This window comes from Polaribacter litorisediminis (genome assembly GCF_019968605.1).
In the GTDB taxonomy this organism is placed as follows: Bacteria; Bacteroidota; Bacteroidia; order Flavobacteriales; family Flavobacteriaceae; genus Polaribacter; species Polaribacter litorisediminis.
Map to the genome: position 1 here is coordinate 3,849,291 of NZ_CP082966.1, position 230,686 is coordinate 4,079,976.

Sequence of the window (230,686 nt, forward strand, 5' to 3'; positions counted from 1 at the left end):
TCTAGCAAAACCCATGTCTAACATTCTGTCCGCTTCATCTAAAATTAAAACATCAATTCGTTTAAAAGAAACGGCTTTTTGATCGTGTAAATCTAACAATCTACCGGGCGTTGCTACTAAAATGTCTACACCTTGCTTTAAGGTTTTTATTTGAGAGGCTGCTTTAACGCCTCCAAAAACTACGGCAGACTTAATATTTACATACTTGCTATATTCTCTTACATTTTCATGTACTTGAGCGGCTAATTCTCTTGTAGGTGTTAAAACTAAAACACGCAAAGGTCTATATTTTGGATTTTTTGTTTCCGTTAAATATTGCAGAACAGGGAGCGTAAAACCTGCAGTTTTTCCGGTTCCTGTTTGTGCAGAAGCTAAAATATCTCTTCCTTCTAAAATAGGCGGAATTGCTTTTTGTTGAATTGGTGACGGTATTGTGTACCCTTTTTCTTCTACTGCTTTTACTAAAGCATCAGATAATCCTAATGATTTGAATGACATAATTGTTTTTTGAAGAAACAATTATTACCTATTGTTTCTAAATAAGCTGTAAATGTACGCTCATTTGTTGTTTTTAGGATGTTTTTGAGCTAATAATATTACTATCTAAGTTTTTTAGCAACAAAAAAAGATGCCTTAAAAGCATCTTTTTATTGTATATTTTCTCTTAAAATTATCTTCTTCGTCTTCTTCCGCCTCCTCTAAAGATTCCAACAATAAATAAAATGATAATGGCTCCAGAAGCTCCTATAATAATGTCGTCTAATATTGGTTGCCCAACACTAAAGTTAATTCCTAATTTTGCAAAAGCCCAGCTTCCAACAAAACTTCCTGCAACCCCAATAATAATGTTAAAAAATAAGCCAAATCCATTATCTCTCATTAAAACATCTGCAATGTACCCGCAGATTGCTCCAATAATAAGTGTGTATAAAATCCCCATAAGTTATAAATGTTAATTGATTAATTTGTGCTAAATTAGTAAAAATTATAAATAATCCCTATGCTCTTTCTCGTTTATAACGATTTTTTTAAAAAAATAGGTTAATTACAAAAGGGTATGAATAGAAAAACAATCTTAAAATGAAAAAACCGTTTTTACTTTTCTTGTTGATGATTTCTCAAATCGTAATTTCTCAACAAAAACCAACAAGCTCATCAACCATAAAAAATGCGATCGAGCAAAAAGAAAATTTAACTAAAAGTTCTTTAGTTAAAAATATTAATTTCACAAATATTGGGCCAACGGTTATGAGTGGTCGTGTGGCAGACGTTGCTGTAAATCCTAACAATACATCAGAATTTTATGTGGGGTACGCCTCTGGCGGATTGTGGTATACAAATAATAACGGAACTACTTTTACACCCGTTTTAGACAATTCTCCAACACAAAATATTGGTGATATTGCAGTAGACTGGAATTCAGACATAATTTGGGTAGGTACTGGAGAAAAAAATTCTTCGCGTTCTTCGTATGCCGGAATTGGTCTTTTAAAATCTTCGGATAAAGGTAAAACTTGGCAAAATGTTGGCTTGTTAGATTCGCATCATATCAGTAGAATTCTCATCAATCCAAAGAATACGGATGAGGTAATTGTGGGTGTTATTGGACATTTATATTCATCTAATAAAGAAAGAGGAATCTTTAAAACTACAGACGGAGGAAAAACTTGGACAAAATCATTGTTTATAAATGAAAATACAGGAGTTATAGATGTTGCGTTTGCACCAAAAAACTTTAATGTGATGTATGCCGCTTCTTGGGAACGAGAACGAAAAGCCTGGAATTTTGATGGTGATGGAAGTAATTCTGCCATTTATAAAAGTACAGATGCAGGAACTTCTTGGACAAAAATTTCTGATAAAAGTGGTTTCCCAACGGGAGATGGCGTGGGTAGAATTGGGTTGGCAGTTTTTAATGAAAACACGGTGTATGCTTTGCATGATAGTCAATTTAGAAGACCAAAGGATACCGACAAAAAACCAAAAGAAGGATTGACAAAAGAGGATTTCAAAACCATGTCTTCTGATGATTTTTTACAATTAGAGACTAAAAAATTAAATGCGTATTTGAAAGATAATGGTTTTCAAGAAAAGTACAGAGCAGAAAATGTGAAGCAAATGGTGCGGGTTGGTTCGGTAAAACCAAGTGATTTAGCTACGTATTTAGAAGACGCAAATTCTATAATGTTTGATACGCAAGTAATCGGTGCAGAAGTTTTTAAAACTACCAATGGCGGAAAATCTTGGAAAAAAACACATGATAATTTTTTAGATGGTGTGTATAGTTCTTATGGTTATTATTTTGGCGAAATTAGAGTGGATTTACAAGATGAAAACGGAATTTATGTTTTAGGAGTTCCGATTATAAAATCTAAAGATGGCGGAAAAACGTTCTCATCAATTAATGCAGAAAATGTGCATTCAGATCATCAAGCATTGTGGGTAAACCCTAAAAAATCAGGTCATATTTTAAACGGAAATGACGGTGGTTTAAACATGTCTTATGATGATGGTAAAAATTGGACGAAATTAAACGATCCTGCCGTTGGACAATTTTATTCCGTATATGCAGATACTCAGAAAAACTATAAAGTGTATGGTGGTTTGCAAGATAATGGGGTTTGGGTAGCCAATAACAATGCAAGAATCGATAAACGCTGGCAACAATCAGGTCATAATCCGTATGAGTCGATTATGGGAGGAGACGGAATGCAAGTTCAGGTTGATGAAAGAAATCAAAACATCGTCTATACAGGCTCTCAGTTCGGAAATTATTACAGACTTAATAGAGAAAACGGTGGTAGAAAATACATTCAGCCAAAACATACTTTAGGTGAAACTCCGTATCGTTTTAATTGGCAAACACCAATTTTATTATCAAAACACAACCAAGATATTTTGTATTTAGGAGGTAATAAATTGCATAGATCGTTAAACCAAGGGGATGATTGGGAAACGATTTCTGATGATTTAACTACAGGCGGTAAAAAAGGAAATGTGGCGTATGGAACGTTATCTACTATTTCTGAAAGTCCGTTTCAATTTGGATTAATTTATGTAGGTTCAGATGATGGATACATTCATGTAACCAAAAATGGTGGAGGTAGTTGGACAAGGATTTCTGGTAATTTACCTCAAAATTTATGGGTTTCAAGAGTGATTGCGTCATCACACAAAAAAGAAAGAGTATATGTAACCTTAAATGGGTACAGATTTGATGATTTTACGCCTTACATTTATATGTCTGATGATTATGGGCAAACTTGGGAGGATATTGGTGAATCAATTCCAACATCGGCTGTAAATGTCATTAAAGAAGACCCTGTAAACGAAAATATTTTATATGTCGGCACCGATAATGGTTTGTATATTTCTTTTGATAAAGGAGCTTCTTGGAATGTTTTTAGTAAAAATCTGCCCAATGTAGCCGTGCATGATTTGGTGATTCAACCTACAGCAAAACATTTAATTGTTGGGACGCATGGACGAAGTTTATACAAAGCAGATATCGCACCCTTACAAAAAATGGATGCTTCAATTTTAGAAAAACCTTTCCATATTTTTGCGATTGATAATATTCGAAAAAGCAACAATTGGGGACGTTCTTGGAGTCAATGGAGAGAACCAAATATACCAGAAATAACGATTCCTTTTTATGCAAATGCTACTAAAAAAGTAACGGCAGCTATTTACCATAAAGAGGTGCTTGTAAACTCAATTTCAGCGACCGCAGATAAAGGGTATAACGAAATGATTTTTGATGTATCTTTTTCCAAAAAAGGCAAAAAAGCCTTTGAAAAAGTGAATAAAAAAATAGATTTAAAAGAAGCACAAAACGGAGTTTTCTATTTACCAAAAGGAACCTATACGGTTCAAATAGGGGAAACAAAATCGGAATTTGAAATTAAATAGGGTTTATATTAGCAGAAGTAGATAAAGCTCGTTTGTTAACAGTACTGCATAGATGTTTACATTATAATGGGGTACTGTTAGCAAACGAGTATTAGTGAAAGCATTAAAAAGAGTTGAAATTGGGGCGTTTGCTTGCCTTAAACCTATGGATCACGTTCTTGATAGCTGTTTTTCTAGTATATGCATCAAAAAATGATCTGAATAGGGTGTTTATTTTACTTTTAATTGAAAATTTTATTTTTACTTTACGATGGCGTTTTTTTCTAAATTCTTCATTGTTTAAGTCCTCATTAAAGATTTTTAGATAAGCTTCTGTTTTAGTAGTAGCATTGTACTGCAAAGAAGGCGGACTATTAAAAACCTGAAAACAAGTAGCTAAAAAACAATTCAAAGGATTTTTTAAGTTTTTAAATTCATCAAAACTAGTTTTTGCTTCAGTTTTTTTAGATAACAAAAAGACATCATAAGCATTTCTTAAAACTATTGTATTATATCTAAATCCTCCGTCATTAATTTGTTCCGCAATAATAGATAAAGCGATTTGATGTTTAAAACTTAAAAAATTCATATTATTAATTTTCTGAGATTTCTTTTTAACTATAGCGTAGTTAAACTCAGCCCTGTGTTTTTTAATTAAAAGTTCTATATGTATTTCTACAGCAGCAATTTTATTTTTGTTTGTTAAAGGAGGTATATGCCTCTTTTCTCGCTCTAAGTGAAATTTCAAGTCAGATTTAGAGATGTATTTTTGCTCACGTAATAGTCTATAGGCTTTTGTGGCGTTCTCTTTACTAACAATTAAATCAATATCACCAACCATTCTTTCTGCAACGTCATCGTACAAACCTTCCAGCAAGTTGCCAGTACCTTTTAAAAAAATAGGAGTAATATCGTTTTTTAGTAATAATTCATTAATTTCTTTTGCTTGTGCAATAATTTTCTGATTTCTAGCTCTATTTACATCCGTAATTTGCTTCATAAAAACAACCAAATCTTCTGGTAAATAATGCAGAAAGTTAGCGCTTTTTAAATTGCAATATAAGGCAGGGAAAACAAACTGACCAGTACTTAATGTTACAACTAAGGGCCAATTAACAGTGTTTGATTTTAGAATATCTTCAACTAAAATTTTATTGTTTTCTTCATGTTTTATAGTTAAACACTTCCCAACAAAAAATAGAACTTCTTTACCGTTCATCATAATAAATTCATAACAATTTGATTCAAAAATAGAAAAAAATATTTTATTTGAGAGCAATGTCTTTTAGGAGTTTTTTAATCGAAAAGAATTCCTCTATGGGCTGCGTCGGGGTTTCCGTTGAAATTGTCATTCCCGTGAAATTTATGCTCAACTAGATTGGGTAACGGGAACCTAAATAATAGAATTTTGGTTTTTGACCTTTTTAGGTCAAAGCTTGTGCTCAACTTGATTGAGTATGAAACGAGCGAAACCTGCCTGCAGGTACCACTATGGATCTGCCTAGAAGATAGTTCGTTTCAAGAAATTCTTTATTAAAAAATTACATGATACCCATAATCGGCTGTATTTAAGAACCCATTTGCGATAAAAACAGGTGTCTTTTTTAAAATTATAATACACAAAAGTAGTTCCTCAAAAGTATTAAACAGTATAGAGCGAGAATTATAGTTTTTTTTAAATATAAAGTTATAGGTAGCTGCAAATTAAAATTTTTGATTATTAGTAGTGGTCTTTAGTTTAGTTTTTTACAAAAAATATTCGTAATAATTGGCAATATGTATATCATAGGCGTAAAAATACCTACATATAGGTATTGTATTGTAGCTTTTTCCACAATAGTTTTGATTTTTAAAATTTTGTAAACAATTGGTATGAAAAAAAAGCTACTATTAGTAGGCATGATCTTCTTTAGCATCATGGTGCAAGCGCACGAGTTTGCTCTAGACGATAATTTTGCAGAAAAAGAAAAACCCATAACTTTAAAAAAGAACTCATTTTGTAACATAAATATTCCAGATACAAACTTTGAGCAAGCATTAATCGATTTAGGTTATAATACCTATGGTTTAAATGGTAACATACTGATAACCGATGCTGAAGCCGTAACAAGTTTATCTTTACCAAATGCTATAAATGACTTAACAGGTATTGAAGGTTTTACACAATTAATAGATTTACACATTTCAGTTAGTAATAGTACTTCTTTAGATGGTTCTCAAAACACCAATTTAGATACTGTTAATTGCCGATCGAATACACTAACTTCATTAGAGCTATCTCAAAAAACTATTTAAAACAAAAAAACATGCAAAAGAAATTACTTACACTCATTTTTACTTTTTCTATTTTATTGTCTTTCGGACAAAATGAGTTTATTACCAAATGGAGAACGAATTTAGGCGTTCAGACAATAACAATACCTACAATTGGTTCTGGTTATAATTATACTGTAGATTGGGGAGATGGTACAATAGAAAATGGTTTTACAGGAGATGCAACACACAATTATGGAGTTGCTGGAGAATTTATCGTCAGTATTACTGGAGATTTCCCTAGAATTTATTTTAAACCTTCTAGTAGTGCTGTGAATAATACGCTTGTCGAAATAATGCAATGGGGATCTAATACTTGGACATCTATGGAAGATGCTTTTAATTCTTGTATAAGTTTAGAAATTACAGCAACCGATTCACCTAATTTAAATAATGTAACTAGTTTAAAATCAATGTTTAATTCATGTATTGCCTTAACAGGTAATTCATCAATAAATGATTGGGATGTTAGTACAATTCAAAATTTTGAAGAGATGTTTCGCAGTGCTGATAATTTTAATGCACCATTAAATAATTGGGATGTTGGTGCTGCACTAAATATGAAAGGTATGTTTTTTAGGACTAAAGAATTCAATCAAAACTTAAATAGTTGGGATGTTAGCAAAGTGGAGAATATGGATGCGATGTTTAGTCAAACTGATAGTTTTAATGGAGATATAACTTCTTGGGATATTGGTAGTGTTACCAATGTAAGTTCTATGTTTTCAGATAGCAGCTTTAATCAAGATATAAGTTCTTGGGGTGTTGGTCATCTCACCAATATGACTTCTATGTTTTCAGATAGCAGCTTTAATCAAGATATAAGTTCTTGGGATGTTAGTAATGTTACCGATATGACTTCTATGTTTTCAGGTAGTAGCTTTAATCAAGATATAAGTTCTTGGAATGTTAGTAGTGTTACCAATATGAGTTTTATGTTTGCATACGGTAGTTTTAATCAAGATATAAGTTCTTGGAATTTTGGTAATGTTACCAATATGAGTTCTATGTTTGAAGGAGATGATAGTTTTAAGCAAGATATGAGTGCTTGGGATGTTAGTAATGTTACCAATATGAGTTTTATGTTTGCATTCGGTAGTTTTAATCAAGATATAAGTTCTTGGGATGTTGGTAAGGTTACCAACATGGAAGCAATGTTTAGGTCTAACTCTCAATTTAATCAAGATATAAGTTCTTGGAACGTTAGCAGTGTTAATAGTATGCGTTCTATGTTTAGAGGAGCTGACAGGTTTGATCAAAATATAGGTACATGGGATGTTAGTAACGTAACAGATATGGCTTTAATGTTTCTTTCTTTTGAAGGTGGGTTATCTTCAAGGAATTATGATTTAATTTTGCAAGGTTGGTCTAATTTACCTAATCTTAGCCAAAATGTATCTATTAATGCTGACTACATTAGTTATTGTAATGCAGAAGCTGCGAGAACAAAATTAATTAATGATTATAACTGGAATATCTCTGATGCAGGTAAAGATTGTTCAGGTGAAGCTTTTATTACCAAATGGAAAACAACCACAGCAAATGAATCTATAACAATACCAACAACGGGTGCTGGTTATAATTATACCGTAGACTGGGGAGATGGTACTATTGAAAACGGGTTTACAGGCAATGCAACACATAGTTATACCATTGCTGGTGAATATGAAGTTAGTATTACTGGAGATTTCCCTAGAATTTATTTTAATAATGCTGGAAGCAAATTTAAAATAATAGATATTGTACAATGGGGATCAAATCCTTGGGTTTCCATGTTTGCGGCTTTTCAAAATTGTCCAAATCTAATTGTTTCTGCTATAGATACACCGAATTTAGAGAATGTAACTGATATGGGATACATGTTTTATGCTGCAACATCCCTAAACCAAGATCTTAGCTCATGGGATGTAAGTAATGTAACTTATATGAGTAGCATGTTTACTGAAGCAACATCCTTTAACCAAGACCTTAGTTCTTGGGATGTAAGTAATGTAACTGATATGTTAGGCATGTTTTTTAGTTCAGGTTTTGACGTAAATAATTACGATAAAGCTTTAATTGCTTGGTCTAATTTACCTACTCTTAAACAAAATGTATCTTTTGGTGCTCAAGGCGTTAGTTATTGTAATGGAGAGGCTGCAAGAACAAAATTAATAAATGATTATAACTGGAACATCACGGATGAAGGAAAAGATTGTAGTGATGTATATATTTCTATCCCAGATACAAACTTCGAGCAAGCATTAATCGATTTAGGTTATGATACCAATGGTTTAAACGGTAACATATTAACATCAGATGCTGTGGCTGTAACAAGTTTATCTTTACCAAGTGCTATTAGCGCTGCTATAACTGACTTAACGGGCATTGAAGGTTTTACACAATTAACATCTTTAACAATTGTTGGTAGTAAAATAACTTCGATAGATGTAAGTAAAAATGTTAATTTATTAAGTTTGTCCTTAGCAGATAATAGTGCTTTAACTGCTTTAGATGTATCTAAAAATGAAGATTTACGGTCATTAAATATTGGATTAACGGATTTAAGATCATCTGGAAAAATTGGATTAATATCAGTTTTAGATGTCAGTAACAATATTAATTTGGTTTCTATAAATGCTAGAGCACAAAGTTTAACTTCCTTAGATATATCTAATAATGTAGCATTAGAAAGCTTAGATTTAGAAAAAAATAATATCACTAGTTTAGATGTGTCTAATAATACAAAACTATATAGGCTTGATGTTACACAAACCAATTTAACAACTTTAGATGTAAGTAATCTAGCCGATTTAGGCGAGTTGTATGCACCGTTTAATTCATTGATTTCTTTAGATGTATCAAATAATCTCAAATTAGCAAGGCTAGACTGTAATAGTAATAACACAATTACAACGATATCTTTAGGGAATAATGATGTTTTAAGTTATTTAAATATATCGGGTAATTTACTAACTACGTTAGATACTTCTCAAAATAATGGACTGTTGGATTTAGAATGTGGTTTCAATAACCTTACAAGTTTAATTGTAAATGATGAGTTAAAAACACTTTCTTGCGACGATAATAATCTTACAAGCTTAGATGTAACTAACGCAACTAATTTAGAAGAACTTCGGTGTACTGAAAATTCTTTTTCTGCTTTAGATGTTACCAAGAATACAAAATTAACAGGTATACACGCAGATTATAATAGTTTAACAAGTATTGATCTAAGTAAAAACACAAATTTAGAGACGTTAGGTATATCTAATAATGCGCTAACAACACTAGAAATAAGTAATAATACTAAATTAGAATCTTTGGATTGTTCTGCAAATAATTTAACAGACATAGATTTCGGTACAAATATTAATTTAGGATCTATATCTGCGTATGAAAACGCATTAGCTACAATAGACGTTAGTAAATTAACAAACTTAACTCGTTTATCTGCATATAATAATAGCTTAACATCTTTAGATCTTAGTGAAAATTTACTTTTAGAGAGACTTGATGTTTCAAATAATCACATTGACTCCTTAAATTTATCTTTAAATAACTCGCTTCTTACTTTAGATGTTAGGGATAATTCACTAGAGTACCTAAATGTGAAAAATGGCAATAATATGAATATGATAATTCAAGGAACTTACGCATTGGATGTAGCTGGAAATCCAAATTTGACTTGTATCCAAGTAGATGATATTGCTTATGCAAATGCAAACTTCAATAAAGATGCAACAGCAAGTTTTAATTTAGGATGTGGTGTTAACACTGCAGCAACTAATGGTAATTGGAGTGATCCATCTAGTTGGAGTACAGGCGTTGTGCCAACATCAAATGATAACGTAACCATACCTGCAGGAACCACTTTACAAATTGGTTCTAATATTTCTGAAATAAACTCTTTAGTGAACGAGGGTAGTATTGTAATTGGGCCTACCTTTTCTTTAAAATCAAATACAACTTTAGTAAATAATGGCTCGATTGTTATGGATTCCGAAAGTAACAACAGTTCTGTATTGTTTGTACAAGGTGCCTCTTCAGGAACAATTACGTATAAGCGAGGTGGTCTTAAAGCAAATGCCTGGAGTTTGGTAGCACCACCAGTTTCAGGTCAAAAAATTGAAGAGTTTGCTTTAAATGCGGATAATGATATTAGAATAAATACCAGTGTATCTCCAAATAGATATGCTATTGCTTATCATGATGATACCGCAATAGAAGGAGAAAAATGGAAATATTACACCACAGATATCGCCTCTTCTTTAACTTTTACGGCTGGTGAAAGTTATTCAATGTCTAGAGGTACAGATGGATCTGTTAGTTTTACAGGTACTTTAACGACTGCAGACGTTAGTAAATCATTAAATGCAGGAGCCTGGAGCGCAATAGGGAATCCTTTTACAACCTACTATCCTGCAAATAAAAATAGTGAGAATAGTTTTTTAAATCAAAATTTCGCTGCATTAGATGATGAGTTTAAAGCGGTATATCTGTGGAGTACCACTCAGAATAAATTTGTTAGTGTTACAGAAATAGATATCAATAATCGCTCTTTAACACCGGGCCAAGGGTTTTTAATAAAATTAAAACCAAGCGCAACAAGTGTTCAATTTAATGAAGACAAAAGAACCTTAAAACCTAATGATGCTACAAATACCTTTGCGAAAAACAACGATTTGTACGCAGAACTTGCCTTAGAAAATGATAATTATAATGTTACAACTGCGATAAAGTTTTATCCAAATGCTACATTAGGGTTTGATGTAGGGTATGATATCAGAAATTTTGATGGTGCTAGTTTCGATGTATTTACGCACCTTGCCGACCAAAGCTCAGAGAACAATTTTAGCATTCAGTCAGTGCCTTCTACAGATATGGAAAACACGATAGTTCCTTTAGGAGTAAACTTACCGAATGAAGAGAAGGTGAAATTTACATTAAGCGCTGTGAACCTTCCAGAAGGAATACATGTTGTTATTGAAGATAGAATGCTAAACACCTTTAACAATATGAGTACAGACAATACGTATGTACCTGATTTTAGTCAAAACAAAAATTTAAAAGATCGATTCTTTGTTCATTTTAAAACTGCTTCGGCCTTATCAACGAATACTCCAACGCTCAATGAGATTAACATTTTTGTAAAAGAGAGAGTTTTGTTTGTAGAAGGTATTAAAAATGAGAAAGCATTGAAAGTATTTAATATGCTGGGGCAAGAGCTTCTTACAGTAAACTTAGAGGCAGATAGCAATCAAATAAATTTACCAAACCACATAAAAAGCGGTATTTATTTGATTTCTATAAAAGCAGATACTCAAACACATACGCAAAGAATATTATTAAAATAAAAAATAAGCAAAATGAAAGAAGATCAGAAAATTTCAAGAAAAGAAGCCATGAAAATTATGGGTACCTATGGTAAGTATGCTGCATTTGCATCGCTAGGTACTTTTATTATGTTATCTCCTCTAAAATCACAAGCCTCTAGCGTTGCCGCAGGAGCTGGTCCTGTAGGAACAGATGATTTAGGAACAGGTTTTGATTAATGTTAAATAAGAAAAAGTAATGGTTAGGTTTAAACGAGTTGATGAAAATCAACTCGTTTACTATTTTAAATAGGTGCTGTTGTTTATTTTTCAAAGCGACCAGCAATATTGTAGGATTTTTTGTGAGCTTCCGAAAATAGGGTCAATTTGTCTTTTAATTTTTAAAAACTGGAACACAAGTACTGTTGATCATCAGAAAATGACAATGAAGAGAAGTTCGTTTCATAAACGCAAATAATCGCATTAAAATAGCTATATTACCCGATAAAAATAGGATTGAGGTAATATGAAAATCAGAAAAACTTGTATGCTACTTTTGTTTGTGGTTTCTGTTGCTACAAATGCCCAATCTAATTTTAATAAATTTCTAAAATTATCTGGGCCCACAAAAAAATGGGTTCTGTTGCATCCTTTCAAGGCAAAAAAAGCATTGATAATTTCTTCAGAAGCACAGCGAGTTTCAGATTCTATTGCAAAAACGAATGGATTAGATAAAGATGCTGCTGGCGGACAAGTAGATGCTTTTAGACATGCCTACTGGATGGCAAGATTGCGACAAGAAATAGGCAAGTGTGCCGCTCGATCTTTAGGAAAAGCGCATGAAAAAGAAAATTATGGTACGTTTAAAAAGAATAAATTAGAAGATGGAGTAGTACCTGATAAAATTTCATCAACAATGGATTTACATAATAATGAGGAAGGTTTAAAACTGACAATTAAAGGAAGTAAGACTCCGAAAAAAGGGCTCATTTATAAAATTATAAATGCTATTGCACAGGGTAAAATGAAAATTATCAAAAAAGATCAAGAGGGTAATTTTTTAACGTGTGATGAGAAAATAATACGTTTAGAATCCTTAAAAGGAAAATGGGAAAATAATAAGTGTCTAGTGTCTTCGAATAAAACTTATTTAAAATTATTCTAAATACAGGCGAAAACGTTGTAAATTCTTTGTAATGCACCTCCTTTAGACGTATTTTTGTTCACAAAATTATAATCAATTAAACAATGAGCGGATTTTTCAAATCTTCAATTGGAAGAAAAGTAGCCATGGCGCTATCAGCATTTTTTTTAATGTTCTTCCTACTTCAGCATTTAGCCATAAATATTTTATCAGTTTTAAGTCCAGATACCTTTAACGAAGTATCTCATTTTATGGGCACAAATCCTTTGGTGCAATTTGCATTGCAACCTGTCTTAATTTTTGCGGTTGTTTTTCACTTTGTAATGGGCTTTATTTTAGAGCTCAAAAACAAAAAAGCTAACGGGACACCCTATGCCAAAAATAATGGAGCAGCAAACTCAACCTGGTTTAGTAGAAATATGATTTGGAGTGGAATTACCATATTAGCTTTTATTCTTTTACATTTTATTGATTTTTGGTTTCCAGAAATCAATACCAAATTTATACAAGGAGATTGGTCAGGAACAATGGAGGGAGTAGAAGGTTTGCGTTATCACGAAGAGCTAGTGCATAAATTTGCACATCCAGCAAGAGTAATAGCCTATGTAGTTTCTTTTATCTTTTTAGGGTTGCACTTAGCACACGGTTTTACATCGGCATTTCAATCTGTTGGTGGCACCGCAGGAAGAAAGAAAACATTACAAACTATTGGTAAAGCATATTCAATAATAGTTCCTCTAGGATTTATTTTTATTGCAATTTATCATCACCTTAACCATTAATCTTAAAAAATACTATGGCTTTAGATTCAAAAGTACCAAAAGGTCCAATTAAAGATAAATGGACAACTTATAAAGATCAAATTAATTTAGTAAACCCGGCAAACAAGCGTCATATAGATGTTATTGTAGTTGGTACAGGATTAGCTGGAGGTTCTGCTGCTGCAACGTTAGCAGAATTAGGCTACAATGTAAAAGCATTCGCATATCAAGATTCACCAAGAAGAGCGCATTCTATTGCAGCGCAAGGAGGAATTAACGCAGCAAAAAATTATCAAGGAGACGGAGATTCTACTTACAGATTGTTTTATGACACTGTAAAGGGTGGAGATTATCGTTCTCGTGAAGCAAACGTATATAGATTGGCCGAAGTTTCTTCAAATATTATTGATCAATGTGTAGCACAAGGAGTTCCTTTTGCACGTGATTATGGTGGTTTGTTAGACAACCGTTCTTTTGGTGGGGTTTTAGTTTCTAGAACTTTTTATGCAAAAGGACAAACAGGTCAGCAATTATTATTAGGTGCCTATTCTGCTATGAATAGACAGATTGCTCGTGGTAAAATAGAAATGTTTAACAGACATGAAATGTTAGATGTTGTTATTGTTGATGGAAAAGCAAGAGGTATTATTGCAAGAGATTTAGTTACTGGAGAAATAGAACGTCATTCTGCACATGCTGTAGTTGTTGCTTCTGGTGGTTATGGAAATGTATATTTCTTATCCACCAATGCCATGGGTTCTAATGTAACGGCAAGTTGGAAAATTCACAAAAAAGGGGCGTATTTTGCAAATCCTTGTTATACACAAATTCATCCAACATGTATACCGCGTTCTGGAGATTATCAGTCTAAATTAACATTGATGTCAGAGTCTCTAAGAAATGATGGAAGAATTTGGGTGCCTAAACATTTAAAAGATGTTGAAGCGATAAAAGCCGGTACTTTAAAACCAACACAATTAAAAGAAGAGGATAGAGATTATTTCTTAGAAAGACGTTACCCAGCGTTTGGTAATTTAGTGCCACGTGATGTTGCTTCTAGAGCAGCAAAAGAACGTTGCGACGCAGGTTATGGAGTAAATGCTACCGGTGAAGCGGTGTATTTAGATTTTGCAGCTTCCTTTGAAAGATATGGAAAAGAACAAGCTAAAATTCATAATTTAGTAAACCCTACGGAGGCTAAAATAAAAGAATTAGGACAAGAAATTGTAAAAGCGAAATATGGAAATTTATTTCAGATGTATGAGAAAATCATAGATCAAAATCCTTATGAGACGCCCATGATGATTTATCCAGCAGTGCATTATACAATGGGGGGTATATGGGTTGATTATAATTTGATGACTACAATTCCGGGTTGTTATGCAATCGGAGAAGCCAACTTTTCTGATCACGGAGCAAATAGATTAGGAGCTTCTGCATTAATGCAAGGTTTAGCAGATGGTTATTTTGTGTTGCCTTATACGATTGGAGATTATTTAGCGGATGATATTAGAACAGGAAAAATATCAACAGAAACGCCAGAATTTGAAGCAGCAGAAAAATCTGTGAAAGATAGCATCGATTTCTTCATCAATAATAAAGGAACCCGTTCTGTAGATTATTACCACAAAAAATTAGGAAAAATAATGTGGGATAAATGTGGAATGTCTAGAAACGCAGAAGGATTAAAAGAAGCAATTGAAGAAATATCAGCCTTAAGAAAAGACTTTTGGCAAAATGTTTCTGTTCCTGGTGGAGACAAGCAGTTCAATGAGGAATTAGCAAAAGCAGGTAGAGTTGCAGATTTTCTAGAATTAGGTGAATTATTTGCAAAAGATGCTTTGGTGAGAGAAGAGTCTGCAGGAGGACACTTTAGAGAAGAACACCAAACGCCAGAAGGAGAAGCAAAACGATTAAAAGAATTTCAATTCGTTTCTGCTTGGGAATACAAAGGAGAGCCAAAAGATGCTGTTTTGCATAAAGAGCCTCTAAAGTATGAAAATATTGAAGTTAAAGAAAGAAGTTATAAATAATATAGTTTATGGTTGATGGTTGTTAGTTTATGGAAACAGCAACTAACAACAAACAACTAAAAACCAAAAACTAAATAGAAATGAAGCTTACACTTAAAATTTGGAGACAGAAAGACTCAAAATCAAAGGGTCAAATGGTAGATTACAAAGTGACTGAAATTTCAGAACACATGTCTTTTTTGGAGATGATGGATGTTTTGAATGAACAGTTGGTAAATTCTGGTGAAGAACCAGTTGCTTTTGATCACGACTGTAGAGAAGGTATTTGTGGTATGTGCTCTATGTATATTAACGGAGAAGCGCATGGACCAGATAGAGGGGTAACAACTTGCCAATTACATATGCGTATGTTTAATGATGGTGATACAATTACAATAGAACCTTTTAGAGCTGCTGCTTTTCCTGTAATTAAAGATTTAGCAGTAGACAGATCTGCCTTTGATAGAATTCAGCATTCTGGTGGGTATATTTCTGTAAACACTTCTGGTAACACCCAAGATGCAAACTCAATACCAATTTCTAAGCACGCTGCAGATACCGCAATGGATGCTGCCACTTGTATTGGTTGTGGTGCTTGTGTAGCTACTTGTAAAAACAGTTCTGCGATGTTATTTGTGGGCGCAAAAGTATCTCAGTATGCATTATTACCTCAAGGACAAGTAGAAGCAGCAGATCGTGTTAAAAATATGGTAGCGCAAATGGATTTAGAAGGTTTTGGAAACTGTACAAACACTGGTGCTTGTGAAGTAGAATGCCCAAAAGGAATTTCTTTAGATACTATTGCAAGAATGAACAGAGAATTGATGAAAGCATCAATATAAACACTCACTGTCTTAGCTAGCGATAGCAGCAATCTTTTAATAAAAAAGTCTTAAACTATAAAACCCAAAACTAATTTTAGTTTTGGGTTTTATAGTTTAAGAATTATCTATTTTTCTTTAAAATCTTTAAAATCTTCAAAATCCTTAAAAAAATCTTTTAGGTTTATATCAAAAAATTTTAAGATAAATAAAAGACGCGGTACACTTAACTTTATATATCCATTTTCTAATTTTGAATACGCATTATCGCTTAAACCAAGTCTTTTTCCTACTTCATATTGGGTTAAACCTTTTTCTTTTCTAATTGAAATTAGATTTTTTAAAATAGCTTCATATTCGTCTTTTACAAAGTAAGTAAAGAAGTCTTTCTTTTTCAAAAAAACAAAAGTAGTACATATTTTCAACATAAAATGGAAATCGATTTGCTTTTTTAAACCAATAAAGTTTCTCAAATTTGAAAAACTAAAATAGTCGAAAACTAAAAGATTAACAAAAAGTACATATTCTCTATAAGAGAAGTCTCTTTTTTTAAAGATTAATTTGAAAAGTTAGTAAGAAATATAATTTTAGAGAAAAGTAAAAAAACCTCCGCTTGCGGAATTAAGAAATATAAAAATTACCAAATAAATGTATCACCTAAAACTAATGCTTATGTAAATAAACAGATACCCGATAAATTCGGGCACAAGCAGAGGAAGTATTGCAAAAGTAAGGCTTTTTCTACCAATTTTTTAGAGAATTTTAATTTGGTGTACTCAACTAAAAACTCGAAAAATAATTAATAAATAAACCTAAATAATAGGTTTTAAATTTTAGAAAAATGAAAAAAGTAATTTTAAGTTTAGTATTTGTTTTATCATTTACTAGCCTTACAATCGCCATCGATAAAAATAAAAGTGAACCAGATATTGAAGGGTGTCATAAGGCTGCTAGTGAGTTAGCAGGTTTGCTTGCAATATACAATAACAATAGCTTTGAAGAAGAAGAAGATGACTATAATTATTTAATGACTTTATGTTTGGAGGCTAACTAAAAAATAATTTCTAAAGGGGAGTTACTCCCCTTTTACTTAAAACTTTTCTAAAATATGAAATTTTTAAAATTCTATATCTATTTTTTTATAACCTTTTCCTCTTTTTCACAAAGTGGAGAAGTAATTTATGAAGCAGAAATTATACCAATAGACTTCAAAAAAAAAATAAAAAATGATACTATTACTAAATCACAGAAAGAGACATTAGGAGCTATCTTTAGAGATCAATCTAAAGTGAGGTATAGATTAGTTTTCACTAGAGAAGAATCTTACTTCGAAAAGTATAAAACTATCAATTTAGAAAAAGATAGATTAAATTTTGCTGAGAGGAAAATGGGTAAAGGTATTTATTATATCAACAAAAATTTAAAAGAGATTATTCATCACAAATTTTATTCAGGTCAAGAATTTTTAATAGAAATCCCTTCTTTTAATTGGAAACTAAGTCAAGAAACAAGACAAATAGGAAAGTACATATGTTACAAGGCAACAACTACAAAACATGTTGAAGGTAGAAATGGTAAAATGGAAAGAAAAATTATAGCTTGGTACACTGAAGAAATCTCTTATAACTTTGGACCTAAATATTTTAGTGGTTTACCTGGATTAATTTTAGAACTACAAGAGGATAATTTATTAATACAAACTTCTAAAATAATATTAGAGCCTAAAAAGAAACTTGTAATTAAAAAGCCAAATAAAGGTGAAAAAGTAACTTTAAAAGAATATGACTCTATCGTAAAAGAAATGTATTACAGTCGTCGTAGAAGAAATTAAAAACCTCCGCTTGCGGAATTAAGAAATATAAAAATTACCAAATAAATGTATCACCTAAAACTAATGCTTATGTAAATAAACAATAACAAGCAGAGGAAGTGTTGCAAAAGTACCACTTTTTCTACCAATTTTTTAGAGAATTTTAATTTGATTTATTCAACTAAAAACTAAATAAAAATATTTAAATAAATTAAATTTTTACAAAATGAAAAAAGTAATACTAAGTCTAGTATTTGCACTAGCAACAGGAACGAGTTTTATGAATGCAGAAAATAATAAATCAATTTCTTTTGAAATAGATTGTATTCAATTGGCATTTGATATAGATGCAGAAACACCTCTTACATATGAGCAATTTGATTCTGTAGTTAGTAATTGTGAAAAAGCAAAATTGAAAAAAGCACCACAGAATTAATATAAAGCAGAGAGTAAAAATGTTTTTCTCCCTGCTATTAAATTTTTAAATAAGTAATCATAAATAAAAAAATATATTATGAAAAAGTGTCTTTTACCAATCCCAACATTTATTTTATTTTTTATAGCATCACAAATTTATTCGCAAGAGACTTATATAAATGTATATTATAAAAAAGTTAGCACTTTTGTACTGAATAAAAAAAAACAGACGTATGCCAATAAAATATTAAAACAGACTCAAGAAGATATGGAGAAGTTAGAATATAAACTAACTTTTAATAATACTACCTCAATATTTAAAGAAGTACCTAAAATGGGTTTAGATGATAATTCAACAACAGCTATGTTAAGCAAATCTTTTGGTGATACAGAAGGTATTTTTTACACAGATAGAAAAACGGGAAAGACAATACGTGAACAAGAGTTTGAATCAGAATTATTTTTAGTTGAACATGAAAAGATGAATGACTGGAAACTTACGCAAGAAACAAAGAAGATTGGCAAATATATATGTTATAAAGCAACGAGAAAAGATTCATACATAAATAGGTCAGGAGAGAAAAAATATTTTGCTGTAATTGCATGGTACACATTAGAATTACCTTATAATTTTGGGCCAGTAAAATATAATGGTTTGCCAGGTTTAATTTTAGAATTAACTAATAGACAAGCAAAACTATATGTTAGTAAGATTGAATTAAATCCTAAAAAACAAAACAATATTTTAAAACCTAAAAAAGGTAAAAATGTAAAAAAAATAGAATATGATAATATTGTTAGAGGTTTAGCTAAGAATTTCGATAAGATTTATAAACGTAATTAAAATTTTGTTTTTAAAAGAAAACATCAACATGAAAAACTGCTTTTTTATTTTATTATTAATGGTTTCTTTAATTGGATTTAGTCAAAAGATTAGTGGAAAAGTAACGTATGCAGTTTCAATGGAATCCTATACAAAAGAGAAAATAGATTCTATAGCTAGAAACTTCAAAACTAAAAACATAAAAATGGATAAATGGATGAGAGATATTTTTGAAAATACTCCAGATGTAAAAGCTTTTTTAGAATTCAACAATACTGAAGCTTTATATTTTGTAGAAGATAAGATGCAAAATGATGGTAAACCAACCTATAACGTAAACAGAACTTCTGCTGGTGGATATGATCAATATTACAAAAACACCAAAACAGGAGAATATTTTAAAGAAAATAGCACTTTTGAAGAATTATTACTGATAGAAATTGACACAAAAAAATGGGAAATAACGCAAGAGTCTAAAAAGATAGGAAACTATTTGTGTTATAAAGCCATAGATATTGCCTCTACAAATAGAAAAATGAAACCTGTAGTTTGGTTTACACCAGAAATACCTGTCAGTTTTGGACCTCTAAAATATAATGGGTTGCCTGGCTTGGTTCTTTTGGTAGAAATGTATAAAAGAACAATTAGTGTATCAGAAATAATATTAAATCCAAAAGATGAAATTATCATCAATAAACCAACAAAAGGCGAAAAAATTACTGCTGAAGAAGCTAGACAAAGAGGAGCTGCTATGTGGAAAAAAATAGAAAAACAATAAGTTATCATTTATGAAAAAGAAACTCCTATTTATTTTTGTACTTACTATTTTGTGTTTTAGTTATTCCCCAAAAGTAACTTTAACAGGTTTTGTAAAAGACAGCTTACAAAACACAAAGATGTTTCAATAAAATGAGCAATTTTTAAAGCTAAAAATAAATAATTTTGTTGTCAAGAAAAGAAAAAAACCGATTACAAGAAAATTCATTGTAGAAAAGAATACAATTTGATTCTTAAAACTAATTTTTCTTAAAACCTTTAAAATCTTTTAGGTTTATATCAAAAATTTTTAAGATAAATAAAAACCACTGTGCATCTAACTTGATATGTCCGTTTTCTAATTTTGAATACGCATTATCGCTTAAACCAAGTCTTTTTCCTACTTGATATTGGGTTATACCTTTTTCCTTTCTAATTGAAATTAGATTTTTTAAAATAGCTTCATATTCGTCTTTTACAAAGTAAGTAAAGAAGTCTTTCTTTTTCAAAAAAACAAAAGTAGTACATATTTTCAACATAAAATGTTCCATTTACGCTTCATGGTTTATGGGGATATTTTTGTGTTTTTCTCCCCCAAAACCATGAAGCGTAAATGGAAAGCTATTTGTTTTTTTAAACCAATAAAGTTTCTGAAATTTGGAAAACTGAAATTGTTGAAAACTAAAAGATTAACAAAAAGTACATATAAGCTATAAGAGAAGTCTCTTTTTTTAAAGATTGATTTGAAAAGTTAGTAAGAAATATAATTTTAGAGAAAAGTAAAAAAACCTCCGCTTGCGGAATTAAGAAATATAAAAATTACCAAATAAATGTATTACCTAAAACAAATGCTTATGTAAATAAACAGATACCCGATAAATTCGAGCACAAGCAGAGGAAGTTTTGCAAAAATACCACTTTTTCTACCAATTTTTTAGAGAATTTTAATTTGGTTTATTCAACTAAAAACTCAATAAAAATATTTAAATAAATTAGATTTTTACAAAATGAAAAAAGTAATACTAAGTCTAGTATTTGCACTAGCAACAGGAAGTATGATGAATGCTAGTACTAATGTTAAACAAACAGTAGCAAATGAAATCGAGGTAGCAGGAGATTGTATGGATAATGTATATGATATTATTAGTCAGCCAAAATATGATGATATATCAGTAGAGGCTATACAATGGTTAATGTACTGGATGTGTGAAGCTTAATGTTTAATATGTTTTCTAGGGTTTAATTTATAAACCCTAGAAAATTTAAATCTAATAAAAATGAAAATTAAATATATTTTAAATGTAATAATAATAATAATCTCCTGTATAACAGAAATTAAATGTCAAGAGATAGATGGAATGGTAATCTATTCTACTTATAGAAATGAAAGTGACAGAGAAGAAAATAAGAAAATAACTAAAAGTTTAAATTTATTTAATGATAGAATTGAAAAGGAAATAAAAAAATTGAAATTGTCGCTTATTTTTTCAAGGAACGAATCTAGTTTTACTTGTATTGAGCCAATGCATATAAATCAAGCTGAAAAAAGAATGCATTTTATGGCAAGAATACTTCAAAAAGTATATCCTCATTATTTTACAAAAGAAAATCAATATTTTGAAGAAAAAGATTTAGGAGGTGAACTTTTCTTAATTAAAAGAAATATTGATATAAGTGACTGGAAATTAGTAAATGAAAAGAAGAAAATAGGGGGCTATATTTGTTATAAAGCTATCCGAAATCATAGTTTTGTTGCTGCTGACGGAAATAATAAAATCAGTAAACAAATCGTTTGGTACACATTAGAAATACCAATACATTTTGGACCTAAAAATTTCGTTGGTTTTCCTGGATTGGTTTTAAAAGTTGTAGATGGTAATTTAGTTTACGAAGTTAGTAAAATAGTTTTAAACCCTAAAGAAAGAGTTATAGTTAAACAACCATCAAAAAAAGGTAAAGAAATCAGTGAAAAAGCATATAATGAAATTTTAGAAGGATCATCTACCAATATAAGAAGAGAAATCAAGAAGAGGAAAAAAAGCTAAAAAAAAGTGTTTTTGGGAATTAAGATTACCATAAATATAATTATTGAAACTATTAAAAATTTTCATCGTTTTATAAGTAGCTATAATCAAAAAAAACAGCTATGAAATTTATTCTTCTATGTATTTTATCATGTTGTTCGCCAACGGTTCTTTCTCAACAATTAAGTGGTAAAGTAACCTATATAGTTTCTATGGAATCCTATACAAAAGAGAAAATAGATTCTATAGCTAGAAACTTCAAAACTAAAAACATAAAAATGTATAAATGGATGAGAGATATTTTTGAAAATACTCCAGATGTAAAAGCTTTTTTAGAGTTCAACAATACTGAAGCTTTATATTTTGTAGAAGATAAGATGCAAAATGATGGTAAACCAACCTATAACGTAAACAGAACTTCTGCTGGTGGATATGATCAATATTACAAAAACACCAAAACAGGAGAATATTTTAAAGAAAATAGCACTTTTGAAGAATTATTACTGATAGAAATTGACACAAAAAAATGGGAAATAACGCAAGAGTCTAAAAAGATAGGAAACTATTTGTGTTATAAAGCCATAGATATTGCCTCTACAAATAGAAAAATGAAACCTGTAGTTTGGTTTACACCAGAAATACCTGTCAGTTTTGGACCTCTAAAATATAATGGGTTGCCTGGCTTGGTTCTTTTGGTAGAAATGTATAAAAGAACAATTAGTGTATCAGAAATAATATTAAATCCAAAAGATGAAATTATCATCAATAAACCAACAAAAGGCGAAAAAATTACTGCTGAAGAAGCTAGACAAAGAGGAGCTGCTATGTGGAAAAAATAGAAAAACAATAAGTTATCATTTATGAAAAAGAAACTCCTATTTATTTTTGTACTTACTATTTTGTGTTTTAGTTATTCCCCAAAAGTAACTTTAACAGGTTTTGTAAAAGACAGCTTACAAAACACAAAGATGTTTCAATAAAATGAGCAATTTTTAAAGCTAAAAATAAATAATTTTGTTGTCAAGAAAAGAAAAAAACCTATAACAAGAAAATTCATTGTATAAAAGAATACAATATGATTCTTAAAACTAATTTTTCTTAAAATCTTTAAAATCTTTAAAAAAATCTTTTAGGTTTATATCAAAAAGTCTTAAGATAAATATAAGACGCTGTACATCTAACTTTATATGTCCATTTTCTAATTTTGAATAGGCATTATCGCTTAAACCAAGTCTTTCTCCTACTTCATATTGGGTTAAACCTTTTTCTTTTCTAATTGAAATTAGATTTTTTAAAATAGCTTCATATTCGTCTTTTACAAAGTAAGTAAAGTAGTCTTTCTTTTTCATAAAAACAAAAGTAGTACATATTTTCAACATATAATGTTCCATTTACGCTTCATGGTTTATGGGGATATTTTTGTGTTTTTCTCCCCCTAAACCATGAAGCGTAAATGGAAAGCTATTTGTTTTTTTAAACCAAAAAAGTTTCTGAAATTTGGAAAACTAAAATAGTATAAAACTAAAAGATTAACAGAAAGTATATATTCTCTATAAGAGAAGTCTCTTTTTTTTTTAAGATAAATTTGAAAAATTAGTAAGAAATATAATTTTAGAGAAAAGTAAAAAAACCTCCGCTTGCGGAATTAAGAAATATAAAAATCTTGCAAATAAATGTATCACCTAAAACAAATGCTTATGTAAATAAACAGATACCCGATAAATTCGAGCACAAGCAGAGGAAGTATTGCAAAAATACCACTTTTTCTACCAATTTTTTAGAGAATTTTAATTTGGTGTACACAACTAAAAACTCGAAAAATAATTAATAAATAAACCTAAATAATAGGTTTTAAATTTTAGAAAAATGAAAAAAGTAATTTTAAGTTTAGTATTTGTGCTAGCAACAGGAACAATGATGAATGCGAATACTTCTAACGAAGAAATAGCTACACCAACAACAGAAACTATTGAAGTAGTTGAAGATTTTGGATGTAGGGGTGAATGTAATGCTGACGCAAGAGCAGGAGCTTTGGCATTTGCAACAGATCATGAAGACAGAAGTTCTGAAGGAGAATTATATGGTCTTTGGGAATTATTTTATACTACATGTGTTGATGCACGTGGATGTTAGAAATAAAATTAATGACTAGAGTTTTACTCTAGTCATTTTAAGCTTTAAAAAACATGAAAAAATTAAACATAGTTATTTTATTATTAATTTGTTTTTCCAACATAAACTTAAGTTCACAAAAAAACAGTTCAGGAATTGTTTATTATGAATCTAAAATTAACGGTAAAGAATTAGATAAATATTTAACAACTAAAAGAAAAAATATAAATAGAAAAGGAGTTAAAGAATCTTTAGATAAAGTGTTTTTAAATACAACTACTATAAAATCTAAATTAAAATTTTTCGATTATAAAGGAATTTTTAAAGTTACTGAAAAACTAAATTTAGAAAAAAATGAATTAGCTCAAAAGGTTTTAAAAACTGTTAGTGGAGGTTCAAATACATACTATTACAATGAAATAGATAAAATATACTTGATAAAGGAATGTATCATTGGCGAGTGTTTTATTTTTGACAATAAGTATTTAGAATGGCAACTTACCCAAGAAACAAGAACTATAAATGGTTATGTATCATACAAAGCTACAAGAAGTAATGGTAAAGTAATTGCTTGGTACACACCAAGTATTCCAATAAGTTTTGGTCCAAAAGGAGAATATGGTTTGCCAGGTTTAATTTTAGAACTAGAGGTAGGGAAAATTATATTTAAGGCAACTAAAATTGTACTAAACCCAAAAGAAGAAATTAAAGTAGAAGAACCGACTGGTGGCAAACGAGTTTCTTATGAAGAATATGCAAAAGAAATAAAAAAAGCTAAAAAAAGTGTATTTGGTAATTAGATTTATTTTTTAAAAACACTCTTTTTGAAACTTAACTTTTTTTAATTCGTTATTAAAAGAAAACATTGTTATGAAAAAGCTTTTATTTTTTTTACTCTTTTTATTTTCTATGCTTAGTTTTTCACAAAAAACAATTGGCAAAATAACTTATGTGGTTTCTACAACGCCAATATCTGATAAAAAAATAGACTCTATCTCTAAAAAAAGTAAGGTAAAAAACTTAAAAATGAACTCTTGGATGAAAAGTGTTTTAAAAAACATGCCAGATGTAAATGCATATTTAGAATTTAACAATCTAGAGTCTATTTACTATGTAGAAGATAAAATGAATAATGATGGCAAACCAACTTTAAATATGAATAGAACTTTTGCAGGAGGAGACAACAGATATTATAAGAATATTAAAACAAAAGAATTTTATCATGAAAGTGATGTTTTTGATGAACTTTCATTAATAGACATCCCTAAGAAAGAATGGAAAATAACACAAGAATCTAAAGTAATTGGTGGTTACGTATGTTATAAAGCAGTAGATTTAAGTTATAAAAAAATAGTACTTATGCTTGGTTTACACCTCAAATACCTGTCAGTTTTGGACCTCTAAAATATAATGGGTTGCCTGGCTTGGTTCTTTTGGTAGAAATGTATAAAAGAACAATTAGTGTATCAGAAATAATATTAAATCCAAAAGATGAAATTATCATCAATAAACCAACAAAAGGCGAAAAAATTACTGCTGAAGAAGCTAGACAAAGAGGAGCTGCTATGTGGAAAAAAACAGAAAAACAATAAGTTATCATTTATGAAAAAGAAACTCCTATTTATTTTTGTACTTACTATTTTGTGTTTTAGTTATTCCCCAAAAGTAACCTTATCAGGTTTTGTAAAAGACAGCTTACAAAACACAAAGATGTTTCAATAAAATGAGCAATTTTTAAAGCTAAAAATAAATAATTTTGTTGTCAAGAAAAGAAAAAAACCTATAACAAGAAAATTCATTGTAGAAAAGAATACAATTTGATTCTTAAAACTAATTTTTCTTAAAATCTTTAAAATCTTTAAAATCTTTAAAATCTTTAAAAAAATCTTTTAGGTTTATATCAAAAAGTCTTAAGATAAATATAAGACGCTGTACATCTAACTTTATATGTCCATTTTCTAATTTTGAATAGGCATTATCGCTTAAACCAAGTCTTTCTCCTACTTCATATTGGGTTAAACCTTTTTCTTTTCTAATTGAAATTAGATTTTTTAAAATAGCTTCATATTCGTCTTTTACAAAGTAAGTAAAGTAGTCTTTCTTTTTCATAAAAACAAAAGTAGTACATATTTTCAACATATAATGTTCCATTTACGCTTCATGGTTTATGGGGATATTTTTGTGTTTTTCTCCCCCTAAACCATGAAGCGTAAATGGAAAGCTATTTGTTTTTTTAAACCAAAAAAGTTTCTCAAATTTGAAAAACTGAAATTGTTGAAAATTAAAAAATTAACAAAAAGTACATATTCTCTATAAGAGAAGTCTCTTTTTTTAAAGATTGATTTGAAAAGTTAGTAAGAAATATAATTTTAGAGAAAAGTAAAAAAACCTCCGCTTGCGGAATTAAGAAATATAAAAATTACCAAATAAATGTATTACCTAAAACAAATGCTTATGTAAATAAACAGATACCCGATAAATTCGGGCACAAGCAGAGGAGGTTTTACAAAAGTACCACTTTTTCTACCAATTTTTTAGAGAATTTTAATTTGGTGTACTCAACTAAAAACTCAAAAAATATTTATTAAATAAACCTATAAAGAGGTTTTTAAATTTTAGAAAAATGAAAAAAGTAATTTTAAGTTTAGTATTTGTTTTAGCAACAGGTGTTAGTTTTATAAATGCAAAATCAGCTGATAATGAGTTTATCCCAGCTGCTGAAAAAGTAATGGAAATAGTCGAAGAATTTGGTTGTGCAAGGGATTGTGTTGATAGTTCATTTGAACTGACAATAGAGGAAGCAGAAGCAGAAGGAGGATTAGTATATATGGAAGACTATTTAGCGAATTATGAACTCTGTTTAGCTGCTAATTGCCAAATTTTTAGTTAAATTAATTATTTGAGCCACCTCTTAAATTAAATTTAAGATGTGGCTTTTTAAAAAGAATATCAAAATGAAAATACTGACAAAAATAAGTTTTCTAATACCTTTTTTAATATTTTTCTCTGTCAAGTCACAAGAATTATCAGGGAAAATTACTTATAATGTTTCTTTAAATTTAACAGTAGGTCAAGTAAATAAAAGAAACAAAGAATTAAATAAGATTACCTCGCAACATTATTTAAATAAGATTAATAATGCAAGAGATATCTTAGTTTATTTAGAATTTGATAAACTCTTTTCAATTTATAAGCCAGATATGAAATTAAAAAATGATGGTATAAGAGTAGATAATTTAACTCAAAAAGGAGCAGGTAGGGATAAATTATATTTTACAGAAAATAGTTTTATAAAAAAAAATAGTATTCTAGAGTGTCGTGTGTTAGGAAAGTGTTTTTTAGTAGAACAACCAAAGCCTATATGGGAAATATCACAAGAAACTAAAATTATTGGCGGTTATCTATGTTATAGAGCAGAATATCAAAACCCTTTATATAAGTATAAAAAACCAGTAGCCTGGTTTACACCAAAAATACCAGCAAGCTATGGACCTAAAATTTTTACTGGTTTACCTGGCTTAATTTTAGAATTAGAAGATAATATAGTAACATTTACTGCAATTAAAATAGAATTGAACCCAAAAGAAAAAATTGTAATCAAAAAACCTAAAGGAGAAGAAATAACTAAAGAAAAGTATGATGTTTTAACTAGAAAAGCTCATCCCGCATTTTACAATAAATTGGAGAAGTACAGAAATTCGAAAAAGTCTTGAGTGCCATAAATTCATCGAATAATAATTTTTTAAAATAGAACCTTACCCAAGAAACAGGAGAAAAATGACTGCTGAAGAATCAAGAAAAAGAGGAGCTGCTATGTGGAAAAAAATAGAAAAACAATAAGTTATCATTTATGAAAAAGAAACTCCTAATTATTTTTGTATTTACTATTTCGTGTTTTAGTTATTCCCAAAAAGTAACGTTAACAGGTTTTGTAAAAGACAGCTTACAAAATCCTTTGCCTTATGCCAATGTAATTGCAAAACCCAAAGATGTTTCTAAAAATTTGCAGTTTGCTATTTCAGACAATGAAGGCTATTATAAATTAATTTTAGTGCAAGGAGATACAATTACCATTAGCATTTCTTATTTGGGTTACAAACCAATAGATTATCAGTTTATCGCATCGAAATCAACAAAAAAAGATTTTACATTACAACAATCTTCAGAGCAATTAGACGAAATTGTGATAGAAATGCCAGTAACTGTGAGAGGAGATACTACAATTTATAAAACGAGTAAATTTATAGATGGTTCTGAGCGCAAATTAAAAAATGTACTCAAAAAATTACCAGGAGTAGAAGTCAGTAAAAATGGTACAGTTACTGTGCAAGGTAAAAAAGTAACCCAAATGTTGGTAGATGGCAAAAAGTTTTTTGGAGGCAACTCTAAATTAGCTGTAGAAAATATTCCTGCAGATGCAGTGGGTAATGTAGAAGTGATTGATAATTATAATGAGGTTTCGTTTTTAAAAGGTTTGTCAGATTCAGATGAAATGGCAATGAACATCAAACTAAAAGAAGACAAAAAACGTTTTGTTTTTGGGGATGTAGAAGCTGGGAAAGGCAATGATGATTTTTATAAAACAAGTGCAAATTTGTTTTATTATTCACCCAAAACGAATGTCAATTTTATAGGAAACTTAAATAACATTGGCGAAAAAACATTTACGTTTAGAGATTACTTAAGTTTTTCTGGAGGAATAAATGCTGTTTTTAGCGGTAATTTTAGTTGGAAAGGTGGCGATTTTTCTCAATTTATGCAGAGCAATGATGTGTTAAGCAGTCAACAAAAATTTGGAGCGTTAAACATTACAAAAGTAGCCACTTCAACATTAGATGTTTCGGGTTATGCCATTTTCTCGAATTCAGAAACGTCTAGTTTGGTAGAAAATTTAAATGAATATACCGCATTTACAGAAGATAGAACTCGCAAAACTAATTTTGACAATTTGTTAGGTATTGGGAATTTGAATTTAGAATATACACCCAATTCTAAATCGAAATTCTATGCAAGAACCCAAGTCAAAAGAACCAATAATAGCAATAATCAAAGTCTTACTAGTATTATCAACAACAATACAAATACCATAACTACAGATAGAGATTTAACAGCCACCTACATCAATCAAAATATAGAATGGCACAAAAGACAAAATGACAAACACACGTTTTCATCAGTCATCAATTATACCTTCGATAAAAGTAATAAAACTGCTTTTTGGGACACACAAGATGCTATTTTACAAGGTTTAATTCCTGCCGATAACAATCAGACGCTTTTACGCATCAATCAACTAAAAAATACTCAAGAGCATAACTTTGATGGCGTTTTTAAACATTTTTGGGAAATAAACAATAGCAATCACATTTACACAACGTTAGGTAATAAATTTTTAAGCGAAGATTTTTTTACAGATGATAGTCAAATTTTAGATGATAACACCATTAATAATTTTGGTATCGATGGATTTGGAAACGATTTAAACTTTAAATTAAATGACTTTTTTTTAGGAGTTCACTATAAATTTAGAACAGGTATTTTTACGGTTAAACAAGGTTTTGAAGCCCATAATTATAGTTGGTCTTTGCATAATCAAACAGATTTAAATAAAAATAAATGGGTAGTTTTACCCGATTTTTTAGCAAAAATTGAGTTTAATAAGTCAAAAAAAATTACCATTAACTACAATTTAAAAACTTCTTTTTCTGATGCCAGTAAATTCTCCAATCGTTTTTATTTGCAATCTTACAATTCCGTTTTTAGAGGAAATGAAAATCTGCAAAATAATTTATTTCACAATGCACGGATTTATTACAGCAGATTTAGTTTGTATCGGGGTTTAATGTTGTTTACGAGTTTAAATTATAACAAACAAATTCGAGGTGTTAGAAATACGGTTGATTTTAATGACATCAATCAATTTTTAACCATTAAAATGTTTGAGAATCCATCAGAAGACTGGCGAGGAAATATTCATTTAGAGAAAACCATACATCAATTAAAATACAAGTTTGATGTTGGTTTTAACAACTCAAAATACATCCAAGAATTAAACAATACCATTCAAACCAATACAAATAAAAATTACGATTATGAAATTGCTATAGAAACCTTATTTGATAAATTTCCAACCATAGAAATCGGCATAAAACAAAATATTGGTAATTTTACAGCAAGTACAAACACCTCAAAATTTGTAACTACAGAACCCTTTATAAATATTGACTATAGTTTTTTAGACGGTTTCATTTTCAATTTCGATTACACAAAAAGTACGTATCAAAATAAAACTTTAGGGCAAAAAAATACGTATGAAATTGCGAACACTACCTTATCTTACAAAGGAGAAAATTCTGCTTGGAGTTATAAAATAACGGCTCAAAATATGTTTAACGCACAATTTAAACAAAGTAATAGTTTTTCAGATTTTTTAATTTCAGACACCAAAACATTTATTTTACCAAGAATTGTGATGTTTAGTATTGGGTATAATTTGTAAACTAAAAATCTAATTTTTCAATTACAAAATTACCAATATTGATGCCTTGCGTTAAACCATTTTCAACTGCTGCATTGTAATGAATTCCACCATAAATTCTGCTAATTGCAGCTTCTTTTGCAGCATTTCTAAACGAAGTAAAACTTCTTGTAGGCAAACCGTAAGGAATTTCTGTAGTATCATCAAAAGCAAAATTATCACCAAAAATATCCGTTAATACTTCTGCAGCAGCTCCAGAAACCACAGAATGTCCACTAGTATATTCAGGAAAAGGAGGCGTTTGTAATAATGGATACCAATCTTCATCCATATATTTATTAATTAAGGTTTCTGGTCTAATAAGGTTACTTCTATATTTTTCATCCCAACAACTTATAAAACCATCTGCAATTGCAATGGAGGTTTTGGTGTATGCAAAAACGGTTTTTTCAAAATTAGAGTTCGTTTTTTTTGCGGCTATTTTGCAAATACCAATCCAATGAGCACCCGGAGTTATCTTTTTAGAGGCAAACATAAAATGGCCTTTATTAACAACTACAAAAGGGTTACAATCCCAAAATTGAGCAATCGCTAATTCTTCAGAATCATTTCCTTTTTTTATAATTTCGTTGGTTAAATTGTATAAATCCATTAATTCTGTATGAAACGCAGTTCCCTTTTCCATAGAAAATTTTGGAGGTGGAATTGGTTTAAATTGAGCAGCAGAATCTAAAACAAAGGTTCGTATTTTGCTCCAATTAGGTTCAATACCTTGCATGTACGCAGGCGGTGTTGGTTGCCATCTAGAAGCATCATTAGAATACACATTAAAAGCAGGCATTGTTCTGGTTTCTTTATACATATCTTTATGCATCCAGTCTAAAATAGGTTTAGAAACCACCAATGCATACTTTTTAGAAGCTGTAAATTCTGTGTTATTTTTATACGCCCAATCCTTGTACAAGCTATCTCTAAAAACAATTATTTTTTCTTTGGAAAAAACAACTTCTTTGGCAACATCTAAATAAGCAATTAAAGCGGCTAATTGTTTGTTTGTATTTTTATCCAAAGAAATACTAGGAATCTTTTTTAATCCATTTAGTTGATTTTCTAAAGAATGATAAGCACCATTTTCTGTATTTAAAACTTGGTAAGCCGCAATGTTTGGATACGCGTAAATCCGACTAGCAACTGGTGGAGAAAAAATGTCATGAATCATGACCTCCGTTAATTTATCTACAAGTAAATGATACTCATTGGGCGTTATTTTAATAGGCTCTTTGGTACAAGAGAACAAAGAGCTTATGAATACGAAGACTATAAAACGTGAAAGAAATTGTTGCATTGTTAATTTTTATAAGTGTACGTTTTTAAACTATCGTTATTGGCAATAATCAGTAAAACATTTTTATCTTTCATTTTAAGAACAGCGGTTTCTTTTATTTGATTATTAAAAGGCTTTAAGCCCAATTCAGAAACTGGTTTCACATCATCTTTAGAAGTCATTAAAAAGCCTTTTAAAGATTTGTAACCTCCATGATAGGTATTTACTTTTAAAGAATTTCCGCTAATGAGAAGTTGTTTTTGTTTTTTTATTTCAATTTCAGAAAATGATGTAATTGGTGCCACTTGTAACTTTGCATTAAAAGGAATAAACTTTTTAAAATTCCCATTTTCGTTTTCTAAATATCCAGATGAAAGGATATCAATACTACTTTTTTTAGCGTCTTTTAAAACGTCTTTTCCAAAAATACTTTCTATAGATTGTAGTGCAAAATCTGCATGATTTAAAAATTTCTTACTGATAAAATTCATTTGAGAAGACAATTCATCCTTGGTTTGTAATGGATAATAGTTTTCGCCAATTTTATAAGCAATGATACTTTCTTTTTTTCCGTTTTTATCAAAATCTCCATGATATAAATAAATAGGATTTTCAATGTATTTTGAGAAACGATTGTTCTCTCCCCAATTTCCTAAAACAATATCTTGGTCGCCATCTAAATCAACATCATAAGTAGCAATGCTTTGCCACAAACCGTTTAAGTTTTTTGGCATTTCTTGTAAGGTTAAATTGCCATTTTTGTTGATATAAACTTTAGGAGAATCCCATTCTGACGCAATTAGCAAATCTTTTTGATTGTCGTTATTTACGTCGCTCCAAACAGCATCTGTAACTCTACCATTAAAAAGAAATTTTAAAGCAACGTTAAAATCACCTTGATTATTGGTTAAAATTGCCGAATTTACGGTAGCTCCAAAACTATCAGGATTCGATAAATTACCAATAAACAAATCATCATCTCCATCATTGTTATAATCATAAGCAATAACTGTAGACGTGTTAAGAGGATTTACCATCATTCTTTTATCGTTCTTAACAAATTTGCCATTTTGATTGATGTACAATCTGTCAATCTCAAAGTTTTTATTTCTGCGTTCGTTTACACCACTTGCCACATACAAATCTAAATCACCATCATTATCAGCATCAAAAAAAACAGCGTCATTATCTTCGAATTTTGCATCTTTTTCAAATTGATTTTGTGTTGATTTTTTAAATGATTTTCCATCGTTTAGAAATAAAGCAGCACTTTGGCCAGAAGCTCCGCCAATAAAAATATCATCAAAACCATTTTTATCAACATCGGCAAAAGCAAAAGCCGGACCTAAAGTTGATATTTTATAAGGAATTAAACGTTCATTAAAAAAGTCGTTATAGGTATCTTCTTCGTGTTTGAAAGAAATTAATTTTTCTTCACTAAAAATAGCAGCTGCTTTCTCAGTTTTTTCAGTTTTTAGAATAGCTAGATCACTATTATAATCAACTTTTAAAAGCTGATTTACTTGTAAATTTTCAGTTTTTTGATGCGTTAAGTTTGGCCAAACAACAACAATAGAGTCAATTTTAGAAATCGTATCTAATCCAAAATGTGCTTTTGCTTCCGTGGATGACAAAAATCCTCTAGACTTAATAATTTGTTTAGATTGTTTTGTATCATTGGCATATAAAAACACTTTGGCACCAATAGCCTCCTTATTTTTTTCTTGATAATTTAATTGAATTGTTGCGTAATTCTTTTTACTATTTGTTGTGTTTTCAAATATGCTAGCGAATTCATTTACATTATTGGTAACAAGATCTAAATCGCCATCCAAATCTAAATCTACGTATAAAGAACCGTTAGAAAGTGATGGTATTTTCTCAATCCAACTTCCAGTTTTTTCTTTAAATTGATTCGAGTTACCCTCAAATATTTGATTTGGAACTTTACCACTTGGCATTTCATTAATTGATTTATATAACCAATCTAGCCCTTTTTGTTGTCCATATTTTTTGAATGTACTAGATACGTATTTTTTAAAATCTAACCCATTTGGCCTTCTTAAAATACCATTAGAAATAAATAAATCTTGATGCCCATCATTATTATAGTCTGCAAAAAGAGGAGCCCAACTCCAATCTGAATCTGCAACTCCATTGTAAAGCGCTGTTTCGTAAAAATAATTTTCAGGTGTGTTGATCTGAAGCATGTTTCTAGAATATTGATCTTTATACCCTAAATTTTTAAGGTTAGCTTGCATATTTAACATAGCATCATCGCCTTCCGTTTCTTTCAACCATTTTTCTTCATTTGGCAACATGTCTAATGTAATAATGTCTTGCAAATCATCACCATTAATATCAGCAGCATCACTACCCATTGAAAAACGGCTAATGGTAGAAAAAGATTGGTCTAAACTTTCAGAAAACGTTCCATCTTTTTGGTTGATGTAATAATAATCATCTTCATGAAAATCGTTACAAACATAAATATCATCCCAACCATCATTATTAAAATCTGCAATAGAAGCGCTTAAACCATAGCCATTTACGCCACCAAAAATATTGGCTTTTTCGCTTACGTCTTCAAACTTTCCATGGTTGTTTTGCATTAAAACATCGCCAGTTAAAGAAACTCTTTTATTTCTTTGAGATGCTTTACCATGAGACAAACTGGTGTGAACCGCGTGGTTTACAATATATACGTCTAAGTCGCCATCTTTATCATAATCAAAAAAGTAAGCCTGTGTAGCATACCCTTTAAAATCTAAACCATATTCTTTGGCTTTTTCAGTAAAAGTACCATCACCATTATTGATAAATAACTCATTATGACCTTTAAAATCTAACAATTCTGAAACTGTACAAACATAAATATCTAACAACCCATCGTTATTAATATCTACCATTGTTGTTCCTGTACTCCAATCAGAATTTCCTTTTACATTTGCTTTTTCAGTAATATCTTCAAAGGTTAAGTTTCCTTTATTAAGGTACAATTTGTTTTCATTTTGATTAGAAACAAAATATAAATCTGGTAAGCCATCATTATTTATATCGCCTGTAGAAACACCACCACCATTATAAAAATAGATGTAATTGATAATGCTATGTTGGGCATCTTCTAATAAAGAATTTTTAAAGTGGATGTTGGTTTTAGAACTAGAAATTTTATTTAAAAGATAATCTTGATGTATATTTTCATCTTCGTTTTTACAACTAAAACTGATTAGTATCAATGAGAATAAAAACAAAAAAGGTGTTTTTTTCGACATATTTGCGAGTAAAATGGTTCATTTTCACAAATATATAAAATTATTTTAACATTATTTTAACAACATTAATATTTGTTATTTCCTTCCAAAATCTGCAGGTATTTCTCCCCAAGCTTTGGTTTCCCATTTTAAGATTGGGTTTTTAAAAGAATTATTTTTAAGCCAATTTTCAGCTCTTTTAATAAGCTCTAGCAAATCTTTATTAGAAGCGTCAAAATGAAGGTTGGTTTTGCATTTTTTTTGTTTTATCCAACTCATGGCAATTTTAGAATCTGAATAAATAGGAAGAGTATGTTGATTTTTGCTTTTTAAGAGCGCAATGCCATGCACCAAAGCCAAAAATTCACCAATATTATTGGTACCTTTTTTAAAAGGTCCTTTTATAAAAATTTGCTGTTTGTTATGGGTTAAAACACCTCTATATTCCATTCTCCCAGGATTGCCAGCACAAGCCGCATCTACAGCAATACTTTCTAAAATTGGTTTGCCATATTTTTCTTTTTCTGAAGATGTTAACGTAGGTTTTTTAGTGTTTTTTCCTTTATAATCATCATATTTTCCTTTGGATGCTTTTTCGGCTTCCTCTAAATTAGCAAAAGATTTGTATTGCGCACCTTCATAACCATCAATTTGTGCTTTACAAACTTTCCAAGAAGTAAAAACGCCTGTTTTTCTTCCGTTCCAAACAACATAAAATTTTTTGTTAGGCATTCTTTGCTGAAATTACGTTTTCAATAACCTGCGGAAAATGATTTTGTTCTAAAATATGAATTTTTTGGGCGATAATTTCCGGTGTATCGGTGTCAACTAAAGAAGTTTTTACTTGAAAAATGATGTCACCTTCATCATAATTAGCGTTTACATAATGAATTGTGATGCCAGTTTCGGTTTCTTTATTTTCTTTTACAGCCTTGTGTACATGCATTCCGTACATCCCTTTTCCGCCATATTTTGGTAATAATGCCGGATGTATATTGATAATTTTATGAGGAAAAGCATCAATAATGTTCTGTGGAATTTTCCATAAAAACCCTGCTAAAATAATATAATCTGCCTTGTCTTTTAGTAGATTTAAGATGGTGTTTTCTTGTAGTAAATCACTTTTTTTAAAATATAAACAATTGGTTTTTAGTTTTTTACATCTATCAAAAACCTTGGCATGTTCATTGTTGCAAAGTACTTGTGTAACTTTAGCAGTTTTAGTTTGATTAAAAAATTTAATAATGTTTTCTGCGTTCGTTCCGGAACCAGAAGCAAAAATAACAATACGCTTCATATCTTATATTTCTAATGTACAAAAAAAAGAATAATAATTAAGAAATCGGTTAATTATTATGAGCGATTGAACATTTTTAATTATCTTTCGTCATCATTTTTTAAGCAAAAGTTAGTTAGAATTAATAAGATTCGTATTTTTGCACCGATTTAAATTTTAAAAAAACAAGAAAGTTATGTCAGACATTGCATCAAGAGTAAAAGCTATTATCGTAGACAAATTAGGAGTAGACGATAATGAAGTAACAACAGAAGCTAGCTTCACAAACGATTTAGGAGCAGATTCTTTAGATACTGTTGAGTTAATTATGGAGTTCGAAAAAGAATTCGATATTCAAATTCCAGATGATCAAGCCGAAAACATCGGAACAGTTGGTCAAGCAGTTAGCTACATAGAAGAAGCAAAAAAGTAATATTTATATGCAGTTAAAACGAGTTGTAGTCACTGGACTTGGCGCATTAACGCCAATTGGTAATAATATTGAGGAATATTGGAACGCTTTAGTTAACGGAGTTAGCGGAGCAGCACCTATCACTTACTTTGATGCTGCCAAGTTCAAAACTCGTTTTGCATGTGAATTAAAAGGTTTTACAGCAACTGACTTTATAGACAGGAAAGAAGCGCGTAAAATGGACAGGTTTACACAGTATGCTATGGTGGCTTCCGATGAAGCAATTTTAGATGCTGGGTTAGATTTAGACAAAATTAACAAATTTCGCGTTGGCGTAATTTGGGGAGCAGGAATTGGTGGTTTAGAAACTTTTCAGAACGAAGCAATGAATTTTCAGGCTGGAGATGGTACCCCTAGATTTAATCCTTTCTTTATTCCAAAAATGATTGCAGATATTGCTCCAGGTAATATATCCATTAAAAATGGATTTATGGGCCCAAATTATACCACAGTTTCTGCATGCGCATCTTCTGCAAATGCAATGATAGATGCATTAAATTACATAAGACTTGGCTATTGCGATGTTATTGTAACAGGTGGTTCAGAAGCTGCTATTGCTTGCGCAGGTGTAGGTGGTTTTAACGCAATGCATGCACTATCTACAAGAAATGAATCGCCAGAAACGGCTTCAAGACCTTTTGATGCAGAACGTGACGGTTTTGTTTTAGGGGAAGGTGCAGGTGCAATTATCTTAGAAGATTATGAACATGCCAAAGCAAGAGGTGCTAGAATATATGCAGAAGTTATTGGAGGCGGAATGTCTTCTGATGCTTACCACATGACAGCGCCACATCCGGAAGGTTTGGGAGTCATCGCTGTGATGAAAAACTGTTTAGAAAATTCGGGAATTAAACCAGAAGATGTAGATCATATCAATACGCATGGTACTTCTACACCTTTAGGAGATGTAGCAGAATTAAAAGCTATTTCTGAAGTTTTTGGTACGCATGCTAAGAGCATCAATATTAATTCAACAAAATCTATGACAGGGCATTTATTAGGTGCAGCGGGCGCTATAGAATCTATTGCTTCTATTCTAGCCATGAAATATGGTGTTGTTCCGCCAACCATAAATCATACGGTAATCGATGAGAAAATCAATCCAGACTTAAATCTTACACTTAACAAGGCTCAAAAAAGAGACATTAAAATTGCGATTAGTAATACATTTGGTTTTGGTGGCCACAACGCATGTGTTGCCTTTAAAAAATGGGAAGACTAATCTATGAATTTCATTCGTAAAATTGTTAATTCCAAGTCGGTAGAAGACAACGAGTTATATTACGAACTAAAAAAACTACTTAATTTTTCTCCAAGAAGCCTTAATAAGTATAAAAAAGCATTTACGCACAGATCCATGCAAATGCTAGACGAGAGAGGAAACCCTATTAATTACGAGCGTTTAGAGTTTTTAGGAGATTCTATATTAGGAGCTGTAATTGCTGCTTATTTGTATAAAAAAGTACCATCTGGTTCAGAAGGATATCTTACGCAGATGCGTTCTAAAATTGTGAGCAGAGAACATTTAAATGAACTCGGTAAGGATTTAAATTTAATACGCTTTGTAAATAGTAATGTAGATCAGGCAAACGTGGGTGATAATATTCATGGTAATATTTTTGAAGCGCTAGTGGGCGCTATTTATTTGGATAAAGGATTTAATTTTTCACAAAAATTTATTTTTGAAAATGTAATTATTCCTTATGTTGATATTGAAAAGCTAGAAGGAAAAATAACCAGTTATAAAGGAGTTATTATAGAATGGTGTCAAAAACAAAAGAAAAAATACAAGTTTGATACCTATGAGGATTCTGGTAATGAGGCAATAAAACATTTTAGTGTAAAAATTAGTATTGATGGCGCGCAGGTTGGCAAAGGAAGAGCAACCTCTAAAAAAAAGGCAGAAGAACAAGCCTCAAAAAGAGTTTATTACGCTTTCCAGAATCAAATTTCTGTTGGTTAGTACTACGATAACGTTTTCGTTAATATCCCAGAAAAACTCATAAACAATTAGTAATTTAGCACCTTAAATACAAAACAGGAACTTCTTATTATTTATGACAATTCATTCCTTAGTTTTAGATGGTTTATGTGAAGAAGAATATGCCTTAATTGGTATTCATACTACATTAGAAGATTATAAATTAGCGTATTTGTTGAATAAAAATTTAAGAACTCGTTTTTATAAAGCAAAAGAAGATATAACTTTTGAGGAACTGAATAAGAGATCATCTTTCTCATTATATAATTGTGCAAATAATAAATATGATTTTGAATGGTTTTTATTAGCAAATAGTTCGAAAATAGAAAATCAAACAGCATCAAGTTCACTACTGATATCATCAGAAACAAAAACATATTTAATTCCAGAAAAGAAAAAAGTTGATTTTTTTATTAAAATTTCTGGAAGTGTGCAATATAATTTTATTGCAGACACGATACATAAAATTAAAACAATAGATCAAGTAATTACTTCTTATGCAATTGATAAGGATACATTAAAGTCGAAAGACTTTCTAATATTTTAAAATATGCCAAATAATAAAAAAACAAAGATAGTTGCTACGCTAGGACCTGCAATCAATACCAAAGAAAAAATGAGAGAACTGGCCATTGCTGGTGTAAATGTTTTTAGAATAAATTTTTCGCATGCAGACTATGATATTGTAGAACAAAATGTGAAGAGAATTAGAGAAATTAATGAAGAAGATGGATTTAATATCTCAATTTTAGCTGATTTACAAGGACCTAAACTTCGAGTTGGGGTTATGGAAGAAGGTGTAGAGTTAATGGATGGAGATACTTTTACTTTTACAACAGATAAATGTATTGGAACTAAAGAAAAAGCTTTTATGACCTACCAACGTTTTCCTAAAGACGTAAAAGTAGGAGAACATATTTTAGTCGATGATGGTAAATTAATGTTTGAAGTACTTTCTACAAACAAAGAAAATGAAGTGGTTGTTAAGGTCATTGTGGGTGGTGAGCTTAAATCTAAAAAAGGAGTAAATTTACCAAATACAGCCATATCTCTTCCGGCTTTAACAGAAAAAGACAAAGAGGACGCGGTTTTTGCTTTAGGTTTAGAAGTAGATTGGATGGCCTTGTCTTTTGTAAGAACGCCAGAAGATTTAAGAATGCTTCGTGATCTAATTGCAGAACATTCAGAGTATCGAGTACCTATTATTGCAAAAATAGAAAAGCCAGAAGCTGTTAAAAATTTGGATGCTTTAATTCCTTATTGTGATGCACTAATGGTTGCACGTGGAGATTTAGGTGTTGAAATACCGATGCAAGATGTTCCTCTAATTCAGAAAAAATTAGTAAGACGCGCAAAAAGAGCAAGAATTCCTGTAATTATTGCAACTCAAATGATGGAGACCATGATTGATAATCCGGTACCAACAAGGGCAGAGGTTAATGATGTTGCAAATTCTATTATGGATGGTGCAGATGCAGTAATGCTTTCTGGAGAAACTTCTGTGGGTAAACATCCGCTAAAAGTTATTCAAAAAATGTCTGAAATCATTAAAAGTGTAGAAAACTCTAGAATGATTAAAGTACCGCAAGAGGCACCTCATATTAGAACAAATAGATTTATTACAAAATCTATTTGTCACCATGCTGCAAACTTGGCAAATGATACAGGAGCTTCTGCCATTACTACTTTAACGAATAGCGGTTATACAGCGTTTCAAATTTCTGCATGGAGACCAAGAACGCATGTTTTAGCGTTCTCTACAAATAAAAGAATTTTAGGGAAACTAAATTTACTTTGGGGTGTTAGAGCCTATTTTTATGATGCAAATTTATCTACAGATGCAACTGTTTTAGACATCAATAATATAGCAAAAGAAAAAGGTTTTGTCAATACAGGCGACTTGGTTATCAATTTAGTATCAATGCCAGCAGAAGCCAGAGGAATGGTCAATACATTACGTGTTTCTGAAATAGAATAAATATCTAAAGGTATAAAAAATGTAAAGCGTTCTGATTCAGAACGCTTTTTTTGTGCATTGCCAACTGGTGTTTTACATTGTTATCTTTTTACGAGTGATAATTGCATCATTTGTAACAAATGGCATGGGCATCATCTCGTTATTTCTAGGGTTTATAGAGAAATTAGGATTGGTTAATAAATCGTACGAAATTTCGTTCAAAAAAATATTTAATTCTTGCTCTTTATCCACCATAAAAGAAAGGGTTACTTCTTTGTCTGAATTTGCAATCGTGTACCCTAAAAAAGTGCTTTTGGTTACATGATAATTTTTCCCTTCCATGACTAAAGCCTCATTTACTTTAAACTGTTTCAGCGTAATTTTACGATCCGTTGTAAATTCTAATTTACTCACTTTTCGCCTGGGAGTGACTACTATTTCTAAAAGACGATTACTGCCAATAATCGTATCTATCTGGATATTAATATCAGAAGAACTTATATTTTTAAATTCAGCTTTTTTGTGATACGTAAAACGTGCATTGTATTTATTTTTAGTTTCTGCGTTTGTAATACTTCCTTTGATAGCTGTATGGTCAAAAATCTGGCTTGTATACCTATCTAAGGAGGTATTATATGTGCCGAAAAAAGCGGTTTTATCATCAGAATTCTGAAAATATACGAGGCTGTTTGGTTTTTTATTATCCTCAGAAAAACCACTTGTATAGGAGGCGTATCCGAAGAAAATAATTGCAAAAAAACCACAAAATTTTAAAAACCAATTCGATTTCTTTTGATGAAAGGTGAGCACCATTAATCCAAAAATTAGCGAAATAAGAATACCACTAATAAATAGATTTTTTAACCCTAAACCAACGGGAAACATTTTAATTAAAGGTGCAAAAATATAAATTGTAGGGATAGAGATAATCGTAAAAAGAATACGTTTTGAGCGTATTTCTATGGATATAAAAATATCGATGGCTAGTATTAATAAAGCCGCAAAAACAGGGAGTATAAAAAAACCTGCACCCTTTAAATACAAACTAATGATAAGATTTATGAGGAGCCAAATAAAAATCGGGGCAATTAATAAATTTGTTGTGTGCTCTTGCTTTTTAAAGTAACGATATATTTTTAATAAAATCCAGAGATTTAGGAATACAAAAGCCAGTATATACACATATCCATTATAGGTAAACCCATGCAACATATCTGTGTATTGAGGATGTATAATGAGTAATAATTTCCATAAAAAGAATGAAATACCACCGCATAATATGATTGAAACCAAAAAAGGAATACATCCTTTAAAAACACCTTTTAAGGTTATTTTATGCAAAGAAAATCCGAAGAATAATAAAATGATAAAAAGGAGACTTGCAATAATTAAAGACAGAATGACATATGAAAACGAATAGGTAAGCAAGCCAATAAATGGAAAGTTTACATACACAAAGTCTTCATCAGAATTTAAGTTTTCTAAATTGGAATTCGCGAAATAATTAAGGGTTGAGGTTAGATAATCTGCTTGATGCGCTAAACTTTCGCGGTCTAGACGATCATAAGAATCTTGTGCTGTATGATAATCAAAATGATCGCCAATAAAGGCAAAATTAAATCCATTGATGTTAGCATTTTCTCTAAATACGGTTAAATCTGTATCGTTGGGTAAATTTTTATACACGCTATACATTAAAGAATTGGCTGCCGGAAAATTGGGTTTCGCAGCTAAAAATTCTGATAATAATGTACTGTTTTTTCCATTGGTTTCTAATAACATGTAACTAGGGCCGCCACTTCCTCTGGCTTCAAAATTTAAAACCAAACCAATATCTTTTGTCCAAGGATGGTATTCAACAAAAGCTCCGGCGCCTAATAAACCTAGTTCTTCGGCATCAGAAATTAAGATAATAATATCATTTTTGGGCGTTTCATTTTTTGCCAAATAAGCTCTAATTCCTTCTAAAATAGTAACAACTCCAGAGCCAGCATCGCTTGCGCCCAAAGAAGAATGTTCCCTTGAGTCATAATGAGTTAATAGCATTAATGATTTTCCGTCTTCAGAACCTTTAATACGAGCAAAAATGTTTTCTGCAGTGGTGGCAGTTACCCTTTTTTTACCCACATACGTTTGCCTTTGTACTTCAGTTTCTAAGCCCAACTTCTGTAACGCTGCAACAATATAATTTTGAACATTTTTGTGCTCTTTTGTGCCAACATAATGCGCGTTTTGACTTATTTTTTTTAAGTGATAAAAGGCATTCTCCAAAGAAAAATTAGTTTTCGAAGTCTGTTTTTCTGTGTTTAAAGAAGGTTTTAAATCAGAAAAACTCCAATAGATGACGCCTAAAATAATGAGTATAGATAAGATATAGGATGCTTTTTTCATTGAGAGATACGTTTTAATAAAAGTAATAAATATTTTTTTTCTCTTCATGTTGATTCATAAGGAAAAATCTGTAAATTGTAAGGCAACTAAAAAATGTAGAAATTATGGGAATTAAAAGCTTTCAAGGAAAGAGAGATACGGCAAAAGAAAAAGAGGAGTCTGAAATTTTAGTATCAGATTATATGACGACAAAATTAATTACTTTTAGAGCAGAAGATTCTTTAGATCATGTAATTAAACAATTAATAACCTACAAAATTTCTGGAGGGCCTGTAGTAAATGATAAGAATGAATTGGTGGGTATTATTTCTGAGACGGATTGTATCAAACATATTTCTGAAAGCAAATACTACAATATGCCTTCGGATACCAATAATACAGTGGGTAAATATATGGTTACGGATGTGGATACTATTGATAAGGATATGAATGTTTTTGATGCTGCGTTTAAATTTATTTCATCACATAGACGAAGATTTCCAGTAGTAGAAAACGGAAAATTAATTGGACAATTAAGTCAGAAAGATGTTTTAAAAGCGGCGATAAAAGTGAAAGGAAATACTTGGAAATAATTTTATAGCTCTTTTTTAATCAATAAATACCTTTCATCATATAGGTAAAAAACAATTGGGTTTCATTTTAGGGTACTATACAGAATTAAAAAAGTATGAAAAAAGAAAAACTGACACCAAAAAGAGAACGCTTTAACAAAAAGTATAATGAATTTAATGAAAGTGAAGTTCAAATAGAATTGTTATTCGCTCAACAATTAACAATTGATAAACTTGAAAAATCAGAGCAAATACTTCGAATCTATTTTGGTTTTTAATTTGTATTCCAATTATTTTCGGAATTCTAGCAGTAGTATTTTCAAGTTAAAAAAAAAGGAAATTGTAGAATAAGGTTCTGTTACTACTTCAGAGGAATTTAAAACTCCAAGATTACGCCAAAGTGTTAATGAATATTTGTGGAGAGTTTACCTTACAAAGGTAGGTGTTGGTTATAAAGATCAAATCAGAGGGGGAAGCTGTTATTAATGAATTGATATTAAAGGGCTAGAAAAGAAAAAGTATTAATCCTATCTTAAAGTACATTATATTAGATTAAAGTCGATAGAATTATATTTCTATTGACTTTTTTTAGCCCTAACCTTACAATTATGAGTTGCAAAGAAAAAAATTGTGTTGTACATTTTAAAAAGTTTTTTATTTAAAGATCTTTTCTTATCAGCAGATATAACTCATTTTCTAAGGCTAAATATCCCTCATTGTATACATAGAAATAGATGTTCCCGGTTTTAGTTTTATAGATAGAGGTAAAGAGTTGAAAATCGAAACCTTTGTCGTATAATTTGGTACGGGTTACTTTTGTTTTACCAGAAACATTTAATTCTGATAAAATTTTATAATTTTTTCTTAGTCTATTATTGATATTTCTGATGAGGTTTTTACTGTCTTTATTCACCTTATTATTATAAGAGTTTCTGCAATAATCTGAACAAAATTTCTTATCCACTCTGCCTTTTAGGACTTCCTCACATTCTAAACATTTTCTATTTTCCATACGTTAAAGATACATAAAATTACACAATTACAAACGACTACAAACATTTACAACCGAAAGTAATTGCTTTGTAACCGAATAAAACTGTAATCGTATCGCAACTTTGCAGTGTTGAATGGAACGAATGAAATTCAATATAAAATAAAACTTATCTTATGAATACGTTAAGAAACAAAGTACAATTAATTGGTAGATTAGGTCAAGATCCAGAAATCGTAATTTTTAAAGATGGCAACAAAATGGCTAAATTTTCTATGGCTACAGATGATAGTTATAAAGATAAACAAGGCAACAAAGTAGAACGTGCTTATTGGCACAACATTGTTATAAAAGGAGGTTTAGTTTCTGTTGTAGAAAATTATGTAAGCAAAGGACAAGAAATCGCAGTAGAAGGCAAACTAACCAACAGATCTTATGACACCAAAGAGGGCGAAAAGAGATATGTTACTGAAATTTTGGTGCATGATTTACTTTTATTAGGCAACAAATAGCTAAAGAATACTTATTAGAAGTAGCAAAATCCACTTTTTTAGTGGATTTTTTTATGCCCTAAATCATTTGAAATTACAGTCATAAAATGCGCTTTTTTCCTTTCTATTTACTTTTAAAATTAGTGTTGTCCGATTAAAATTAGCTAAAGTGTTTTAAAGTATTGATAGTATTGATTTTCAGGAGCTTTGAAAGTAGTACACCTTACTTTTAAAAACGCTTTAGAATTTATGGTGTCTCGAAAAATTTAAAATCGTAATAATATTGTTTTTCAGTTAGTTAAAATCAAGTCTTTGTTCTTGATTCTAACAGCGAAAGCGGTCTTTTTATCTTTTATCGGACAACAATGTTTTAAAATATAAAACCAGGAGGAAAAGTTTCTAAGTTTACGTTTTCTTTCTTTATAAAAGTTTTTAATAAACTTCCAGTTATAGAATAAAGTTTAAGCTCATTTATCTTATATATGTATAAACAACTTTCCCTTTGTTGGGTTTGGATGAATATTAAAGCCTTTTGAAGATATTATTATCTTTAATTGACGATGTGCTCATTAAAACATGTTGCAAGGTATTATTAGCCATTGATTGGGTATTATGAGCTACGTTTGCTATTTCTTTTTTTCTCAATTAAAAGAGGTGTTAAGATTTTGTGCAGAAGCTCTACTAGTTTCAAAAAAATGAACCTGTTGTATTTGAGCTTAAATTTTGTTCAATATTGGTGAAAGAAAACATCAATACAATAATGAATAGTTTGCTTTTTTTTTATCATATAATTTAAAAATAAATGGATTAAAAAGCGATTTGCATTAATACTTGAAATTGAGACAAATTATTACCAACAGAAGGGTTTATACTGCTATATGAAGTCTGTAGTTTTAAGCTATTATTTTTAAAATATTTAGAAATTCCAAAAGTGTAAGCATTTCCATCTTGTAAAATTGATGTAGTTTGATTTTCAAATTCAGGACTCATACTTTCGTAACGTGCATCAAAACTAAAACCACTTTCTGTTGCATAGCCTGTTTGGACGTTAAAACTATCACCCAAAACTAAAAATTGACTAATTTGTGTTGGTGCCAACAATTGTGTTGCATTGGCATCTGTAAATACCAAATCTAAATTATCTGCACTTGTATTTACATATTCTGCGAGTAGAGAGAAGCCATTATATTTTAATAAAACATCTGCATATAATTGATTGTAATCTGGTAAGTTATTTGTTCCGTCACCATTGTATAATAAAAAATCTCCATGTCCTTCTCCATTTGAATTACTTACACCTTTGTTGAGACTACCAGCAAATCCAACAACAAATTTTAAGTTTTCTTCTCTGCCTAAATCAACACTTGTAAGGTCATTTCCTTCTTTAAAATAACCTAAAGGAAACAAATCTAAACGACCACCCACTTTTAAACCCCCTAAGTCTGTATCTCTAGAATCTGTACCAAATGAGTTTCTTCCATCACCAGAAGTTACTGAAAACATTGGGGAAATTCCAAATTTATCGCCAAACTTAGATGCTACAAAAACACCAAATTCACGACCGGTATTGCTAAAATTTTGACTTAAAAAACTACGATCGTTAAACTGCAATCTGTCTTCTCGATAAGTCATTTCTCTGTTATTTACAAAGGTTTGTTTTTGACCAAAACTTACTGTAATTTTTTCTGTAGGATGATAGGCAACCCAAGCATCCATTAAAGGGTCTGATGAGCTGTAATCTATTTGAATAAAAAAGCTAACTTTCTCTTCTTTTGCAGCTCCTGCAAACTGTAAAAAAGTTCTTTTAGAGTTAAAATTATTATCTGCATCTAAACCTGATGTTTTAATATTTTGATAAGATGGCTGAATAAAACCGCTCATATTAAAATAATAATCGCCATCATTAAAAGAAAAGTTTAAACCACTGCCTAAATTAAAGGTTGCTTTGTTACGGGGTTCGTCTTCAAAATTATCATCATCATCATCATCTTGAGCAACAGCAAAAAATGGAATACAAACACATAAAAAGGTACAAAGTGTTTTTGCGTAATTAAAATTCTGAAATCGTTTCATATTCGATTGTATTTATTCTTTTATTTTAAAATTCTATAAATAGGTAATATTGCATCTTTCTCTGTAGGTAAAACTCCAAAACTGACAAAGCTATTTGGGGCTTCTGGTTCTAAAACTTCTACAATTAAATTCGCGTTTTTTTGGTTTAAAGAAACCATAAATGTTCCTTTAGCAAATACTTTTTGTTGTTTATGAATTTCTGTTTTTACTTTTTGTAAATTCATCTGTTCATATTTTTTTGAGTTTCTCTTATATTCTATTATTTTATAAATTTCAACCTCAATTTTTTTATCTTCTTCTAAAACCTTAATTTTTGCCCCTAAAGTTTTTAACTTTTCAATTATTTCTTTTTGACTTGCATCAATTAAATATGCTTTTGGAGTTGGTCTTATTAATACAGCAGAAGATAACCAAGCATCTCTTTTTGTTACTTCTAACTCAATAATTTTTTCGGTATCTAAATCAAGCATTTGTAATTTGCTTGTATATACTTTTCTTTTACTGGTAACCACAATTTCTTTCTCATCATATATAGCTTTTTGAATTACTTCTTTTAGCTCTTTTTTGTGTGCAATAGCTGTTTTTAAATAAGATGTAGCTACTAAAAAAATAGATTGTATTCTTCGTTTAAAACTGGTTCTTCCAAGGTTTACACCTCTAATTTCTACTAAAGAAGAAATGGTATTGGTTAAGGCATAATTTGTAGCACTAGATCTTGCACTTATTGAACCTTGATTAAAGTGGATATCTCCTCTGTATTTTGTAGTTGAAATATATGGATGGTTTCTTAATTTGTTTTCATTCAAAAGATCTGAAGCATTTTTCACAAATAATTTTTCAGTGAATTCTCGTAAATTTTTAGGGACATTTAAATTGCCACTGTACAAAAACATTACATCAAATATATTGGCTACACCAAAATTTCCAAGCTTTGAAAAATCTCTTCTATAAGCAGTGTACTCATGAAAGTCCAAAGCTACTTCTGGGTTAAAATTAGAAAAAGCTTGTTTTAAAATTACACTTTCTTTTGCCATTAATTTAGTTTGATCTCTATTTAAGTCTAGCCCATTTGCAGCATATCTACTTTCTTTTAAATAGCCGTCTATATTTGCCATTGGTATTACTGCCAAATCTATATCATCTAATAAATGAGTGTAATTTTTATCATTTAAAAGTTGATGCATTACATATAAAACTCCCTCTGTACTCGCCAATTCATTTCCATGCAATCCCCCTTGAAAGAAAACTTTTATTTTTTCTTTTTGATTGGGGTTCGTCATTTTAACAAAAGGTATTTTCTTTCCTTTTTGACTTTCACCTATATAAGAAATCTGTACTTTGTTAGGATGATTTTTTGCTAAGCCTTCTAAAAAAGCATACAACTCTTCATCTGTTGTAAAACCTTTTTCCTTTTTTAAAGCAGGGGTTACATTTTTTACCTCTTCAAAATCTGGAAAAATTTTTTTAGTTACGCTCTTTGTTTGCGGGTTTAACTGCCCAAAAACAGAAGCTGAAATAAATAATAATAGTATGTGGCCAAGTTTTATCATTCTAAAATGCAAGTGTTAGCATTATTCTTACTAGATTTTCGTTACCCATAATTGCATTTCCTTGTAAATCGTTAATACCTAATTTACCATCTACATGTGTATAAGATGCTTGTATTTTTGCTCCATAACTTCTAGATAAATATTTGCTAACTCCAATAGTATAATAGTTGGGTCTATTGTAAAAAGTAGCATTATTTAAAAAGGAATGTTCGTCTCCAATTAAGTGTGTGTATCTTCCATCAATGGAAAAACCATTTCTGAATAGATAGCCCATTTGAATGTTGTAGGCTTCACCTAGCATCATTCTTCCTCTCACGTAATTTTCTATATCTTGTGCACCATTTACTAAAAAGGTTGTTGATGTAGTTCCGTTATTTCTAACCCTTTGGGTAATGTCTCCGGGAACAGATGCTCTTGAACTTATGTATTCTCCTATTGCAGAAAACCCTCGATATTTAAATAAAAAGTCTATTCCATATTTTGTGTAATCTGGTAATGATTCTTCATCATTAGCATTTAAGTATACTATAGACCCACTTGCTCTTCCTCTTCTACTACTCATGCCATTATTCTGACTTAAGTGAACTCCAACAACTAATTTAGGTGCTCTTTCTCTAACTACATCTGCTTGCCTAAATTGCCCAAAGTTTGTGAATAAACCAAAAGGTAAAAAATCTAATCGTCCACCTACTTTTAAACCTCCTCTGTCACCAGCAAAAACGTTTGCGCCGTCTCCATTTGTTAATACAAAATAAGATTTTAACTGAGAACCTCCACCCGTTCTAAAACGTCCTTCGAGAAATAACCCAAATTCTCTAATACTTGCAAAAGCAGATGTTAAGCGACTTCTTTCAACTAATTGCAAAGCATTAGAGTTCATAAATAGTTCTCTATTGTCTGTAAATGTTGCTCTTTGACCAAATGTTGCTTTAATTCTATTAGTTATTGCATAAGAAACAAAAGCATCTAACAAGTAGTTATTGTCTTCTGTATCAACTTCATTAGCACCTGCCAAATCTACTTGAAAACGATAGCTAAATCTTTGATTTGCTGAGTTTCCTGAGAGCCTTAAACGCAATCTTCGCATTCTAAATCTATTGGCTGTTTCTGTAGTTTCGTTTGTAAAACTTTTAGACTCAAAACTTGGCTGAATATATCCTTGTAATTTAATTGTGCTGCCATTTGCATTTTCAAAATTATAGCCTTCTCCAAAACTGTAACTATACAATTCTGTATTTTGAGCTATTGATGTAAAGCTCAATGATAGAGCTAAAAAAACAATAGTTAGTTTAAAGTTGTTCATCGTTTTATTTTTCATCTTAAGATTCAAAATTTCCTTTTACTATAACTACGCCATCTTTCATCATTTGTTTTCCTTTTGCAAAAACATCAACTAAATTTAAGTCATTATCAAAAACACAGAAATCTGCATCATTATTTACTTTGATGATTCCTTTGTATTTTAAACCTAAATTTTTTGCTGGGTTTGAAGTTACTAGTTTAAATGCTTCCTCTATTGGTAGATTTCCTTTCTTAACTAGTAAAACTGTTTCTTCTAAATTTTTATTAATTAAAGCGCTTTTAGTACCAATTGCATTGCCTTGATCGCTGAACTTTGTTAAACCTGCATGACCATCTGTACTAAAGGTTAAATTTTCTATAGACACACCTTGTTCTAAAGCATATAAAACAGATTTGTAGGGAGCAATGTATTGTGAAGCAGCTGTTGTAATATCTATCATACCTCCTAATTTAGCAAACTCTATTGCTTGATTAAAAAGTGTCTCAGTTCTGCCAACATGTGTTGGAGAGATATGTTCTATTGGAAATTGATGTTTTTGAACCAATTCAAAAAGTAAATCCATTTTGGTATCTAAATCTCCAAGGTGAACATGCAAAATCCCTTTTTTACCTCCAATGAAACCTCCATTTCTAATTTGATTTAATTTTCTTAACAACTCAGTAGCTGTTGGATAAGAAGATCTTATATCACTTATCGCTATTTTACAACCAATGACTTTATCAATAAAAATCATATCAGCTTGTATAGAGTCAGTTATTGTTGGGGTATCTACACCATAATAACCACAAAACATAGATGTTGAAATACCTTCTTGCTCTAGTGCCTTTACCTTACCATACAATGTTCTAATATCTCTAACTGTGCCATCTGTACCTAATAAACTGTTTATAGTGGTTGTACCACAAGCTATCAATTCTGATAGTTGTACTTCTGGTGTCATCGAAGAAAAACTTCTTTTTCCTCCAGCTCCAATTACATGAATGTGTTGATCTATCAGACCAGGAGTAACTGTTTTCCCTTTGGCATCCCAAATATTTGTATTTTTATTAATGTAAGCGTCTAAATTATCTTCAATAGCAACAATTTTTTCACCAACAATAAGAATATCTTTTTTACCTAAAGCTTTAGGTGCATATAAATTTGTATTTTTTAATAGTGTAAACATTTATATATAGTGATATATTAACATTATTATTAATGCTATGGTTAAAGGAATTAAGTTTCTTTTTACTATTTGTAATGTGGTAACCCCTGCAATTTCTGCTGTTGCAATAAGTACTCCAGCTACGGGCGAAACTGTTCTACCCATAGATGCTGATAGTTGCATAGGAAGAATTATTGAGCTACTTTCTATACCTAAAGATTTTGCAATTTTTGGTATTAAAGGCCCAAAAGCAAAAAAGGATGCATTTCCACTTCCCATAAGCATCGAGGCTAAAAAAATCATAATAGTCATTACAATACCAATACCAATTGCGCCAAAACCTGCATTTTCCGCAACAGATATTAGACCATCAATAAAACCTAAACTAATTAATCCTTTTGCAAAAATATCTGCTGTAATAATTAATGTAACTACTGTTTTAAAAATGTTCCCCATTCCGTTCCAAAAAACCTGTAATGAGTTCATTACTTTTTTAATGTTTTTTATTCTAATCAATTCGAAAAGGAGCGCTACAAACAAACTAATGAACATAGCAGTTGTAGTATCTAAGGTGATTGGAATTGGGAAAAAATCAAAAATTTTTGAAAATACAATTAATAGTAGAATTGGAAGTACAGGAATTAAAGCATAAATTACCGGAGTTTTAATTTCTACTTTTTCTTCTTTCTCTCCTTCAGCTTCTTTTACTTTTATAACAACCTCAACTTTCTTTAATTTTTCTTTCTCTTTTTTATCAAAGTATTTATTAACAAAGTAATAGCTTATCATCATTGATAAGCTTAAAGGTAAAACCAGAGGAATTTGATAATCTAAAAAGAAAACAATGGTATCTATATTTGTTATTGTAGTTGCACTAGCTGTTATTGCTGATGCAGGGCCAATACCAAATGCTGTAGCTGCTGTTATTACAGAAACTGCTGATAATTTACTAACACCTAAATTTACTAAAATTGGAAATAATGAAGCCATTAAAAGTAAGCCTAAACCTGCTGCAGATGGAATTGCCGTAAACAAAACTTGGCCAATTGGTATAACCATAGATGCTGCTATATATGGATATTTTTTAAATAATTTTAAAGGTTTCATCGCTACTTGGACAAGCTTTTTAGAAGCTCCTATTTTATCTATATAAGCAACAAAACCTCCTATTGACATAATCATTAAGCCAACACCTGCATTCGTTTTTGAAAACGATTCTTTGATGTATCTAAACAAATTGAAACCAGCAAAACCTGTATCATTTTTTAATGCTGGTAAATTATAATTCAATAGCTGAGCTATTACCAGCATTAACAATCCTGCAACCAATAAAACAGCATGAGGATTGTGTTTTTTTAGTAAAAGTCTTGCAACAATTACTATAAAAAATAACGATATAAAAATGCCTAAATAAGTGCTCAAATTAAATTTTTAGAAATTAAAATGATGATCCGTCTAATTTTGTTCCTGGTGAAAACAACGCTCTATTTGTAGCGTCTATTCTTGAATGTTGCTCAAAACTGCCAGTTAAATCTGGGTTTCTTGTATAAGATTCATCTGGATTATTAGAAAGGGGTTCCACATCAAAAGTTAAAATTACGTTTCCAGAGGTGTCTTTTATGGTCATAAAGTCTCCTGAATTTGACATGTTTAATAAACCTTCTGAAGCTGTTTGAACAACTGCACCATCAAAACTCCCTGTTGGTGTACCGCCTCCAAAGACTATTAACACACCATTTCTAGGAACAATAGAACCTTCGGGAAAAGTGTGTCTTAATCTGCTAGCATCTTCTATGGTGTAACCAGAAATATCTAATTGATTTCCTGAATTAAAGAACTCAATAAATTCATCTTCATTTGCGTCTCTTGTTCCATCTCCATTTGCGTCACCTGCACTACCTGAAGCAGGGTCATACAACACTTCATTTATTAAAAACCCTAAAAAAGGACATCCATTATTATTTACATCTCCAGGAGTATTTGGGCAGTTGTCATTTGCGTCCAAAACTCCGTCATTATCTGTATCTGAATCATCATCTTGTAAAGAAATGGTAATCTCATTCATACCCAATACTAAAAACCCAGAAGTATTCTCAATATTTATAATTATTGTTTCTGGGCCTTCTATCTCTTGATCTTGGATACTTGAAATTGTTAAAGTACCTGTATTTCTTCCTGAAGAAATCGAAATTGATGAAGATGTTGATGTATAATCTGAGGCAGATGCTGTACCTGTAAATGTAACCGGAATTGTTATATTTTCGGTAGCACTACTATTTAGAGTGGCTGTTAAAACAACAGATTGCGAATTTTCACCCAAATTAACAGCATCTACTGTAAGTTCTACTGCCGGTAGAATATCATCTGTTTCGCAAGAAACCAAGAATAAACTCACTAAAAATAAGGCAATAAAACTCTTATATAAAAATTTTGAAATATTCATTTTCGTATTGATTTAATTTTCTAAATAAGTGTAAACTGATGCTATTTACTACCTAATTAACAGCTTTTTAGTAATTGACGAATTTGCTTGAGATACTTTAATTAAATAAACACCTGTTGCCAAATTTTCAATATTTAGCTGATTATTATTGAATTCACTTTTCACTTTTTTTCCTAAAACATTAAATACACTTACATCTAATTTTTCATTTGAATTAGATTGTATGGCAACAAAACTCTCAAACTTAGAAACTGGATTTGGAAAAATATTAAAACTACTTTGTGTAAATTTATCGATATCTAAAACAGACCCATCAATTTTTAAACCTGGTGAAAAAGCTAAACTTGAATTAGCATCCGTATGCAACACAAAACTACCTGTTAAATCTGGACTTCTAGTTACAGATTGGTTTTGACTATGACTAATACCTGTTGATGAACTGCTATATACTAGAGCAACATCATCGTTTGTATTTGTTATGGTTATTATATCGTCACTATTTGATAAGTTAAGCTCAGGCTCTGTTCCTTCAGAAGCTGTTTGTACAATAGCACCTCCAAAACTTCCTGTTGGTGCACCTCCTCCAAATAAAACTAAAAAGCTATTGGCAGGTATAATTGTTGATGCTGGGAAAATATGTCTTGGTTCATTATTTGTTAAACCATTGGCGTCGTATAATTTATATCCACTTATGTCTAAGGGGTCATTAGAGTTATTATAAAATTCAATAAACTCATCTTGAGCAGAATCTCTTGTTAAATCTCCATTTGCATCACCTTCTACTTCTGTAGTTTGATCATCATCACCTGCAGGATCAAATAAAACTTCATTTATTAATAATGGAATGCAATCTGGGCTTTCTATTGTGGCACTTAAATCGCAAACACCACCATCTGCAGTATCTTTTAAAGTAACTGTAACATCTGTGCCTTCTGCAATTCCAGTAATTTCTATAGTTCCTATTGCTGTTGCCGTTGGGTTATCACCTCCAATAGTTCCAGTAGTTGTTGTTATAACGAATGTTTTACCAATATTTCCACCAGCGAAATCAACAAAAGCAGTGTATGTATCGGCTGTGTCCCCTGCGAGTGCAGTATTACATGAAGTGTTAATGTCTCCTAATGTAGTTGTGCATGTATCTGCTGTTGGTGTCCAACCTGAACCTGATCCTAAAGGATAGGTACCTCCTAAATTATTAAAGAAAGCTTCAAGTCCAGCACCTGCAGGATCTGAACATTTACTTTCTCCATCAAGAGAATTTTTACCACTGTAATCCCAGTGTGTTTCGTCCCAAACTCCAGTATCAGGAATACCAGATTTTCTTGAAACTACAGAATCATCATGCTCCCAAACAGTATCATTATCTGCATCTGTTTCTGTTCTTCCAAACTGGCTTACTATGTTTCCATTCAATACAACTTGATAGCCATCATCGCCATTTGTAGATGAACCCACTACTACTGTATTTGTAGCATCGAAAGTTGTTGAAGGAAACTCTGCTTTCATCAAATCAAGATCTCTTACTAAGTACACAAAAGAATCGGTTATAGTTCCTAATGCTGAAACATCAATTTGATTTTCAGACCAAGATGCTCCATTTTGCATATAATTTACTAAAACCTCTGTAGAAAAATTTACAGTACCATCTACATATAACTCCACAGTTTTTACAAAAGGAGAACTACAATCTGTTTCAATAATTTTTGTAATTGTAACATTTTGTGAAAAAGCGTTAAACGAGATAAATAAAAATAAAAAGTAAAATTTTTTCATGCGAGATAGTTTTTAATGATTAATAAAGTATAAAATTAAACTTAAATAATACCTATTGAAGATACCGGTTTAATAATAATTAGAATACCAGTTATGAATTTACAATTTTTACTAATTTTTTAATTTTCTGTTGAAGTAATTTTGGTCTTACTGATGAGTATCCTAAGATTAATCCTTGTTGTTTTTGATTGCCAATAAAGCACTTAGTTAATGAATGTGAAGTTATTTGAGCTTCTTTTAATTTTTGTATAATTATAGATTCTTCTTTTGCAGATGTGTTTTTATTAAATTTTGCAACCAAATGAAGACTATCAAAATTTGTATTATGAATGGTCATATTTTTACAATCATTGAATTCTGAGATAAATAATTCTTGCCTTTCTTGAGCAACTTCAATAGTATTTTTAATGTGTTTGTATAAATAATTTTTTTCTATAAATTGATTCATAACTACCTGAATTGAAGGGGCAACAAATCGATGCGAATGTTCTTGTAAAGCCTCAACAGCAGCAATTAAGTACTTAGGCACTATCATATAACCTAACCTAATTGATGGGTGTAATAATCGATTAAAAGTGCCCATATAAATAGTTCTATCTTCTGTATCTAAACTAAAAATACTAGGCGTTTTAATTGAATGATTTGCAACTTCATTTTCATAATCATTTTCTATAATTAATGCTTTATTTATTGACGCCCATTGTAATAATTCCTTTCTACGACTTAAACTCATTTTAATTCCCAAAGGATAATGGTTAGAGGGCGTAACATGCGCTATTTTGGGTTTTAAATGCGATAATTCTTTCATTTTTTTAATATCAATACCATCATTATCTATAGAAATTGGAAGTATATTAGCTTGCGCACTTTTAAAGATTGAATGCACATTAGGAAAAGCAGGGTCTTCTATAACAACATTATCTCCTTTATCGATTAAAACACTCGAAATTAAATATAAAGATTGCAGAGAACCTGAAACAATTACAATTTGTTTGTGATCGCATTTTATATTTCTACTTACATTTAAATAATTACAAATACTTTTTTTTAAAGGATCTATACCTGTAGATCTGGCATAAGATAGTGTAGATGATTTTACATGACGCCAATACGTATTCAATAAGTTTTTCCATTGATTTACAGGAAAAATATCAATGGGTGGTAAACCAGGTCTAAAAGCTAAACTGGCTCCTGGAGATCGATTAATTAAAGATACATTATTTAAAAAAGATTCTCCTTTACTGGATAGTTTTGGATACGCTTCTTTATCATGTAACAAATGTTTTTCTAATTCTTTTTCAGTTAGATTGGTTTTGAAATTTACTCTGTAACCTGAACCTTGTTTAGACACAATTATCTTTTCTAAAAGCAGTAACTCATAAGCTTTTAAAACTGTGGTTCTAGAAATTTTTAATTCTTCTGCTAAAAATCGGGTTGATGGTAATATCCAATTATTAGGCAACTCAATATTTATTATACAACTTTTTATGGCTTTATATAATTGAATATATTTATTCTCTTTCTCATTTTGCTCTTGTTTTTTTAAAGATTTAAGAATTCTCTGTATTGTAAACATATAATTGGTATTCATAATTAAAAATAATTGGTATTGTAAATGTATGTAAATTTGCATTTCCTTTATTAAAATCATTAAAAATGATTCAAAACTATTTTAAAATTTTTTCTATAATTTTTTTATGCTTTTTAATTTCTTGTTCTACACCTGAAGAGGTTTTAGAAACAAATTTAAAGACTAGTACATCAACATTTATAGATATAAATTCTCAAAAAAATATTCCTATTTATTACCATATTCCTGAAAATACCAATAAGAATACGCCAATAGTTATCGTTTTTCATGGTGGCGGAAGAAATGCAAAAGATTATAGAAATGCTATGATTGCTAAAGCAAATGAACATCAATTTATAGTAATTGTACCCGAATTTTCAATCGAAAACTTTCCTGGAGGAGATGGTTATAATTTAGGTAATGTTTATGATGATGGAGATAATCCTTCACCAAATTCTTTAAATCCAGAAACTGAATGGGCGTTTTCTCTTGTAGAACCTATTTTTAGTTTTATGAAAAAAGAGCTCAATAATAAATCAAAAAAGCACCATATTATTGGTCACTCTGCAGGTGCACAATTTGCGCATAGACTTGTAATGTTTACCACTAATACTTCTTCTGATAAAATAGTTGTATCTGCTGCTGGTTGGTATACTGTTCCTAATTTTACTATTGATTTTCCTTACGGGTTTCAAGAAAGTATTTTAGAAAATAGTACACTTAATACCCTTTTTTCAAAAGAGGTTTACATTCAAGTTGGTGAGCTAGATAATAATCCAAACGATGGTGGTTTACGAAGAAATAATTTTGCAGATGCACAAGGTATTAATAGATTTCAAAGAGCCTATCATTTTTATAATGAAGCTAAAGAATTAGCAGCTGAAAATAATATCCCTTTTGATTGGAAAATACAAACCAATATTGGTTTAGATCACGATTATAGCGCAGCCTTAGAAAGTGCATCAGATATACTATTCAAATAAAAAATAAGTAGAAACAAAAAATGGTAAAAAAACGAATAGGATTAATTTTAGGACCAGTATTATTTATAATTATCCTACTTTTTTTTAAACCCGAAGGTTTATCTGCAGAAGCAAAAGCAGTTTTAGCTTGTGCTGCTTGGATTGCTGTTTGGTGGATTACTGAAGCCACCTCAATAGCAATAACTGCATTACTGCCAATTGTATTATTCCCATTAACTGGTGGTTTGCCTTTAAAAGAAGCTACAGCATCTTATGGTCATAAATATATTTTTCTTTTTATCGGTGGTTTTATTTTATCAATAGCCATAGAAAAATGGAATTTACACAACCGTATTGCCCTAAGCATTATAAAAGTAGTAGGCACTAATGTTACGCAAATTATTCTTGGCTTTATGTTAGCTACTGCATTTTTATCTATGTGGATTTCTAATACTGCAACAGCTGTTATGATATTACCTGTAGGAATGGCAATCGTTGCGCAACTAAAAGATAACCCTGATACGATTGAAGATGAAAATTTAATATTTGGAAAAGCGTTAATGCTAGCAATTGCTTATAGCGCTTCAATTGGAGGAATGGCCACTTTAATTGGTACACCCCCAAATTTAGTTTTAGCAGGTGTTGTGCAAGAAACTTATGGTACAGAAATAACTTTTGCCCAATGGTTTTCTTTTGGTTTTCCCATTAGCATCCTTTTTCTTTTTTTATGCTGGCTATATTTAACAAAAATTGCATTTAAGTTTAAGCAAAAAACCTTTCCTGGTGGAAAAAGTGAAATTGATAATCGACTAAAAAAATTAGGAAAAATCTCTTTTGAAGAAAAAACAATTCTTATTGTTTTTATACTAACTGCATTTGCTTGGATAACAAGATCTTTTTTTATCCAACAATTTGTGCCAGCCATAGATGATACAATAATTGCCATAATTTCTGGAATAATTTTGTTTCTTTTACCCACTCAAGAAAAAGGGAAAACAATCTTAACTTGGCAAGACACCATAAACTTACCTTGGGGTATTTTATTACTATTTGGAGGGGGTATGGCTTTAGCATCTGGTTTTGACAAAAGTGGACTTGCAGTTTGGATTGGTGCTCAAATGACTATTTTAGAAACGTTACCACTAATCGTTTTATTATTAATATTAATTGCTTCTGTAAACTTTTTAACAGAAATTACCTCAAACTTAGCTACAACTGCAATGTTGCTTCCAGTTTTAGTTTCTTTGGCTACTCCAATTGGCGTTCATCCTTACTTTCTTTTGGTAGGTGCAACTGTTGCAGCTTCTTGTGCTTTTATGTTACCGGTTGCAACACCACCAAATGCAGTTGTTTTTGGCTCTGGCTTATTAAAAATAGAAGATATGGTTAAAAAAGGAATCTGGTTAAATCTCGTTTCCATAATTCTACTAACACTAATTGTTTATTTTCTGCTACCCTTAATTTGGAACTTAAAATAGTTTCTACTGCATTATAGCTTAATTTATTAAATTCACAGAAATATTTTAAACCCTCTAATAGTGAAAAAATCTTACACATTTTTTTTGAGTATTTCCTTATGGTAATTTGCCTTTTCTTACTTCAATTTTGTCTATCAGATAAATATGAGAATAACTCTAAAGATGAAATAGTACTTTACTTAGGTGCAGATTTATCATATGTAAACGAAATGGGAAATTGTGGTGTTTTATTCAAGAACAAATAAGGAGCTCAAGAAAACGTTTTTGAAATATTTTAAAATGAAGATACAAACTTGGTTAAAGTTCGTCTTTAGCACAATCTAACTTGGACAGCTTATTCAAATTATACAGATGTTGAAAAAACCATAAAAAAGGCAAAAAACTGAAAAATGGAAGTATTGCTAGATTTCCATTATTCTGAATATTGGGCAGATCCAAACAAGCTAGAAATTCCTAAAGCTTGGTTGCCCAAATTCTATAATTTAGAAGTTCTAGAAGATTCAATTTATAATTACACTTTTAAAACACTAGAAAAATTAGAAGTAAAAAACGTTCTTCCAGAAATGATGCAAGTTGGAAACGAAACGAATAGTATGATTTTGCAAAAAGATACAAAACCTGCAGAAATGAATTGGTCTAGAAATGGATATTTGTGAAACTGAGTAATTAAAGCAGTAAGAGATATTTCAACTAAAAAAGTAAAAAATAATCCTTTTCTTTTTCAGTAATTTTCAACAAAAACGGAATTAAATTACAGCGAAAAACATTTAAACAACAAAACTGAAATATTTTTTTGTAAATTACACCATAAATTATAACTAAAATCATTTTTCTATGCCAAACTATACATTACAAATTAACGGAGAAAAAAAGTCGTTCACCGCAGACGAAGACACGCCTTTGTTATGGGTTTTAAGAGACGAATTGAATTTAGTAGGTACAAAATTTGGATGTGGAATTGCACAATGTGGTGCTTGCACAGTTCATATTGATGGAGTGGCAACAAGAAGTTGTCAAATGCAAGTATCTATTTTAAGTGATGAAAACATCACAACAATAGAAGGTCTTTCTGCCGATGGAAAACATCCTATTCAAGAAGCTTGGAAAGAATTGGATGTACCACAATGTGGGTATTGCCAATCTGGTCAAATAATGACAGCTTCTGCTTTTTTATCAGAAAATAAAAATCCTTCGGAAGAAGAAATTAGACAAGCCATGCATGGTAATATTTGCAGATGTGCTTCTTATAATAGGATAGAAAAAGCGGTTAAATTGGCATCAGAAAAAATGTCTTCATAAATAGAGACCTCAAAGTCTTAAAATGAGGAAAACCTTTAAATGATTATTCTTGTATATTTATGAGCAATTTAATTGCGAAACAGGAATCTAAAAATATAAAAAATGAAATCTCAACTCAATACAAATTTAAATAGAAGAAATTTTTTAAAAACCTCATTGTTAGCAGGCGGAGGAATGTTAATTGGCTTTAACTTTTTAACAGCTTGTAAACCAGAAGCGAAAATGCCAGTAGATATTGCAAGTTTAAACTTCAACGATTTTAATGCATTTATAAAAATATCGGATGATGGCTACGTCACTATTTTTTCTCCAAATCCAGAAATTGGTCAAGGTGTAAAAACATCGATGCCAATGATTATTGCAGAAGAATTAGATGTCGATTGGAAGCATGTAACCGTTTCTCAAGGAGCTTTAGATACTAAAAATTATACAAGACAAATTGCAGGAGGAAGTCAATCGATTCGCTCTAGTTGGGATGCTTTAAGACAAACCGGCGCCACAGCAAAACAAATGCTTATCAATGCTGCAGCACAAAAATGGAGTGTAGATGCAAGTACTTGTATGGCATCGAAAGGAATTATTACCAATGCAAATGGAGATTCTTTTGGGTATGGTGATGTGGTAAAAGAAGCTGCCTTGTTAGAAGTTCCGGAAGATGTAAAATTAAAAGAAATAAAAGATTTTAGCATTATTGGCAAAGATGCCATCAATGTAGATATTGATAAAATTGTTACAGGAAAACCACTGTTTGGTTTGGATTATAAAGCAAACGGAATGGTTTATGCTTCGGTTTTAAGACCTCCAGTTTTTGGCCAAGTATTAGAAAGTTTTGATGCTTCTGAAGCCAAAAAAGTAAAAGGAGTTATCGATGTAATCACCATCGGAGAAAAAGTAAGAAATTTTGTAAAGTCAGGTAAAAATAACTGGACGTTTATTATATCTGAAAGTGATAAAGTAGTTGTGGTTGCAGAAAATACTTGGGCGGCCATTAAAGGAAAGAAAGCCCTTAAAGCAACTTGGAAAATGGATACTAAAGCCGAAAGTACGGAGGATCATGATAAGGTTTTAACCGATATTTTAGAAGGTTCAAAATTTAATACTAGAAGAGAAGATGGTGATGTAAATAAAGCATTTGCAAGTGCAGATCAAGTAATTGAAAAAACATATCATTCTCCGTTTTTACCCCACAACTGTATGGAACCCATGAATTTTTATGCGGATGTTACAGCAGAAAAAGTACATTTAGTAGGGCCTGTTCAAACACCAGAATTTGCGGCGCAAGTGGTTTCAGAGCTTTTAGGGCATCCTTTAGAAAAGATTCATTTAGACATGACAAGAATGGGTGGAGGTTTCGGAAGAAGATTGTACGGAGATTTTGTTTATGAAGCGGCAGAAATATCGAATGCCATTCAAAAACCCGTAAAAGTAATCTCTACAAGAGAAGATGATATGACCACAGGTGTTTATAAACCTTCTGTAAAATATAGAATAAAAGCAGCTTTAAAAGATGGGATGGTAACTAGTTATTATATAAAAGAAGCAGCGATGAATGGAAACATGTATGGTTCAATTCCCAATTTTTTCCCTGCAGGATGTATTCCTAATTTTAAAGTAGATACTGCGAGTTATAAAAGTAATGTAACCACCGGAGCCTGGAGAGCACCGTATACCAATTTTTTAGCCTATGCAGAGCAGAGTTTCTTTGATGAATTAGCATCAGCATTAAATGTGGATACCATTCAATTACGTTTAGACTTATTACAAAATGTAAAAGGAACCACAGATAAAAGAATTCAGTATTCTGGTCAGAGAATGGAAGATGTTATTAAATTAGTGAGAGAAAAAGCCCATTGGGGAGAAACTTCAGAGGGCGTATTTCAAGGTTTTTCTGCATATTATAGCCACAATACACATGTTGCAGAAATTGCAGATATTGTTTTAAAAGATGGTTTTCCTGTTATTCAAAAAGTTACCGTTGCCGCAGATTGTGGAATTGTTGTAAACCCAACGGGTGCAAGAAACCAAATTGAGGGTGGTGTTTTAGATGGAATTGGACACGCAATGTACTCTGATTTTTCTTTTAAAAACGGAAAGCCAGAATATCAAAATTTTGATAAATATAGATTGATTAGAATGCAAGAAACACCAAAAGTTGACGTGCATTTTGTACAAAATGAATTATCGCCGACAGGTTTAGGAGAGCCCGGTTTACCGCCCGCTGGAGGTGCAGTTGCCAATGCAATTAACGCAGCTTTAGGAAAACGTCTTTATCGACAACCTTTTGTAAATGGACTCAAAAAAAGCACTGTTTTAGGATAAATTAAATTAGAAAGATCAATTACTCTTTCAGAGTAATTGTCTTTTCTTCTAAAATAAAATCGCCATTTTTGGTAATACCCTCAATATAAAGGGTTATGTCATCATGTTGATTAGTTCTTATATCTAAAGAAAGTTGTCCGTTTTCATCTATTTTGTTAATAGGTAACCAGTCGATAACTCCAAATTTTTTGTAAATAGCATTTTTATAGTTTTCGTATTTAGGAATGTAAAACTTTTTTGGTTTTGTAAACGATACAGGAAATTTAACTTCTTTAACGGTTGGTCTATTATTAGTAAATCTTTTAGGATCTGTTACAATTTTTATGACTCCACCATTACCCCACATAGATTCTGTATCTATATCTATATAATCCACAGTATCTAAGAAATAACCGTATAACATATCAAAAGTAAAAACTTGAAATCCATCTAAAAATATGGCAGGAGCACTATTATCTTTTCGTTTATTATACACCACTAAATATCCAGTTTTCCAATCATCATAGGCACGAAAAGCAGGCCTAAAATCTAAAAAGTTAGCCAAAGTTTGATTTCGATCTAAATCGTTCAGAAAGAATACACGCCCAAAAGTTCTTCCTCTAACACTATCTTTTCTCTTTTTATCTAAATTAACTTTGATTACCACTTCATCTAAAACATCTGTTTTATTTAGTTTTTCAAAATTAGAGAAATCAACAAAGTTCTCAGATGAAAAATAATTTGGAGCTATGGCAACCTCTCCATAAAGATTTTTAATGCTGGGGATTTTGTTTATATTGAACTCAATATGTATGTTTGGTTGCGCTAAATTCCCTTTTCTTCTTACCTTAGAAATATATAATTTTTCATCATCCATAGGAAAGTAATCAGTATGGCTAAAAGATTTTACTTCCTCATCAAACTCAATCATTAAAGGAGGTTTGTTAGATAGGCTATGAATAAAATATTTACTTTTCTTTTTAACTTTTGAAATGTTTACTTTAATAGAAATACCTCTCTCGAATTTATATTTTAAGGTATCGTTTTCAATAAACATATCTTTCCAATCATAACTACTCCAACCTTGCGTAATTAATAGATTGTCGAGTTCTTGTATTTTTCTTTCATTGAAGTCTTTAAAGTAATAATCAGCATTTTCTATAACCCCTTTAACAAAGGGTTGCACTAAAACCTGAGAAATAATATTTGTATTTTTTTTATATGAATTTGTTGTTTTGGGCAAGACAGAAACACTTACGTTATTAAAGCCAATATTTTTCTGCGTAAATTGAAGTGTTGCATTTACTGAATCTTCTTCCTTTTTTAGAAATGTATTAGTGCTTTTTATAATATTTAATTTATGATAATTAAAAAATAGTCTTTCTGCAATGGGATTTTCTTGCTCATTAAAAAGCGTAAAGACAGTAATGCCTCTTGGTAAGTTTTTAAAGGGAATTTTAGTAGTTAGAACGCTTTTATTTTTGAAATCAATATCTATTGTATTGAGCTCTTTACCATTGTGAAAAGTTAACGAATATCTCTTGTTTAGTTTAGAACTATTATTTGTTTTAACGGATATAAGGGCGTTTTCCTTGTTTCTTGATACTTTTAAAAGAACACCTTTTTTTTGAATAGGTTCAGTAATGTTTACCGTTATCAATTTGTTTCTGTTGTTTATTTCGGCTTTGTATGTGTTCAGGTAATTTGGAATAAATGAAAACCGTCCAATACCATTTTGATTTACTTGAAAAGAGGTGATAAAGTTATCCTTATCATCTAAAATACGTCCTTTGAGGTTGGCAACGCCAAGGCCAAGAGTATCTTTAATGACAACACCAACTGTATTTACAACACCATCTAATAAATGACCACTTTCAGGTAAAAACTGGGCATCGATAGAAAAATCTTTGACTACTTTTTTTGAATAATATATAGACTCCGAGTCAATAACTTTGAATTTATCCGAAAAAAAGTTTTTTTGAGAAAAATTTCGCATCCAATTTGTATAAGATGTAAACGTATAGGATCCGCTTTTTATAGAATCTGTGATCATAAAATAACCATCTACAATCCCTTTTTCTACTTTAAAAAGTTTAGATTCCACAATATTTTTATGCTCATCTGTGATAGTGCAATACAGATTATTGGTTTCATTAGAAAGCTTTTTAGTGTTCTTGTCAAAAACGTAGGCTGTAAATGCTAGCATTTCTCCTTTAACATATATAGACTTGTTTAAATGCGCATAAACAACTTCTTGGTACACATTATTTCTAGCAGAGAATAAAGAATCGATCTTTTTTTCCTTTGATTGTCCTGATGCAGAAAAATTAAAAACACAGAATAGAAGTAGTAGTAGGTAGAATTTTTTCATAGAATAAGTTGAGGTTTTATTATTTTACTAAAAATTATGCTAAATATAAAATATGATTTCAGATTCATAATTATTTCAGATTGATGTTTTTTAAATTTTTAGGTCTATCTCACTATTTTTATCAATTTTATTAAAAGTATTTTATCGCCAACAGGTTTAGGAGAACCAGGTTTACCAATCGAAGGAGGCGCAGTTGAAAATGCAATCAATGCGGCTTTAGGAATATAGCTAACCTTTTGGTAACAAACTCAAAAAAGTACTGTTTTAGTATAGGTAGTTTTTCTTTGATCTTAAGCAAAATTTCTGATAATATTAGGCGTATATAAAGTCAGCAAATGCATCAGGATTTGCAAACAACGCAAAGGCTAATTTTGAAGAGGTAACAGACGCTTCAATAAATTTTTCAGAGTCAGCCAATTTATTTACTTGGTTGCACCAGTTTGTCCATGATGTTTTTAAATGATCACTATCAGAACCTTTATAGAATTCTGCACTCGGAGTTTTCCAATGAATTCTGTGTTTTTTAATTTGATTTGCAATAATATTACCACCTAATTCAGAACCTTTTATTACATAAATTAAGCCTAGTAAATTGGGCAAGGACTTGAATAAATTTTCATCTTTTAAACAAAAATTTTGATAAAAATCAGTAAAATTTAAATTTAACAAGTCTTTTTTTAAGTCGTCTACCCTATTTTTAGGTAGTAAATTCTCTGAAGGAATTAAGAGTTTCTTTTCTGTAAGAATGTAATTTACCAAACAATGCGCTTTGTATAAATGAAATAAATGCTTCGTATAAGAATCTAAAGAATACTGCTCAGAAAACATGGCTTTCGCATTCATAACACCTTCTGTGTGGGTGTGTTCTTTTCTTGTTTCTTTTCGTAAAGTTTCAGAAAGTGAAATTTCTTGGATCATATTTAATGTTCTTTTGATGCTATCATTTTACTAAAATTATCTACTTCAAAAGGTTTTGGATAAAAGAAATCAAAACCAGCGTTTAAGCATTTTTTTTTCCAATCATCACCAAAATAATTGGTATGCGCTATAAAAATTGAATTGGTAAGATTTGGATACGTTTTTAATTTTTTCATGACTCCAAATCCATCAATTTCTGGGTCATTTAAATTTAAATCGATTAAGAGGATGTCATAGTTTTCTTTTTTAGCCAATTCAAAGGCTTCTTTTGCAGTTTCTACAGCGTGAACTATATAAACATCACAAGCTAATTCTTCTACAATTAATCGATTTATGTCGTTGTCTTCTGTGTATAGGAGGGTCTTCATTTTAGATTTTTGTTGGTAATAGTACTGTAAATAGCGTACCTATATTTTTTGTACTTTTTGTTTGAATTGTACCCCCTAAAAGGGTAATGTGAGATTTTACAAAAAACAAACCTAAGCCAGAACTTTGGTCGCTTTGCGAGGTTGTTTTTTCTTCAGTATAATAGGGTTCAAAAATTTTGTTAATAGCATCTTCGCTGATCCCGATTCCATTATCTTCAATAGATAAATGAACAAAATTTTCTCCTTTTTTGAGCGCTTTTTTTAGATTAATTTCAATGTGCCCATTATTGGGCGCATATTTAATAGCATTGCTTACTAAATTGGTGAAAATCTGAGTATAAAAGTGTTTGTCTATCAATGCCATTATTGATTTGTTGTGCGCTAGGAAAATTAGATTTTGGGACTTTTTTCTAGCGTCAATTTCTAGTGATGTTAGAATTTCTGAAGTAAGATTAACCAAATCTATGTTTTCTAACACCAATTCTACATCGTCTTTTTCTAGACGTGTAGAAACTAAAATTTTATTTACAGTATCTAACAGTCTATTAGAACTTTTTAAAATAAGATTTACAAAATTTTTTTCGCTTTCTTCGAGTTTATCTCTATGTAATAATACTCTCGTCATGCCTATGACACTTGTTATAGGAGTTCTTACTTCATGAGAAACATTAGACAATATTTTAGCTTTTAAAATGTTTATTTCTTCACTTGCTTTCACGGCAATTTGCAGCTCTTTTTGTTTTTCTTTATTTTCTTTTAATTCCTCTTTTAGTTGAAGATTTAACCTCAACAACTCATCTGATTTTTGTTGTAAAAGCATCTCTAGTTTTCGACTGCTATCTGCTAATAAGCTGTTTTGATTAAAAATGTTTTTGTAAAGTTTAATTTCTTTTTGTACAATGATTTCATACAAATTTTTTGCAAAAATCTTTTGGGATGCAAGCCATGGATTTGATTTGTTTTTTTCTTTTTGAACCCATAAAGCAAAAGAGGCTCTTGGGGTTAAAATAGACGTATTGTTAATCTCTTTAGTAGACATTACCTTATCTGGGTTTCCGGCCCAATGTATAATTTGTTCTTTAGACGCTCTCCAAAAATAAATATAACGTCCTGAATCATGAGACATGGTTAAACATGCGCAGCCAGCAATTTTTTTATTTTTCCATGTAGGAATTGTAGATCGTAAAGAATCAGAAAACTGAAGTTTTTCTTGGCTATTTTTTATTTTATGTAGTTCGTGTAATTGTAAAACTTCTGAATCTGCGGGATATATACCAAAATTAGAAATAGGTTTATGCTCATGCAATACGGTAACTCCACAAACTTGCAACTGCTTAGAAATACCTAGCCAATTATCTACAAAAATATCGCTAAAGTCCCCATCAATATTGTGATAATAAATTTTATCTAAAAGGCTTTTTTGCAATTTTTCATGGTTTCTCAATTCTTTTAATTCTAGTAATTGAATTGTATTTGCTAAATTAGAAGTAATTAATTCAAGTAAAAATCGGGTATTAAAATTTAAATAGTTTTCGCATTCATAGTGATGAAAAATAAGCATGCCCCATAATTTGTTGTCTATAATTATAGATACCGCGTGTGTTGCCGTAACACCCATATTTTTTAAATATTGCAGGTGTACAGGGCTAACACTTCTATATACAGCGTAACTTAAATCTAACTCGTTTGTTGCATTATTTAAACTTTCAATACCAATTCCTTCATCATCGATACTTTTAATAGATCTACTTAAATTTGTTAAATACAATCTTCTTGCTTGCTTAGGAATATCAGAAGCAGGATATTTTAATCCTAAAAAAGAATCAAGTTTAAAAGTTTTTTTTTCGGCAATTACTTCGCCATCTCCTTCTTTGTCAAATTGATAAATCATTGTTCTATCAAAATTTGTAAAATCTTGCAAAAGGTCAACGGTTGTTGAAAATAGATCATCTAAAGAATCGTATTCTTTTAAATTTTTACTGATTACTTTAAATTTATCAAAGTTTTGAAATTTGGAATGATGCTCATTTTGTTCTTCTAATTCTATATTGATATAATTACCTGAGTTAGAGAAAAAGAGCAGAAATATTCTATTATTCAAGGTTACTTCATTGGAAAATAAAACGTTAGAGAAGTCTTGTGTTTTTAATGATTCAAAATACGTTATAACCTTTTCATCAAAGAAATCTTGTATCTCTTTTTGCGGAGAAATCAACTCTTCACCAAAAAAAGAACGGCTATTTTTACTTGCATAATTTAATCTATTCGTTGTTTTGCTAAAAGAAAGCAGAAACCCGTGAGATTGAATTTTACCCAATAAGTGAATGGTTTCATCATCACATTGTGAAAGAATTGATTTATCAAATTTCAAAAGCTATGTTTTTTGGAGTCGATTATTAATTGTTAATCTGTGAACGAGATTAAATTTTAATAAATATAATAAATTTTGGTTATTTATTACACATGAAACCAAAGTTTATAAAGATAATTTAAAAGATAAGACAGAAAAACTTAGCATAAAAAAATTTGTTTAAGAGGCTTTAAAAGTAAATTTCTTGCGCCAGTCGAAAGGTATTGGCATGGGCGTCTACAATAATGTTTACATCTTTAGAATACCCGCCACCCATAGAACACATAACAGGAATTTTTAAGTCAAAACAAGTTTGTAAAACAAATCTGTCTCGTTCTTTACATCCGTTAATTGTTAAAGAAAGTTTCCCTAGTTTATCGGTTTCGATGACATCTACACCACATAGGTAGTAAATAAAATCTGGTTTTTCTTGAAGAATGAGTTTTGGTAAAACATCTTTTAAGATTGATAAATATTCGACGTCTTTCGAGTTGTTTTCTAAGGCAATATCTAAGTCAGATTGTTCTTTTACAAACGGATAATTACTTTTTCCATGCATAGAAAAAGTAAAGACAGAGGTGTCATTTTTAAAAATTTCAGCAGTGCCGTTTCCTTGATGAACATCTAAATCGACTATTAAAATTTTGTTGGCTAAACCTTTATTTTGAATATATTTTGCCCCAATAGCTTGGTCATTTAACATACAGAAGGCTTCACCTCGATTCGAAAAAGCATGATGTGTGCCGCCAGCAATATTCATGGCGATTCCGTTTTTTAGAGCAAATTCAGAGGCTTTCATCGTTCCGTCAGCGATGATCATTTCGCGTTCTATTAAAACTTCAGATAAAGGAAACCCTATTTTTCTGGCTGCTTTTTGTGATAAAGTAATGTTTAATAAATCAAAAAAATATTCAGGATCATGAACTGTAAAAAAGTGTTTGTTATTAGGGATTTCTGGTTCAAAGAAATTGTCTTGATTACAAGTACCTTCATATAATAACTGTTGTGGTAAAAGGTCATATTTTTCCATCGGAAAACGATGCCCTTCTTTTAAGGGGTGTTTGTAAATAGGGTGATAGGCTATTTTTAACATTTTTTATATTTCACGACCAATGCGCACATTATTTTTCAAAATAACCATCAATACCTTTTAAAGTGAGATGAACTCTTAGGAAAATAACGCTTTTATTTGGTTTTTGTCGAATGATTTTTTCATAGTATCAACTTTAATAATACTATCTGATACTTGTATTTTATTTTCTTGTAAATCAACAATTTTTTCTTCTATGGTGTCTTTACAAATCATTCTATATGCCATTACTTTTTTGGTTTGTCCTATTCTATAACAACGATCTATTGCCTGATTTTCTACAGCAGGATTCCACCAAGGATCTACTAAAAATACATATTCAGCGGCTGTTAAATTTAACCCAACACCACCAGCTTTTAAGCTAATTAAAAACACTTTTATTGATTCGTTTTCTTGAAAATTCTTTACATTTTCTTCTCGCTTTCTCGTTTTACCATCTAAATATTCATATTGAATATTTTCACTTTCTAAACGCTCCTTAATTAAATGTAACATTGTAGTAAATTGAGAAAAAACCAACACTTTGTTATTTGTTGTTTTGGTTTTAATATTTTCTAACAATATGTCTAATTTTATAGAAGCACTTCCATAATCTTCATCATCATTTAATAATGCTGGTGAGTTACAAATTTGCCTTAGCTTAGTTAACCCTTCTAATACATATATTTGAGATTTTTCAGCGCCATTTTCATCAATTTTATCTAATAAATACGTTCTAAATTTTTCTTTAAAGGCATCATACACTTTACGTTGTTCTTTCCCCATTTCGCAGTATAAAACATTCTCTGTTTTTTCTGGTAAATCTGTAGCAACTTGTAGTTTTGTTCTTCTTAACAAAAACGGATGAATAATTTGGTGTAATAACTCCGAGGCATTTTCGTTTTTAGCTTTGTCTATAGCATCCGAAAATTCTGTTTTAAAATGTGCCATTGTGCCTAATAAACCAGGATTTAAAAAGTTCATTTGTGCATATAAATCAAATGTATTATTTTCTATTGGTGTACCCGTTAATGCTAATCTGTTATTAGATTTTAACAAACGAACTGCTTTATATCTTTTAGAATTTGGGTTTTTTATCGCTTGACTTTCATCTAAAATTATATATTCAAAATCTATTTCTTTTAACAAAGTAACATCATTTAAAACAGAGCCATAAGTGGTTAAAATAACATCGTATTTTTTAAAATTTACAAGGTGTTTTTGTCTTTCAGAACCTATGTATAATAAGGTTTTTAAAGAGGGACAGAATTTTTCGATTTCCTTTTCCCAATTAAACATTAATGAAGTAGGAGCAACTATTAAACATGGGTTTTTTGCTTTTTTATTAGCTTTTAAGTAGGCTAATAAGGCGATAGTTTGTAGCGTTTTACCCAAACCCATGTCATCTGCTAAACAACCTCCTAACTTGTTATCAAACAAAAACACCAACCAATTTAAACCTTCTTTTTGATAGGGGCGTAAAGTTGCTTTTACTGTTCTAGGCAATTTTACTGAGGTAATATTTTTTAAATTTTGTAATTGTATTTTCTTGCGTTGTAAATCAAGTAAAAATTCTGGTGTATTTTCTAGATCTTCAAATAATTCATCAATAATATTAAATTGATAGTTAGATATTTTTATAGCATCGTTTTTAACCTCACCTACTTTAAAGTATTTTGAAAATTTATCCAACCACTTTTTAGGTAACATTCCTAAAGTACCATCTTTTAACTGAATGTATTTGCTCTTTTTTAATAACGCTTTTTTAATATCTTTTAACGATACTTTTTCTTTACCGTATTTAATTTCAACAGCAACATCAAACCAGTCTATGCTAGATTTTACACCCATAGAAACTATGGGTTTATGCAAATTAAATTTGAATGATTTTAAATCTTTTGCCCCAAAAATTGCAATGTTTTTATCTTTTAGTTTTTGTGATGTTTTTAAAAGCCACTCGTCTTCTACTAGTTGGTAGGGAGATAAATAAAACACATCATCTTGAAATTGAAAATCTGGGTGTAAATCTTGAAATTCTTCTACAAAATCACTTTCAAAAACTTCATCTCTTTTAACAAACTGTTTTGTTTGTTCATCATAAAATTTTTCGTGACTGTTTGTTAAAATAAGTGTGTTGTTGTATTGAACTCCTGTTTTAAAAACAACATAATCGCCTTCAAAATCAGACACATAAACCTGTTTTTTTAGTTCGGTTTCTTTGGGTAATTTTTGGATCTTAAAAATTTTAGTTTCTACTACAAAATGTTTTGAAAGTGGCAGAATAACTTCTTTATGAAGTGTTTCGTACTTATTTTTAAGGAAATTCATTTCACTTTGGTAACCAAAACGTTGCAAATACAAAAAGTCTTTTGGCGAATTAAAAAAATAAACAACATTTTCTTTGATGCAAAAAAAAGGAGATATTAAAATTTGCTTAGAAGTTGGTGCATACCCTTTTCCTTGAATTTTTATCTTTGGTTTTAACGTATAAAAATCCGTGTTTTTTGTTAAAGTAAAATATAGATTTGCTTTTTCATCAGAAAATGAAAGTTTTTCTATATTTTTTCTTATTAAGGAAGTACTCGCTATTTTTTTAAGGAAAAAAGAATGTGCATCAGCATTACTAAGAATAAACTCATTAAGTTTAAAATATGTTTTTCTAAATTCCTTTATGGATGATTTTTGATTGAATATCCTATTGGTATTTTTAATTACTAATCCATTTATGATAATTTGTTTTTCCTTTTCTGAATAATTTACAATTTTTGATATGATATCGAAATTAATTAATTCTTTAAACGAAGAGATAAGTTCTGTTGTGTTTTTTCTGTACTTGCCACTAAATATAATAAAATCTAAAAAGTTTATATTTTGTTCTTTATACAATTCGAAACAAAAACCTAAGCCATAAGTTGCAACTTTATTTTCATCATTTTTATCTTCTAAAATGGTAAGAGAATTATGTAATTTATCATTTAACCCTTTTAATACTTGCTCAGAAAAAACATGTGTAGAAGGAAAAAGGTTTTTAATTTTTTCTTCTACTACGATTCCTTTTTTGTTAAATTTAAATTCAAAATATTTCTGATAGTCATCTTCTAGCGTAAGTCCGTAATCTTTTAAAAACTCCGTTTTATGATTTTCTAAATAATTGGGATTAAAAAAATCTTCATTAAAATTTTCTTTTATTATTTCTAAACTGGCTAAAATATGATGGCAATACCCTTTCTTAGTAGGTTTACAAGAACACTTTACATTTAATATTTTTTTATCCGGATTATATGTAATTTCTTGTTGGGTAAAGGGCCAATCTCTATGAAGTGTTTTTACTTTATTTTCACTTACCTCTTCAATAACAGATAGATAACTACTAATATGCCTACTTATAGATTTCGCTAAATTTTCAATTAATTGATTAGTGATGCGATGGTTTTCGAGATATATTTCTGATGGATTTTGTTTTCTTGAAATTTGATTACCAAATAAATCTTTTTGAATTACAATAGTTTTTTTTTCTTCAATTATATAATTTAATGCCGCTACTTCATGCTTGCAAAGATTTCCATAATCATAAGGACAAGAGCAACTTGTAACAATTTTATCACCAATAGAAACATCTATATTATAAGGTTTCATTTCAGATCCCCAGTAGGAAAATAAGAATGTATTTCCGTCTTCAATTTCTAAATTTACAAATACAGAATTTGCTCGCTTTTGTATGTTAAAAGTTGAGTATTCGTTAATGTATTTTTTTAGTTGATCAATAATTTGTTCTATCATAGAGAACCCTTTTTTTTTTTTGATTTTTGCAATTGATATTAGTTCAAAATTAACTAATCTCCTGCCCATTTTTAATCGCTTTTTCTGGTGCTACAAATGCCAATTTTCCATCAGGAGTATCTGTCATTAAAATCATTCCATTGCTTTCTACACCACGTATTTTTCTTGGAGCTAAATTCACCAAAACAGAAACTTGCTGCCCAATAATTTCTTCGGGAGAAAAACTTTCTGCAATGCCCGATACAATGGTTCTAACATCCATACCAACATCAACTTTAAGTTTTAAAAGCTTCTTTGTTTTCGCTACTTTTTCTGCCTCTAAAATAGTACCAATTCGGATATCCAATTTTGTGAAATCTTCAAAATCGATGGTTTCTTTTTGTGGTGAAACTACTTTATTTTCTTGCTCATTGGCAATTTTAGTAGCTTGTAATTTTTCAATTTGAGCTTCTATGGTTTTGTCTTCAATTTTAGAAAACAATAATGCTGCTTTGTTTATTTGATGACCGGGTTGTAGCAATGTTTCTTTTGTAGAGACATCATCCCAGTGTAAACACTTTTCTTTTTTACAGAAAAGGATATTGATGTTATTTTTTAATTTTTGAGAAGTAAAAGGTAAAAAAGGTTCTGAAACTACTGCTAAAGCTGCAGAAATTTGCAAAGCAACAAACATAATTGTTTTTACACGTTCTTCATCAACCTTAATCACTTTCCAAGGTTCTTCATCGGCTAAATACTTGTTACCAAGTCTAGCTAAATTCATCAATTCCTGACTCGCTTCTCTAAAACGATATCTTTCAATTGATTTTCCAATAATTGCCGGAAAATCGTTCATTGCCGCCAGCACATCTTCATCTGTTTCTGTAAAGTCATTTGGCGTTGGCACGATTCCTGAATAATATTTATTGGTTAATACCAAAACACGATTTATAAAATTACCGAAAATAGCCACCAATTCGTTGTTGTTTTTGGCTTGGAAATCTTTCCACGTAAAGTCGTTGTCTTTACTTTCTGGCGCATTTGCCGTTAAGGTATACCGCAGCACATCTTGCTGATTTGGAAATTCTTCTAAATATTCATGCAACCAAACCGCCCAATTTTTAGAAGTCGATAACTTATTCCCTTCTAAATTCAAGAATTCATTAGCAGGTACATTCTCTGGTAAAATATAATCGCCGTGTGCTTTTAGCATACTCGGAAAAATAATACAATGGAAAACAATATTATCTTTCCCAATAAAATGCACCAATTTCGTGTCCTCTTTTTTCCAATAATCTTCCCAGTTTTTTCCTGTTTTTGCTGCCCATTCTTTCGTTGATGAAATATAGCCAATTGGTGCATCAAACCAAACATACAACACTTTTCCTTCGGCATCTTTTAGCGGAACAGGAATGCCCCAGTCTAAATCTCTGGTTACAGCTCTCGGTCGCAAACCATCATCAATCCAACTTTTTACTTGTCCGTATACATTGGGTTTCCAATCTTTTTTATGCCCTTCTAAAATCCATTCACGTAAAAAATCTTCGTGTTTGTCTAAAGGTAAAAACCAGTGTTTTGTTTCTTTAACAGTGGGTACATTGCCCGTAATTGCAGATTTTGGGTTGATTAAATCTGTGGCATTATGAGAAGTTCCACAATTTTCACATTGATCTCCATAGCTTTCTTCGAAGCCACATTTCGGACAAGTTCCTACAACAAAGCGGTCTGCCAAAAATTGATTTGCTTCGGCGTCATACAATTGTGCGGATACTTCTTCTATAAAATCTCCATTTTCATATAATTTTGTAAAAAAATCAGAGGCAGTTTGATGGTGAATTTCGGCTGAAGTTCTTGAATAATTATCAAAAGAAATTCCGAAATCTTCAAAAGATTTTTTGATAATTCCGTGGTACTTATCAATAATAGCTTGCGGAGAAACCCCTTCTTTTTTAGCTCTCATGGGTATGGCAACACCGTGCTCATCAGAACCAGAAATGTAGGCAACATCTTTACCTTTTAAACGTAAATAACGTGCGTAAATATCTGCAGGTACATAAACACCTGCTAAATGACCAATATGAATAGGGCCGTTTGTATAGGGTAAAGCTGCTGTAATTGTATATCTTTTTGGAGTATTCATTGAATTTTCCTTGATTTTATGTTTGATTGATTTAAAAGTGCAAAAGTACAAAAAATCAATTTTGTTTAGTTATTCAAGATACGCACATTTCATAAAAAAGATTGCTTAAAAATACGTTACTTTTTATGCTTTTTTTGATGCTATGCTTATCAATCATTGGGCAAGAAAAATAAGGTTCTATTCATAAAAAAGCCAACTCTATTTTTTTTGCAGATTTAGGTTTAAAAGATAAGAACAAAGATTTAGAATTTTATATGGGTTAATTCCTGTTGGGAAACCAACAAGTTTTGGACGATTTAAAGGTTTTAAATTATACGCAAATATTGCAAGAAGAACCTATGTTGGTATTGGTTTAACTTTTGGTTTAGGTTGGTATAAAGTATATGAAGGTAAAAAATAAGTTTTAGCTACTCTTCAAAAATTTCGCCAACTAAAAAACTTAATTCAGGAAAAATATAACTTGTTGCAGTTTCTTCTGCAATCAATGGCTTTAGGCCTATATAGATATCGTCTTTTAAAACATAACGATGTATGGTTTTGTAAACATAGTCTACAATCCAATATTCTTTTACACCATTTTCTTCATATAATTCGTATTTATTTTTCATTTCTCTGTTAGAATTACTGGGAGATAAAATTTCAATAATTAAATCTGGTGCACCAATACAGCCTAGTTTATCTAATTTATTTTTATCACAAATTACACATAAATCAGGTTGAAAAACGGTAATGATGTCTTCGTCTTTTGTAGAGTTTTTCTTTTTATCAACCAAACGAACATCAAAAGGAGCAATATAGACTTCACATGTTGTTTTATGAAAAAAATTAACAAATATTCTTCCTAATTCTCTTGAGGTAAATTGATGGTTTCTTGCAGGAGCAGGAGACATTTTAAAAACTTTACCTTTTATAATTTCAACACGTTCTTTAAAACGCCATTTTAAATAATCTGCGTAGGTATATACTTTTCCGTAATCTAAAATTGGTTCTTCAACAGAATTTTTCATAGCTTTTGTTTTTATAAAATTACTCTTCAAAAATTTCACCAACCAAAAAACTTAATTCAGGAAAAATATAACTTGTTGCAGTTTCTTCTGCAATCAATGGCTTTAAACCTATATAAATATCGTCTTTTAAAACATAACGATGTATGGTTTTGTAAACATAGTCTACAATCCAATATTCTTGTACACCATTTTCTTCATATAATTCGTATTTGTTTTTCATTTCTCTGTTAGAATTACTGGGAGATAAAATTTCAATAATTAAATCGGGTGCACCAATACAGCCTCGTTTATCTAACTTATTTTTATCACAAATTACAGATAAATCAGGTTGAAAAACGGTAATGATGTCTTCGTCTTTAATTGAGTTTTTCTTTTTATCAACCAAACGAACATCAAAAGGAGCGATATAAACTTTGCATTCAGATTTATAGAAAAAATTCAGAAAAATTCTACTTAATTCACTCGAAGTGCGTTGATGAATTCTTGCAGGAGCAGGAGACATTTTAAAAACTTTACCTTTTATAATTTCAACACGTTCTTTAAAACGCCATTTTAAATAATCTGCGTAGGTATATACTTTTCCGTAATCTAAAATTGGTTCTTCAACAGAATTTTTCATATTGATTATTTTTTGATACAAAATACAATTTATTAAGATAGCCACAAAATAAAGATTAGTTTACTGCTTTTGATTTTACAAATTGAAATGAAAAAATAATAATGTTGATAATAATTTCTATGTATCAAAATAGCTTTTCACAAATAATAAATTAGGTAGTTCTAAGTTCAAGCCATTTATCAAATTACATCGAACAGATAAACATAAAAAAGGGTTTAATAGTTTTTATTATTTCATGTAGATGCTATTTTGCCAACGCTCAATTTACAAGCGCTAAAATTCCGCACCGCTTCAAAACAGCAATTTTAACTTTCAAACGAAAGAATAAAAGAATAATAAGCTACTTTAGTACTTTAAAAAAATTGAACTAAAAAAAGAAACAAAACAAATGGCATTAAGCTGGAACGAAATAAAAGACCGAGCCTTAAAATTCTCAATTGAATGGGCAGAAGAATCAAAAGAACGCGCCGAAAAAGATAGTTTTTGGAATGACTTTTTTAATGTTTTCGGAATATCACGCAGGCGTGTTGCCACTTTTGAGGAACCTGTTAAAAAATTAAGCGGAAATCAAGGTTTTATTGACCTTTTTTGGAAAGGAACGCTGCTTGTTGAACATAAATCGAAAGGAAAAAGTTTAGACAAAGCTTTTGAACAAGCAACCGATTATTTTCCTGGACTTAAAGAACACGAACTGCCCAAATACATTTTAGTTTCTGATTTTGACAAAATCAAACTTTTTGACCTTGATGAAGGTACTGAACACGAATTTCTTGTTTCAGAATTGTATAATAATGTAAAACTGTTTGGCTTTATAGCAGGGTATCAAAAAAGAATCTTTCAAGAAGAAGATCCGGTAAATATAAAGGCAGCAGAATTAATGGGTAAATTGCATGATCAGCTCGAAGCGTTTGGTTATGAAGGGCATCATTTAGAAGTGTATTTAGTTCGGTTGCTTTTTATTTTGTTTGCAGACGATACCAGTATTTTTGAGAAAGATATCTTTAAAGAATTTTTATACCAAAAAACAAATGAAGATGGCAGTGATCTGGGAGCCTTAATGGCGCAATTTTTTCAAGTTTTAAATACACCAAAAGAAAAACGATTTAAAAACCTAGACGAGCATTTAAATCAATTTCCGTATGTAAATGGTAAGTTGTTTGAAGAGACTTTACCTATTGCCTCTTTCAATTCTAAAATGCGAGGCATTTTGTTTGAGGCTTGTGCTTTAGATTGGGGTAAAATATCGCCTGCAATTTTTGGTTCGCTTTTTCAAAGTGTTATGAACCCTGAAGAACGAAGAAATTTAGGTGCACATTATACTTCAGAAAAGAATATTTTTAAACTGATTAAACCGCTTTTTCTTGATGAGTTAAGAGCCGAATTCGAAAAAGTAAAATCAAACTCAAAGAAGCTAAAAGAATTTCATTATAAACTTTCAAAATTAAAATTTCTAGATCCGGCGTGTGGTAGTGGTAATTTTTTAATTATTACCTACAGAGAATTACGTTTGTTAGAAATTGAAGTTTTGCGAGAACTCTTTAAAAAAGGAGAACAAGTTTTAGATGTTTCCTCTATTCTTTGGTTAGATGTAGACCAATTTTACGGAATTGAGTATGACGAATTTGCAGCAAAAATAGCCGAAGTTGCTATGTGGTTGATAGACCACCAAATGAACATGCTCGTAAGTGAGGAGTTCGGACAGTATTTTGCGCGTTTACCATTAAAAAAAGCGGCTAAAATTTTGCATGCTGATGCTCTTGAAGTTGATTGGAATGAATTAGTTCCTAAAGACCAATTATCTTATATAATTGGTAATCCACCCTTCATAGGTTCTAATATAATGAAGAAAGAACAGAGAAATCAAATAGTGAAATTATTTGAAAATAAATCTGGTGGAGGAACTCTAGATTATGTTGTAGGATGGTACATCTTAGCTTCAAAATATATCTTAAACACAAATATTAAAGCTGCTTTTGTTTCTACTAATTCTATTGTTCAAGGAGAACAAACAAGCTTACTTTGGGGTTTACTACAAAAAAAATATGGTATTGTAATTCATTTTGCTCATAGAACTTTTAAATGGAACAATGAAGCTAAAGGTAATGCAGCTGTTTATTGTGTAATTGTTGGATTTGCCAATTATAATACTTCTAATAAAGTAATTTTTGACTATGAAGATATTAAAGGAGATGCTCAAATTCTTAAAGTAAAAAACATTAATGCATATTTAGTCGATTCCGAAAATATATTAATAGGAAAAAACAGGAAACCTATATGTGATGCACCATATATAATTAAGGGTAATTATTATGCAAAAAGCAAAGGTTTGATTGTTGAAGAAAAAGACTTACCCTTTTTATTAGAGAACGAACCAAAAGCAAAACAATGGATAAAAAAGTTGATAGGTGCAAGTGAATTTATCAATAGCAAAAAGAGATATTGCCTTTGGTTAATTGACTGTCCACCAAATGAGTTGAGAAGTATGCCATTTGTAATGGAACGTATTAACCAAGTCAGATTAGATAGATTAAAGAGTACAGATAAAGGTATGCAGCACCTTACACCAACTCAATTTAGAGAAACAAACAATCCTGATAGGTGCCTTGTAATCCCTGTGGTTTCATCAGAAAATAGAAAATATATTCCAATGGGGTTTATTGATAAAGATACAATTTCAACAAATAGTAATCTCATAATGCCAAATGCAGAAATGTATCATTTTGGAATGCTAATGTCTGAAATACATATGGCTTGGGTAAAATACACTTGTGGTCGTTTAAAAAGTGATTTCAGATATTCTAAAGATTTAGTGTATAATAATTACCCTTGGCCAAAAGAAATAAGTGAAAAGAACAAAAAGAAAGTTGAAGAAAAAGCGCAAAAAGTATTAGATGTACGAGCAGAATTTCCAGAAAGTAGTTTGGCAGATTTGTATCATCAATTATCAATGCCTCCAAAATTAGCGAAGGCACATCAAGCGTTAGACAAAGCAGTAGATTTATGTTACAGACCCCAAGCTTTTATAAATGAAAGCACACGTGTAGAGTTTTTGTTTGATTTGTACAATCAATACACAGCGCCTTTGTTAACCGAGAAGAAAACCAAAAAAAAGAAATAGAAAAAAAGGATTCTTATTTGTAAAGGAACATGGTAAGTACAACCAGAAAACCTTTAAAACTCGTTTGAAATTTATACATTTACAATTATTAGATTCTTGTAATTACTTCAAAAAAATAGTTATGCATAGATTGTCCGTTTTATTTTTATTTCTGATGAGTTTTACGTTATCATCTGCTCAATTAAAACAGGTTAAATTAATACAGCCTACTTATTTAAAAGCTGGCGATACGATTGCCATTGTGGCTCCTGCCGGAATTTTAAAAGGCAGACAAGCAACCATTCAAAGAGCGCAAAAATTGGCAGAAAGTTGGGGTTTAAAAGTAGTTTTAGGAAAGAATTTGTACAATCAAAATAATCATTTTTCTGGAACCGATCAGGAACGTTGTCAAGATTTTCAAGAGGCTTTAGACAATCCAAATATCAAAGCAATTTGGTCGGCAAGAGGAGGTTACGGTTCTGTTAGAATTTTAGATTTGTTAGATTTTACAACGTTTAAACAAAACCCGAAATGGGTTATCGGGTATTCTGATATTACAGCGTTTCACAACCATATTCACAATTTAGGTTTCGAAACTTTGCATGCAATGATGCCAACAAGTTTAGAAGAAGAACCAGAGACGATTGTAGAAACAATTGCCAGTTTTAAAAAAGTGCTTTTTGGCGAAGAAATTTCATATACAATTCCGTCATCAACAGACAATAGAACTTTAGCATCCAAAGAAATACATGGACAAATTATTGGTGGAAACTTAGCAATTTTAGCATCGATGTTAGGTTCAGAAAGTCAACTAAATACTAAAAATAAGATTCTATTTATTGAAGAAATTGGCGAGTACAAATATTCGATTGATAGAATGCTACAGAGTTTAAAACGCGCAGGATATTTCACAAAAGTAAATGCTGTACTTATAGGAAATATGTCTTTAATCAAAAAGAATTCTACAGCATGGGGAAGTTCTATTGAGCAGTTAATTTTAGAAGCTATTCCAGAAAACATTCCTGTTTTATTCCATTTTCCTGCAGGTCATGAAGCAGATAATCGAGCTTTGATTTTTGGAAAAAATATACGTATCGAAATCAATAATAAACAATATTCAGTTCATTTTAAAGAAATGTATTAATCAAATTTCCTTCGGTATAATAAGGTTCAAAACGCGCAAATAATTCTTCAGAATACCAATTGAGTTCCCTAGTTTTTTTAACCATTTCTGCATGTTTTGGATTGCTATAGGCATAATTAAACATTGCATCAGCGGAAGACCAAATTGAAAAAGTAGCTTGCATTAATAACGGAAACTCTCCAATACCTTTAGAATATACTAATTCTTTATAACCATCCATAGATTTGGAAACAGCGGGCACGTTTTTCCAAAATTGATAAGCTAATTTAGGTTTGATAGTGGCCCTTGTAATGACGGCTAAAGGTTTGCTTTTATCAAGTGAGATACTGCTTTTAAACGGATTTTGTTGACTCCATTCCCCATGACTTTTAATGGTTTTCATAAACACAATACTAAAGTTAGTTGATGTTTTTTTGTATTGCGCTAAAGTATCGGAAACGGTGAACTCTTTAGCGTGCTCTTCTGTTTCAAAAACAGCAACAAAACCAAAAGTAGAAAAATCGGGTTTTATAGAAAATCCGTTACCGCTGCCGGTGCCTAGTGGCTTAAAAAACGTTAATCCGTTTGTTTTCTTCAAAGAAATTGGAGGTCTACCCATTCTGGCAAAAGCATGCCATTTATTTTTAAAACCTTTGTATTTAAATAAACAAATTAAGGTGGTTTGCGTCATGTAACAAATATAAAGATTCCGCTTTTAAGAGTTCAAAAAAATATGTTATAGTTATCTTCTGTTCAATTAATGGTTTATTTGTACATTACTACTTTATAATGACAGTAATTTCAAGTAATCAAAGATATTCCTTATCAACAATGGACAACTAATTTATGGCAGATCACAATGAACTTGGTAAAAAAGGAGAAAAATTAGCTATCGACTTTTTAATTAAAAACGAGTATAAAATCTTAGAAAAAAACTATCGATATTTAAAAGCAGAAGTAGATATTATTGCGAAAAAAGGAGCGGTTTTAGCTGTTGTTGAAGTAAAAACACGTTCCACAGATTATTTTGGAGATCCTCAAGATTTTATCACTCCCAAAAAAATAAAACTATTACTTTCTGCTGTAGATTATTATGTGGTGCAACGCGATTTAGACGTAGAGGTTCGTTTTGATATTATTGCTATTATTCATCAAAAAAACGAAACAAAAATAGATCACTTAAAAGATGCTTTTTTGCATTTTTAAAGCTTCTCTAAATATTATTTATTTGAGGTCAGTAGTTAGGAACCTATAATTTTACTTTGATATATTTTTTCAGCTTTCGCCATTCTTATTATCAAATTATTAAAAATATTCTTTTTGCTATTTGAGCGATTAATTCGATAACAAAACTCATCAAGAGATCTTTCGATGTTAAAATCGCTTACTGATGAATAGGTAGTTCTTATCCATGATTTTACCTGATGAATCATCGTGTGTATTGCTATAAAATTCTTTCCTTGATTACTTTCTATTGGAGTAATATTATACTCTTCAATTAAAGGACGATAACCTCTCCACTTATCTGTGGTTATTTTTGCGTTTTTATCAATGTGTCTATCAATGTGTCTATCAATGTGTTTATCAAATATTGTTTTTAATTCTTTAGCTGAATAATTATCAATTTTCAGAGCATTCATTCTTTTAATTTTACCCTTATCCGTTAAATCTGCTGCGTTACAATCTTTTTCTTAACCGAAACTACGTTTCTCCTCTTAATATCAAATCTTTTTCCTTTCCTCCAATCACAAATTCATCAATATGAACCGTTCCTTTCATAGGATGATTTTTACTAGATTTCATTGCTTCTCTAACTTTATGCATAAATAATCTTGCTGTTTTTTCAGTAACTCCAAAACGAACTCCCATGTAGCTGGCTGATAAACTTTTTGTGGTGGTTGACATTTCAAAACACATAAAAAAGGCTTTCAGTAAACCAAACTTCACTTTATGAAACAGCGTGTTGTATAGATATTGCATTCTTTTACTCTTAATTTCACTAAAACCCTTTATTTACAGTACTTTATATATTTCATTAAAGTAGAAAAGTGCAACAAAATGCGATAAAACGCTTGCTTTGTTGTACCCTTTGTTGTACCTTAGTACTCGGTTGCATCGCTTTGCACACCTTTAAAACCAGTACTTTATGTCTTCAATAAAACTAATTTTAAGAAATAACAAGATAGATAAGGCAGGAGAAGCTCCTCTTTATTTAAGAGTTATCAAAGACCGCAAAACTAAATTCATTTCGTTAAGCCTAAAATTAAAGCCAAATGAATGGGATGAAGATAAGCAAAAAGTAAAGAAGAATCACAGTAATTCTGCAAGATTAAATGCTTACATATCTCAAAAGGTTGCAGATGCAAAAGGAGAAATAGCAGATTTAGAAAGGAGAAACCTATCTACATCAGCAAGAAAATTAAAAGAGGCTATAAAAGGGAAACCTTTAACAAATTTCTTTAAATATTCGTATAATCGCTGCGAGAAGCAAAAAGACACTTTAGCGTTTTCAACTTACAGAGCATATAAAACCTACTTAAAGAAATTTGAAAATTTTGTTGGTCATAGTGATTTGATGTTTGAAGATATTACAGTAACAACCCTAAAGGATTATGCATCCTATTGCAGCTCTAAATTAGGTAATAGTAATACAACAATAAATTTCTCTTTAAAGATTATGAATATAATGTTTAAGGAAGCGCAGAGAGAGGATTTAATACCGATAGATTTATTTCCTTTCAATAAGTTCGCAGTAAAAAAAGAAAAGAGTAAAAGGTGTTATTTGAATGCTGAACAGTTTCAAAGTTTTATGGATTTAGAAGTTTCTAACCAATACAAAGCACAGATTATAAAAGATATGTTTATCTTTTCCGTTTTTGCAGGTGGTTTAAGGTTTGGTGATGTGATAGAATTAAAATGGAAAAATTATGATAAAAATGCGGGCAGAATAACTAAGATTATTAGAAAAACAGGTAGACAGCATAGTGTTAAAATAGGTCAAAAGGCAATAGATATTTTAGAAAATTACAGGCACAAAGACCAGAAGCAAGAGGATATTATTTTTCCTTTTGCAAATATTGATGATGTTTATTTTACAGACAAAGAACACAGAAGTTTACTAACGGGAAGAGCAATTGCTTTAAGCTATTTGTATCTTAAAAAAATGGGTAAGAAATTAGAGTTACCTTTCAGTTTATCATTCCATATAAGCAGACATACATTTGCTACTCGGGCATTAAATAATGGTATGCGAATAGAACACGTTTCTAAACTTATGGACCATTCTGATATTGGTATTACACAAGTGTATGCAAAAATTATTAGCAGTGAGTTAGATAATGCAGTGGATAAATATATTAATTAGTTTATGAAAGAAATTGTATTCGATAGTTTTAAAAACACACTTCAAGAAGTGCAGATTTTAAATGATATCGTTAAAAAAGAAAAAGTTAGTAAGTCTGAATTGGTAAAAGGTTTAAAGCGAGCAAGAGACCTTTTGTTTTCCAGCTACAGTAGTTTAAATATATTTTCAGAAGCGATAAAAAGTGAAGTTTCAATTGGGTATAAATTATCCTTTAATGACAAAAAACAGAAAAAGAAAGTATCAAAAAATGAAGCTAAAGTAATTTATAACAAATTATTAAGTATCACTAAATCGGAACTAAATAAGAATATTATTGTACCTAAAGAATCTTTAATTCTTCAAAATCAAATATCTTCAATGGCCTTGTCTTTGTTTTCGGCTTCAATAGATGAGGATTTTCAAAAATATAATAGCAGCTTTAACAGTGAGAATTTATCATTGCAAGAATTATCTAAATCGATAAATAAATACTTTGACGTGATTGTAAGATACATAGAAAATATTTTATTGTACGACGTTTTTTTAATCTTTGAAAAACCAGAAATTACTTATTTACAAGAAATTAAATATACAAAAGATTATAAGAAAGAATATATCGATAAATGGCTTAATTGTAGTGTAGAGCTTTCAGATTATAGATTATATAAAAGAAAAGATCACTGGCAAGAAATATTTAAACTTGATTTAGATTCTGAAACAATAGAAAAAATAGAGAAACATCAAAAGAAATTATTTGACGAAGAAGTCAATCACAAAGTTAATTCAGAAATTCAAGATATAAACGAATTAAAGGAGACAGATAAAAAGGCAGCAATTGAAAATAACATAAAACTGATAGAAGATTTTTTTAATGGTGTTGGTACTAAAACAACACTTAAAAGGCTTAAAAATATTTTGCGGTTTGTAAAGCATAAGCAAGTATTGGTTGATTATGATAATCTTTTAAAAAACTACATTTTACCTATTGAGTATCTAGTCTTTAAAATTGGTAAATCAGATTACTCATCCATTTTTGTTGCAAGTTTTTTTTTAAAGTATTTAGATGAGTTAAAAGAATATTTAAATTCATTAGAAGGTAATGTAAATATAAATCCCACGATAAACAACCAATTTCAATACGAAAACTTTAAAGATTTATTATTAGTAGAAGAATTAGAAAAGCGTATAGCAATTGAAGCAGTAGAGTACAAAAAGAATTGCGATGACTATTGGGAAACTTATACTTTCGACCCAACCTATTTTGATACGTTTATCTCTGGCAAGTTATATAATGTATTTTTAAACGCTATATATGAAAGAATAAAGCCTTTAAATGACTTTGAAATTAATAAATACCTAACACTATCAGTAAATCAATTCAATACTCATACGCCAACTAAAAGAGCTGATATATTTAAAAGAATTTACCACGATACATATTGGTATCCAAACTATATGGAGTATAATCCGAACCAGTACGAGAATAAATATCCTGTTCACGTATGGAAGCATTATACAAATCATTTCCACTTATTTAAAGAAGCATCAGAAAATATCTTACAGGACTTTAAAAAGGGCTTAATTGGAAATGGTAAAAAACAAGAAGTAATTGAGAAACCAAAAACTAAAACAAAATCGAAATATCAATCATTTACCTACATTAATAATCTTTCTGGTCAATCTAACTTAACAGGACTAAAAGACTCTTTAATTAGAAAAAAATTAATTGCATCAGATACAGACTTAAGAGATTTTAGAAAAGTGTTTAGCGGTGAAGAAATCGAAAAACCTATTGTTTGGACTGGTAATATTAGCGAACTTTCATATTTCATTAAGCAATTGCATAATGAATTAAAGCTTGTTAGAGATTTAAAGCAACAACAATGGGCAGTAACTATAAACTGTTTTATTCAAGAAAACGGAGAGCAATACAACCGCACAAAATTAAGAACTCAAAAAGTTCCTGCTACATCAAAAAACATTGATATGGCATTAAAAACACTATAATAACACTCTACACTTCAAGTGCAGTATTAAAAAACTTTCTTCTAAAAACACAGTTAATCTCTTTTAGGTTAGCTGTTTTTTTATACCACTCTACACTCTACACCTTACTCTAAACCCTTATTTATAAAGTGTTTTGAGCTTCTATTTCTGACAATCTTTGTTTTCATAAACATAAAATTTTTATCAAATGGAAGCAATTATTTTAAGCTCACAACAGTACACAGATTTAGTAAATCGTTTAGAATCTTTAAACAGAAAAATCGAAGAAAAGCAGAAGTCGCCAAACGACACATTTCTCGACAATCAAGAATTTCTTCAACTAATGAATATTAGCAAAAGAACAGCGCAATCCTGGAGAGATGAAGGTAAAGTATCATTCTCTCAAATAGGTTCAAAAATCTATTACAGAATGAGCGATGTACAAAAGCTTTTAGACAAAAACTACAAAGCAGCATTTTCTAGTAAAAAAAGAAATTATTAATCCTAAAATCTAAAAAATTATGAAAAAGACCGTATCAGTTTTTAAAGACTTCGTAAATAAGGTTGAGGATAAACCTTTAGAAAAAATTCTAAATGATATTAAAACAGGAACTTATAAAAAAGAAATTGATGTTATAAGAGCCTTAATGAGGAAAGGATCTGATGAAGATGTTAAAGAAGCAGAGCGCCTAAAAGCGAAGTTGATTGGGTTTACAGCATCAGGCACGTTCACTGGTGGTAGAGCTGCAGATAAACTTGAAACCTACAGCCAATATGTAATTTTAGATATTGATAAACTTTCAGAAACAGAACTTCATCGTATCATTCCAATCATAAATCTTGCACCATACACATGTGCTAATTTTATTAGTTGTAGAGGAAGAGGGGTAAAGTTTATTGTAGAAGTGAATACAACAAAAGAACATCATAAAGAAGCCTACAAACAAGTTGTAGACTATTATGAACAAACATTAAATATTGATATTGATACCACTGGAAGTGATATTTGTAGGTTATGTTTTGTATCCTATGATGAAGATTGTTTTATCAAAACGAATCCAGTTATTTTTGAAGTAGAGCTAAAACCAAAAGAAGAAAAAATAAAAACAACTGTACCAAATGTAAATAACCAAGAAAGTCAACTAACCACAGAAACGTTGCTTGATAAATGCCTAGATTTCACAGAAAAGAAATCACAATATTACGAGGGGAATCGCAATAATTTCATTTATTTATTTTCAGCAAATGCTTGTAGGTTCGGTATTCTAGAACAAGATGCACAAGAGTTTTGTTATAATAATTTCGATCTTTCAGAATCAGAAATCAAGTCAGCAGTAAAAAGTGCCTACAAAAAAAACTTTGCAGACTTTGCAAGGTTTGCAAAGTTTGCAAACAGTACAGAGGAAGAGATACTCGAAAAGAAAGAAAAACAAAGTATAGGTAATTTATCACTTTTAGTAAATACGCCAACAATACCAAAAAAAGTATTTGAGAATTTACCAGGTATTTTAAAAAGAGGTGTAGAGGTTTTGAATAGTGATAGAGAAAAAGATGTTTTCTTAACAGGTGCATTATCTATATTATCAGGATGTTTACCAAAAGTATCAGGTGTATATGGTGGTAAAGTAGTGTACCCTAATTTGTTTTCTTTTTTATTAGCACCTGCAGCTTCTGGTAAAGGCTCATTAACATTCGCTAAAATGTTAGCAGACAAATATCATAAAGCAGTAATGGAGACCTCTAAACTAGAAGTAGAGGAATATAAACAAGAATTGGAAGCTGTAAAGCAAGCAAAAAAATTTCTTAAAAAAGGAGAAGAACCACCTAAAACACCAGACGAACCACCATTTAAAGTAGTCTTTATTCCTGCAAATACCAGCAATGCTAAAATGATAAAGCATTTAGAAGATAATGAGGGCTTTGGTATTATTTGCGAAACAGAAGCAGATACTTTAGGGCAAACTTTTAAAAACGATTGGGGTTCGTATTCAGATATTTTAAGAAAAGCGTATCATCACGAAAAAATATCCATATCAAGAAAAACAAATAACGAATATTTCGAAATTGATGAACCAAGGCTTTCAGTAGTATTATCCGGCACACCAAATCAAATTTTAAATATTATTCAATCTGCAGAAGATGGTTTGTTTAGTAGATTTTTATTCTATGTTTTTGCATCACCACCTGTATGGTTAGATCCATCACCAAAGGCAAACCCAATAAACTTAACAGAACATTTTAAAACATTATCAGATTATGTGTATAGAATGGTACGTTTTTTAGAAACCACAGTTACTACTATTCATTTATCAGAAGAACAATGGGAAAAATTCAATCCTTTATTTGATGAATATCTGTTTAGAATTTACAATTTAGTAAGTCAAGATGCTACAAGTGTGGTAAAAAGATTGGGTATAATAGTATATCGTTTTGCAATGATTTTTACAGCAATGCGTAAATTTGAATGTCAAATGAACGATATTGATATGCAATGCAATGAAGAAGATTTTGAAAATGCATTAATTTTAGCAGACATCTATTTACAACATAGTTTGTTAATCTATAATAATTTACCAACACAAGGTGCAAACATCAATTTTGAACCTTCATCACCAAAAGCAAATTTCTACAGGGAATTACCTAACGAGTTCGAAAGAAAAATAGCCATAAATATTGGCGAGAAGTTAAAAATAAAAGGACGGACAGTAGATAATTATTTATCCAAATTAGAAAAAGCAGGATATTTATCGAAACCAAAAGCGGGGTATTACAAAAAGATAAAATAGCGTTTGCAAGTATTGCAAAGGTTGCAAACTTTGCAAAGTAATCTTATTTAACTTTGGCGCCAATTAAATAAGATTGTCACTTCAATAGCTATCAAAGAAAATATTTCTATTTTTACGTAAAATAAAGATTGTACAAATTTCCTATGAAGATAACATTTACGTTAAATACCTTTCTGTACACCCTATTTCCTGTTGAAAAAAACAATGTAGAACAACTAAAAAGTTACCTAAAACAATATTATACTTTAGGTCCTTTTGAGCCTAAAATAGAGATTACAGATAAGGTAATTACAATTACAGTAAATACCAGTAAATATTTAGAAGATAAAAACACCTATCAACAATTAGTAAATTTATGTGAAAACGGTAGCTTTCATAAAGCAAAACCACTTGCAGAACAGCTTATTCAAAAATCTCCTAATGTATCAGAATATCATAGAATATTAGGGCAAATACTCTCAGAACAGGGCGACCAAGAAGAAGCTATTAATTGTTTAATTGATGCTTTACGATGGAATCCATCCAACAAATTCGCGCTGTTAATGATGGGTAATATTTTTGCGAAGTTTAAAAAAGACAACAATACCGCAAATATATACTACAACCAAGTTTTAGTAAACAATCCTAACGACCATATAACACTTGTAAATATTGGTGTTACTATGTTTCAACAAGGGCAACAAAAAGAGGCTTTAAAATACCTGAATAAAGCAATAGAAGCACAACCAGACTACCCAAATACCTATATGGCACTCACTAAAATTGCAGAAACCAACCAAGATTGGCAGACCGCAATTACAAATGCTATAAAAACCCTAAAACGCTGCCTTAAAAAAGATGTTATTTATCAAAACGCTTTGCATGCACTTACAGAATCGTGTAATAATTTTATCGAAGAAAATAACGGAGCTTCAATCATAAACAACTACAAAGTTCAACTAGAGACAACAGGGAATAAAAACATCAATATTGTAGAAAATAATACAATAGAAAACCCTGCTAAAATAGAAATTGCAGAATACCATAAAAAAGAACAGCATAATGTGTTTTATAAATCCAATTACAAAGGTTATCAACATTTAGTAATGCATGAATTAGTTCATTTAGATTTTGTTTTACAAGCAAGAAAAATAAATGAAAATCAATTGTTTACTTCAGATGCAATCTCTAAAGATTTATTCCTAAAGAAGTACGAAAAAAGCATTGTAAAAAAACTTCCACAGCATTTAGATGCAGATACAGTGAACAAAATAGTACATTCTTTATTTCACGGTATCAATTCTAGAGCCTACAATGCTCCCATAGATTTATTTATAGAAGATTTTCTTTACAATACGTATCCAGCGTTAAGACCTTTTCAGTTTATCTCTTTAATGTATTTAATCAAAGAAAACATAAATGCTGTTACAGATAAGGCAGTACTTAAAACATTTCCAAACGAAATTATTTCAAAAAATAGAATTTATAACGTTGTCATGGCGATGCACTTTAAAGAATTGTTTGGTGTCGATAGCATAGAAGATTATAAAGCAAATAAGGTAGAAATGACTACTGCCAAAAACTTATACAAAGAGTTTAAAGAATACCAAAACGACCGCAAACCTGCTGAAGAGTATGAACTTGTGCAACATTGGGCAGAAGATTTAGACCTACATACCTATTTTCAATTAATACCTGAAAACCCTCAAGACCTAAAAACCGTTGAAGGTGTCATGGCAGAAATGCAAACAGACCCTTATGGTATAAATTCTCGTGATAAAACAGAAGAACGCAATATGAAAGCGTTTCTAAACCAACACGCAGATAATAGTATAAATAAAGCAGTGGCAATGTATATGGTAGGTGCATTACAGTATTTTAAACCTTTACCAACCGATAAAGTAAAAGTATTAGCGTTTGAGTTTGCAACGTTAGGTATTGCAGGGATAGACCCGAATAAAGACAATTACAGTATCCCATCCATAAAAAACAAAACATTTACAGGCTATCAAACCTTGGCATATTATTATACAAGTTGGGCAATAGCAATCCCTAACCAACTAGCACAATTACAACTACCTTTTGATAAGGAGTTTGCTTTGGCGAAAAAGATAACAGAACTATAAAAAAATACTTTAAAAAAGAAATCAAATTAAATGAAAAACCAATCCAAACATATAGACACTTACTTATCACTTTCTGAAAGCTTGCGTTTTAAGCTATGGGCAGTAATTGGTAAGGAAATAAATAAAAAAAATCAGATAAACACATATCTAAAAGATAAGGGTTTTACAGTATTGAATGTTGGTGCAGAATTAGCTGATTTATACCAGGAAATTGAAAAATCAGATCAGCCTATTCACGACATTGGTCAAAAAATAAAAGAATGGTTTCTCTCTAAACCTGAAAAACTAATATTAACAAATGCCAGTATTTTATACGATAAAGCATTTATGAATATTTCTCCAGTTGGTGCTTTTAAATATAATGCTCGTAATAAACATTGTGTATTATTTTTAGAAGATGAAAATCTATTTAGTAATAGAGTTTCTTATGGTCAAGTTGGTACTGATGATTATTATGATAAGGATATTAACGATATTCTAATTACAAAAATTGATGATATTGATGATAATTATATAAGCATCGCTTCAGAAGGTCCTATCGATTATTCTTTAATTAAAAAGAAAGACTTTGATGAAAACGCCATTGGTAATTTATTTAACTACACAGTTATTAAAGATGTGGTGGATATTGATACCGATTTAAAAGAGTCTGATTTTCAAGATGAATTAATTTCAAGTTATATTATTACAGAAGGTTTAGAACAACAAGTTATTGATTTCTATGATAATTTAGAACAGCCCAATCATAAAGCAGTTAAAATTATTGGTAATTACGGAAGTGGTAAATCTCACTTAATTGGATTTTTAATAAGTACAGTTGCATATCCTGAAAAAAGAAAATTAATTAAAAACTTAAAAGTTCGTCAGAAAGCAGAAAAAGTAAACCGTAGTTTCTTTTCTGTTCAATTTGAGTTGCAGCCTGTTAATGTAGATTTAGCCTATTTCTTCTTTAGAGAAGTAGAAAAACAGATAAAAAGAGATTATAATATAGAAATCCCTGTATATGAAGATGGTAAAACGTTAAACATAAAAGACCACCTAATCTCAATCATAGAAAAATTAAAAGAAACAGATGCCTCTAAAGGTTTATTAGTTATTGTAGATGAAGTTTCAGACTTTATTCAATCAAAGGAAAGTCACAAAATCAAAAGAGATTTTCAATTTTTAAGAGTTGTAGCTCAAGTGTGTCAAGCAAATGATATGCTTCTGGTGACATCTATGCAAGAAGATATATATTCAAGTCCTAAGTTAAAGAATATTGCTGCGGACGAAGATAGAATAAGTCAGCGTTTTCAAAACATTATCATACGTCGTGAAGCAGTTAAGCAAGTTATAGCCCAAAGAATTGTTGCAAAAACTACCGAACAAAAGATCGAAATTGAGCAGAAATTAAAACCTTATATTGAAAAAATTGAAGATGTAGGTAATAAACAAGAAGAATACATTGAGCTATTTCCATTTACACCATTTTTGCTAGACCTCTTTCACGAACTACCTTATTTTGAAAAACGTGGAATTATACAATTTGCACAAACAGAGTTAAAATATGTAATGGGGAAGCCATTTCCTTACTTCTTTACATTTGATCGTATTTATGATATTTTAGCAAATAACCCTAATAATAGAAATTTAGAAGGTGTTTATGATTTGGTTAAAATTGTAAATATTGTAAAGGATAAAATTATAGGAAATCTCGAAGCAAAACTTCAAGAAAATGCAATTAAGATAATCAAAGGATTGGCTATTTATTCATTATGGAGTAAAGGAGAAAACGGTGCAACTGCAAAAGAATTAGCAGAAAGATTAATGATTATTCCAGAGAACAAAGCATTTGAAGCTTTTATGCAAGTATCTTTAATAGTTAAAAAAATTAGAGAAGCTACAGATGGTTTTTATTTGAAGATCGTGCGTGATGAAGCTACCGGAAACGATTACTTTAAGTTTGATCCTGCTATAGATGGTAAAGACCCTGAAGAAAGAATTGAAAATGAAATTGTTGCAGTAGGTGGTGATGAGTCTAAACAAGAAGCAATTTTATTTGAGCAGATTCAGGAAATTTTGGATTTAACAAATTACAAAAACACACCAAACATATTTGAAAGTGAAGCACCTTGGATAACAGTAAAATCTTTTAGAAAAGGGTTTGTTATTTTTCAAAGAAAAGGTCAAGAGGTAGGTAGTATTTCAGATTCAGATTATGTGATTAATTTTATTTCTCCTTATAGTAAACAAGCACCAATAAAATATGCAACCAATCAAATCAACATTAAGTTAGATTTTGGTAAACAAGAGAATTTAGAATTAATCAAACGTATTGTTGCTATCAAGTCTTTAAAGGATAAGAATATTCTTGGAGCTGTAATGAGTAGAAAATTAGAAGACACAATTAATGGATATAGAAATCCTGCAGGCGTAGTAGTAACGGGTATTAAATATAGAATAGCAAAATGGGTTGCTAATCTTTCTGAAACTACTTTAAATGGAGAGGCTATTTCTATAAAATCTATATTAGGTAAGGAACATAATAACTTATCAGAAATTGTTAAAGAGTTAAAAGGAAAAGCATTTGACAATTGTTTCAATGAGCAATTTCCAGAGCATCCTAAATATGCAGAATACTTATCATCATCAAATATAACAAACTCATTATCTTCTATAACCGATGAAGTTGTAAAAGGTAATTTTAGAGCAATGAGTCATAGAGCAAAAAACTTTTTGATGTCTTTAAATTTACTGAATGATAATGGAGATCCAGATGTATCTGCAAATAAATTTACACAGATAATTTTAGCAACAGTAGATGCAAAAAAAGGGAAAGTTGTAGATATAGAAAAAGAGTTGGTAAGTCAACTGTCAAAAGCACCTTATGGTGTAGAACCTGAAATAACCCACTTTTTATTAATTGTACTGACTACTTTGGGTAAAATAACTTTAAAGGCAAGAGGAGGTGATGAAATAGATATTACCAATGTAAGAGAGAAATTTAGAAATATAAGTCAGTTTGAAAATATAGTATATGTAATTAAAAAAGACGAACTATCTTATGATTTTGCACAAAACCTGTTAAATGCTTTAGGCCTAAATGGTGCCGCAATACTTACTGAAAAAAGTAGAAATGAAGCTTTTGTAGAGTATAAAAATAGGGTTAATGAAATTATTTCTAATAGAACAGTTTTAGGTACTTTTATATCTAAATTAGAAAATCGTTCACAATTACATCTAAACATTGATGATGTAAAAAAAATGTTACAAAAGGTTGATGTGATAGATTGGAAGTTATTAGAAATTAATAACCATGCAAAATTTAACAGTATAGCAAAATTTGCACCACAACTTGCTAGTATTTCAGATGCAATCCAAACGTTATCAGATTTAAAAGAAGCGATTTTAGCCTATAATAAAGATATCCACAGTGGTATGCGTTATATGCAAGAAGCTATAGATATTGTAGAAGCAAATAATACTTATGAAAAGGCAGAAGTGTTATTACCAATACTAAAACAACATTACCAAGAGACTTATGAAATTGTTTCAGATTTTAATAAATTTAAACAGCTGCAATATCGTTTTCCTTTAGTTGGTAAATTAGAAGCTTTTAAAAATACCTATGTAAAAGAGTTTTATTACCCAGCATTACAAAATACAATTGGAAACAAAGTAGAATGGAAAACTTTAGAGAAGTTAGAAAGTAATTCAGAGTTAAAAGCATCAAAGGTATTAGCACAATTAGATTGTAATGTAGAGGCTAAATTGATTGATAAATTAAAAAAATGGAATGACCTTAACTCTTATAAAGCAACAAAGGTTGATATTGAAGAGTTGTATCGAAATCCATTTGATAATATGTCTATGTTTATGAAATTACCACGTAATTATGGCAATATAAATGAGATTCTCAAGAATATAGATAAAGAGGTGAATGTTATTTATAAAGAGTATTCTGATGCTACAGTTTCAGAGGTAATTAAAAACAAGGAACAACTTAAATTAGCAAGACTATCTGATAGTCAAAAACAAATGATACAAGGTGTTATAGATACAAATAAACTACCTAATAATATTGATGATTCTTTTGTGCGAGCAGTGAATGAGTTGTTCAAAAATATAAAAATAGTAACCTTAAACAAGGCAAAAGTAATTTCTTCAATTTTTGGCAATAATGATTTAGTTACCGTAAGACAAATGGAAACTGCCTTCTACGATTTAGTAGAAAAAATTAAAAAAGAGAACAAAGGAGAAGAAATTAGAATTAAAATTCAGGAATAAGCAAGATGGACTATAAAGAAGATTTACGTAAAAAATTACCAGAATTAAAAAAAATAGAAGGCTTTCCTATAGGTGAAGACGATGATATTATCAATCTTTCCAATCCTCCTTTTTATACAGCTTGCCCAAATCCTTATATAGAAGAATTCCTTGATACAAATGGAACAAAATATGAAGAATCTTCTGATAATTATCATCGTGAACCTTTTATCGGAGATGTTTCAGAAGGTAAAAATGGAGCCGTTTACAATGCCCATTCATACCACACAAAAGTACCATATAAGGCAATAAATAAATTTATTGAACATTTTACTAATGAAAATGATGTTATTTTAGATGGTTTTAGTGGAACAGGTTCTGCTGGCTTTAGTGCTAATCATTTAAATCGATACGCTATTTTAAATGACTTAGGGTCAGCAGCTTCAATGATTTCTTATGGTTATACAAAGCCAATTAATAAACTTGATAGACTTAAAGAAGAATTTAGTAGAATTTTTGATGAAGTTGAAAAAGAGACTAAATGGATGTTTTCTTCTTCAATTGCAAGTCAAGAGTACGAAATTCAAAATACTATCTGGTCGGATAATTTTTTATGTAATTTTTGTGATTACGAGTATGTGTTTTCTGATTTGTCATTAGATTTTGAGAAAAAGAAAATTATTTCAAATTATAAATGTCCCTCTTGTAATGCGGATATTTCTAAATCTTCTAGTCATAATGTATTTATAGAAACTTTTGATGAATCGTTAGGGAAAACTGTAAAAATTGGAAAAAAGACGCAGATACTAATACAAGGTAAGCAAGGTAAGTCTAGGAATGAAAAAATACCGGATGAATTAGATTTTGAAATTCAAGAAAAAATAGATAATTTAAAGATTCCTTATTGGTTCCCTATAATAAGAATGCCAGAAGGCGATGAATCCAGACGGAATGATCCTTTAGGTTATAAATATGTTCATCAATTTTTTACAAAAAGGAATTTATATACTTTGGCAGCAATTCTAAATAGGATTGAAAAATCTCCTTTTTATTATGATTTATTATTTGTTTTTCAAAGTTGTATTCAAAGAGCAACGATTACAAATAGATTTAGATTTGGGGGTACTGGAGGATTGAGTGGTACTTTATATGTCCCATCTCTTATAGTTGAAAGAGCTGTACTTCCATTATTTAAAAATAAGTTTAGAGATTATGTTAAGTTAACAGAAAATAAGAGTTGGGTTGATAGTAAAACAATATTAACAAATCAATCAACTACTGATTTACAAAATATTCCAAAAAATTCTATAGATTATATTTTTACAGATCCTCCTTTTGGATCTAATTTAATGTATTCAGAATTGAGTTTTTGGTGGGAAGCTTGGCTTAAAGTTATATCAAATAACAAAAAAGAAGCAATAATGAATAAAACTCAAAATAAAAAATTAAATGATTATGGCGAGTTGATGTTAGATTCCTTTAAGCAGTACAATAGAGTTTTAAAACCTAATAGATGGATTTCTGTTGTTTTTCATAACAGCAAGTCTTCTGTATGGAATTCAATTCAAGAGAGTTTAGGCAGAGCTGGTTTTATAGTCGCTCAGGTAGGTGTTATAGATAAAAAACAAGAAAGTTTTAAACAAATCACTGCTCCCGGAGCTGTGTCTAATGACCTTGTGATTTCAGCATATAAACCAAGTGATTCACTTATTCGGGATATTGATAAATCTAGTGGTTTACAAATGGAGCTAAATTTCATTGATGAATTTCTTTCAAATTTACCTGTAAGAGCGGTGATAGAAAGAACCTCAAAAATGTTATATTCTAAATATCTTTCATTCTACATACAGCGCAGTTATGAGATAAATTATAATTCTACCAATTTTTACGAACTGTTAAAAAATAACTTTACAGAAGAAAATGGTTTTTGGTTTAATTCTAATCAATTGAATTCATATATTGAATATAAAAAACATTTAAAACTTGAGGGTATTGATGAGGTTCAATCTGGTTTAATGATGTTATTTGTTTCTGATGAAAAATCAGCATTGCTTTGGCTGTATAATTACTTAAAGAGTCCTAAATCATTTGCAGAGATTCATACGGCATTTACTCAAATAGCCAATATACAAGACGATAGTGTTCCCGAGTTAGTTAATTTATTAGAAGATAATTTTATAAAGGAAAATAACGTATTTCGTAGACCTACTTCTGAAGAGGAGCGTGGTAGTGTGAATGTGAAAAGAGAAAAAGCATTACTACGTGAATTTGAGAGTTTACTGTTAAGAGCTAAAAGTGAACGTAAAAAGATAAAAGAAGTGCGGAAAGAAGCATTAGTTCACGGTTTTGAAGTGTGTTATAAGGCCAAACGTTTTAAAGATATTTTAGTACTTGAAGAACGTTTAGATAAGAAAATTATAGAAAACAGTTCAGAGTTAAACGACTTTGTGGAAGCTGCTAAAATAATGGTAGAAGGTATTAGTTAATGGGGTGGAAACAACGTATAATTACTGTATTAAATTTAATAGACAAATCTCCAAAGATTATTTCTGATGTTACAGGTGTGTTGTTTTCCCAAGAATTTAAAAATTATGTATCAAAAGAAAAGATACAGGTTGTCTACTCAGAGGCTAGCTCTAAAATGTTAGCAGCTGCTAATGGTAATCAACTCATAATTTTTATAACGTCTAAAAAAACAGTACCACAGTTTTTAAAATCATATTTTGAGCATAAAACCTTTGAACATTCACAACTACCAATAAATGGTGATGTATCTATTTTAAAGTCTTATGATGCTAAAACAATTGTTGCTATTTGTAATTATATTTTTGCCAATAATGCACATATTGTATTGTCTAAATTAAATAGTTCAGCACTTTTAGAAAAAGCAATAATCTTTAATAAATTAAAGGTTTTAAAAAACATTAAAATTGCTTTAAATAAATTATTAATTGAAGAAAAGAACATAGAAAATGTTATTAATATAGCTGAAAATTGGGGTACATTAATTTATGAATCTTATAAGCAAAATGATGACAGTTTTTTAGAAAATATTTCAAAAATAGATGAAACGATTAAAGAATTTATAGATAATAAAACATTTGAGCAAATTGCTTTTGCTTCTACTGCATCAAAACCTTTGTCTATAGATAAAATAATACATCACATTAAAAGTAAAAAAGAAAACAAAGTAGCTTTATTGTGTTTTGATTGTATGGGTATAGCAGAATGGAATGTATTAAAAGAATATCTTATAGATTTAAATATTTCATATAAAGAACAATATGTGTTTACATTATTACCATCGGTAACATCAATTTGTAGAACAGCTATATTTCACGGTTCAACAGATGTGTATGATATAAAATATCCTGGCAGAAAAGATGAGGCCAAAGCATTTGCATCGTTTTTTAAAGACAAACAGACCAAATATTTTGTAGAAGATGATATTATTAATGAAGATACATTATTAGGTTACGATACAGTAAGTGTGTTGTATAATTTCTTTGATGATTTATGTCACAGTTCGCTTTTTCCTGCGAATGAAAATACAAAGGCAATTTATTTTAATAACTGTAAACAATATTTAGAAAAATCTAATGTAAAGCAAACCATTAAAACATTATTAGATAATAATTTTTCGATTCATTTTTGTTCAGATCACGGTTCTGTAATAGCAAAAGGAAATGGAGAAAGGTTACAAAAATACTTAATAGATGATTTTGCAAAAAGAGCAGTAATTATTCCAGAAGAAGCATCAGGGTTAACTCAACTTGAAAAGATTGATATTCCATTCGTTAAACATAAAAAGTTAGTATTACCTGAAGGAAGAACAATGTTTACTCAAAAAGATAAAATAGAAATTAATCACGGAGGTATAAGTCTAGAAGAGATTGTAGTTCCGTTTATTACAGTGATAAAATGATAGGATACGATAGACCTTTAAAAGCAGAATGGATATATAAATCATTGCAGTTGGTAAAGCCAGGTCATAACCCAAAAAAATTTTATGAAGGGTATGATAATATTGCAGTAGAATTAACAGGTGTTCACGGTAGAAGAAAAACAAGAACTGTTTTATTCAGAACATTTATTTTTAATTTTCAAGAGAAAACATCTATTGTAGAGGATAATATTTTAATTAGCTTATGCAGTGAAAAAAGTTTCGAGTATATGAAACCAATATTACTTTCAAAGTTTATTTTAGATTATGTAATATTAAGACAATTTTCAAGCCTTTATGCTAACATATTTGATGATTCTCAAGAGATAAGTACAAAAGCAATAACGGCACGTATGGTAGAATCTTTTGGTGATGCAGAAATTATCAAAAGGTCCACAAGAGCATTTCTAAAAACATTACAATCATTTGGTATTATAGAACCAATAAATGGTACAACATATGCGCAACTGCCTAAATTAGAACTATCAATAGAACAGGTAAAAGATATATTGTTGTTATACGCAGTATCGAATCATACGAAACAAATTGATTTAAAGCATTTAGATAAATCGTTGTTTGCATATTACAAAATACCAGTACTTTCAGAAATAGCCAACACTTATCACACAGAACATTGGGAATATATTAGAGGTTCAGATAGAGAATTATTAATATTGAAATAGTTTGTTATGCAAGATTTTTAAAATACATATTAAAATTATTTTTGTAAGTTTTATTACCTGCTTTTTTAATTTATTTTTCTATCAGGTTTTATTTGTGATATAGTTATTAAAAATGATTTTATAGTTTTTATAATTGATTACCTCTATGCTTAGTGAAATATAAAGTTGAATTAATGCCAAATAAAGATACAAAACCAAGAAAAAGAATAGAGCTTCGCGATAAAAATATTCGTGTTTCAAGAACTGGAGGTGTAGCAGCTACAAAAACAGTTTCTACAGATGGGTATAGTGCTACAATAAATACGAATCACGGTTTAAGACTTCATAAAAGACTTTTTAAAGGTGCTAGAATGGGGTTTCAAAATGGTAATTTTCAATTTATAGGCAGATATAATAGTGGTCCTTTAAATTTTAATATTTCTAAAACAGGAGTTAGCACTTCTGTCAAAAATAAAAGAGGTGCTTATAACGTATTAAAACCTAATTACTCTAGTTTTAAACTCGCAGGTGTTCAGGTAAGAGGTAAAAATGCAGCGATACTTCAATTAGTTTATATTATTTTTACGTTAACTATTAATATCGTTAAATTTATTTGGTACGCTACTATTTCAATAATATGGTTTGCATTTTTAATCGTAAAGTGGTTTGTAGATTTTACAGTAGGTTTCTGCAAAGGTTTTAAGAATAAAGACCCCAATAAATTGTTAACAGACTTACAATCCCTTAATAGCCATTAGTAGTTTAAAAAATAGTCCAAATGGTATATGCCTTGTATGGTTTAAAAGATGAAGAAATTTCAGTAGTAAAGAATAGTTAGTTATCTCAGAATTTATTACAAAAGGTTAACTAATTAATGCTTTTAAAAGAGAGGTGTAAGAAGATGAGGTATTGCAGTATTAACAAAACAACCAAGTGTTCTACAAATCGAATCAATAAGCACCAGAATTACAGAAAAATAAAAGACTTTGTTAAAACTTTTATTATTAGGGTTGATAATTAGTTAGTGGTATGTTTTTTGTTTATATGAGTTTATATTCGTAAATTGTGATATATTTGCACTCGCTAAAAATAAAATGAGTATTCAAAAAAAGAACATATCGCTTATAGATTCTAACCACCTTGTAAATTATATTTTGATGGTTGGTGGTGCTATGTCTCATTTAAAAATACAAAAAGTTTTATTTTACATTCAAGCTTATCATTTAGCATATTTTGACAAACCAATTATAGAAGATGAATTTCAAGCTTGGGTGCACGGTCCTGTTTCTAGAAAGATATATGATTCAGCTAAAGATATATCAATACTTCACACTGAACTTCAATTTACTTTAGAAGATGATGAGCAATCACCAATTGATATAATTAATAACTCTCTAACTGTTTCGCAGGTAGAACTTGTAAATGATGTTATTGATGAATTGAAAGGGTTATCGGGTTTGCAATTGGAAAATATGACACATTCAGAAGAACCTTGGTTGCATGCTCGTAGAGGTTATGAGTCAGGTGAACGTTGTGCTGTAGTAATCCCTAATGAACTAATTACGGATTACTATAAGAAGCAGATTTATGGCTAAAATTATAAAACCTCACGAAAGAGTAAGTATAATTAAGCAAACCATATCTAAAAAAAAATCTCAACAAGATTTAAAAAAAGAGGGCTATCTTACTTTGTCTTTTAGGCATTTAGACAAGACGCAAGGGAATAGTTTATATGAATGGGAACAAAGTATACAATTAGCTCATACAATTGAAGTGTTAGCGGGTTATTGTAATGACACTGTTTTAAACCAAACTGATGGTAAAAAATTCACAATTTATGGTAATTTTCCACCACCTGAAAAAACAGATTTTTTTTTCCCTAAACACATTCCAGAAGATGCAGAATGGGCACGTATTCATATAAATGGTTTACAATGCGTAATCGGTCATATTATTCATAATGTATTTTATATAGTTTTTCTTGATGGCTTGCATAAATTTTGGAAGTCAACACTGAAGAACACCTAATACCCCACACCACAAAACCCAATTTATTGCCAAAAACAATAAACCTTTGTCTTTTGTGGTATTCCGCTCACCAGCCGCCTAGTTGGCTTTATGTCATAATACTTGTAGCCAACGCTCTAATGGCACATTACTTATTTTATTTAAACCTAGTATATTTTTTTTAATCGGTACAATAAAAAAGTAAAGAGCCATTGCCAACGCTCAAACAACTATTACGCCATAAAACCAACCCCAAGCTAAGTTACATAATGGGCTGTTATACTGCTCTTCCACAAAAGTTCCAGGCACTATAACGCCATTATGTAAAATAGCCACACCATCCAACGCGCACATCCGAAATTACTAATAACATTTAGTTATTACAACAACAATTCGTCTTTAATGCATTGTTTTTATAAGTGCTTTTGGTAATTCTAAATAAAAAGTAAAACTAAATAAATCAATTAGTTCAATTAAATACAATTTAGAAAGCACCTATAAAATCAAAAAAAGCCAATAAGAGTAAAACTTTTTATTTGTGAAGTAAATTTGTAGTTACCGTTTTCACTAAAAGTAAATGCTATGTATAAGTAAAAAAGATAAACAGTGTAATAAGGCAAATAGTTCATTAAAACTGTAATTGGTGGGCATTCACTTTTAATAAAACCTCAATAAAATTAGAAAGCACAAATAAAAAGTCTTTACCCTTATTCCCGCTTCTGCCAGCGCACTACGTAATTTAATTCAGTTTTTTTCAAAAAAAACCACATCGTTGGCAACCTATTACACACCCATTACTGACCCGTTATAACCCTATTTTCTTGCTGTTGCTTCGTTGTTATTAAAGGCGTTTAAATTACACTCCCTCCTAAATAGCTCGTATGCAATAGAAATATTGAAAACGCTCTCTTTTCCCTAGTCACACTCCTTTTAAAACCTAGACGGTCGTTTTCTCCCTTATCCTTAGTAATGTTTTAGTTAACAAGGCATATAGCTAGCCTATCGATACGCCATATACTTAGTTATTGGCAATAGTTGTTCTCTTCATGGTTTGTTAAATAATTAATTTAATATTGTTAATTGTTGTTTTTTAAAATATATTTGCAACATGTTGATAAGTAGTTACTTTTGTTGAAAACTGTTAATTGTTGTTGTTGTTGTATGTTAATTCTTTTTTAATTCAAATATAAATGTCAGAAGCTAAATTCTCAGATTATCAACTAAAATTAGTAGAACCATCGTTTGGCTCTTCTTTGACGGATTTGATAATTGAACTAGATTATTTAAGGAAGAAACCGCTGGGTGGTTCAACTCATCCTCGTGTCTTTTTTCAGCTAAAACATATTTTCCACACTTTAGAAAGTATTGGGTCTGCAAGAATAGAAGGAAACAATACGACTGTTGCTGAATATATTGAAACAAAATTAGAAACTAACGAGAACGTTTCTGAAGGCGTAAGAGAGATTAAAAATATTGAAAAGGCTATGGAATTCATAGAGGATAATATTGTAGATTATCCTATTAACAGGATGTTTTTAAGTGAATTACATAAAATGATTGTAAGGGAGTTACCTCCTCCTCCTCAAGGTGAGGGCGATCATACTCCTGGTGTATATAGAAACGTTAATTTAAAGATAAATAATTCAAATCATTTACCTCCTGATTACATTAAGGTTCAGGATTATATGAATGAGTTATTAGATTTTATTGAAAGAGAAGATAGTCCAAAGTATGATTTATTAAAGGCAGCTATTGCTCATCACCGTTTTGTTTGGATTCACCCTTTTGGAAATGGAAACGGAAGAACAGTAAGATTATTTACTTATGCAATGTTAGTAAAAACAGGATTCAATGTTAACGTTGGTAGGATAATAAATCCAACAGCTGTATTCTGTAGTAATAGAAATGATTATTATGATAATTTATCAAAAGCAGACATGGGAACCGAAGAAGGTATCTTAGCTTGGTGTGAATATGTATTGAAGGGATTAAAAGAGGAGATTGAAAAAATAGATAAGCTAAGTGATTATGACTATTTGAGAAAAGAAATTTTATTACCTTCTTTGGTTCACTCACTTGAAAGGGAATATATTACAGATGTTGAATCTAAAATATTAAGAAAAGTAATTGAATTACAGGTTATACAGGCTTCTAATTTGAAAAAGATATTTACAGGTAAAGTTAGTTCAGAAATATCAAGGCAAATAAAAAAATTAATAGATAAGAAAATGTTAGTCCCTGAAAAAGAGGGTGCTAGAAAATATATTATTCGTTTTGATAATAATTTTTTATTAAGAGGAGTAATAAAAACTCTAGATGAAAAAGGTTTTCTTCCAGTTAGGGATTTGTAGAAATTACTGCCAACAATTGTATATACTCATTGTATATACTCATTGTTGATATATCGCAAATATGTTCTTCGTTTTAAAATTAGTCTTTTTCAGTAAACTATCCAAAGGGCTGTTTATATTTTCTCTTGTAAATCTATGTTTCACAGCCTCATTATTTATTAAAATTCTAGTTTATTTCTATTTTTTTTCAAACGGTTAAAAAGGGAAGTTATAAAATTTTTAGGTTTTACATCATCAAGTGTAGATTTTAGATTTTTTTCACACCATTCCAATAAATCAATAGAATCTGTAAAGGTTTCTGATTGTAATTCTTGATTACCCCAGAAAATAGTAAAACGATTTTTACTTGATATTTTAATTTCTTTAATATCAGGAAATGTATTCATAATTCCTGCGATTTGTTCTATTGCATTTTCTATCATAAGTTTTTTCAACAAATTTACAGTCAATGTTTTAAATAATTTTACGGGTTTCCTTTTTATGTAGTTTTTTTTTCCAATATTATGTCATTCAATCGCCATTGGGCTAACATTTTTAAAGATTGATAAACTCCACGCTCAAACCCAGCCTCTGTTTATCAATCTTTAAAAACGATAAAACACTGATTTTCCTTATCTTATTCAGCTGCACAAAAATTCTACTAAATTCATTTTATTTCTTTATCAAAATTCTTTGTTTGTCTCATTTCGTTAAGTAAAATCAGTAAATAAACACCGGTAAATAAATGATTTTAAAGGAGTTTAAAAAATAATTAAATAAATGTGATGCAAGTTAATGAAGCCTAACGCAAAAGCATCGTAAAGGTCTAAAACAGTAACAAAATGGTATAATATTAGTTATATTAGTAACGAAAATAAGGTTTAAAAGCAATATCAAGTCCGTACCAAATCCGAACGAGTATTAATTTTAAATTGTTTTATAAATGGGGAAAATAGCCCAAGGAATTTTAGGAGGTCTATCTGGTAAGGTAGGTAACGTTATTGGAGGTAGCTGGAAAGGTATCGACTATATCAGAATTAAGCCATCAAGCGTGGCAAATCCTCGAACAGAGGGTCAAGTGAATCAGCGTAATAAATTTACCATTACATTGGAGTATTTGCAAGCGACTAAAGGTTTTATTAAAATCGGTTATAAGTCATTTGCGACCAAGAAAACGGAATTTAATGCTGCTATGTCTTATGTATTAAATAATGCAGTTGGAGGTATCGCACCTAACTTCACGATTGATTATTCTTTAGCTTTATTGAGTAGAGGTTCTTTATCTGGAGTATTGAATGGTACAACCGATTTAACAACCGCAGGACAAGTAAGTTTTGATTGGGATGATAACTCTGCAGAAGGTAATGCAAATGCAACAGACAAAGCAATGGTATTAGTTTACAATCCAAGCAAAAAAGAATCAATTTCTATTTTGGATGGTGCTGATAGAACAGCAGGTTCGCAAGTGGTTTCAATACCAAATACCTACGCAGGAGACACAGTAGAGTTATTTATGGCGTTTGTTTCTGCTGATGGCGCAACAGTATCAAATAGTGTGTATTTAGGCTCTGGTACGGCAGCTTAATAACTTTAAGTTTAAATACATATTGAAAACCGTTTCTATTAATTTAGAAGCGGTTTTTTTAAAAACTTTTTAAACATCAAAAATTTATAGATTTGAATAATCTATCTTTACTAATCTTATCAAATTATTATTTATTAAAATGAAAGAAAAGAATAGAAATAAATACAATAATTGGCTTAATCATTTAAGTAATACAAAGGATAGAACAAATTATTCAATTCGTAGAATGGATTTGTTAGTTATTGCTATAAGTGGTGCAGGAATCTATATAATATTTGAAACTTTAAGAGAGTTTAAAACAGGTAAAATTGAAATTGAAAACTCAACAATTTTAATATGGTCTGGTGTAATTCTTCTTTTAGGTATTATATCAAATTTTATTTCACAGGTAACCGGTTATCACGGTAACAATAATGAAGAGAAATATATTGTAGAAGAATTAAAAAAAATTGAAGGAAAAAAGCACGATGCCTGTTTGCAAAAAGAATACGATAATAAAGTTAATCAGTTTAATTTTTGGACTGATTTATTAAATGTAGTATCTATTGTTTTTATGTTGGTTGGTGTATTTTTACTGGCGATTTTTAATTATCTTTTGATTTAGGTCTTGTGCCAGTTCTTGATCCCTTTGTTTGTGTGTTTTTTCTATGTTCGGTTAAATTTACCTTTTTACCCTTATTAGAATCAGTGTTATTAGTTTTCTTTTTCGCCATAAATACATACCTTTTTGCAAATATAGTTTAATACTGGTCACTAAAAAAAATAAGTATTTATTTACCTTTTTAAAATATAATTAAGCCTTTTTTAAATGTTATACCTATGTTGTACCTATTTTAATAATATTTATTTAAATTCAATAAACACAATACTTTTAAGAGGTTATTAATATAACAGCGTGTTTGCTGATGCAGTTTCTGTATGACTGCATTTGTTACAAGTTCTTGAAAAGTCCTTTCGGATTTGACTCTTTGAATGCTTACATTTTAAGCAATTAAAGCCTAATTCCTATTTAAAATTTGCCAGATATTCTTTACAATTTTCATCTGTTTTAAACCGATCACTAAACTCTAGAAGGTTTTGCCCTGTAAATAAATTCATAATTTACCTATTTTATTGACTCCTAAGACATGAAATTATCTACTGACCTTAATAAAATTAAAAGGAATTTTTAACAAAGTGGCCTAAGAAAATTAGTCACAAAATTACTAGGAAGTCCATTTTCAGTAATTAAAATGATAACAATTAACTCTTATATTATTTATTTTTTAAATTTGTTAAAAACCAAAAATAAAGTTTGATCAACAACAAATCCATAGCAGTTCTTCCTTTCGTCAATATGAGTAACAATATTGAAAACGAATACTTCTGCGATGGCTTAACAGAAGAAATCATTACTGCATTAGCAAAAATCAAACAACTTTCTGTTACTTCCCGTACTTCTTCATTTTTTTTTAAAAACAAATCAGTTACAGCAAAAGAAATAAGAGAAAAATTAAAGGTAGCTACGTTTATTGAAGGAAGTATTAGAGTATCTAGAAATAAAATGCGTATTACAGTGCAAATGATTGATACTGTAGATGACTTTCATTTCTGGTCAGAAACCTTTGATAGAAACCCTAAAAATATTTTTGAAATTCAAGATGAAATTAGTTTGTTTATAGCTGAAAAATTACGTGAACATCTTGGGCATTTAGAAATAGAAAATAAGCTAGTTGAACCCATTGATGTGCCGGTAGCTATTTATAGAGAATACCTGAAAGGAAGATATTACATCATGAAGTTAGATTATAAAAACTCTATTAAGGGAATCAATATTTTAACTGAAGTAATACATAAATCACCTAATTTTTCGAGCCCTTACCTAGATGTTAATTTAGCTTATGTTAACATGGGAACCATGGGACTTTTACCTGCATTCGAGGCCTACGAGAAGGCGCAGCCTTATTTGTCGAAGGCATTAAAGCTAGATCCAAACTCATCAAGGTCACAATTAAATATGGCGTGGATAGAATGCTGGCAGAACTGGAATCTTAAGAAAGCGTATGAACACGCCAACAAAGCTTTGGAAATTCAACAAGCAGACGATATTTACTTAACCATTTCTAATTTTTTGACTGTGGAAGGAAAATTAGATGCAGCAAGTAATTATCTAGACAAAGCATTACAATTAGATCCTTATGCTGCTATCAATCATCATTATAAGGGGTTTTTATATTACTTAAAAGAAGAATACAATACGGCAATACCTTTCTTGAAAAAGGCTTTGGATCTAGACCCTAAGTTACCCTTTCCACCAATTTACATAGGCATATGTTTATTAATGTCGGATAAATCAAACGAAGCTTTGACATATTTCAATTCTCTTGAAGGTGTTTCTATAAAAGACCTCACAAAATTAGGTGGTAAAACTATGTGTTATGCAAAGCTCAATGAAAAGGAAAAATGCAATGATGGATTAAAAGAATTAGAAACCTATTTGACTTCTGCACTTGTAGATAAGGCATTTACGTTTTTGATATTGGTCAATGCTTTGTTGGGTAATGATGAAAAGGTAATCGATTTAATAGAGCAAGCATACAACAAGCGCTTGCCATTAATTTTATTATTGAATCCATCACCAATTCTTAAACCAATAAAAAACAACAAAAGGTTTAAAGATATTATGCTGAAAGCCATTCCAGATAATGTCAATTATAAAAGGAAGAAAAAATACAAACAGGCATTATTGGATACTAATGAAGTTAAAAAGTACAGCAAAGAGCTAGAGCAAATAATGTTAGACTACAAACTGTTTTTAAACCCAGACCTTTCCTTAAAAGATTTGGCATCTTATTTAGAGCTTCCTGCAAATTATGTGTCTCAATTAGTAAACCTAGGCTTTCAAAAAAACTTCTCTGAATACGTGAACACCTTTAGAGTTAATGAATTTAAAGAGCGTATTCTTCAAGAAGAAAATAATGGATTAACGATAATGGCTGTGGCTTACGATAGTGGTTTTAATTCTAAAACAGTGTTTAATACTTTCTTTAAAAAAATGGAAGGGATAACACCATACACCTATCTTAAAAAGAATATTTAACAGTCAAAAATCCAAATAAAAAAATATATTTTTTTGCATTAATACAAGTACATATTTTTTTGACGAACCTCAAAATCATTTTTTGAGCACTTTAGAAGCTAGTATATTTTTCAAAAAATAATGAAAAGTTATCATCTTTATTACATACAGAAACAAAGATGATGGTATTAATAACCGCTTATTTCTTTTCTGATATAAACACTTTTAAATCGGTAAAGGCTTTCTTTCGGTAAGGTATTAATTTTTTATAGTCTTCACTGTTAAATAATTTCTCCAAAGCTTCTTGGTTTGGAAATTCAACAACCATAATAAAGTCTGGTTTTTTTTCACCAATGACTCCATGTTTAATTGGGTATTTTACTGGTTTTGCACCAACCAATTCATATTTTGCTCTAATTTTAGACCTGTAATATTCAAAAGCTTCTTTCTCATTTAGATTCACAAAAGCTATAATAATGAGTATAATTTTAATATTCATAATGTATTGTTTCCCTATGAGTATATAGAACGTTAAAAAAATCACATTTTTTAATTTTAAAAAAAAAAAAAAATCACCGTAGTCAATTTAGTGTCTATTTGAAATGTTGCATTTTCAGAAGTAGTCAGTGTGACTTTTTTTAATGCAATCGCACTAATACTTTAGCATTAGTATGGTTTTACGGAAGTAAAGTTTTTTGCCATCTATTGTCTTTACATAAAAAATGGACTTATGAAAAATAAAATAAAAGAAGAACGTGCTATTTGTAAACTTACACAGGCAGAATTGGCAAGAAAAGTAGGGGTGTCTAGACAATCTATACATTTAATTGAAAAAAACAAGACGATTCCATCAACTGTATTAGCTTTAAAAATATCACGGATTTTCCAAAAACCAGTGAATGTTTTTTTTGAGCTCGATGAAAAGGAATAAAAATCTTTTATTAGAGTTATAGCGGATAAAAAATTGGTTCTAATTTTTAAATTAGAACTTTCTTTTTACTGTTTATAGTTAATTTTATGACATCACATTAGTAGCAGTTATAGACTGCTTGAGAGATTGTTTTACTTAAACAGCAATAATCTATGAATCAGTATCTTATGTTTATTTTAAAAAATAAATACAATTTTTTTGTGATTTTTTGAGTACTTCAAATACTAATAGCATGTAATTAATCTTTAAATGCATACAAAAGAGGAATTTATTCAACAAATAAAGGAGAACGAAGGTATTATTTATAAAGTTTCAAGGCTTTATACCAATAGTGCCGAAGATCAAAAAGATGTATATCAAGACATTGTATATCAACTTTGGAAATCGTACCCTTCTTTTAAAAAGAATTCAAAAATGAGTACTTGGATGTATCGTGTTGCACTAAATACTGCCATCAGCAATTTGAAAAAAGAAAAAAGAAAAGGAACGCGAGTATCCATAGACCATGTTCTTTTTAATAAAATGGATCCAGTTGATACAGTAATGGAAGAGCGAATTACACTTTTATATGCGCATATAAAAAAACTAAGTATTGTAGAAAAAGGAATCATATTACTTTACTTAGAAGGAAAAAACTATGATGAAATTGCTGCAATTACAGGGTTTACAACTACCAATGTTGGTACACGTTTAGCGCGAATTAAACAAAAATTAAAATCTCAAATAAAAAAATAAAATAAACATGGAACTTGAAGAAATGAAATCCCTTTGGGAAGATATGAGTCAAAAAGTAGATCAACAAAAAGTATTAACAGATCAGTTAATTCTAGAGATGTCTAAAGAACGTTATGAAAATAGTATACGCAGAATTTCTGTGCCAGAAACGCTAAGTGCTTTTATCTGTTTTGCAGCTGTTTTTTTCCTAATCAGTAACTTTAGTCTGCTAGATGTTTGGTATTTACAACTTACGGGATTGCTTACTATAGTCGCATGTGTGTTACTACCAATTCTTTCATTAAAATCTATTAAAAAATTGGAAGCTATAGATGTATCTAAAGGCACTTACAAAGAGTCCTTAGTGAATTATGCAAAAGCGAAAGTAAGGTTTATGAAATTACAAAAAATTAGCTTTTATACCAGCTTTATAGTATTAATACTTGCTGTGATTTCTTTTGGTAAAATCATGAAAGGCATAAATGTTTTTACAATGACTGAAAAACTGAATTGGCTAGTCCCTTCAGGAATTGGAGTCTTATTTATATTCTCACAATGGGTTTTGAAAAAATATAAAAAGGCTTCAGATTCAGCTAACAAAATTCTAAAAGAATTAGAAGAGTAACTCAAATAAGATTTAAAAACAAACAAATTATTAATTTTTAAAATTCGAATAGTATTCGACAGGAAAAACACATCCAAAAATGAAAACAATTATATCAATTACATTAATACTTACACTATTTATAGCAAGCGCTTTTTCTCAAGATATGTCAGGAGATTGGAGCGGAAAAACTAAAAGGGGTGACAAGGAAATCACATTTATATTTAATATCAAACAGGAAAATGGGAAATATTCGGCAATAATGAATGTACCTACATTTAGAGTTTCTGGAATTAAACCTACAGCAACAACGTTTACAAACGGAAAGTTGATAATTGACGGTTCAAACGTTGGGATGTCTTATATAGCAGACTTTAATAGTGAATTACAACAATTTGAAGGAAACTATAAAGAAGGTGGTATAGAAATGGCCTTGAATTTAAAAAGAGGGAGCGTAGAAATAGAAGACCAACGCAGACCTCAAGAACCAGTAAAACCGTATCCCTACTATGAAGAAGAAGTAGTGTTTAAAAATAACCAAGCAAATATAACTTTAGCTGGTACCTTAACGTTACCTAATAAAAACGGTATATTTCCAGTAGCAATTTTAATTAGCGGAAGTGGTCCACAAGACCGAGATGAAACCTTTATGGGACATAAGCCCTTTTTAGTTTTAGCAGATCATCTAACCAAACAAGGCATTGGAGTGTTGCGTTTCGATGATCGTGGTCAAGGAGCATCTACTGGAGATTTTGGTAGTGCAACCACAGAAGATTTTTCTAAAGATGTACTAAGCGCTATTTCTTACTTAAAAACTAGAAAAGAAATAGACCAAACGAATATTGGTTTAATAGGGCATAGCGAAGGTGGTATCATTGCACCATTAGCGGCTAATAATTCAAACGATGTTGCCTTTATGGTTTTATTGGCTTCTACTGGTATTTCTGGAACAGAATTATCGGTTATGCAATCTAAAACATTACGTCAGTTTCCTGTAAAGGATGAAAAAGCATTTGAGGAAAATTCAAGAAAGGCAATCGCTATAGTTACATCTGATAAAAGTGAAGATATAATTAAAACAGAATTAACAGCACACTATAACAATTTTTTAAGACCAATATTGAGTGGCTTAAATGTACCAGAGAAAAATATAGACGCGTTAATCAGTAACCAAGTAAATACAAGTGTCAAACCTTGGTCACGTTACTTTTTACAATACAATCCAGCTGATGAATTTGAAAAATTACAAATCCCTGTGCTGTCTTTAAATGGTAGTAAAGATACCCAAGTGAATGCCAAAATAAATCAAAATGGAATACGTCAAGCTTTGATTAAAGGAAAAAATAAAGATTATAAAGTGATAAAATTAGAAGGCTTAAATCACTTTTTTCAAGAGTGTGAAACGGGTAAAATGGATGAGTATCGTAAAATTGAACAAACATTTTCCCCAATAGCATTGAAAGAAATATCAAATTGGATTTTAGGGCATATAAATTAATGAGTTCGGATGCTTTAATCAAAATAATTCAACAATAACCTTTACATAGTTTTGTAATAATAATACATTCAAATTATGAAAAATTATATAACCTTATTACTGTTGCTCATAACTGCATCAACTTTTTCGCAATCAACTTCAAAAATTCAAAAGAGGGTTTTAATTGTACTAAGTAGTTATGGTAAAGATAATGGCAATGCAAGACCAGGTTTTGAGTTTGAGGAATTTGTGGATGCCTACAATATATTTACTCAAAATAATGTAAAGGTTATTATAGCAAGTCCCAAAGGAGGTAGCGTCACAGCAGATATATTCGACGCAACCAAAGAAAAAAATAAGGCGTTTTTAACCAATGAAAATACAGCTTACTTGTTGAAGCAAACAGTAGCTACTGCACAGGTAGATGCTGATAATTTTGATGCTATTTATATTATTGGTGGTAAGGGAGCTATGTTCGATATTCCATATGACCCTTCATTACAAGATATAATACTAAAACTATACAATCGAAAAGGTACAGTTTTGGCGTCTGTTTGTCATGGTACTTCTGCCTTTATTCATGTGAAACACCAAAACAAATTTATTTTAGATAAGGAAAGGATTACGGGTTTTTCTAACGAAGAAGAAAATATTTTTAAGAGTCAATGGATTGATGAATTCCCTTTTTTATTAGAAGATGCTCTAAAGTCTAGAGGTGCAAAATATCAAAAAAGTAGTTTTATGTTAGAAAACGTGGTCATTTCAGGCAAGTTTATAACAGGGCAAAATCCGGCTTCCACAAAAGTTTCGGCAGAAGCTGTAGTGCAGGCTTTGGGCAACAAGCTTGAGCACAGAAGCATTTCCAAGCAAGATGCAACATTAGATTTTATAAAGAAATTCCTAAATAACCAACTTAATAAAAATGAATTATTTAAAGAAAGTAGTGAAGGTAGTTATCATTATAAACTCATAGCAACCTATGGATTTATCCTTATCCAAAACACAAAAAATAATAAAGAGAACTTAGAAAATGGGATAGACTTAATCTCGTTTGCCAAACCATATTTTTTTAATAAAAACTTTCAATTGTTAGTTGCAAAATCACAAATAAAAATTGGCAAATTGAAACAGGCTAAACAAACTCTTGAAGAGTTAATTGAAAAAGATTTTTTAAAAAAGGAAGCGTTAGCATTGCTAAATGAAATAACGAAAAGTTAATTCATGAAGAGAAAAGTTTTGTTTTTTTTAAAAGCTAGTGGCGCATTCATTTGTGTAATACTTACAGTTTTTGCGATAGCTTATTTATGGCCGATGAGTACCTTACAGCCACCAAAATTATCAGAGCAGACCATCATTAAAAATGTAAATATTGTTGATGTTGCAACAGGTGAAATTGCCAAGCATCGGTTTGTTTTAATAGAGCACTCTCGAATTACAAAAGTTGATACTACGAATATCACAGCTTCTGATGATGCACTAATTATCGATGGTACGGACAAATTCCTCATTCCTGGATTATGGGACATGCACACCCATTCTAACCAACATTCAGCATGGTTGCATCACCCGCTTTACATTGCGAATGGAATAACTGGTGTTAGAGACATGTCTGGTCAATTAAATGAAAGAGATAGTTATTGGGTGGGTAGTAAAGAACGTTTGCAATGGAATAAAGATTTAGAAAATAACATAAGAGTCACACCAAGATACGTGTTACAGAGCAGTTACCAAATGGATGGTGAAAAAGCCATTCCTGAAGAGTCCCCCAACTTTTTTAAACTGCAAAAGCCATCTCAGGTTGATTCATTATTACAATTTTATAAAAATGAAAAGGTTGATTTTATTAAAGTTTACCAACAGTTACCAAAAGACACTTACACAGAACTAGCTAAAAAAGCGCCTAATTACGGTTTGCATTTGGCAGGTCATAAACCGATGTTTTTAAGCTTAGAAGAAGCGGTTAATCTAGGTCAAAGAAGTTTTGAACATGGTCGTATTTTTATATACGAGTGTTTTCCGGAAGCTGATAGTTTAAAAAGCCCAACCAATTGGAAGCAATATTTCTCGAAATCAAAAGCAAAGATTGTACAAGAGTTTGACAGTATTCAAGCAAAAGCTTTAATGCGATTAATGCACAAAAAAAATACCTATTGGACCCCAACTTTGCAAACCTTAAAATTTGAAGCTAATGCACATAAGGAAGTCTTTACAAACAATAAAAATCTAAAATATATAACCAAAGTTAGAAAACAGTTATGGTGGAAATATGATACAAACCATAACAAAGAGAAAAATCTCAAAAGTACTGGTAATATCGTAAGTGAACAATTTTTTGAGGCTTCAAAAAAACAAGTAGCGATGGCACATAAAATAGGTGTGCCCATTATGGCAGGTACCGATGTTACAGATTCTTATGTATTTGCGGGTTTTAGTTTACACGATGAATTATTTGAATTAACAACAAGTGGGATATCCAATCTCGAGGCGTTACAATCTGCTACTTTAGTTCCTGCAAAATTTTCGAACATGGAAGAGCATTATGGCTCTGTTGAAATTGGTAAAAAAGCAGATCTGGTGTTATTAAATAAAAACCCATTAAGCGATATTAAAAACACAAAAGAAATTAATGGCGTCATAATAAATGGTATGTATTATGATGAAGAAAAACTCAATGAACTTAAAGAGTTTACAGAAACAGCTGCTAGCAGCTTTCATATGAATGTAAAAACATTGATAAGCTTGGTTCATAGTCCATTAATTCGAGTGCAGTTTGCCGATTAAAAGATTTTGTTCTGATTCTTAAAGTAGAACTTTCTAGTTCAGAACACTATGTATTTTTATAATGAATTAGAAATTAAGGTAAATATGAAAACTAAAAAAGGAGTAAAATTAGGGATAGGGATTATACTAGGTTCTATAGTTGGCTACTTAACCTCAAATATGCAAATATGGTTTATTCTAGGAATTGCTATAGGTGCTGCGTTAGAATATAATGGCAAAAAAAAATCATAAAATGAAATCATTTACTAAAACACTATTTTTTGTACTTATCACGCTTTCAACCTTCAGCGTTTTTGCTCAAAACAATCATAAGAAGCTCATTAACAAAATAGACGTTTATTTAGAGGCAAGCGAAACAAATGGATTTTCTGGAGTTGTTTTAGTTGCTAAAAAAGGGGAAGTTATGTTGTCTAAAGGATATGGATGGGCAGATCGAAAAAATAAAATACCCAATTCACCAGCAACCGTTTTTAATATTGGTTCTGTAACCAAACAATTTACGGCATCTGCAATTTTAAAATTGGTAGAGCAAGGAAAAATTAAAACATCAGATAAAATAAGTTCCTATTTTACCCAAACACCTATGGATAAGAGCGATATAACGATTCATCAATTACTAACGCATACATCAGGAATTTCCAATAGAACAGGTGGTTTTAGGTATCATGAAGCTAGCAAAGATCAGTTTTTAAAAGAGTTTTTTGAATCAGAATTACACTCTAAACCTGGCACAACCTATCAATATGCAAATGCCAACTACATTATGTTAACGGTTATATTGGAGTCAGTTTCAGGACAAACCTATAATGCTTTTCTAAAGGAACATCTATTTAAACCTGCTCAAATGAAAAGTACAGGGTATAAAAGTATCGATTTTAGTACAGAACGACTAGCACATGGGTACTATTATAATAGAGATGATGAAGAATGGAAAGATTGGGGAACAACCCAACAACATCTACCTTACAATAACAATCATTGGTATAGCATAGGAAAAGGCGATATTCACTCTACTATTGAAGATTTATACAAGTGGCATGTCGCTTTAGAAAACAATATCATTTTAACTTATAATTCAAGAGAATCTCAAGAAACACCATATATAGCCGAGAACGAGAAAATGACTTCGTATTATGGGTATGGGTGGGCCGTGTCTAAAAGTAAAAGAGACACCAAAATTGTTGCTCATAATGGTAGTAATGGTTTGTACTTTTCAGATTTCGTGAGATATGTAGACGATGATGTAGTCGTGATATACATAACAAATGCGTTTTTAGGAAGTGAATCAGAATACGTTGCCAGAGAAATTGGGAAAATGATGTTTGATACAAGTTACAATGCTACACCAATTCCAAGAAATATTTATGAGTTAATACATGAGTTCATGAAAATCAATCCAGCTACAAATGCAGAAAAATTACCAGATTTTTTAATGAAAGAACTTAAGTATGAATTTAACGACCATGCCATACTAAATCGATTAGGGTATAGTAGATTGAAAAAAGAAGATCAACCTGGTTGGGCTTTAGCATTGTTTAAATTGAATGTGAAATTATTTCCTAAAGATGGTAATTTATGGGACTCACTGGGTGAAGCGTATTTAAAATACAATCAAAAAGAAGATGCCATAAAGAGTTACACAAAAGCGGTCGAATTAGGTAGTAAGGAGTCAAAAAAAACATTGTACAAATTGTTGAATGAAGACGAGTAATACATTTGACATGATAAACGTAAATGATCAAATTAAAAAAATACAATCCTATTATTCACCAAAAATAATAGCTGAAGTAAATAATGAATATGTAAAAATCGCTAAAATTAAGGGAGAGAAAGTCCCATGGCATACCCATGAAAACGAAGATGAGTTATTCTACATTCTAAACGGATCACTGATTATGGAAATAGAGCATCAACAGCCTTTTACCATGCAAAAAGGAGATTTATTTGTGGTTCCTAAGGGTGTAAACCATAAAGTATCATCTAAAAAGGAATGTACCATCCTATTAATAGAAAGCAAAATAACTTTACATACAGGAAATGTAATTACTGAGATTACAAAATCAATCAACAAGCAAAAAGGGTGAACATGTTAACATTAAATACAAGAAGCATTCAAAACATTCAATATTAGTAATGGCAACAGTATTATTTGAGTTGGCATTAGCTTTCTGTATTTTATGAAAAGGAGTTGGCTACAATTTAAAAATCAAAGAATATAAAACATTTTGATAGTAAAAAAATTAAAGAGTATAGAATTTGATATAATCGCTGAATGCTTTTTAAAATCTTTTGAGAATTACTATGTCAAAATTCCAACGCTACATTTCTTTTCGTCAAAAAGATAATTCTTGGGGGCTTGCAATCAATTTAGGTGATAAGATTAATACCGAATTTGAGGATGCTTATGGAAGTATTTCCCCAGATGGTAAGTATTTTTTCTTTCACAGATCTTATGGTGGTAATAAAGCAGATATTTTTTGGGTAGATGCAAAATTAATCTTTGACCTAAAAACGAAAGAGTGATAAGATAAGGTTTGTTCCAATTTCAAAATACGAACATTTAACCGTAATACATTATTCAATTTTGCAGTAAATAATAGTAAACATCAATTTTAATAATCAAAAAACGAACAATTATGACATCAATTAAAATGAAAATAATCAAAAAACAAATTTTACTAAGAATGGCTTGTGTTGCCTTTGCATTATTGTCAGGTACAACGTATGCACAAAAAACAAACTCAGAAACAACAACCCAAAGAGAAGGATTCATATTTGAATTTACAGTAGGTGGTGGTATTATCAGTATAGAAGATAGTGCTGGTATTCAAACTTTTGATACATCTCAAGGAACCTTCGTTTTTCCAGATGTAAAGTTCGGTTATATGTTAAACGATAAACTAGCCATTACCCTCTCTTTACCTGGAAATATATACGAATTTCAAGATAATGACAGGAACTTTGGTGGTTTTATTCCATCTGTTCAGTACTGGGTAAAAGATAGATGGTGGATTCATGGTGGAATTGGTTTAGCAATAGATTCGCCTGCATTATATGATATTAAAGACGATGTAAATGACGATTGGAATTTTGGTACTGCTGTAATGGTAAGTTCAGGTTACGAAATGTATAAAAAGAAAAACTTCGCACTTAATGTGCAGTCTAAATTAGTTCTTGGCAGTGTGTCTTTAGATGGAAATGCAGATAGAGATGCAGTAATCTTTAATGTAGGCTTAGGGTTTAGCTGGTTATAAGGTTGAATTTACAAATTCACTTAAATCGAAAATTATTATCATGAAAAAAACTTTAATAACCTTAATTTTTTGCGGACTAACATTAATCTCCAAATCTCAAAACACAAGTGTAGAAAAATCAATATTCGGACTACAAACTGGAGTTTTAGGAATCTGGGTATATAATGAAACAAAACTATCAAATACCATAGCACTGAGAACAGAAATCGGCTTTGATTTTGGTGTTTGGGAATCTACTTTTTATGATGATTATGATTCTCCATTTTTGCTAACACCTGTAATCGTTGTTGAACCAAGATTTTATTATAACCTCAAAAAACGCTCAGAGAACTCAAAACCAATTGATGGTAATAGTGGCAATTTTTTTGCTTTAAAAATGGGTTATCATCCAGATTGGTTTGTTTTATTCAATCCTGACAATGCGCCTATAGTAAGTGATTTTTCCATTATACCTACTTGGGGAATTAGGCGATATTTAGGAAAGCATTTCAATTATGAAGCAGGTCTTGGCGCTGGATTTAGTTACACATTTGCAAAACGTGCTGGGTATTCAGAGGACAAAAGTGAAATAGAATTAAACATGCATTTACGAATAGGATATAGATTCTAGTCTAGTTAAAAAACAATTAAAATAACAACGAAGTTTGAAAAAAATAGAATTAACGAAGTGTCAAAAACAAATAATAAAATGAAAAAATACACCAAAACAATACCATTTGTAAAGTCAAAATTTATTGGTGTCTTATTTCTTTTGGCTTTTTTATTTTATGGTATTGGGCGCAGTTTATTCGAAAGCGAATTAGATACCTATAAATACTTTGGTGCTTTGCTAATGGTCATAAATTCAGTTGCTGTATTGTTAATTGGTTTTTTTCTAAGAAAAACCATAATCAAGTTTAATCTTTTAATAGGAAACACTTACTTTTTGTCAAGAGTAATCGAAGCATTTGCACTAAGTAGTATTCTTTTGAACTTAATTCCTGAGATTAGTATTTCTTTGGATTTTGGTTATTTTATTGCAATGCTTTTTTTAGGAATTGGTAGTATTCCAATGTGTTATATATGCTACAAACACAATCTTTTACCAAAATGGATGGCTTTGTGGGGTCTAATTGGATACACTTTAATGGGCTTTGGCTTTATAGTGGAGTTATTTGGCAAAGAATCGAGTATGTACTTACTAATATTAGCAGGGTTCTGGGAAGTAGCTTTTGCTATTTGGTTAATTATTAGCAAACAACAAAACAAAATAATAGAACCGACTTATTTATAACTTTTAACTAAGATTATATGTTAGAAAAAAAGTTGAGAAAATAAAAATTTTAGAAGTCAAAAACCCAATTATTGCAATAGCTGTTTTTTTCAGTAAATACAAATCATAATCGTTTACTCTAAAATTAAGGTATAACAATCAAAATAATCAATCAAAAAAATAATCTATGTTTTTCAAATCAAAAGAAGGAAAAGAAAAAATCATAAGTCTTTACAATCAAAAGTTAAAAGAGCTAAATATTGAATATTCAGAAAAATTGATAGAAACAAAGTTTGGTGTCACAAATGTTATTACTACTGGAGATTGGAAAAATCCACCTTTAGTTCTGATACACGGCACAGGCGGTTGTGCACCACAAATTTTAGATTCTTTACCTGATTTATCATCAAGATATTGTGTCTATGCAATAGACGTTTTAGCGCAGCCCAATAAAAGTTCTGAGAATAGATTAGACATGAAGTCTCCAGATTATGGTAAATGGCTTATTGAAATAATCATAAAACTTAGATTAAAAAATGTAACCCTAGTAGGCTTTTCCTTTGGTGGCTTCATAAGTTTAAAAGCACTAGAATTTAATGAAACACCCGTTAAGCAGGTTTTCTTAATCGCCCCAGTATATATTGTTAATGGTAACCCTTTTATAGGCGTATTCAAAATGTTTCTACCGCTCAAAAAATTTATTAAAACCAATAATTCAAAATATATAAAAAAAGTTATGGATGCGCTATTCTCTGAATATGATGATTTTGCATTAAATTTTATGTCAAATACATTCCAATATTGCAATATGGATTTTTCGCCTTTACCAGTAATCTCTAAACAATCTACTAAAAATATTCAAAAACCAATTACAATTATTGCGGCTGAAAAAGACATTTTATTCCCCGGTAAAAAAATGATAAAACGAGCTAAGGATATTTTTCCTTCTTTAGAAGAAGTCATATTATTAGAAGGATCTAAACATGTACCAACCAATAAAAATTTTAAAAGAATTGAAGATTTAATTTTAGATAAAAGTGAATAAAAATATAAAAGTACTTTAGGGGTTATTATTATTATTATTATCAATCATCATGTTCTTTTCTTGTTCAAAAGATGATAATAATATGGACTCAATTTCTGATAAATTTTTAAGCATACCTGATACTAGCTTCGAGAAAATGGATGGACATAACTCAAATTGTTAACGTATTTTCTAACTTTTTAGCTCGAATCTAATGGCTCTAAAACCAGTAAATCCGTTGATTAGATTAAAATAAGACTTTTTTTGATAGTGATTCAATGGCTAAACAGAAGTTATTAATCGGGTAATTAACAGTTTGAAGGTTTACGGGCAGACACAAATTAAAAACGAGTATAAAATCTTAGAAAAAAACTATCGATATTTAAAAGCAGAAGTAGATATTATTGCGAAAAAAGGAGCGGTTTTAGCTGTTGTTGAAGTAAAAACACGTTCCACAGATTATTTTGGAGATCCTCAAGATTTTATCACTCCCAAAAAAATAAAACTATTACTTTCTGCTGTAGATTATTATGTGGTGCAACTAGATTTAGATGTTGAGGTTCGTTTTGATATTATTGCTATTATTCATCAAAAAAACGAAACAAAAATAGAACACTTAAAAGATGCTTTTTTGCATTTTTAAAGCTTCTCTAAATATTATTTTATTGAGGTCAGTAGTTAGGAACCTATAATTTTACTTTGATATAGTTTTTCAGCTTTCGCCATTCTTAATATCAAATTATTAAAAATGTTCTTTTTGCTATTTGAGCGATTAATTCGATAACAAAACTCATCAAGATATCTTTCGATGTTAAAATCGCTTACTGATGAAAAGGTAGTTCTTATCCATAATTTTACCTGATGAATCATCGTGTGTATTGCCATAAAATTCTTTCCTTGATTACTTTCTATTTGAGTAATATTATATTCTTTAATTAAAGGACGATAACCTCTCCGCTTATCTGTGGTTATTTTTGCGTTTTTATCAATGTGTTTATCAAATATTGTTTTTAATTCTTTAGCTGAATAATTATCAATTTTCAGAGCATACATTCTTTTAATTTTACCCTTATCCGTTAATTCTACTGCGGTTACAATCTTTTTCTTAACCGAAACTACGTTTCTCCTCTTAATATCAAATCTTTTTCCTTTCCTCCAATCACAAATTCATCAATATGAACGTTCCTTTCATAGGATGATTTTTACTAGATTTCATTGCTTCTTTAACTTTATGCATAAATAATCTTGCTGTTTTTTCAGTAACTCCAAAACGAACTCCCATGTAGCTGGCTGATAAACTTTTTGTGGTGGTTGACATTTCAAAACACATAAAAAGGGCTTTTCGTAAACCAAACTTCACTTTATGAAACAGCATGTTTGCTGATGCAGTTTCTGTATGACTGCATTTGTTACAAGTTCTTGAAAAGTCCTTTCGGATTTGACTCTTTGAATGCTTACATTTTAAGCAATTAAAGCCTAATTCCTATTTAAAATTTGCCAGATATTCTTTACAATTTTCATCTGTTTTAAACCGATCACTAAACTCTAGAAGGTTTTGCCCTGTAAATAAATTCATAATTTACCTATTTTATTGACTCCTAAGACATGAAATTATCTACTGACCTTAATAATGTTAATCACAGGGCATAGTTCCATGAGTGCTTTGGAGAAATATTTAAGACAAATTGATGCGGAATTACCTGAAGATTACTCAAAATTATTTAAATAACATGAACAAGGAACCTAGAAAAGTACATGCGATTTTTGAAGAATTAAGAGACCGAGCTTCGTATCCATTTTTGTTTTATATACCAAAAAGTTATGTTGAAGTCTTTATGGAAGAAAAATTGCTCAATGAAATTGATTGGGCATTTGATGTCTTAACTATGGCGAGGAAAAAAATGGATATTATTTTTATGGATGATAAAGACGAATCACAATAAGTATTCAAAAAGCAACGTGCTTTAAAGGAGAATTTATTTGATTTGGCTGAATATGAATCCGTCTTAAATCCAGCACAATTTTCAATTTTAATTAATAATTACAAAGAGCATTTATTTGTAATGCATTATTTGGCTGAATTATTAGTCTTGGATGTTCATTCAAGTAAAGATGAAAGGTATAAAAAGTATTTAGGTCATTTTACGCTACAAAATGCGGCTTATAGGTTGCATAAATCAGGTATTGATAAAGATTTTCCTGGTTTTAGAAAAACCCAAGCTGAAGAGGATTTTATGCGTGAATGCGTTATGATTCACTTAAATATTCCAGAAATACTGCAAGAAGAAATTGCTCCACCGAAACAAAAAGTAAAGAAGAAAAAGCAACAGTATCTTACAGATGAAGAATCTCAAAAGTATTTGTTAGAAACCGTTTTTGATATAAAAATCGAATAAAAGTTGCACTTTATTGCAATTAAGTGTTAATTGTACATACAATTAACGCTTAATACACAAAAAATATGGAAGAGCAATATTATTGCTGTCGATACTGTAAAAAGGATTTTGTACCAAAAAGAAGGAAAGAACGTAAAACAAGTAGTTATTAACCCTTCTAGAATTAACCCAACAGAATTAGTGGTATTAGAATTGCTATAGCTTTTAAACCACTAAAAACTAAATAAATAGAACCAATAATGCTAATACCGAAAATAGTAAACCAAAGAGCCGACAAAAGTAATAAATTGCATAGTTCCTTCTTTGAATAAAAAAAATCGAATATAAAAATTTTAGAGGAGACAAATAGAAATTGAATAAACCATTTATAAGGTGAAAAAAATGAAGACTTTGAGTTTTAGGTTATAATTACCCTTATTTGGTCTATAATTACCCTACCTTTTAATGAATGAAACATAATTTTGTTATTCATTGAAAAAATAATTAAATGAAGTTTATAAAAGCATTGCTAATCTTGTTCGCGTTTTTTCTGATAACAAACTACACAACAAGAGCACAAGAATCTAATAAACCCAACATCATTATTATATTAACTGATGATCAAGGTTATGGAGATGTTGGTTTCAATGGTAGCAAACAGATAAAGACGCCAAATATTGATCAACTGGCAAAAAATGGAGCTGTCTTCACAAATGGATATGTAAGTTATGCTGTTTGCGGGCCAAGTAGAGCGGGATTAATAACAGGAAGATATCAAGATCAATTTGGGTACAGTAGAAATCCGCTTTTTGGTCCTAAAGATGCTTCATTAGGTTTACCACTAGAAGAAGAAACTTTGGCAGAAGCACTTAAAAAAGCAGGGTATATAAATATGGCAATTGGTAAATGGCATTTAGGTGCACACGCTACTTTACGACCTTTAAAAAGAGGTTTTGATGAGTTTTATGGTTTTTTATCTGGGGGGCACAAATATTTTCCAGAGCAATTAATTCGTAAGGATTTATCCGAAGTTGGTTCGCAATTTGATGCCTATAATACCAAGCTTTTACGAAACGATACAAGAGTTGAAGAAACAGAATATCTAACGGATGCTTTTTCTAGAGAAGCCGTAAATTTTGTGGATAAAAATGCCGAAAAACCTTTCTTTTTGTACTTAGCTTACAATGCACCCCATGCACCTTTACAAGCAACTGAAAAATATTTATCTAGATATCCAGATATAAAAAATAAGGATAGAAAAACGTACGCGGCTATGGTGAGTGCCGTAGATGATGGTGTTGGATTATTATTGCAAAAATTAAAGGATTTAAATATTGATAAAAATACTATAGTTTTCTTTTTGTCAGACAATGGAGGTAATGAAAATAAAGGTTCTTTTAATGGTCCTCTAAAAAAAGGAAAAGGTTCTTTGTTTGAAGGCGGCATTAGAGTTCCTTTTGCAGTGCAATGGGAAGGTACAATTTTACCAAACCAACAATTTGAATACCCAATAATATCACTAGATATTTTTGCAACAGCAGTAGCACAAGCCAACGTAACTCCTAGAAATAAAATTGATGGGAAAAATTTAATTCCGTATTTATCAGGTAAGAATAATGAAGCGCCTCATGAAACTTTGTACTGGAGAATGTATGATAAAAAATCAGCAGCAGTTAGAAAAAATAATTTCAAATACATCATTGAAAAAGAGGGTGAAGTTGGTTTGTACAATCTAGCCAATGATATTTCAGAAAAGAACAACATAAAGGATTCTTTGAAGATTAAAGAATTAAAAAGTTTATATGAGATTTGGAACAAAAACAATATCAATCCTATTTTCTATGGATTGGGAGATAATAAAGAATACAATCAAAAAAACCCAAAAAGATTTAAAAATGTCGAAAAATATTAAATCCTCAATTTTATACAATTTTTTTTCATTACTTATATTGATTGGCTTTTTTGCTTGCGGGAAACAGCAACATAACAATTATTATTTTCATCCCAATTCAGGAGATGATTCCAATGCAGGAACGTCTAAAGCTAGCCCTTTTCAATCGCTTTCAAAAATTAAAGAATTAAAAATTTCTGCTGGAGATACTTTGTTTTTATCATCTAATCAGATATTTACAGAAAGTTTAGAGTTGGTAGACATTAGCGGGTCTAAACAAAACCCGATTGTGATTACAGTTTATGATAACAAAAAAAAAGATGATAAAGCCATTATTAAAACAGCAGGTTTGCTAAATGCAATTTTGGTAGAAAATTCAAGTTTTATAGAAATCCATAATTTAGAAGTATCTGCAAATCCAGATGAAAATCAACATAAACCTACTCAAAACCAAATGCGTTGTGGAGTTTTAGTAGAAACTACAAAACCAGGAACTTTTGAACATATCTACCTTAATAATTTACTAGTTAGCGATATTTTTTTCGAAAAAGAAGGAGTTTCAAGGTCTAAAAAAGAAACCAAATCTGCTAACGGAACGCAAAACTATGGTTGGGGAATTCGTTTTATCAATAGCCATAAAGATGCTATTTTAAAAGATGTAAAAGTAAGCGGAAGTAGTATAAAAAATGTTTCGCATACGGGTATCAAACTTACCTCTGGAAAAAGCAAGTATGGTATTGTAGACTTTGAAATTTCAGGAAATCAAGTTTTAGAAACTGGAGGACCTGGCATTCAAATGTCTGGAGTAAAAAATGGACATATTTTTAACAATATTGTAGATAAATCTGGCAGTAATAACGACTCTAGAAAATGGGGCAGAGGTAGTGGTTTATGGACTTGGGGAGCATCAGACATCCTTATTGAAAAAAACCGATTTACAAATGCAAATGGCCCAGGAGATTCTGCCGGCGCACATATAGATTATAATTGTAATAACATTGTATTGCAATATAATTTTAGCGGAAACAATGCTGGTGGATTTTGTGAAATACTAGGAAATAATCACAATTGTTCATACAGATACAACATTAGTGTGAACGATGGTCATAGAGTAAAAGGTGAAAAGGATGCTTTTCAAGAAGGGAAAACCTTTTGGATTAGTGCGTACAGTGGTAAGAAAAGAATTGGTGCTAAAAACAGCTATTTTTACAACAATACCATTTATGTAAAAAAAGAAATTGATGCCAAGTTTGCTGTGGATAGAATTTCAAAAGGAGTACTCATTGCAAATAATATTTTTCACATAGAAGGCGATGCACAAGCTGTAAAGGGCGACCAATACAATCCTGAGTCTAAAGGCAAATGGTTGGTTACAGATGTGTTTTTTAAAAACAATCTTTTTCTACACACCTCTAGTTGGCCAAAACCACTGCCTCTACAGGATGAAGCACCTATTTTCGGGGATGCAAATTTTAAAAATTTAGGAGGATTTTCTATCGCTGACTACACACCAACCAATCAACAATTAATTAAAAACAAAGGGGTAAAAATTCAGAATTTACCTAAAGATACTATTGGTTTAAAATACGGCTTACACCTTGAAAAAGATATCTTGGGTAATAAAATCATTGGATTGCCAGATTTAGGTGCTATAGAAATGCAATAGTTTCTATAAAAGTGTTAGTGAACTGACATTACCAAAATTAGCACCCGTTGTTTATTTTATAAAATTAACACACGATAAAGGAATTTTTACAGAAAAAATAATGCTAGAATAACTATTCATACGATGATTGATTAAAGTCCCCAATTTTATTTTAAATTACCCTAAACTTATACAATTTAGCGTAATTTTTTGCTTTCATCAGTTACCAATAAATGTAAAAACTTCATTAGTTAATGTTATTAAGTTGCGACAATTCTTTAAATCATTCTTCAACTTGTAAATAGATTTTAAAATAGGATATCTTTTGTTGAAACGATTCTTAAAATATCGGTCAAAAAAAAGCAGCCACAAAGACTGCTTTTTCAATTGATTTATTAACTTATTTCGATAAAGCAACAATACTATCAATCTGTGCTTGCATCTTCGTTACTAAAGCTTCATTTTTTGAAGCAATGTTAGTTTGCTCTCCGAGATCTTTTGATAAATCATAAAGTTGAGGTTTTTCTGAAAATCCGCCTTCTACTTTTTTGTTTACAATCCACTTTGGAAAATCTTTGTCGCTAATAGGTGCAATGTATTTATAGTTTTTATTTCTTATAGATAATGTGAACGATTCCTCTAACATCATTTCGCGAGCTTCACTACCTGAGTTTAACAAAGCATCTTTTACATTTTTGCTATCAATAGCTGTGTTAGTATCCATTTTTTGTGAGACCAAACTACTGAAAGAAGCATAATAATCAATTTGAGAAATTAGAGCATTACTTTCTCCTTTTTTAATAGTTCCTGGCCAATAGGTAATCATTGGGACTCTTGTACCCGCTTCAAAAGCACTGTATTTTCCGCCTCTAAAAGGACCTGCAGGTTTGTGATCTCCTAAATTTTCTTCTGCTCCATCTTCATAACCATCATTTAAAACAGGGCCATTATCACTTGTAAAAATAACCAGCGTGTTTTTATCAAGTCCTAATTCTTCCAATTTATTGATAATTTGTCCTGTTGTCCAATCCATTTGCGCAATTGCATCACCTCTTAATCCCATAGAAGATGCTCCTTGAAACTTTTCGTTTGGTAGTCTTGGAACGTGAATATCGTGAAAAGAGAAAAACAAAAAGAAAGGATTTTCTTTGTTGTTTTCTATAAACTGATTTGCTTTTTCAGAGAACACAAAAGGAAAGTTTTCATCTTTCCAAAGTGCAGAAGTACCTCCTGTTTGATTTCCAATTCTACTGATGCCATTTACGATGGCTTCACTATGTTGTTTGTCTGCAGGATATCGTAGCAATTCAGGATTGGTAATTCCTGTAGGCACACCTTTAAAAGGCTTTTGATAGCTGATTTTGATAGGGTCATTAGGGTCTAAATTTAATGCTTTATGGTTTTCTACATATACTGTAGGAACTCTATCTCCAGTTGCTGGCAATAAAAAACTATAATCAAAACCAATTTCTAAAGGTCCGGGTTTTATTTCTTTGTTCCAATCTGTATTTCCATCACCTAAACCCAAATGCCATTTGCCAACAACCGCTGTTTTGTATCCTGCTTTTTTAAGCATGCTAGGTAAAGTTGATTTTGCTGGATTGATTAATAACGGAGCATCTCCAGGTAAAATTGCAGCATCGTTTCTAAAGGCGTATTCTCCTGTAAGAAGAGAGTATCTAGAAGGCGTACAAGTAGCAGCAGAGCTATGAGCATCTGTATATTTAATCCCATTATTTGCTAGCTTGTCTACGTTAGGCGTGGTAACTCCAAGAGCACCATAACTGCTTAAATCTCCATACCCTAAATCATCAACATAAAAGATAACGATATTTGGTTTTTGGGAAACTGTTTTGGTTACATCTGCTTCTTTTTTCTTGTTGTTGCAAGAAACTACTACTAGTAAAAAACTTATAATTAGAAGATTGTTTTTCATGGTCTTTTTTGTGAAATATTCATGTTTTTAGTTGGCTCTTTGTAGAGCACTTCTTTATTCTGCATTAATCTTTTGTGAATGTGATACGTAACATCCATCCATTCTTTTTCTTCTTGCCAAAGAGGTGCTATCATTTTTGATTCCCAATTTTTAAGTTTGGAATTCATTAAATTTAATGTTGATGTATCGCTTTTCGATAAGTCTTTTGTTTCTCCAATATCATACTCTAAATTATAGAGTCTTTCTCCGTAATTTTTAAGTTTTATCAATTTGTAATCATTGTAACGCGCACCAGATTCTTCTAGTTTACGCCAATATAAGTCTGTGTGCGGATTTCCCTTTTTAGCATTTTTTAGATAAGGGAGTAAATCTACGCCATCAATAGCTAAACCTTCGTTGTTAATTTTTGCAGCAGCAATTGAGGTAGAAAAGATGTCTAAAGATGATGTTAAACCATCAAACTTTACACCTCCTTTTATTTGATTTGGCCAGCTCATTAAAAAAGGCACTCTATGTCCGCCTTCAAATTTGTTTCCTTTCCAACCTTTTAGGTATCCATTGTTTGCTGTGTTTGTTGTTGCACCACCATTATCACTTAAAAAGTAAATTAATGTATTGTCCAATAGGTTTAATTCTTTCAGTTTTTTCACAAGTTTCCCTACATTTTCATCTAAAGACCAAGTCATGGCAGCAAGCTTTTTACGCGAATGATTTTTGTATTTTAGTAAATGCTCTTTTTTTGCGTGCATAGGCGTATGAACGGCATTGTAAGCTAAATACATAAAGAAAGGTTTCTCTTGATGTTCTTCTACAAATTTTACGGAGTAATCACCTAATACGTCTGTTAAGTATCCATCAAATTCTACCCTTTTATGATTGTGTTGTAGCATCAGTTCTTCAGAAGGGTTTTTTAAAGGAAAATAAGATCTACCACCTGCTAAAAAACCGTAAAAATCATCAAAACCTCTATTGTTTGGATGATCTGTTTTGGTAGCTCCTAAATGCCATTTTCCTAAGGCTACTGTTTGATAAGAATCTTTTTTTAAAACATCTGCAATGGTAATTACATCATCCGATAAGCCTATGTCTCCTGAGTTTCCATAGCCAGTTCCGTTGGCTTCAAATCCAAATCTTTGTTGATATTTTCCTGATATAATACCAGCTCTTGATGGAGCGCAAACTGTAGCACTTACATGAGCATCAGTAAAAATTACACCCTCTTTTGCTAACTTATCTATTTCAGGAGTTTCTAAATCTTTACTTCCCATAAAACCAAAATCTACATAGCCAGCATCATCTACCAAAATAACAATAATATTTGGTTTTTTAGTAGGTTGATTTTTAGGTGTAATTTTATCAGAATTTACCTTTACTGTTACAAGCGTACTTCTTTTATTCTTGTCTGCACAAGAATTTACTATTGAAAAAATACAACAAGCTAAAAATAGGTTTTTTATAGATTTTAAGTGTTTTAACATATTTTTATTTTAAAAAAAATAGTAGAGAAAAAGGTTTTTGGTTTCCGTTATTACTCTACTATTACATTCAAACTAATACATGAAACTTTTTATTGTTTGATAAATTTAGAGGTCCCTTTTTTACCATTAATGGTTGCTCTTAACATATAAATACCACTACTTAGAGTTGCAACATCTAATTGAGTTTTACTACTATTTGGTAAAACATTGATAACTTTTTGACCCAAAACATTGAAGATTTCTACTTTTTCTACGTTTTCTGATGCAGAAATATGTAAGCTGTTATTTACCGGGTTTGGATAAGCACTAAAGTTAAATTGTTTTAAATTTTCTAGGGATGCTGTGGATGATTTTGTAAAAGAAACATCATCTAAGTTTACAGGTTTATTACCATTTGGTTTAAAAAATAAAAGTCTTATTTTGGTTACACCACTAGGTATAGTTACACTAAAATCTGCTGTAAGCCATTCATCTAAATTGGTACTAAAAGTATAACCGTTAGAATTATCTGTAAAATCTAAATTTGGTCTTCCAGAGGCCAATTCATCTTTCACACGAGCAGTTAAAACAGCGTTGGCTGCGCTACCAGAACCTAACCATCTGTATTTAAAACTTACATCATACGTGTCTCCAGGAGTTACATCTATCAAATGAAAAAGAGAACCGTCGCCATTTTCTACTTGACCAACATTAGAGGTGGTAATATCATCGACAGCAATTCTATTTTTAAATCCGCCCCAAGATTCTACAGGGTCTCCAATAGCACCAGTTTGAAAGTCTCCATTTACCACTAAGTTTTGGCTAAACCCAATAGAAGAGATTAATAAAGTAAGAAATAATAAAGTAATTTTTTTCATAATAGTATGCTTTAAGTAGGTTTATAATTAATGTTCAGTCTTAAAATGTTTTAAAACTGAACATTTCGTGTTTGTATTATTTTTCTTTTAGAGAAACATCATCTAAAAAGAATTGTGGGAAAGTTGGATTTACTTGTCCTTTATAGAAAACAATTCTAAGTTTTGTAACGCCATCAGGTACTTGGTATTCATACGTAGATTCTACCCATTGATCTGTTTTTGGTACTTCAGGAAGTCTTTCTAACAATCCTAAACCTCCTGCTACATCATCTCTTAACACAGGTGAGAACGAATTTGGAATATTTTCTATCCATTTAGATTGAAACTTTAAAATATAAGTTTTACCCGGAGTAACCTCTGCAACTGTGAATAATGAACCATCATTACCTTCAATTCTTCCAGCAAAGTTTCCTGTAAAAGGATCAACTGTTGTTACGCCGTTTTTAAATCCAGCCCAAGGAGCTGGAGAACCGGTTTCAAATCCACCATTTACAATTAATTCGTTCGGATCTACTACTGGCGTGAAAGAAGTGTCTTGTCCTGGGCCGATTTCAGGATTTGGAGTATGGTTTGCGTATACTTCGCCCACAGTTGTAACATTTGCATCGTCATCAAACAAAGCAGACGTAAATAAAGGCGCTTGAGTTCCGCTAAACCAAGCATATCTTTCTATCCATTCAATTTCGTCTAAGGCTGTTAAACCTTGATTTATATACTCAATTACTTGTTCTTGAGAATATCTGTTTGCTGATGGGGACGTTGCACTCCAATCAGCAACTGCAAATTCAGTAATCCAAAGAGGTCTGTTATAAGCAGCATAGGTTTCTTTCAGTTTATTGATAAGATTCAATACATTAGGACCACCATAATGATGTACCGCAACAAAATCTATACGCAAATTATTTGCCTCAGCTTTTTGCATAAATTCAACCATCCATTCATTATTTGGACTTACAGTTGCTGGCGATCCAATAGGAACGCCTATTTCTTCTAGTCTAGGCCACAATGCAATAGCTTCGTCTACACTCATGTTTGCTTGGGCAGCACCATCAGGTTCATTAAAACCTAAAATATAGTGTACTTTTCCTTCTGCAACAAGTTGTTTAATTCTGTTAATATTGTCATCCGTTACAGATCCTTTACCCCAAAACATGGGCACAAATTCAACATTTTCAGGAATTTCATCTCTTAATTCGTTACCCCAACTGTACATCCAATGTGCACCCATGGCACTTGTTTTGTGAGACCAATCTTTAGCTCTGTTGGTAAAGGCAACTCCTTTTTTATTAACTCTAGTGTCTACAGCTACTTCTGGAAGTTCACTTGAATCAAAATCTCCTATAACGTTAGGTTCGCAACTAGTTATGGTTGTTACTAATATTGCTATTGATAGTATTTTTTTTATTGTTATTAATTTTTTATTTATTGCCATGCTGGGTGTTGTTCTAACTGAGGATTAACATCTATTTCATTTTGAGGAATAGGAAAAACTTCAGATCTCTTACCTAAATAATTAGGATTATAAGGACCTACAGGATCAGATTCTGCTCTAAGAAAAGCTTCTTGAATGGTTCCCCATCTTTTTAAATCCATAAAACGTAAACCTTCCATAGCTAATTCTACTCTTCTTTCGTGTCTTACAATTTCTATCATTTCTTGTTGAGCTACACTACCTTGTAAACTTTGTACGCTGGGCATACCAACTCGTGCTCTCACTTGGTCCACCAAACTTGCTGCACCATTTACATCACCAGTTTCTGCTAATGCTTCTGCTCTCATTAATAGAACATCTGCATATCTAATTACATGAAAGTCTTGTGAACCTTGACCAAAAACAGGGTTTCCTTCAGCATCAGGACCTTGTCTGATATATTTTCTTTGCCCAAATCGTGTAGGACCATTTCCTTGAAAAATTCTAACAGGATCATTCATATATTGATCACCTGTAAAGTATATCGTTGCATTGGCTCTTGGATCTCTATTAGCCCCTTTATTATTATCATCATATAGTGGAGATTGTGTAATAGGCAAGCCATCTATACAATGATAATCGTTTACCAAGTTTGGCATTGGTCTTACATCACCTTTTGGAAAACCTAAGAAAGTTGCAGAAAACGTTTCACCACTTGATGATTCATCACCTCTTAAAAAACGAACTGCAAAAACAACTTCATTAGAAGTTTCACCTGCTTCTGTAAATAATTCTCCATAATTTGGATTCAAGCTGTAGCCTAAGCCCATTAATTGGCTTGTTAATTGTATAACACCAAATTGCCCTGTGTATTCTTTGTTATATAATTGCACTCTTGCAAATAGACCTAAAGCAGCACCCTTTGTAGCATAACCGTATAAATTACTAGGATGACTTACTGGTAAGTTTTCTGAGGCAAATTTTAAATCTTCTACAATTTGTGCAGTTACTTCTGCCATTGTGTTTTTTGGCACAAACGCTTCCTCTAAGGTTTGTGGAGCTGTAATTAATGGAACATCCTCATAGAAAACGGTTAAGTTAAAATAGAGTAAACCACGTAAAAAATAAGCTTGACCTAATAATTGATCTTTAGTGGTTTGAGGGATTAAATCTGTAGAAATATTATTTACATTTTGAATTACTGCATTAACTCTAGCAATACCTCTATAATGATCGTTCCAAAATGTACTGATAGGACCTGATGCAGGGGTTAAAACGCCCTCCATAAAAATACCTGGACCTTCCCATTTAAAGTTGTTGAAACTGTTATCGCCTAAGCCATCAAAACCAGGAATTCCTTGAAATCCATTTAAGCTCCCTCCATAAATTGAATTACCTTGTAAAGCTGCATAGACTCCATTGAGTGCCAAGAAAGCATCTGATTCACTTTGCCAAAAGTTACCTTCTGCAATTTGAGTTAGCGAGTTACGTGATACAAAATCATCACTACAACTCACCAAACTTAGTGATATAAAAATTGCTATTAATATTTTTTTCATGATGTTATAATTTTAAATTTAAACCTAAAGTGATCGTTTTGTAAAGTGGTGCATTTCTGGTACTTTGACTTCCATTAGCTCCTTCTGGATCAAAATTCTCTAATCCAGTAAATGTTAATAAGTTTTGTGCACCTACAAATACTCTTAATTTACTTACGTTGATTTTATCGGAAACAGCTTGTGGTAAAGAGTACCCAATTTCAAGGTTTTTAAGTCTTAAATACGAAGCATCTTGAACATAGAAAGAAGATACTAATGTGTTGTTTTGACCACCAATTCTTGGTAAACTAGTGCTGGGGTTTTCAGGAGTCCATCTGTCTAACCAATACGTTAATACGTTACTTCTATTATCATTCATTGGTAAATTACCATTACCCATCAATAATCTATCGACACCATGAACACCTTGAAATAATAAGTTTACGTCGAAATTATTGTATTCAAAAGAAGCGTTAAAGTTGTATAATAAATCTGGATTTGGATCACCAATAATAACCCTATCATCTTGATCTACAACACCATCTTCATTTGTGTCTGCATATCTAATATCTCCGGGTCCAGTTGTTGAGTTCCCAAATTGGGTAGGCGAATTTGCAATTTCCTCGATACTTTGGAAAATGCCAACCGCTTGATACCCAAAGTAAGCTCTTAATGGCTCTCCAATTCTAATAATATTTGTGTTCGTTATAGTTTCTTCACCACCATCACCTAAGCCTGTTACTTCATTTCTAAGTAATTTTGTAAAGTTTCCACCAACATTGTATTTTACTTCGCCAATATTACCTCTAAAACTACCATTAAACTCAATACCTTCGTTAATCATTGAAGCTGCATTTGTGGCTCCTAAATTATTAACTCCGATTGTAGAAGGAACAGGGAAATTAGCGTATAAAATATCAGTACTATTTTTTCTAAAATAACCTAATTCTAGTTGAAGTTTGTTTTTAAACATTCCTGCATCTATCCCGATATCTAAAAGTTCAGATTGTTCCCATCTAATATTTGGATTTGCTAAACTTGTAATGGCAACACCACCTACAATAACATCGTTCCCTAAAACATAATCTAAACCAGGGTTGTAAGTTTGTTCAAAAACATATCTTCCTGCACCTCTGTCATTACCAACCAATCCATAACTAGCTCTTAGTTTTAAATTGTTAATAATCTTTATATCTTTCATAAATTTTTCATTAGAAATTCTCCATCCTAAGGAAGCAGAAGGAAAGGCACCATATAAATTATCGGGTCCAAAAGCACTACCTGATGCATCATACCTAAAGTTTACTTCAGCTAAATACCGATCATCATAATTGTATTTAAGTCTTCCAAAAAATGATTGTTTTACGTCTTCGTTTGCACCCCCTGAAACTGCAGGATCTACAACACCACCACCATTAAATTCTTCTATGTTGTCTGTTGGAAATCCGCTTAATTGTCCTGAGAAACCATCTGCTTTAGAATAGAATATAGAGTGACCTAATAAAACATCGAAACTATTTTTATCATTTAGTTTTCCGTTGTATCGTAAGATATTTTCGTTTAATAAAGTATAATCAAAATTTGTGGTGTTAGACAAACTATTTAAGTCGTTTTGAATTACAATATTGCCATCCCAATCTTCTAAAGTAGCTCTTGGTGTAAAGTTTGAAACGTTAGAATATACAATATTTGCACTCCCACTTGTTTCAAAACTTAAGTTATCAGACAATTTAAAGTTCAACCCAAATCGCTGACTCATATTAATTACATCACTTTCAAAATTACCAAAATAGCCTCTTCTTAACGGGTTTTGAGTTAAGAGTGATGCATTTGAATTTAAGTATGCTCCATCAACAATACCATATTCACCATTTGAGTAAAAAGCAGGAATGGTTGGAGCTGCTCTTTGAAATGAATAGATAATTCCATTATCTCCACTAAACGCATTTTGCCCGCCAGAAGGTCCTGTGTTTCTTCTCCAAAAAGTATTGGAAACACTACTAATAGTTAACCAATCTTTTACTTTAGAATTGATATTTAAACTCATATTATATCTTTCTGATCTAAATTTACTTCTTACAATAGCATCTTGCCCTAAGAAGCCTAAAGAAAGTCTGTATGTAGTTTTGCTGTTACCGCCAGAAAAAGAAATATTATGATTCTGAATAGGCGCTAAAGTAAGCACTCTATCTGCCCAGTTTGTATCTCCAAATTGGTCTGGTAAAGAACCCGTTCTAATAGCTTCCATTTGTTCTGGAGTATATCTTGGTTGAAATCCAACACCATCTTCATTTCTAAATTTTTCGTTCATTAAGGTAGCATAATCCAAAGAACCTAAAAACTCAGGTTTAATGGTAGCCTCTTGCATACCATAAAAGCTATTAATGCTTACTTCAAATTTATCTGATTTACCTTTTCTTGTAGTTACTAAAACAACTCCGTTTGCTGCTCTAGCACCGTAAATTGCTAAGGATGATGCATCCTTTAAAACACTAATACTTTCAATATCTGAAGGAGCAAGACTGTTAAACGCTGCTAGACTTTCGTATTGAATATTATCGATTACTATTAAAGGTTGGCTACCTCCAAAAGTACCTATACCTCTAATTACAATTGAAGAAGCATCTGCACCAGGACTACCTGAAGACTGTGTTAATTGCACCCCAGAAAAACGACCATACAGCAGTTGACCTGAATTAGTAACTGGTTGATTTACTTCGTCTTTAAAAGTAACGGTTTGGACAGCTCCTGTAACATTTACCTTTTTTTGAGTGCCATAACCTACCACAACAATTTCATCAAGTTGTGATGCACTTTCCATTAGCACTATTGTGTAAACTTTTTTAGAGTCTACCTTTACTATTTTCGTTTCATATCCAAGATAAGAAACTTCCAAAATTTCCCCAGAAGAGGCTTCAATTTTAAAAGCACCATCAAAATCTGTTGTGGTTCCTTTTGCTGTTCCTTTTACAGTTATGGAGGCTCCTGGTAATAATAAACCATCTGAATCTGTTACTTTACCAGTAATTGTATTTTGTGATAAAATAACTCCCCCGAACGTAGAAAATAAAAGAAAATAAAAAATAAGTACTTTCATATTTAAGTTTTAGTGTTTAGTTAATAAAAGTCGTTATAACTTTCATGAGCCAAAGTTCTAAACTTAAAGCGTTATTTAATAGGTTAAATTGACCATTTTTTGGGGTTAAATGAATCTAAGAGGTGATTTCTTTGTCTCCTTTCTCATAAAGGCCACTGTATTTAGAGGGTAAACACTTAAATTGTTTTTTAAAAGAGGTTTTAAAATATTTATAATCATTAAAGCCAACTTCGTACGCAATTTGACTTAAATTTAAGTCTGATGTTAAGATTAAATGTGCCGCTTTTTTTAGTCTAATAGATCTTATAAAAGCAGATAATGAGAGTCCTGTTAATGATTTTATTTTTCTAAACAAACTAGATCTACTCATATTTAATGCATCAACCATAGTTTCTATGCCAAAAGAATTATTTTCTAAATTATTTTCTACTAATAAAATAGCTTTGTTAATAAAGGTGTTTTCTGTATCAGAATCAGATTCTACTTCTTTTGCAGTAGGCTCAAAACGAACTTTGTTTAGTAAGTGTAGTTTTAATTTGTCTTGATTTTCTATTAAGCTTTCTAATCTGGCTTTAATTATTTTTGCGTCGAAAGGTTTTGTAACATAATCATTAGCACCTGTTTTTAATCCTTCAATTTCAAAAACGGTAGAGGTTCTTGCAGTTAATAGTATAATAGGTATGTGAGATGTTGTTATTTGAGATTTTAGTTCTTTACAAAGTGTAATACCATCTTTACCAGGCATCATAACGTCACTTATGATAACATCTGGAACTTCAGAGGATGCTTTCTTAAAACCTACATCTCCGTTTTCTGCCTGAATTACATCGTAAGTTTCTGAAAGTATATCTTTTAGATAGCTTAAAATTTCTACATTATCATCTATGATTAAAATTTTATGTTTTTTAGGTTCAATTTTTAACGATTCTAATTGTTCTGAATCAGTATTTCTAACGTATCCTTTTATATTCTCTGATGTCATGAAATTTTCATTAATTTCACCAGCATATAAATTGGGGTCTAAGGTTAGTTTTATAATAAACTCTGCACCTTCATTCACTGTACTTTTTGCTATAATGCTTCCATGATGTAGCTCTACAATTTTTTTTGAAAACGATAATCCTATTCCACTACCAATCATTTTAACAGAATTAGCAGATTTTATTTGAAAAAATCTATCAAAAATCTTTTCTAAGTATTTAGCATTCATACCTATACCAGTATCTGTTATACTAATTATACAGTACTCATCATCACTATCAATCTTCATTTTAATTTTATCGCCAGAGGAAGTATATTTTAAAGCATTTGACAAAATGTTGCACAAAACAATTTCCATTTTATTTCTATCGAAAGGAAATTGTATCACTTCTTTATTGGTTTTAAAGCTATACTTTATGTTTTTTGATTTTGCAGCTTCTTTAAAATATAAAAATACTTCACTAGAAAACCTAACAAAATTACCATTAGAAACATCTAATTTTAACAAACCATGGTCTGCTTTTCTAAAATCTAATAATTGATTTATTAAGTTTAACAATCTACTTGTATTTCTATCAATATAACTTAAACTATTGTAGACTTTTGGTGGTAAGTTGTCATTTTCCATCAACTCTTTTAAAGGGCTGATTATGAGAGTTAGTGGCGTTCTAAATTCATGAGAAATATTGGTAAAAAAGTTTAGTTTAGCTTCTGATAATTCTACTTCTTTTTCTTTGTCTATCTTGGCAATTTCTAATTTATTTTTAAGCCTTATCCTCGCATTATTATTACGAATTAAATATACAGCAATTAGTGATATAATTGAAATGTACATAAAAATGGCAAGATTACTTTTCCACGGAGAGCCAGATAATTTAATGGTAATAGATTTTGGTTGACTCCAGTTTTTATTATCCCTAGATGATTTTACTTCTAAAACATATTTTCCTGGAGATAAACCTGCAAAATTTATTTCGTTTCTGTTTTGTAAATCAATCCATTGATTTTGATAATCATTTAATTTGTACTTGTATCTTAAATTTAAATCACCCAAAAAATCGTTGACAGCAAAACGTGTTGAAAAAAAATTTTCTTTGTATGATAAGTTTATTTCTTTGGCATAATTAAAGTTTTTTTCGAGAATAGAGTTCCCTTCTTGAAAGGTAATTAATTGGTTATTAACCCTTAGATTGGTATAAATTATTTCAGGTATATTTTCATAGTCTTTAATTTCTGAAGGATTAAAGCAAGTGACATTATCTACGCCACCAAAAAAAATGGTTTCACCATTATAATTAAAGAAGCTGTTGTTGTTAAAAGAGGTAGATTGTATACCATTAATATCTCCATAACTTGTTATTGATTTCTTAATATAATCGTATTTTACAATTTCTGTATGGGTACTAAACCATAAATTTGATTGGTTATCAAAGGCAATTGCACAAATAAAATCGCTATTTAAACCTTCTTTCTTTGTAAGAATTTCTTCTATAGTTAAATTGGTTTTGTTGTTGTTTAACTTAATCAGTCCATTAGGTGTTGCTAGCCAAATTTTACCATCTCTAATTGCCATTGAGTTGATAATAACACTTGGTAATTTTTCTTTAAGCAAATTACTTTGATTGATGAACGTTTTCTCTTGTTTGTTGTAGCAATGAATACCATTATAAGTGCCTACCCAAATTTTTCCGTTAGCATCTTCTACAATAGAGGTAACTCTATTACTCTCTATTCTATTTTCTCTAAAATCTTCACTATAAAATACATAGGCGTTTGAGTCATTTATGTAATCAAGATTTACAATAGCCAAACCACTTTGTTGTGTTCCTATAAAAAGCGTATTGTCTTTGATTAAAAAACTTGTTGGTTTTTTAATTTCGGTGTTATAAAATAATGTTTTTTCAGTTGACAAATCAAAAATTGCAAAACCTTCTGCTGTAGCAATGTAAAGCTTGTTTTGGTGTTCGTAAAGTGCATTTATTTTTACATTGCCGAGACTTTCAATTTGTTTTAGATTCGAGAAATCATCACCAAAATAAACTCCTTTTAATAGGGTTCCTAAAAATACTTTCTGTTTGTTTTTATAAATACTCGTGCAATTGATAAACTCTTTAAAGTCACTTTTTAATAAGGCTTGATCTATATTTTTAAATCCATTTCCTTCTAAAATCTTCACAATACCTCCACCAGCTGTAGATAGCCAAGTAACATTATTTTTATCATGATGAATATTTAATATAGTTGTATAGTTGCCTTTTAATATTCTAGAATTTTCTGAAACAAGTTGTACTTTTTTAAATTCACTGATATCATCGTTACTTCTAAAAACCCCATTTCTCCATGTACCAATCCAAATTCTATTGTATTTATCAAGAGACATTTTTTTTGTAAAACTACTTTTAACATCAACTTTTACCGATTTAATACTTTCGTTTGCATAATCATAATTATAGATGTTTTGATCATTTTTACTGCTGGTTATCCAAACTTTATTTCTACTCTGATCGGGTAAAATATCACTTAGAGCATTGGGAAATTGATGAATTTTAATTTTTTTAGTTTCTGAAAAGTATTGAAAAAGCCTATTACCACTGCAAAACCACATGTTGTTTTTAAAGTCTTTTTTAATGCTATAAATAGGTTCGTAGTAGTTAAAATGTTCTTTTAATTTATCGTTTTTAAAATCAATAACAAAAACACCACTTTTCCAAGTTCCAATCCAGATATTACTTTCAGAATCTTGAGAAATTGATGTAATTCTAAGATTGCCTTGGTTGGCAATGTCTATTAAATGGTTAAAATCTCTTATGCTATTTTTTCTAATATCTAAATAAGAGATGCCTCCACTTTTAGTACCAATCCATAAATTAGCCTCATTATCTAAAAAAAGAACTTCTATATTTTCATTGATTAAACCTTTGTATTTTTCATTGGGTTTAATGTATTCATAATCGTAACCGTTAAATTTTGTGATGCCATTTTCGGTTCCGATCCATTTCATATTTAAATCATCACTAACTAAACTAGATACGTAGTTGTGAGATAAACCTTCTTTTGTGGTAATAAATTCTATTACATAATTTTCAGCATTGTTTTGAGAAAAGAAATTTGTTGAAAAAATAAAGGCAAAAAAGTATAAAAAATGTTTAAACATCAGTAAATAGGATATCAATTTTTATTGAATTGTTAAATTACTTTAAGTCTTTTACATATGCAATGTTAAAAGACAATTTGACCACTTAGCACCCATAAAAGAATGGATATAACCCACTGCTTGATTAAGAGTTTAAATATTTTTGAGGTAAAATTAAATAGATGAGACTTAAATTTACTTTATGTACCTTTTTACTTATTTCTGTATACTCTTTTAGTCAAGAACTTATTTGGAGTGAAAGTGCTAAAGATACAGATTTTTTTAACGAACTAAATTGGAAAGATACAAATACGAACAATGCTCCTGAAACAGGAACTATAGATCCTAACAAACCAATTAATGTAAATTTAAAAATTGAAAACACCAATCAACTAATCATTGCAAACGGAATCATTAGCTTAGGAACAGGTTCTTTAACCTTAGCAAAAACATCGGTAAAAGCAAATGCAATCTCTGGTGGAAAACTGATCATTAATTCAGAAGGATATTTAGATTTAGAAAATGAAAATCCATTACAAGACAATATACAAATCGAATTAAACGATGGAGTTGGTTGGGTGAGAACTAAAAAATTAGATGGGGATACTATAAATTCAAACCATATCAATCAAATTAAAATAAACTTACAACCTGCAATTCATAAAGATAATCTAAGATTAGATAATTATTATTTTGGAGGAACAGTGATTCGTAGCAATGATGCTTCAACATCTCCTGTAAGCATTTTTGATGCAACTAATTTAATCGGTACTGCTACAAATTTAACTACGGATATTATTTATTCAGGAAACAACATTCCCAATAATTTTAATAATAAAACAACTTCTTTCTTATTGAGAAAAGGTTTTATGATTACGCTTGCTGTTGAAGAAGATGGTACAGGAAAAAGTAAAAACTATATGGCTGTTGAAGAAGATTTAAGCGTAAATCAATTACCTAATTATTTACTAAACAATATTTCGTTTATAAGAATTGTACCATGGAATTGGACTACAAAAAAAGGAATTGGAGGAAATGAGTTAGGGCTACACAATGGTTGGTTTTACAGATGGAATAACAATGGAGAAAGCACTTTAGACACAGAATATGTACCTATGTCTTGGGGTGCAGGTGGCGCAAATGATGATGGTGATATTGCCTTATATCAAGGTAAATATAAAGCAACAAACGTCTTAGCATTTAATGAAAGTGACAATTGTAATGATCAATCTGGTCAATATAGTAATTTATGTCAAACAGATGTAGCCGTTGGGTTTTATAAGAATTTAATGAAAACAGGTTTGCGCTTGGTTTCGCCAAGTGGAAGAGAAAATGCGCCTTTCGGATGGTTAAAAGAATTTCATGAAAAAGCCACAGCACAAGATATAAGAATAGATGTTATTGGTGTGCACTGGTACGATTGGGGTTCTAACCCACAAAATAGTCCCAATGCAAATCCACAAACGGTTTTTAACCGATTTAAAAATTATTTACAAAGAGTGTATGATTTGTATAAATTGCCCATTTGGATTACCGAATTCAATGCAAACCCCAACAGAACAACTTCAGTAAATCTGGAATTTATGAAATTGGCGTTACCTTATCTAGAAAGTTTAGATTATGTAGAGCGTTATGCTTGGTTTCAGCCAAATTCTGATGTTGCAGATTATTACGATACAAATGGTAATTTAACAGAAGTTGGTAATTTTTACAAAAACCAGATCTCCAATCCAGCCATAGCATTAAATACATATACAGCTGATAATAATTTAGACATGTACTATACAGAGAATCCTTTTCAAATAGAAAATTTGCTAGAAAATGGCAATTTTGAAACAGGAGATTTAACAGGTTGGGACGGTTCTAATCTTGGGATTTTAACAAACGCTAATGCTAATATTTATGCAGGAACAACTTCTGGAAGAATTCTAGCACAAGCAGGTACTATATTTCAAGAAGTTGCAATAGAAGCTTCATCAACATATGATTTATCACTGTATACAAAATGGTTTGTGAGTCCTACTTCACCTATAGAAATTCAAATTTTGAACGCGGTTACTGATGAAAAAATAGCGAGTAAAATGATGACAACAGCAACAGATTGGAATTTAGTGGAACTGTCATTTACAGTCCCAGAAAATGTAAGTTCTATTAAATTTTTTGTTGAAAAAGAAGCGTCAAGTCCTGGTTGGTTTATAGATAATGCCTTGTTAAAAAAGAGTTCATCTTCATTGAGTAATTCAGATTTTGAACTAGAATCAACACTAAATGTATATCCAAATCCTTCTAAAGGGCTTTTTACAATAAAGAGTAACAAACCAATACAATCGTATCAAGTTTATGATCTTCAAGGAAGATTGATTGCTCATAAAAAAAATATAAATACTTTAGATGTTACATTGCAGTTATCTAATAAGGCAAAAGGTATGTATACTTTACTAATTAAAGATGTGCAGAATCATCAATCGTTTCGAAAACTAATAATCCATTAAAATGAAAAAAAAACACTATTTATTTGGAAGTCTATTATTAGCAGTTTTTCTGCTAACATCCTGCAATAAAAAAACGAAAAATAATATAGTTAAAACAAAGCCAAACATCATTTATATTTTAGCAGATGATTTAGGCTATGGAGATTTAAGTTCTTACGGACAAACAAAATTTACGACGCCAAACATTGATAAGTTGGCAAAAGAAGGACTTTTATTTACACAACATTATGCAGGATCAACAGTTTGTGCGCCTTCAAGATCTGCTTTAATGACGGGTCTTCATACAGGACACACTCCAATTCGTGGAAATAAAAGATTAGAATTACCCAAAGAAAGTTTAACCATCGCAGAAGTGTTAAAAGAAAATGGCTACAAAACAGGTGCTTTTGGCAAATGGGGTTTAGGTTCTGCCAATCAAGAAGGTTCTCCTATGCGACAAGGTTTTGATGCTTTTTATGGCTATTTAGATCAAAGATTAGCACATCATTATTATCCAAATCATCTTTGGGAAAATGATCAAAAAATAATTTTAGAAGAAAATCAAGGGTTAGAAAAAGGGCAATATGCACCCAATTTAATTCATAAAAAAGCCCTAACTTTTATAGAGAATCATAAAAGTGAACCTTTCTTTTTGTATTATCCATCTATAATTCCGCATGCAGAATTATTTGCGCCAGTCGCATATTTAAATCGTTTTAAAGGGAAATTTAATCCAGAAAAATCTTATAAAGGAGTTGATGATGGCGATTTATATAAAGAAGGAAGATATGGTTCTCAAGAAAATTCACATGCGGCTTTTGTAGCGATGATTACTTTGTTGGATGACCAAGTGGGTGAACTTGTACAAAAAGTAAAAGATCTTGGTCTGGAGGAAAATACCATTTTCATTTTCACTTCAGACAATGGTCCGCATAAAGAAGCAGGCGCAGATCCTAACTATTTTGATAGCAATGGAATTTTAAAAGGAGTTAAAAGAGATTTGTTTGAAGGCGGAATTAGAGTACCTATGATTGCAAAATGGAAAGGAAAAATTAAAGAAGGTACTACAACCGATCACATTTCTGCGTTTTGGGATGTTTTTTCAACATTCTCTGAAATTACTGAGAATAAAAAACCAATACAAGTTGACGGAATTTCATTTTTACCAACCTTATTGGGTGAAAATTTAAAGCAAGAAAAACACGATTATTTGTATTGGGAGTTTCACGAATTACAAGGTCGTCAAGCCATCAGAAAAGACAATTGGAAGTTGGTAAAATACAATGTAAAAACGAAAGAAAAATTCTTTTTGTATGATTTAAAATCAGATCCAAGTGAAAGTAATAACCTTGCTGATAAACAACCTGAAAAACTAAAAGAACTGAAAGAAATTTTAGAAAATACCAGAACAGCATCAGAAAATTTCAAATTTTAAAATATGATGAATCTAAGGTACTTTTTAATATTATCAACCTCTTTGTTTTTCTCTTGTAAAGAGAAAAACAAAGAGGTTGAGGCTCCAATAAAACCAAATATTCTTTTTGTTCTAGTAGATGATTTAGGTATTAAAGACTTAGGTTTTACAGGAAGCACTTATTATGAAACACCAAACATCGACAATTTAGCATCAAAAAGCACCATTTTTACGCAAGGTTATGCAGGCAGTAGAGTTTGTAGTCCTTCAAGAGCTACCTTAATGACGGGTAAATTTACTGCCAGACATGGCATTACAGATTGGATTGGCGCTAAAACTGGTGAGGACTGGAGAGATACAAAAAGGCAAGATAAAATGATGCCTGCCAACTATGTGTGGAGCTTGCCCAAAGAAGACACTACTATTGCAGAGTCTATGAAAGCGAATGGTTACAAAACTTTTTTTGCCGGCAAATGGCATTTAGGTGAAGAAGGTTCGTATCCAGAAGATCATGGTTTTGATATCAATATTGGTGGTTTTGAAAGTGGTAGTCCAAGAGGAGGTTATTTTTCACCGTTTAAAAATCCAAAACTAGAAAACAAACAAGATGGAGAGAATCTTTCTATGAGGTTAGCAAAAGAAACTTCAAATTTTATCAATCAAAATAAAGAAACTCCATTTTTTGCTTTTTTGTCCTTTTATGCAGTGCATGGCCCTATACAAACCAATCAACAAAAGTGGGAGAAATATAGAGATAAGGCAGAAAATCAAGGTATTCAAGAAAATGGTTTTAAGATGGAGCGAAAATTACCTATTCGTCAAATTCAAGACAATCCTATTTATGGTGGTTTGGTAGAAAGTATGGATGATGCAGTTGGAATTGTTTTAAATCAATTAAAAGAATCAGGTTTAGATAAAAATACGATTGTCATTTTTACATCAGATAATGGAGGTGTTTCTTCTGGTGATAATTTTTCAACTTCAAATTTACCATTTAAAGGAGGAAAAGGCTATCAATGGGAAGGTGGTATCAGAGAGCCTTATTTGATTTATATTCCTTGGAGTACATCAAAACAAAAAACAATTGAGTATCCAGTTACAGGAGCTGATTTTTACCCGACTTTACTAGACTATGCAAACATCAATTTAATTCCGAATCAACATCAAGATGGCATCAGTTTAAAACCAATATTAGAGGCAAACCAAACCCCTAAAGAAAGACCTTTATATTGGCATTATCCACATTATGGGAATCAAGGAGGTGATCCTTCATCGATCATTAGAAAAGGCGATTGGAAACTTATTCATTATTATGAAGATGATAGCAATGAGTTGTACAACTTAAAAAATGATCCTTATGAACAGCAAAATATTGCCACTCAAAATCAAGAAACTACAACAGAATTATACACCCAATTAAAAAATTGGCTTGTAAGTGTTGATGCAAAATATCCAGAAAAAGATCCCGAATTTGATTCTGAAAAAAGAGCCAACTATGAAAAAATGATTCGTGAAAAACGATTCGTAAATCTTGAAAAAGAACGAAAAAAAATGCTTTCAAAAGATTTTAGTCCTAATAAAGATTGGTGGGGAAGTAAAGTAACGAAAGAATGAAAATGAAAATAATAATAAATAGGCTGCTAATTTTAGTTGTAATGGGTTTACAAGGAAATATAAAAGCTCAAAACAAAGAAATAAAAATATGGGAATCAGGTGTTCCTAATACTATTGATGCTGTTGATTATAAAGAGATTCATGACATCAAACTAGACAGAATAAGTAAGGTAACCCAACCTACCCTTACGGTTTTTAAACCCAAAAATCCAAATGGAACTTCTATAGTGATTTTTCCTGGTGGTGGTTATGCTTTTTTAGCTATTTCTAAAGCAGGTTATAAAGTTGCAGAATGGTTGAACTCTCTTGGTATTACAGCTTTTGTTTTAAAATACAGATTACCAAGCGATGCCATTATGGAAGATAAATCAATTGGGCCTTTGCAAGATGCACAGGAAGCCATACGATACATCAGGCGACATGCCGAAGAATGGAATTTGGACGCTGATAAAATAGGCGTGATTGGATTTTCAGCTGGGGGTCATTTGGCAGCCACTTTGTCAACGCGTTTTGATGATGAAGTTTATAAAGTTTCTGACAACACCAGTGCAAAACCTGACTTTTCAATGTTAATTTATCCTGTTATTTCTATGATAGATGACATCACTCATAAAGGTTCAAGAAATAAGTTACTTGGGAAATCACCCACAGAAGAAACGAAAATCAAGTTTTCAACTGAAAAGCAAGTCAGTACCAAAACACCTCCAACTTTTTTAGCACATGCCATAGATGATAAAGGCGTGGTAGTTGAAAATAGTCTTCAATATTTACTAGCTTTAAAGCAAAACCAAATTCCTGCTGAGCTACATGTCTATCAAAATGGAGGACACGGATTTGGTTTGGGAAAAGTAGAAACTAGTGATACCTGGACAATACAATGCGAAGCTTGGCTTCGATTAAATACATTCATAAAACAATAACTGAGCATATTAAAATTAACCATTATGAAAATAAGTCATATTATCCTATTACTTTTAGTAGTAAGCATCATTTCATGTCAAGAAAAAATGATTGAAAAACCTATTTACAGCGCTGAAAAATGGGAAAATCCAGAATGGGAAAATCCCAATATTTTTGAAATTAATAGAGAGAAACCAACTGCCTCATTTTATAAGTATACAGATGAAAAAACAGCTTTAGAAAATGAAAGCTGGCAAAATTCATCCTTGTATAAATCATTGAATGGAACCTGGGATTTTTATTACGCAGACAGTGTAAATGCAAGACCTACAGATTTTTATAAAAATGATTTTAGTCTAAAAGGTTGGGATAAAATTGAAGTACCATCAAACTGGGAAATGAAAGGATTTGGCATACCTGTATATACCAATATCAAATATATGTTTCCAGCAAATCCGCCTTATATTCCTCACAACATCAACAATAATGGAAGTTATAAAAGAGAGTTCGAAATTCCCGAAAATTGGACAGAAAAAGACATTCTTTTACATTTTGCAGGTGTAAGTGGTGCTATGTATGTTTGGGTAAATGGCGAATTTGTTGGCTATAATGAAGGCAGTAAAACAATGGCTGAATTCGATATTTCTAAAGTGGTAAAACCAGGGAAAAATTCAATAGCAGTTCAAGTGATGCGTTGGTCTGATGCCAGTTATATGGAAGATCAAGACTTTTGGAGATTATCTGGTATTGAACGTGATGTGTACGTATATGCATCAGAAAAAATAAGTTTAAAAGATTTTAGAGTAGTAGCAGATCTTGAAAACAATTATAAAGACGGCGCTTTTAATTTGACGTTAGAGGTAGATAACAATTCTAATATGCTGTCAGAAAAAAAGATAGATATACGTTTATTTGATAACGATTTTGAAATCTTTTCTGATAGCCAAACAAGTAGTTTAAACATTGGGAACAATGCGATTTTTTTTAAAAAATCCATCAAAAATATAAAACCTTGGAGTGCAGAAAAACCGAATTTATACACTTTAGTAATTACAGTAAATGGCGAATCTACAGCTGTAAAAGTTGGATTTAGATCTGTAGAAATTAAAAACAGCCAGTTTTTAGTCAATGGAAAACCGGTGTTAATTAAAGGTGTAAACTTACACGATCATGATGAGAATACAGGTCATGTGGTGAGCGAAGAATTAACGCTAAAGGATTTAAAATTGATGAAAGCCAATAACATAAATGCCATTAGAACCAGTCATTATCCTAAAAATCCATTCTTTTATAGATTGGCAGACAAATATGGTTTTTATGTAGTTGATGAAGCTAATATAGAAACGCATGGAATGGGTGTGACCCAAGATATTAAAAAAGATCCTAAAAAAGCCGAAAATCATCCTGCCCATTTGCCGGAATGGAAAGCAGCGCATTTAGATCGAACTGAGCGTATGTTTGAACGTGATAAAAATTATCCAAGTATTGTAACCTGGTCTTTAGGAAATGAAGCTGCCAATGGTGAAAATTTCGTCGCGACATATAATTGGTTAAAAGAGCATGATGCCACAAGAGCAGTGCAATATGAAGGCGCTGTTGGTCATGAAAATTCCGACATCGAAGCGCCAATGTATTGGAGCATTCAACGTATGAAAAAATATGTGGATGAAGGTGGCAAAAAACCGTTAATTCAATGTGAATATGCCCATGCAATGGGAAATAGTTTAGGGAACTTACAAGATTATTGGGATGTGATTGAAGCATATCCATCTATGCAAGGTGGTTTTATTTGGGATTGGGTAGATCAAGGGATTTTAACTCAAAATGATAAAGGAGAAGATTTCTGGGCTTATGGAGGAGATCTTGGAGGTGCTGAATTGCAAAATGATAACAACTTCTGTTTAAACGGAATTGTAAATCCTGATAGAACTGCTCATCCAGCATTGTTTGAAGCTCAAAAAGTTTTTCAGTATATAAAATTTAATGATACAGATGTCAAAAACGGAAACATCGAAATCAAAAATATCTATGACTTTACTAATTTAAATGAATTTGATTTTTATTGGAGTTTGTTAGAAAATGGTTTAGAAGTAAGTTCTGGCAACATCGATGACTTAAATTTAGAGTCTTATCAATCTAAAATGATAACCCTAGAAATTCCAGAATTAGCAAATGCATCTAGCGCTTATCATTTAAATGTGTATGCGAAATTAAAAGAGAGTCAACCTTTACTAGAAAAAGGATACATTGTAGCTTACGAACAATTTCAATTACAAAGAGGGTCTTTTTTACCAATTTTAACCAACAACGGTTCTGAGTTAAAAACAGAGCGAAACAATACTGTTTTAACAGTATCTAATGATAATCTAAAAGCTGAATTTAATACAGAAACAGGAGTGCTTTCTTCTCTCGATTTTGGAAATGGGTCTATTTTAAAAGAAGGAATTACGCCTAATTTTTGGAGAGCAACCACAGACAACGATTTTGGCTTTAAAATGCCAAATAAATTAGGTATTTGGAAAAAAGCGACTGAAAATCAAAAGTTACTTTCGATAAAAGAAATATCTAAAAACAATACGATTGCGGTAGATGTAAAATATGAATTGCCATCAGCCAAAAAAGCAGAACTAAGTATGAGTTATGTGTTTCATAAAAACGGAACGATAGAAGTGCACACTTCTTTTGATAATAAAAATAACAATCTTCCAGTTTTACCAAGATTTGGTAATAATTTCATCATCAATAAAGAATTTGATCAGGTAAATTGGTTGGGTAAAGGTCCGTTCGAAAATTACCAAGATAGAAATACCGCAGCTTTGGTGGGTAACTATAAAGCAACTGTTTCAGATTTATATTTTCCATACATCAGACCTCAAGAAAATGGGTATAAAACAGAAAATCGTTGGGTAACTTTTACCAATGATACAGGCGAAGGGATAAAAATTACAGCTCCAAAGTATTTCGGATTTAGCGCTCACAACCAATACAACTCAGATTTTGACGCTGGAAAAACAAAACAACAAAGGCATACTACAGATATTCCTAAAAGAGACTTTATAAGCATCAATATAGACCATCAACAAATGGGCGTTGGAGGTGATAACAGTTGGGGTGCAATGCCGCTTAAAGAATATCGAATTCCTGCAGAAAAAATGTCGTATTCATATACAATTTCAAAAATAAAGAATGAGTAAAAAGCAAGTTTCCTTACTATTTTTAAGTCTAGCAACAATTTTATCCCTAATTGGCAGTAAAAATACTTCTGAAATTAAAGAAGTAAACCCTTTTAAACCAGATAATCGTCCTCCAAAACAAGAAATTGACGGATATCGTTTGGTTTTTAATGATGAATTTAATCATGAAGGTCCAATGAAAGAAGAATATTGGAGAGCTGAAACAGGATTTAGAAGAAATAATGAGCATCAATGGTATCAGAGCGAAAATGGATTTTGTAAAGATGGTAGGTTGATTATTACTGCTAAAAAAGAAAAAGTAAAGAACCCAAACTATACAGAAAATAGTTCGAGCTGGAAAGAAAGCAGAGAATACGCTGAATATACGTCTGCAAGTTTCATCACAAAAAAAGAATATCATCAAAAGTACGATTCTATTATGATGATTATGAGAGCAAAACTCCCATTAAAATCAGGAGGAGAAGAAGATTATGGGGTTTGGCCAGCATTTTGGACTACTGGTGCAGGTGCTTGGCCTCATGGAGGTGAAATTGATATTATGGAATATTACAATGGACGAATGATGGCAAATTTTGCATACAAGGGTCAAGGTAAAGTTGAATGGAGTGGTAATAAAGAAGAAAATGCCACGAACTCGTATATAAAAAACATCATTGAAGGAAAAGCAATAGGTTTTAAAGCTGATAAAGAATGGTTGCAAAAATATCATATTTGGAAATTGATTAGTAATGGTAAATTTTTATCCGTTTATTTAGATGATGTTTTTATGTCTAGAATAGCGTTAGACACCAAAAATAAAGACACCTCAAAACTAGAATATCCATACAAAGGAAATACCTGTAATTTTTGGATCAATTTAGCGTTTGGTGGTAATCCACATCCCGATGCAGAACAGCTGGCAAAAACAACTTTTCCTCGTCAATATGAAATTGATTATGCACGAATTTATACGATGAAGAATGAATAGCTTACACAAACTCTTAAAATCGGGATTATTAATTTCATTGTTTATATTGGTTTCTTGCCAAGAAAAAGGAAAACACGTATTTATTCTTTCAGGACAATCTAATATGGTAAGGATGAATCCCAAATTGTCTTTTACTCCTAAGTTAGAAGCTGAGTTTGGAAAAGAAAATATTATTGTGGTTAAAGACGCTATGGGAGCACAACCAATTTCAAGATGGTATAAAAACTGGAAATCACCTAAAGGAGATTTGGCAAATATTACTGGTGATTTATATGATAGATTGATGACAAAGGTTTCAGATTCTATTAAAAATCAACAGATAGCATCTATTACATTTATTTGGATGCAAGGTGAACGTGATGCAAGAATGGAGTTTGCAAGTGTCTATGAAGAAAGTTTACTGGGTATTTATCAGCAATTATCAACCGATTTAAACAGAAGTGACATCAATTTTATCATAGGACGATTGAGTGATTTTGACATGGAAAATAAGAAATGGCCTCATTGGACAAAAATTAGAGATATTCAAGAGAAAGTAGGTAATTCAAACTCAAATTTCAAGTGGGTAAATACGGATGATTTAAACACAGGATTAGACAATAATGGAAAAGAAGTTACAGACGATTTGCATTTATCAGCAGAAGGCTATAAGATTTTAGGAACACGTTTTGCTGAAGAATCTATCAACTTGATTAACAAAAAGGAGTAAAAAAATACACTTTGCGTATCAATTAAACAAAGTGTATTTTAAATATTTTTTGATTCGTTTAATTCCAAAATACACTATACAATACTACCAAAATCAGCATAATTGCAAACGAACCAATATTAAATAACGGACTTGTTTTAAACAAGGCTCTTGATATGTCAATCCTTTTTTCGTCATCTGCTCCTTTATGTTGAAAGTAACTTACGAATGCAATCACAATCATTGTTAATATCAAAGTATAGCCCATTTGATCCATAAACGGCACATCTACAAAAATTGAGCTAGTAGACCATCCTTTAGGTGAAACTTTAAAATACATCGCAATTGGAATAGAAACTAATGCTCCAACGATTGCTCCTTTGTTGGTTGTTTTCTTCCAGAACAATCCTAGCATAAACACTGCCCAAATTCCTGGACTTACCACACCCGTATATTCTTGAATAAATTGAAATACTTGATCTAAATTTCCTAATAAAGGCGCCATAATACATGCGATTAACAAAGCGACACCCGCAGAAATTCTACCCATATTTACTGTGGCCTTATCACTTGCTGTTTTATTGATGTATTGTTTGTAAATATCCATGGTAAAAATGGTAGAGGTTGAGTTCAACATCGAAGCTAAAGAAGAAACAATAGCTGCGGCTAAAGCTGCAAACGCAACTCCTTTTAATCCTGTTAGTAAAAATTGTAATAACCATGGATATGCTTTATCGGCTTGTTCTGCACTTGGTAAATTCTCTAAACCAGCCATCCCTAATCTTGCCATAATTTCTGGGTCATTGACCATCACATACGCTGCAATTCCAGGAATTACAACAATTAACGGAATTACTAATTTTAAACCAGCTACAAATAAAATTCCTTTTTGTGCTTCCTTTAAAGATTTTGCAGCTAAAGTTCTTTGAATGATGTATTGATTAAAAACCCCAGTAATATAAATTGGCAACCCACATTCCACCTACAAGAACTGCAATGTCTGGTAAGTTTTTGTATTCTGGATTTGATTTATATAACAATCTGTATTGCAAAACGGAATTTTGTGGGTACATACCATAAAATTAAAAAGAAGTATCTTCAACTATGCTTAAATGAATTTGTCTACAAACTTATCCGAAGATATTTTGGAGAAAAAATATTTGATAGGCTCGTTATAACTAATATTACAGGTTATGACCAATAACGGGTATACAGATATATTATTTCACAAAAATTAGAAACCTCAAAAGTGTAAATTGAAAGCATTTAAAAAAGTCAGAGCAAACAAAAGAATCGAAAAATAGAAATGACTATTTTGTGTTATGCAATAATATTTTTTTTTCAATCGAAAAATCCCTAAATTGCAATTAGAAAATTAAATAAATAATCCGATCTAAACTGAATACGATTTAGAACACGATTTTAAAATAAATAGGGTTGAAAAGGGCAAAAATGAGTGTTTTCCTCGAGCTCATAACCCAAAGGTCACTGGTTCGAGTCCAGTTCCCGCTACAAGATATAAAGTATTAAAAAGTAACGGTTTAGTTTTCCTAAACCGTTTTTTTATGTCTACGTTAAAGGAATTAATTATCTTCGACGCACAAAGTGAATACGAAAGTGCATACGATTTGTCCAACAAAAGAAACTTTTCCAATCCAAAAATTTACTCAGCCCAAGGCGATTTAGAAAAACGCTGGTATGTTTATTTTTCATTTCGAGATCCAAATAGTGGAAAGATGAAACGGATTACTCCGTTTTACGGCAATGCCAATCAGTATAAAACCAAAGAGGACAGACTCTCTGTTTTAGTTACCTATAGAAAAGTGCTATTAAGACTTTTGAAACAAGGCTATAATCCATTTGTAGACAATACTGAACTTTATGCTCAAAGGACTTCGAAAAAATCGACTAAAAATTCAAAAGGACAAGTCCATAATTCATCAGCTAAGAAATCAAAACCCGGAATTAAAATTAAGGAAGCATTTGCATTTGGATTAAAGCAAAAAGAAAAGATTGTTAATGCTACTACAAAACGAAGTTATGACAGTCGCGTAAAGATTTTTTTAGAATGGTTAGATGAAAATTACCCTTTACTGACTGCAATAGAGGAATTAAACAAAAAAGTACTATCTGGTTTTTTAAATGATATTTTAGAAAAAACTAGTGCTCGAAATAGAAACAATTATCGCACAGATCTGAGCAGTATTATGCAAGTTTTGGAAGATAATGATATGATTCCCCAAAATTTCATTAAAAAAATCCCTGTTTTAAAATCAATCCCTGAGAGAAACAAAACGTACACAAAAAAAACTCAAGAAGAAATCTTTAAACACTTAGAAACGAAAGACCCCAAGCTGCTGTTATTTATTAAATTTATTTCTTACAATTTTTTGCGTCCAATTGAAGTATGTAGATTGAGAGTAGGGGATATCAATTTAAAAGAAAGAACTATTCAATTTAAAGCAAAAAACAGTCCTTTAAAAACTAAAATTATCCCAGAAATACTATGGGGTGAATTACCAGATTTATCTCAATTAGACAAGGATTTATTATTGTTTACACCCGGTCAAATAGGAGGAATGTGGGAAACCGAGTTAAGTAACCGAAGAGACTATTTTACAAAGCGATTTAAAAAGGTGGTAAAAGAGCCTTTTGAGTTGGGTAAAGATTATGGATTGTATAGCTTCAGGCATACCTATATCACAAAACTGTATAGAAGTTTGGTAAAAGAATCTTCACCCCATACAGCTAAGGGTAAGTTAATGCAAATCACTGGGCACTCCTCAATGTCAGCATTAGAGAAATACCTGAGAGATATCGATGCAGAATTACCAGAAGATTATTCAGAAATGTTAAAGAATAGCGATGAGTAAAGACACTTTAAGGGATTATTATTTAGGCTTACTTCCAAACTTGACGTCAGACTTTTTTTTCTTTATCCCAAGAAACAAAATCACTCGAGAGATAATCGATAAAATGGATTTTCTACAGAACAAAAAGGTTTATAACAAAGCTCTTTTAATAGATTTTAACGAAGGATTTATTGAATATGTAAAAGGGGAGTCTAGTTCGAACTTCATCTACAAAAAAAGTTGTTTAGATAAGAATATTTTTAGTTTGTTGGAAAAGAAGAACGAGGTTACAGACTATGAATTTGATTTTGTTTTAGAAAAATATTTTGAACTAGCAGAGTGTTTATTTTTCATGTCATATTGGATGAGTATTCACGTTGCTAAAATTGGATTTTACGATGAATATACTTGGAGTATATTCCGCATTCAGTCTCAAAATTATAAAAAACATTTTGAAGTCTTAGTGAAGAAATTTTATCCAAGTAGAGAAACTATTCCGAAAGGGGATTTTAATAGGCTAGAATTGATAGACAAATATTTTCCAGATATTAAGAGTTTATTTGACAAACAAAAAAAGAAACCTGAGCTTATAAAAGACAAGAAAGAGGAAGACAAAAATGAAAACAAAATAGACGGTTCAAAAAGAGAAAATATAAAAAAGAAAGCTCTAATTAGCGAATCCGAAGCAGAAAAGATATTATTGAAAGCCATATTTAAATTGGATATCGATGGCATAAATTGAAAGATTATGCGTTAATCATACGTTTAATTAACGTATAATCATCAAAAAAACAGAAATTTGCACCCATTGCAATATAAATTACATCCCTACCAGACGAAGAGTCCAAAAGTTTTGTTCCAAATCGTGTAAGTCTCGATATTGGTATTTAAAACAGAATAATAAAACAAAGGAACTATCTTTAAGTAATCAAAATAAACCCAAAGAATCACAACACAATACAAAAATTGACACTATGAGTGCTGCAGGAGTTGGAAATGCAGCAGCAGGAACAGCATTAGTTGAGTTAGGTAAAAATGTATTTGGGATTGCAGCAGCGACTAAAAAAGATATCCAAGAGCTAAAATCATTTATAAAGGGACGTTATTTACCAATAAATAATCTAATGAAAGACTCAATGGGGAGATTTCCATATTATGATGTTGAAACTGGGCATGTGGTTTAATCATTTAAATAAAAATGTCTTGTTATATTTTGAAAAAGGAATTTTTTTGAAATTTTGAGAAATTTAGGGAGTGTAATTTAAACTCTGTCTGATAATTTATTCCGTTTTAAAAATAGTTTGATTTTTTCTAAATAGTAAAAATAAGATACCATTAATTTTATCTCCAATAGATTTTCTTAAAATGGCATAAGCTTTTGTAATATGAGCCTCAACAGATTTTATAGAAACATTTAAATACTCTGCTATTTCAATATTGGTAAGACCTTCTTCTTTACTTAATAAAAAAGTCTGTTTGCATTTTGGAGGTAGTTTCTCTATTTCATTTTTTACTACTTTCAATAATCTATCTAAAGATTTTTCATCCTCGTCCTCTAAAATATAGGTCAAAGCATCAATATATTTCTTTTCTAGAGTTAGCACTTTTTTTTGTTTTCTATATTGATCTATAAATTCGTTGTAAACAGACTTGTACAAATAACTTTTAACCACAAAATCCTCTTTAAGTTTAAATCGATTTTTCCAAACGCTGATAAAAACATTCTGAACAATATCTTCTGTCAAATCATGATCATTGGTCAAACTCAAAGCGTAAACACAAAGTTTTTTATGATAAAACGTAACCAAAAAAGAGTAAGCACTTTCATCTCCCTTTTTTAGAGCGTTTATTAAATCGGTCTGACTTGAAAATTTAGCTTTCATTTTAGATAATCATAAAATTTACTGTTATTTAATACGAATGTAGAAAAAAAGTTACTATAAAAGTTAGGGTTAAGCAAAATTTATACGTTTTAATAGTATATACATATAAAATGATTTCAAAGAAAACACAAAATATAATTATAAAATTCTTAAATAATCAGGCTACTTCTTCAGAGTTAGAAGAATTAGAAGAATGGTTAGAAAATGATGCCAATGAAAAAGAATTTATCAATTATGTAAAGATTAATTATTTAGTGGATATGAATATTAAAAAATTCAATACGCTCAAATCAGAAAGAAAACTATTAGATCTTATTGCCAAAGAGAAAAAGGTCTATAAACTAAAGAATAGCAAAATCTTCTTTAAGTATGCTGCGGCAATAGCAATCTTGATTTCAACAGTATATTTCTATAACCAAAGTAATGTTTCACTTATAGAACAAAATAGTGTTTCTTCAGAAAAAATTACTTTAAAAATGGATGATGGTAACATTAAAGTAATTGATGAGAAAGGAAATTTTAAGATTCAAGATTTCAAAGGAAATGTTATTGGAACTCAACAAGGAAATGAATTGGTATATGATGATAAAAAGGTTTTAGAAAAGTTAGTATACAATACATTAACGGTTCCTTATGGGAAGAGATTTTCTGTGAAATTATCTGATGGAACCAAAGTTCATTTGAATGCAGGCACTTCTTTGAGGTATCCCATTAAATTTTTAAAAGGTAAAGAAAGATTGGTTTTTGTAGAGACTGGAGAAGCTTATTTTGATGTAACAAAAGATGTTGAACATCCTTTTATCGTAAATAATGGAGATGTAAATATCAGAGTTTTAGGAACTGAATTTAATGTAAGCTCTTATCCAGAAGATGCAACGATTAAAACGGTACTTGTTGAAGGTTCCGTTAGTTTATACGCAACGAATGAAAAGTACGATGTAAAAAATTCAACGGTTTTAAAACCCGGATTTAAGGCAGATTGGAACAAAAGTAATGATGTTGTTAAAGTAGATAAAGCGGATGTAGAAATGTATACTGCTTGGATTGATGGTAAAATTATTTTGAAACACATGAAATTCAGCAGTATCATCAAGAAAATTGAAAGGCATTACAACGTTTCTATACAAAATGAAGATAAAGTTTTAGGAGACGAATTTATCACGGCCACCTTTGAAGATGAATCCATAGAGCAAGTATTAGAGGTCATCAATAAATTACACCCTATAGAATATTCTGTGAAAGACAATAAAATAGTGATTTTAAAAAAAGAGTAAAATATGAAGTAAAAAAGAAATCGAAAGATGCAGCAACATCTTTCGATTAAATAAAAGTGACTAAAATTAATCAACCACATAAATCAATCACAAAAATATGAAAAAAGTATTCAGGTTAGAGGGTACAACCCTTTTATCTATAAATCTAAAATTTAAAATGAGGTTTTCACTGTTTATATTAATATTATCCCTATTTCAGCTACAGGCTAATAATTCATTTTCTCAAAATAAAGAGATATCAATTGAATTTAAGAAAGTTAACTTAGAACAAGTATTAAATAAAATTGAAAGTTTAACTCAATTTAAGTTTATCTACAAAGACAAGGAGATTGATTATACCAAAGAGGTTTCAATAGTAGCCAAAAAAGAGAAGTTATCTTCTGTTTTAAACAGGTTATTTAGTAATACAAATGTCATCTTTGAATTTGTTGGTGAACAAATAATCTTAAAATTAAAAGAGGATCAAAAGAGTGATCCAATAATAACACCTAATAATACCAATAACATTCAAGATTATACTATTAAAGGAGTCATAAAAGATACAAGTGGTCTGACTTTACCTGGTGCAAGTGTATTAGAAAAAGGCACTTATAATGGCACACAATCAGATTTTGATGGAAAATTTTCACTAACAGTAAAAGATGAAAATGCCACCTTAATTATATCGTACTTAGGGTATAAAACCAAAGAAATTTTAGTTGATGGTCAAAAGAACTTCGTGATCACTTTAAAAACGGATACAGCAAGTCTCGATGAAATAGTTGTTGTAGGGTATGGTAAACAGAGAAAAGCTGACGTGGTTGGAGCGATTTCTTCAATTAGTAGTGAAAAAATAAAAGAAACTCAAACAGCTAATATCGGTAACAATCTTACGGGTAGAATACCGGGTTTAGTGATTAACCAAAGAGGTGGTGAGCCTGGCGTGGATAATGTAGGTATTTTAATCAGGGGACTTTCTACATTGGGGAATAACTATCCTTTAATTGTTATTGATGGGATTGCCAACCGTGGCAGTTTTGAACGATTAAATCCTGATGATATTGAAAGTATCTCTGTACTTAAAGATGCTTCTGCCGCCATATACGGAGCACAATCAGCCAACGGTGTTATTTTGGTAACGACCAAGAGAGGTAAGAATGGTGAAACAGTATTTAGCTTCGATAATACCTACTCCTTTAGTCAACCAACTAGAAGACCAAATTATATGAATGCTTTACAATATTACACATGGATTGATGAATTGAATGTTAGAAATGGTAGTCCAACCGAGTGGCAAGACATTGTAAGACAATATCGAGATGGCACAATTGATAGCAACCGATGGGGCGATACTGATTGGTGGGAAGAGGTCATAGAAAAATGGACACCCCAAACACAAACCTCTATTAGTGCTAGAGGTGGGGGAGAAAAAGTTAAGTTTTTCCTTTCGGCTCAGATGCTAGATCAAAAAGCCATATATAAAGGGAATAATTATGGCTACAAACAGTTCAATGCGAGATCTAATATAGATGCAAAACTCTCTGATAATTTAACAATTAGTTTTGATATAGCTGCAAGGATAGGACAACTAAACAGGCCTACTACAGACCCAAGAGCAATAATAGGATCTGTAATTGCACAAAGTCCTTCTGATTTTCCATACTTTGAAAATGGATTATTAAGATCTAATGGTTCTGGCAATCCAATACCGCTTACAAACGGTCAAAGCGGCTATAAAGATACCTTTGATAGAAAATTTGACTCTAAATTTTCCTTTAGATGGGATCTGCCCTTTATTACGAAAGGCTTATATTTAGATGGCTATGCTGCTATTGACTATTACAATACTTTTAGAAAAGAATTATTTCAACCATTTGACATTTTTACTTTTAATGAAGATACTGATGAATACACAAACTTAAAACTACAAAATAACCCAACAAGTTCGTTGTTCCAATCATACTATGAACAACTAAGCATTACACCTCACATTAAAATAGGGTATGATGCAACTTTTGATAAACACAAAATAAGCTCGTTTATAGCCTATGAACAATTTGAAAGACAAGGTGAGTCATTCTTTGGTTTTAGACAAGGTTTAGTTACCTCTGAGTTACCTTACTTTAATTTCGGTTCGGATGTCAATCAAAATTTAGGAGGTAGTGGTAATCAATCTGCAAGACAAAATTATTTTGGAAGAATAAATTATAGCTACAATGATAAATACCTTGTTGACTTTACCTTACGCTATGATGGATCCGAGAATTTTGCAACAGGAAAACGTTTTGGTCTTTTTCCTGCAGTTTCTCTTGGTTGGAAAATTTCTAATGAATCTTTTTTTGATAGCAAATTAATAAGCAATTTAAAATTAAGAGCCTCTTGGGGTGTATTAGGAAATGACGCTGTTCCTAATTTTCAGTACTTCCAAACGTATGGCGTAAATAATAACTCTTACATATTTGGAGATCCTACCGTAAGAACAATCGGTTTAACTCCAAATAGATTTCCCAATCCAAATATTACTTGGGAAACTTCTCAAAAGACCAATATAGGGATAGATTTTGCAATGATAAATGGCTTACTTGATGTAACTGTCGATGCTTTTTACGAATATAGATCAGATATCTTATTGGCAAGAAATGCATCCGTACCTACTTATTCTGGTATTGTTTTGCCAGATGAAAATCTAGGTGAAGTTGAAAATAGTGGTATAGAATTTCAAGTAAATCATCAAGGCTCTATAGGAAATGATTTTAAATACACACTTGGAAGTCAATTTTCATATTCAAGAAGCAAAATTATCTTTATTGATGAGCCCACAAATATTCCTGAATGGCAACGAAGAACTGGTAAACCCATAGATTATTTAATGGTATATGAGGCGGATGGAATCTTTCAAAATCAAGAAGAAATTGATAATCACCCACATTGGCCTAATACACAACCTGGTGATGTTAGGTATAGAGATGTAAGTGGTGATGGGGTTATTTCTCAAGAAGATCAAGTAATACTCGAAAATTCTCCTACTCCAAGGATGATTTATGGTATTAATATGGGGGCAGAATGGAAAAATATCTCCTTAAATCTATTATTTCAAGGTCAAGCGCAAGCAAAAACGATCTACAGACAATGGGATGTGAACCAGCACGCCTATTTTTATAACAATAGATGGACATCCGAAGAAAGAACACCAAATGCTATTTACCCAGCAGCATGGGGGCCAGGAGACACTGATTTTGATGAGATTTCAACGGTATGGATGAAAAATAATTCATTTGTTCGGTTAAAAAATGTTGAGTTGGCGTATCGTTTTGATGAAAAAATAGTAAAAAAATTAGGGGTATCTAGTTTGCGGTTTTTCGTGTCTGCTCATAATTTATTTATAATTCACGATAACGTCAAATTTGATGACCCTGAAAGTAACGTTTCAGATGGACGTTATTACCCTCAACAACGTCTGTTATCAACAGGTATTAATTTAAAATTTTAAAATCGATGAAATATATTAAATCTTTTTTTATTGTATTAATTCTAATGGTATCCAACGGGTGTAGTGAAGATATTTTAGAATTATCCCCTTTGGACTCTGTCTCTGAAGCAGTGGTATGGAACGACTTAAATCTTATAGAACTTTATGTAAATGATCGTTATGACGAATTACCACATGGTTTTGTTTCTTGGTCTGGTGAGTTAAGAATGGCGAGTATTACTGATGAAAGCTATCATCAGTGGGAAGCCTATATATTAGACAAACATACCAGAGGAGGTCTCACTCCTACCAATATGCTGTTTTTTGGAGGTTACTGGCTTGATGCGTATACGGCTATTAGAAACCAAAATCTCTTTTTAGAAAAAATAGCAAATTACCAAGGTAATGAAGTTGAACGAGTAGCACAATTGACAGCAGAGATAAGATTTTTAAGAGCTTGGTTTCACTTGGGTTTAGCAACAAGATATGGCGCTATACCTTTAGCTACTCAAACTTTTAAAATTGATGGTAATTTAGATTTACCAAGAACATCTTTTCCTGAAATTATTGATTTTGTAGTATCAGAACTTGATGAAATTATAGACGATTTACCAAGCAATGCTGAGGTGACAGGTGCAGATTTTGGGCGTGTAACAAAAGGTGCTGGTTTAGGACTAAAAATAAGAGCACTTATGTTTAACGCTAGTCCGTTATTTGACGAAACAGGCAACGGACAAGATGCTTCAAAATGGCAATTAGTAGCAGATGCTTGTGAAGATTTGTTTGATTTAAACCAATACAGTTTGTCATCAGATTACAAAGATATATTTAACAATGCCAAGAATCCTGAGGTCATTTTTGCTAAACAATTTATAGGCCAGTTTGGTACCACTCAATGGTATGGTATTGATGGCTTTTCACATTGGCGAGGTGGTCACGATATGAACCGTTGGCAATCTCCTAGTGGAGTCGATTTTTTAGGTTGGACTAGCGAAAATCCTAGACAAGGATTTGTAGATCAATATGAAACCTTATCGGGCCATATTCCTGTTTTAGGATACACTTTAGGAAGTTATGATGACGAACTTGAAGCAAATTTAGCGATTCCTATATATAATCCTGAAGCGAGAGATTTTAACCCTGACAACCCTTACCAAAACAGAGATCCAAGATTTGAATATTCTGTTCAGTTTGATGGGCAATTCTATAAAACCAGAGAATTAGAATTTTGGTTTGGCGGTCTTGATAGTAGAGATCCTATAAATAACCCAGATGGCTATTGGAACGGACCAAGAATTGGGTATGGTACTAAAAAGTTTTTACAAGAAACATGGTCGCCACAATCAACTGCTGGAAGTTTTCAACCATGGATATATATGCGTTTGGCAGAGTTCTATTTAACCTATGCAGAGGCTCAATATCACATAGGCGGTGCAGGAATAGCGGTTGATTATATAAATTTAGTGAGGTCTAGACCTGGTGTAGAAATGCCATCAGTTGATGCCTCAGGAGATTTGCTAGAAAAAATTAAACACGAACGCAAAATAGAACTAGCATTTGAGAGCAATCGATATTTTGATGCAAAACGATGGTTAGATGCAGAAGAAGATTTTGGAAAAGACGTTATAGGGGTAAGAGTAGATAAAGTCCCTAATTCAAATAACAAATCTTATAAATATTATTATTTCGATCAAATAGGTACAAGGAGTTTTCCTAAAAGCCATTATTTCTGGCCAATACCTAACTATGAAATAGTAAAAACCAATTTGCAACAAAACCCAGGTTACTAATAACTTTTAAAAACAATAAAAAATGAAAACATATTTAAGTAAAATGTATTTATTATTACCTATTGCTTTCATACTTATAGTAAGTAGTTGTGTTAATAATGATTATTATCCGGATGAAGTTGTATTTGATCCGGATGTAAGTTCAAGACGGCTTGAAGTTGGAGATACCATTAAATTTACCGATTATTCGGCAGGTGTAGTCTCAAGATTATGGACTTTTAGTGGAGGTTTGCCAGCAACATCTTCAGAAAAAGAAGTAGATGTTACTTTTTTAGAAAAAGGAGAATATACAAGTAAAATTGAGACTACTTTTTCCGATGGTTTAACGCAAACCGAAGAGTTCTTAATTATTGTTGGTACTACCATTGAAATTTATGAAGGATATGCTGATGCCGATATCTTTTCATTTGAGGACGAAACAAGCGCTATGGAGGTGTGGGGTAAATGGGAAAATGATGGCGTAGCAGATTTTTTAATAGATGCCACTCAAGGAGCTAATGGCACATCTCAATCAGCACTATTATCGTTCTCTACAGCTGGCGAGGTTCAAATTTTTACAAATGAAGCAGCCCCAAACATTAATGCTAAAATAGATAAGATAAAAACCTATGAATACAGTTTTTGGGCAAAAGCAAGTGAAAAAACAACAATCACAGCTGCTTTAGAAAACAGCTCAAATACTCAAGGTTTTCACAATTATTTGTGGCAAGACCAAGAAATTAATACCGAATGGACTAAATATACTTTTAACATTGATCCAAGTGGGCAATCTTATGATATAGCTAGTAATGTGTACATTAAGTTAAAAATGCTTCCGAACAATACTTCAACTTCAATTTGGTTTGATGAATTTTCTTTGAAAGAAATTGTTAGAGTAGAAGGTTTTGGTGATGCTGATATCTTTTCATTTGAAGATGAAACGAAAGCGATGGAAGTTTGGTCAAAATGGGAAAGTGATGGTGCTGCAGATATCACAGTAGATACCTCAGAAGGTGCCAATGGTACTTCTCAATCAGGAAAAATATCTTTCACAACGGCTGGCGAGGTTCAAATTTTTACAAATGAAACCTCTTTAAGTGTGAATGCCACAATGGACAAGACCAAAACTTACGAATATAGTTTCTGGGCAAAAACTAGCGAAATCACAAGGATTACGGCCGCTTTAGAAAACAATACAGCAAACCAAGAATTCTATAATTATTTGTGGCAAGACCAAGAAATTGGTATTGAATGGACTAAATATACTTTTGATATTGACCCAAGTGGGCAACCTTATGATATAGCTAGTAAAGTGTATATAAAACTAAAAATGCAACCATCAAACAGTGCTGCAATTATTTGGTTTGATGAATTTAAATTAGAAGAAAAATAAAGAAGATTTATGTATTGGGGATATATCAAATAGGTATATCCTCATCCATAAAATAATCTTTAAAAATTGAATTTTGAACTTTTTATTAATCCTTTAAATACTTTTGTAATGAATAAAAAAAATACTTTTTTTATATGGGCATTGTTATTGCTCATATCTTTTGGAGCTAATGCTCAAACGTATGTTTACAACGATTCCACATCCTCAGGAGCTTGGTATCAATCATCCGATGGAGGTGAAGTAGCCAATCCTTTATCAGATGCAGTGAACGCTAGTGCTACCTGTGCACAGAATGGAACTGATGGAACTTGGCAACAAATACAATATTTTCCTACGTACACACCTGTAAGTGGTGATAAGTTGTTTTTCTCAATTTATAATCCAAATAATACGGGTCCAGGGCAAATACAATTTAGATACTCTTCTGATCAGTCTACATGGCAATTTGGTGCGAATGTAACGTATACAACGGAATCTCAAACAGGCTGGGTAGAGTACACTGTGGATTTATCAAATCACGTAGGAAATGAAATAGACCAAGTTATTATCATGCCCTCTGGAGATAATTCTGCAGCTACATTTGTTGATAATATTTATTTTAACGATGTATCTGTAACTGCATCCACAGGACCTTTTGTGGTTTATGATGATAACACATCCTCTGGAGCTTGGTATCAATCATCTGACGGAGGTGAAGTAGCCAATCCATTATCAGACAGTGTAAACTCTAGTGCTACCTGCGCACAAAATGGAACTGATGGAACTTGGCAACAAATACAATATTTTTCTACGTATACGCCTGTAAGTGGTGATAAGTTGTTTTTTTCAATTTACAATCCCAATAATACGGGTCCAGGGCAAATACAATTTAGATACTCTTCTGATCAGTCTACATGGCAATTTGGTGCAAATGTAACATATACAGCGGAATCCCAAACAGGCTGGGTAGAGTACAGTGTAGATTTATCAGCTCACGTAGGAAACGAAATAGATCAAGTTATTATGATGCCATCTGGAGATAATTCGGCAGCTACATACGTTGATAATGTTTATTTTAACGATGCATCTGTAACTGGTGGTACTACCGGACCTGTTGTTATTTATGATGAAAGTACTAAATCTGGAGCATGGTATCAATCATCTGATGGAGGTGAAGTAGCCAATCCATTATCAGATGGTGTAAACTCTAGTGCTACTTGTGGACAGAACGGAACTGATGGTAATTGGCAACAAATACAATATTTTATTACGTATACACCTGTAAGTGGTGATAAGCTGTTTTTCTCAATTTATAATCCCAATAATACGGGTCCAGGACAAATACAATTTAGATACTCTTCTGATCAGTCTACATGGCAATATGGTGGAGATATCGCTTACACAGCAGCATCTCAAACGGGATGGGTTGAGTACAGTATCGATTTATCAAATCACGTAGGAAATCTCATAGACCAAGTTATTATGATGCCGTCTGGAGATAATTCTGCAACAACTTATATTGACAATGTTTATTTTGGGAACCAAACTGTGTTAAGTACAGATGTCACAAACTTCGTTGAAGAGGCAATGTTTATCAACTCAGAAGGAAGAGTTTCTTTTAAAAACGATCAAAATCAAACAAAATTGAATGTTTTTGACGTAGCTGGAAGGTTGATTTTTAAAGAAAACATAAATGGTAAATATTCAGAAAATACCTTACACAAAAAAGGTGTTTACATTTTAAGAATCGAAAAAGAAGGCAAAGTTTCTGTTAAAAAACTTTTACGCAGATAGGGTCAAACATACCTAAAAATTAAAATAGAGATATTGAATAAAGCTCATTCTTTTTCAGTTTGAGCTTTATTTAAAATAATAGGCTACAAGTGTATTTCTTTTGAACGTATAATTTTATACACGTAAAAAAGAGAAGCATTGTATCGTCTTGCAATAATAAATCAAATTGAATTTACTAATAATACAGCAGAATGAGACTAAAGCATTTAATTAATTACTGTTTAATTATATTTTTTAGTTCATTTTTATTGGTTCAATGTAAGGCAAAGCTCTTTAAAAAATCTGTAAAAGACGCAGCGATTATTGAAAGCGATTATGAGCTGGCATATATGGACTTTCCAAATCATGAAAGTGGCATAGCTTTGTTTACGGCTGACTGGGCAAGAAAAAACCGGACTGAACTAGGAACCGAATACGTAATTAAAAGTGACTCCTTAGTTAATCTATCAGAACAAATCATAAGAAATGGACTGAACTCAGCATTGAAAATAAATTTTAACAATATGACAGCGCCTTCGGATGTTGTAGAGTTGTTAATGTCTGGTTTTAGTGCAATTAACAGTAAAAATGCATTTCCAAAAGAATTACAAAAACAAATAAAGGGAATTAAATTTAATGCTGTAGCTTTTAGGCAACCCATCAATTTAGAGTTAGAAATACAAGACAAATACGGAAACGTGATTGAAAAACAAAATTTCAGTATCGGTAAAACTGAAATGGAAGAATACTCCCTGTTTTTTAATAGTTCCTCATTTAAAAATATATCCTTCAAAATTAAGCATGACAATCAAAAATCTGACTTTGAGGGTTCTATACCAACATCCATTATTATAGATGATGTATATTATGTCAATGGCGATGACGCTGTTTTTACGCCTCCAGCTGATGATACAGAATTCTTAAAATGGATCCAAAAATCTGCAATCCGTTTTTTTCTTTGGAATTATCACGATTTAGAAAATGACAAAGGATTGGTGCAAGGATCAACAGTTTGGTATAACACATTGTCTATTAGTGGCCAAGGATTTGGAATGGCGGCACATATTTTGGCAGAAAAAGAAGGGATGATTAGCACGCAGGAAGCGAAAAGACGGATTTTATCAATGTTAAAATGGATGCAAGATCAAGATTGGTATCAAGGAAAAGATGGATGGAAAGGATTTCCACATCATTGGTTTCATGTAGATGGCACTGAAGGTTATCCGGGTTGGGGTCCTGTTACAGTAGATTGGGCAATGGCAGCTGCCGGAATTAGAGTGGTTCGCCAATATTATTTAGAAGATTCTGAAATTAATTCGATTTGTACAGAACTCCTTTCTAGACCCAATTGGAAAGATGTTTTTGATGAAAAAGGATTCATTGCAATGGGAATTGATTATAAATCAGGAGAAATCAATCCATGGAGATGGGGAGGATCGTTCACTGAAGAAACTGAACTTACGTTTTTAGAAGCCAGAAATTCTAATCAAATGGACAAATCTATTTTTGATGTTATGGTAAGGGAGAAATCTTCTGGTTTTTACCCTGGATGGTGGAGTACTGGATTTGAATTCAACTGGATGCAGTTATGGACAGGGCCCATAGAGCCCTACAAAACAAATAGTACCATTGCTTATCAAAACGACGCAACAACTTGTCAATCTGAATTTGGTCGTCCTATTATGGGGCTTACTGCAGCCGGAATAATTACAGGAATAGACGATAATGGATTTGTTAAGGTTCAATATTTTGGTAATCAAGGTAGCTCACCGTCTCGCTCTAAAAGCAATAAAAAAATCGCCCCTGCACCCTATGGTGCGGCTTTAGCCTTGCCCTTTGTTCCCAACCAAGCCATAACAGGACTTAGAGAATTTGTAAAATTAGGTTATTACCACCCAATAATGGGGCTTCCTGGAACTGTAAGACTTATTCCTATTGAAGGAGGTGGGCCTGAAATGATGCCTCATTGGGGAATTGCAGATTTAGAACTTGGTCCTATGCTAATTGCTATTGATCAGTACTTTGATAATAGTATTGGTCAATTGTATCAGAGTGACCCAGAGGTTAAAATTTCTCTTGAAGAACTCATAGAATCCATTAAAAATTAATAAAAATGAAAATTAGAATCATAATCTTTTTTGTAATAGCATTATTTAACGATATAGGTTCATTACATGCGCAAAATTTCAAACAGTCAAATCTAGAAACTAGAAGCGTTCAAAATTTCAATTTTGGATGGAAACATTTAAAAGATAAAACCTATGATACACACAGAGTAGGGTTGATAGACACAGATTGGGAAATGGTAGACCTACCGCATGACGCAGCTATTTTTGAAGACGTAAAACAAGAAAACTCAGACGGAGCCAATGGGTATTTTCCGTATATGAAAGGTAGCTATCGTAAGCATTTTACTGTCTCTTCGGAAAACCAAGATAAATTGGTGTTTATAGAGTTTGAAGGTGTTTATAGAAATGCGAAAATTTGGATTAACGGACATTATTTAGGAAATCATTTGAATGGATATCTTGGTTTTGAACATGAAGTATCAAATTATATACGTTTCGATCAAGCCAACCTTATTGTTGTAAAATATGACAACACAACCAAAGGTACCTCAAGATGGTATACTGGAGCTGGAATTTATAGAGATGTTTGGTTGAAAATTGTTGACCCCTTACATGTCCCTTTATACGGAACCTATGTTACCACATCAAAAGTGAGTAAAGCACATAGTCTAGTCAATCTAGCAACAGAAGTAACCAATAACTACAAACAAACCAAACTTTGCAAATTGGTCAGTAAGATCCTAGATGCCAATAATAAGGTAGTTGAGCAACGGGAATCTATTGTGCCAATTCAAAGCGGAGAAACTTTTGTGTTTAATCAGGACATAGAGGTAAACAAACCGAATTTGTGGTCTCCTAATAATCCTTATTTATATACATTAAAATCTGAAATTTATGATCAAGATAAATTGGTGGATGAATATATTACAACGTTTGGAATCCGAGAAATTAAAATGACTCCTGAAAAAGGATTGCTTATTAATGGAGAAAAAGTTGTTGCTGTTGGGGGGAATATTCACCATGACTTGATTAGTTTGGGAGCAGCAGCGTATAAAGCAGGCTATGAAAAACATATTGAAGATATGAAATCGATGGGAACCAATTCTGTTCGTTTAAGTCATAATCCACATGCAACACGACTTTTAGAAGTGTGTGATGAACAAGGTATTTTAGTGTATAACGAAGGTTTTGATAAATGGACAAGTCAGTTTTATGGAGGTGAAGCATCGTTTAACAGTCAGTATAAAAAAGATATAGAAAATTGGATTAAAAGAGATCGAAACCATCCTTCAGTATATATCTGGAGTGCCGGAAATGAAGTAATGAAACAAGGGCAAATTGAAGATGAAAAATTTGAATCCCCTAAAGATGCTGAAGATTATGGCGTATCAACCTTTAAAAACATAAAAAAGGAGATTAATCGGTGGGATCCTTCAAGAAAAGTAACCGTAGGTTTATTCCCAACCAGAGAAAAAGTTTGGAATGGATATGACCCAAAACACCAGCCTAAATTCAACAAAGCTTTACCCGCTGAAATGGCATGGTATTCAGATGTAGTAAGCTATAACTATACAGAGCAGATGTTTGCTAAAGACTATGAAAAATACCCACAAATGATGTTTATCAATTCTGAAGCAAATACTTCCTTAGGTATGGATTTCAAGGATGTATCTTGGTCTTATATCGATACAAATTATGTAATTGCTCATTACTATTGGACAGGATATGCTTATCTAGGGGAAGCGCCTTGGCCACGAATTGGGTGGAGTCGTGCCTTCTTTGATTTAGGCGGACAATTAACCAACCTCGGTTCTATGTACCAAAGCTACTATGACCAAAAACCGATGAGTCATCTTTGGGTTTATGATGAAAGCGAAGCTGGCACTAAATTATACGAAGAACAATATGGCAATAATCGAACTTGGAGCTGGCATCCAATGACCAAAAATTGGAATTGGGAAAAAGATACAAAACTAAGACTGGCTGCTTTTTCCAATTGTGAAGAAGTAGAATTATTTCTAAATGGAAAATCACAAGGAAGAAAAAAACCGGCTGACTTTAAAAATAATATTACAGAATGGGAGCTAAATTATCAAGAAGGTACTATTGAATTAAAAGGTTTTAATAAGGGAAAAGTAGTTTCAAAAGATAAATTGACAACAGTAGGAAAACCTTTTGCAATCCAACTGAAAACTAAGACAGACAAATTAGAAGCAAGCGGGCTAGATTTGGCTTATGTGCAAGTTGATGTAGTAGATGAGAAAGGTCGAAAAGTGTACAGTGCCACTAACGAAATTACATTTGAAGTTTCGGGTTCTGGAGAATTAGTAGGGGTATCTAGTGGAGACATCTTAAGCCATGAAAATTTCAAGGCATCGAAAAGAAAGGCATATAATGGAAGTTGTATGGCAGTACTGAAAAGTGGTAAAGAAAAAGGAACTTTAAGAATAAAGGCAAAGGCAGCAGGTTTGAAAGAGTCATTATTAGAAATAAAAGTTAAACAATAAAGACAATGAAATACAAAAACGTATTTTTCGGGTTACTAATAATTATAATGTTTTTCTCTTGTAATAAAAAGAAAAGTGAGCCTATAAGCAATAGTGAACCTATAACTATTTTTAAAGATAAAATTTCTGATATCATTTTTAGCAAATTACAAAACCGATTAAAACAAGTTAATACTGATGTTTTAGAACGAGGAATCGTATATGATTCTTTAAGAGGTGAAAAACTCCTAACAGGGTATAGCTATGGAGAGTATTACGACTGGGACTTGTATTATGAAAACATCTACCTCTCCTATTATGGTATTTCAGAGTATTGTTTTTCCAATTTAAATGTTTTTCTAAACCTTCAACACGAAAATGGTTTTATTCCAAGAAGTTTTGGCACCAAAAACTATGGCGCAAAAGAGATGTTTAAACCATTTATAGCGCAAATAGTTTTACTAGGCTCTTTGCAAAAAGAAGATTATAGTTGGGCAGAAAATCAGTATCCAAAACTCAAAAAATATATGCAGCATTGGATGGAATATGATACCGATGGAAATGGATTGATGTACTGGGGAGAATTTAACACTGGAGAAAATGGAGCCTACCACAGCGGCATGGACAATCAGTTTTCCAGAACTGTAGGTCGCAGTGAAGGTGTTGACTTAAATTGTTATTTGGTTAGAGAATTAGATGCGATGGCTGTTATTGCATCACAATTACAAAAAACAGATGATGCTGAAAATTTTTCGAAACAGGCTAAAGCTTTGACTAATAAGATTAATGAAATTTTATGGGATGAAGCGACAGGTTTTTACTATGACAGAAACGAAGCAACAGGCGAAACCACCAAAATAAAGGCGATATCAGGATTTGCGCCATTGTGGAGTAAAGTGGCAAGTAAAAAACAAGCAAGTATTTTGGTGAAACAGCATCTAACAAATCCCGAAGAATTTTGGACAAAATATGCAGTACCAACTTATGCTATTGATGAAGCTGATTATTATCAAGGCTCTAAAACAGGAGAATGTAATTGGAGAGGTTCTAGTTGGATACCTACAAATCACATGATGATTCATGGTCTTAATTCATACGGATATCATGATTTAGCAAAAGAAATTGCGTATAAATCTTTTGATATGGTACTGAATAAAAATAAAACAACTAGAGAATTTTTTAATGCCGAAACAGGAGAAGGCTATGGTTTAAAACCTTTTTATGGCTGGTCAACCTTAGCGTATTTTATGCCATTAGAAGTTGAGTTAGCGTATAATCCTACTTTGATTGATAAGGATCTTAAAATTTTAAAATTAAGTAATTCAATAGACGGAGTATCATTTAAAGAAATAGAATAGAAATTACAAGTTCATTATTCTATGACGGACTTTTATTTCACAAACTGTAAATCAAATTTTAAAACTTATTATTTTTTATGAAGTCAGTTCATAACATCTATTTTCTATTATTACTACTAATCGTAACCATTAGTTGTAAAAATAATGAGGAACTAAAAAAAGAGACTCCGCTTTTTGATAGGGAACGCTCTCATAAAAAAGACTTTTTAACCATCGATACACATCGTTTAGATGAACTAACGGATGATCAATTTTTAGAACGTATTCAATTTGATTACACCAAAAATTGCCTTACAAATAAAGATTCAATTGCTATTGTAGAAAATGATGGTTACAGAATTAATCTTTTTTCTGTAGCTATAAAAAATGGTTGGATTTCTAGAGAACGAGGTGCAAAAGAGGTCTTGCAATACCTTAAAGTATATCAAAACGCTAAAACGGCACAAGGTATTTTTCCGCGATCTTTTCATAGAATTACAGGTGAAAAGATTAAAGGCAAAACCTATGGTAATTTTGGACAACCCTATGATGTGGTTGGCACGGCATTTTTTGCAACCTCCATACAATTTACGGTAAGACAATTTTTTGATAAAGACAATCCTATTGAAAATGAAATCAGAGAACTCTGTAATTCAATATGTGATCGGATTAATTGGAATTTCGCATACAATACAGATAGAAAATGTTTTACCTGGTTTAAAAACGGGGAAGATGGTAAACAATTTGACGGAAAGGATTTGGTTGGTGAAATGGATGAAACCTTTTTCTTGCAATTACTCGTATTAGGGTCTAAAAACTGGAATTATGGCACCGAAGCTTATAAAAACTATGTTTCAAAAATATTTGTTGATGAACAATATGGATACCGATATTTCTCTACAAAACAATACGATTATAAAAATTCAAAACAGTTTACAGGAATTACAGTCAATAATCCAGAAATACTAAAATTAGACAATTATCCTACGGCTAAATTGGGCTATTTGGTACAGTCTCATATTTGGTTTGATTTAAAGGGATATGGAGATTCTATAGGTAACATAAATAATATGGATTATTTTGAAGGCACGCAAAAGGCCATTAAAGCGCAAATAAGGTATGCACAAATCAACCCCGGAAAAAATAAATTGTATGGAGATGTTTGGGGGTTTTACGATACGTATTCTCCGATCTCAAAAAAATGGATGGTAACCGGATTACCTGCGGAAGGCGATTTTGATGAAGGCACAATTTCTATATCTGCTGTTATGAGCGCCATTCCGTTTGCTCCAAAAGAATCCATAAAATGTTTACGAATTTTATATAACGAATTCAAAAACGAAGGAATTTATAATGAAAAAGGGTTTGTAATGAGCGTAAATACCAACACAAGGGAATTAGCCAAAAAACCAGATACTTTTTTCCAACCAATTAATGTATTGTCTATAGAGAATTATCGTTCTAATATGTTATGGGAACTAGCAAAAAAAGCACCTGAATACAAAGCATCTTTTAAAGCAGCTGGTTTAAAACCTATTAAATAAAACTACAATAAAAACTATAATTATAAACAAATGAAAAAAGCAACAATCTTTGGACTCTTATTTTTGGTTTCATCTTTGAGTATTATTAATGCTCAAAATAAGATACCTCATTTACAAAAAAATGGCAATGTAACACAACTTATGGTGAATGACCAGCCCTTTTTAATGATTGCTGGCGAAGTGCACAACTCTTCAGCGTCAACCATAGAATATATGGAACCCTTATTTCCGAAGTTAAAAAAAATGAATCTAAATTCGGTATTTGTAACCCTAGCTTGGGAACAATTTGAGCCTAAAGAAGGGGTTTACGATTATACTTTAGTAGATGCCATTATAGATAATGCTAAAAAAAATAATTTAAAAGTAAGCTTGTTATGGTTTGCAAGTTGGAAAAACGGCGAATCTAGTTACGCACCACTTTGGGTTAAAAAAGATACCAAACGCTTTTTTAGAGTAAAAACGAAAGAAGGCAAAGCAATAGAAACTTTGTCGCCTTTTTGTGAAGCTACTAAAATAGCTGATGCCAAAGCATTTACTCAATTAATGAAGCATATTAAGGAATATGATACAGATCAAACTGTTATTTTAATGCAGCCACAAAATGAAGTGGGTATGTTTCAAGACATCGATTATAATAAAGTAGTACTAAACTTATACGAAAAAGAGGTTCCAAAAGCGTTGATGAGCTATTTAAAGAAAAACAAAAAACATTTAAAACCGTATGTTAGCGATGCCTGGTCAAAATCTAACTTTAAAACAAAAGGAACTTGGAAAGAAATCTTTGGAAATACACCAGAAGCCAAAGCCTTTTTTACTACATGGGAATATGCTACTTATATCAATTTTGTAGCTAAGTCAGGCAGAGAGCAGTATAATTTACCAATGATGGTAAATGCTTGGATTGTTCAAAAACCAGAGGATTTACCTGGTGTGTATCCTAATGGAGGTCCAGTTTCTAGAGTGATGGATATTTGGAAAGCCGCTGCGCCAGATATCGATATTCAGTCGCCAGATATTTATTTATCGAATTTCAAAGAAATCGTTGCGATGTATCACAGAGACGATAATCCTTTATTAGTACCAGAATCTAAAGCTGAGGTTGGTAGAGCTTTTTATGCTTTTGGTGAGCATGATGCCATCTGTTTTTCGCCATTCGGAATTGAAGATGCTGCTGATAATTTTGTATTTACAAAGTCTTATGAACTTTTAAACGAAGTACAACATCTTATTAAAAAATATCAAGGAACAGGGAAAATGCATGCAGTCTTAAGAGAACAGGGCGATACTTACAAAGATTTTTATATGGGCGACTGGAAAGTAAAAGTAATGTATGAAAAACCAAATGAACCTTCTTTTGGAATTATCATCCAAACAGATGCCAACGAATTTATGGTAATAGGCATGAATATAACTTTGTTTTTTGAATCTGAAGTAAAAAATACAATTGGTTATATTGGACAAGTATTTGAAGGTCGGTTTGAAGGCGAAAAGTGGGTAACTACAAGAATGCTAAATGGAGATGAAACTTATCATAATGCAAGGTTAAGGGTATTTGGTAGAACGTTTGAAACTGAAGAGAATATTGTAAATGTTACTAAAAAAGAAGGTGAGCCCGATGCATATTCGCCAGCAACAAAACAAACAATTGCAACGCCAGGAATTTATAAAGTGGTTACCTATAAAAGATAAAAAATTTATAAGTAATTAATCGTTTATATAGTGTATAATTGAGTAAAACTTGATGTCATAAAAATAAATATATGAAATTATGAGAGCTTTATGTGTAATCATTAGCCTTTTTAGTTGTTGCGTATTCCATATGAATGCGCAAGTTGTACTATTTGATGATACAGCACAAGCAGCAACTTTTAATGTTGGTCAAAATTTATGGAGTTCTCTTGTTGCGAATCCGTTGCGTACTCAATTGAATTCTTCTGCAACCGTAATTTCTAATAATTCGAGTGCGTCTTGGCAAGGAATAAGTGGTAATTGTGCTGTTGAAATAACAAACGATACTAGAATTTTTCACATTCAATTTTTGAATCTTTCTCGATCAGGAAATTATCAAATTCAATTTTCATTCGATGGAAGTTCTGATAAATATTTCTTTTCCGGAAACTATGACCTTTCGGAATGGACTAGCCAAGTCATTGATTTGTCAGAACATATAGGAAAAACATTGAGTTGGTTTATCATATACCCAAGTTCTAATGAGGTGACACAAACCTATATTGATAATTTGTATTTAGATGGAAACCTATCCGAACCTATTTCAGAAGAAGTGATTGCGCAAAACCATTCTTTTAATAATCTAGAAGTCGGGATTCCCCTTTTAACCAATGACCAAGCAAGGTTAGGGTTTACAGAAATGATGTCTGAGTATAAGTTGGAAACAACCTCAGAAGCTGTTAATTTATCGATGGATAGGTCTGAATGGGAGCAAGCACTTCGGATAAATTTTAATGATTTTAACACTAGTAGTCTAGACCTATTTATGGATGAAGTAGGCACTGGTGTTCATTTAGATTTTGCAAATAACCCTTGGGCAAGTATCGTATCAAATCCGCTTAGCGATGCCGTAAATACTTCTTCTTATGTAATCGAAAACAATCCTACTAGTTCATGGAAAGGAATTAGCGGCACATTGAATGCTTTAGTAACGGATACCAGTGTTTTTAACTTTCAATTATACAATCCTAATGGCGCTGGCAATTATCAAGTTCAGCTCTTTTTTGAGGGAGATGTAAGTAATAAGTCTTTTAATGGAGTATACAATGGAGGACAATGGGAAAACATTCAAATTGATTTATCAGCATATGCAGGAAAAAAAATCACTTGGTTTTGGATCGCTCCTACATCTGGAGTCGCTGAAAAATCTTATTTTGATGAGATTCATATTACATCAGATAAAACTATATCCGGTCAAGAAGCTTCTCTTTTAGTTTCTACATTTTCAACGTTAGATGCAGCAACCCGATTAGAATTACCTGCAGAATTAAGTAACTTAAACGGGATAAGTTTTAAGGCAAAAGCAATTGGAATGCCAATATCATTAGATGTTGAAGTTAGAAATGATGCAGATGAAGTTTTGCATGCTCAAACGATTTCTGTCAGCACGGAATGGGCAAGTTATGAGCTTCCATTTACGGCTATACATATGCGTCAGATTAAATTTTCTATAAATTCAGACAATCAGGTGTTAGGAGATACTAATGCTTTTGCTTCGGCTATTTTGTTAGATGATCTTTATTTATTAGATGATACAGTAGCGCCATTTTCAATTCCAACAGAAGATGAGGAGGTACTGCAATGGTTAAAAGAATCTGCGATCCGATATTTTATTTGGCATTATATTCAGTTGGATGAAGACAGAGGCGTTGTACAAGAAATTTCAAGTAGAGAGAATCATGTTCAACTTTCTGGATTAGGAATGTCAATTGCAGCTTTTGTTTTGGCAGAAAAAGAAGGTATGCTATCTCCGGTTGAAGCAAAGACAAAAATAAGTTCTATCCTCAATTGGTTAAATGCACTCGATGTAAATAATGGAGTGAGTGGTGTTTTAGGGTTTCCTCAGCATTGGATGAATTTTGAAGGAATTCCAATTTGGCAAAATATAAGTACCATAGACTGGGCAATGTGTGCTGCAGGAATAAGAATTGCAAAACAAAAATATAATGATGACGCATCAATTGTAGCCATTGCCGATGCTCTTTTAGATAAACCTCAATGGGATCAAATACTTACAGAAAACGGAAGAATACCAAAAGCATTGGACACCTCTGGGAATCCTATAGATGGAGAATGGGGAGATGCATTTTCTGAGGAAACAGAATTGATATATACCGAAGCCATTGCAAGCGGAAAATTAGATAGTGTTATTTTGGATAAGATTATCAGAATAGAAAAAAAAGGTTTTTTCCCTAGTTGGTTTGGTGCTGGATTCACTTACAATTGGCTGCAGCTTTGGACGGGAACTTTGGGCCCTTTTATAGGCAACAGTAAAAAAGCATATGAATTTGATGCAAAAACATCTTTGGAAGTTTTAGGTCTTCCTTTAATTGGATTAACGGCATGCGGAACGGTATCAAATGTTGATGAAAATGGCTTCGTATCCTATGATTCTTACATATCAAATCAAGGTTCCGAGGCCCATGGCTCATTAAACTCAAATGAAGTAATTCAAATTTCTCCGGCACCCTATGGAGCTGTTTTAGCATATCCCTTTTTACCAAGTTCTTCTATGACTGCTTTAAGAGCATATGGAAAAACAGGATATTTTCATCCATTACTCGGGTTTCCAGATAACATAAGAATGAAAGAATTACCCGGAGGTTTAAATGAAAAATGGGCACCCAATTGGGAACGATTTGATATAAATACGGCTGCTATAGCCATGGCAATTGAGCAGGTTCAAGACAATACAATATCAAATTTGATGCTTTCAGATTTAGATTTTAAAACAGCATTAGAAGAATTGATTTTAAACACACAGTTAAATACGTTATCAATTGATAAAGAAGAAATTGAGGATGGTCCTTTAATACGAGTTTCTGTCTACCCCAATCCATCACAAGGAATATTTACTATTGAACTACCTCCTTCACTTTTTGGCGAAGTGGATAGTTTTCAGGTTATAGATTTATCTGGGAATATTTTGTTTACTAAAAAAATAGTGACGAAAGAAGCTCAAATAAAAATTGATTTAAGAAATTTTGCTTCAAGGGTCTATATTTTGAGGTTACCTTTTGTAAATAAAGTTCAAACAGTTTTTTTGGTAAAAAAATAAAAAATAGTAACGCAGGGAATCTATAAAGTTATAGTTTATTAGAGATAACATAGCAAGGGTAAAAAAATTATAACATACATAAAAAATGTATTACATAGGATTTGATTTAGGGAGTTCGTCTATTAAGGCGGCCTTGGTAGAAATTTCTACAGGAAAAAGCTTGGGAGTAGTACAAGAGCCCAAAACCGAAATGAGCATGCTAGCTTTAAAAAACGGATGGGCAGAACAAAAATCAGAAGAATGGTGGAAACACATTTGTAAAGCCATTGATACTTTAAAAAAAACATACAATATATCCAGAACTCAAATTAAAGGCATTGGTATTTCTTACCAAATGCACGGTTTGGTGTTAGTTGATAAAAAAGGAAACCCATTACGAAAAAGTATTATTTGGTGCGATAGTCGGGCAGTTCAAATTGGGAAGGATGCCTTTGTAGATATTGGTAGCGAAAAATCCACAAGTCATTTATTAAACTCCCCAGCCAACTTTACAGCTTCAAAATTAAAATGGGTAAAAGACAATGAACCTGATATTTACAAAAAAGCATACAAATTTATGCTGCCTGGCGACTATATTGCTTATCGATTTTCAAACAAAATAAACACTACGATTTCAGGACTTTCTGAAGGCATTTTATGGGATTTTAAAAATGATAGGGTGGCCGATTTTCTTTTAGATTATTACGATATAGACAAAGAATTAGTGCCAGACATCGTAGACACCTTCGGATTACAATCTGTTGTAGATAAAAAAGGTGAAAAAGAAAGTGGTTTGGCAGCAGGTACTCCCATATTTTATCGAGCGGGAGACCAGCCCAACAATGCACTTTCTTTAAACATATTTAATCCAGGTGAAGTTGCTGCAACTGGAGGAACTTCAGGAGTTGTGTATGCTGTTACAGAAAGCTTATCAGGAAAAGAGAGCACAAGAGTTAACAATTTTGCTCATGTAAACTATAAAAAATCAGTTCCAAGAATTGGAAAATTACTCAACATTAATGGCGCAGGAATTCAGTACAGATGGTTGCTGAATAATTTATCTGTTACTTCTTATGAAGAGATGAATCAATTAGCTTCAGAAGTTGCTGTAGGTTCAGATGGAGTTTGTATGCTTCCTTTTGGAAATGGCGCTGAAAGAATGCTGAACAACATGGAAATCGGAACACGCTTAGTGAATGTTAATTTGAATAATCATCAAAAAGGACATCTGTGCAGAGCTGCTTTAGAAGGCATTGCATTCTCTTTTGTGTATGGGATGGACATACTAAAATCTGATGGTATAAAGATTAATGTGATGAGAGCCGGAAATGATAATTTGTTCCGTTCTGAAATCTTTACAAACACAGTGGCTACTTTAATAAATCAAGAAATAGAAATCTATAACACAACAGGAGCTATTGGTGCAGCCAGAGCTGCTGGTTTGCATAAAGGAGATTTTGAATCGTATGGAAAATTAGTTGAAGATAACGACCACGTTATGACCTTTATGCCTTTTAAAGATAAAGCACCTTATGTAAAGGCTTATGAGAGCTGGAAAAAAGAATTGAATCTTATTATAAATACCAAATAAAAACAAACATAAAATTTTAAAAATATATCACAATGGCAATTTTAGGAGATAAAGAATATTTTAAAGGAATCAACAATATACAATTTGAAGGTAAGGAATCAGACAATCCATTGGCTTTTAAATATTATAACCCTGAACAAGTAGTTGCAGGAAAAACAATGCGTGAACATTTTAAGTTTGCAATTGCTTATTGGCATACGTTCTGTGGGCAAGGTTCAGATCCTTTTGGACCTGGAACACAGAATTTCCCTTGGGATCAATCCAATGACCCAATTCAAGCAGCAAAAGACAAAGCAGATGCTGCATTTGAATTTATTAGCAAAATGGGCTTTGATTATTTCTGTTTCCACGATTATGATTTAATTCAAGAAGGGGCAACTTTTGCAGAATCTGAGAAAAGATTAAACACCATTACAGATTACATCAAAGAAAAGCAAGTAGAAAGCGGTGTCAAATTATTATGGGGAACCGCCAACTGTTTTTCAAATCCACGCTATATGAATGGAGCTTCAACTAACCCAGATTTTAATGTAGTAGCAAGAGCTGGAGGTCAAGTAAAATTAGCTTTAGATGCTACGATTAAATTAAATGGTGAAAACTACGTTTTTTGGGGAGGAAGAGAAGGGTATATGTCTTTGCTAAACACGGATATGGGACGTGAGCTAGATCATATGGGTCAATTTTTAACGATGGCTAGAGATTACGCTAGGGCACAAGGATTTAAAGGAACTTTTTTTATAGAGCCAAAACCAATGGAACCCATGAAGCATCAATATGATTTTGATTCTGCAACAGCTATTGGCTTTTTAAAAGAATATGGATTAGACAAAGATTTTAAAATGAATATCGAAGTAAATCATGCTACGTTAGCACAACATACTATGCAACACGAATTGGCAGTTGCCGCCAAAGCAGGGATGTTAGGAAGTATAGATGCCAACAGAGGAGATTATCAAAATGGATGGGATACAGACCAGTTTCCGAATAACATTCAAGAAACTACAGAAGCAATGTTAGTCTTTTTAGAAGCAGGAGGTTTACAAGGAGGTGGCGTTAATTTTGATGCAAAAATCAGAAGAAACTCAACAGATATGGAGGATGTTTTTCATGCACATATTGGTGGAGCAGACACCTTTGCTAGAGCTTTAGTTACGGCAGATAAAATACTGACTTCTTCATCTTACCAAGCTCTAAGAGAAAAAAGATATAGTTCTTTTGATGCTGGAAAAGGCGCGACTTTTGAAGCAGGGAAACTAGATTTACAAGACTTATATAAAATAGCTCAAGAAAATGGAGAGTTAGCATTACAAAGCGGCAAACAAGAATTGTTTGAAAATATAATTAATCAATACATTTAAAAGAAGTTATAAAAAGGGATGTGTTATGGGGTTATCTAGAAATAGTAGCTACTTACTTAAACTAACATTAGTAGCCACACTTGGAGGACTTTTATTTGGGTATGATACAGCCGTTATATCAGGAACCGTAAGTTCTTTAGAAAGCTTTTTTGTGCTTCCCTTTGGATTGGATGAAATGAGCGCAAATGCACGTTTAGGATTTGTGGTTTCTAGTGCTTTAATTGGATGTGTTATCGGTGGAATTTCAGGAGGGATCATTAGTAAAAAACTTGGAAGACGAAACGGATTGGTTTTGGCAGCCGTTTTATTTTTATTCTCTGCTATCGGTTCCGCAATGCCAGAAATGTTTTTAATACCCATAGGAGAAGCAGACCATACATTTATTTATGTATTTATTGGATATCGAATCATAGGAGGAATCGGCGTTGGTCTTGCTTCGATGTTGTCTCCTTTATACATTGCAGAGATTGCACCCGCAAAAATTAGAGGCAAATTGGTGTCCTTAAATCAGTTTGCAATCATTTTTGGAATGTTGGTGGTTTACTTTGTAAACTATTACATTTCTAGGCAAGGAGATGATTCTTGGTTAAATACAGTAGGGTGGCGCTGGATGTTTGCTTCTGAAATCATTCCTGCGAGTTTATTCTTGTTCATGTTACTATTTGTGCCAGACACACCAAGATCATTGGTGTTAAAATCCAAACCAGAAAAAGCGTTCGATGTACTTGTAAAAGTGAATGGTATGGAGGAAGCAAAAAAAATAGTAGCTGAAATCCAGAATACAGTAACAAGTAAACATTCAGGTAAGTTATTTTCTTTTGGAATTGGGATTATTGTGATTGGGATATTGCTTTCGGTTTTCCAACAATTTGTGGGTATAAATGTAGTATTGTATTATGCTCCTGAAATTTTTAAAAGTATGGGGTCTGGTACTGATGTTGCATTATTGCAAACGATTATTGTAGGTTCAGTCAATTTACTTTTTACTGTTTTGGCAATTTTAACGGTTGATAAGTTTGGCAGAAAACCGTTAATGATCATTGGAGCTTTAGGAATGGCGTTTTCTATGTTTGCATTGGGAACCACATTTTTCACCCAAACAATCGGGATTGCAGCTTTGGTATGTATGCTTATTTATGTGGCTAGTTTTGCCATGAGTTGGGGGCCCGTTTGTTGGGTGTTGTTATCGGAGATTTTTCCAAATAAAATAAGAGGTCGTGCCTTGGCTTTAGCTGTTGCAGCCCAATGGATTTCGAACTATATAGTGTCTTGGACATTTCCTATGATGGATAAAAACTCGTATCTCTTAGAAAAATTCAATCATGGTTTTGCTTATTGGATTTATGGAGTTATGGGGGTATTAGCCGCCGTTTTAGTTTGGAAATTTGTACCTGAAACTAAAGGAAAAACGCTTGAAGAAATGGAGAATTTATGGAATAAGCATAGTTAATGTTCTTATTTCTATAAGGTTCCAAATAAAAGTATTTAATTAAACTGTCTTATTTGGCAGTAGCTTAATTAAAAAATAAAAGAGTAAAAAAATCAACTAACAAATATGTACACAAATTATGACAGCAAGTTTTGAAATTTTAGATTACATTATTTTTATAGCATATGCTATTTTAATTTTAGGAGTCGGTTTATGGGTTTCTAGGGATAAAAAAGGACATCAAAAAAATGCCGAAGATTATTTTTTGGCCAGTAAATCCTTGCCTTGGTGGGCCATCGGAGCCTCCTTAATTGCTGCGAATATTTCTGCTGAGCAATTTATTGGAATGTCTGGTTCTGGATTTGCCTCCGGATTAGCCATTGCTTCGTATGAGTGGATGGCAGCCATCACCTTAATTATCGTAGGAAAATATTTCTTGCCCATTTTTATTGAAAAAGGCTTGTACACCATTCCTGAGTTTGTTGAAAAACGATACTCTACCAACTTAAAAACCATTTTAGCTGTTTTTTGGATTGCTTTATATGTTTTTGTAAACTTAACCACTGTTCTGTATTTAGGTTCTCTTGCCTTAGAAACTATTATGGGAATTCCGATGATGTATGGAGTTGCTGGTCTAGCATTGTTTGCAGCGGCGTATTCCTTATATGGAGGATTATCAGCAGTAGCTTGGACGGATGTAATTCAAGTCGTTTTTCTAGTCATTGGTGGTTTGGTAACGACGTACTTAGCATTGAATACAGTTTCTGACGGACAAGGTATGTTTGCAGGATTGACAACCATTTACGAGGCAGTTCCTGAGCGATTTGCGATGATTTTAGATGAATCGAATCCTGAGTATAAAAACTTACCAGGTATTGCAGTTCTTGTTGGAGGAATGTGGGTTGCGAATTTATATTACTGGGGTTTTAATCAATATATCATCCAAAGAACTTTGGCGGCGAAATCGTTAAAAGAAGCACAAAAAGGGATTTTATTTGCAGCCGGTTTAAAATTAGTAATTCCGTTAATTGTTGTAATTCCTGGTATTGCAGCCTATGTAATGGTCAACGATCCTGTAATTATGGCGAGATTAGGAGCAGCCGGATTAGAAAATTTACCAACTGCCGAACAAGCAGACAAAGCCTATCCTTGGTTATTACAGTTTTTACCAACAGGATTAAAAGGAGTGGCGTTTGCAGCTTTAGCAGCAGCTATTGTATCCTCATTAGCTTCGATGTTAAATTCAACGTCTACCATTTTTACAATGGATATCTACAAACAATACATCAATAAAACTGCAAGTGATAAAGCCACTGTAAATATGGGTAGAATTTCTGCTGGTGTTGCTTTGTTAATCGCTTGTATTATGGCACCATTATTAGGCAATTTAGATCAAGCATTTCAATTTATTCAAGAATATACAGGAGTTGTAAGTCCAGGAATTTTAGCGGTGTTTATGTTAGGATTGTTCTGGAAGAAAACCACGAACAAAGGTGCTATTATTGGTGCTTTGGTATCCATTCCAATTGCCATGTATTTTAAAGTAGCGCCAAAAGGATGGTCTACAAGTTCGCTATTTGTGGATGTGCCGTTTATGGATCAAATGGGATACACTGTAATTTTGACCATGATTGTAATTGGATTGGTAAGTTACGTTCAGCACAAAGGTGCAGATGACGAAAAAGGGATTGATATTTCAAAAGAAATGTTTAAAACAAGTCCGTTATTCAATATTGGTGCATTTGCAATTATGCTGATTTTGGTAGTACTGTATAGTGTTTTTTGGAATTAAATTTGAGGTGCAATCTATAAGAATTTAGTATTTAGATTTTTTACTTTTCAAGTAATAATTATAGTCATGAAGTTTACTTTTTTTTGAGTATCTTGCATCTAATATTATTAATAATCAGAAAACTAAAAACTGCATACGTTTTTGCATACGTTTTTATCTTTTTAAAGGCTTTGAGCCCAGTAAATGCGTTTAGAATTTGATAGTCGCAGAGCTCATAACCCAAAGGTCACTGGTTCGAGTCCAGTTCCCGCTACTATTTTAAATCGATATAAATCAACAGTTTAGGTCACTAAACTGTTTTTTTATGCCTTTAATTCGCGAATTTCTTACATTTACGATTAAAAATGAACACGATTTGGGACACGATTTGAAAAAGAAAACCCATTTTTCGCTACCCAAAATCTATACAGCAGACGGAGACCTTTCCAAGCGCTGGTATGTGTATTTTTCCTTTCGGAATCCTAAAACAGGAAGAATGAAAAGATTGGGAAACATCTATGGAAAAGTAAATAAATACAAAACCAAAGAAGCTCGACTCACAATTCTAACTTCGTATCGTAAAAATTTACTGTATCTATTGCGCCAAGGCTACAATCCATTTGCAGATAATGCTGAGTTGTACGATCAATTAAAAAGATCATCGGCAACCAAAACTTCCATTGAGAAGGAAAAAGAAGAAGTTATTTCATCAAGGGTCAATAATGCTATAAAAAAAGCTATTCAAGAAGCCATAGACGAAAAGTCATTCACAGTCAATACCAAAAAAGAGACCACACAAAAGAGTAAGAAATCAAAAGAAAAAGAGCTTTCTGAAAAAGAAAAAACTTCACAAATTCAACCAAAAGAAGAAGGGATTTCCATTCAAAAAGCATTTGATACCGCTTTAGACCTCAAGGAAAAAGAAGTCAGTAAAGGAACGATTCGAGATTATAGAAGTAAAATACTCCGGTTTATTACTTGGATACAAAAGACTTATCCGGATAAGAAAAACATCAAAGAGATAACAAGAAAAGATCTCACAGCCTTTTTGAATAGTATCCTTTTAGAAACAAGCCCACGAAGTAGGAACAACTATCGGACTGAATTAGGAAGTCTTTTTCAAGTGCTCAAGAACAATGAAATGGTCACTGAAAACTACATCCCAACAATTCCTGTATTAAAATCGAAACCCACAAGGCATAAAACGTATCCTCTAAAAGAGCAAGAAAAAATCTTTACCTACTTAGAAAAAGAAGATCGAGATTTACTGCTGTTCATTAAGTTTGTTTCCTACAGTTTTATGCGACCTATTGAAGTTTGCCGATTAAGAATTAAGGATATCAACTTAGAGACAAAAACAGTTCAGTTTAAGGCAAAAAATAGCCCGTTAAAAACGAAAATTATTCCTAGTATTTTATTTGATGAATTACCTGATTTATCTCAATTGGATCAAGAAGCCTTTTTATTTACACCAGACAAAATTGGTGGGTATTGGGAGGCGAACGAAACCAATAGAAGAGATCATTTTTCTAAAAGATTTAGAAGTGTTGTAAAAGAACATTTTAAGCTAAATGAAGACTATGGAATTTATAGTTTTAGGCACACCTTTATTTCTAAATTATATAGAAAACTAAGAGAAGATTCAGCTCCATTTGAAGCAAAGAGTAATTTAATGTTAATCACAGGGCATCGTTCCATGAGTGCGTTGGAGAAATATTTAAGAGAAATTGATGCTGAATTACCTGAAGATTACTCAAAATTATTTAAATAACATGAACAAGGAACCTAGAAAAGTACATGCGATTTTTGAAGAATTAAGAGACCGAGCTTCGTATCCATTTTTGTTTTATATACCAAAAAGTTATGTTGAAGTCTTTATGGAAGAAAAATTGCTCAATGAAATTGATTGGGCATTTGATGTCTTAATTGTGGCGAGGAAAAAAATGGATATTATTTTTATGGATGATAAAGACGAATCACAAGAAGTATTCAAAAAGCAACGTGCTTTAAAGGAGAATTTATTTGACTTGGCTGAATATGAAACCGTCTTAAATCCAGCACAATTTTCAATTTTAATTAATAATTACAAAGAGCATTTATTTGCAATGTAGTATTTGGCAGAATTATTAGTCTTGGATGTTCATTCAAGTAAAGATGAAAGATATAAAAAGTATTTAGGTCATTTTACGCTACAAAATGCGGCTTATAGGTTGCATAAATCAGGTATTGATAAAGATTTTCCTAATTTTCGAAAAACCCAAGCTGAAGAGGATTTTATGCGGGAATGCGTTATGATTCACTTAAATATTTCAGAAATACTGCAAGAAGAAATTGCTCCACCTAAACAAAAAGTAAAGAAGAAAAAGCAACAGTATATTACAGATGAAGAATCTCAAAAGTATTTGTTAGAAACCGTTTTTGATATAAAAATCGAATAAAAGTTGCACTTTATTGCAATTAAGCGTTAATTGTACGTGCAATTAACGCTTAATACATAAAAAATATGGAAGAGCAATACTATTGCTGTCGATACTGTAAAAAGGATTTTGTACCAAAAAGAAGGAAGGTACAGAAATTTTGTAGCAATTCTTGCAGGGTTTCGTTTCATCGTTTTAAGAATGTTGGGCTAGCAATAAAGTCTACTGATCTTCAAATAAAAGAGAAAGAGCAGGGGACTAGTAAAGTAAAAGTAGATGAAATAAGTGCAGCTGGAGTTGCGAACTCAGCAATTGGAGCAGGTATCGTTGAAATTGCTAAAAATATTTTTACTCCAGAAGAAAATAAACCGGCAACTAAAGGGGATGTTTTAAAACTAGCGGCTAGTTTAAAACGATATCATCAAATTAAAAATTTACCACCAAACTTAATGGGACAAATTCCTTATTTTGATTTACATACTAATAGGTTGGTTTACTTAGGAAATAGACTGCCGTTTAAAAGTTAAGACACTTCCTTTTGTTTTATTTAAGCAAAATGTATATCTTTAGAAACTATCTTTTTTAGTTAAAAATTGCGCAAATAAAACTAAATTTTATTGATTTTATTTCACACTCTAAATGTTAAATTTAGAATGGTTGAAATGAATTAATCAGAATTAGGGAATTAAAAGAAAATAATTGCAAATGAATATATTCAACGTCCATAATCAAATTATAAGTGATTATAAATCGTATATTAATAGTTTTTTATTAATAAAAGATCAAAGAATAAAGAAAAAAGTAGAAGAAGAATTAGAAGAAGGTCGATTATGGCCGGAACCTTTAATTCAATTCAATCCAACATTTGAAAAAGGAATTTCAATTAAAAAATTGGCGGATGACCAAATTGTAGATAGTGGGTTAAATCATTGTTTTAAAGGATTTGATTTGTATCGTCATCAGGTTGAGGCTATTAAAAAAGGTGTGAATGGTGAAAGTTTCATTGTTACCTCAGGAACAGGTTCTGGAAAGTCTTTAACTTTTTTAGCTACAATTTTTAGTGACCTATTAAAAAATAATTACGCTTCAGGAATTAAAGCAATATTAGTTTACCCAATGAATGCTTTAATTAATTCTCAAGAAGAGGAGATAAAAAAATACGCTGATAACTTTAAAGAAAATACAGGTCAAGATTTTCCTTTAACTTTTGCAAAATATACAGGGCAAGAATCTGGAGATGAAAGAGAGAATATTAAAAACAACCCTCCAGATATAATCCAGACCAATTATATGATGCTGGAGTTAATCATGACAAGAGCTTCAGAAAGGTCAATGCGCGACTCCATTTTTGAGAATTTAAGATACTTAGTTTTTGATGAATTGCATACTTATCGTGGTCGTCAAGGTGCAGATGTATCTTTATTAATAAGAAGAATTCAAGCCTCCTCAAATAATGAATTAATTTGTATTGGTACCTCCGCTACTATGGCAAGTGGAGGAACTTTGTCTGATCAAAAATTGGCAGTTGCGAAAGTAGGGAAGCAAATTTTTGATAAAGAGTTTAATAAATCTCAAATTATAGGTGAGTATTTGGAGAATACGACTATAAGTAGTGTCGTTAATTTGAAAGAAGTAGCAAGAGTTTTAAGAGATAAAATAGATATTTCTGAATCGTCAGAAATGTTCATAAACCACCCATTAGCTATTTGGTTAGAAAATAAAATAGCTTTAAAATTATTAGAAGATAATACAACAACAAGAGCAACTCCAAGAACATTATCCTTAATAGCACAAGAATTATCAGTGGATACAAATGTAGATATTGAACTATGTAAAAGTATGCTAGTTGATTTTTTAAAATGGGCTGAGTTTTTGAACGAGGAAGCTTCTAAAATGAATAATCGTAAAAGCTATTTGCCTTTTAAATTTCATCAATTTATAGCACAAACAGGTAATGTTTCTGTAACAATGGAAATTCCTGAAGATAGACAGATTACCTTAGATAATACCTTGTACACAAGAGATGATGAAACAAATCAGGAACTTTTTGTGTATCCAGTTTTATTTAGTAGATATTCTGGGCATGAATTTATTTGCGTAAGAAAGGACTATGATAAAAATATATTAATTCCAAGAAATCCAAGTGACTTACCTCAAAAAATAACCAAAACTTCTTTAGCTGGTAGTAAAGCTTTAGGTACAAAAAAAAGACAATTAGGTGCATTAGATTTTCCTGATGGATATATTTTATTGAATAATGATCAGCCAATTTGGAAAGATGATGATATTTTTGACTTACCGGAAAACTGGACAAAAAAGAGTGATGAAAGAGTAATAGAGAATTATTATGAATCTAAAATACCTCAAAGAATTTGGATTGATAAAAATGGTGATTTTTCAGAAAATGAAGATAGTTCAAAAATACAAGCGTGGTTTCTTCCTTGTCATTTGCTTTTAGATCCTACATCAGGTGTAATTTTTGACTCAAAAGTTCATGAGTTTACAAAATTAATGCGTCTTGGTAATGAAGGTAGAAGCACAGCAACAACTATTACGGCTTTAAGCACTATAAAAGCTTTAAATCAAGAAGGTTTAGATCAAAGTTTACAGAAGCTATTAAGTTTTACGGATAATAGACAAGATGCCTCTTTACAGGCAGGTCATTTTAATGATTTTATTTCAACAGTTCAATTAAGGTCAGCAATATATTATGCTCTTTTAGATAATAATGAAGGATTAAACGCAAGTAATATAGCAAATAAAACGGCTGAAAAGTTGGCGTTAAAAGAGATTGAATACGCCAGGAGACCTTCTGAAAATCCAAAATATCCAGATGCAAAAAATAAAGAAATGCTAGAAGAGTATTTATTTACTCGAATTCTTTATGACTTGAAACGAGGTTGGCGTTACAATACACCTAATCTTGAACAATGTGCATTATTAGATATTGATTATAAGACATTAAATCAATTAGCAAAAGATGATGATGAATGGAAAAATATAGCATTAATGAATGTGTTATCTGTATCAGAGCGTACAGAAGTATTAAAACAAATAACAACTTATTTTAGAACTTCTTTTGCTTTAGATCATCGTAAATTAGAAGAAGGTAAAAGAGCTGAACTTGCAAATGAAATAAAAGACAAACTAAGAATTGATAGTAATTGGTGCTTAGATGAAAATGAGAAAATTGCAGCTCCAGTAACGCTAATACCAAGAGGTGTTGGCAAGTTGCCTTTTGGTATAGAAACTGCAGGTTGTGGACATTTAAGTGCTTTAGGAAAGTATTTCAAAAGGCTATTTAATCAGTATCACGGTAAAACCCCTTTTAAAGGAGATGAATTAACCGATTTTATGATTACTATTTATGAGGTAATGCGTCGAGCTAATATATTACAGTCTTTTGAAGTAAAAGGAAGAAAAGGATCAGTAATGGGGTATCGACTTCGTTTAGACCAGGTAGTTTGGAAGTTAGGTAATGAAAAAACAGTAGAATTAGATAAAGTTCGAATTAATACGATTTCTGATCTTGAAATAAAACCAAACACCTACTTTCAAGACTATTATAAAATTAACTACGCAGATTTAAATAAGAATATTTATGGAGCTGAGCATACAGGTCAGTTACCTTCTCATGACAGACAAGAGAGAGAAATAGATTTTAGATCAGGAAAAATATCAGCGCTATTTTGTTCACCTACAATGGAATTAGGAATTGATATTAGCAGTATGAATGTGGTACATATGCGAAATGTTCCTCCGGGTCCTGCTAATTACGCACAAAGAAGTGGGCGTGCAGGTAGAAGTGGGCAAACGGCTTTAGTAATGACTTACTGTTCAAATAATTCCCCTCATGATAGAAATTATTTTGACAATGCTACAGAAATGGTTGCAGGTGTTGTCGCAGCACCAAAACTAGATTTATCAAACCAAGAGTTGATAATTTCTCATTTAAATGCATACATTTTTATGGAGTTGGGACTGTCACAAGTTAGAACATCGGTTTCTGAGATTTTAGATTTATCTCAAATGGATAAATTTCCTATTCGAGAAGATATCAAAGCTTTTATAAAAGAGCAGATTGAATTAAATCAAGATAAATGGATTATTCAATTTAAAAAATCCTTAAAAAATATATTACCTCAATTAAAAGAGAGTAACTGGTATTCTGATAAGAAATTAGAAAATCAAGCAAGAAAGTATTTCGAAATTTTAGATCGTAGCTTTAATCGTTGGAGAGAATTATATAGAAATGCAACGAAAATGATTAATAAAGCACGAATGATTATGGATGATCCTACGATCAAGTCTGGTGCTCAAGAAAAGAAAAACGCAAATAAAGATCATTTTTTAGCACAAAGACAAAGAGAACTTTTACTAAATGATTCTCGAAATTATAGCTCTCAATCAGAATTTTACATTTTCAGGTATTTAGCAGCTGAAGGTTTTTTACCAGGATATAATTTTACACGTTTACCAGTAAGAACTTTTGTTGGTAATAGAGATAAAGGAGAGTACATTTCTAGACCTCGTTTTATTGCTTTAAAAGAGTTTGGTCCAAATAATCTGATTTATCATATGGGTAATAAGTACCGTGTAAATCGTATGATGTTAACAGATTCTGAACAATTATTACATAAATTAAAAATAAGTAAAACTACAGGATATGTTTTCTTAGATGCTGAAGGTGTTAGTGTAAATAATGACCCAATCACTAATGTAGAATTAAATAACGAGGATACCCTGGAAGTAAAACCAAATTTATTAGAATTAGCTGAAAGTCAAACAAAACTAATGGAACGTATTTCTTCACAAGAGGAAGAACGATCATCATCAGGCTATGATATAGAACAATACTTTTCTTTTTCTGGAGGACTTAGAAACACTCAAAAAAGTAAGTTAACCTATAATGGAGAATTGTTGTTAGAATTACGCTATGGTCCTTCTGCAAGATTATTGCAATTGAATAGAAAATGGAGAAGATCGAAGCCAGGAGATGAAAATGGATACAATATTGGCTTAAATACAGGTTTTTGGAAAAACCCATCAGAAGAAGAAAAAGAACCTGAAAAAGATCCTATTAAAAAAGTACATGTATATGCAACAGACACAGCAGATGTTTTATATATACAACCAGTAAAAACTTTAGGACTTGATGAAGATGGCGTTATTACGCTAACTTATGCTTTAAAAAGAGCTATTGAGAAAATTTTTCAAATAGAGGAAAGTGAATTGGGTGCTTGGAACATGGGATCTGGAGAGCATGCAAACATATTATTATATGAAGCTGCTGAAAGTAGTTTAGGGGTTCTCTCTGAATTGATTAAAAATCCAGATAAACTAAAAGAAGTTTTCAAAGAAGCTTATAAACTATGTTACTACAATCCAGTAACGCTGGAAGATGATAAACCAGATGCACTTCGTGCATCTTATGATGATTTATTATCCTATTACAATCAAAGACATCATGGGGTTATCAACAGAGAGTTTATTAAAACACCTTTAGAGTTACTTTTTAAAGCAACTATTGAAGTAGGTAAAAATGAACAAAGTAATTATCATAAACAGTTTGAATTTTTAAAAGATGCTTATGACAAAAAATCATCAACTGAATTAAAGTTTTTAAATTATTTATACAACCAAGGTTTGGCGCTTCCAGATAGAGCTCAGGTAAATTTTAAAAATTATTACATTTCTGCAGATTTCGTTTATGATAACAGTGATAACGGTACTCAATCATTTGTATTTATTGATGGATCAGTGCACGATAAAGAATCTGTAAAAGAAGATGATATTAAAAAGAGAGGTTTGTTAGCAGATGCTGGTTATGACGTAATTGTTTGGAGATATGATCTAGATTTAAAAGAATTGGCAGAAAGCAGAAAAGATATTTTTAGAAAAGTGGTAGATAATGAATAGAGAACATAAACCTGGAACTTTAATAAATTACAGAGGTAGAAGATGGATTGTAATGCCTTCCGATGATAAAGAAATCTTAAACATAAAACCATTAGGAGGTTCTGATCACGAAATGACAGGTGTTTTTTTACCAATTAAAATTCCTGGACAAGAAATTACAGATACAGAAATAGAGTATCCAGAAAAAAAAGATATTGGTGATTTTCAATCGGCTAAATTATTATTTCAGGCTGCAAGATTATCATTTAGAAATGCAGCAGGTCCTTTTCGTTGTATGGGTAAGTTATCATTTCGTCCTCGTTCTTACCAAGTGATTCCCTTAGTAATGTCTTTAAAACAAGAGGTTACTCGTTTGTTAATAGGAGATGATGTAGGTATTGGGAAAACAGTAGAAGCTTTAATGATTTTAAAAGAAGCTATGGAGCGTGGTGAAGTAGATCGTTTTGCAGTAATTTGTTTACCTCATTTATGTGAACAATGGCAAGGTGAATTAAAAGACAAATTAGACATTCAAGCGGAAATTATTCGTTCTTCAACAATTGCAAGATTAGAGAGGCAAATACCTGATGATAGAAGTGTATTTCATCATTATCCATATCAAGTAATTTCTATTGATTATGTGAAACAAGATTCTAAAAAAGGAATTTTTCTAACAGATTGTCCTGAATTCATAATTGTAGATGAAGCACATACTTGTACTTTACCTGCTGGGGCAAAATCAAAAACACAACAACAACGTTATAGTTTATTGCACGATATAGCTCAAGATGATAAAAGACATTTATTATTATTAACAGCTACACCTCATAGTGGAAAAGATACTGAGTTTCGTTCACTATTAGGGTTATTAAACCCAAAGTTTGATGCTTTAGATTTTGAAAATATTACACAAGCTCAAAGAGTTGAATTGGCTAAATATTTTGTCCAGAGAAAAAGAGCAAATATCAAAAGATGGTTAAATGAAGATACTCCCTTTCCAGATAGAGAAACAAAAGAAATTGGTTATACATTAAATACAGCTTATAAAAATTTTTATACAGAAGTGTTAAGTTTTGCTCAAGGAATAACTAGAAAAGGAGAAAAAACAAATAAAGGTGCTGCACATTATTGGGCAGCACTAGCATTATTAAGAGGAGTAATGTCTAGTCCAAGAGCAGGATTGGATATGTTAAAAGCAAAAAGAGCTAAACAAATCATTAGTGATGAGATCATAGTTGAAAACCCATTATTATCTGCTGAAAATGAAGATTCAGATATATTGGAAACAGATCTAATGGAACAATTAGAATTACAGTCAGAAGATGTAATTACAATAGATAATTTGATCAAGCAAGTTGAGCAATTAATGACCTTAAAAAATGATAATAAGGCAAAATTCGCGATTGATCAGGTAAAAGAATGGGTAGGTAATGGCGTCTATCCTATAATTTTCTGCCGTTATATTGCAACAGCTAAATATTTAGGAGATTTATTAAAAAGCGCTTTACCTAAAGGTATTGATGTGCAAGCCATCACTTCAGAATTTGCAGATGAGCAACGTAAAGAAATGATTGACGGAATGGGTAAAAGCAATAAGCGCGTTTTAATTGCAACGGATTGTTTGTCTGAAGGAATTAATCTACAAGAACATTTTACAGCAGTATTACATTATGATTTACCTTGGAACCCTAATCGTTTAGAACAGCGTGAAGGACGTGTAGATCGTTATGGTCAAGAAGCTGAAACAGTATATGCTTATTTATTATGGGGCGAAGACAACCCTATAGATAGTGTGGTTTTAAAAGTATTGATTAAAAAAGTTAGAGACATTCAAAAAGCAACTGGGGTTTCAATTGTTATTGGAGACGAGAATAAATCTATTATGGATGCTGTATTAAAAGAAGTCTTATTAGATCCTTCAAAAGCAGTATTAAGTGAAAACCAAATGGCCATAGATTTTGGAGATGAGGTTTCAAATGCCAATAAAATAATTACAAATCAACTTGAACAAGCCAAACAAAAAGCAGAAAAACTACGTACTATTTTTGCACATGAAAGTATAAAGCCAGAAGCCATTGAAAAGGAATTAAAAGAAGTAGATGAAGTAATAGGTGATGTAAAGACGGTTGAAAACTTTGTAATACATGCTTGTAGAACCTTAGGAGCAACTGTAAACAAAGAAAATAAAGGTTATATTTTAGACCCATTTAACTTACCTGAACATTTAAAAAGGACTTTACCAGATGCACCCCAAATTCCATTGAGTTTTGTCTCTCCAACACCTAGAGGAAGAATATATATTGGTCGTAATCATAAATTGGTAGAGCAATTAGCGCAGCTAATGATGTCTTTGGCTTTTGAGCCTAAAAAAGGGGTCAATCATATTGCACGTGCTGCCGTAATTCAAACAGATGCAGTAAAAGCAAGAACTACCATTGTGCAATTTAGAGTTAGAAATGTAATTAAAGAAGTAAACAGAAATAGAGAGTTAATTGCAGAAGAATTGTACTTGTGGGGGTATAGTGGTAAAGAGAGCTCTAAAGAAATACTAGATTATCAAACTTGTAAAAAACTATTAAATGAAGCGAAAAGTGCTGTAAATATATCTCAAGAACGTCAAGAACAATTATTTACAGAGGTAAAAGAAACGTATCATACCTTAAAAAGTGAAGTACAAATTTTGTCAGAAGAAAGAGCAATGCACTTAGTAGCATCTCATGGCAGATTTAAAGAATTAGTGGGAGGGAGAAGATATGAAGCAGTGCATCCTGTTTTACCTCCAGATGTTATCGGTATTTATGTATTAATGCCTAAACCTAAAATGCTGTAGACTATGAACTTTTCAAGCATCAACATACAAGGAAATATTCTTTCTTCAGAGATTTTAGACAAAATTCGTTCAGAAGAAAAATTCAAACACCAACAACCGGAAGCATTTGGTTTAGCAAGAACTGCTTCATTAAGAGATGAGATAGGAATGTCTTGGGCAATAATGCGTACACATTGGCAAGCCTATAAAAAAAGACTAGAAACCTTACCAAAAGGAGATACAGGAACGTCACTAACGAGAGAACGTTTAATCATTCCTTTATTAAGTGAATTAGGATTCGAAGTTTCTCGCCAAAAGGCACAATTGGTAAATGGCAAGTCTTACGCAATAAGTCATGGTGCTACTAATAAAGATCATTACCCAATTCATATTATGGGGTATAATGATCACTTAGACAAACGAAGAGATGTTGGAGGTCCGCGTTTATCTCCTCATGCATTGGTGCAAGAATACCTCAACAATACAGAGCATTTATACGCATTAGTTACCAATGGAAAGCAATTACGATTATTACGTGATGCTACAAGATTGGTAAGGATGAGTTATGTGGAGTTCGATTTAGAACGCATGTTTGAAGAGGAGCTATATGCAGATTTCTCTCTACTATTTCGTGTATTGCATGCAACACGAATGCCAGATAAAATTGATGGCGGTTCAGAAAGTGTTATTGAGTATTACCATCAAGAAAGTATGGCTTCGGGTACACGCATTCGTGAAAAGTTAAGTGAAGCCGTGGAAAACTCTATCAAAACATTAGCAAATGGTTTTTTAGAGCATCTTAGCAATACAGAATTGATACAATTATTTGAAACGAATTCAATTTCGGCTGATCAATATTATACACAACAATTAAGTTTAATTTACAGAATACTTTTTCTAATTGTTTTAGAAGAACGCAAATTAATTTATCCTGATGATTTAACAGAAGAACAACAACGTTTTAGAAAGGTATATTATCGATATTATAGTATAGAACGCTTACGTAAATTAACAGAAAATAGAGTCTATGTAGATGCGGATAAATACGATTTATGGGAAAGTTTAAAAACTACCTTTTTAATATTTGAACATGAAGAGTATGGAGCTAAATTAGGAATAAAACCTCTAGGCAGTGGTTTATTTGCATCTAATGCTATTGGCATTTTAAAAGAACAGTTTTTAAGCAATGGTAATTTAATTGAAGTTTTAAAACGTTTAACAACCTTTGTAAACGAACAAAAAGTATTAGTTCGTGTCAATTATTCCGATTTAGATGTAGAGGAGTTTGGTTCTATCTATGAAGGGTTATTAGACTACAAACCTGTAGTTCAAAATATAGGTTCACAATTTCAATTTAGTTTTATACCAGGAGATGATCGTTCTAGTTCTGGCTCTCATTATACACCGGAAGAATTGGTGAAACCCTTAATAAAACATTCTTTAGAGTATATCATCGCAGATAAATTAAAAGAATCAAATCCAGAAGAAGCACTTCTTTCTATTACAGTATGTGATGTAGCTTGTGGTTCTGGTCATATATTACTGTCTGCAGCGCGAAAAATAGCAACAGAATTGGCTAGTATACGTGAAGGTGCAGAACAACCTTCGCCAACTTATTACAGAGCAGCAATGAAAGATGTGATACGTAACTGTATTTACGGGGTAGATTTAAACCCATTGGCAGTAGAGTTGTGTAAAGTAGCATTGTGGTTAGAAGCACACAACCCAAACGAACCTTTAAACTTTTTAGACCATCATATTAAATGTGGGAACGCTATTGTAGGTTTGGCTCATTTTGAAGAATTACAAAACGGTATTGCCACAGAAGCTTTTAAAACCTTACCGGGAGACGACAAAGAGTTTGCAGCAACGCTAAGAAAGAAAAACACAGCAGAACGCAAAACCAAACAAATTAGCACATTTGATACCGAAAAAGAAGATGTAAACCTACAAGGCATACAAAAAGAATTTGCAACATTTGTAGCATTACCCGAATCTTCACCAGAAGAAATTGCAGCCAAAGCAGAGGCTTATAAAAACTTAACAACAGATAAAAAATGGTACCGTTTAAAAAACTTAGCAGACTTGCAAGTAGCGCAATTTTTTATACCCAAAACAGTTGAAAACAGAGAGAAACTAACTACTAACGAAAAATACAAAACTTATTTAAACTCGGGTGCTCAAATTATAGACCGTGGAGCTGCAAATGCAATGGCAGTTAAAAAACGTTTTTTTCATTGGTTTTTAGAATTTCCACAAGTATTTAGCAATGGGGGTTTTGATTGTATTTTAGGAAATCCTCCTTTTTTAGGTGGACAAAAATTAAGTGGTACTTATGGATATCCATTTACGGAATTTATAAAATATGAATACACACCAATAGGCAGTGTAGATCTTGTTACTTACTTTTTTAGAAGAATATTTCAAATAATTAAAAAGGGAGGATTTCAATCATTAATATCTACTAATACTATAGCTCAAGGGAATGCTAGAACTGATGGTTTAGTTATTATTAAAGAAAAAGGTGGCGCCATAAATTATGCAGTGAAATCAATGAAGTGGCCGGGATTAGCAGCGGTTGAAGTTGCCCTCGTAACTATCTTTAAAGGAAAATGGATTAAAACTTTGGTGTTAGATCAAAAAAAAGTAGAATATATTACTACTTATCTAGATAATCAGGAGTTTTTAGGAGAGCCTTATTCATTAGTTTCAAACACAAATAAAAGTTTCCAAGGCTCAATCATTTTAGGAAAAGGATTTGTGATTGAAAAAGAAAAAGCTAATCGAATTATTAATTCAAATTCAAAATACAAAAATGTATTATATCCGTTTTTAAATGGACAAGATTTAAACAATACGATCGATCAAAAAGCAAAACGCTGGGTTATTAATTTCTTTGATTGGAAAAAAGAAAAAGCGGAAAAGTACGAGCAATGTTTCGATATGGTTGAAGATACTGTACTTAAGGAGCGGATAGCTTCAAATAGAAAAAAAGAAAATGATGGAAAGACTTTAAATAATGATGACATAAAAAAGGTAGATGACTTTTGGAATTACCTTAGGCCAAGAATAGAATTATATAAGTTATTAAAATCTAAAAATGAAGCTCTAGTTATTGCAAGAATTAGTAAAACTGTTGCATTTGAAATTGTTGAAGCAAACCAAGTATTTGCGGATGCTTTGGTAGTATTTCCTGAATTTGGAAAAACTCATTTGGGATGTTTACAATCTTCCCTTCATGTTCATTGGGCTTGGAAGTATTGCACTACGATGAAGGCAGACCTAAACTATTCTCCAGGTAAAACTTTTGAAACATTTCCATTTCCAAATGATTTTTCAAATCTAGAAGAGCTTGTTACAAGTTATATTTCAAAAAGAAAAGCTTTATGCTTAAATTACAATATAGGTTTAACAGGTTTAAATGGGCTATTTAATGATTCAAAGAATAAAGAAGATGGCATTGTTGAACTACGCAAAATATATAAAGAAATGGATAATGTTGTTTTAGCAGCATATGGTTGGCAAGACATTAATTTACTTCATGATTTTTATGAAGTAGACTATTTACCAGAAAATGATAGAGTACGTTATACCGTTCACCCAGATGCACGTAAAGAAGTTTTAAAACGCTTGTTACTCTTAAACCATGAACGTTATGAAGATGAGGTAAAACAAGGTTTGCATAAAAAGAAAGATGTTGTTGCTTTTTACAAACAAAAAAACCAAGAAGTACCTGAAGATATAACGTTTAGTGATGGTAAAAAGAAACCTGTTAAAAGAAAAAAAGTAACTGCTTTAGAAGAACCAAAAGAGCAATATGGTTTATTCAATGACGTTGCCAAAGAAATAAAAGAAAATAGGAAGCTTACTATTAAAAATGAAGAAGGTGTTATTTTTAAATACCACATTACTCAAAAAGCTACAAAAGGGAATTTTACAGGAGCCTTTAAACAAATTGCAACAGATTCAACTTTGGCAGAAATTATGTTGGGTAGAAAGGTTGGAGATAGCTTTAATTTTGGTGGGGTTGGGTATGTAATTTTGGAGGTGGAGTAGTACATTAGATTATGAAGAATAATTGTTAAAAGAAAAAAGAAAAAAAATGAGCATTGAAAACCCAAAAAAAGAAAAAAAACTAGTAAATAAAGTTGAAATCCTTTCAAATGCAGAGAAGGCATTTGAAAAAATGACAAATGTTTTATTAGATTTAAAACCTCCAGAGACAATTTATACCTCTAGGAATGAAGATAATTTCTTTAACGAGCTTAAAGCTTTTGTAAAACTAGAAATTGAAAACATTAAAAAAATAACGCATCACCTAAAAGAGAATGTAGAATGGGCGCAATTAAATGCAGCTTTTTTTGGTGAAACGAATGCAGGTAAAAGTACAACTATAGAGTCTTTGTTATCTTATTTGGATGTACCTAGGAATGGCAAAACGATTGGAGATGGCTCTAAAGATTTTACAAAAGAGGTAACCTATCACAATTTTAACAGCAATGGAAAAAAAATTGGGTTGATAGATTTGCCCGGTATAGAAGGAGATGAACAAGGAAACTTAGATGATATAGACGCTAAACTAAGACGAGGTATAACAAAAGCACATGTTGTCTTTTATGTTTACGGAAATAGTAAAAAACCCGAGCCAGCAACCGTAAAAAAAATTAATAAATATTTAAACGAACAAGCTACCGTTATTAGCATTTGTAACAATCGAGGTAAAGCAGCAAAATACAAGAGAATTCTTAATAAAGAAGGTAAAGTAGCATTAAAAGCGTCAGAGGTAAACGAGCAATCTAAAGAAATCTTAAAAGAAGTATTAGGAAAACAGTATAATGGTGATTTGTTTATAAATTCTTTAGCAGCGTATCTAAGTGTTGGTGAAATTGAAAGAGATGATTTTAAAGCTGATAAGAAAGCTTTTTTAGAAGTTTTTAAAACAGAAGATAAATTAAGGACTTTTTCTAATTTAAATTCTATTATAGACACTATAGAGATAAAATCTAAAAATGAGGAGTCTGTAATACTAGAAGCAAACAAGCAAAAATTAAACCGTGTTTTACGTGAAGTAGCTACAAACTTAAGTGATTTTAAACAAATAGAGATTTCTGAAGAAAAAATTGAAAAAACAAGAATTGAAATAGAAGAATTCTTTAAAACAGTAAAATCAGATATCAAACTATATCAAACTAAATGTAAAAATAGTTTAGAAATATCGATTGACAATCATTTTAGAAAATTACAAACAGAAATTTTCAGAATGATTGACGACGGAAATGTTAAAGAAGAAAAAGTTAAAATTTTAGTTGAATACCAATCAAAAAGACTACAAACTACATTGGTTAAGTCACTAAAATATTACAATAGCAGTTTAATTATAAGAATAGAAGATAGATTAAAAAAATTAGAGCGTTATTCTAAAGTAAATATCAATCAGTTATTTTCTAATACAGTACAAATAGGTAATATTAATTTAGAGGGTCTTACAGAGTTAGATGTTTCTTTTGCTGATATTGCAGGTTTTGCTGCTGCTTTTGGTGGTTTTGTATTTGGTCCTTGGGGTGGTGCTATTTCATTAGCACGTTGGGGAATTTCAAAACTATTTTTTGGAGATGGTGGTAAAGCAAAGGCAAAGGCAAAAATTTCAAATGAATTAAGAATTAAAAGGGATAAGTTAAAAGAAGAATTTAGAAATCAAATTATTAAAAAACAATACGATTCAATTGAAGCAGAAGTTTTTCAAAGATTTAAGCAATTGAACGACGTTCCAAATGAAATGTTAGATTGGAGAGAGAAAATAAATAATAGTTTAAAAGAAATAGAAAGCCTAATAATTAATTAAATTATGAAAAATAAGAAGCATATAGAAAATCTAGCAAAGTTATTACTTTTAATAAAAGAAGGAAATATTTATGGACTTGGCCTTAAAGATGTGGAAACTAAAATAGCATCTGCCATAGAAAGTTTAGAAAACAATTTACTTAATGTTGTTTTGTTTGGTTCTTTTTCAGATGGTAAAACCACAGTAGCTGCCGGTTGGTTGGAAGAAGAATTTGATAATATGAAAATAGATACAAATGAATCATCTGATGAAATTTGTATTTACAACTCTACATTAAAAAATGTTAGAATTATTGATACCCCAGGTTTATTTGGGGACAAACAAAAATCTGTAGACAATGTCGTTATTAAATATGAAGAACAAACAAAAAAATATATTTCAGAAGCACATTTAATATTGTACGTTGTTGAAGCTGTAAATCCTATTAAAGATTCTCATAAGAATATTATTAAATGGGTATTGCAAGATTTAGGAAAGTTAGAGCAAACCATCTTTGTAGTAAATAAAATGGACGACGTAGCAAACCTTGAAGATGAAAAAGATTTTATAAGAAATGCAGAAATAAAAACAAAAGTTATAAAAGATACCATAAAATCATTTTTAGAAATTAGTGAAGAGAAATCAGAAAAATTAAATATTGTATGTGTATCTGCAGATCCGTTTGAAGAAGGATTAAAAGAATGGTTTAATAATATAAAAGAGTATCGCGAACTTTCGCGTTTAGAGGGTTTAAAAACAATAACTTCAGATATAGTTCAAAATAACGAAGAAAGGCTTATCAGCGGAGTTTCTAAAAGTGTAATGAAGGACGTTATAACAACAAAAACAAATGAACTAAATGAAATTATAAATATTGAAAAACAAAATATTTATAAACAAAAACTTGAATTAAAAAGACTGAGTTCTGATATAGGTTATTTAAAAACAGATGCAGGTACGGCAGTAAGGCAAGCAAAGGATAACTTAGGTAATTTAAGAGATGCTATTTTTTATGAAATAGATGGGGCAACTAGAGAAACCTATTATTCTGTAATCGAAAGAAATTTAGGTGTAAAAAAGAATGGTAAAGAATTGGAAATTGGTTTTTTATTACAACAAAAAGTTCAGGGAATTATTGATGAAGCAATTGAAGGGTTACAAGGGCGAACTCAAAAAATAACTTTAGATTTAGAAGAAACAGTTCGTGAAATAAATGAAGGTATGCAAAGGATGGCAGCTTCTGGCTTATCAGAACTTATTAAAAATGCAAGTAAAATTCCGGTTAGTAAAATTAGAGATGGTATATTATCTGCTAGAAATACGTTAAAACTCTCTACCAAATTTAAGCCTTGGGGGGCGTTAAAACTTGCTGGTAACTTTGCAAAAGGAGCGGCAATTTTAGGTGCTTTATTAGATATTGGAATTTCATATTGGGAAAAGAAAAAGGCAGAGAAATTTAATAAAGAAAAAATGGAGATGAAACAATCAATAGGTAGTTTTTTCTCAGATATTTTAGATGATTTAGGCTCTACGGATGATTTTATTAATAAGTATATTCCATCTTTTAATACATTACAAAGTACCATAGAAGATTTAGAAACAAACAATGTGAGTTTTGAAGAAAAATTAGAGAAATCAACTGTTTGGAAAGATAAGGTTTTTAATTTTTTTGACGCAGAAGAGATACCTTTTGAAGAAATTTAATTTTGATGAATGTAGTTCAGGAGCTTGCTAACATGATATGCATAAGTTTAAAATATATTAAAAAAAATTAGAAGATGAAAAAGTATAAAAAAAAATTCTCTAATAATATAATAACAAATAATAGAAAATCTTGTTAGATGATAAGTCACATTAATAATTTAATAAAATCTACAAAAAAACAATATGCTGATAATTACAGCTATATGTTAAGAGATTACAACCAAGAGAATGAAACAGTAAAAGGCTACAATGGTCGTCAGTTATTAGAGCTATTGCAGAACTGCGATGATGAAGGATCTAAGGAAGTACTCATAAAATTAGATACAAAAAAAAGGCAAGTCTCAATTCATAATATTGGAACACCATTTTCTGAAAAAGGATATCGTTCTTTATTTATTTCTAATTTATCTTCTAAAACAGAACAAAAAAAGTATATAGGTAATAAAGGACTAGGGTTTAGATCAATTATTAACTGGAGTAAGGGCATAGAAATTCAAAGTAATAATATTTCTCTAAGCTATTCAGAGAAAAAAAGAAAAGCAAATTTTCAGGAATTATTTGATACTGAAATTCAACAACAAATTAGAACAGAGCAAAATTTAAAAGACCATGTAATTCCCTTGCCTTTTCTTACCATTCCAGATATATCTGTAATCGAACAAAAGGAATATGTTACGAGTATAATTATCGAATATAAAATAAGTTTTTTAAAAGATATTATAAAACAAATTAGAGCAATCACCCCTGAAACTATTTTATTTTTAAACAATATTCAAAACATAAAATTTGAAGGTTTAGAAGGTAAAGAAAATATTTCGTGTAAAAGAGAAGTTATAACAAGAAGTGAAGATATATTTGAGCCAAAAACAAAAATAAGTTTCGAAAATGGAACTATTTGGCAAATTTTCGAGAAAGAGAAAGTCCTTCCTGAAAAATATTGGGATAAAATCAAACAAGATGAAGAGTTTTATCAAATTAAAATAGCAATTGAAGAGAACTTTGAATACAGCTCACCTTTCTTATATTCTTTCTTTCCAACTAGAATTCAATTAAAACAACCATACATTTTGCATGCAACTTTTGATTTGGATGCCACTAGAAATCAAATTAACGATTCTGAAAAAAACAGGTTTATCCTTAAGAAAATAGTGAAATTCACAACAAAAGTTGCGAAATATTTTTCCAGAGATGAAGTGTCTTACAAACCTTTAGAAATTTTACATCATATAAACAAGGCTGATACCTTAGCTGAATTAGGTTATTATGATTTAATTGATTCTGCGATACACATAGAGTCAATACTTCCTTGTATAGATAATACATATAAAACACTAGAAGAATCTATTTTTATAAGCAATGTATTTGGGCAAATGCTTTTAAATATTGGTGCTGAAAATGAGATTAACTGTCATTTATTACCACTTGAAAATAAAAATCTAAGAGATTATAATTTAGAAGGTCATATTGATAATGATTTAGTTGTCCTAAAAGATGTAATAGAAATTATAAATAGAATCTCAGCCAAAGAGCTGTCAATGATAAATAGAGCTCAATTTATTTACCAGATTGTAGAAAATTGTGATTTCATTAAAGAGGACTACGAAAATAGCATGACATTTTTAGTGAATGATCAATTAATGAACATTCAAATAGGAGAATATATTTATACACCAATAACAAAAAAAAATGAATTAAAAACACCCTCTTTTGCCAATATTCAATTCCTTAATAAGGCCTTATATGACGAGTTGCTCGAAATGTTTGAGTTCAATGTTGATGAAAATTCTAATAAATCTAGATTTATATATGATCAATTAAAGGGGTTTTGTAATATTCATAGTTATGAACCAGCTACCTTGGCGCAAAAAATAATAAGCGAATCAAGAAATCGATTAAATACATCTCCAGAAAATAAGGTTGATATAATAAAAGAAATGAACCAATGTTTATTTCATAATTTTCAAAAACTCAATGATGAAACAAAATTACCGGAAGCTATTCGTGTTCCCGGGATTACAAAAAAGGGGAATATTAAACTAGTAGATGAATTGGTTTTTTCAGATGAATACCCAATAGGCAAAATCACTGAAACAATTTTTAAAGGTATTTACAAGCCAAATGATTTTATTGGGGCACCTGATATCCTTGGATTAGATGTTCAAGACAAGAATAAAGTACAGGATTACCTAAAATGGATTGGAGTTAATGATTTTGCAATTTATAAATCAATTACAACTCAGGATGAAAACCTTCAAAAGTATCGAGTTTATTTAACCAATGTATTAAATGAACATATTGATTCACGTATTAAAGCAAGAGTATGGAGTATTAAGAATCTTGAAATTATTTTAAAATTAATTTCTATTGAAAAGTTTATTTTATGGATTCATTTTGATGAAAAATTACGGAAGCAATTGAATGATCTGGAAAATGTCGACTCTTTACAATATTTTTACAGAACTTGGAATTCTGTTTATGTAAAACCATCGTATATTAAATATCAGATTGATCAATTAAGTAATTATATTTTGTCAGATTATCTAATAGATGAAAGATATAGTTGGATCAATAATTTTTCATTTGACTATAGAAAAGATTTTTTCAAAGAGCATGGTATATCAAAAAGTAGTATAGATGCTATTTTACTAATATTGGGGGCTAAAGATGATTTTAGTAACTTATCAATTGATAAAGTTTTAGAAACAATAAATAAATTACCAGAGAGATATCCAAATGGGAAGAAAACTCAAATAATTTATAAAATGGCCTTGGCTAATTATAAAGAAAATGGGAATAGCTTAAATAGTGAGGTGTTTCTTTTTGCAGATGATGGTAAGGAATTGAAACCATTTCCTCAATCTGAAGTATATTTTAGTGATAATATAAAACTCCCAAAGCAGTTGATGAAAGACTTTCCTGTACTTAATTTTCCTGCCCGTTCTGGGGGTGCTGAGGCCATAGATTTTTTTGGGATTAATGACTTATCTGCTATTAAAATTGAATTAATTTCATCAAAACTAGTACCTGAGTTAAATAGCAAATTCAATGAATTCCTAGAACTATTAAAACCGACCATATTAACATATAGGATTAATGCAATTGAAGAAAATAGACTTCATAAGATACAAGCTTCTATTTGTAAAAAAATCACGTTTGTTTTATGTTCACAAATAGAATATAGTATAGGTGATGCTTCCTATGAAGTATTAGACTACGAATTCATTCATAATAAAGATCAAACTTACTATGTAAAAGTAAATGAGTATGATACAATACATAATTTAAAATCAAATAGAACATTTATAAACAGTTGTGCTGACATAGTCTCTCTTTCATTTGATGTTAGAGGTGATCGAAATGAGTTTAGACATTTATTTAGTAATGAATTTGAGGATACATTAACTAATATTAAAGTTGATTTTGGTGAAGATACATTTAATGAAGCTAGAGAATTACTTGGTTTAGCAGATTATAAGCAAGCTTTTTGGCAAGCAATATTTGTGTCTAAAGGAATCAAATTTCTGAAACACATGGACGATCTTACCTTGGAAGCATACATAAAAAGTCATTTCAATCTAGATGTTAACGTAAACGTTTTAGATTATGAAAAGATAAATGATGAGGACGAGATGAATAAAATTCAAAATTTATTTGATACTATTAATCTTGAATTAGAGTCGTTTTCAACCCACTACCCCTATAATATAAGCCTAGAAGAAATTCACTTTTCAATGATAAAGAATGTTTTATTATCTAAAAAAACGATAATAAAATCAGCAATTTGGAAAAAACTAAAAAGTAAACCAATAATTGATCAGTCAGAGTATTTAAATGAAATTAATAAGTTTGAAGACTTTTATGATTTCGTTAGAGAAATTGCTGAAAAGAATAAGTATAATTTCAACATAGATTTAGATCTAATATTTATTGAATATGTAAACCAACTATACTATGAGGTAGATATTAAAGATGAGGTAGACGTTTCAGATATAAGAGATAAAAATTCAGAAATGTTTACGGAGGAAGAATTATATAAGGTCAATCAAAGTAAAAGGTTAAAAAGCTTATTGTTTTTTGAAAATGCAATAAATACTATTAAATCCGAAATAATTGAGCAGGTTCAGGCTTTAGGTGATGATGCTACAACCCAAAACAATTTGAACTATGAAGAAACTAAAATAATTAGTAGTGAAAAGTTAAAGGAAAAGGAAAGGAATGGAAAAGGAAACAAGAGAGGCAAAAGGGTTTTTATACCAAAAGATTCTGATGATAGAAAATTAAAAGAAATAGGAAATACTGCTGAAGAATATGTTTTTAATCATTTAAAGAAAAATAATTTCAACAATGTTGATTGGGTTTCAAAAGACAATGAAAACCTTCAATGTGATATTAGGTTTACAGATGAGCAAGGAGTATTAAAATATATTGAGGTGAAGTCTTTTGATTCAGGAAGATTCTATTTATCAAGTTCTGAATTTGAATTCGGAAAAAGTGAAATAGACAATTATGAAATATGGCTCGTTAGAAATAAAAATGAAATTATTAAAATACAAGATTTTTTTACGAATAGCAAATACAACCCAATCACATCTGAATATGAGGTAAATTTAGAAGTAGAGTAGATATTTAAAGTAATGTAAAAATGAGTATTCCAAAACTTTTAAAACATTATCAGATAAACCCTTCAAAGCTCAAAGCCATTTTGAAGGCTAATAGCATCAATGATAATATTCGTTTTATAAATAATATTCCAGAAGAATGGATTTCTATATTATCAGAAGAAACTGGCATTGAGGTTTATGAAATAAGCACAAATAAACATTACAGATCATCTGTTGTAAAAGCCTCTAAAAAGATAACAAAAAAAGATAATTCACTAGATAAATTACAAGAGCTAAGTAAACCAAAACGTAGGAGAAAATCATTTCAAATTGGATATGTAAAATATGTTGCTCCAGATAATTCTCATGCATACCTAAAAGTTATTGATAATATTGATGGTGTTAATTATAACATGCTCCGAGAAAATACAGATAATGATTGTAAAATTAATAATAATTGTGCTGATATCGAAATAGGGCAATTTGTTATTGTATCGGTTAAAGGCGAAAAATTTAAAAAACATAAAATAGAAGAGCAACTATTTTCGGGTACTGTAATAACTAAACCTATAAAAAGATTTACAGATTGGGTATCTTTTAATAATGTAATAAAACTAGAGAATAATATCATGTTTTCGGATAATTTCGAAAACTTTGAGATATCTAAAGTTAAATTGTTTTTTGATAGAAGATCTATTAGATGTCAAAAATCGGAAATACCTCCAGATTTCAATAAAATAATAGACAATATAAAACTTCCATTTATTGAAGCCATAGCTAAAAAAATATTATCAAATGAAGATTTAGTTATTATTGGTTCGTTTAAATCTAATTCTAGTGAGTACAGTCAATTATATGAAAAACAATTTAAATCCGAAATTAATGATAGTAATTACTTCAAAGATGAAATTGACTTTGAAAATTTCTTTTTAAAGTGGCAAGCTTTATGTCCAGAGTTTTTAGTTATAAGTAAGGTAAAAAACTTAGAATTTCTAAATTCTTACATCAGATTATGGTTGGACAAAAAAACAAATAAAAATTTTTGGGAAAATCATCTTATTGATGCACTTATTAATTACGAAATAAAAAGTAATGAAAACTTGGCGTCAAATCAATTAACCTTTTATGAAAACCTTACACGGTCTCATGTCGAAGAAATTTCTTTAGCTATTGATGCTTATTTTCAAGCTAATTTAGTTACAGAATCTATTAAAGTATTTAATATTTTAGAACAATTAATAGTAATTTCAAATTGCTTAAATAAAGCAAAATACAAAACACAGCTAAAAAATAGCTTAGTTCCAGAATTAGCTTTTGAGCTATGGTTAGAAGACAACCAATTGGAGTTTCCTAAAACAATAGGGATTACTACATTTCAAGATCATAAAATTGAAATTCAAGAAAGAATATTGGATAAATTATCTGATGAGGAGATTGTACCATTAATTTCTTTAATAAAAGGAATATCGAATAAAATTTTAGAGAAAAGAGTCTGTAAATTAATAAAAGAAAGCATTTCTAGTAAATTAAATTTTATAAGCTTTGATTTAGAGAGTAATGGTACAGAAATATTTGAACTAGGTTGGATAAATAATGAAAACAGAGAAAAGTATTATAAAGGTAATACTGAGGTTAATAAGGGGATTAATTTCTTTAAAGAACTAACAGAAATATCAAATAGCGTATTTGTAGGTCATAACATTGTAGAGTGGGATATTCCAATTTTATCAAAATTTAAAGTTTCTATTCCAAGAAATCAAATTTGGGATACCTTATTAATAGAAACATTTCTGAGTCCAGAATTTAAGAATTTAGCATTAGTAACAGCACATAATGCTATTGACGATTCAAAGTTAACAAGACAATTATTTTTGAATCAGTTAACTCGCATTTTGTTTATGGAACAAGAAAAATTGACACCTTTATTTTCTTACATTCCTATTAATATTGTTGAAAAAATAGTAGAATTAAAATCTAAAAATTCACTGAACTGGAATCCATTTGATGTGTTGAATTCTGAAAAAGAAACATTCTTTAGACCACAACCACTTGAAAATATTTTGATTCAGAAAGTAAAAAAAGAAATCGATGATTTAAAATCTGAAAATATCTTAATTATTGGTAATGATAGTTTTAAAAATGAAATCTTAACTATAGAAAAGATTAAATTCCATTGTACAGATACATCTAACAAAGATTTATATAAGTTAAATAGAACTAAGATTAACCAAATTTCAGAGAACCATATTTGGGAAAAACTGGTATTGTTGAATCATTTAGATTACAAAAAAGCTATAAATCAACCAGCGTTTTGGGGCGAATTACCTATAAGTGTTAAAATTAAGTTAGAAAATAATATTAGTAATGTATTCGATTTATTTTATCCCAATGAAGAAATAGATTGGTTAGCTAAAAATGTGATGTTTTTTACAATTCCTGAATTATTATTGTATCAAGACCAGCTTTCACAACTCAAAGATATTAGCGTAATAACCATTCAAAAAGATTTATTGTCTGTAGAGAATAAAAAAAAATTAAAAGAAATTAGTTTAGATTTTTTAATGTCTGAAATTAAAAATGATGACCATATCTGGTTAAAGTTTTCTGGAGGTCAAAGTTTCTCTGAACTAACCGTAAAACAATGTGAAAATCTTGAAGTAGACATATTAAAACCATTTGATAATTTTTGGTTGGAAAAAGTTACTTTAAATAAGTTTAACGTTTGGGGGAATTTCAATTGGGAAAATTTACTGCTATCTTTTGATATTATTAATTTGGTAGATTTTCAGTCCGATGCTAACAAATTTGTGAAAAATCAAACCATTATTGTCGAAGTTAGTGCTGTAGAAACTTTAAAAAATAAAGTAGTTCGATTTAATCCAGAATCTTTATACCGTTCACGATATTGGGTTTTTCAAAAACAATTAATTGATCAAATTGTAAATCTAGGCAATGCTTCTATATTGATTGTTCAGGACTATGACGAAATCCAAGTACTTAATAATTATTTCAGTCATCTTGGGTATTACATTCCTGAACAGGTTATTTCAATTGGCAGACGATTAGAATTATTACACCAAAGGAAGTCTAGTGCCAAATTAATTATTGAGCATATAAGTCAAGTAGAGCGTATAATAAAATCAAACCATGTAGATTGTCTCAATATAATTTTTGATAGTTTCAACCTCTCAGAAAACTATTATTCTTCAATAAACTCTAGTTATCTTAAAAAATTAAATAGTAGTAGATTAAAAAAGATTAATGAAATCGAGGAGGATGATTCCGAAAAAGGCAACAATGATAAGCAAGAACTTAACATTTCTAAAAAACCAATAATTAGTGATACCTTTTTCCTACTAGAGTTATTAAAACCTAGAATTACTCATATTCGAAATGTATTGCAAAAGGCAGATCCAAATCATAAATTATGGATTTTAGACCCAAGATTTAATGATTATAATAGTATAAATAAATCTTGGAACACTTCTAAAATGACACTAAATATATGGAAAAACTTTGATATGTATGAAGCAGCCGTAAAAGAAGCTGATATGCATATAAATAGCGTAAAACCTATGGAAGAATTGCCTTTTGATATGGCTAAAATAAAAGAGATATTAAGACAGGTGTTTTTAAAAGAATTTCAATGGCGCCCTAGTCAAGTTCCATATTTAGAGTTGATTATTGAAAGAAAAGAAAATCAACTTATTACATTACCTACTGGCGAAGGAAAATCTGTACTTTTTCAAGGGCCAGCTTTATTTATAAGTGCTTTCACAAATAGATTAACGATAGTTGTAACCCCTTTAAAAGCTTTGATGGAGGATCAAGTAGATGCGCTTTGGAATAAAGGTTTCTTTGGTAGTGTAGATTATATAAACTCGGATAGAAGTTCTGAGGTGTATTCTATTTATAGAGCTATGGCAGGTGGGGAGTTGTCATTAATTTTCGTAACACCGGAAAGATTTAGAAGTCGCTCTTTTAATAATGCTCTTCAAATGAGAATACAATCTGATGGGGGGCTTGAATATGGTGTTTTTGATGAGGCGCATTGTGTATCACAATGGGGGCATGAGTTTAGACCAGATTACTTTAATTGTGCAAAAGAAATGCTAAAACTAAAAAAAATGAGTAGCAACAATTTTCCACTTTTATTATTTTCCGCAACAGTGTCAGATAAAATTTATAAGGACTTTAAAATTATTTTCTCGTAATGAATTGGAATGACCGCAATAAAGAATATAACCCTATTAGAAACCATATCAAACTTGGTTTTGATACAGTCGCAGATACTCAGGGTATGTTAAGTGTGATTGTTCATGATTTGAGAACCAAAAAATTTGATCCAATAAATAGTAGAGTATTAATTTTTGTTAGAACAAGAAAGCAATCCGAAGAAATAGCTATTGGATTAAATACCTGCCTAGAGAATGAAGGTCTCAATTATGCAGGTAAGGCAGATTTTTACCATGCAGGATTAGAAGGAACTAATAGAACTGAAAAATACGAAAATTATAAAAAAGGGGATAGTGTAATTTTAATTGCGACCAAAGCTTTTGGTATGGGTATGGATATTAAAAATATTCATTTTGTGTTTCATTTAGGTCCATCATCAACTTTTGAAGACTACTTGCAAGAAGTAGGTAGAGCAGGTAGAAATCAAGCTTCATATGAAAATGCGGGTTATTCTGAGTCCAATCCTTTATTGGCAAAATGTATTATTACCAAAGAGGACTTTAATAAAATTAAAGATTTACAACATCAGAACGAAATCACTTGGTCACAAATAGAACAAGTAAGGAAAACAATTTTTAATTATGTGTCTAAATTTCGTCATCTAAAAATTGAAAAAGAAAATGCTTTTCCACTACCATTAGATTTATTAAACCAAGATATTGAATACGAAGAGGTATATGGTAAGGATACTGTTTTTAGGGTTATTTTATATTGGCTAGAAAAATTAAATAGAATTAAACTCGGTGTATATACCCCAGCTCAATTACCGATAAAAATACTCAATGAAGATGTAAGTATTGCAGCTACTAGGACTAAAGAAGAGAATAATCAACTTAAAAGTTTATTAAATCTGTTAATACAAATAAAGGCAGATAAGTTTAATGACTCTCAAACTATTATGGTCGACATGCAGCTTCTAAAAGATGCATTGAAAATTAAGACAACAACAGAACTTTTTAAACTCTTATTTACAGCACAAAAATTTGAACTTATTTCACTTGATAGAAACATTAATTTAGAAATTAGTATCAATCGTACTCCGGAATTAAAATCATGGGGTTATGATGTGAAATCGCCAAGAATTGAGGCTACTTTTGATTTTGCAAACGAAATTATAAAAGCAACCACACCGGGTAACCAAGTAGCTTTAGACAATAATGAGTTAAATTCTAATATAAAAGATATCATTACGGCTAATTTTCAACCAGAAAATATATTTTGGGAGGAAATAAAGAAAAATAATGAATATAAGAAGAAGGAAGAAATCAATAAAACATTAGTTGATGACTTTAAGAAAGTTAGAGCGAAATTTGCTTTTAAATTAGTCAACTTTCTACCAAAACTGAGACATAAGAGCCATATAGCATATGAAGAAGAAAAAGTCTTTATTTCCCAATTAATCTACAATAGCTATAAAACTAATAGTTTACCCTTACAAGAATTAAAAGAATTCAAAATTGATTTAATTAAACTGATTACATATATCTCTGAACAGAATCTAAAGAAAAATAAAAGGACGTTTAATATTGTAGACCTAATAAACCATTTAGATATTGATAAAAAGGGAGATGAATATTTTCAAAAACTTGTATGCATTTCTAAAGGTTTAGGATATTTAAAGGGGGATGGAGGTGATATAATTCCAATGGGAATAGAGCTCTTTATTCATGACTTATCCATAATAGATATAGAAAACGAAACTGATTTAGAAATTCAAATAGAGTTTGAAGAAAGTAATAAAATGAAAGAGTTAAGATTGTTAGCTCTTAAATGTCTTACTGGATTAAAAGAATATGAACATGATGCTTTTATTAAAGGCTATTTTAAATGCTCAAGCAATGAAGATATTATCCAACTTTTAATTGAAAATTTAGATGAAAATCATCCTGATTTAGTTGCATTTAGGGAAGAAGCTTTAAAAACTGCTAAAGCAGCCTTAAATGAAAGTCAGAGTAAAGTTTATGAAGCCAACTTAAATCAAAATTTACAAGTAATTGCAGGGCCTGGAACTGGAAAAACGCATACACTTACATTAAGGGTTGCACGATTAATTCAAGATGAAAAAATTAATCCAGATAATATTTTGATTTTAGCTTATAATCGAGCAGTTGTTATTGAGTTAAAAGAAAGGTTAGATAAACTATTCAAGAAGTTAGGGTATTCTAAACTTATCAAGAAATTAAAAATTTTCACTTTTCATGGTTTTATAAAATACACTTTAGGAAATGAACTCAATGATTTAGGTTTTGACCAATGGACACAAAAGTTTATTGATATTATGCACAATTCACCTGGTACTATTGGTCAAAAATTAGGGACTATAAGGTATGTGTTTGTAGATGAGTTTCAAGACATAACCTCTGAAAGGATGGAATTACTCAAATTTATTGCCCATCCCGAAAGAACCAAAATTTGTGTAATAGGTGATCCCAACCAAAGTATATATGGTTATGAGAGAGCCAATGTTGGTGATTCAATGAATCCAAAACCCTATTATGATGAATTTGCAAAGATTTATAGTCCTGAGATATTAAAGCTTAATATTAATTACAGATCTTATATTGAGATTTTAACGGAGTCGGAAAGGTTGTTAAGTCTTAATACTTCGCGTATTGAAATCACAAAACTCTTAGCTCATAATAAAACAAAAACAATAAATCCACCTGTAGAAATAATAGATGTTAGGGAACATCGAGTAGATTGGAAGTTAAAGTTACAAGAACTACTAAGGTATAATGACGATATGGGGCAGTATCGTCAAATTGCAATTATGTTTCGCTCTAATAATGAGGTGTATAGGGCATTCAATGTGCTTAAAGATTTGAATTTAAACATAAGGTTGAGAGTTCAAGGAGCTAAAGGAGCATTAACAAAAACAAGGGAATTTTATCACTTATTAAGTGATCTTCGATTAAAGGCTAAAGACAAATTATCTTTAAATTATCTACAGGATATTTCAGATTTAAAATTAAGTGTCTTAAGAGAATATTCTAATTGGGATGTATATATCTTAAATGTGTTTCATTGTTTAGTATGTGAGTTTGAAAAAGAAAAAGATGAAGATTCAACTTATGAAGATTTAATTCAATTCATTGAGGATATTGGGAGCAAAGATGACGGACAGTTTGGTAAAATATATGAGCAGAATATAAAAGAAATAGGAGGAGATAATTCCTTGCAAGAAGTTATTATTACTACAATGCATAAAGTAAAAGGTTTAGAATTTGATGCTGTATTGATACCACCATCATTTTCAAATCTACCTACTTCAAGTAGGTTTTATGAAGCTGATCTGCAAGATTTTATCGAAGAGGAAAGACGTTTGTATTATGTAGCGTATTCCAGAGCTAAGAGAAAGCTAGTAGTTATTAAGTATGAAAGAGAGAGCGCTTTGGATAAAGGGACAGGTTATTTGACTCCGCAGGAAACTGTAAATCAGTTGGGGATTTCTGTAGGTGAAGGGATTGATAAGTTTACTATGTACTGGAGTGCTAGCGCATATGGCGGTAATTCTTATAATTACATTAAAGACCATGTAAAAATTGGAGATCGTTTAGTGTTACTTCCAGTAATAAATGGTCATTATACATTTTGGTATGCAACTATTAACAATAATAGAGTTGCTCTTTTGTCAAGGAGTATGGTTAATAGGATTAATCACTTATTAGAAATAAAGGGATTCATTGTTTCTTCAATATACGTCAGTACTTATGAAGAAACATTATGGTCTGATGAGAAAAATAATACAAACTATGCATCAAATTGGACAGAATCTTCTAAGAATAGAGGTTATGTTTACCTAATAGATTTTTCTGGATATGGTCATTAAATTAAAAAGTTATGTTTAAAAGAATAGTAAATAAAATTTTTAAGAAGAACTTAGTTAATGATTCATTACCGATTCAATTAGATGGGCAAAGGATCATTTCTTTATGGACTGCGGGTGTTAAATATGAATCAAGAATAAATAATGTTTTAAATTGTAAGGTTCATGATGAGGTATTGTTAGAGAGAGAACCAAATAACGAAATGGATAAAAATGCAATACATATTAAGACATTAAATGGTTTTTCATTAGGTTATGTAGGTAAATTAAAAGCCGAAAAAATAGCACATCTAATAGATGAAAAAAAAATTATTTCTAATGCATATATTATTGATTTAAAGTGCGATCTATCAAAAGATATCTATGGAGTAAAAATAGCTTTTACTATTAAACCTAAAGACAGTATTCTTTTTGATCAAAAAGAAGAGTCCATTGATGTTTTTTTTGATAAAAGTGAGAACGATAATTTATACTTATTATTAAAGTGTGAGGAAACTGTTTTAAAAAAAGTAGAAGATATTTTTAAAAAAAATAATATAGAAATATATAGAACTGGTATTAGTTATAGAGTTGCAAAAAATGGTAAAAATTATGATTGGTATTTCTTTTTAGATGAAAATGAAAATCAAGAAAATATTCAAAAATTATTGGAAGCCAGCTTTCCTGTTTTAAAAGAAAAATCAGAAAATAAATTTAAAGATGAATATTTTTCTTTCCTAGAGGATGATTATGATTATTTAGAGAAAGAGAAAAAAAAGTTGATTGAAGAGGATATTCCTTTAAAAGATAAAGAACTCAATTTTTTAAAAAATGAGAACAAACAATTAATTGATGAAAAGAGTAAATTGAAAAATGATATTGAAAAATCAATTAAATCATTAAATCAAGTTGATAATCAGTTAGAAAAAATCATGAGTATTCTTTTTCCGGAAGTAGTATTTATAAACCCAACTTTTGATGTGCTGCAAAGAGAAGTTTTAGATTTTACGAATGCACTTGAAAAAATAAAAAAAATAGTAGAAGACAATAGTTTTAAAGGTAAACCAATAAAAACATCTCGAAACTGGTTTGATACACATTTTAGTACAGGTGAAAGGAATGATGGGAGAATATATTTTAGAAAGACAAAAGATGAAATAATAATTTTAGTTTCTTTCAAGAGTGAACAAACTAGAGACATTAAAAGACTCTTAAACTATAATTAAGACTTCATGTCAAATACATATTTTTTTAATTCAAATTTATTATTCTAGAGTGTCTTACATTTTATTGCTTGAATTTTCACAGACTACAATGAAATACAAAACCTTCATAAGCTAAGTAACTTAATTCGTAGTTTTATTTTTAATAAATTCTAAGTACTATAAAGCTTTTATTTAAAATATGTAAACTCATTAGTTTTTAATAAAAATAGTGTGTCCAATAAAATTAGAGATTAAATAATTAAGATATGATTTAATCATCCTTGAAATTTTTTAAAATGTCTAATAATAATCACTAAATTGCCTGAAAATAATACAATAATAATCTGGTCTAAACTGAACACGATTTAGAACACGATTTTAAAATAAATAGGGTTGAAAAGGGCTAAAAAGGAGTATTTCTTTGAGCTCATAACCCAAAGGTCACTGGTTCGAGTCCAGTTCCCGCTACTAGGTTATCCTCAATAATAGAGCGGATTGTTTACGACAATCCGCTTTTTTTATGCCTTTAACTTTCTTACTTTTACGTACCGTAAACGCTACCGTAAACGTTTTTACTATGAAATTGAATTATTCTGAGCCAAAAATCTACACTGGAGGAGTGGATATTTCACAATGGTCGAGCTTTTCTTCTGAACAAAAAAAGACAGCGCTTTCCAAAGATTGGTTTGTTTATTTTTCTTTTCGAAATCCTGAGACAGGGAGATTAAAAAAAGAACCTTTTATCAAAGCAGGTGTAAATAAATTAAAAACAAAACGAGAACGTTACGCCTTTCTAAAAACGATGCAACAGGCTTTATTGCAATTATTGCAATATGGATTCAATCCGTATGAGGATAATACTGCCTTAGAAGCCTCGATTTTTTCAGGGAATCTAGAGGTGAGCAATAAAGTTGCCAAACAACCAAAACAAGTCAAGATTAAAAAAGAACAGCAGACTATTCCAGAAAACAAACAAGTAGCAAACCAAAAAACGGAAGCACCTTCCTTAACGATCGCAGAAACCATTGCATTTGGCTTATCGCTCAAAGTGAACATGATGAATAAAAATTCTTTTGTTCAATATAAGAGTAGGATAGGAGCATTTGAAAAATGGTTAAAATCAAAAGAACTTTATAACAATCCCATCACCTTTATTACAAAGAAAATGGTCATTGAATACTTAAATTCAGTTTTACAAAGAACTAGTGCTAGAAATCGTAATAATACGAGAACAGATATTGCTTCGCTATTTCAATTATTAGAGGACAATGAAATTATAAAGGACAATTTTGTCAAAAAAATAGCTGTCTTAAAATCAGTTCCTAAGAGAAACAAAACATATACCCCAAAAATAGAAAAAGAGATTTATGAGCATATGCGAGAAGTAGATCCTCATTTATGGTTGTTTGTAAAGTTTTTTGCTAACAATTTCTTAAGACCCATTGAAGTATGTAGATTAAGAATTGGTGATATTGATATTCAGGATAAGAAATTGTATGTAAAGGCAAAAAATAAGCCTGTGAAGATTAAAATTATTCCCGAAATTTTATTGGAGGAGCTACCTGATTTATCGAACTTTAAACCAACTTCAAATTTGTTTGGAAGATTTAACATCGGGGAAGAGTGGGCTGCAGATGTTATCAACAAGCGAAATGAGTTTTCTAAACGTTTTAAGGTGATTAAAGATCACTTTGAATTAGGGGTAGAATATGGACTGTATAGTTTTCGACACACCAGTATTACCAAACTTTACAGAAAGTTTCGAGAGAAAATGTCTCAGCATGAAGCTAAAAGTAATTTAATGCCCATTACAGGTCATTCTACGATGGTGGCATTAGAAAAATACTTAAGAGATATTGATGCTGAGTTGCCAGAAGATTACTCAAACTTTTTGAGGTAACTTACAACGAGTAAACTTCAAAATAGTCCCCTTGCCTAAGATCTGTATTTTATTGCACTTTTATCAAAAGAATAAATCTTTCAATAGGTTTTGAAATGAATGATTTCAGATAAAAGTGCTTCGTAGAACCGACATTATTTGACATTAGCTTGTACTATCCGACAACCATAAATAAAGAAGTATCTAAATTTATATTTAGATATGAATTCAGACGTAGTTTATCAAGTAGTAAAAGCACTTCCCATCGAAGAGCAAAAGCTATTATGGGATAAATTAAAGAAAGATTCTGAAATCTCTCCAAAACTCAATTCCCCTAAAAAAGTAAAAGTATTCACCAAAGAAAAGGCTATCAAGTATTTGTTAGAAAACGTTTTCAACAATAGAAAACGTCAAACAAAAACGCTTTTATAGGGATTAAGCGTCAAACGAACGTTCAACTAACGCATATGGAAACACGGTTATATTGTTGTGATTATTGTAAAAAGGAATTTTTGCCCACTCGAAGAAAGATACAAAAGTTTTGTAGTGATAGTTGCAGAGTCCGTACTCATCAATTGAAAAGCAAAAAACCAAAAGGGGAAGAAATCACAATAGCAAACAACATCAAGACAGGGAAAAATAAAATTGAACAAATGAGTTTCGCAGGAGTTGGAAATGCAGCAGCTGCAATGTTTGGTGTTAACATTATTACGGATTTAATGACCAAATTTGAGAATAAACAGGCCACAAAACAAGATATTATTCAACTAACACTTAAACTGAGTCAACTAAATTTTAAAATGGATGAGCTTATCGAAATTAGGAAAAAGAACGAAAATGGCTCCATTTCTGGTTTTAAATCTTACTAAAAGAAGTATGTATGAGTATTTTGTTTTTTTTAACTCAGTTCTTTGTTGGTAGCTGTACTTTTCGTTTTTTATTCAAAATTTTATTTTAATCTACAAAAGTTTCTCTAATAATATCTTTACAATTCTGTATTTCAGATTTAGATAATTGGTCAAATGTTTTTAATATTCGAGATTTGTCAATTGTCCGAATTTGGTCGATTGCAATCATTCCTTTTTTACCGTTATGCTTTACTTTAATTCTAGTCGGATAATTTTTTAGGTTCGTTGTCATGGGAGCAACGACAATTGTTCTTAAAAACTTATTAATTTCGTTTGGTGAAACAATAACACAAGGCCTTGTTTTTTTAATTTTGCTACCAATGGTTGGGTCAAGATTTACCAGTACTATAGAATACTGCTCTAACTCCATTCCTCAAAATTTTCGTCTTCAAAAACATCATTGAATAATAATCTGTCATCATTATTCTCATGCATTTCTTCAAATGCTTTTTCCCAGTTTTTTCGTGGACTACTAATTGGTTTAAGGATTATTTGTCCTTTTTCCAAAATCATTTCGACCTTGTCTTTTATATTATACTTTTCTAATATAGTTTTGCTTAAACGCAGACCTTTAGAATTTCCTATTTTTATAATTGCTGTTTCCATAATTTTATATTTGTAATTACAAAGTTAGTACAAATTATTCAATCCTCAAAGTTAGTATCGTCTAGATAATTGCATAGAACCTAACTCTTAAAAATATCATTTAGTATTGGCTTTTTTTCTGCCTCAGAAAATGCACGAATTCCTTTATTTTGTGTAATATCATCAATTACTTTTAAAACAGATGCTTGGGCATAAGTTCGGAACATACTGGCACTATGCATTGAATAATAGGTTATAGGAAAAAAAACTCTTACAAAGTAGTTGCCAACAAAAGGAATTTTGGAAAGCAATAATTCCATTCCTGTTTTTTCAGTAAACATCCACCAAGAAATAAAAGTGCCATTTCCGAAGGGCGCCATACAGCAATCATATGTGTAATTTTTCCACTTTACTCTTAAATATAAACGTTTTGCACCAAGAGCATTCCCTATACTTATAGACTTTTCTTCAATTTTAATTTCTTTTATTCCTTTAGATTCTAACTCTATTGCTAATAGTTTATAAAAATCCTGTGTTGAATATGCAAAATTATCCAAAAGGGTATTCCAGTTGGCATTTAAGGTTGGAGTTCCTTTTTTTAGAAAAGTAATAATGAATAAAAATAGTAGAATAATAAAAAGGATAAGCATAATTAAATAATTTTTGTATTCATCCTTTTAAAGTTCGAAATGAAATTTGATATTACTTTGCAATATTTGGTTTTTATAGTAATAACCTTATTCTTTGTAAACTATTTCCTTACTAGAGTTTTGTAAACTTCCTTTAATTTTCAATAAAACTAGTTATGACTAATTGTTTAATTATTGAAAATGATAAAAAAGAGATTGAAAAAATCTCAGCTTTAGAAAATGAATTGATAGATATAAATTTCACTTACATAACAGAAGTAGAAGAAACTGCATTAAATTTAATATTAAAAAATAATTTCAATCTTATTTTTTTCAACTTAGATAGTTCTAATATCATACTTTCAGAATTTTTATTAGATATCCGTAATTCATATAAATCTAAACTTGAGTTTATTGGTTTGTCTACAAAAAAAGAAAGTGCTTATAAAGCTTATAAATATGATTTCTGTGATTTTATTTTGAAGCCTTTAACAGAATTGAGTATTAGGAAATGTATTCTGAAGTTCAAAAAAAAACAAACAGCACATATTAATAAAACTATTTGTTTAAAATCTAACAAAGACTATAGATATCTATGTATAGATGATATTCTTTTTTTAAAAGCAGATAGTAACACCACGGATTTTTATATGTCAGATGGAACTAAAATAAGTGCTTATAAAACCCTAAAGACATTTGAAAACTCATTGCCTAAAAACTTTTTAAGGATTCATAAAAGTTATATTATTAATATCAACTGTATTTCCAGAATTCACTAGGGAAAATCAATTTGTTCTTTAAGTAATAATCAGCATAAACTTCCTTTCACTAAAACTTTTATTGAGAATATTGATTTTATTAATGACTTATACTGCAGTAATGTAATAGCTTCAAATTAACTTTTACCACATAAAATAATGCTTTCACTCGTAAATATGGATACTTCACTAAACATGAATTGATTCATGTGTCTAAAATCTTTATTACTACTAATTTTATCATCGAATATTCAGAGCGTTAAAAAATAACACACGCTTTTCATTGTGTACAATTTTAAATGAGCTGTAAAAAATCCAGCTTAAAGACACTATTGTTTAATCTTAAAATTTTTGCATTATGAAATTATTAAAAACACTATTACTATTAGCAATTTTTTCAATCTCTTTTACTTCTTGTACAGATCTAGAAGATGATGACTCAACTGTTAATATAGAGAATATTAGAGCAGATACAGGTGGAGATGAGGAAAATCCCGAAGGAACTAAAGATTAAATTGAAATCAGCCTTTAACTTCTAGTTAAAGGTTTTTTTTTATATTTGATTTAAAATTCTAATTGAAAAAAAAAATACTTTTTAAATATATATTATTACTTTTTTATTTTATTTTTTTTCAGTCTTGTAACTTCCATGATAAAGAAAATAATAATATAAAACCAAATTTAGACAGCCTATCTTTATGGATAAAAAATTCAAAAAATCCAAAAAATTCACTTATTAGAAAACGTCAATATTTAGACAAAAGTTATAATTTTATTATATCTAACAAAATTGACACTGTAAATCTCAAAAAATTAAGTGATGTAGCGTATCAAACTTTTAAAGTAAAAGATACTTTTTTATTCAAAAAAAGGAATAAAAAAGTTATTGAACTAGCTCTAAAAATAAAAGATTCATTTTCTTTAGGAGATGCACACTGGAACTATGCAACGTATTATAATAAAATAAGAGATTTCGAAAAATCATATTATCATTTTAATGAAGCCGAAAAATACTTTAAAAATTATAAATATTATGTAGGAAAAATGTTAGTAGGAAAAGCTTTTATTAAAGGAAGGTTTTCAGATTATATTGGGAGTGAACAGAACATTATCAAAGCAATAAAAATTTTCAAAGAACTAAAAAAAGATAATGATTTATTAAATTCATATACTTCTTTAGGTGTTATTCAATCTGATCTTAAATTATACGATAAATCACTTTTCTATTATCAAAAAGCGTTAGAATATTCTTCAAAGGTTAAAAACAATAGTAAATTAGACTTAAATAATAATATTGGGTTAATTTATCTTAAAAAAGGCAACTATCAAAAAGCGAGATTATTTTTTGATAAAGGTTTAGATTTAACACTGAAACAAGATAAACCTCTAAGTTATGCAAGAATACTTGACAATTATGCATACTGTAAATTACTAATTAGAGATACTTTAGGTATTAAAGAGGATTTTTTTAAAGCTTTAGCTATAAGAGATAGTCTAAAAAATAAAGATGGTATTTTAATAAGTAAAATTCATTTGGCAGAGTACTATAAATTTTCAGAAGATACTTTAAAAGCAAAAAAATATGCTCTCGATGCCAATAAAATTGCAAATAGTATTAAAAATAGTAGAGATTATTTAGCATCTCTAAAAATATTGGTATCCTTAGATGAAGAAAAATCAAAACTTTACTTAAAAGACTATATATCATATTCCGATAGCTTACTTAATGTAGAAAGGAACTATCAAAATAAATTTGCTAGGATATCTCACGATACAGACGAATATATTGAAGAAACAGAACGATTAGCAAAACAAAGAATATGGGTAACGTTAATCTCCTTGAGCACAATTTTAATTATAATACTATTTTACTTTTTAAGAGTTCAAAAAGTTAAAAACGAAAAACTATTACTAGAAACTGAGCAACAAAAATCAAACGAACAAATTTATTTATTAACCTTAAAACAACAGTCTAAACTGGAAGAGGAGAAATTAAAAGAGAGAAACAGAATTTCGGAAGAATTGCATGATGGAATTCTTGGGAGACTTTTTGGTGCTAGAGTTGGTTTAGGGTTTATAGAAATTAATTGTAATGAAAAGAATAAAAAGCAGTATCAACTTTTTTTAGATGAGCTTCAAAATGTAGAGAAAGAAATTAGAGATGTTTCTCATAAATTAAGTGATAATTTTGATAACGCTGAGATAAATTTCACATTTATTATTAAACAACTAGTAATAGATAAAAGTAAGGTAGGGGATTTTAAATACAGTATTTATTTTGATGAAAATATCAATTGGTATCAAATAGATGAGGTAGTTAAAGTTAATTTATATAGAATTATACAAGAGGTAATCCAAAATATAATTAAATATGCAAATGCAACCTTAGTATCAATTAAGTTTAGTTTGAAAAATAACAATTTAGTTTTATCTTTATCTGATGATGGTATTGGATTTAATATTAAGAAAAAAAAGAATGGTATCGGTATTAAAAACATTAAATCTAGAGTACAAAAATTGAATGGTATTTGTAAAATTTCTTCATCTTTTAACAACGGAGTAGAAATTAATATCGAAATACCGTTAAACTAAGAAAAAATGGAAAGAAAAAAGTGTTCGGTATTAATAATAGATGATCACCCTTTAATTTGTGATGCTTACATTAATGCTCTAAATTTAGTAGAAAAAGGAAATTCTAATTTAGTCTTTAAAGTAAGTTTAGCACATAATTGTGATGATGCTTTTGCAAAAATTAAAGAATCTTCAAATAGAATTTTAAAATATCAGTTAATTTTTCTAGATATAAAACTACCTCCTTCAAAAGATAGAAGGATTCTTTCTGGGGAGGACTTAGGTCTTAAAATAAATGAGTTACTTCCAGAAGCAAAAGTAATTATTTCAACTACGTATAATGATAATTATAGAATATATAGTTTACTAAAAAATTTAAATCCTGATGGGTTGTTAATAAAGAATGATATTACAACAAATGAACTTGTGAATGCAATTACTTTAGTTCTTGAAAGTCCACCCTATTATAGTAGCTCTGTTTCTCAAACAATAAGAAACGAAATGTTAAATGACCTTCTTTTAGATAAAATTGATAGAAGGCTTTTATATGAATTATCTATTGGAACAAAGACTAAAGATTTACCAATAATATTACCTTTATCTATTGCAGGAGTAGAAAAACGTAAAAGAAATTTAAAAAGTATTTTCAATGTTTCTAAGCTTGAAGATAAAGATTTAATTGAAAAAGCCCGAGAGAAAGGGTTTATTTAAAAAAATAAAAATCTAGTATTTTCCCTTTAAAAAAGTACTCATATTTTGCCTTAATATATTCTGAATTATTTCTTGTTAATTTCGTTTTACTTTCAAGAAATTCATAATTATCAATATTTCCAAGTAGATATTGTTTTTGTACAATATCAAAAGCTTGTTTTTGAGTTTTAAAAGCTATTTTGGCAGCCTTTAAATTTGATTCCGCAGTGTTTACATCATTATAGGCTATTTTCATTTTATTTATTAAAACTTGTCTTTTATTCTTCAAATCTATTTCAGAAATTTTTAATTCTTCTTTAGCTTTTTTATTGTTTTCTATTGTTGAAAAACGATTGAAAATAGGAAAAACTGCAGACAAACCTATGTAGTGAGTTCTATTATTATTTAATTGAACCCAAAAACCATTAGGCTCAGTCTGATTTGTCTCTTGGTTAAAAACTAAATCTTCCTGACCTAAAATATGAAAATAATTGCTACTATATGAATAGTTTAAATTAATTCTAGGATAAAAGCTTGCTTTTGAAATCTTAATATCTTTTTTTCTCAGCTCTAGATTTATTTTTAAAGAAACTATTTCTGGGTTTCTATCTATTACGTCCTCTGTAAGTTTTATATCTTTATTTAGTGAATTCTTAATCTTAATCTCTTCAATGTCAAAATTAATAAATTGCTGTATACCTAATAATTCTTGAAGTTCTATTAAACTATTTTGTACGTTATTTTTAGCAATATTTTTTTCTTTTTGATCTGAAGATAGTGTAGATTCTATTTCTAAAACTTCTCGTTTTCCAATCAAAGCTTTTTCGTAAAGCTTTTTTAACCTATCATAGTTTTGTTTACTAATATCAACTTGTTGTTTGGTAACTAAAAAGATTTCTTTATTAAATAATACTTGTAGAAATTTATTTGTAATATTTAAAGCTAAATCAAACCTTATCTTTTCAATCTCTATCTCAGACTTACTTTCTTCAAGTTTAGATTTCTGTAATTTATATTTATCCGAAAAACCATTAAAAATATTTAAAGATGAAGATAGGCTAAAGCTATTCGAACTACTTTCTCTTTGACCAACATTTGTAGAAACATTAAATGAATTTCCTAGTGATAGATTTTGAGATGCATTAAAATTTGCATCTGGCAAAAAATTTCCTTTAGATATTTTTGTATCGCTAACTAATATCTCTGTTCTTATTTTTTGTTTTATTACTTCAACATTGTTTTCTTTAGCATAACTTATACATTCCTCTAAAGTCCATTTTTTTTGAGAATGTAAATTATTAGAAACAATAATTAAAAAACTAAAAATTAGATATTTCAATATGTTTTTCATTAGCTTTCTTTTTTACTTAACAAAGAATACATTAAAGGTATAAAATACAAACTTATAAAAGTTCCAATAAGCATTCCTCCGATAACCGTTAATGCCAGTGGTTTTTGTAGTTTAGCTCCTAAGCCATCCATAAATAAAAATGGTAATAACGCTAAAATAGTGGTTAAAGAGGTCATTAAAATAGGTTTTAAACGTAATTTACCTCCTAATTTTATAGCTTCTTCAATAGTTTTGCCTTCTTTCCTTAACATATTTATGGTGTGTAATTTTAAAATACTATCATTTATAATTACTCCACTCATTACTACTATCCCTATTGCAGCCATCACATTAATTGTTCCACCAAACAACCAAAGTAATAACAATGCACCACCAATGTCTATTGGTATTTCCAATAAAATAATAATAGGTTGCCATAAAGACTCAAATTGAGCTGCCATAATAAAATAAAGTAATAATACCGCTACCAAGATTACTATTAATAATTGATTACCTAATTCTTGTACATCGAAAAAACTACCACTAAAATTAATATTAAAATTACTTTGATTTTGAAATATGCTTTGTATTTCTTCAATTTTCTTCTCAGGTTTTTTTTGAGTTTTAATATTGAAAGCTAAAAACTCACCAGCTCTGTTAGCTGTAATCGATTTGTATTGGTTGGAAGGGTATATTCTAATTAAATTTCTAACAGCTATTAATTCTTTGTTTTTATTTTTTACGAATAATTCAGAAATCATTTTATCGAAAGCTTCATTTTCATAATTTAATTTAATAGGAATAAACTTTTGAGCAGTTTTTAAATTATCTATAAAGTTTTGATTAAAAGTAGTTTTCAGCTCATTTACTAAATCATCATAAGAAACATCATATAGTAAAACATTTTCATGAAGCACTTCTATAAATGCTGTTTGTTTTAAGGGTATTTCAGAGTTTGTATAACCATTTAATAGTTCTTGTATATCTTGCACCTTATTTTCAGTTGGCACCTCTAGAGAGCCTCTTGAAGATATTTGTGCAACTAACTCTTCTTTCTCATTTCCAAATAAATATTGAAATATATTTTTTGGAGCATCTAATGAAATTGTTGCATTTGGATATCTCCTTAAAAGTTTTACTTGAAGTTCTTTTTTTAAATTCTCAATTTCATTTACCGTCTTTGTTTGTAAGTATATAGATGCTTCAGAAAAACTCTTGCTATTATCTCTTTCTAATAAGAATTGTTGCTCTCCAACTTTAGAAAAAACCGTTTTCAGTGTTTTCTCATTTTCAAATAAAGTTTGTATTCTATTTTGGTTTTCATCAACATTAATATTCTCGTTCCAATCTATAGACAAGATTGCCTCATTTTGATTTGTATTTGGCAATTGTGAATAGGGCATTTTTAAAAATAAAATTACTGCTAGTAAAATACTTATTATCGAAATAGAAAAAACAATTATTTTTCTTTTAAAAAAGAAATGGTATCCTTTCTCGTACCAATTTTCAATTTGCTGAGTTTTTACATTAAATTGTAACCATTTTTCTATTTTAAAGTTTTTATTTTTTAACTGTTTATAGATTACAGGTATTAGTAGTATAGATACTAGTAAAGAAGAAAACAAACCAATAGCAACTGCCAATGCCTGGTCATAGAATAATGCACCTGTAATACCACTTAAAAAAAGTAATGGTAAAAAAACAGAACAAGTTGTTAAAACAGAACTTATTAAAGGTGTTATAATTTCGTTGGTTCCTTTTACACAAGCATTTATTAAATTTTCTCCAGTTTCTAATTTTTGTGTTATGTTGTCGATTACAATAATAGCGTTGTCTATCATCATTCCTACACCTAGAATTAAACCAGAAAGTGAAATTATATTTATAGACAAGCCAAATAAATACATGAACAAAATACTAATTACTAAGGAAATTGGAATACTTACCGCAATTATTAAAGGAGATTTTACATCTTTTAAAAAGAAAAACATAATCATAATTGCCAAAAGGCTTCCTATCCATAAACTCGATTTTAAATTATCAATAGAAAGTTTTAGCAATTTAGTTTGATCTTGATTTGTTGAAAATTCCAAGTCAGGATAATCTTTATTAAAAGAATTTGTTACTTTTTCTAAAGCTTCTTTTAACTCATAAACTCTTGCATCAGCTTGTTTAATAATCGATAAAACAATCGCTCTTTTTCCATTTAAATAAACTAAGCCTTTTTCTTTTTCTGATTGTAAACTAACTTTAGCTAAATCTTTTAACTGAAATAATTTATCATTTATATTTAAATAAATTTCTTCAATATCTTTTTTATTTTTAAGTGGATTTGCAAATTTGAAATTGTATTGATAAATTCCATTTTGTACCAATAGATTTCC

At 30.7% G+C, this 230,686-nt stretch carries 166 protein-coding genes and 4 pseudogenes (2 of these 170 only partly in view); 120 read left to right on the forward strand and 50 right to left on the reverse strand.

What is annotated here, in order from left to right; all coding sequences use genetic code 11:
• On the reverse strand, window positions 1-498 hold the 5' portion of the coding sequence (locus tag K8354_RS16545) for a DEAD/DEAH box helicase (RefSeq protein WP_223443276.1). 813 nt of this gene lie to the left of the window's left edge; 498 of the gene's 1,311 nt are visible here — the first part of the coding sequence; the start codon lies at window positions 496-498; the stop codon falls past the left edge of the window.
• A 172-nt stretch (window positions 499-670) separates the two neighbouring features.
• Window positions 671-940 carry a GlsB/YeaQ/YmgE family stress response membrane protein gene (locus K8354_RS16550; RefSeq protein WP_223443278.1) on the reverse strand — a complete coding sequence of 90 codons (270 nt, stop codon included), beginning with the start codon at window positions 938-940 and terminating at the stop codon, window positions 671-673.
• Window positions 941-1,080: 140 nt separating this feature from the next.
• Between K8354_RS16550 and K8354_RS16555 the strand changes: the two genes are divergently transcribed.
• Complete coding sequence (locus tag K8354_RS16555) at window positions 1,081-3,912, forward strand: WD40/YVTN/BNR-like repeat-containing protein (protein ID WP_223443280.1); 2,832 nt, start codon at window positions 1,081-1,083, stop codon at window positions 3,910-3,912.
• A gap of 103 nt (window positions 3,913-4,015) precedes the next feature.
• On the opposite strand, the gene K8354_RS16560 is transcribed toward K8354_RS16555, so the two are convergent.
• A complete protein-coding gene (locus K8354_RS16560; RefSeq protein WP_223443283.1) occupies window positions 4,016-5,113 on the reverse strand; it encodes a nucleotidyltransferase family protein in 1,098 nt (365 codons plus the stop codon).
• Between the two features lie 650 nt (window positions 5,114-5,763).
• Between K8354_RS16560 and K8354_RS16565 the strand changes: the two genes are divergently transcribed.
• From K8354_RS16565 to K8354_RS16595, 7 genes are all read left to right on the forward strand, one after another.
• The gene (locus K8354_RS16565; protein WP_223443285.1) at window positions 5,764-6,186 is read left to right on the forward strand and encodes a hypothetical protein; all 423 of its coding nucleotides are present in this window, start codon (window positions 5,764-5,766) and stop codon (window positions 6,184-6,186) included.
• An 11-nt stretch (window positions 6,187-6,197) separates the two neighbouring features.
• Window positions 6,198-11,540, forward strand: coding sequence for a BspA family leucine-rich repeat surface protein (locus K8354_RS16570; RefSeq protein ID WP_223443287.1), 5,343 nt, complete (start codon window positions 6,198-6,200; stop codon window positions 11,538-11,540).
• 12 nt (window positions 11,541-11,552) lie between these two features.
• A complete protein-coding gene (locus tag K8354_RS16575) occupies window positions 11,553-11,738 on the forward strand; it encodes a hypothetical protein (protein WP_223443289.1) in 186 nt (61 codons plus the stop codon).
• A gap of 286 nt (window positions 11,739-12,024) precedes the next feature.
• Window positions 12,025-12,663 carry a DUF6973 domain-containing protein gene (locus K8354_RS16580; RefSeq protein ID WP_223443291.1) on the forward strand — a complete coding sequence of 213 codons (639 nt, stop codon included), beginning with the start codon at window positions 12,025-12,027 and terminating at the stop codon, window positions 12,661-12,663.
• An 83-nt stretch (window positions 12,664-12,746) separates the two neighbouring features.
• Window positions 12,747-13,424, forward strand: a complete 678-nt coding sequence (locus K8354_RS16585) for a succinate dehydrogenase cytochrome b subunit (RefSeq protein ID WP_223443293.1) — start codon at window positions 12,747-12,749, stop codon at window positions 13,422-13,424.
• Between the two features lie 14 nt (window positions 13,425-13,438).
• Entirely contained in the window at window positions 13,439-15,436 is a 1,998-nt protein-coding gene (locus K8354_RS16590) for a fumarate reductase/succinate dehydrogenase flavoprotein subunit (RefSeq protein WP_223443295.1), read from the forward strand.
• Between the two features lie 80 nt (window positions 15,437-15,516).
• The gene (locus tag K8354_RS16595; RefSeq protein ID WP_223443296.1) at window positions 15,517-16,257 is read left to right on the forward strand and encodes a succinate dehydrogenase/fumarate reductase iron-sulfur subunit; all 741 of its coding nucleotides are present in this window, start codon (window positions 15,517-15,519) and stop codon (window positions 16,255-16,257) included.
• 107 nt (window positions 16,258-16,364) lie between these two features.
• On the opposite strand, the gene K8354_RS16600 is transcribed toward K8354_RS16595, so the two are convergent.
• Window positions 16,365-16,634, reverse strand: a complete 270-nt coding sequence (locus K8354_RS16600; RefSeq protein WP_223443299.1) for a helix-turn-helix domain-containing protein — start codon at window positions 16,632-16,634, stop codon at window positions 16,365-16,367.
• 443 nt (window positions 16,635-17,077) lie between these two features.
• Here K8354_RS16600 and K8354_RS16605 point away from each other — a divergent pair, with 443 nt between their 5' ends.
• From K8354_RS16605 to K8354_RS16625, 5 genes are all read left to right on the forward strand, one after another.
• On the forward strand, window positions 17,078-17,290 hold the full coding sequence (locus K8354_RS16605; protein ID WP_223443302.1) for a hypothetical protein: 213 nt from the start codon (window positions 17,078-17,080) through the stop codon (window positions 17,288-17,290).
• A 54-nt stretch (window positions 17,291-17,344) separates the two neighbouring features.
• Window positions 17,345-18,067: a GLPGLI family protein gene (locus tag K8354_RS16610; protein ID WP_223443304.1), complete on the forward strand. Its 723-nt coding sequence runs from the start codon at window positions 17,345-17,347 to the stop codon at window positions 18,065-18,067.
• 205 nt (window positions 18,068-18,272) lie between these two features.
• Complete coding sequence (locus K8354_RS16615) at window positions 18,273-18,482, forward strand: hypothetical protein (protein WP_223443306.1); 210 nt, start codon at window positions 18,273-18,275, stop codon at window positions 18,480-18,482.
• Between the two features lie 78 nt (window positions 18,483-18,560).
• A complete protein-coding gene (locus tag K8354_RS16620) occupies window positions 18,561-19,307 on the forward strand; it encodes a GLPGLI family protein (protein ID WP_223443308.1) in 747 nt (248 codons plus the stop codon).
• A gap of 28 nt (window positions 19,308-19,335) precedes the next feature.
• Complete coding sequence (locus K8354_RS16625) at window positions 19,336-20,064, forward strand: GLPGLI family protein (protein WP_223443311.1); 729 nt, start codon at window positions 19,336-19,338, stop codon at window positions 20,062-20,064.
• Between the two features lie 238 nt (window positions 20,065-20,302).
• Here the strand turns inward: K8354_RS16625 and K8354_RS16630 are convergent, their stop codons facing one another.
• Window positions 20,303-20,581 (reverse strand): helix-turn-helix domain-containing protein, encoded by a 279-nt coding sequence (locus K8354_RS16630; RefSeq protein ID WP_223443313.1) that lies wholly within the window; start codon window positions 20,579-20,581, stop codon window positions 20,303-20,305.
• Window positions 20,582-21,049: 468 nt separating this feature from the next.
• On the opposite strand from K8354_RS16630, the gene K8354_RS16635 reads away from it, so the two are divergent.
• From K8354_RS16635 to K8354_RS16645, 3 genes are all read left to right on the forward strand, one after another.
• Window positions 21,050-21,259: a hypothetical protein gene (locus tag K8354_RS16635; protein WP_223443316.1), complete on the forward strand. Its 210-nt coding sequence runs from the start codon at window positions 21,050-21,052 to the stop codon at window positions 21,257-21,259.
• Between the two features lie 60 nt (window positions 21,260-21,319).
• Window positions 21,320-22,087: a GLPGLI family protein gene (locus tag K8354_RS16640; RefSeq protein WP_223443319.1), complete on the forward strand. Its 768-nt coding sequence runs from the start codon at window positions 21,320-21,322 to the stop codon at window positions 22,085-22,087.
• A 101-nt stretch (window positions 22,088-22,188) separates the two neighbouring features.
• Window positions 22,189-22,905, forward strand: coding sequence for a GLPGLI family protein (locus tag K8354_RS16645; protein WP_223443321.1), 717 nt, complete (start codon window positions 22,189-22,191; stop codon window positions 22,903-22,905).
• Between the two features lie 249 nt (window positions 22,906-23,154).
• Here the strand turns inward: K8354_RS16645 and K8354_RS16650 are convergent, their stop codons facing one another.
• Window positions 23,155-23,415 (reverse strand): helix-turn-helix domain-containing protein, encoded by a 261-nt coding sequence (locus tag K8354_RS16650; protein ID WP_223443324.1) that lies wholly within the window; start codon window positions 23,413-23,415, stop codon window positions 23,155-23,157.
• 517 nt (window positions 23,416-23,932) lie between these two features.
• On the opposite strand from K8354_RS16650, the gene K8354_RS16655 reads away from it, so the two are divergent.
• The 4 genes from K8354_RS16655 to K8354_RS18635 all read left to right on the forward strand — a co-directional run bounded on the left by K8354_RS16655 (window position 23,933) and on the right by K8354_RS18635 (window position 25,770).
• Window positions 23,933-24,199 carry a hypothetical protein gene (locus K8354_RS16655; protein WP_223443343.1) on the forward strand — a complete coding sequence of 89 codons (267 nt, stop codon included), beginning with the start codon at window positions 23,933-23,935 and terminating at the stop codon, window positions 24,197-24,199.
• Window positions 24,200-24,252: 53 nt separating this feature from the next.
• On the forward strand, window positions 24,253-24,978 hold the full coding sequence (locus tag K8354_RS16660; protein WP_223443346.1) for a GLPGLI family protein: 726 nt from the start codon (window positions 24,253-24,255) through the stop codon (window positions 24,976-24,978).
• A gap of 70 nt (window positions 24,979-25,048) precedes the next feature.
• Window positions 25,049-25,582 (forward strand): GLPGLI family protein, encoded by a 534-nt coding sequence (locus K8354_RS16665; RefSeq protein WP_254713029.1) that lies wholly within the window; start codon window positions 25,049-25,051, stop codon window positions 25,580-25,582.
• Entirely contained in the window at window positions 25,558-25,770 is a 213-nt protein-coding gene (locus K8354_RS18635) for a GLPGLI family protein (protein ID WP_254713059.1), read from the forward strand. Before K8354_RS16665 ends, K8354_RS18635 begins: the two co-directional genes overlap by 25 nt.
• 238 nt (window positions 25,771-26,008) lie before the next feature.
• Here K8354_RS18635 and K8354_RS16670 read toward each other — a convergent pair whose 3' ends face one another.
• Window positions 26,009-26,287, reverse strand: a complete 279-nt coding sequence (locus tag K8354_RS16670; RefSeq protein WP_223443349.1) for a helix-turn-helix domain-containing protein — start codon at window positions 26,285-26,287, stop codon at window positions 26,009-26,011.
• Window positions 26,288-26,801: 514 nt separating this feature from the next.
• Here K8354_RS16670 and K8354_RS16675 point away from each other — a divergent pair.
• From K8354_RS16675 to K8354_RS16685, 3 genes are all read left to right on the forward strand, one after another.
• The gene (locus tag K8354_RS16675) at window positions 26,802-27,068 is read left to right on the forward strand and encodes a hypothetical protein (protein ID WP_223443352.1); all 267 of its coding nucleotides are present in this window, start codon (window positions 26,802-26,804) and stop codon (window positions 27,066-27,068) included.
• A 64-nt stretch (window positions 27,069-27,132) separates the two neighbouring features.
• Window positions 27,133-27,891 carry a GLPGLI family protein gene (locus tag K8354_RS16680; protein ID WP_223443355.1) on the forward strand — a complete coding sequence of 253 codons (759 nt, stop codon included), beginning with the start codon at window positions 27,133-27,135 and terminating at the stop codon, window positions 27,889-27,891.
• Window positions 27,892-28,028: 137 nt separating this feature from the next.
• Complete coding sequence (locus tag K8354_RS16685) at window positions 28,029-30,677, forward strand: carboxypeptidase-like regulatory domain-containing protein (protein WP_223443362.1); 2,649 nt, start codon at window positions 28,029-28,031, stop codon at window positions 30,675-30,677.
• Between the two features lies 1 nt (window position 30,678).
• Here the strand turns inward: K8354_RS16685 and K8354_RS16690 are convergent, their stop codons facing one another.
• The 4 genes from K8354_RS16690 to purN form a co-directional block, all read right to left on the reverse strand.
• Entirely contained in the window at window positions 30,679-32,001 is a 1,323-nt protein-coding gene (locus tag K8354_RS16690; protein WP_223443365.1) for a vanadium-dependent haloperoxidase, read from the reverse strand.
• A 2-nt stretch (window positions 32,002-32,003) separates the two neighbouring features.
• Window positions 32,004-35,255 carry a VCBS repeat-containing protein gene (locus K8354_RS16695; RefSeq protein WP_223443367.1) on the reverse strand — a complete coding sequence of 1,084 codons (3,252 nt, stop codon included), beginning with the start codon at window positions 35,253-35,255 and terminating at the stop codon, window positions 32,004-32,006.
• 75 nt (window positions 35,256-35,330) lie between these two features.
• Window positions 35,331-35,966: a ribonuclease H1 domain-containing protein gene (locus tag K8354_RS16700; protein WP_223443369.1), complete on the reverse strand. Its 636-nt coding sequence runs from the start codon at window positions 35,964-35,966 to the stop codon at window positions 35,331-35,333.
• On the reverse strand, window positions 35,959-36,531 hold the full coding sequence (purN, locus tag K8354_RS16705) for a phosphoribosylglycinamide formyltransferase (RefSeq protein WP_223443371.1): 573 nt from the start codon (window positions 36,529-36,531) through the stop codon (window positions 35,959-35,961). Before purN ends, K8354_RS16700 begins: the two co-directional genes overlap by 8 nt.
• 175 nt (window positions 36,532-36,706) lie before the next feature.
• On the opposite strand from purN, the gene K8354_RS16710 reads away from it, so the two are divergent.
• From K8354_RS16710 to pyk, 5 genes are all read left to right on the forward strand, one after another.
• On the forward strand, window positions 36,707-36,943 hold the full coding sequence (locus tag K8354_RS16710) for an acyl carrier protein (protein WP_004569249.1): 237 nt from the start codon (window positions 36,707-36,709) through the stop codon (window positions 36,941-36,943).
• A 7-nt stretch (window positions 36,944-36,950) separates the two neighbouring features.
• A complete protein-coding gene (gene fabF / locus K8354_RS16715; protein ID WP_223443382.1) occupies window positions 36,951-38,204 on the forward strand; it encodes a beta-ketoacyl-ACP synthase II in 1,254 nt (417 codons plus the stop codon).
• Between the two features lie 3 nt (window positions 38,205-38,207).
• Window positions 38,208-38,945, forward strand: coding sequence for a ribonuclease III (rnc, locus tag K8354_RS16720; RefSeq protein WP_223443387.1), 738 nt, complete (start codon window positions 38,208-38,210; stop codon window positions 38,943-38,945).
• Between the two features lie 94 nt (window positions 38,946-39,039).
• On the forward strand, window positions 39,040-39,510 hold the full coding sequence (locus tag K8354_RS16725; RefSeq protein WP_223443390.1) for an IPExxxVDY family protein: 471 nt from the start codon (window positions 39,040-39,042) through the stop codon (window positions 39,508-39,510).
• Between the two features lie 3 nt (window positions 39,511-39,513).
• Entirely contained in the window at window positions 39,514-40,941 is a 1,428-nt protein-coding gene (pyk, locus tag K8354_RS16730) for a pyruvate kinase (RefSeq protein WP_223443393.1), read from the forward strand.
• A gap of 72 nt (window positions 40,942-41,013) precedes the next feature.
• Here the strand turns inward: pyk and K8354_RS16735 are convergent, their stop codons facing one another.
• Window positions 41,014-43,311 carry a M28 family peptidase gene (locus tag K8354_RS16735; protein ID WP_223443395.1) on the reverse strand — a complete coding sequence of 766 codons (2,298 nt, stop codon included), beginning with the start codon at window positions 43,309-43,311 and terminating at the stop codon, window positions 41,014-41,016.
• A 104-nt stretch (window positions 43,312-43,415) separates the two neighbouring features.
• On the opposite strand from K8354_RS16735, the gene K8354_RS16740 reads away from it, so the two are divergent.
• Window positions 43,416-43,883, forward strand: a complete 468-nt coding sequence (locus K8354_RS16740; protein WP_223443398.1) for a CBS domain-containing protein — start codon at window positions 43,416-43,418, stop codon at window positions 43,881-43,883.
• Window positions 43,884-43,978: 95 nt separating this feature from the next.
• Window positions 43,979-44,140 carry a hypothetical protein gene (locus K8354_RS16745; RefSeq protein ID WP_223443401.1) on the forward strand — a complete coding sequence of 54 codons (162 nt, stop codon included), beginning with the start codon at window positions 43,979-43,981 and terminating at the stop codon, window positions 44,138-44,140.
• A 380-nt stretch (window positions 44,141-44,520) separates the two neighbouring features.
• Here the strand turns inward: K8354_RS16745 and K8354_RS16750 are convergent, their stop codons facing one another.
• Entirely contained in the window at window positions 44,521-44,874 is a 354-nt protein-coding gene (locus K8354_RS16750) for a hypothetical protein (RefSeq protein ID WP_223443404.1), read from the reverse strand.
• Window positions 44,875-45,029: 155 nt separating this feature from the next.
• Between K8354_RS16750 and K8354_RS16755 the strand changes: the two genes are divergently transcribed.
• Entirely contained in the window at window positions 45,030-45,365 is a 336-nt protein-coding gene (locus K8354_RS16755; protein WP_223443416.1) for a single-stranded DNA-binding protein, read from the forward strand.
• A gap of 786 nt (window positions 45,366-46,151) precedes the next feature.
• On the opposite strand, the gene K8354_RS16760 is transcribed toward K8354_RS16755, so the two are convergent.
• The 8 genes from K8354_RS16760 to pdxR all read right to left on the reverse strand — a co-directional run bounded on the left by K8354_RS16760 (window position 46,152) and on the right by pdxR (window position 57,263).
• Entirely contained in the window at window positions 46,152-47,417 is a 1,266-nt protein-coding gene (locus K8354_RS16760) for a putative porin (protein ID WP_223443419.1), read from the reverse strand.
• Between the two features lie 20 nt (window positions 47,418-47,437).
• Entirely contained in the window at window positions 47,438-48,967 is a 1,530-nt protein-coding gene (locus K8354_RS16765) for a M14 family metallopeptidase (RefSeq protein WP_223443422.1), read from the reverse strand.
• A 1-nt stretch (window position 48,968) separates the two neighbouring features.
• Entirely contained in the window at window positions 48,969-50,285 is a 1,317-nt protein-coding gene (locus tag K8354_RS16770; protein ID WP_223443424.1) for a porin, read from the reverse strand.
• Window position 50,286: 1 nt separating this feature from the next.
• The gene (iadA, locus tag K8354_RS16775) at window positions 50,287-51,435 is read right to left on the reverse strand and encodes a beta-aspartyl-peptidase (RefSeq protein WP_223443427.1); all 1,149 of its coding nucleotides are present in this window, start codon (window positions 51,433-51,435) and stop codon (window positions 50,287-50,289) included.
• Window positions 51,436-52,836 carry a C4-dicarboxylate transporter DcuC gene (gene dcuC, locus K8354_RS16780; RefSeq protein ID WP_223443442.1) on the reverse strand — a complete coding sequence of 467 codons (1,401 nt, stop codon included), beginning with the start codon at window positions 52,834-52,836 and terminating at the stop codon, window positions 51,436-51,438.
• A gap of 16 nt (window positions 52,837-52,852) precedes the next feature.
• Window positions 52,853-53,857 (reverse strand): lamin tail domain-containing protein, encoded by a 1,005-nt coding sequence (locus K8354_RS16785; protein WP_223443445.1) that lies wholly within the window; start codon window positions 53,855-53,857, stop codon window positions 52,853-52,855.
• A 48-nt stretch (window positions 53,858-53,905) separates the two neighbouring features.
• Entirely contained in the window at window positions 53,906-55,630 is a 1,725-nt protein-coding gene (locus K8354_RS16790; protein ID WP_223443448.1) for a T9SS type A sorting domain-containing protein, read from the reverse strand.
• A gap of 91 nt (window positions 55,631-55,721) precedes the next feature.
• Window positions 55,722-57,263 carry a MocR-like pyridoxine biosynthesis transcription factor PdxR gene (gene pdxR, locus K8354_RS16795; protein WP_223443452.1) on the reverse strand — a complete coding sequence of 514 codons (1,542 nt, stop codon included), beginning with the start codon at window positions 57,261-57,263 and terminating at the stop codon, window positions 55,722-55,724.
• Between the two features lie 23 nt (window positions 57,264-57,286).
• Between pdxR and K8354_RS16800 the strand changes: the two genes are divergently transcribed.
• The 5 genes from K8354_RS16800 (at window position 57,287) to K8354_RS16820 (ending at window position 63,258) form a co-directional block, all read left to right on the forward strand.
• A complete protein-coding gene (locus tag K8354_RS16800) occupies window positions 57,287-58,183 on the forward strand; it encodes an alpha/beta hydrolase family protein (protein ID WP_223443455.1) in 897 nt (298 codons plus the stop codon).
• Window positions 58,184-58,203: 20 nt separating this feature from the next.
• The gene (locus K8354_RS16805) at window positions 58,204-59,640 is read left to right on the forward strand and encodes an SLC13 family permease (RefSeq protein WP_223443458.1); all 1,437 of its coding nucleotides are present in this window, start codon (window positions 58,204-58,206) and stop codon (window positions 59,638-59,640) included.
• Window positions 59,641-60,029: 389 nt separating this feature from the next.
• Window positions 60,030-60,296, forward strand: a complete 267-nt coding sequence (locus K8354_RS16810; protein WP_223443461.1) for a glycosyl hydrolase 53 family protein — start codon at window positions 60,030-60,032, stop codon at window positions 60,294-60,296.
• A 178-nt stretch (window positions 60,297-60,474) separates the two neighbouring features.
• Window positions 60,475-60,939, forward strand: coding sequence for a (2Fe-2S)-binding protein (locus K8354_RS16815; protein ID WP_223443464.1), 465 nt, complete (start codon window positions 60,475-60,477; stop codon window positions 60,937-60,939).
• 102 nt (window positions 60,940-61,041) lie between these two features.
• Window positions 61,042-63,258 carry a xanthine dehydrogenase family protein molybdopterin-binding subunit gene (locus tag K8354_RS16820; protein WP_223443479.1) on the forward strand — a complete coding sequence of 739 codons (2,217 nt, stop codon included), beginning with the start codon at window positions 61,042-61,044 and terminating at the stop codon, window positions 63,256-63,258.
• Window positions 63,259-63,277: 19 nt separating this feature from the next.
• Here the strand turns inward: K8354_RS16820 and K8354_RS16825 are convergent, their stop codons facing one another.
• From K8354_RS16825 to K8354_RS16865, 9 genes are all read right to left on the reverse strand, one after another.
• The gene (locus K8354_RS16825; protein ID WP_223443482.1) at window positions 63,278-65,608 is read right to left on the reverse strand and encodes a hypothetical protein; all 2,331 of its coding nucleotides are present in this window, start codon (window positions 65,606-65,608) and stop codon (window positions 63,278-63,280) included.
• A 312-nt stretch (window positions 65,609-65,920) separates the two neighbouring features.
• Window positions 65,921-66,526: a biliverdin-producing heme oxygenase gene (locus K8354_RS16830; RefSeq protein WP_223443485.1), complete on the reverse strand. Its 606-nt coding sequence runs from the start codon at window positions 66,524-66,526 to the stop codon at window positions 65,921-65,923.
• Between the two features lie 2 nt (window positions 66,527-66,528).
• Complete coding sequence (locus K8354_RS16835) at window positions 66,529-66,894, reverse strand: response regulator (RefSeq protein WP_223443489.1); 366 nt, start codon at window positions 66,892-66,894, stop codon at window positions 66,529-66,531.
• 1 nt (window position 66,895) lies between these two features.
• On the reverse strand, window positions 66,896-69,265 hold the full coding sequence (locus tag K8354_RS16840; RefSeq protein WP_223443506.1) for an ATP-binding protein: 2,370 nt from the start codon (window positions 69,263-69,265) through the stop codon (window positions 66,896-66,898).
• Window positions 69,266-69,434: 169 nt separating this feature from the next.
• Complete coding sequence (locus K8354_RS16845) at window positions 69,435-70,337, reverse strand: histone deacetylase family protein (RefSeq protein WP_223443508.1); 903 nt, start codon at window positions 70,335-70,337, stop codon at window positions 69,435-69,437.
• 75 nt (window positions 70,338-70,412) lie between these two features.
• On the reverse strand, window positions 70,413-74,093 hold the full coding sequence (locus K8354_RS16850) for a DEAD/DEAH box helicase (RefSeq protein WP_223443512.1): 3,681 nt from the start codon (window positions 74,091-74,093) through the stop codon (window positions 70,413-70,415).
• 49 nt (window positions 74,094-74,142) lie between these two features.
• On the reverse strand, window positions 74,143-76,227 hold the full coding sequence (gene metG / locus K8354_RS16855; protein ID WP_302850532.1) for a methionine--tRNA ligase: 2,085 nt from the start codon (window positions 76,225-76,227) through the stop codon (window positions 74,143-74,145).
• 392 nt (window positions 76,228-76,619) lie between these two features.
• Window positions 76,620-77,219 (reverse strand): Uma2 family endonuclease, encoded by a 600-nt coding sequence (locus K8354_RS16860; RefSeq protein ID WP_223443529.1) that lies wholly within the window; start codon window positions 77,217-77,219, stop codon window positions 76,620-76,622.
• 19 nt (window positions 77,220-77,238) lie between these two features.
• Entirely contained in the window at window positions 77,239-77,838 is a 600-nt protein-coding gene (locus tag K8354_RS16865; protein ID WP_223443533.1) for a Uma2 family endonuclease, read from the reverse strand.
• A 388-nt stretch (window positions 77,839-78,226) separates the two neighbouring features.
• Here K8354_RS16865 and K8354_RS16870 point away from each other — a divergent pair, with 388 nt between their 5' ends.
• Window positions 78,227-80,956, forward strand: a complete 2,730-nt coding sequence (locus K8354_RS16870; RefSeq protein WP_223443548.1) for a class I SAM-dependent DNA methyltransferase — start codon at window positions 78,227-78,229, stop codon at window positions 80,954-80,956.
• A 154-nt stretch (window positions 80,957-81,110) separates the two neighbouring features.
• On the forward strand, window positions 81,111-82,079 hold the full coding sequence (locus K8354_RS16875) for a S66 peptidase family protein (protein ID WP_223443552.1): 969 nt from the start codon (window positions 81,111-81,113) through the stop codon (window positions 82,077-82,079).
• Here K8354_RS16875 and K8354_RS16880 read toward each other — a convergent pair.
• Window positions 82,063-82,749, reverse strand: coding sequence for a hypothetical protein (locus K8354_RS16880; protein ID WP_223443555.1), 687 nt, complete (start codon window positions 82,747-82,749; stop codon window positions 82,063-82,065). The genes K8354_RS16875 and K8354_RS16880 overlap by 17 nt on opposite strands.
• Window positions 82,750-82,904: 155 nt before the next feature.
• Between K8354_RS16880 and K8354_RS16885 the strand changes: the two genes are divergently transcribed.
• On the forward strand, window positions 82,905-83,264 hold the full coding sequence (locus tag K8354_RS16885; protein ID WP_223443557.1) for a YraN family protein: 360 nt from the start codon (window positions 82,905-82,907) through the stop codon (window positions 83,262-83,264).
• A 35-nt stretch (window positions 83,265-83,299) separates the two neighbouring features.
• On the opposite strand, the pseudogene K8354_RS16890 reads toward K8354_RS16885, so the two are convergent.
• A pseudogene (locus K8354_RS16890) lies at window positions 83,300-84,023 on the reverse strand (IS1595 family transposase); the annotation flags it as partial.
• 181 nt (window positions 84,024-84,204) lie between these two features.
• On the opposite strand from K8354_RS16890, the gene K8354_RS16895 reads away from it, so the two are divergent.
• From K8354_RS16895 to K8354_RS16955, 13 genes are all read left to right on the forward strand, one after another.
• The gene (locus tag K8354_RS16895; protein ID WP_223443560.1) at window positions 84,205-85,422 is read left to right on the forward strand and encodes a site-specific integrase; all 1,218 of its coding nucleotides are present in this window, start codon (window positions 84,205-84,207) and stop codon (window positions 85,420-85,422) included.
• 3 nt (window positions 85,423-85,425) lie between these two features.
• Window positions 85,426-87,408: a hypothetical protein gene (locus tag K8354_RS16900; protein WP_223443563.1), complete on the forward strand. Its 1,983-nt coding sequence runs from the start codon at window positions 85,426-85,428 to the stop codon at window positions 87,406-87,408.
• A gap of 187 nt (window positions 87,409-87,595) precedes the next feature.
• On the forward strand, window positions 87,596-87,889 hold the full coding sequence (locus tag K8354_RS16905; RefSeq protein WP_223443565.1) for a helix-turn-helix domain-containing protein: 294 nt from the start codon (window positions 87,596-87,598) through the stop codon (window positions 87,887-87,889).
• 19 nt (window positions 87,890-87,908) lie between these two features.
• Window positions 87,909-90,173 carry a DUF3987 domain-containing protein gene (locus K8354_RS16910; RefSeq protein ID WP_223443578.1) on the forward strand — a complete coding sequence of 755 codons (2,265 nt, stop codon included), beginning with the start codon at window positions 87,909-87,911 and terminating at the stop codon, window positions 90,171-90,173.
• A gap of 143 nt (window positions 90,174-90,316) precedes the next feature.
• A complete protein-coding gene (locus K8354_RS16915) occupies window positions 90,317-92,278 on the forward strand; it encodes a tetratricopeptide repeat protein (protein WP_223443582.1) in 1,962 nt (653 codons plus the stop codon).
• A 30-nt stretch (window positions 92,279-92,308) separates the two neighbouring features.
• Window positions 92,309-96,544 carry a DUF6079 family protein gene (locus K8354_RS16920; RefSeq protein WP_223443585.1) on the forward strand — a complete coding sequence of 1,412 codons (4,236 nt, stop codon included), beginning with the start codon at window positions 92,309-92,311 and terminating at the stop codon, window positions 96,542-96,544.
• Window positions 96,545-96,549: 5 nt separating this feature from the next.
• Window positions 96,550-99,009 carry a DNA methyltransferase gene (locus tag K8354_RS16925; RefSeq protein ID WP_223443588.1) on the forward strand — a complete coding sequence of 820 codons (2,460 nt, stop codon included), beginning with the start codon at window positions 96,550-96,552 and terminating at the stop codon, window positions 99,007-99,009.
• Window positions 99,009-100,448 carry a PglZ domain-containing protein gene (locus K8354_RS16930; protein ID WP_223443591.1) on the forward strand — a complete coding sequence of 480 codons (1,440 nt, stop codon included), beginning with the start codon at window positions 99,009-99,011 and terminating at the stop codon, window positions 100,446-100,448. The genes K8354_RS16925 and K8354_RS16930 overlap by 1 nt, the downstream gene beginning before the upstream one ends.
• Entirely contained in the window at window positions 100,445-101,149 is a 705-nt protein-coding gene (locus K8354_RS16935; protein WP_223443593.1) for a hypothetical protein, read from the forward strand. Before K8354_RS16930 ends, K8354_RS16935 begins: the two co-directional genes overlap by 4 nt.
• 173 nt (window positions 101,150-101,322) lie before the next feature.
• Window positions 101,323-101,886, forward strand: a complete 564-nt coding sequence (locus K8354_RS16940) for a hypothetical protein (RefSeq protein WP_223443596.1) — start codon at window positions 101,323-101,325, stop codon at window positions 101,884-101,886.
• Window positions 101,887-102,222: 336 nt separating this feature from the next.
• On the forward strand, window positions 102,223-102,723 hold the full coding sequence (locus K8354_RS16945) for a Panacea domain-containing protein (RefSeq protein WP_223443599.1): 501 nt from the start codon (window positions 102,223-102,225) through the stop codon (window positions 102,721-102,723).
• On the forward strand, window positions 102,716-103,156 hold the full coding sequence (locus K8354_RS16950) for a hypothetical protein (RefSeq protein WP_223443602.1): 441 nt from the start codon (window positions 102,716-102,718) through the stop codon (window positions 103,154-103,156). The genes K8354_RS16945 and K8354_RS16950 overlap by 8 nt, the downstream gene beginning before the upstream one ends.
• A 1,169-nt stretch (window positions 103,157-104,325) precedes the next feature.
• Window positions 104,326-105,486 (forward strand): Fic family protein, encoded by a 1,161-nt coding sequence (locus K8354_RS16955; RefSeq protein WP_223443621.1) that lies wholly within the window; start codon window positions 104,326-104,328, stop codon window positions 105,484-105,486.
• A 158-nt stretch (window positions 105,487-105,644) separates the two neighbouring features.
• Here K8354_RS16955 and K8354_RS16960 read toward each other — a convergent pair whose 3' ends face one another.
• Window positions 105,645-105,908, reverse strand: coding sequence for a hypothetical protein (locus tag K8354_RS16960; RefSeq protein ID WP_223443624.1), 264 nt, complete (start codon window positions 105,906-105,908; stop codon window positions 105,645-105,647).
• Between the two features lie 500 nt (window positions 105,909-106,408).
• On the opposite strand from K8354_RS16960, the gene K8354_RS16965 reads away from it, so the two are divergent.
• Window positions 106,409-107,050, forward strand: a complete 642-nt coding sequence (locus K8354_RS16965) for a DUF6266 family protein (protein ID WP_223443627.1) — start codon at window positions 106,409-106,411, stop codon at window positions 107,048-107,050.
• 139 nt (window positions 107,051-107,189) lie between these two features.
• Window positions 107,190-107,654: a hypothetical protein gene (locus K8354_RS16970; protein ID WP_223443629.1), complete on the forward strand. Its 465-nt coding sequence runs from the start codon at window positions 107,190-107,192 to the stop codon at window positions 107,652-107,654.
• Window positions 107,655-107,935: 281 nt separating this feature from the next.
• On the opposite strand, the pseudogene K8354_RS16975 reads toward K8354_RS16970, so the two are convergent.
• Window positions 107,936-108,148 (reverse strand): annotated as a pseudogene (locus tag K8354_RS16975) (IS1595 family transposase); the annotation flags it as partial.
• Window positions 108,149-108,344: 196 nt separating this feature from the next.
• Here K8354_RS16975 and K8354_RS16980 point away from each other — a divergent pair.
• Window positions 108,345-110,129: a helix-turn-helix domain-containing protein gene (locus K8354_RS16980; protein WP_496559633.1), complete on the forward strand. Its 1,785-nt coding sequence runs from the start codon at window positions 108,345-108,347 to the stop codon at window positions 110,127-110,129.
• 178 nt (window positions 110,130-110,307) lie between these two features.
• Here the strand turns inward: K8354_RS16980 and K8354_RS16985 are convergent, their stop codons facing one another.
• Window positions 110,308-110,607, reverse strand: a complete 300-nt coding sequence (locus K8354_RS16985; protein ID WP_223443636.1) for a DUF1330 domain-containing protein — start codon at window positions 110,605-110,607, stop codon at window positions 110,308-110,310.
• 231 nt (window positions 110,608-110,838) lie between these two features.
• Between K8354_RS16985 and K8354_RS16990 the strand changes: the two genes are divergently transcribed.
• The 15 genes from K8354_RS16990 to K8354_RS17060 all read left to right on the forward strand — a co-directional run bounded on the left by K8354_RS16990 (window position 110,839) and on the right by K8354_RS17060 (window position 122,788).
• A complete protein-coding gene (locus tag K8354_RS16990; RefSeq protein ID WP_223443639.1) occupies window positions 110,839-111,039 on the forward strand; it encodes a helix-turn-helix transcriptional regulator in 201 nt (66 codons plus the stop codon).
• A gap of 249 nt (window positions 111,040-111,288) precedes the next feature.
• On the forward strand, window positions 111,289-111,774 hold the full coding sequence (locus K8354_RS16995; RefSeq protein ID WP_223443642.1) for an RNA polymerase sigma factor: 486 nt from the start codon (window positions 111,289-111,291) through the stop codon (window positions 111,772-111,774).
• Window positions 111,775-111,781: 7 nt separating this feature from the next.
• A complete protein-coding gene (locus K8354_RS17000; RefSeq protein ID WP_223443644.1) occupies window positions 111,782-112,378 on the forward strand; it encodes a hypothetical protein in 597 nt (198 codons plus the stop codon).
• A 79-nt stretch (window positions 112,379-112,457) separates the two neighbouring features.
• Window positions 112,458-113,855 carry an alpha/beta hydrolase family protein gene (locus K8354_RS17005; protein ID WP_223443646.1) on the forward strand — a complete coding sequence of 466 codons (1,398 nt, stop codon included), beginning with the start codon at window positions 112,458-112,460 and terminating at the stop codon, window positions 113,853-113,855.
• Window positions 113,856-113,930: 75 nt separating this feature from the next.
• Window positions 113,931-115,052: a type 1 glutamine amidotransferase domain-containing protein gene (locus K8354_RS17010; protein ID WP_223443648.1), complete on the forward strand. Its 1,122-nt coding sequence runs from the start codon at window positions 113,931-113,933 to the stop codon at window positions 115,050-115,052.
• Between the two features lie 3 nt (window positions 115,053-115,055).
• A complete protein-coding gene (locus K8354_RS17015) occupies window positions 115,056-116,615 on the forward strand; it encodes an amidohydrolase family protein (protein WP_223443665.1) in 1,560 nt (519 codons plus the stop codon).
• 84 nt (window positions 116,616-116,699) lie between these two features.
• Window positions 116,700-116,846 (forward strand): glycine zipper domain-containing protein, encoded by a 147-nt coding sequence (locus K8354_RS17020; RefSeq protein WP_223443667.1) that lies wholly within the window; start codon window positions 116,700-116,702, stop codon window positions 116,844-116,846.
• Window position 116,847: 1 nt separating this feature from the next.
• Complete coding sequence (locus K8354_RS17025; RefSeq protein ID WP_223443670.1) at window positions 116,848-118,326, forward strand: serine hydrolase domain-containing protein; 1,479 nt, start codon at window positions 116,848-116,850, stop codon at window positions 118,324-118,326.
• Window positions 118,313-118,699 (forward strand): cupin domain-containing protein, encoded by a 387-nt coding sequence (locus K8354_RS17030; RefSeq protein ID WP_223443672.1) that lies wholly within the window; start codon window positions 118,313-118,315, stop codon window positions 118,697-118,699. Before K8354_RS17025 ends, K8354_RS17030 begins: the two co-directional genes overlap by 14 nt.
• Before the next feature lie 217 nt (window positions 118,700-118,916).
• Complete coding sequence (locus K8354_RS17035; RefSeq protein ID WP_223443675.1) at window positions 118,917-119,138, forward strand: hypothetical protein; 222 nt, start codon at window positions 118,917-118,919, stop codon at window positions 119,136-119,138.
• 113 nt (window positions 119,139-119,251) lie between these two features.
• Window positions 119,252-119,869, forward strand: a complete 618-nt coding sequence (locus K8354_RS17040; protein ID WP_223443678.1) for a hypothetical protein — start codon at window positions 119,252-119,254, stop codon at window positions 119,867-119,869.
• 40 nt (window positions 119,870-119,909) lie between these two features.
• Window positions 119,910-120,479 carry a hypothetical protein gene (locus K8354_RS17045; protein ID WP_223443682.1) on the forward strand — a complete coding sequence of 190 codons (570 nt, stop codon included), beginning with the start codon at window positions 119,910-119,912 and terminating at the stop codon, window positions 120,477-120,479.
• A gap of 78 nt (window positions 120,480-120,557) precedes the next feature.
• Complete coding sequence (locus K8354_RS17050) at window positions 120,558-121,142, forward strand: DUF4386 domain-containing protein (protein WP_223443686.1); 585 nt, start codon at window positions 120,558-120,560, stop codon at window positions 121,140-121,142.
• Window positions 121,143-121,308: 166 nt separating this feature from the next.
• Window positions 121,309-122,166 (forward strand): alpha/beta fold hydrolase, encoded by an 858-nt coding sequence (locus K8354_RS17055; protein WP_223443689.1) that lies wholly within the window; start codon window positions 121,309-121,311, stop codon window positions 122,164-122,166.
• A gap of 295 nt (window positions 122,167-122,461) precedes the next feature.
• A complete protein-coding gene (locus K8354_RS17060; RefSeq protein ID WP_223443704.1) occupies window positions 122,462-122,788 on the forward strand; it encodes a YraN family protein in 327 nt (108 codons plus the stop codon).
• A gap of 35 nt (window positions 122,789-122,823) precedes the next feature.
• Here the strand turns inward: K8354_RS17060 and K8354_RS17065 are convergent.
• Window positions 122,824-123,721, reverse strand: a pseudogene (locus K8354_RS17065) (IS1595 family transposase).
• Between the two features lie 154 nt (window positions 123,722-123,875).
• Between K8354_RS17065 and K8354_RS17070 the strand changes: the two are divergent.
• The 4 genes from K8354_RS17070 to K8354_RS17085 all read left to right on the forward strand — a co-directional run bounded on the left by K8354_RS17070 (window position 123,876) and on the right by K8354_RS17085 (window position 128,077).
• Window positions 123,876-124,088: a hypothetical protein gene (locus K8354_RS17070; RefSeq protein ID WP_223443708.1), complete on the forward strand. Its 213-nt coding sequence runs from the start codon at window positions 123,876-123,878 to the stop codon at window positions 124,086-124,088.
• A 42-nt stretch (window positions 124,089-124,130) separates the two neighbouring features.
• Window positions 124,131-124,541, forward strand: coding sequence for a hypothetical protein (locus K8354_RS17075; protein WP_223443711.1), 411 nt, complete (start codon window positions 124,131-124,133; stop codon window positions 124,539-124,541).
• A gap of 487 nt (window positions 124,542-125,028) precedes the next feature.
• Window positions 125,029-126,432: a sulfatase-like hydrolase/transferase gene (locus K8354_RS17080; RefSeq protein WP_223443714.1), complete on the forward strand. Its 1,404-nt coding sequence runs from the start codon at window positions 125,029-125,031 to the stop codon at window positions 126,430-126,432.
• The gene (locus K8354_RS17085; RefSeq protein WP_223443717.1) at window positions 126,416-128,077 is read left to right on the forward strand and encodes a right-handed parallel beta-helix repeat-containing protein; all 1,662 of its coding nucleotides are present in this window, start codon (window positions 126,416-126,418) and stop codon (window positions 128,075-128,077) included. The genes K8354_RS17080 and K8354_RS17085 overlap by 17 nt, the downstream gene beginning before the upstream one ends.
• A 379-nt stretch (window positions 128,078-128,456) precedes the next feature.
• On the opposite strand, the gene K8354_RS17090 is transcribed toward K8354_RS17085, so the two are convergent.
• From K8354_RS17090 to K8354_RS17120, 7 genes are all read right to left on the reverse strand, one after another.
• Complete coding sequence (locus K8354_RS17090; RefSeq protein ID WP_223443719.1) at window positions 128,457-129,992, reverse strand: sulfatase family protein; 1,536 nt, start codon at window positions 129,990-129,992, stop codon at window positions 128,457-128,459.
• Entirely contained in the window at window positions 129,989-131,470 is a 1,482-nt protein-coding gene (locus K8354_RS17095; protein WP_223443722.1) for a sulfatase-like hydrolase/transferase, read from the reverse strand. The genes K8354_RS17090 and K8354_RS17095 overlap by 4 nt, the downstream gene beginning before the upstream one ends.
• Window positions 131,471-131,559: 89 nt before the next feature.
• Complete coding sequence (locus K8354_RS17100) at window positions 131,560-132,327, reverse strand: T9SS type A sorting domain-containing protein (protein ID WP_223443736.1); 768 nt, start codon at window positions 132,325-132,327, stop codon at window positions 131,560-131,562.
• A gap of 76 nt (window positions 132,328-132,403) precedes the next feature.
• Window positions 132,404-133,759: a glycosyl hydrolase gene (locus K8354_RS17105; protein WP_223443740.1), complete on the reverse strand. Its 1,356-nt coding sequence runs from the start codon at window positions 133,757-133,759 to the stop codon at window positions 132,404-132,406.
• On the reverse strand, window positions 133,750-135,297 hold the full coding sequence (locus K8354_RS17110; RefSeq protein WP_223443743.1) for a RagB/SusD family nutrient uptake outer membrane protein: 1,548 nt from the start codon (window positions 135,295-135,297) through the stop codon (window positions 133,750-133,752). Before K8354_RS17110 ends, K8354_RS17105 begins: the two co-directional genes overlap by 10 nt.
• A 4-nt stretch (window positions 135,298-135,301) precedes the next feature.
• Complete coding sequence (locus K8354_RS17115; protein ID WP_223443746.1) at window positions 135,302-138,373, reverse strand: SusC/RagA family TonB-linked outer membrane protein; 3,072 nt, start codon at window positions 138,371-138,373, stop codon at window positions 135,302-135,304.
• Between the two features lie 115 nt (window positions 138,374-138,488).
• Entirely contained in the window at window positions 138,489-142,508 is a 4,020-nt protein-coding gene (locus tag K8354_RS17120) for a hybrid sensor histidine kinase/response regulator transcription factor (protein WP_223443749.1), read from the reverse strand.
• 161 nt (window positions 142,509-142,669) lie between these two features.
• Between K8354_RS17120 and K8354_RS17125 the strand changes: the two genes are divergently transcribed.
• The 7 genes from K8354_RS17125 to K8354_RS17155 are packed head-to-tail and all read left to right on the forward strand — an operon-like array spanning window position 142,670 to window position 153,756.
• Window positions 142,670-144,979 (forward strand): glycosyl hydrolase, encoded by a 2,310-nt coding sequence (locus K8354_RS17125; protein WP_223443759.1) that lies wholly within the window; start codon window positions 142,670-142,672, stop codon window positions 144,977-144,979.
• 1 nt (window position 144,980) lies between these two features.
• Window positions 144,981-146,393, forward strand: a complete 1,413-nt coding sequence (locus tag K8354_RS17130; protein ID WP_223443762.1) for an arylsulfatase — start codon at window positions 144,981-144,983, stop codon at window positions 146,391-146,393.
• 3 nt (window positions 146,394-146,396) lie between these two features.
• Complete coding sequence (locus K8354_RS17135) at window positions 146,397-147,986, forward strand: sulfatase (RefSeq protein WP_223443764.1); 1,590 nt, start codon at window positions 146,397-146,399, stop codon at window positions 147,984-147,986.
• A 2-nt stretch (window positions 147,987-147,988) separates the two neighbouring features.
• Complete coding sequence (locus tag K8354_RS17140) at window positions 147,989-148,906, forward strand: alpha/beta hydrolase (protein WP_223443766.1); 918 nt, start codon at window positions 147,989-147,991, stop codon at window positions 148,904-148,906.
• 24 nt (window positions 148,907-148,930) lie between these two features.
• Window positions 148,931-152,080, forward strand: a complete 3,150-nt coding sequence (gene lacZ, locus K8354_RS17145) for a beta-galactosidase, LacZ type (protein WP_223443768.1) — start codon at window positions 148,931-148,933, stop codon at window positions 152,078-152,080.
• On the forward strand, window positions 152,073-153,047 hold the full coding sequence (locus tag K8354_RS17150) for a glycoside hydrolase family 16 protein (protein WP_223443770.1): 975 nt from the start codon (window positions 152,073-152,075) through the stop codon (window positions 153,045-153,047). The genes lacZ and K8354_RS17150 overlap by 8 nt, the downstream gene beginning before the upstream one ends.
• Window positions 153,040-153,756, forward strand: coding sequence for a sialate O-acetylesterase (locus K8354_RS17155; protein ID WP_223443772.1), 717 nt, complete (start codon window positions 153,040-153,042; stop codon window positions 153,754-153,756). Before K8354_RS17150 ends, K8354_RS17155 begins: the two co-directional genes overlap by 8 nt.
• A gap of 58 nt (window positions 153,757-153,814) precedes the next feature.
• Here the strand turns inward: K8354_RS17155 and K8354_RS17160 are convergent, their stop codons facing one another.
• Window positions 153,815-154,717, reverse strand: coding sequence for a sodium:solute symporter family transporter (locus tag K8354_RS17160; protein ID WP_223443774.1), 903 nt, complete (start codon window positions 154,715-154,717; stop codon window positions 153,815-153,817).
• 45 nt (window positions 154,718-154,762) lie between these two features.
• On the opposite strand from K8354_RS17160, the pseudogene K8354_RS17165 reads away from it, so the two are divergent.
• The 4 genes and pseudogenes from K8354_RS17165 to K8354_RS17180 all read left to right on the forward strand — a co-directional run.
• Window positions 154,763-154,939, forward strand: a pseudogene (locus K8354_RS17165) (IS1595 family transposase); the annotation flags it as partial.
• 361 nt (window positions 154,940-155,300) lie between these two features.
• Window positions 155,301-156,608, forward strand: a complete 1,308-nt coding sequence (locus K8354_RS17170; protein WP_223443776.1) for a tyrosine-type recombinase/integrase — start codon at window positions 155,301-155,303, stop codon at window positions 156,606-156,608.
• Window positions 156,601-157,329, forward strand: coding sequence for a hypothetical protein (locus K8354_RS17175; RefSeq protein ID WP_223443778.1), 729 nt, complete (start codon window positions 156,601-156,603; stop codon window positions 157,327-157,329). Before K8354_RS17170 ends, K8354_RS17175 begins: the two co-directional genes overlap by 8 nt.
• Window positions 157,330-157,561: 232 nt before the next feature.
• Entirely contained in the window at window positions 157,562-157,771 is a 210-nt protein-coding gene (locus K8354_RS17180; protein WP_223443780.1) for a hypothetical protein, read from the forward strand.
• 96 nt (window positions 157,772-157,867) lie between these two features.
• Here K8354_RS17180 and K8354_RS17185 read toward each other — a convergent pair whose 3' ends face one another.
• Complete coding sequence (locus K8354_RS17185) at window positions 157,868-158,470, reverse strand: RNA polymerase sigma factor (RefSeq protein ID WP_223443782.1); 603 nt, start codon at window positions 158,468-158,470, stop codon at window positions 157,868-157,870.
• Window positions 158,471-158,580: 110 nt separating this feature from the next.
• Here K8354_RS17185 and K8354_RS17190 point away from each other — a divergent pair, with 110 nt between their 5' ends.
• From K8354_RS17190 to K8354_RS17340, 31 genes are all read left to right on the forward strand, one after another.
• Window positions 158,581-159,744 (forward strand): FecR family protein, encoded by a 1,164-nt coding sequence (locus K8354_RS17190; protein ID WP_223443784.1) that lies wholly within the window; start codon window positions 158,581-158,583, stop codon window positions 159,742-159,744.
• 97 nt (window positions 159,745-159,841) lie between these two features.
• On the forward strand, window positions 159,842-163,213 hold the full coding sequence (locus tag K8354_RS17195; protein ID WP_223443787.1) for a TonB-dependent receptor: 3,372 nt from the start codon (window positions 159,842-159,844) through the stop codon (window positions 163,211-163,213).
• A 5-nt stretch (window positions 163,214-163,218) separates the two neighbouring features.
• Window positions 163,219-164,982 (forward strand): RagB/SusD family nutrient uptake outer membrane protein, encoded by a 1,764-nt coding sequence (locus K8354_RS17200; protein ID WP_223443789.1) that lies wholly within the window; start codon window positions 163,219-163,221, stop codon window positions 164,980-164,982.
• Window positions 164,983-165,004: 22 nt separating this feature from the next.
• Complete coding sequence (locus K8354_RS17205) at window positions 165,005-166,354, forward strand: carbohydrate binding domain-containing protein (RefSeq protein ID WP_223443791.1); 1,350 nt, start codon at window positions 165,005-165,007, stop codon at window positions 166,352-166,354.
• 108 nt (window positions 166,355-166,462) lie between these two features.
• Window positions 166,463-168,127: a T9SS type A sorting domain-containing protein gene (locus tag K8354_RS17210; RefSeq protein ID WP_223443793.1), complete on the forward strand. Its 1,665-nt coding sequence runs from the start codon at window positions 166,463-166,465 to the stop codon at window positions 168,125-168,127.
• Between the two features lie 191 nt (window positions 168,128-168,318).
• Window positions 168,319-170,214: a hypothetical protein gene (locus tag K8354_RS17215; protein ID WP_223443795.1), complete on the forward strand. Its 1,896-nt coding sequence runs from the start codon at window positions 168,319-168,321 to the stop codon at window positions 170,212-170,214.
• Window positions 170,215-170,219: 5 nt separating this feature from the next.
• Entirely contained in the window at window positions 170,220-172,682 is a 2,463-nt protein-coding gene (locus tag K8354_RS17220) for a glycoside hydrolase family 2 TIM barrel-domain containing protein (protein WP_223443797.1), read from the forward strand.
• Window positions 172,683-172,687: 5 nt separating this feature from the next.
• On the forward strand, window positions 172,688-174,019 hold the full coding sequence (locus K8354_RS17225) for an amylo-alpha-1,6-glucosidase (protein ID WP_223443799.1): 1,332 nt from the start codon (window positions 172,688-172,690) through the stop codon (window positions 174,017-174,019).
• A 77-nt stretch (window positions 174,020-174,096) separates the two neighbouring features.
• Window positions 174,097-175,542: a glucoamylase family protein gene (locus K8354_RS17230; protein ID WP_223443801.1), complete on the forward strand. Its 1,446-nt coding sequence runs from the start codon at window positions 174,097-174,099 to the stop codon at window positions 175,540-175,542.
• A 30-nt stretch (window positions 175,543-175,572) separates the two neighbouring features.
• Complete coding sequence (locus tag K8354_RS17235) at window positions 175,573-177,231, forward strand: GH35 family beta-galactosidase (RefSeq protein WP_223443803.1); 1,659 nt, start codon at window positions 175,573-175,575, stop codon at window positions 177,229-177,231.
• Between the two features lie 79 nt (window positions 177,232-177,310).
• Complete coding sequence (locus K8354_RS17240; protein ID WP_223443805.1) at window positions 177,311-180,328, forward strand: T9SS type A sorting domain-containing protein; 3,018 nt, start codon at window positions 177,311-177,313, stop codon at window positions 180,326-180,328.
• Between the two features lie 85 nt (window positions 180,329-180,413).
• The gene (locus K8354_RS17245; protein WP_223443807.1) at window positions 180,414-181,898 is read left to right on the forward strand and encodes a xylulokinase; all 1,485 of its coding nucleotides are present in this window, start codon (window positions 180,414-180,416) and stop codon (window positions 181,896-181,898) included.
• 32 nt (window positions 181,899-181,930) lie between these two features.
• Window positions 181,931-183,256, forward strand: a complete 1,326-nt coding sequence (gene xylA / locus K8354_RS17250) for a xylose isomerase (protein ID WP_223443809.1) — start codon at window positions 181,931-181,933, stop codon at window positions 183,254-183,256.
• Window positions 183,257-183,281: 25 nt separating this feature from the next.
• On the forward strand, window positions 183,282-184,706 hold the full coding sequence (gene xylE, locus K8354_RS17255) for a D-xylose transporter XylE (RefSeq protein WP_223443811.1): 1,425 nt from the start codon (window positions 183,282-183,284) through the stop codon (window positions 184,704-184,706).
• Window positions 184,707-184,824: 118 nt separating this feature from the next.
• Window positions 184,825-186,477 carry a sodium/sugar symporter gene (locus K8354_RS17260; RefSeq protein ID WP_223443813.1) on the forward strand — a complete coding sequence of 551 codons (1,653 nt, stop codon included), beginning with the start codon at window positions 184,825-184,827 and terminating at the stop codon, window positions 186,475-186,477.
• Between the two features lie 304 nt (window positions 186,478-186,781).
• A complete protein-coding gene (locus K8354_RS17265) occupies window positions 186,782-188,227 on the forward strand; it encodes a tyrosine-type recombinase/integrase (protein ID WP_223443815.1) in 1,446 nt (481 codons plus the stop codon).
• A gap of 1 nt (window position 188,228) precedes the next feature.
• On the forward strand, window positions 188,229-188,567 hold the full coding sequence (locus K8354_RS17270) for a hypothetical protein (protein WP_223443817.1): 339 nt from the start codon (window positions 188,229-188,231) through the stop codon (window positions 188,565-188,567).
• Between the two features lie 3 nt (window positions 188,568-188,570).
• Window positions 188,571-188,894 carry a hypothetical protein gene (locus tag K8354_RS17275; protein ID WP_223443819.1) on the forward strand — a complete coding sequence of 108 codons (324 nt, stop codon included), beginning with the start codon at window positions 188,571-188,573 and terminating at the stop codon, window positions 188,892-188,894.
• A gap of 65 nt (window positions 188,895-188,959) precedes the next feature.
• A complete protein-coding gene (locus K8354_RS17280; protein ID WP_223443820.1) occupies window positions 188,960-189,400 on the forward strand; it encodes an eL24 family ribosomal protein in 441 nt (146 codons plus the stop codon).
• 178 nt (window positions 189,401-189,578) lie between these two features.
• On the forward strand, window positions 189,579-194,792 hold the full coding sequence (locus K8354_RS17285; protein WP_223443823.1) for a DEAD/DEAH box helicase: 5,214 nt from the start codon (window positions 189,579-189,581) through the stop codon (window positions 194,790-194,792).
• Window positions 194,785-197,601, forward strand: coding sequence for a DUF8741 domain-containing protein (locus tag K8354_RS17290; protein ID WP_223443825.1), 2,817 nt, complete (start codon window positions 194,785-194,787; stop codon window positions 197,599-197,601). Before K8354_RS17285 ends, K8354_RS17290 begins: the two co-directional genes overlap by 8 nt.
• Before the next feature lie 3 nt (window positions 197,602-197,604).
• Window positions 197,605-201,636, forward strand: coding sequence for an Eco57I restriction-modification methylase domain-containing protein (locus K8354_RS17295; RefSeq protein ID WP_223443828.1), 4,032 nt, complete (start codon window positions 197,605-197,607; stop codon window positions 201,634-201,636).
• Between the two features lie 46 nt (window positions 201,637-201,682).
• Entirely contained in the window at window positions 201,683-203,422 is a 1,740-nt protein-coding gene (locus tag K8354_RS17300) for a GTPase (protein WP_223443837.1), read from the forward strand.
• Window positions 203,423-203,425: 3 nt separating this feature from the next.
• Window positions 203,426-205,105, forward strand: a complete 1,680-nt coding sequence (locus K8354_RS17305; RefSeq protein WP_223443839.1) for a LeoA/HP0731 family dynamin-like GTPase — start codon at window positions 203,426-203,428, stop codon at window positions 205,103-205,105.
• A 137-nt stretch (window positions 205,106-205,242) separates the two neighbouring features.
• Complete coding sequence (locus K8354_RS17310) at window positions 205,243-209,727, forward strand: protein NO VEIN domain-containing protein (RefSeq protein ID WP_223443841.1); 4,485 nt, start codon at window positions 205,243-205,245, stop codon at window positions 209,725-209,727.
• 20 nt (window positions 209,728-209,747) lie between these two features.
• The gene (locus K8354_RS17315; RefSeq protein WP_223443843.1) at window positions 209,748-213,920 is read left to right on the forward strand and encodes a DEAD/DEAH box helicase; all 4,173 of its coding nucleotides are present in this window, start codon (window positions 209,748-209,750) and stop codon (window positions 213,918-213,920) included.
• Complete coding sequence (locus tag K8354_RS17320) at window positions 213,920-217,771, forward strand: UvrD-helicase domain-containing protein (RefSeq protein ID WP_223443844.1); 3,852 nt, start codon at window positions 213,920-213,922, stop codon at window positions 217,769-217,771. Before K8354_RS17315 ends, K8354_RS17320 begins: the two co-directional genes overlap by 1 nt.
• Window positions 217,772-217,782: 11 nt before the next feature.
• Window positions 217,783-218,973, forward strand: coding sequence for an HIRAN domain-containing protein (locus K8354_RS17325; RefSeq protein ID WP_223443845.1), 1,191 nt, complete (start codon window positions 217,783-217,785; stop codon window positions 218,971-218,973).
• 556 nt (window positions 218,974-219,529) lie between these two features.
• Complete coding sequence (locus K8354_RS17330; RefSeq protein ID WP_223443847.1) at window positions 219,530-220,852, forward strand: tyrosine-type recombinase/integrase; 1,323 nt, start codon at window positions 219,530-219,532, stop codon at window positions 220,850-220,852.
• A 201-nt stretch (window positions 220,853-221,053) separates the two neighbouring features.
• Complete coding sequence (locus tag K8354_RS17335; RefSeq protein WP_223443848.1) at window positions 221,054-221,263, forward strand: hypothetical protein; 210 nt, start codon at window positions 221,054-221,056, stop codon at window positions 221,261-221,263.
• Window positions 221,264-221,484: 221 nt separating this feature from the next.
• Entirely contained in the window at window positions 221,485-221,700 is a 216-nt protein-coding gene (locus tag K8354_RS17340) for a hypothetical protein (protein WP_223443850.1), read from the forward strand.
• 85 nt (window positions 221,701-221,785) lie between these two features.
• Here K8354_RS17340 and K8354_RS17345 read toward each other — a convergent pair whose 3' ends face one another.
• The 3 genes from K8354_RS17345 to K8354_RS17355 all read right to left on the reverse strand — a co-directional run bounded on the left by K8354_RS17345 (window position 221,786) and on the right by K8354_RS17355 (window position 222,974).
• On the reverse strand, window positions 221,786-222,109 hold the full coding sequence (locus K8354_RS17345; RefSeq protein WP_223443852.1) for a type II toxin-antitoxin system PemK/MazF family toxin: 324 nt from the start codon (window positions 222,107-222,109) through the stop codon (window positions 221,786-221,788).
• Window positions 222,100-222,345, reverse strand: a complete 246-nt coding sequence (locus tag K8354_RS17350) for an AbrB/MazE/SpoVT family DNA-binding domain-containing protein (RefSeq protein WP_223443854.1) — start codon at window positions 222,343-222,345, stop codon at window positions 222,100-222,102. The genes K8354_RS17345 and K8354_RS17350 overlap by 10 nt, the downstream gene beginning before the upstream one ends.
• Before the next feature lie 80 nt (window positions 222,346-222,425).
• Window positions 222,426-222,974 (reverse strand): hypothetical protein, encoded by a 549-nt coding sequence (locus tag K8354_RS17355; RefSeq protein WP_223443857.1) that lies wholly within the window; start codon window positions 222,972-222,974, stop codon window positions 222,426-222,428.
• A gap of 155 nt (window positions 222,975-223,129) precedes the next feature.
• On the opposite strand from K8354_RS17355, the gene K8354_RS17360 reads away from it, so the two are divergent.
• From K8354_RS17360 to K8354_RS17375, 4 genes are all read left to right on the forward strand, one after another.
• Window positions 223,130-223,732, forward strand: a complete 603-nt coding sequence (locus K8354_RS17360; protein ID WP_223443859.1) for a LytR/AlgR family response regulator transcription factor — start codon at window positions 223,130-223,132, stop codon at window positions 223,730-223,732.
• 337 nt (window positions 223,733-224,069) lie between these two features.
• Complete coding sequence (locus K8354_RS17365; RefSeq protein ID WP_223443861.1) at window positions 224,070-224,225, forward strand: hypothetical protein; 156 nt, start codon at window positions 224,070-224,072, stop codon at window positions 224,223-224,225.
• Between the two features lie 62 nt (window positions 224,226-224,287).
• Window positions 224,288-226,303 carry a tetratricopeptide repeat-containing sensor histidine kinase gene (locus tag K8354_RS17370; RefSeq protein WP_223443863.1) on the forward strand — a complete coding sequence of 672 codons (2,016 nt, stop codon included), beginning with the start codon at window positions 224,288-224,290 and terminating at the stop codon, window positions 226,301-226,303.
• 6 nt (window positions 226,304-226,309) lie between these two features.
• On the forward strand, window positions 226,310-226,993 hold the full coding sequence (locus tag K8354_RS17375; protein ID WP_223443864.1) for a response regulator: 684 nt from the start codon (window positions 226,310-226,312) through the stop codon (window positions 226,991-226,993).
• Here the strand turns inward: K8354_RS17375 and K8354_RS17380 are convergent.
• Entirely contained in the window at window positions 226,986-228,323 is a 1,338-nt protein-coding gene (locus K8354_RS17380) for a TolC family protein (protein ID WP_223443865.1), read from the reverse strand. The two genes, K8354_RS17375 and K8354_RS17380, sit on opposite strands and share 8 nt — an antisense overlap.
• Window positions 228,323-230,686, reverse strand: the 3' portion of a protein-coding gene (locus K8354_RS17385; protein WP_223443866.1) for an efflux RND transporter permease subunit. Its footprint extends 648 nt past the window's final position; the window shows 2,364 of its 3,012 coding nt (coding positions 649-3,012); its start codon lies off the right edge, out of view; it ends in the stop codon at window positions 228,323-228,325. Before K8354_RS17385 ends, K8354_RS17380 begins: the two co-directional genes overlap by 1 nt.

What these genes read in the sequence shown, in the direction of transcription:
- K8354_RS16550 (WP_223443278.1), bottom strand. Translation starts at nt 940, where the DNA reads ATGGGGATTTTATACACACTTATTATTGGAGCAATCTGCGGGTACATT.
- K8354_RS16555 (WP_223443280.1), top strand. Translation starts at nt 1,081, where the DNA reads ATGAAAAAACCGTTTTTACTTTTCTTGTTGATGATTTCTCAAATCGTA.
- K8354_RS16560 (WP_223443283.1), bottom strand. Translation starts at nt 5,113, where the DNA reads ATGATGAACGGTAAAGAAGTTCTATTTTTTGTTGGGAAGTGTTTAACT.
- K8354_RS16565 (WP_223443285.1), top strand. Translation starts at nt 5,764, where the DNA reads ATGAAAAAAAAGCTACTATTAGTAGGCATGATCTTCTTTAGCATCATG.
- K8354_RS16570 (WP_223443287.1), top strand. Translation starts at nt 6,198, where the DNA reads ATGCAAAAGAAATTACTTACACTCATTTTTACTTTTTCTATTTTATTG.
- K8354_RS16575 (WP_223443289.1), top strand. Translation starts at nt 11,553, where the DNA reads ATGAAAGAAGATCAGAAAATTTCAAGAAAAGAAGCCATGAAAATTATG.
- K8354_RS16580 (WP_223443291.1), top strand. Translation starts at nt 12,025, where the DNA reads ATGAAAATCAGAAAAACTTGTATGCTACTTTTGTTTGTGGTTTCTGTT.
- K8354_RS16585 (WP_223443293.1), top strand. Translation starts at nt 12,747, where the DNA reads ATGAGCGGATTTTTCAAATCTTCAATTGGAAGAAAAGTAGCCATGGCG.
- K8354_RS16590 (WP_223443295.1), top strand. Translation starts at nt 13,439, where the DNA reads ATGGCTTTAGATTCAAAAGTACCAAAAGGTCCAATTAAAGATAAATGG.
- K8354_RS16595 (WP_223443296.1), top strand. Translation starts at nt 15,517, where the DNA reads ATGAAGCTTACACTTAAAATTTGGAGACAGAAAGACTCAAAATCAAAG.
- K8354_RS16605 (WP_223443302.1), top strand. Translation starts at nt 17,078, where the DNA reads ATGAAAAAAGTAATTTTAAGTTTAGTATTTGTTTTATCATTTACTAGC.
- K8354_RS16610 (WP_223443304.1), top strand. Translation starts at nt 17,345, where the DNA reads ATGAAATTTTTAAAATTCTATATCTATTTTTTTATAACCTTTTCCTCT.
- K8354_RS16615 (WP_223443306.1), top strand. Translation starts at nt 18,273, where the DNA reads ATGAAAAAAGTAATACTAAGTCTAGTATTTGCACTAGCAACAGGAACG.
- K8354_RS16620 (WP_223443308.1), top strand. Translation starts at nt 18,561, where the DNA reads ATGAAAAAGTGTCTTTTACCAATCCCAACATTTATTTTATTTTTTATA.
- K8354_RS16625 (WP_223443311.1), top strand. Translation starts at nt 19,336, where the DNA reads ATGAAAAACTGCTTTTTTATTTTATTATTAATGGTTTCTTTAATTGGA.
- K8354_RS16630 (WP_223443313.1), bottom strand. Translation starts at nt 20,581, where the DNA reads ATGTTGAAAATATGTACTACTTTTGTTTTTTTGAAAAAGAAAGACTTC.
- K8354_RS16635 (WP_223443316.1), top strand. Translation starts at nt 21,050, where the DNA reads ATGAAAAAAGTAATACTAAGTCTAGTATTTGCACTAGCAACAGGAAGT.
- K8354_RS16640 (WP_223443319.1), top strand. Translation starts at nt 21,320, where the DNA reads ATGAAAATTAAATATATTTTAAATGTAATAATAATAATAATCTCCTGT.
- K8354_RS16645 (WP_223443321.1), top strand. Translation starts at nt 22,189, where the DNA reads ATGAAATTTATTCTTCTATGTATTTTATCATGTTGTTCGCCAACGGTT.
- K8354_RS16650 (WP_223443324.1), bottom strand. Translation starts at nt 23,415, where the DNA reads ATGAAAAAGAAAGACTACTTTACTTACTTTGTAAAAGACGAATATGAA.
- K8354_RS16655 (WP_223443343.1), top strand. Translation starts at nt 23,933, where the DNA reads ATGAAAAAAGTAATTTTAAGTTTAGTATTTGTGCTAGCAACAGGAACA.
- K8354_RS16660 (WP_223443346.1), top strand. Translation starts at nt 24,253, where the DNA reads ATGAAAAAATTAAACATAGTTATTTTATTATTAATTTGTTTTTCCAAC.
- K8354_RS16665 (WP_254713029.1), top strand. Translation starts at nt 25,049, where the DNA reads ATGAAAAAGCTTTTATTTTTTTTACTCTTTTTATTTTCTATGCTTAGT.
- K8354_RS16670 (WP_223443349.1), bottom strand. Translation starts at nt 26,287, where the DNA reads ATGAAAAAGAAAGACTACTTTACTTACTTTGTAAAAGACGAATATGAA.
- K8354_RS16675 (WP_223443352.1), top strand. Translation starts at nt 26,802, where the DNA reads ATGAAAAAAGTAATTTTAAGTTTAGTATTTGTTTTAGCAACAGGTGTT.
- K8354_RS16680 (WP_223443355.1), top strand. Translation starts at nt 27,133, where the DNA reads ATGAAAATACTGACAAAAATAAGTTTTCTAATACCTTTTTTAATATTT.
- K8354_RS16685 (WP_223443362.1), top strand. Translation starts at nt 28,029, where the DNA reads ATGAAAAAGAAACTCCTAATTATTTTTGTATTTACTATTTCGTGTTTT.
- K8354_RS16690 (WP_223443365.1), bottom strand. Translation starts at nt 32,001, where the DNA reads ATGCAACAATTTCTTTCACGTTTTATAGTCTTCGTATTCATAAGCTCT.
- K8354_RS16695 (WP_223443367.1), bottom strand. Translation starts at nt 35,255, where the DNA reads ATGTCGAAAAAAACACCTTTTTTGTTTTTATTCTCATTGATACTAATC.
- K8354_RS16700 (WP_223443369.1), bottom strand. Translation starts at nt 35,966, where the DNA reads ATGCCTAACAAAAAATTTTATGTTGTTTGGAACGGAAGAAAAACAGGC.
- purN (WP_223443371.1), bottom strand. Translation starts at nt 36,531, where the DNA reads ATGAAGCGTATTGTTATTTTTGCTTCTGGTTCCGGAACGAACGCAGAA.
- K8354_RS16710 (WP_004569249.1), top strand. Translation starts at nt 36,707, where the DNA reads ATGTCAGACATTGCATCAAGAGTAAAAGCTATTATCGTAGACAAATTA.
- fabF (WP_223443382.1), top strand. Translation starts at nt 36,951, where the DNA reads ATGCAGTTAAAACGAGTTGTAGTCACTGGACTTGGCGCATTAACGCCA.
- rnc (WP_223443387.1), top strand. Translation starts at nt 38,208, where the DNA reads ATGAATTTCATTCGTAAAATTGTTAATTCCAAGTCGGTAGAAGACAAC.
- K8354_RS16725 (WP_223443390.1), top strand. Translation starts at nt 39,040, where the DNA reads ATGACAATTCATTCCTTAGTTTTAGATGGTTTATGTGAAGAAGAATAT.
- pyk (WP_223443393.1), top strand. Translation starts at nt 39,514, where the DNA reads ATGCCAAATAATAAAAAAACAAAGATAGTTGCTACGCTAGGACCTGCA.
- K8354_RS16735 (WP_223443395.1), bottom strand. Translation starts at nt 43,311, where the DNA reads ATGAAAAAAGCATCCTATATCTTATCTATACTCATTATTTTAGGCGTC.
- K8354_RS16740 (WP_223443398.1), top strand. Translation starts at nt 43,416, where the DNA reads ATGGGAATTAAAAGCTTTCAAGGAAAGAGAGATACGGCAAAAGAAAAA.
- K8354_RS16745 (WP_223443401.1), top strand. Translation starts at nt 43,979, where the DNA reads ATGAAAAAAGAAAAACTGACACCAAAAAGAGAACGCTTTAACAAAAAG.
- K8354_RS16750 (WP_223443404.1), bottom strand. Translation starts at nt 44,874, where the DNA reads ATGGAAAATAGAAAATGTTTAGAATGTGAGGAAGTCCTAAAAGGCAGA.
- K8354_RS16755 (WP_223443416.1), top strand. Translation starts at nt 45,030, where the DNA reads ATGAATACGTTAAGAAACAAAGTACAATTAATTGGTAGATTAGGTCAA.
- K8354_RS16760 (WP_223443419.1), bottom strand. Translation starts at nt 47,417, where the DNA reads ATGAAACGATTTCAGAATTTTAATTACGCAAAAACACTTTGTACCTTT.
- K8354_RS16765 (WP_223443422.1), bottom strand. Translation starts at nt 48,967, where the DNA reads ATGATAAAACTTGGCCACATACTATTATTATTTATTTCAGCTTCTGTT.
- K8354_RS16770 (WP_223443424.1), bottom strand. Translation starts at nt 50,285, where the DNA reads ATGAAAAATAAAACGATGAACAACTTTAAACTAACTATTGTTTTTTTA.
- iadA (WP_223443427.1), bottom strand. Translation starts at nt 51,435, where the DNA reads ATGTTTACACTATTAAAAAATACAAATTTATATGCACCTAAAGCTTTA.
- K8354_RS16785 (WP_223443445.1), bottom strand. Translation starts at nt 53,857, where the DNA reads ATGAATATTTCAAAATTTTTATATAAGAGTTTTATTGCCTTATTTTTA.
- K8354_RS16790 (WP_223443448.1), bottom strand. Translation starts at nt 55,630, where the DNA reads ATGAAAAAATTTTACTTTTTATTTTTATTTATCTCGTTTAACGCTTTT.
- pdxR (WP_223443452.1), bottom strand. Translation starts at nt 57,263, where the DNA reads ATGCAAATTTACATACATTTACAATACCAATTATTTTTAATTATGAAT.
- K8354_RS16800 (WP_223443455.1), top strand. Translation starts at nt 57,287, where the DNA reads ATGATTCAAAACTATTTTAAAATTTTTTCTATAATTTTTTTATGCTTT.
- K8354_RS16805 (WP_223443458.1), top strand. Translation starts at nt 58,204, where the DNA reads ATGGTAAAAAAACGAATAGGATTAATTTTAGGACCAGTATTATTTATA.
- K8354_RS16810 (WP_223443461.1), top strand. Translation starts at nt 60,030, where the DNA reads ATGGAAGTATTGCTAGATTTCCATTATTCTGAATATTGGGCAGATCCA.
- K8354_RS16815 (WP_223443464.1), top strand. Translation starts at nt 60,475, where the DNA reads ATGCCAAACTATACATTACAAATTAACGGAGAAAAAAAGTCGTTCACC.
- K8354_RS16820 (WP_223443479.1), top strand. Translation starts at nt 61,042, where the DNA reads ATGAAATCTCAACTCAATACAAATTTAAATAGAAGAAATTTTTTAAAA.
- K8354_RS16825 (WP_223443482.1), bottom strand. Translation starts at nt 65,608, where the DNA reads ATGAAAAAATTCTACCTACTACTACTTCTATTCTGTGTTTTTAATTTT.
- K8354_RS16830 (WP_223443485.1), bottom strand. Translation starts at nt 66,526, where the DNA reads ATGATCCAAGAAATTTCACTTTCTGAAACTTTACGAAAAGAAACAAGA.
- K8354_RS16835 (WP_223443489.1), bottom strand. Translation starts at nt 66,894, where the DNA reads ATGAAGACCCTCCTATACACAGAAGACAACGACATAAATCGATTAATT.
- K8354_RS16845 (WP_223443508.1), bottom strand. Translation starts at nt 70,337, where the DNA reads ATGTTAAAAATAGCCTATCACCCTATTTACAAACACCCCTTAAAAGAA.
- K8354_RS16850 (WP_223443512.1), bottom strand. Translation starts at nt 74,093, where the DNA reads ATGATAGAACAAATTATTGATCAACTAAAAAAATACATTAACGAATAC.
- K8354_RS16860 (WP_223443529.1), bottom strand. Translation starts at nt 77,219, where the DNA reads ATGAAAAATTCTGTTGAAGAACCAATTTTAGATTACGGAAAAGTATAT.
- K8354_RS16865 (WP_223443533.1), bottom strand. Translation starts at nt 77,838, where the DNA reads ATGAAAAATTCTGTTGAAGAACCAATTTTAGATTACGGAAAAGTATAT.
- K8354_RS16870 (WP_223443548.1), top strand. Translation starts at nt 78,227, where the DNA reads ATGGCATTAAGCTGGAACGAAATAAAAGACCGAGCCTTAAAATTCTCA.
- K8354_RS16875 (WP_223443552.1), top strand. Translation starts at nt 81,111, where the DNA reads ATGAGTTTTACGTTATCATCTGCTCAATTAAAACAGGTTAAATTAATA.
- K8354_RS16880 (WP_223443555.1), bottom strand. Translation starts at nt 82,749, where the DNA reads ATGACGCAAACCACCTTAATTTGTTTATTTAAATACAAAGGTTTTAAA.
- K8354_RS16885 (WP_223443557.1), top strand. Translation starts at nt 82,905, where the DNA reads ATGGCAGATCACAATGAACTTGGTAAAAAAGGAGAAAAATTAGCTATC.
- K8354_RS16895 (WP_223443560.1), top strand. Translation starts at nt 84,205, where the DNA reads ATGTCTTCAATAAAACTAATTTTAAGAAATAACAAGATAGATAAGGCA.
- K8354_RS16900 (WP_223443563.1), top strand. Translation starts at nt 85,426, where the DNA reads ATGAAAGAAATTGTATTCGATAGTTTTAAAAACACACTTCAAGAAGTG.
- K8354_RS16905 (WP_223443565.1), top strand. Translation starts at nt 87,596, where the DNA reads ATGGAAGCAATTATTTTAAGCTCACAACAGTACACAGATTTAGTAAAT.
- K8354_RS16910 (WP_223443578.1), top strand. Translation starts at nt 87,909, where the DNA reads ATGAAAAAGACCGTATCAGTTTTTAAAGACTTCGTAAATAAGGTTGAG.
- K8354_RS16915 (WP_223443582.1), top strand. Translation starts at nt 90,317, where the DNA reads ATGAAGATAACATTTACGTTAAATACCTTTCTGTACACCCTATTTCCT.
- K8354_RS16920 (WP_223443585.1), top strand. Translation starts at nt 92,309, where the DNA reads ATGAAAAACCAATCCAAACATATAGACACTTACTTATCACTTTCTGAA.
- K8354_RS16925 (WP_223443588.1), top strand. Translation starts at nt 96,550, where the DNA reads ATGGACTATAAAGAAGATTTACGTAAAAAATTACCAGAATTAAAAAAA.
- K8354_RS16930 (WP_223443591.1), top strand. Translation starts at nt 99,009, where the DNA reads ATGGGGTGGAAACAACGTATAATTACTGTATTAAATTTAATAGACAAA.
- K8354_RS16935 (WP_223443593.1), top strand. Translation starts at nt 100,445, where the DNA reads ATGATAGGATACGATAGACCTTTAAAAGCAGAATGGATATATAAATCA.
- K8354_RS16940 (WP_223443596.1), top strand. Translation starts at nt 101,323, where the DNA reads ATGCCAAATAAAGATACAAAACCAAGAAAAAGAATAGAGCTTCGCGAT.
- K8354_RS16945 (WP_223443599.1), top strand. Translation starts at nt 102,223, where the DNA reads ATGAGTATTCAAAAAAAGAACATATCGCTTATAGATTCTAACCACCTT.
- K8354_RS16950 (WP_223443602.1), top strand. Translation starts at nt 102,716, where the DNA reads ATGGCTAAAATTATAAAACCTCACGAAAGAGTAAGTATAATTAAGCAA.
- K8354_RS16955 (WP_223443621.1), top strand. Translation starts at nt 104,326, where the DNA reads ATGTCAGAAGCTAAATTCTCAGATTATCAACTAAAATTAGTAGAACCA.
- K8354_RS16960 (WP_223443624.1), bottom strand. Translation starts at nt 105,908, where the DNA reads ATGATAGAAAATGCAATAGAACAAATCGCAGGAATTATGAATACATTT.
- K8354_RS16965 (WP_223443627.1), top strand. Translation starts at nt 106,409, where the DNA reads ATGGGGAAAATAGCCCAAGGAATTTTAGGAGGTCTATCTGGTAAGGTA.
- K8354_RS16970 (WP_223443629.1), top strand. Translation starts at nt 107,190, where the DNA reads ATGAAAGAAAAGAATAGAAATAAATACAATAATTGGCTTAATCATTTA.
- K8354_RS16985 (WP_223443636.1), bottom strand. Translation starts at nt 110,607, where the DNA reads ATGAATATTAAAATTATACTCATTATTATAGCTTTTGTGAATCTAAAT.
- K8354_RS16990 (WP_223443639.1), top strand. Translation starts at nt 110,839, where the DNA reads ATGAAAAATAAAATAAAAGAAGAACGTGCTATTTGTAAACTTACACAG.
- K8354_RS16995 (WP_223443642.1), top strand. Translation starts at nt 111,289, where the DNA reads ATGCATACAAAAGAGGAATTTATTCAACAAATAAAGGAGAACGAAGGT.
- K8354_RS17000 (WP_223443644.1), top strand. Translation starts at nt 111,782, where the DNA reads ATGGAACTTGAAGAAATGAAATCCCTTTGGGAAGATATGAGTCAAAAA.
- K8354_RS17005 (WP_223443646.1), top strand. Translation starts at nt 112,458, where the DNA reads ATGAAAACAATTATATCAATTACATTAATACTTACACTATTTATAGCA.
- K8354_RS17010 (WP_223443648.1), top strand. Translation starts at nt 113,931, where the DNA reads ATGAAAAATTATATAACCTTATTACTGTTGCTCATAACTGCATCAACT.
- K8354_RS17015 (WP_223443665.1), top strand. Translation starts at nt 115,056, where the DNA reads ATGAAGAGAAAAGTTTTGTTTTTTTTAAAAGCTAGTGGCGCATTCATT.
- K8354_RS17020 (WP_223443667.1), top strand. Translation starts at nt 116,700, where the DNA reads ATGAAAACTAAAAAAGGAGTAAAATTAGGGATAGGGATTATACTAGGT.
- K8354_RS17025 (WP_223443670.1), top strand. Translation starts at nt 116,848, where the DNA reads ATGAAATCATTTACTAAAACACTATTTTTTGTACTTATCACGCTTTCA.
- K8354_RS17030 (WP_223443672.1), top strand. Translation starts at nt 118,313, where the DNA reads ATGAAGACGAGTAATACATTTGACATGATAAACGTAAATGATCAAATT.
- K8354_RS17035 (WP_223443675.1), top strand. Translation starts at nt 118,917, where the DNA reads ATGTCAAAATTCCAACGCTACATTTCTTTTCGTCAAAAAGATAATTCT.
- K8354_RS17040 (WP_223443678.1), top strand. Translation starts at nt 119,252, where the DNA reads ATGACATCAATTAAAATGAAAATAATCAAAAAACAAATTTTACTAAGA.
- K8354_RS17045 (WP_223443682.1), top strand. Translation starts at nt 119,910, where the DNA reads ATGAAAAAAACTTTAATAACCTTAATTTTTTGCGGACTAACATTAATC.
- K8354_RS17050 (WP_223443686.1), top strand. Translation starts at nt 120,558, where the DNA reads ATGAAAAAATACACCAAAACAATACCATTTGTAAAGTCAAAATTTATT.
- K8354_RS17055 (WP_223443689.1), top strand. Translation starts at nt 121,309, where the DNA reads ATGTTTTTCAAATCAAAAGAAGGAAAAGAAAAAATCATAAGTCTTTAC.
- K8354_RS17070 (WP_223443708.1), top strand. Translation starts at nt 123,876, where the DNA reads ATGAACAAGGAACCTAGAAAAGTACATGCGATTTTTGAAGAATTAAGA.
- K8354_RS17080 (WP_223443714.1), top strand. Translation starts at nt 125,029, where the DNA reads ATGAAGTTTATAAAAGCATTGCTAATCTTGTTCGCGTTTTTTCTGATA.
- K8354_RS17085 (WP_223443717.1), top strand. Translation starts at nt 126,416, where the DNA reads ATGTCGAAAAATATTAAATCCTCAATTTTATACAATTTTTTTTCATTA.
- K8354_RS17090 (WP_223443719.1), bottom strand. Translation starts at nt 129,992, where the DNA reads ATGAAAAACAATCTTCTAATTATAAGTTTTTTACTAGTAGTAGTTTCT.
- K8354_RS17095 (WP_223443722.1), bottom strand. Translation starts at nt 131,470, where the DNA reads ATGTTAAAACACTTAAAATCTATAAAAAACCTATTTTTAGCTTGTTGT.
- K8354_RS17100 (WP_223443736.1), bottom strand. Translation starts at nt 132,327, where the DNA reads ATGAAAAAAATTACTTTATTATTTCTTACTTTATTAATCTCTTCTATT.
- K8354_RS17105 (WP_223443740.1), bottom strand. Translation starts at nt 133,759, where the DNA reads ATGGCAATAAATAAAAAATTAATAACAATAAAAAAAATACTATCAATA.
- K8354_RS17110 (WP_223443743.1), bottom strand. Translation starts at nt 135,297, where the DNA reads ATGAAAAAAATATTAATAGCAATTTTTATATCACTAAGTTTGGTGAGT.
- K8354_RS17115 (WP_223443746.1), bottom strand. Translation starts at nt 138,373, where the DNA reads ATGAAAGTACTTATTTTTTATTTTCTTTTATTTTCTACGTTCGGGGGA.
- K8354_RS17120 (WP_223443749.1), bottom strand. Translation starts at nt 142,508, where the DNA reads ATGTTTAAACATTTTTTATACTTTTTTGCCTTTATTTTTTCAACAAAT.
- K8354_RS17125 (WP_223443759.1), top strand. Translation starts at nt 142,670, where the DNA reads ATGAGACTTAAATTTACTTTATGTACCTTTTTACTTATTTCTGTATAC.
- K8354_RS17130 (WP_223443762.1), top strand. Translation starts at nt 144,981, where the DNA reads ATGAAAAAAAAACACTATTTATTTGGAAGTCTATTATTAGCAGTTTTT.
- K8354_RS17135 (WP_223443764.1), top strand. Translation starts at nt 146,397, where the DNA reads ATGATGAATCTAAGGTACTTTTTAATATTATCAACCTCTTTGTTTTTC.
- K8354_RS17140 (WP_223443766.1), top strand. Translation starts at nt 147,989, where the DNA reads ATGAAAATAATAATAAATAGGCTGCTAATTTTAGTTGTAATGGGTTTA.
- lacZ (WP_223443768.1), top strand. Translation starts at nt 148,931, where the DNA reads ATGAAAATAAGTCATATTATCCTATTACTTTTAGTAGTAAGCATCATT.
- K8354_RS17150 (WP_223443770.1), top strand. Translation starts at nt 152,073, where the DNA reads ATGAGTAAAAAGCAAGTTTCCTTACTATTTTTAAGTCTAGCAACAATT.
- K8354_RS17155 (WP_223443772.1), top strand. Translation starts at nt 153,040, where the DNA reads ATGAATAGCTTACACAAACTCTTAAAATCGGGATTATTAATTTCATTG.
- K8354_RS17170 (WP_223443776.1), top strand. Translation starts at nt 155,301, where the DNA reads ATGTCTACGTTAAAGGAATTAATTATCTTCGACGCACAAAGTGAATAC.
- K8354_RS17175 (WP_223443778.1), top strand. Translation starts at nt 156,601, where the DNA reads ATGAGTAAAGACACTTTAAGGGATTATTATTTAGGCTTACTTCCAAAC.
- K8354_RS17180 (WP_223443780.1), top strand. Translation starts at nt 157,562, where the DNA reads ATGAGTGCTGCAGGAGTTGGAAATGCAGCAGCAGGAACAGCATTAGTT.
- K8354_RS17185 (WP_223443782.1), bottom strand. Translation starts at nt 158,470, where the DNA reads ATGAAAGCTAAATTTTCAAGTCAGACCGATTTAATAAACGCTCTAAAA.
- K8354_RS17190 (WP_223443784.1), top strand. Translation starts at nt 158,581, where the DNA reads ATGATTTCAAAGAAAACACAAAATATAATTATAAAATTCTTAAATAAT.
- K8354_RS17195 (WP_223443787.1), top strand. Translation starts at nt 159,842, where the DNA reads ATGAAAAAAGTATTCAGGTTAGAGGGTACAACCCTTTTATCTATAAAT.
- K8354_RS17200 (WP_223443789.1), top strand. Translation starts at nt 163,219, where the DNA reads ATGAAATATATTAAATCTTTTTTTATTGTATTAATTCTAATGGTATCC.
- K8354_RS17205 (WP_223443791.1), top strand. Translation starts at nt 165,005, where the DNA reads ATGAAAACATATTTAAGTAAAATGTATTTATTATTACCTATTGCTTTC.
- K8354_RS17210 (WP_223443793.1), top strand. Translation starts at nt 166,463, where the DNA reads ATGAATAAAAAAAATACTTTTTTTATATGGGCATTGTTATTGCTCATA.
- K8354_RS17215 (WP_223443795.1), top strand. Translation starts at nt 168,319, where the DNA reads ATGAGACTAAAGCATTTAATTAATTACTGTTTAATTATATTTTTTAGT.
- K8354_RS17220 (WP_223443797.1), top strand. Translation starts at nt 170,220, where the DNA reads ATGAAAATTAGAATCATAATCTTTTTTGTAATAGCATTATTTAACGAT.
- K8354_RS17225 (WP_223443799.1), top strand. Translation starts at nt 172,688, where the DNA reads ATGAAATACAAAAACGTATTTTTCGGGTTACTAATAATTATAATGTTT.
- K8354_RS17230 (WP_223443801.1), top strand. Translation starts at nt 174,097, where the DNA reads ATGAAGTCAGTTCATAACATCTATTTTCTATTATTACTACTAATCGTA.
- K8354_RS17235 (WP_223443803.1), top strand. Translation starts at nt 175,573, where the DNA reads ATGAAAAAAGCAACAATCTTTGGACTCTTATTTTTGGTTTCATCTTTG.
- K8354_RS17240 (WP_223443805.1), top strand. Translation starts at nt 177,311, where the DNA reads ATGAGAGCTTTATGTGTAATCATTAGCCTTTTTAGTTGTTGCGTATTC.
- K8354_RS17245 (WP_223443807.1), top strand. Translation starts at nt 180,414, where the DNA reads ATGTATTACATAGGATTTGATTTAGGGAGTTCGTCTATTAAGGCGGCC.
- xylA (WP_223443809.1), top strand. Translation starts at nt 181,931, where the DNA reads ATGGCAATTTTAGGAGATAAAGAATATTTTAAAGGAATCAACAATATA.
- xylE (WP_223443811.1), top strand. Translation starts at nt 183,282, where the DNA reads ATGGGGTTATCTAGAAATAGTAGCTACTTACTTAAACTAACATTAGTA.
- K8354_RS17260 (WP_223443813.1), top strand. Translation starts at nt 184,825, where the DNA reads ATGACAGCAAGTTTTGAAATTTTAGATTACATTATTTTTATAGCATAT.
- K8354_RS17265 (WP_223443815.1), top strand. Translation starts at nt 186,782, where the DNA reads ATGCCTTTAATTCGCGAATTTCTTACATTTACGATTAAAAATGAACAC.
- K8354_RS17270 (WP_223443817.1), top strand. Translation starts at nt 188,229, where the DNA reads ATGAACAAGGAACCTAGAAAAGTACATGCGATTTTTGAAGAATTAAGA.
- K8354_RS17280 (WP_223443820.1), top strand. Translation starts at nt 188,960, where the DNA reads ATGGAAGAGCAATACTATTGCTGTCGATACTGTAAAAAGGATTTTGTA.
- K8354_RS17285 (WP_223443823.1), top strand. Translation starts at nt 189,579, where the DNA reads ATGAATATATTCAACGTCCATAATCAAATTATAAGTGATTATAAATCG.
- K8354_RS17290 (WP_223443825.1), top strand. Translation starts at nt 194,785, where the DNA reads ATGAATAGAGAACATAAACCTGGAACTTTAATAAATTACAGAGGTAGA.
- K8354_RS17295 (WP_223443828.1), top strand. Translation starts at nt 197,605, where the DNA reads ATGAACTTTTCAAGCATCAACATACAAGGAAATATTCTTTCTTCAGAG.
- K8354_RS17300 (WP_223443837.1), top strand. Translation starts at nt 201,683, where the DNA reads ATGAGCATTGAAAACCCAAAAAAAGAAAAAAAACTAGTAAATAAAGTT.
- K8354_RS17305 (WP_223443839.1), top strand. Translation starts at nt 203,426, where the DNA reads ATGAAAAATAAGAAGCATATAGAAAATCTAGCAAAGTTATTACTTTTA.
- K8354_RS17310 (WP_223443841.1), top strand. Translation starts at nt 205,243, where the DNA reads ATGATAAGTCACATTAATAATTTAATAAAATCTACAAAAAAACAATAT.
- K8354_RS17315 (WP_223443843.1), top strand. Translation starts at nt 209,748, where the DNA reads ATGAGTATTCCAAAACTTTTAAAACATTATCAGATAAACCCTTCAAAG.
- K8354_RS17320 (WP_223443844.1), top strand. Translation starts at nt 213,920, where the DNA reads ATGAATTGGAATGACCGCAATAAAGAATATAACCCTATTAGAAACCAT.
- K8354_RS17325 (WP_223443845.1), top strand. Translation starts at nt 217,783, where the DNA reads ATGTTTAAAAGAATAGTAAATAAAATTTTTAAGAAGAACTTAGTTAAT.
- K8354_RS17330 (WP_223443847.1), top strand. Translation starts at nt 219,530, where the DNA reads ATGAAATTGAATTATTCTGAGCCAAAAATCTACACTGGAGGAGTGGAT.
- K8354_RS17335 (WP_223443848.1), top strand. Translation starts at nt 221,054, where the DNA reads ATGAATTCAGACGTAGTTTATCAAGTAGTAAAAGCACTTCCCATCGAA.
- K8354_RS17340 (WP_223443850.1), top strand. Translation starts at nt 221,485, where the DNA reads ATGAGTTTCGCAGGAGTTGGAAATGCAGCAGCTGCAATGTTTGGTGTT.
- K8354_RS17345 (WP_223443852.1), bottom strand. Translation starts at nt 222,109, where the DNA reads ATGGAGTTAGAGCAGTATTCTATAGTACTGGTAAATCTTGACCCAACC.
- K8354_RS17350 (WP_223443854.1), bottom strand. Translation starts at nt 222,345, where the DNA reads ATGGAAACAGCAATTATAAAAATAGGAAATTCTAAAGGTCTGCGTTTA.
- K8354_RS17355 (WP_223443857.1), bottom strand. Translation starts at nt 222,974, where the DNA reads ATGCTTATCCTTTTTATTATTCTACTATTTTTATTCATTATTACTTTT.
- K8354_RS17360 (WP_223443859.1), top strand. Translation starts at nt 223,130, where the DNA reads ATGACTAATTGTTTAATTATTGAAAATGATAAAAAAGAGATTGAAAAA.
- K8354_RS17365 (WP_223443861.1), top strand. Translation starts at nt 224,070, where the DNA reads ATGAAATTATTAAAAACACTATTACTATTAGCAATTTTTTCAATCTCT.
- K8354_RS17375 (WP_223443864.1), top strand. Translation starts at nt 226,310, where the DNA reads ATGGAAAGAAAAAAGTGTTCGGTATTAATAATAGATGATCACCCTTTA.
- K8354_RS17380 (WP_223443865.1), bottom strand. Translation starts at nt 228,323, where the DNA reads ATGAAAAACATATTGAAATATCTAATTTTTAGTTTTTTAATTATTGTT.